209 protein-coding genes, 8 tRNA genes, 6 pseudogenes and 1 riboswitch (2 of these 224 only partly in view) are annotated in these 229,528 nt (G+C 53.6%); of the genes and pseudogenes, 119 read left to right on the top strand and 104 right to left on the bottom strand.

All coding sequences use genetic code 11. The features are described from left to right. Positions 1–439 carry the 3' portion of an HPP family protein gene (locus GJ746_RS16385; RefSeq protein WP_154681141.1) on the top strand. It extends 293 nt beyond the left edge of the window, so 439 of the gene's 732 nt are visible here — the last part of the coding sequence; its start codon lies off the left edge, out of view; its stop codon occupies positions 437–439. Positions 440–493: 54 nt separating this feature from the next. Here GJ746_RS16385 and GJ746_RS16380 read toward each other — a convergent pair whose 3' ends face one another. Then, positions 494–883 carry a tautomerase family protein gene (locus GJ746_RS16380; RefSeq protein ID WP_154681140.1) on the bottom strand — a complete coding sequence of 130 codons (390 nt, stop codon included), beginning with the start codon at positions 881–883 and terminating at the stop codon, positions 494–496. Positions 884–997: 114 nt separating this feature from the next. Here GJ746_RS16380 and GJ746_RS16375 point away from each other — a divergent pair, with 114 nt between their 5' ends. Continuing rightward, the gene (locus GJ746_RS16375) at positions 998–1,915 is read left to right on the top strand and encodes a LysR family transcriptional regulator (RefSeq protein ID WP_154681139.1); all 918 of its coding nucleotides are present in this window, start codon (positions 998–1,000) and stop codon (positions 1,913–1,915) included. Here the strand turns inward: GJ746_RS16375 and GJ746_RS16370 are convergent. Continuing rightward, the gene (locus tag GJ746_RS16370) at positions 1,908–2,639 is read right to left on the bottom strand and encodes a lipoyl protein ligase domain-containing protein (RefSeq protein WP_154682754.1); all 732 of its coding nucleotides are present in this window, start codon (positions 2,637–2,639) and stop codon (positions 1,908–1,910) included. The genes GJ746_RS16375 and GJ746_RS16370 overlap by 8 nt on opposite strands. A 9-nt stretch (positions 2,640–2,648) precedes the next feature. Further along, positions 2,649–3,983 carry a shikimate transporter gene (gene shiA, locus GJ746_RS16365; protein ID WP_154681138.1) on the bottom strand — a complete coding sequence of 445 codons (1,335 nt, stop codon included), beginning with the start codon at positions 3,981–3,983 and terminating at the stop codon, positions 2,649–2,651. A 303-nt stretch (positions 3,984–4,286) separates the two neighbouring features. On the opposite strand from shiA, the gene GJ746_RS16360 reads away from it, so the two are divergent. Together GJ746_RS16360 and GJ746_RS16355 are read left to right on the top strand one after the other, a co-directional pair. Then, positions 4,287–4,784, top strand: a complete 498-nt coding sequence (locus GJ746_RS16360; RefSeq protein ID WP_154681137.1) for a molybdopterin-dependent oxidoreductase — start codon at positions 4,287–4,289, stop codon at positions 4,782–4,784. Between the two features lie 10 nt (positions 4,785–4,794). Next, the gene (locus GJ746_RS16355) at positions 4,795–6,705 is read left to right on the top strand and encodes a putative bifunctional diguanylate cyclase/phosphodiesterase (RefSeq protein ID WP_154681136.1); all 1,911 of its coding nucleotides are present in this window, start codon (positions 4,795–4,797) and stop codon (positions 6,703–6,705) included. A gap of 136 nt (positions 6,706–6,841) precedes the next feature. On the opposite strand, the gene GJ746_RS16350 is transcribed toward GJ746_RS16355, so the two are convergent. The 9 genes from GJ746_RS16350 to GJ746_RS16310 all read right to left on the bottom strand — a co-directional run bounded on the left by GJ746_RS16350 (position 6,842) and on the right by GJ746_RS16310 (position 15,439). Further along, positions 6,842–8,311 carry an EAL domain-containing protein gene (locus GJ746_RS16350; RefSeq protein ID WP_154681135.1) on the bottom strand — a complete coding sequence of 490 codons (1,470 nt, stop codon included), beginning with the start codon at positions 8,309–8,311 and terminating at the stop codon, positions 6,842–6,844. Next, a complete protein-coding gene (locus GJ746_RS16345) occupies positions 8,304–9,209 on the bottom strand; it encodes a fimbrial protein (protein WP_154681134.1) in 906 nt (301 codons plus the stop codon). The genes GJ746_RS16350 and GJ746_RS16345 overlap by 8 nt, the downstream gene beginning before the upstream one ends. Before the next feature lie 17 nt (positions 9,210–9,226). Further along, positions 9,227–9,730 (bottom strand): fimbrial protein, encoded by a 504-nt coding sequence (locus GJ746_RS16340; protein WP_154681133.1) that lies wholly within the window; start codon positions 9,728–9,730, stop codon positions 9,227–9,229. Positions 9,731–9,742: 12 nt separating this feature from the next. After that, positions 9,743–10,270 carry a fimbrial protein gene (locus tag GJ746_RS16335; RefSeq protein WP_195908872.1) on the bottom strand — a complete coding sequence of 176 codons (528 nt, stop codon included), beginning with the start codon at positions 10,268–10,270 and terminating at the stop codon, positions 9,743–9,745. Positions 10,271–10,283: 13 nt separating this feature from the next. Beyond that, positions 10,284–12,911: a fimbrial biogenesis usher protein gene (locus GJ746_RS16330; protein ID WP_154681132.1), complete on the bottom strand. Its 2,628-nt coding sequence runs from the start codon at positions 12,909–12,911 to the stop codon at positions 10,284–10,286. A gap of 73 nt (positions 12,912–12,984) precedes the next feature. Then, positions 12,985–13,677, bottom strand: coding sequence for a fimbria/pilus periplasmic chaperone (locus GJ746_RS16325; RefSeq protein ID WP_195908871.1), 693 nt, complete (start codon positions 13,675–13,677; stop codon positions 12,985–12,987). A gap of 67 nt (positions 13,678–13,744) precedes the next feature. Beyond that, positions 13,745–14,284 (bottom strand): fimbrial protein, encoded by a 540-nt coding sequence (locus GJ746_RS16320; protein WP_154681130.1) that lies wholly within the window; start codon positions 14,282–14,284, stop codon positions 13,745–13,747. Between the two features lie 72 nt (positions 14,285–14,356). Then, a complete protein-coding gene (fimA, locus tag GJ746_RS16315) occupies positions 14,357–14,899 on the bottom strand; it encodes a type 1 fimbrial major subunit FimA (RefSeq protein ID WP_154681129.1) in 543 nt (180 codons plus the stop codon). Between the two features lie 39 nt (positions 14,900–14,938). Beyond that, positions 14,939–15,439: a helix-turn-helix transcriptional regulator gene (locus GJ746_RS16310; protein ID WP_154681128.1), complete on the bottom strand. Its 501-nt coding sequence runs from the start codon at positions 15,437–15,439 to the stop codon at positions 14,939–14,941. Positions 15,440–16,205: 766 nt separating this feature from the next. Between GJ746_RS16310 and GJ746_RS16305 the strand changes: the two genes are divergently transcribed. Both GJ746_RS16305 and GJ746_RS16300 read left to right on the top strand, forming a co-directional pair. Next, positions 16,206–17,021, top strand: a complete 816-nt coding sequence (locus GJ746_RS16305; protein WP_154681127.1) for a winged helix-turn-helix domain-containing protein — start codon at positions 16,206–16,208, stop codon at positions 17,019–17,021. Continuing rightward, positions 17,005–17,490 (top strand): hypothetical protein, encoded by a 486-nt coding sequence (locus GJ746_RS16300; protein ID WP_154681126.1) that lies wholly within the window; start codon positions 17,005–17,007, stop codon positions 17,488–17,490. Before GJ746_RS16305 ends, GJ746_RS16300 begins: the two co-directional genes overlap by 17 nt. 153 nt (positions 17,491–17,643) lie before the next feature. On the opposite strand, the gene GJ746_RS16295 is transcribed toward GJ746_RS16300, so the two are convergent. Continuing rightward, positions 17,644–17,719 (bottom strand) — tRNA-Asn (locus GJ746_RS16295). A gap of 329 nt (positions 17,720–18,048) precedes the next feature. Here GJ746_RS16295 and nac point away from each other — a divergent pair. The 3 genes from nac (at position 18,049) to ldtA (ending at position 21,049) form a co-directional block, all read left to right on the top strand. Next, positions 18,049–18,966, top strand: a complete 918-nt coding sequence (gene nac / locus GJ746_RS16290) for a nitrogen assimilation transcriptional regulator NAC (protein WP_154681125.1) — start codon at positions 18,049–18,051, stop codon at positions 18,964–18,966. 106 nt (positions 18,967–19,072) lie between these two features. Then, on the top strand, positions 19,073–20,023 hold the full coding sequence (gene cbl, locus GJ746_RS16285) for an HTH-type transcriptional regulator Cbl (RefSeq protein ID WP_154681124.1): 951 nt from the start codon (positions 19,073–19,075) through the stop codon (positions 20,021–20,023). 78 nt (positions 20,024–20,101) lie between these two features. After that, positions 20,102–21,049: a L,D-transpeptidase gene (gene ldtA, locus GJ746_RS16280; protein WP_154681123.1), complete on the top strand. Its 948-nt coding sequence runs from the start codon at positions 20,102–20,104 to the stop codon at positions 21,047–21,049. A 203-nt stretch (positions 21,050–21,252) separates the two neighbouring features. Here the strand turns inward: ldtA and GJ746_RS16275 are convergent, their stop codons facing one another. From GJ746_RS16275 to GJ746_RS16265, 3 genes are read right to left on the bottom strand one after another with little or no spacing between them, the layout of a single operon-like run. After that, positions 21,253–22,020, bottom strand: coding sequence for a molybdopterin-dependent oxidoreductase (locus GJ746_RS16275; RefSeq protein ID WP_154681122.1), 768 nt, complete (start codon positions 22,018–22,020; stop codon positions 21,253–21,255). After that, the gene (locus tag GJ746_RS16270) at positions 22,010–22,618 is read right to left on the bottom strand and encodes a cytochrome b/b6 domain-containing protein (RefSeq protein ID WP_154681121.1); all 609 of its coding nucleotides are present in this window, start codon (positions 22,616–22,618) and stop codon (positions 22,010–22,012) included. Before GJ746_RS16270 ends, GJ746_RS16275 begins: the two co-directional genes overlap by 11 nt. A 14-nt stretch (positions 22,619–22,632) precedes the next feature. After that, complete coding sequence (locus GJ746_RS16265) at positions 22,633–23,262, bottom strand: DUF5666 domain-containing protein (RefSeq protein ID WP_154681120.1); 630 nt, start codon at positions 23,260–23,262, stop codon at positions 22,633–22,635. A gap of 139 nt (positions 23,263–23,401) precedes the next feature. On the opposite strand from GJ746_RS16265, the gene GJ746_RS16260 reads away from it, so the two are divergent. Together GJ746_RS16260 and GJ746_RS16255 are read left to right on the top strand one after the other, a co-directional pair. Next, positions 23,402–24,073 (top strand): heavy metal response regulator transcription factor, encoded by a 672-nt coding sequence (locus GJ746_RS16260; RefSeq protein ID WP_154681119.1) that lies wholly within the window; start codon positions 23,402–23,404, stop codon positions 24,071–24,073. Continuing rightward, on the top strand, positions 24,070–25,488 hold the full coding sequence (locus tag GJ746_RS16255) for a heavy metal sensor histidine kinase (RefSeq protein ID WP_154681118.1): 1,419 nt from the start codon (positions 24,070–24,072) through the stop codon (positions 25,486–25,488). The genes GJ746_RS16260 and GJ746_RS16255 overlap by 4 nt, the downstream gene beginning before the upstream one ends. Before the next feature lie 42 nt (positions 25,489–25,530). Here the strand turns inward: GJ746_RS16255 and GJ746_RS16250 are convergent. Next, positions 25,531–25,606: transfer RNA gene (locus GJ746_RS16250), tRNA-Asn, on the bottom strand. A 5-nt stretch (positions 25,607–25,611) separates the two neighbouring features. Here GJ746_RS16250 and GJ746_RS25645 point away from each other — a divergent pair. The 3 genes from GJ746_RS25645 (at position 25,612) to GJ746_RS16240 (ending at position 27,456) form a co-directional block, all read left to right on the top strand. After that, complete coding sequence (locus GJ746_RS25645; RefSeq protein ID WP_413773409.1) at positions 25,612–25,704, top strand: DUF5951 family protein; 93 nt, start codon at positions 25,612–25,614, stop codon at positions 25,702–25,704. Between the two features lie 95 nt (positions 25,705–25,799). Next, complete coding sequence (locus tag GJ746_RS16245; protein WP_154681117.1) at positions 25,800–27,257, top strand: EmmdR/YeeO family multidrug/toxin efflux MATE transporter; 1,458 nt, start codon at positions 25,800–25,802, stop codon at positions 27,255–27,257. 123 nt (positions 27,258–27,380) lie between these two features. After that, positions 27,381–27,456: transfer RNA gene (locus GJ746_RS16240), tRNA-Asn, on the top strand. Between the two features lie 100 nt (positions 27,457–27,556). Here the strand turns inward: GJ746_RS16240 and GJ746_RS16235 are convergent. After that, on the bottom strand, positions 27,557–29,011 hold the full coding sequence (locus GJ746_RS16235) for an AMP nucleosidase (protein WP_154681116.1): 1,455 nt from the start codon (positions 29,009–29,011) through the stop codon (positions 27,557–27,559). A gap of 131 nt (positions 29,012–29,142) precedes the next feature. Beyond that, positions 29,143–29,400: a histidine kinase gene (locus tag GJ746_RS16230; RefSeq protein ID WP_154681115.1), complete on the bottom strand. Its 258-nt coding sequence runs from the start codon at positions 29,398–29,400 to the stop codon at positions 29,143–29,145. 174 nt (positions 29,401–29,574) lie between these two features. Between GJ746_RS16230 and GJ746_RS16225 the strand changes: the two genes are divergently transcribed. Then, positions 29,575–31,104 (top strand): alpha/beta hydrolase, encoded by a 1,530-nt coding sequence (locus GJ746_RS16225; protein WP_195908743.1) that lies wholly within the window; start codon positions 29,575–29,577, stop codon positions 31,102–31,104. On the opposite strand, the gene GJ746_RS16220 is transcribed toward GJ746_RS16225, so the two are convergent. Both GJ746_RS16220 and GJ746_RS16215 read right to left on the bottom strand, forming a co-directional pair. After that, the gene (locus tag GJ746_RS16220; RefSeq protein ID WP_154681113.1) at positions 31,096–32,028 is read right to left on the bottom strand and encodes a nucleoside recognition domain-containing protein; all 933 of its coding nucleotides are present in this window, start codon (positions 32,026–32,028) and stop codon (positions 31,096–31,098) included. The two genes, GJ746_RS16225 and GJ746_RS16220, sit on opposite strands and share 9 nt — an antisense overlap. 567 nt (positions 32,029–32,595) lie before the next feature. Beyond that, the gene (locus GJ746_RS16215) at positions 32,596–33,003 is read right to left on the bottom strand and encodes a cupin domain-containing protein (protein WP_154681112.1); all 408 of its coding nucleotides are present in this window, start codon (positions 33,001–33,003) and stop codon (positions 32,596–32,598) included. A gap of 127 nt (positions 33,004–33,130) precedes the next feature. Between GJ746_RS16215 and GJ746_RS16210 the strand changes: the two genes are divergently transcribed. Continuing rightward, positions 33,131–34,033: a LysR family transcriptional regulator gene (locus tag GJ746_RS16210; RefSeq protein ID WP_154681111.1), complete on the top strand. Its 903-nt coding sequence runs from the start codon at positions 33,131–33,133 to the stop codon at positions 34,031–34,033. Between the two features lie 172 nt (positions 34,034–34,205). Here the strand turns inward: GJ746_RS16210 and GJ746_RS16205 are convergent. Both GJ746_RS16205 and mtfA read right to left on the bottom strand, forming a co-directional pair. Further along, positions 34,206–34,281 (bottom strand) — tRNA-Asn (locus GJ746_RS16205). Positions 34,282–34,381: 100 nt separating this feature from the next. Next, complete coding sequence (gene mtfA / locus GJ746_RS16200; RefSeq protein WP_195908742.1) at positions 34,382–35,182, bottom strand: DgsA anti-repressor MtfA; 801 nt, start codon at positions 35,180–35,182, stop codon at positions 34,382–34,384. A gap of 90 nt (positions 35,183–35,272) precedes the next feature. Here mtfA and GJ746_RS16195 point away from each other — a divergent pair. Further along, positions 35,273–35,362: transfer RNA gene (locus GJ746_RS16195), tRNA-Ser, on the top strand. 218 nt (positions 35,363–35,580) lie between these two features. Here the strand turns inward: GJ746_RS16195 and ompC are convergent. Beyond that, positions 35,581–36,711 carry a porin OmpC gene (gene ompC, locus GJ746_RS16190; RefSeq protein ID WP_154681110.1) on the bottom strand — a complete coding sequence of 377 codons (1,131 nt, stop codon included), beginning with the start codon at positions 36,709–36,711 and terminating at the stop codon, positions 35,581–35,583. A 625-nt stretch (positions 36,712–37,336) separates the two neighbouring features. Between ompC and drpB the strand changes: the two genes are divergently transcribed. The 4 genes from drpB to GJ746_RS16170 are packed head-to-tail and all read left to right on the top strand — an operon-like array spanning position 37,337 to position 40,321. After that, entirely contained in the window at positions 37,337–37,618 is a 282-nt protein-coding gene (gene drpB / locus GJ746_RS16185; RefSeq protein WP_154682751.1) for a cell division protein DrpB, read from the top strand. Between the two features lie 42 nt (positions 37,619–37,660). After that, the gene (locus GJ746_RS16180) at positions 37,661–38,356 is read left to right on the top strand and encodes a phosphohydrolase (RefSeq protein WP_154681109.1); all 696 of its coding nucleotides are present in this window, start codon (positions 37,661–37,663) and stop codon (positions 38,354–38,356) included. A 56-nt stretch (positions 38,357–38,412) separates the two neighbouring features. Continuing rightward, a complete protein-coding gene (locus GJ746_RS16175; RefSeq protein WP_195908870.1) occupies positions 38,413–39,834 on the top strand; it encodes a DNA cytosine methyltransferase in 1,422 nt (473 codons plus the stop codon). Beyond that, positions 39,827–40,321, top strand: a complete 495-nt coding sequence (locus GJ746_RS16170) for a very short patch repair endonuclease (protein WP_154681107.1) — start codon at positions 39,827–39,829, stop codon at positions 40,319–40,321. The genes GJ746_RS16175 and GJ746_RS16170 overlap by 8 nt, the downstream gene beginning before the upstream one ends. On the opposite strand, the gene yedA is transcribed toward GJ746_RS16170, so the two are convergent. Next, entirely contained in the window at positions 40,296–41,207 is a 912-nt protein-coding gene (yedA, locus tag GJ746_RS16165; protein WP_154681106.1) for a drug/metabolite exporter YedA, read from the bottom strand. The two genes, GJ746_RS16170 and yedA, sit on opposite strands and share 26 nt — an antisense overlap. 184 nt (positions 41,208–41,391) lie before the next feature. Here yedA and GJ746_RS16160 point away from each other — a divergent pair, with 184 nt between their 5' ends. The 3 genes from GJ746_RS16160 to dgcQ all read left to right on the top strand — a co-directional run bounded on the left by GJ746_RS16160 (position 41,392) and on the right by dgcQ (position 44,333). Beyond that, on the top strand, positions 41,392–42,303 hold the full coding sequence (locus GJ746_RS16160; protein WP_154681105.1) for a DUF808 domain-containing protein: 912 nt from the start codon (positions 41,392–41,394) through the stop codon (positions 42,301–42,303). A gap of 75 nt (positions 42,304–42,378) precedes the next feature. Then, positions 42,379–42,558: a YodC family protein gene (locus GJ746_RS16155; protein ID WP_154681104.1), complete on the top strand. Its 180-nt coding sequence runs from the start codon at positions 42,379–42,381 to the stop codon at positions 42,556–42,558. Positions 42,559–42,665: 107 nt separating this feature from the next. Continuing rightward, entirely contained in the window at positions 42,666–44,333 is a 1,668-nt protein-coding gene (dgcQ, locus tag GJ746_RS16150) for a cellulose biosynthesis regulator diguanylate cyclase DgcQ (protein ID WP_154681103.1), read from the top strand. Positions 44,334–44,660: 327 nt separating this feature from the next. Here dgcQ and yodD read toward each other — a convergent pair whose 3' ends face one another. Next, positions 44,661–44,876 carry a YodD family peroxide/acid resistance protein gene (gene yodD, locus GJ746_RS16145; RefSeq protein ID WP_154681102.1) on the bottom strand — a complete coding sequence of 72 codons (216 nt, stop codon included), beginning with the start codon at positions 44,874–44,876 and terminating at the stop codon, positions 44,661–44,663. A 132-nt stretch (positions 44,877–45,008) separates the two neighbouring features. Here yodD and dsrB point away from each other — a divergent pair, with 132 nt between their 5' ends. Then, positions 45,009–45,197 (top strand): protein DsrB, encoded by a 189-nt coding sequence (gene dsrB / locus GJ746_RS16140; protein ID WP_154681101.1) that lies wholly within the window; start codon positions 45,009–45,011, stop codon positions 45,195–45,197. A 36-nt stretch (positions 45,198–45,233) separates the two neighbouring features. On the opposite strand, the gene rcsA is transcribed toward dsrB, so the two are convergent. Continuing rightward, positions 45,234–45,857, bottom strand: coding sequence for a transcriptional regulator RcsA (gene rcsA / locus GJ746_RS16135; RefSeq protein ID WP_154681100.1), 624 nt, complete (start codon positions 45,855–45,857; stop codon positions 45,234–45,236). Positions 45,858–46,320: 463 nt separating this feature from the next. Between rcsA and yedD the strand changes: the two genes are divergently transcribed. Then, a complete protein-coding gene (yedD, locus tag GJ746_RS16130) occupies positions 46,321–46,734 on the top strand; it encodes a lipoprotein YedD (protein WP_154682750.1) in 414 nt (137 codons plus the stop codon). A gap of 48 nt (positions 46,735–46,782) precedes the next feature. Here the strand turns inward: yedD and amyA are convergent, their stop codons facing one another. Continuing rightward, positions 46,783–48,270 (bottom strand): alpha-amylase, encoded by a 1,488-nt coding sequence (gene amyA, locus GJ746_RS16125; protein WP_154681099.1) that lies wholly within the window; start codon positions 48,268–48,270, stop codon positions 46,783–46,785. 200 nt (positions 48,271–48,470) lie between these two features. Between amyA and tcyJ the strand changes: the two genes are divergently transcribed. The 5 genes from tcyJ to sdiA all read left to right on the top strand — a co-directional run bounded on the left by tcyJ (position 48,471) and on the right by sdiA (position 52,811). After that, positions 48,471–49,271 carry a cystine ABC transporter substrate-binding protein gene (gene tcyJ, locus GJ746_RS16120; RefSeq protein ID WP_154681098.1) on the top strand — a complete coding sequence of 267 codons (801 nt, stop codon included), beginning with the start codon at positions 48,471–48,473 and terminating at the stop codon, positions 49,269–49,271. 95 nt (positions 49,272–49,366) lie between these two features. Continuing rightward, positions 49,367–50,353, top strand: coding sequence for a D-cysteine desulfhydrase (gene dcyD, locus GJ746_RS16115; protein ID WP_154681097.1), 987 nt, complete (start codon positions 49,367–49,369; stop codon positions 50,351–50,353). Between the two features lie 15 nt (positions 50,354–50,368). Beyond that, positions 50,369–51,037, top strand: coding sequence for a cystine ABC transporter permease (gene tcyL, locus GJ746_RS16110; protein ID WP_154681096.1), 669 nt, complete (start codon positions 50,369–50,371; stop codon positions 51,035–51,037). Continuing rightward, positions 51,034–51,786 (top strand): L-cystine ABC transporter ATP-binding protein TcyN, encoded by a 753-nt coding sequence (tcyN, locus tag GJ746_RS16105; RefSeq protein ID WP_154681095.1) that lies wholly within the window; start codon positions 51,034–51,036, stop codon positions 51,784–51,786. Before tcyL ends, tcyN begins: the two co-directional genes overlap by 4 nt. Positions 51,787–52,088: 302 nt before the next feature. After that, positions 52,089–52,811, top strand: coding sequence for a transcriptional regulator SdiA (gene sdiA, locus GJ746_RS16100; protein ID WP_154682749.1), 723 nt, complete (start codon positions 52,089–52,091; stop codon positions 52,809–52,811). 67 nt (positions 52,812–52,878) lie between these two features. On the opposite strand, the gene GJ746_RS16095 is transcribed toward sdiA, so the two are convergent. Continuing rightward, positions 52,879–53,103, bottom strand: a complete 225-nt coding sequence (locus GJ746_RS16095) for a DUF2594 family protein (protein ID WP_154681094.1) — start codon at positions 53,101–53,103, stop codon at positions 52,879–52,881. A gap of 462 nt (positions 53,104–53,565) precedes the next feature. On the opposite strand from GJ746_RS16095, the gene uvrY reads away from it, so the two are divergent. From uvrY to GJ746_RS16055, 8 genes are all read left to right on the top strand, one after another. Beyond that, complete coding sequence (gene uvrY / locus GJ746_RS16090; protein ID WP_154681093.1) at positions 53,566–54,222, top strand: UvrY/SirA/GacA family response regulator transcription factor; 657 nt, start codon at positions 53,566–53,568, stop codon at positions 54,220–54,222. Further along, complete coding sequence (uvrC, locus tag GJ746_RS16085; protein ID WP_154681092.1) at positions 54,219–56,051, top strand: excinuclease ABC subunit UvrC; 1,833 nt, start codon at positions 54,219–54,221, stop codon at positions 56,049–56,051. Before uvrY ends, uvrC begins: the two co-directional genes overlap by 4 nt. A gap of 57 nt (positions 56,052–56,108) precedes the next feature. Further along, the gene (gene pgsA, locus GJ746_RS16080) at positions 56,109–56,657 is read left to right on the top strand and encodes a CDP-diacylglycerol--glycerol-3-phosphate 3-phosphatidyltransferase (protein WP_154681091.1); all 549 of its coding nucleotides are present in this window, start codon (positions 56,109–56,111) and stop codon (positions 56,655–56,657) included. 151 nt (positions 56,658–56,808) lie between these two features. Continuing rightward, positions 56,809–56,884 (top strand) — tRNA-Gly (locus GJ746_RS16075). A 38-nt stretch (positions 56,885–56,922) separates the two neighbouring features. Beyond that, positions 56,923–56,996 (top strand) — tRNA-Cys (locus GJ746_RS16070). A 13-nt stretch (positions 56,997–57,009) separates the two neighbouring features. Continuing rightward, positions 57,010–57,096 (top strand) — tRNA-Leu (locus GJ746_RS16065). Between the two features lie 197 nt (positions 57,097–57,293). After that, positions 57,294–58,181 carry a dihydrodipicolinate synthase family protein gene (locus GJ746_RS16060; RefSeq protein WP_154681090.1) on the top strand — a complete coding sequence of 296 codons (888 nt, stop codon included), beginning with the start codon at positions 57,294–57,296 and terminating at the stop codon, positions 58,179–58,181. Between the two features lie 66 nt (positions 58,182–58,247). Then, positions 58,248–58,916 (top strand): YecA family protein, encoded by a 669-nt coding sequence (locus tag GJ746_RS16055; protein WP_154681089.1) that lies wholly within the window; start codon positions 58,248–58,250, stop codon positions 58,914–58,916. Positions 58,917–58,943: 27 nt separating this feature from the next. Here GJ746_RS16055 and tyrP read toward each other — a convergent pair whose 3' ends face one another. Beyond that, on the bottom strand, positions 58,944–60,155 hold the full coding sequence (gene tyrP / locus GJ746_RS16050) for a tyrosine transporter TyrP (protein WP_154681088.1): 1,212 nt from the start codon (positions 60,153–60,155) through the stop codon (positions 58,944–58,946). A 195-nt stretch (positions 60,156–60,350) separates the two neighbouring features. Between tyrP and GJ746_RS16045 the strand changes: the two genes are divergently transcribed. After that, positions 60,351–60,590, top strand: a complete 240-nt coding sequence (locus GJ746_RS16045; RefSeq protein WP_154681087.1) for a YecH family metal-binding protein — start codon at positions 60,351–60,353, stop codon at positions 60,588–60,590. Positions 60,591–60,627: 37 nt separating this feature from the next. Here the strand turns inward: GJ746_RS16045 and ftnA are convergent, their stop codons facing one another. Next, positions 60,628–61,125, bottom strand: coding sequence for a non-heme ferritin (gene ftnA, locus GJ746_RS16040; RefSeq protein WP_154681086.1), 498 nt, complete (start codon positions 61,123–61,125; stop codon positions 60,628–60,630). Positions 61,126–61,188: 63 nt separating this feature from the next. Then, positions 61,189–61,270: pseudogene (locus tag GJ746_RS25440) on the bottom strand (hypothetical protein); the annotation flags it as partial. 276 nt (positions 61,271–61,546) lie between these two features. Here GJ746_RS25440 and GJ746_RS16035 point away from each other — a divergent pair. Further along, positions 61,547–62,185 carry an RpiB/LacA/LacB family sugar-phosphate isomerase gene (locus GJ746_RS16035; RefSeq protein ID WP_154681085.1) on the top strand — a complete coding sequence of 213 codons (639 nt, stop codon included), beginning with the start codon at positions 61,547–61,549 and terminating at the stop codon, positions 62,183–62,185. A 49-nt stretch (positions 62,186–62,234) separates the two neighbouring features. On the opposite strand, the gene GJ746_RS16030 is transcribed toward GJ746_RS16035, so the two are convergent. Further along, on the bottom strand, positions 62,235–63,656 hold the full coding sequence (locus tag GJ746_RS16030; protein ID WP_154681084.1) for an MFS transporter: 1,422 nt from the start codon (positions 63,654–63,656) through the stop codon (positions 62,235–62,237). 204 nt (positions 63,657–63,860) lie between these two features. Between GJ746_RS16030 and azuC the strand changes: the two genes are divergently transcribed. Further along, positions 63,861–63,944 (top strand): stress response protein AzuC, encoded by an 84-nt coding sequence (gene azuC / locus GJ746_RS16025; RefSeq protein WP_014229869.1) that lies wholly within the window; start codon positions 63,861–63,863, stop codon positions 63,942–63,944. A gap of 78 nt (positions 63,945–64,022) precedes the next feature. Then, entirely contained in the window at positions 64,023–64,274 is a 252-nt protein-coding gene (locus GJ746_RS16020) for a DUF2766 family protein (protein WP_154681083.1), read from the top strand. A gap of 46 nt (positions 64,275–64,320) precedes the next feature. On the opposite strand, the gene GJ746_RS16015 is transcribed toward GJ746_RS16020, so the two are convergent. Together GJ746_RS16015 and GJ746_RS16010 are read right to left on the bottom strand one after the other, a co-directional pair. Then, complete coding sequence (locus GJ746_RS16015) at positions 64,321–65,832, bottom strand: MFS transporter (protein WP_195908869.1); 1,512 nt, start codon at positions 65,830–65,832, stop codon at positions 64,321–64,323. A 325-nt stretch (positions 65,833–66,157) separates the two neighbouring features. Next, positions 66,158–66,661, bottom strand: coding sequence for a non-heme ferritin-like protein (locus GJ746_RS16010; RefSeq protein WP_154681081.1), 504 nt, complete (start codon positions 66,659–66,661; stop codon positions 66,158–66,160). Positions 66,662–67,209: 548 nt separating this feature from the next. On the opposite strand from GJ746_RS16010, the gene GJ746_RS16005 reads away from it, so the two are divergent. The 6 genes from GJ746_RS16005 to otsA all read left to right on the top strand — a co-directional run bounded on the left by GJ746_RS16005 (position 67,210) and on the right by otsA (position 73,968). Continuing rightward, entirely contained in the window at positions 67,210–67,767 is a 558-nt protein-coding gene (locus GJ746_RS16005; protein WP_154681080.1) for a DJ-1/PfpI family protein, read from the top strand. Positions 67,768–68,055: 288 nt separating this feature from the next. Next, complete coding sequence (locus GJ746_RS16000; RefSeq protein WP_154681079.1) at positions 68,056–69,036, top strand: arabinose ABC transporter substrate-binding protein; 981 nt, start codon at positions 68,056–68,058, stop codon at positions 69,034–69,036. Between the two features lie 61 nt (positions 69,037–69,097). Next, positions 69,098–70,612 (top strand): L-arabinose ABC transporter ATP-binding protein AraG, encoded by a 1,515-nt coding sequence (gene araG, locus GJ746_RS15995; RefSeq protein WP_154681078.1) that lies wholly within the window; start codon positions 69,098–69,100, stop codon positions 70,610–70,612. Between the two features lie 14 nt (positions 70,613–70,626). Further along, a complete protein-coding gene (gene araH, locus GJ746_RS15990) occupies positions 70,627–71,607 on the top strand; it encodes an L-arabinose ABC transporter permease AraH (RefSeq protein ID WP_154682748.1) in 981 nt (326 codons plus the stop codon). Positions 71,608–71,765: 158 nt separating this feature from the next. Further along, on the top strand, positions 71,766–72,569 hold the full coding sequence (otsB, locus tag GJ746_RS15985) for a trehalose-phosphatase (protein ID WP_154681077.1): 804 nt from the start codon (positions 71,766–71,768) through the stop codon (positions 72,567–72,569). Further along, positions 72,544–73,968: an alpha,alpha-trehalose-phosphate synthase gene (otsA, locus tag GJ746_RS15980; protein ID WP_154681076.1), complete on the top strand. Its 1,425-nt coding sequence runs from the start codon at positions 72,544–72,546 to the stop codon at positions 73,966–73,968. The genes otsB and otsA overlap by 26 nt, the downstream gene beginning before the upstream one ends. A 28-nt stretch (positions 73,969–73,996) precedes the next feature. Here otsA and uspC read toward each other — a convergent pair whose 3' ends face one another. Then, positions 73,997–74,425: a universal stress protein UspC gene (gene uspC / locus GJ746_RS15975; protein WP_154681075.1), complete on the bottom strand. Its 429-nt coding sequence runs from the start codon at positions 74,423–74,425 to the stop codon at positions 73,997–73,999. 364 nt (positions 74,426–74,789) lie between these two features. On the opposite strand from uspC, the gene GJ746_RS15970 reads away from it, so the two are divergent. Then, a complete protein-coding gene (locus GJ746_RS15970; RefSeq protein ID WP_154681074.1) occupies positions 74,790–76,370 on the top strand; it encodes an MFS transporter in 1,581 nt (526 codons plus the stop codon). Between the two features lie 4 nt (positions 76,371–76,374). Continuing rightward, positions 76,375–77,514 (top strand): glycoside hydrolase family 105 protein, encoded by a 1,140-nt coding sequence (locus tag GJ746_RS15965; RefSeq protein ID WP_154681073.1) that lies wholly within the window; start codon positions 76,375–76,377, stop codon positions 77,512–77,514. A gap of 109 nt (positions 77,515–77,623) precedes the next feature. Here GJ746_RS15965 and argS read toward each other — a convergent pair whose 3' ends face one another. Further along, positions 77,624–79,357: an arginine--tRNA ligase gene (gene argS / locus GJ746_RS15960; protein ID WP_154681072.1), complete on the bottom strand. Its 1,734-nt coding sequence runs from the start codon at positions 79,355–79,357 to the stop codon at positions 77,624–77,626. Positions 79,358–79,587: 230 nt separating this feature from the next. On the opposite strand from argS, the gene GJ746_RS15955 reads away from it, so the two are divergent. Then, a complete protein-coding gene (locus tag GJ746_RS15955) occupies positions 79,588–80,157 on the top strand; it encodes a VOC family protein (RefSeq protein WP_154681071.1) in 570 nt (189 codons plus the stop codon). A gap of 76 nt (positions 80,158–80,233) precedes the next feature. Next, on the top strand, positions 80,234–80,977 hold the full coding sequence (cutC, locus tag GJ746_RS15950) for a copper homeostasis protein CutC (RefSeq protein WP_154681070.1): 744 nt from the start codon (positions 80,234–80,236) through the stop codon (positions 80,975–80,977). Between the two features lie 96 nt (positions 80,978–81,073). On the opposite strand, the gene cmoB is transcribed toward cutC, so the two are convergent. From cmoB to GJ746_RS15925, 5 genes are read right to left on the bottom strand one after another with little or no spacing between them, the layout of a single operon-like run. Then, positions 81,074–82,096, bottom strand: a complete 1,023-nt coding sequence (gene cmoB / locus GJ746_RS15945; RefSeq protein WP_154681069.1) for a tRNA 5-methoxyuridine(34)/uridine 5-oxyacetic acid(34) synthase CmoB — start codon at positions 82,094–82,096, stop codon at positions 81,074–81,076. Beyond that, positions 82,093–82,836 (bottom strand): carboxy-S-adenosyl-L-methionine synthase CmoA, encoded by a 744-nt coding sequence (cmoA, locus tag GJ746_RS15940; protein WP_142463053.1) that lies wholly within the window; start codon positions 82,834–82,836, stop codon positions 82,093–82,095. Before cmoA ends, cmoB begins: the two co-directional genes overlap by 4 nt. 39 nt (positions 82,837–82,875) lie before the next feature. Beyond that, positions 82,876–83,271 carry an MAPEG family protein gene (locus GJ746_RS15935; RefSeq protein ID WP_154681068.1) on the bottom strand — a complete coding sequence of 132 codons (396 nt, stop codon included), beginning with the start codon at positions 83,269–83,271 and terminating at the stop codon, positions 82,876–82,878. Positions 83,272–83,324: 53 nt separating this feature from the next. Continuing rightward, positions 83,325–84,143: a DUF72 domain-containing protein gene (locus GJ746_RS15930; RefSeq protein ID WP_154681067.1), complete on the bottom strand. Its 819-nt coding sequence runs from the start codon at positions 84,141–84,143 to the stop codon at positions 83,325–83,327. Continuing rightward, on the bottom strand, positions 84,140–84,706 hold the full coding sequence (locus GJ746_RS15925) for a hydrolase (RefSeq protein ID WP_154681066.1): 567 nt from the start codon (positions 84,704–84,706) through the stop codon (positions 84,140–84,142). Before GJ746_RS15925 ends, GJ746_RS15930 begins: the two co-directional genes overlap by 4 nt. A gap of 268 nt (positions 84,707–84,974) precedes the next feature. Between GJ746_RS15925 and aspS the strand changes: the two genes are divergently transcribed. From aspS to ruvC, 4 genes are all read left to right on the top strand, one after another. After that, on the top strand, positions 84,975–86,762 hold the full coding sequence (gene aspS, locus GJ746_RS15920) for an aspartate--tRNA ligase (RefSeq protein ID WP_154681065.1): 1,788 nt from the start codon (positions 84,975–84,977) through the stop codon (positions 86,760–86,762). A 1-nt stretch (position 86,763) separates the two neighbouring features. Further along, on the top strand, positions 86,764–87,207 hold the full coding sequence (gene nudB, locus GJ746_RS15915; RefSeq protein WP_154681064.1) for a dihydroneopterin triphosphate diphosphatase: 444 nt from the start codon (positions 86,764–86,766) through the stop codon (positions 87,205–87,207). Between the two features lie 149 nt (positions 87,208–87,356). Continuing rightward, positions 87,357–88,097: a YebC/PmpR family DNA-binding transcriptional regulator gene (locus GJ746_RS15910; protein ID WP_049069083.1), complete on the top strand. Its 741-nt coding sequence runs from the start codon at positions 87,357–87,359 to the stop codon at positions 88,095–88,097. Positions 88,098–88,251: 154 nt separating this feature from the next. Beyond that, entirely contained in the window at positions 88,252–88,773 is a 522-nt protein-coding gene (gene ruvC / locus GJ746_RS15905; RefSeq protein WP_154681063.1) for a crossover junction endodeoxyribonuclease RuvC, read from the top strand. Between the two features lies 1 nt (position 88,774). Here the strand turns inward: ruvC and GJ746_RS15900 are convergent, their stop codons facing one another. Further along, positions 88,775–89,377, bottom strand: coding sequence for a YebB family permuted papain-like enzyme (locus tag GJ746_RS15900; RefSeq protein ID WP_154681062.1), 603 nt, complete (start codon positions 89,375–89,377; stop codon positions 88,775–88,777). Positions 89,378–89,875: 498 nt separating this feature from the next. Between GJ746_RS15900 and ruvA the strand changes: the two genes are divergently transcribed. Both ruvA and ruvB read left to right on the top strand, forming a co-directional pair. Next, the gene (ruvA, locus tag GJ746_RS15895; RefSeq protein ID WP_154681061.1) at positions 89,876–90,487 is read left to right on the top strand and encodes a Holliday junction branch migration protein RuvA; all 612 of its coding nucleotides are present in this window, start codon (positions 89,876–89,878) and stop codon (positions 90,485–90,487) included. An 8-nt stretch (positions 90,488–90,495) separates the two neighbouring features. Next, a complete protein-coding gene (gene ruvB / locus GJ746_RS15890) occupies positions 90,496–91,506 on the top strand; it encodes a Holliday junction branch migration DNA helicase RuvB (RefSeq protein ID WP_154681060.1) in 1,011 nt (336 codons plus the stop codon). A 474-nt stretch (positions 91,507–91,980) separates the two neighbouring features. Here the strand turns inward: ruvB and znuB are convergent, their stop codons facing one another. Next, entirely contained in the window at positions 91,981–92,766 is a 786-nt protein-coding gene (znuB, locus tag GJ746_RS15885; RefSeq protein ID WP_154681059.1) for a zinc ABC transporter permease subunit ZnuB, read from the bottom strand. Then, the gene (gene znuC, locus GJ746_RS15880; RefSeq protein WP_154681058.1) at positions 92,766–93,518 is read right to left on the bottom strand and encodes a zinc ABC transporter ATP-binding protein ZnuC; all 753 of its coding nucleotides are present in this window, start codon (positions 93,516–93,518) and stop codon (positions 92,766–92,768) included. Before znuC ends, znuB begins: the two co-directional genes overlap by 1 nt. Before the next feature lie 78 nt (positions 93,519–93,596). Here znuC and znuA point away from each other — a divergent pair, with 78 nt between their 5' ends. From znuA to lpxM, 3 genes are all read left to right on the top strand, one after another. Beyond that, positions 93,597–94,550 carry a zinc ABC transporter substrate-binding protein ZnuA gene (znuA, locus tag GJ746_RS15875; protein WP_154681057.1) on the top strand — a complete coding sequence of 318 codons (954 nt, stop codon included), beginning with the start codon at positions 93,597–93,599 and terminating at the stop codon, positions 94,548–94,550. 15 nt (positions 94,551–94,565) lie between these two features. Further along, positions 94,566–95,888, top strand: coding sequence for a murein DD-endopeptidase MepM (mepM, locus tag GJ746_RS15870; protein ID WP_154681056.1), 1,323 nt, complete (start codon positions 94,566–94,568; stop codon positions 95,886–95,888). 117 nt (positions 95,889–96,005) lie between these two features. Further along, positions 96,006–96,980 (top strand): lauroyl-Kdo(2)-lipid IV(A) myristoyltransferase, encoded by a 975-nt coding sequence (lpxM, locus tag GJ746_RS15865; RefSeq protein ID WP_154681055.1) that lies wholly within the window; start codon positions 96,006–96,008, stop codon positions 96,978–96,980. Between the two features lie 73 nt (positions 96,981–97,053). Here the strand turns inward: lpxM and pyk are convergent, their stop codons facing one another. Then, positions 97,054–98,496, bottom strand: a complete 1,443-nt coding sequence (pyk, locus tag GJ746_RS15860; RefSeq protein ID WP_154681054.1) for a pyruvate kinase — start codon at positions 98,494–98,496, stop codon at positions 97,054–97,056. A 125-nt stretch (positions 98,497–98,621) separates the two neighbouring features. Then, positions 98,622–99,527 (bottom strand): MurR/RpiR family transcriptional regulator, encoded by a 906-nt coding sequence (locus GJ746_RS15855; RefSeq protein ID WP_195908741.1) that lies wholly within the window; start codon positions 99,525–99,527, stop codon positions 98,622–98,624. 319 nt (positions 99,528–99,846) lie between these two features. Here GJ746_RS15855 and zwf point away from each other — a divergent pair, with 319 nt between their 5' ends. From zwf to GJ746_RS15840, 3 genes are all read left to right on the top strand, one after another. Next, positions 99,847–101,322: a glucose-6-phosphate dehydrogenase gene (zwf, locus tag GJ746_RS15850; RefSeq protein WP_154681053.1), complete on the top strand. Its 1,476-nt coding sequence runs from the start codon at positions 99,847–99,849 to the stop codon at positions 101,320–101,322. A gap of 221 nt (positions 101,323–101,543) precedes the next feature. Further along, positions 101,544–103,355, top strand: a complete 1,812-nt coding sequence (gene edd / locus GJ746_RS15845) for a phosphogluconate dehydratase (protein WP_154681052.1) — start codon at positions 101,544–101,546, stop codon at positions 103,353–103,355. Positions 103,356–103,392: 37 nt separating this feature from the next. Further along, positions 103,393–104,034, top strand: a complete 642-nt coding sequence (locus GJ746_RS15840) for a bifunctional 4-hydroxy-2-oxoglutarate aldolase/2-dehydro-3-deoxy-phosphogluconate aldolase (protein ID WP_154681051.1) — start codon at positions 103,393–103,395, stop codon at positions 104,032–104,034. Positions 104,035–104,081: 47 nt separating this feature from the next. Here GJ746_RS15840 and purT read toward each other — a convergent pair whose 3' ends face one another. Continuing rightward, on the bottom strand, positions 104,082–105,260 hold the full coding sequence (gene purT / locus GJ746_RS15835) for a formate-dependent phosphoribosylglycinamide formyltransferase (protein WP_154681050.1): 1,179 nt from the start codon (positions 105,258–105,260) through the stop codon (positions 104,082–104,084). Between the two features lie 135 nt (positions 105,261–105,395). Here purT and GJ746_RS15830 point away from each other — a divergent pair, with 135 nt between their 5' ends. The 3 genes from GJ746_RS15830 to ptrB all read left to right on the top strand — a co-directional run bounded on the left by GJ746_RS15830 (position 105,396) and on the right by ptrB (position 108,867). Then, entirely contained in the window at positions 105,396–105,755 is a 360-nt protein-coding gene (locus GJ746_RS15830; protein ID WP_154681049.1) for a YebG family protein, read from the top strand. Between the two features lie 143 nt (positions 105,756–105,898). Beyond that, positions 105,899–106,579 carry a tellurite resistance TerB family protein gene (locus GJ746_RS15825; RefSeq protein ID WP_154681048.1) on the top strand — a complete coding sequence of 227 codons (681 nt, stop codon included), beginning with the start codon at positions 105,899–105,901 and terminating at the stop codon, positions 106,577–106,579. Between the two features lie 227 nt (positions 106,580–106,806). Then, the gene (gene ptrB, locus GJ746_RS15820; RefSeq protein ID WP_154681047.1) at positions 106,807–108,867 is read left to right on the top strand and encodes an oligopeptidase B; all 2,061 of its coding nucleotides are present in this window, start codon (positions 106,807–106,809) and stop codon (positions 108,865–108,867) included. A gap of 6 nt (positions 108,868–108,873) precedes the next feature. On the opposite strand, the gene exoX is transcribed toward ptrB, so the two are convergent. Continuing rightward, entirely contained in the window at positions 108,874–109,533 is a 660-nt protein-coding gene (exoX, locus tag GJ746_RS15815) for an exodeoxyribonuclease X (RefSeq protein ID WP_154681046.1), read from the bottom strand. Positions 109,534–109,611: 78 nt separating this feature from the next. Further along, positions 109,612–109,842 carry a DNA polymerase III subunit theta gene (locus GJ746_RS15810; RefSeq protein ID WP_154681045.1) on the bottom strand — a complete coding sequence of 77 codons (231 nt, stop codon included), beginning with the start codon at positions 109,840–109,842 and terminating at the stop codon, positions 109,612–109,614. Positions 109,843–109,977: 135 nt separating this feature from the next. On the opposite strand from GJ746_RS15810, the gene yobA reads away from it, so the two are divergent. Genes yobA through GJ746_RS15795 form a run of 3 tightly spaced genes read left to right on the top strand, consistent with a single transcriptional unit; the run spans position 109,978 to position 111,581 of the window. Then, the gene (yobA, locus tag GJ746_RS15805; protein WP_154681044.1) at positions 109,978–110,352 is read left to right on the top strand and encodes a CopC domain-containing protein YobA; all 375 of its coding nucleotides are present in this window, start codon (positions 109,978–109,980) and stop codon (positions 110,350–110,352) included. Positions 110,353–110,356: 4 nt separating this feature from the next. Then, positions 110,357–111,226 carry a copper homeostasis membrane protein CopD gene (gene copD / locus GJ746_RS15800; protein WP_154681043.1) on the top strand — a complete coding sequence of 290 codons (870 nt, stop codon included), beginning with the start codon at positions 110,357–110,359 and terminating at the stop codon, positions 111,224–111,226. A gap of 16 nt (positions 111,227–111,242) precedes the next feature. Beyond that, complete coding sequence (locus GJ746_RS15795) at positions 111,243–111,581, top strand: YebY family protein (protein ID WP_195908740.1); 339 nt, start codon at positions 111,243–111,245, stop codon at positions 111,579–111,581. Positions 111,582–111,746: 165 nt separating this feature from the next. Here the strand turns inward: GJ746_RS15795 and GJ746_RS15790 are convergent, their stop codons facing one another. From GJ746_RS15790 to GJ746_RS15755, 8 genes are all read right to left on the bottom strand, one after another. Beyond that, positions 111,747–111,911, bottom strand: a complete 165-nt coding sequence (locus GJ746_RS15790) for a hypothetical protein (RefSeq protein ID WP_154681041.1) — start codon at positions 111,909–111,911, stop codon at positions 111,747–111,749. Between the two features lie 60 nt (positions 111,912–111,971). Then, complete coding sequence (locus GJ746_RS15785) at positions 111,972–112,931, bottom strand: spore coat U domain-containing protein (protein ID WP_154681040.1); 960 nt, start codon at positions 112,929–112,931, stop codon at positions 111,972–111,974. Positions 112,932–112,933: 2 nt separating this feature from the next. After that, positions 112,934–115,276, bottom strand: a complete 2,343-nt coding sequence (locus GJ746_RS15780; protein ID WP_154681039.1) for a fimbria/pilus outer membrane usher protein — start codon at positions 115,274–115,276, stop codon at positions 112,934–112,936. 2 nt (positions 115,277–115,278) lie between these two features. Then, on the bottom strand, positions 115,279–116,043 hold the full coding sequence (locus GJ746_RS15775; protein ID WP_154681038.1) for a molecular chaperone: 765 nt from the start codon (positions 116,041–116,043) through the stop codon (positions 115,279–115,281). Between the two features lie 18 nt (positions 116,044–116,061). Continuing rightward, complete coding sequence (locus GJ746_RS15770) at positions 116,062–116,577, bottom strand: spore coat U domain-containing protein (RefSeq protein WP_154681037.1); 516 nt, start codon at positions 116,575–116,577, stop codon at positions 116,062–116,064. 22 nt (positions 116,578–116,599) lie between these two features. Then, positions 116,600–117,151 (bottom strand): spore coat U domain-containing protein, encoded by a 552-nt coding sequence (locus GJ746_RS15765; protein WP_154681036.1) that lies wholly within the window; start codon positions 117,149–117,151, stop codon positions 116,600–116,602. A 569-nt stretch (positions 117,152–117,720) separates the two neighbouring features. Further along, positions 117,721–117,819 (bottom strand): Ecr family regulatory small membrane protein, encoded by a 99-nt coding sequence (locus tag GJ746_RS15760; RefSeq protein ID WP_227852819.1) that lies wholly within the window; start codon positions 117,817–117,819, stop codon positions 117,721–117,723. A 154-nt stretch (positions 117,820–117,973) separates the two neighbouring features. Continuing rightward, positions 117,974–118,954 carry a VirK/YbjX family protein gene (locus GJ746_RS15755; protein ID WP_227852817.1) on the bottom strand — a complete coding sequence of 327 codons (981 nt, stop codon included), beginning with the start codon at positions 118,952–118,954 and terminating at the stop codon, positions 117,974–117,976. A 129-nt stretch (positions 118,955–119,083) separates the two neighbouring features. Between GJ746_RS15755 and pphA the strand changes: the two genes are divergently transcribed. Beyond that, positions 119,084–119,737, top strand: coding sequence for a protein-serine/threonine phosphatase (gene pphA, locus GJ746_RS15750; RefSeq protein ID WP_154681034.1), 654 nt, complete (start codon positions 119,084–119,086; stop codon positions 119,735–119,737). Here pphA and GJ746_RS15745 read toward each other — a convergent pair. The 5 genes from GJ746_RS15745 to yebS form a co-directional block, all read right to left on the bottom strand. Continuing rightward, complete coding sequence (locus GJ746_RS15745) at positions 119,734–119,925, bottom strand: YebW family protein (RefSeq protein WP_154681033.1); 192 nt, start codon at positions 119,923–119,925, stop codon at positions 119,734–119,736. The genes pphA and GJ746_RS15745 overlap by 4 nt on opposite strands. Positions 119,926–120,022: 97 nt before the next feature. Then, positions 120,023–120,262 carry a YebV family protein gene (locus tag GJ746_RS15740; protein ID WP_004852069.1) on the bottom strand — a complete coding sequence of 80 codons (240 nt, stop codon included), beginning with the start codon at positions 120,260–120,262 and terminating at the stop codon, positions 120,023–120,025. Positions 120,263–120,377: 115 nt separating this feature from the next. Further along, a complete protein-coding gene (rsmF, locus tag GJ746_RS15735) occupies positions 120,378–121,811 on the bottom strand; it encodes a 16S rRNA (cytosine(1407)-C(5))-methyltransferase RsmF (RefSeq protein WP_154681032.1) in 1,434 nt (477 codons plus the stop codon). 78 nt (positions 121,812–121,889) lie between these two features. Then, on the bottom strand, positions 121,890–124,523 hold the full coding sequence (locus tag GJ746_RS15730) for a PqiB family protein (RefSeq protein ID WP_154681031.1): 2,634 nt from the start codon (positions 124,521–124,523) through the stop codon (positions 121,890–121,892). Then, positions 124,492–125,775, bottom strand: coding sequence for a membrane integrity lipid transport subunit YebS (yebS, locus tag GJ746_RS15725; protein WP_154681030.1), 1,284 nt, complete (start codon positions 125,773–125,775; stop codon positions 124,492–124,494). The genes GJ746_RS15730 and yebS overlap by 32 nt, the downstream gene beginning before the upstream one ends. Positions 125,776–125,907: 132 nt before the next feature. On the opposite strand from yebS, the pseudogene GJ746_RS15720 reads away from it, so the two are divergent. The 4 genes and pseudogenes from GJ746_RS15720 (at position 125,908) to htpX (ending at position 130,370) form a co-directional block, all read left to right on the top strand. Further along, a pseudogene (locus tag GJ746_RS15720) lies at positions 125,908–126,421 on the top strand (GAF domain-containing protein). An 81-nt stretch (positions 126,422–126,502) separates the two neighbouring features. Then, positions 126,503–127,186 (top strand): RNA chaperone ProQ, encoded by a 684-nt coding sequence (gene proQ, locus GJ746_RS15715; RefSeq protein WP_154681028.1) that lies wholly within the window; start codon positions 126,503–126,505, stop codon positions 127,184–127,186. 19 nt (positions 127,187–127,205) lie between these two features. After that, positions 127,206–129,254, top strand: coding sequence for a carboxy terminal-processing peptidase (gene prc, locus GJ746_RS15710; protein ID WP_154681027.1), 2,049 nt, complete (start codon positions 127,206–127,208; stop codon positions 129,252–129,254). A gap of 234 nt (positions 129,255–129,488) precedes the next feature. Next, entirely contained in the window at positions 129,489–130,370 is an 882-nt protein-coding gene (htpX, locus tag GJ746_RS15705) for a protease HtpX (RefSeq protein WP_004122003.1), read from the top strand. A gap of 72 nt (positions 130,371–130,442) precedes the next feature. On the opposite strand, the gene GJ746_RS15700 is transcribed toward htpX, so the two are convergent. Beyond that, on the bottom strand, positions 130,443–131,816 hold the full coding sequence (locus GJ746_RS15700; RefSeq protein ID WP_154681026.1) for an MFS transporter: 1,374 nt from the start codon (positions 131,814–131,816) through the stop codon (positions 130,443–130,445). Positions 131,817–131,993: 177 nt separating this feature from the next. Between GJ746_RS15700 and kdgR the strand changes: the two genes are divergently transcribed. Beyond that, positions 131,994–132,785 carry a DNA-binding transcriptional regulator KdgR gene (gene kdgR / locus GJ746_RS15695; RefSeq protein ID WP_154681025.1) on the top strand — a complete coding sequence of 264 codons (792 nt, stop codon included), beginning with the start codon at positions 131,994–131,996 and terminating at the stop codon, positions 132,783–132,785. A gap of 45 nt (positions 132,786–132,830) precedes the next feature. On the opposite strand, the gene GJ746_RS15690 is transcribed toward kdgR, so the two are convergent. Further along, a complete protein-coding gene (locus tag GJ746_RS15690) occupies positions 132,831–133,070 on the bottom strand; it encodes a YobH family protein (RefSeq protein ID WP_154681024.1) in 240 nt (79 codons plus the stop codon). Between the two features lie 159 nt (positions 133,071–133,229). Between GJ746_RS15690 and mgrB the strand changes: the two genes are divergently transcribed. From mgrB to rlmA, 6 genes and pseudogenes are all read left to right on the top strand, one after another. Further along, entirely contained in the window at positions 133,230–133,373 is a 144-nt protein-coding gene (mgrB, locus tag GJ746_RS15685) for a PhoP/PhoQ regulator MgrB (RefSeq protein ID WP_154681023.1), read from the top strand. Between the two features lie 74 nt (positions 133,374–133,447). After that, positions 133,448–133,738, top strand: a complete 291-nt coding sequence (locus GJ746_RS15680; RefSeq protein WP_154681022.1) for a YebO family protein — start codon at positions 133,448–133,450, stop codon at positions 133,736–133,738. A 590-nt stretch (positions 133,739–134,328) separates the two neighbouring features. Beyond that, positions 134,329–134,473: pseudogene (locus tag GJ746_RS15675) on the top strand (DUF2627 domain-containing protein). Between the two features lie 12 nt (positions 134,474–134,485). Further along, the gene (cspE, locus tag GJ746_RS15670) at positions 134,486–134,695 is read left to right on the top strand and encodes a transcription antiterminator/RNA stability regulator CspE (RefSeq protein WP_001062678.1); all 210 of its coding nucleotides are present in this window, start codon (positions 134,486–134,488) and stop codon (positions 134,693–134,695) included. A gap of 191 nt (positions 134,696–134,886) precedes the next feature. Beyond that, positions 134,887–136,632 (top strand): peptidoglycan glycosyltransferase FtsI, encoded by a 1,746-nt coding sequence (gene ftsI, locus GJ746_RS15665; protein WP_154681020.1) that lies wholly within the window; start codon positions 134,887–134,889, stop codon positions 136,630–136,632. A 60-nt stretch (positions 136,633–136,692) separates the two neighbouring features. Next, a complete protein-coding gene (gene rlmA, locus GJ746_RS15660; RefSeq protein ID WP_154681019.1) occupies positions 136,693–137,487 on the top strand; it encodes a 23S rRNA (guanine(745)-N(1))-methyltransferase in 795 nt (264 codons plus the stop codon). A 3-nt stretch (positions 137,488–137,490) separates the two neighbouring features. On the opposite strand, the gene mntP is transcribed toward rlmA, so the two are convergent. From mntP to manX, 5 genes are all read right to left on the bottom strand, one after another. After that, the gene (mntP, locus tag GJ746_RS15655; protein WP_154681018.1) at positions 137,491–138,060 is read right to left on the bottom strand and encodes a manganese efflux pump MntP; all 570 of its coding nucleotides are present in this window, start codon (positions 138,058–138,060) and stop codon (positions 137,491–137,493) included. Positions 138,061–138,130: 70 nt separating this feature from the next. Continuing rightward, positions 138,131–138,285: riboswitch (yybP-ykoY riboswitch) on the bottom strand. A 199-nt stretch (positions 138,286–138,484) separates the two neighbouring features. Further along, positions 138,485–138,943: a DUF986 family protein gene (locus GJ746_RS15650; RefSeq protein ID WP_154681017.1), complete on the bottom strand. Its 459-nt coding sequence runs from the start codon at positions 138,941–138,943 to the stop codon at positions 138,485–138,487. 52 nt (positions 138,944–138,995) lie between these two features. Next, positions 138,996–139,847, bottom strand: coding sequence for a PTS mannose transporter subunit IID (locus GJ746_RS15645; RefSeq protein ID WP_004103307.1), 852 nt, complete (start codon positions 139,845–139,847; stop codon positions 138,996–138,998). Positions 139,848–139,859: 12 nt separating this feature from the next. Continuing rightward, positions 139,860–140,660 carry a PTS mannose/fructose/sorbose transporter subunit IIC gene (locus tag GJ746_RS15640; RefSeq protein WP_154681016.1) on the bottom strand — a complete coding sequence of 267 codons (801 nt, stop codon included), beginning with the start codon at positions 140,658–140,660 and terminating at the stop codon, positions 139,860–139,862. A 59-nt stretch (positions 140,661–140,719) separates the two neighbouring features. After that, entirely contained in the window at positions 140,720–141,688 is a 969-nt protein-coding gene (manX, locus tag GJ746_RS15635; protein ID WP_154681015.1) for a PTS mannose transporter subunit IIAB, read from the bottom strand. A 446-nt stretch (positions 141,689–142,134) separates the two neighbouring features. Here manX and yoaE point away from each other — a divergent pair, with 446 nt between their 5' ends. Continuing rightward, positions 142,135–143,694: a CNNM family cation transport protein YoaE gene (gene yoaE, locus GJ746_RS15630; RefSeq protein WP_154681014.1), complete on the top strand. Its 1,560-nt coding sequence runs from the start codon at positions 142,135–142,137 to the stop codon at positions 143,692–143,694. A 36-nt stretch (positions 143,695–143,730) separates the two neighbouring features. On the opposite strand, the gene GJ746_RS15625 is transcribed toward yoaE, so the two are convergent. From GJ746_RS15625 to pabB, 4 genes are all read right to left on the bottom strand, one after another. Further along, entirely contained in the window at positions 143,731–145,296 is a 1,566-nt protein-coding gene (locus GJ746_RS15625; protein ID WP_154681013.1) for an EAL domain-containing protein, read from the bottom strand. A 127-nt stretch (positions 145,297–145,423) separates the two neighbouring features. Continuing rightward, the gene (gene sdaA, locus GJ746_RS15620; RefSeq protein WP_154681012.1) at positions 145,424–146,788 is read right to left on the bottom strand and encodes an L-serine ammonia-lyase; all 1,365 of its coding nucleotides are present in this window, start codon (positions 146,786–146,788) and stop codon (positions 145,424–145,426) included. 162 nt (positions 146,789–146,950) lie between these two features. Further along, the gene (locus GJ746_RS15615; protein WP_154681011.1) at positions 146,951–147,529 is read right to left on the bottom strand and encodes a CoA pyrophosphatase; all 579 of its coding nucleotides are present in this window, start codon (positions 147,527–147,529) and stop codon (positions 146,951–146,953) included. Between the two features lie 3 nt (positions 147,530–147,532). Continuing rightward, positions 147,533–148,888: an aminodeoxychorismate synthase component 1 gene (pabB, locus tag GJ746_RS15610; RefSeq protein ID WP_154681010.1), complete on the bottom strand. Its 1,356-nt coding sequence runs from the start codon at positions 148,886–148,888 to the stop codon at positions 147,533–147,535. A 90-nt stretch (positions 148,889–148,978) separates the two neighbouring features. Between pabB and GJ746_RS15605 the strand changes: the two genes are divergently transcribed. Further along, positions 148,979–149,158, top strand: coding sequence for a YoaH family protein (locus tag GJ746_RS15605; RefSeq protein ID WP_004103292.1), 180 nt, complete (start codon positions 148,979–148,981; stop codon positions 149,156–149,158). A 1-nt stretch (position 149,159) separates the two neighbouring features. Here GJ746_RS15605 and GJ746_RS15600 read toward each other — a convergent pair whose 3' ends face one another. Further along, entirely contained in the window at positions 149,160–151,190 is a 2,031-nt protein-coding gene (locus GJ746_RS15600) for a heparinase II/III family protein (RefSeq protein ID WP_154681009.1), read from the bottom strand. After that, entirely contained in the window at positions 151,190–152,428 is a 1,239-nt protein-coding gene (locus GJ746_RS15595; protein ID WP_154681008.1) for an alginate lyase family protein, read from the bottom strand. The genes GJ746_RS15600 and GJ746_RS15595 overlap by 1 nt, the downstream gene beginning before the upstream one ends. A gap of 525 nt (positions 152,429–152,953) precedes the next feature. On the opposite strand from GJ746_RS15595, the gene GJ746_RS15590 reads away from it, so the two are divergent. From GJ746_RS15590 to GJ746_RS15570, 5 genes are read left to right on the top strand one after another with little or no spacing between them, the layout of a single operon-like run. After that, positions 152,954–154,243 carry an ABC transporter substrate-binding protein gene (locus GJ746_RS15590; RefSeq protein ID WP_154681007.1) on the top strand — a complete coding sequence of 430 codons (1,290 nt, stop codon included), beginning with the start codon at positions 152,954–152,956 and terminating at the stop codon, positions 154,241–154,243. 11 nt (positions 154,244–154,254) lie between these two features. After that, positions 154,255–155,196, top strand: a complete 942-nt coding sequence (locus GJ746_RS15585; RefSeq protein WP_227852680.1) for a carbohydrate ABC transporter permease — start codon at positions 154,255–154,257, stop codon at positions 155,194–155,196. Between the two features lie 9 nt (positions 155,197–155,205). Continuing rightward, entirely contained in the window at positions 155,206–156,045 is an 840-nt protein-coding gene (locus GJ746_RS15580; protein WP_004121979.1) for a carbohydrate ABC transporter permease, read from the top strand. 10 nt (positions 156,046–156,055) lie between these two features. Then, on the top strand, positions 156,056–157,150 hold the full coding sequence (locus GJ746_RS15575; protein ID WP_154681006.1) for an ABC transporter ATP-binding protein: 1,095 nt from the start codon (positions 156,056–156,058) through the stop codon (positions 157,148–157,150). 7 nt (positions 157,151–157,157) lie between these two features. Next, positions 157,158–158,297, top strand: coding sequence for an alginate lyase family protein (locus GJ746_RS15570; protein WP_154682744.1), 1,140 nt, complete (start codon positions 157,158–157,160; stop codon positions 158,295–158,297). Positions 158,298–158,447: 150 nt separating this feature from the next. On the opposite strand, the gene GJ746_RS15565 is transcribed toward GJ746_RS15570, so the two are convergent. Beyond that, entirely contained in the window at positions 158,448–158,792 is a 345-nt protein-coding gene (locus GJ746_RS15565; RefSeq protein ID WP_154681005.1) for a RidA family protein, read from the bottom strand. Between the two features lie 131 nt (positions 158,793–158,923). Here GJ746_RS15565 and GJ746_RS15560 point away from each other — a divergent pair, with 131 nt between their 5' ends. The 5 genes from GJ746_RS15560 to rnd all read left to right on the top strand — a co-directional run bounded on the left by GJ746_RS15560 (position 158,924) and on the right by rnd (position 165,313). After that, positions 158,924–160,834, top strand: a complete 1,911-nt coding sequence (locus tag GJ746_RS15560; protein ID WP_154681004.1) for an ATP-dependent DNA helicase — start codon at positions 158,924–158,926, stop codon at positions 160,832–160,834. Between the two features lie 67 nt (positions 160,835–160,901). After that, the gene (tsaB, locus tag GJ746_RS15555; RefSeq protein ID WP_154681003.1) at positions 160,902–161,597 is read left to right on the top strand and encodes a tRNA (adenosine(37)-N6)-threonylcarbamoyltransferase complex dimerization subunit type 1 TsaB; all 696 of its coding nucleotides are present in this window, start codon (positions 160,902–160,904) and stop codon (positions 161,595–161,597) included. Positions 161,598–161,640: 43 nt separating this feature from the next. Continuing rightward, on the top strand, positions 161,641–162,222 hold the full coding sequence (locus GJ746_RS15550) for a Slp family lipoprotein (RefSeq protein ID WP_154681002.1): 582 nt from the start codon (positions 161,641–161,643) through the stop codon (positions 162,220–162,222). Positions 162,223–162,430: 208 nt separating this feature from the next. Beyond that, positions 162,431–164,116, top strand: coding sequence for a long-chain-fatty-acid--CoA ligase FadD (gene fadD / locus GJ746_RS15545; protein WP_154682743.1), 1,686 nt, complete (start codon positions 162,431–162,433; stop codon positions 164,114–164,116). A gap of 81 nt (positions 164,117–164,197) precedes the next feature. Further along, on the top strand, positions 164,198–165,313 hold the full coding sequence (gene rnd / locus GJ746_RS15540; RefSeq protein WP_195908868.1) for a ribonuclease D: 1,116 nt from the start codon (positions 164,198–164,200) through the stop codon (positions 165,311–165,313). Positions 165,314–165,380: 67 nt separating this feature from the next. On the opposite strand, the gene minE is transcribed toward rnd, so the two are convergent. The 3 genes from minE to minC are packed head-to-tail and all read right to left on the bottom strand — an operon-like array spanning position 165,381 to position 167,188. Further along, positions 165,381–165,650 (bottom strand): cell division topological specificity factor MinE, encoded by a 270-nt coding sequence (minE, locus tag GJ746_RS15535; RefSeq protein ID WP_002910902.1) that lies wholly within the window; start codon positions 165,648–165,650, stop codon positions 165,381–165,383. 3 nt (positions 165,651–165,653) lie between these two features. Beyond that, a complete protein-coding gene (minD, locus tag GJ746_RS15530; protein WP_154681000.1) occupies positions 165,654–166,466 on the bottom strand; it encodes a septum site-determining protein MinD in 813 nt (270 codons plus the stop codon). A 23-nt stretch (positions 166,467–166,489) separates the two neighbouring features. After that, complete coding sequence (gene minC, locus GJ746_RS15525) at positions 166,490–167,188, bottom strand: septum site-determining protein MinC (protein ID WP_154682742.1); 699 nt, start codon at positions 167,186–167,188, stop codon at positions 166,490–166,492. A 126-nt stretch (positions 167,189–167,314) separates the two neighbouring features. Here minC and GJ746_RS15520 point away from each other — a divergent pair, with 126 nt between their 5' ends. The 3 genes from GJ746_RS15520 to GJ746_RS15510 all read left to right on the top strand — a co-directional run bounded on the left by GJ746_RS15520 (position 167,315) and on the right by GJ746_RS15510 (position 168,814). Beyond that, positions 167,315–167,596 carry a YcgL domain-containing protein gene (locus tag GJ746_RS15520; protein WP_004121968.1) on the top strand — a complete coding sequence of 94 codons (282 nt, stop codon included), beginning with the start codon at positions 167,315–167,317 and terminating at the stop codon, positions 167,594–167,596. A gap of 17 nt (positions 167,597–167,613) precedes the next feature. Continuing rightward, positions 167,614–168,273, top strand: a complete 660-nt coding sequence (locus tag GJ746_RS15515) for a fumarylacetoacetate hydrolase family protein (protein ID WP_154680999.1) — start codon at positions 167,614–167,616, stop codon at positions 168,271–168,273. Between the two features lie 94 nt (positions 168,274–168,367). Beyond that, the gene (locus GJ746_RS15510; RefSeq protein WP_154680998.1) at positions 168,368–168,814 is read left to right on the top strand and encodes a YcgN family cysteine cluster protein; all 447 of its coding nucleotides are present in this window, start codon (positions 168,368–168,370) and stop codon (positions 168,812–168,814) included. Between the two features lie 166 nt (positions 168,815–168,980). On the opposite strand, the gene dsbB is transcribed toward GJ746_RS15510, so the two are convergent. Next, the gene (dsbB, locus tag GJ746_RS15505; protein ID WP_154680997.1) at positions 168,981–169,511 is read right to left on the bottom strand and encodes a disulfide bond formation protein DsbB; all 531 of its coding nucleotides are present in this window, start codon (positions 169,509–169,511) and stop codon (positions 168,981–168,983) included. A 129-nt stretch (positions 169,512–169,640) separates the two neighbouring features. Then, on the bottom strand, positions 169,641–171,194 hold the full coding sequence (nhaB, locus tag GJ746_RS15500) for a sodium/proton antiporter NhaB (RefSeq protein ID WP_154682741.1): 1,554 nt from the start codon (positions 171,192–171,194) through the stop codon (positions 169,641–169,643). A 245-nt stretch (positions 171,195–171,439) separates the two neighbouring features. Between nhaB and fadR the strand changes: the two genes are divergently transcribed. Then, positions 171,440–172,159, top strand: coding sequence for a fatty acid metabolism transcriptional regulator FadR (gene fadR / locus GJ746_RS15495; RefSeq protein ID WP_154680996.1), 720 nt, complete (start codon positions 171,440–171,442; stop codon positions 172,157–172,159). A gap of 58 nt (positions 172,160–172,217) precedes the next feature. Here the strand turns inward: fadR and GJ746_RS15490 are convergent, their stop codons facing one another. Continuing rightward, positions 172,218–173,750, bottom strand: a complete 1,533-nt coding sequence (locus tag GJ746_RS15490) for a SpoVR family protein (protein WP_004138526.1) — start codon at positions 173,748–173,750, stop codon at positions 172,218–172,220. A gap of 321 nt (positions 173,751–174,071) precedes the next feature. On the opposite strand from GJ746_RS15490, the gene GJ746_RS15485 reads away from it, so the two are divergent. After that, on the top strand, positions 174,072–175,370 hold the full coding sequence (locus GJ746_RS15485; protein WP_154680995.1) for a D-amino acid dehydrogenase: 1,299 nt from the start codon (positions 174,072–174,074) through the stop codon (positions 175,368–175,370). 12 nt (positions 175,371–175,382) lie between these two features. Then, positions 175,383–176,453, top strand: a complete 1,071-nt coding sequence (gene dadX, locus GJ746_RS15480; RefSeq protein ID WP_154680994.1) for a catabolic alanine racemase DadX — start codon at positions 175,383–175,385, stop codon at positions 176,451–176,453. Between the two features lie 15 nt (positions 176,454–176,468). Here dadX and GJ746_RS15475 read toward each other — a convergent pair whose 3' ends face one another. Beyond that, positions 176,469–178,202 carry a potassium/proton antiporter gene (locus GJ746_RS15475; RefSeq protein WP_154680993.1) on the bottom strand — a complete coding sequence of 578 codons (1,734 nt, stop codon included), beginning with the start codon at positions 178,200–178,202 and terminating at the stop codon, positions 176,469–176,471. A gap of 92 nt (positions 178,203–178,294) precedes the next feature. Then, the gene (gene ldcA, locus GJ746_RS15470; RefSeq protein WP_154680992.1) at positions 178,295–179,209 is read right to left on the bottom strand and encodes a muramoyltetrapeptide carboxypeptidase; all 915 of its coding nucleotides are present in this window, start codon (positions 179,207–179,209) and stop codon (positions 178,295–178,297) included. Between the two features lie 95 nt (positions 179,210–179,304). Here ldcA and emtA point away from each other — a divergent pair, with 95 nt between their 5' ends. After that, complete coding sequence (gene emtA, locus GJ746_RS15465) at positions 179,305–179,916, top strand: membrane-bound lytic murein transglycosylase EmtA (protein ID WP_154680991.1); 612 nt, start codon at positions 179,305–179,307, stop codon at positions 179,914–179,916. Positions 179,917–179,971: 55 nt separating this feature from the next. Here the strand turns inward: emtA and GJ746_RS15460 are convergent, their stop codons facing one another. The 3 genes from GJ746_RS15460 to GJ746_RS15450 form a co-directional block, all read right to left on the bottom strand. Continuing rightward, positions 179,972–180,781, bottom strand: a complete 810-nt coding sequence (locus GJ746_RS15460; RefSeq protein ID WP_227852678.1) for a TIGR04222 domain-containing membrane protein — start codon at positions 180,779–180,781, stop codon at positions 179,972–179,974. A 28-nt stretch (positions 180,782–180,809) separates the two neighbouring features. After that, complete coding sequence (locus GJ746_RS15455) at positions 180,810–181,661, bottom strand: hypothetical protein (protein WP_227852676.1); 852 nt, start codon at positions 181,659–181,661, stop codon at positions 180,810–180,812. Between the two features lie 152 nt (positions 181,662–181,813). Next, positions 181,814–183,562 (bottom strand): alpha,alpha-trehalase, encoded by a 1,749-nt coding sequence (locus GJ746_RS15450; protein WP_154680989.1) that lies wholly within the window; start codon positions 183,560–183,562, stop codon positions 181,814–181,816. A gap of 516 nt (positions 183,563–184,078) precedes the next feature. On the opposite strand from GJ746_RS15450, the gene GJ746_RS15445 reads away from it, so the two are divergent. Then, positions 184,079–185,437 (top strand): glycoside-pentoside-hexuronide (GPH):cation symporter, encoded by a 1,359-nt coding sequence (locus GJ746_RS15445; RefSeq protein ID WP_154680988.1) that lies wholly within the window; start codon positions 184,079–184,081, stop codon positions 185,435–185,437. 99 nt (positions 185,438–185,536) lie between these two features. Then, entirely contained in the window at positions 185,537–186,928 is a 1,392-nt protein-coding gene (locus GJ746_RS15440; RefSeq protein ID WP_154680987.1) for a carbohydrate porin, read from the top strand. Positions 186,929–187,041: 113 nt separating this feature from the next. Here the strand turns inward: GJ746_RS15440 and GJ746_RS15435 are convergent, their stop codons facing one another. Next, entirely contained in the window at positions 187,042–187,809 is a 768-nt protein-coding gene (locus GJ746_RS15435) for an AraC family transcriptional regulator (protein WP_154680986.1), read from the bottom strand. A 94-nt stretch (positions 187,810–187,903) separates the two neighbouring features. Between GJ746_RS15435 and GJ746_RS15430 the strand changes: the two genes are divergently transcribed. The 3 genes from GJ746_RS15430 to GJ746_RS15420 all read left to right on the top strand — a co-directional run bounded on the left by GJ746_RS15430 (position 187,904) and on the right by GJ746_RS15420 (position 190,925). Further along, positions 187,904–189,043: a Bcr/CflA family efflux MFS transporter gene (locus GJ746_RS15430; protein WP_154680985.1), complete on the top strand. Its 1,140-nt coding sequence runs from the start codon at positions 187,904–187,906 to the stop codon at positions 189,041–189,043. A gap of 105 nt (positions 189,044–189,148) precedes the next feature. Further along, the gene (locus tag GJ746_RS15425; RefSeq protein WP_154680984.1) at positions 189,149–190,132 is read left to right on the top strand and encodes a fatty acid desaturase; all 984 of its coding nucleotides are present in this window, start codon (positions 189,149–189,151) and stop codon (positions 190,130–190,132) included. Continuing rightward, the gene (locus GJ746_RS15420) at positions 190,125–190,925 is read left to right on the top strand and encodes a phosphate/phosphite/phosphonate ABC transporter substrate-binding protein (RefSeq protein ID WP_154682739.1); all 801 of its coding nucleotides are present in this window, start codon (positions 190,125–190,127) and stop codon (positions 190,923–190,925) included. Before GJ746_RS15425 ends, GJ746_RS15420 begins: the two co-directional genes overlap by 8 nt. A gap of 693 nt (positions 190,926–191,618) precedes the next feature. Here GJ746_RS15420 and GJ746_RS15415 read toward each other — a convergent pair. After that, positions 191,619–192,305, bottom strand: a complete 687-nt coding sequence (locus GJ746_RS15415) for an RluA family pseudouridine synthase (RefSeq protein WP_154680983.1) — start codon at positions 192,303–192,305, stop codon at positions 191,619–191,621. A 59-nt stretch (positions 192,306–192,364) separates the two neighbouring features. Continuing rightward, complete coding sequence (locus GJ746_RS15410; protein ID WP_154680982.1) at positions 192,365–193,258, bottom strand: LysR substrate-binding domain-containing protein; 894 nt, start codon at positions 193,256–193,258, stop codon at positions 192,365–192,367. 316 nt (positions 193,259–193,574) lie between these two features. Here GJ746_RS15410 and pckA point away from each other — a divergent pair, with 316 nt between their 5' ends. After that, the gene (gene pckA, locus GJ746_RS15405) at positions 193,575–195,215 is read left to right on the top strand and encodes a phosphoenolpyruvate carboxykinase (ATP) (protein ID WP_154680981.1); all 1,641 of its coding nucleotides are present in this window, start codon (positions 193,575–193,577) and stop codon (positions 195,213–195,215) included. Between the two features lie 266 nt (positions 195,216–195,481). Further along, positions 195,482–195,964, top strand: coding sequence for an E3 ubiquitin--protein ligase (locus GJ746_RS15400; protein WP_154680980.1), 483 nt, complete (start codon positions 195,482–195,484; stop codon positions 195,962–195,964). 110 nt (positions 195,965–196,074) lie between these two features. Here the strand turns inward: GJ746_RS15400 and GJ746_RS15395 are convergent, their stop codons facing one another. Further along, the gene (locus tag GJ746_RS15395; protein ID WP_154680979.1) at positions 196,075–196,602 is read right to left on the bottom strand and encodes a lipocalin family protein; all 528 of its coding nucleotides are present in this window, start codon (positions 196,600–196,602) and stop codon (positions 196,075–196,077) included. Positions 196,603–196,840: 238 nt separating this feature from the next. Here GJ746_RS15395 and uraH point away from each other — a divergent pair, with 238 nt between their 5' ends. After that, positions 196,841–197,251, top strand: coding sequence for a hydroxyisourate hydrolase (gene uraH, locus GJ746_RS15390; protein WP_154680978.1), 411 nt, complete (start codon positions 196,841–196,843; stop codon positions 197,249–197,251). Positions 197,252–197,343: 92 nt separating this feature from the next. Here uraH and GJ746_RS15385 read toward each other — a convergent pair whose 3' ends face one another. Together GJ746_RS15385 and GJ746_RS15380 are read right to left on the bottom strand one after the other, a co-directional pair. Next, positions 197,344–197,778: a PTS sugar transporter subunit IIA gene (locus GJ746_RS15385; protein WP_154680977.1), complete on the bottom strand. Its 435-nt coding sequence runs from the start codon at positions 197,776–197,778 to the stop codon at positions 197,344–197,346. Next, positions 197,753–199,214 (bottom strand): annotated as a pseudogene (locus GJ746_RS15380) (sugar porter family MFS transporter). Before GJ746_RS15380 ends, GJ746_RS15385 begins: the two are co-directional and overlap by 26 nt. A 1,165-nt stretch (positions 199,215–200,379) precedes the next feature. Here GJ746_RS15380 and GJ746_RS15375 point away from each other — a divergent pair. The 3 genes from GJ746_RS15375 (at position 200,380) to GJ746_RS15365 (ending at position 204,734) form a co-directional block, all read left to right on the top strand. Continuing rightward, positions 200,380–203,592, top strand: a complete 3,213-nt coding sequence (locus GJ746_RS15375) for a molybdopterin cofactor-binding domain-containing protein (protein ID WP_154680975.1) — start codon at positions 200,380–200,382, stop codon at positions 203,590–203,592. Positions 203,593–203,604: 12 nt separating this feature from the next. Next, complete coding sequence (locus GJ746_RS15370; protein ID WP_154680974.1) at positions 203,605–204,063, top strand: (2Fe-2S)-binding protein; 459 nt, start codon at positions 203,605–203,607, stop codon at positions 204,061–204,063. Positions 204,064–204,128: 65 nt separating this feature from the next. Continuing rightward, entirely contained in the window at positions 204,129–204,734 is a 606-nt protein-coding gene (locus GJ746_RS15365) for an NTP transferase domain-containing protein (RefSeq protein ID WP_154680973.1), read from the top strand. A gap of 67 nt (positions 204,735–204,801) precedes the next feature. Here GJ746_RS15365 and fdhF read toward each other — a convergent pair whose 3' ends face one another. Beyond that, positions 204,802–206,949 carry a formate dehydrogenase subunit alpha gene (gene fdhF / locus GJ746_RS15360; RefSeq protein WP_154680972.1) on the bottom strand — a complete coding sequence of 716 codons (2,148 nt, stop codon included), beginning with the start codon at positions 206,947–206,949 and terminating at the stop codon, positions 204,802–204,804. A gap of 141 nt (positions 206,950–207,090) precedes the next feature. Beyond that, positions 207,091–208,566, bottom strand: a complete 1,476-nt coding sequence (locus GJ746_RS15355; RefSeq protein ID WP_154680971.1) for a nucleobase:cation symporter-2 family protein — start codon at positions 208,564–208,566, stop codon at positions 207,091–207,093. Between the two features lie 576 nt (positions 208,567–209,142). On the opposite strand from GJ746_RS15355, the gene ygfT reads away from it, so the two are divergent. Both ygfT and GJ746_RS15345 read left to right on the top strand, forming a co-directional pair. Continuing rightward, on the top strand, positions 209,143–211,083 hold the full coding sequence (gene ygfT / locus GJ746_RS15350) for a formate-dependent uric acid utilization protein YgfT (protein WP_154680970.1): 1,941 nt from the start codon (positions 209,143–209,145) through the stop codon (positions 211,081–211,083). Next, the gene (locus tag GJ746_RS15345) at positions 211,080–211,556 is read left to right on the top strand and encodes a 4Fe-4S dicluster domain-containing protein (RefSeq protein WP_154680969.1); all 477 of its coding nucleotides are present in this window, start codon (positions 211,080–211,082) and stop codon (positions 211,554–211,556) included. Before ygfT ends, GJ746_RS15345 begins: the two co-directional genes overlap by 4 nt. Positions 211,557–211,669: 113 nt before the next feature. Here GJ746_RS15345 and ssnA read toward each other — a convergent pair whose 3' ends face one another. Both ssnA and ygfK read right to left on the bottom strand, forming a co-directional pair. Then, positions 211,670–213,001: a putative aminohydrolase SsnA gene (ssnA, locus tag GJ746_RS15340; RefSeq protein ID WP_195908867.1), complete on the bottom strand. Its 1,332-nt coding sequence runs from the start codon at positions 212,999–213,001 to the stop codon at positions 211,670–211,672. Positions 213,002–213,003: 2 nt separating this feature from the next. Beyond that, positions 213,004–216,108 carry a putative selenate reductase subunit YgfK gene (ygfK, locus tag GJ746_RS15335; RefSeq protein WP_154680967.1) on the bottom strand — a complete coding sequence of 1,035 codons (3,105 nt, stop codon included), beginning with the start codon at positions 216,106–216,108 and terminating at the stop codon, positions 213,004–213,006. Positions 216,109–216,908: 800 nt separating this feature from the next. Here ygfK and GJ746_RS15330 point away from each other — a divergent pair. Then, a pseudogene (locus GJ746_RS15330) lies at positions 216,909–217,685 on the top strand (XdhC family protein); the annotation flags it as partial. Positions 217,686–217,799: 114 nt separating this feature from the next. Here the strand turns inward: GJ746_RS15330 and arcC are convergent. The 5 genes from arcC to ygeW all read right to left on the bottom strand — a co-directional run bounded on the left by arcC (position 217,800) and on the right by ygeW (position 223,926). Beyond that, the gene (gene arcC / locus GJ746_RS15325) at positions 217,800–218,732 is read right to left on the bottom strand and encodes a carbamate kinase (protein ID WP_154680965.1); all 933 of its coding nucleotides are present in this window, start codon (positions 218,730–218,732) and stop codon (positions 217,800–217,802) included. A 12-nt stretch (positions 218,733–218,744) separates the two neighbouring features. Next, the gene (hydA, locus tag GJ746_RS15320; RefSeq protein ID WP_154680964.1) at positions 218,745–220,151 is read right to left on the bottom strand and encodes a dihydropyrimidinase; all 1,407 of its coding nucleotides are present in this window, start codon (positions 220,149–220,151) and stop codon (positions 218,745–218,747) included. A 50-nt stretch (positions 220,152–220,201) separates the two neighbouring features. Beyond that, positions 220,202–221,413 (bottom strand): YgeY family selenium metabolism-linked hydrolase, encoded by a 1,212-nt coding sequence (locus tag GJ746_RS15315; protein WP_154680963.1) that lies wholly within the window; start codon positions 221,411–221,413, stop codon positions 220,202–220,204. Between the two features lie 63 nt (positions 221,414–221,476). Then, the gene (dpaL, locus tag GJ746_RS15310; protein WP_154680962.1) at positions 221,477–222,676 is read right to left on the bottom strand and encodes a diaminopropionate ammonia-lyase; all 1,200 of its coding nucleotides are present in this window, start codon (positions 222,674–222,676) and stop codon (positions 221,477–221,479) included. Between the two features lie 62 nt (positions 222,677–222,738). Further along, entirely contained in the window at positions 222,739–223,926 is a 1,188-nt protein-coding gene (gene ygeW, locus GJ746_RS15305; protein WP_154680961.1) for a knotted carbamoyltransferase YgeW, read from the bottom strand. Between the two features lie 485 nt (positions 223,927–224,411). Between ygeW and GJ746_RS15300 the strand changes: the two genes are divergently transcribed. From GJ746_RS15300 to GJ746_RS15290, 3 genes and pseudogenes are all read left to right on the top strand, one after another. Continuing rightward, positions 224,412–226,190: a sigma-54 interaction domain-containing protein gene (locus GJ746_RS15300; protein ID WP_154680960.1), complete on the top strand. Its 1,779-nt coding sequence runs from the start codon at positions 224,412–224,414 to the stop codon at positions 226,188–226,190. A gap of 887 nt (positions 226,191–227,077) precedes the next feature. Beyond that, complete coding sequence (locus GJ746_RS15295; protein WP_154680959.1) at positions 227,078–227,995, top strand: endonuclease/exonuclease/phosphatase family protein; 918 nt, start codon at positions 227,078–227,080, stop codon at positions 227,993–227,995. Between the two features lie 137 nt (positions 227,996–228,132). Further along, positions 228,133–229,281, top strand: a pseudogene (locus tag GJ746_RS15290) (IS3 family transposase). Positions 229,282–229,409: 128 nt separating this feature from the next. Here the strand turns inward: GJ746_RS15290 and ycaC are convergent. After that, on the bottom strand, positions 229,410–229,528 hold the 3' end of the coding sequence (ycaC, locus tag GJ746_RS15285; RefSeq protein ID WP_154680958.1) for an isochorismate family cysteine hydrolase YcaC. 505 nt of this gene lie beyond the right edge of the window; only the last 119 of its 624 coding nucleotides appear in the window; its start codon lies off the right edge, out of view; the stop codon is at positions 229,410–229,412.

Below are 229,528 nucleotides of genomic sequence, written 5' to 3'. Positions count from 1 at the left end.
GAGCGTGGGAATAGTGGTACCCAATCTGGCGCTGGCCTGCGGCGTGGCGGCGGGGCTGGCGATCGCCGGCATGTATTTCCTGCGCTGCCTGCATCCGCCGGGCGGAGCGGTGGCGTTAACGGCGATCCTCGGTGGAGCGGGGGTGCAGAGCGAAGGCTATCATTTCGTTCTGACCCCGGTATTGCTCAATTCGATGATGCTGGCGCTGCTGGCGATTATCTTCAACAATCTGGTCGGACGACGCTACCCGCATCCGCTGGCGACGGAAGAAGTGAAATCTAAAGCGGTACCGCTGGGCACATCGGTGACGCGCGAGGACATTCACGCGGCGCTGCTGGACGGCCAGTTTCTCGACATTGATGAAGACGATGTTCAGGAGCTGCTGGAAAACATAGAGCAGAAGGCGCGTCAGAGGATCGCCGGCACGCGGCGATCCTGATTTCATTTTTTGTCACCCGGAGTATGGCGCGGATCATTCGCCGATCGGTTAGAGCTAAAGCTCGCCGGTGATATATTGCGCCACTCCGTGAGCGAAGCTCCAGTCCCCTTTCTGGTTGCCGATCATCGAGATCAGCAGGTCGTCACCGCTCAGTCCACAGTGCTGCTGGAGTTCAGCCTGGAGGGTGGCATAAAAAACCTGCTTCTGTTCTTCGCTGCGCGGGCTGGTGTATACCCTCACCACCACCAGGTCCCGGCTTCGCGTCAGCCCCAGTCCGGTATCTTCAACGATCATATGATGAGCTTTGTTTTCATGAACAATCTGGTAGCGATCGCGTTCAGGCACCTTGAATGCCTGCACAACGGCGCGGTGTGCCGCATCCAGCAGGGCTTTAATCTCGCTTTCGCTGCGTCCTTCAATCATATCAAACGTCAGTAATGGCATAGCAGATAGTCCTTATTGTCGGGTTTTTGCTCTGTTAAAGTGATGTTAACCCATGCTAACGGCGGTAAAAATCGCTATATTTGAACTCATTGTTTTTCTATGTGAACAATCGAGATGAGTGAAATCCGCCCTGAAAATTACTGGACCCATCTGTACTGGCTGACGGTTCTGGAGGAGCAAAAGAGCTATACCCGCGCCGCGGAAAAGCTGGCGGTGAGCAAATCCGCCATTAGCCAAAAAATCAGCGAGCTGGAGCGGATCACCGGTAAGAAGCTGGTACACCGGACTACCCGCAGCGTCACTTTAAGCGAAGATGGCCTGCGGCTGGTGGCGGAACTAAACGAACCCTTTGGACAGATCCGTGAGATCTTCACCGGCACCTGTGATGATGAAGGCGGCCCGCTGCGCGGCACGCTGCGTCTGACCGCGCCGGTCGCCTTTTCTCGTCAGCAGCTGGTTCCGGCCATCACGCCCTTTTTGCATCAGCATCCGCAGCTTCATCTGCAGTTGGAGGTCACTGATCGCCTGGTGTCGCTCGCCAGCGAAGGCTTCGATCTGGCTATTCGCCACTGCCGTCGTGATCTGCTGCCGGAGACCCATGTGGCGTGGCCGCTATGCCGCACCGCGACTCTGGTCGTTGCTTCGGCGGACTATATTCGCCGCTTTGGCCGTCCCGATTCTCCTGACGCCTTGCGTCAGCACCATTGTCTGACTTATCCACGCGGTCCGCAAAATCCGCACTGGACATTTGAACGTGGTGATGAGCGAGTTAGCGTCAAAGTACAGGGGCCGTTTGCCACCAACAACAGCGAGTCTCTGCGCGATGCGGTCCTGGCGGGGTTAGGAATCGCTTTACTGCCGGATTTTAGCGCCAGAGACGCTATTGGCCGTGGGCTGGTACAGGAGCTGCTGCCGGACTGGCGGCCGGTGGATGTGTTTGCGGAAAATCTCTACGTTATCCGCCCCTACACGCCGCGCGTATCGCGGGCGGTAGAGACCTTTGGCCGCTATCTGAGGACCACCTTCAGCTGATATGTTCTAACTCCTGCACCAGCGCCTCGCGAAAACGGGCAAGCAAATCGGTATTGTCAGAAACCAGCTCGGCCAGAGTCACCGTTTTATCCGCGCGGTATATCCGCCCGCTGCTGAGCTGGGCTTCAAAATCGTTGGCGGCGAGGTGCGCGGCCTCCAGCCTGGCGTCCAGTAAGACCACCGCATGCGCGAGTACCACATGGCCTTTACCGTGCGGCATCGGTCGCCAGTACTGGGCAGTACCGGCAATTTTTCGCGCCGACTCTCCTTCGCCGCAGGCCAGGTTATAGCGACCATCGCAAAATGAGCCGCTGACCGCCTGGAAGTGGCTGGCTACGCCGAAATGCGCCAGCGTGCGCTGCAACAGAGCGCAGAGAGAAAGATAAATCGGCTCTGCGGCTTCGCCCAGCGGTTGATAAACCGGCCAGGCGAGGCTGAGATTGACAATACCTGGCCCCTGCGGCACCAGCCCACCGCCGGAGCGGCGCAGCCAGACAGGCCACCCCTGGCTGGAGAACTGCTCGCTTACCGACGCTAGTTCAGCAAATTTCCGATAGCTTCCCGGAACGACAAACCCCTGCGGGGCCTGCCAGAGCTGAGCAACCGCCTCACCATCGCGAGCCCGGTCAAACAGCGGCGGCTCAGCCTGCGTTGGGTCGGCGCAGTAGCGAACCGGCAGCTGCTGGTGGTTAAAGCGCTGCGGCCAGCAGGGATCCTGAGTCATCATTGCTCCTTAATATTGCTCTTCGCCGTGGCGGCTGGGTTTCATTAACATTGCCGTAAGGGCGGAGAGCAGGCAGCCAGCGGTTAAATAGATAGCCACGCTATGCCAGGAGCCGCCGGACAGGGTGACCAGGGCGGCGGCGATAAACGGCGTAAAACCGCCGCCGACGACGCTGGCGACCTGATATCCCACTCCGGCCCCGCTATAGCGATAGCTGGCACCAAACATTTCGGTAAACATTGGCTGCTGAACGCAAACCACCATATCGTGCGCAATATTTGCCAGCATCAGCGCGAAGAACAGGATCCAGAAATAGGACTGGCTTTCGAGCGCCATAAAGAACGGGAATCCGCTGAGGGTACCGATTAGCGCGCCGGTGATATAGACGCGGCGTCGGCCGAAGCGGTCCGCAAGCCAGGCGAAGCAGGGGATAGTCAGGCAGCTGATGGCGCCGACGAGCAGGCCAATATTAAGGAACAGCTCGCGGGGCAGGCCGAGGTTCTGAGTTGAATAGTTGAGCGCGAAAGCGGTGACGATATACATCGTCAGCAGCTCGCACAGGCGCAGACCGATGATCTTTAAAAATGCCCCCGGATGGCGCACTAGCGCTTCGACTACCGGCAGACGCTGTTTCTTCGGCTGTCGTTGTTGCTCTTGCTGCTGTTGTTCGAATTCAGCGGATTCCGCCATACCGTTACGGATCCATAACGCCGCCAGCACCAGTACGACGCTAAATAAGAACGGCAGACGCCAGCCCCAGCTGAGGAACTGTTCATCGGTAGTACAGGAGCTTATCAGCGATACCAGGCCGGTAGAGAGCAGCAGCCCGACGCCGTAGCCGACCTGTACGCCGCTGCTGTAGAACGCTTTTTTATTTTTCGGCGCGCTTTCTACCGCCAGCAGCGCCGCTCCTCCCCATTCGCCGCCGACCGCAAAGCCTTGTACGGCGCGCAGCAGGACCAGAAAAACCGGCGCCCACCAGCCAATCTGGTTGAACGAGGGAAGCAGGCCGATACAGGCGGTGGCGATCCCCATCATCCACACCGTCAGCATCAACATGCGTTTGCGCCCGAGGCGATCGCCGAAATGGCCGAAGATAATGCCGCCCAGCGGGCGGAAAAGGAAGCCAACTCCGAAGGTAGCAAACGCGGCGAGGGTGCCCATTGCCGGACTAATTTGCGGGAAAAACTCCCGATTAAACACCAGCGCGGCGGTGATGCCATAAAGAAGAAAATCGTACCAGTCGACCACGGCTCCGGCGAAGCTTCCCCAGGCTGCTCTGCGGGCGCGGTTGAGTGAACATGCCTCCTTGCCGGAGCGGTTAGAAATTAACGTTGAGTCCATACCTGTCCTGTCTGTTGCTGAGTTTTTAATTATTGGAATAAGACGCTTTCCTGATTCGCGTCTGTATTGAGACTACCGCGCGGAGGGTCAAGAGAAAAGATTTTTACCAGCTTCATGCGCTTAAAGGCATAAAGCGTTTGCTTAACGCTGAGGGAGCCACCCTTCCCGGATGCTCTGAATGTGCTCTTAAGAGTTCGCTTATTGTTTTTGATTTTTATTTTTTAACTTAAAGGCGACGCCTTTTAAGAAATGACTTAAATGGTTTACAATTAACAAGTCTCCAATTTCGGAATGGTGAGTTAAATGCGTTTAATTTTTGCAGCTTTATTTTGTGTCATGGTTTTGCCTTCCGCTTTTGCAGAAAAACTGCCTGCGCCGATGGGAAAACCCGTTTTAACTATTTCCGGCCTGATTGGGAATACGAATGAGGGTGATACTGCCGTTTTTGATGTTGCTGCATTAGAAAAACTGGGAATGGAAACGGTGGTGACAACCACTCCATGGTACTCGGGAAAGGTTCGCTTTGACGGCGTTTCCCTCAGTAAACTCATGGATTTAGTGGCTGCCAAAGGCAAGTCGGCCAGGGTGCTGGCGCTTAATGATTATACGACGATTGTCCCTATCGATGACTTTCATAAATTTCCGGTAATTTTGGCTTTAAAAATGAACGGCGAATATATGCGCATTCGTGACAAAGGCCCTTTATTTATTGTTTATCCCTATGACAGTAGCCCGGAATTGCAGAATCAGATTTATTATTCCCGTTCGGCATGGCAGGTTTCGAAGATTATAATTGAGTAAGGGTTTGATCTTGAATCGAATACTCACTGCCATTATTTTGTCGCTCTTCATTGTCACCGGATACATTACCTATCTGGTACACGAGCGGCAAAGTGAGCTGCAAAAATTAACGCGTTATACCGATTCGTGGTCCGTTTCCCAGATAGTCTCTGAGTACATGCGTCTTGAGGCGCGCCTAAGTGCGATGGGGCTGGGGGTCAAGGGGAGCGACCACGACGAGGTGCGTCTGCGCCTGGAAATTATGATGAGCCAGATTGCCTTGCTACAGCAGGGTGATTTGGGAAAGTTTATCAGTAAAGATCCTCACCGGAAGGCGGTAGTTGACCACCTGATTCGTCTCCTGGACCAGCTGGATAAGCGGCTGGACAAGATGACAATACCGCAGCTAAAGCTGATGCTGCAGGAGATGAGCCTCCTGGACGGGCCGTTGACCTCAATTGCGTCAACGTCTCTGGCCCGGGATATTGATATTGTTAATCTGACCCACGATAAAATACAGAACCTGTATTACATCTATTCCGCTATTTCGATTCTGCTGATTGTTCTTTGTATCACGCTGGGTCTGTTGATGCTGAAGCAGAATAATACCCTGCGCCGCGCCCACGTGCGGATGAAATTATTGGCTAACGATCTGCAGGTTTCTAAAGAAAAGCTCCAGGTGCAGAACCGTCGGCTGCAGTACGATGCCTATCATGATTCGCTGACGGGCATGCCTAATCGGCTCTCTTTCTGGCAGCGTCTGCAGGAGGTTGTAAACCTGGTGCGGCCCTATAACGGATCGGCGGTGGTAATGCTGTTTGACCTGGATAATTTCAAGGATGTGAACGATACCCAGGGTCACGATGCCGGAGATAAGCTGCTGCAGGAGTTGGCCAGCCGGCTTTCGTTTTTTCGTAAAACGTCAGAGACGTTGTACCGGCTGGGAGGCGACGAGTTTGCTCTCGTCTCACAGGATTTAAGCGAAGAGATGGCGCTGGAGCGAGCGAACGTTATCCGTGAAAAGATCAGCCAGCCGTATCAGATCTATGATTCGCTCATCCAGATCGGCGCCTGTATCGGGATTGTTATCTCGGATGGGGAAAGCCGCACCGATTATTTGTATAAATGCGCCGATCTGGCGCTGTATGAAGCAAAAAAAGAGGGTTCCGGCAACGTCCAGATTTTTCGTCCGGGTATGCTTCAGCGGCAGCAGGAAAATAAATCGTTTGAAGACGATCTGATTCAGGCGCTCAACAGGGGCGAGTTCAGAGTTTATTACCAGCCGATAGCCGATACTATGAACGGTGAAATCTACGGCTACGAAGCGCTGGTGCGCTGGTTTCATCCGATACGCGGCAGCGTTCCGCCAACTGAATTTATCCCGGTGGCGGAAAAAATTGGCCTGATTAATCAGTTGGGCGAGTGGGTATTAAGAACCGCCTGTGAAGCGGCCGCTGGCTGGTCATCCCCGCTTAAGGTGTCGGTTAACGTATCTCCTGTTCAGCTGATAAACAGTTCGCTGACCGATACCGTGGTGTCAATACTCAGAAGCACCGGGCTCGATCCGCATCGCCTGGATCTGGAGATAACCGAGTCAGATGTCTTTAACGAAAATACCCGCTCTTTAGAGATCCTCAGCCAGCTGCGCGAACTTGGCGTGCAGATCTCGATTGATGATTTTGGCACCGGCTACTCTTCGCTATCGCGCCTGAGCTACTTCCCGTTTGATAAGATAAAAATCGATCGTTCTTTTGTGATTAATATTCCTGGCCAGAAAGATGACCTTGATATCGTGCGGTTGATTATCAGTATGGGCAAAAGTTTGCATATGCGTATTGTGGCCGAAGGGGTCGAAACCGAAGAGCAGCTGAAGTCGTTACGCAAGCTAGGCTGTGATCTGGTGCAGGGCTATTTAATCGGTAAGCCGGGGCCGCTTAATTAAGCACATAATAAGAGACAGGCTTTCTTTTATACGGGTGATTTTAGGTTATCTGCAATCACCCGTATTTATTGGGTATAAACCGGGAAAGACTCAGCAGGCGCAAAATAATATCCTTATCGCTGGATATCGGTCGATGCTATACCGCGATATCGGCTTGATATCCTACAGCGCATGAAAGCTGCAAAATAAGCTCCGTTAAGTCATCTCTGTCTACCGGCGAAGAGATATAGCTTCCCTGAAAATGGTTGAGCCCCAGCGCTTTCAATCTGTTGAATCTGTCCAGGCTGTCGACGCCCTCGGCGATACAGCGGCTCCCGGTGAGCTGAGCGTAATAGATCAGGCTCTTAATCAGTACCAGCGCATGCGGGTCGCGCTGCATATCATTGACGATGCTTTTATCCAGCTTGTAGGCGTTAAAACGGCACGCGCGCGCCGGAAACGTTATGCTGCTTTGTGAAAAACAGCCATCAAGCATGATCCGAAAGCCGCGCTTTTGCAGCCTGGCGATATTGTCGGCTATTTTTCCGTGACCGCTGAAGTCGATGTTTTCGGCAAATTCCAGTACCAGCCTCTGCGACATTTGTGGCCGACGTAGCTGCTGGCGAGCGGTTTCCATCATACGGAGCAGGTTTTCATTGCTGGCGATAGCGGCCGGGATATTTACCGAGAAATAGAACTCGCCTCGATACTGGTTGATATTCTGCACGGCTTGCTGAAGCACAAAAGCGGTCAGTACCAGCCAGGCGTATTCCGCGCGAATTTGCGGTAAAAACTCGTCGGGTAGCAGAATGCAGCCGTTTCTGTTCCAGCGGGGGAGAACCTCAATCCCACGTAGCTGTAGATGTTCATTGGTAATGGGCTGAAAAGTCGGATAAAGCCGTCGGCTGTGGATAGCATGGACCAGCTCACGCTCAAAAGAGGAAAGGGCGGCGCCAGGATCGCTTTTCTGTTCTCTTATCTGACTGCCGGGAAAACCGGGAGCCATTCGAGGATGGTGTTCCACCATTTTTTTCAATCCTGCGGTTCTTTGGTTATAGAGCGTCTTATGACTGATGCCGCGGCGTTTTGCCTGCGCGCTGGCGCTATATCCGCACAGTAGACCGAGGATAGCGGTCAGTTCCGGTTTCGTCAGTCCGGCAGGGCGCTTTCCGACAACCCGCGTCTCTTCCTCTGCCAGTTCTTCAAGCGAAGGATATCCGTCAAGGATTGAGTCACGAAGCAGCGTGCCCAGGCAAGGGACCGGAAGATCGGATGCCGCGGCCTTTACTGCAGAAAGCAGGTGTCTGTCGACGACCTGATGCTGCAGGGTATGCCACAGCCAGCTGGCCGGGCTGCGGCTGAGGATCAGCATCGGCAGAGGTGTTGCTGAACGTTCCAGCAGCATCGCCGCCTGTTTGAGGGTCTCGAGTAGCCAGGCTGGAGACTCGGGTAAAAATACCACTACGCGCCGCGCGCCGGCTGGAACTTCCTGCTGCGTGAAAGGCAGCATGATGGGCCTGGCTCCCTCTTCTTCTATTATTTGCGCCAGTCCCGCAGCGGCAAGTGAACAAGGTGACAGGATGTAGTCCACCTGCGCTTTATGGTTGGTGAGGATGGGGTTATTCATAAACAAAGGTCACCCCGATGATGGATTGCACGTTGCCTGCCGTCACCTGTCCGCTGGTGCGCGCATAGTTGGCGGTTAATCCCAGGCTGACCGCTGAGCTGCCTACTGACCCTAGCGACACCAGGCTATTGGTGGGAACAATGCTATTGTTACGCGTTAGCTGAATACCAATTCCTTTTGCCGGTGAGGCCGTTGCCGTATTGGTAAAGATCGAATTGCCAGCGTCTTCCGTGGTGCCAGAGAGGTAATAGCCCAGCTTCTGGCTTTGGGCGCAGTAAACCGTTAGCGGAATGGCGGCGGAAGCTGGATATTCCGGCAGCGTCACCGTGACGTTGCGGGCTGAAACATCGCAGCCGCCGGTTGGCACGACAACGTCGTTGTTGGCATAAATGTTCCACACGAACTGAAAGTCATCGTTATCTATGTTGTTTGTCTGGCGCAGGATCAGCACGGCGATTAACGAACCGGCGGAAATGGCGACCCCGCCAGCGCTACTGATGGGGGTCAAGTAGAGGACGGTAGGCCAGGGTCTGTCGATAATGGAATTATACGTCATCCGCGCCGTTTCGCTGGTGGTGGGAAACGGGTAGCTGGCGCCGTTGTACCTGACGGTGCCGGAAAAGCTCGACAGCACGCCGCCATATGCCGAACCGCGCTGTAACGTCACGTAGTCAATCATGGTTTCCGGAAAATCGTTATGGCAAAAAATCTGCGTCGAGAGATCGACGACCAGGTTCTGTCCGACGCTGACCGCCGGGGCGAGATTCACGTAAACGTTCGCCGAGCCGCCGCCGATAGGGATTGTGACCCCGGAGGCGGTTCTGCAGGCGAATGACCAGGCGTTGAGCGACCAGCCAGCCAGCAGCAGCGCGATCAGCAGGGTTAGCATTTTTTTCATTACTCTGTTCTCCAGGCTCAGGCGTAGGTGTAGGTGATGTTTATCACCGCCAGAATCGTTCCCTGGGTGGCACCGCCGTTAACCGTCAGCGCCCTGACCCGTAGCGGAAAGCTGACGGCCTGGGTGGTGTCATCAACCTGTACTTCTTTTTTGGCGCCGTTGTTCAGCGTGGTACCGTTGGTATCCTGCAGCTCCAGCTGGATATTTCCGGCGGTACCCTGGTTTCTGTAGTAACCGGTGGCATCCGCCGTACCGCTGAAGGTGGCGGTAACCCGTGATGTGCCGATCGGACAGTTGCTCAGGTTGAGCACCACGCTGTGCCAGGATGAAGAAGATCCGGCTGATATCAGGTTAAAGGTGTAGAGATCGCCTAGCTCGACGGTGGCATTGGGGGTGGAAACGGTACAGGGTTTGGCGACCACTTTTCCGTTAACGGTAATGGTGACGTCGGCGGCCTGCAGCGTCGGGGAGGACGCCGCCAGTATTGCAGCCAGCAGCCATCCGGCATGGGTCGATTTCATCAGCGCCTCCGGTTACTGAAATTCAAGCGTGAACGTTGCGGTTGCATTAACGAGCCCGGCGGTAACCGGTACCTGAGTGGCCATCAGACGGGCATAAAAGTTCAGCGTATTGGTCTGGCTGGGGGTCAGCGTCGTCCAGGAAATGGCCGGTGATGCAGCATTAAGCGGCAGCATCCTCTGCTGCGCGTCAAGGATCTGCACGCCCATGCCCGCCGCAGCTGACGGACCGCCGTCAAGTTTTAACAGGTCGGTATTGACGCTATCGGCAATACCAACGAATCCCACCTTCACCGCGGTGACCGCGCTGCCGCAGGGGGAAAGCACGATGCGAAAGGGCACTAGAGGAGTGGTAGCACCAACCGCATGGAACTGCTTTGCGGCGTTGTTCATCAGGTCGACGGTAAACTCTTTCGATTCGCCCGCAACGGCACAGGCGTTATCCCGAACGTAGCCGTTGATGGTGATGGTACTGTCTGCCGCGTAAGCATCGGTGACCGCCAGAGAAAGAAGGGCGCTTAGCAGATACAGGTTTTTTTTCATCATCATGGTTTCCTTATCGGCACTCGGCTGACAGCTGGCTTAGCGTCTGGTTCTGACTTTCCGGCGGCAGGCTGTAGTTAGCTTCGCAGCTGGCATTCGGTTCTTCTCCCCATTTCGCACGCACCTTGCCCGCCAACGGCATTCCGCTCAGGTAGACCTGACCGTTATCGGCGACGATGCTGCTGCCCTGGCTGCCGTCGGAGGTAACCAGCGCGCCGAAGGGAACCGGCTTACCGTTATAGATAAGCGACATCAGCAGCTTAAGCCCGATGTGAGCTTTAAATTCGGCGCGGACAATCGCTCCGCGGGTTGGCACCACGCTGGCTACCGCATCGTCAAGGTCGACGTTATCGGCCAGCGTATTGGTATTCAGTGCTATCCGGTTTTCCCGGTATTCGGTGGCATAGGGCAGTACGGCGTAGCCGCGCCAGTCGGTCCTGACCCCGGTCTGGTTTTCCACTTTTACATTGTCCGCACCGGAGGCTTTGATTAGCACCGTCGTTTCGTTCAGCGGCTGGCTCAGGGTGATACCGTCGGCGTGGGCCAGCACGCCGCCGCTCAGGCCGTAGTAAAGCTGTTTGATGCCGTCGCTGCGGCTGTAGCCGACGTTGGCGTTGCCGTAGCCACCGCGGTAGTTCAGCGCCGCGTATCCGGTGCCGCCGCTGTTGCCATCTCCGCCGCCGGCGTAGCCGGTCTGTACGCTGTAGCTCAGGTTGTTATCCTCCAGCAGCGTGCCGTACAGGCCGGCAAGGCTGGTGGTTCTGCCGTTCAGATCGTTGGACATGCTGTAGCTGGCGCTGGCGTGTCGCCAGGCGGAGGTGCTGTCCGAGCGCATCCAGTGGCTGAATGGAATATTCACGTTGAGAGCCAGCATCTGGTCGCGGCCCTGCTGCCAGGCGTTTTGGGTCAGGCTGTAGCTCAGGGTCCAGTTGATATCGTCGACGGCGGCGTTCAGTCCGAGCTGTACCTGTCGATCGGCCTTACCGGTCCCCCAGTAGGTCTGGTGGCTGCCGCTCAGATAAAGCGTGGCGGTGCGGCCTAACTGCTGGGTCACGCTGGCCTGGATTTTGCCGCGCTTGTTGTAAGCGAGGTTGTAGTAGTCGGTGAATTTAGGCTTCACTTCAATCACCCCGTCCTGGGTTTCGACGTTGTAACCGCTCATCCGGTTGTAAGTGGTATCGGCGAAGCTGAAATAGCCGCGGGTCGAGTAGCGGTAGCCCACCAGCTGGATATTGGTGCCGGTATCGGTCAGCGATTTGTTGTAGAGGAAACGTACCGATTGACCCTGATGATCGCTGTCATCGGGAAGGGTGGCGTTGGCCTGGGTGATGTCCAGCGACAGCGCGCCCAGTTCACCCATGTTTTTCCCGACGCCGAGGTTAAAGGCGCGGTAGCGGTCCGCCAGCTGGGTGCCGCCGTACAGCGTCCAGCCCGCCGGAAGACCGTGCATCAGGGTACCCTGGAAGAACTTCGGCTTTTCCTGCTGATTGCTACCGCTACGATACTCCCCGGCGGTAACGGCATAGCGGGTATGGCCTTCGCGCTGGAGCACCGGAACGGACGAATAAGGGACGGTAAAGACCTGGCTGCTGCCGTCGGCCTCCTTGATGGTCACCTGCAGGTCGCCACCGTTGCCCGCGGAGTAGAGATCGTTGATGGTGAACGGGCCAGGCGGCACCGTGCTCTGGTAGATCTCATAGCCGTTCTGTTTCACCGAGACCTGCGCCGTGCCGCGGGCAATGCCGTGAATAACCGGGGCAAACCCTTTCTGGCTGTCCGGCAGCATATTGTCGTCGGAGGCGAGCTGCGCGCCGCGGAAGTTGAGGCCGTCGAAGACATCGCCGTTGGTATAGCTGTCGCCCAGCGTCAGGCGCGAGCGCAGCGGAGTGATATCACGCTCCAGCCAGCTGTTAACGTGCTGCCACTTATTTTCACTGGTCGACGATCTGCCGTTGCTGCTGTAGCTCCAGGTGGTATTGTCGCGCAGGCGCCAGGCGCCGAGGTTCAGCCCGCTCTGCAGGTTCAGATACGCGTAGTTGCTGCTGCCGCTGACATCGTTGTGGACGTTGTTGCCGGTGAAGTTATAGTTCAGCAGCCCGGCGTTAATCCCGTGGTCCCAGAGCTCGGGCGGGATGTAGCCGCGGGCGCGGTTGCCCATAAACGTCTGGGGAATGGTCAAATAAAGCCGCTGCAGGCCGACGTCGAAACGGATGGTGGCCTCTTTGATCATCTCAGTTAACGGTACGCAGGTGTCCACGGCCAGCACGTCAATTCCGGCGATTGCAGTGGTATTGACGCCCATGCTGGCCAGCTGTCCGCGCGTCAGACACGGGGCCAGCCCGTGGCCTTTTTCGTCGATATTAAAGGTGACATCGCGGGTGGTCATATAGCCGTCATTCAGGTAGATATCCGCGCGATAGGTTCCTGGCGGCAGCTCCTGGCCTTTTTCAAAACTGGACAGATCCGCCACCGCAGCAGGGTCGTCGGCTAAAAAACGCGGATTAAAATAGATCTCCGCCTGTGTGTTAAAAATCGGAGAGGCAAATAAAAAGGCAAGGGGGAGCTTCGCGAATACGTGCGCCGATCCAGTCGCCATGCGCCGGGTATCCAAACGGTCAAGTCCATATTTTAGATGTGACATAGTCCCTCCGGTACAAAATCGCCCGGCAATCAATATTTTTTAGTTCAGGGGGAGAGCGCTGCTCCCCGTTCATTTATTGCATTACGCCTTTCAATCGCGGGGTCAGTGCGCCGTAGTCGTTAATGGTTCGGTAGGTAATCTCGCTGCCTGCGTCGGATGGCAGTGAGACTCTGGCTTCCCCTAGCGGAGGAACGAGGGCATTTTCCAGTATCCGGGTTCCGGCATTGAGCTCGGTGACCGTCAGATAGTACGGAGTGGGGTTGATCAGCGTCAGTGAGCCGGCGCTGCGGCGGAATCTCAGTTTCTCTGCGGCCTGATCCGGCGGCAGCGCCAGTTTTGCCGGGCGATAGTAGAGCTTGATGCGGCTGATAATCGCCAGCTGCAGGGTATTGTCGCTGAGCTTTGATTTATCCATCGACGGGATAGCCTTGACGTTCATCCAGAACAGGCTTTCCCGGTCCTGCGGCAGCTGGTTGTTGGTCGCATCAATGATGCGCAGGGTGTTCTCTTTTTTGCCCTGCATCGCGAACAGCGGGGGAGTAATCACAAAACTTCCGTCTTTTGCGCCGTCAGCGTTTTCCACCCATGACTGGATCAGAAAGGTGCTCTTTTCGTCGTTATTGGTGACCGCCAGCTGAACCTGCTTCTGTCCGGCAGGATAGATGACGCGGGTCGCCCCCAGCGCCACGCCTGCTTCGGCGGGAGCGGCCAGACCGGTGGCCGCAGTCAGGATAAATCCTGCCAGTAGAGCGCGCATCCCGCGCATGGTACCCAGTGTATTTTTCATATTTACCTCTGTTTTACTCACTGTCATTTCCTGTTCCCGGTACTGACTACTGGTAGGTCAGGGAAAACCAGGCCTGAGCATTTGCAGCCCCTCCGGTGACCTGATTCCCGGTGGAACGATATTTCGCAATAAAATGCAGGGTGGTAGGGCCCGTATGCAGCTGCGTCCAGGTCCCTGGAGGCGCATTGAGCGGGATAAAGCTGCCCGTTTTGTCAAACAGGGCGACACCAATACCGGTGGCAATCCCTGGTCCTTCACCCACCGAAAGCACATCCGGATTTTTGCCATCGGCGACGCCGTGAAACGCCACGCCAACGTGCTGGCTCACGGCGGTGCTGCACTCCTGCAGGTGAATGGTGAAAGGAACCGGATTGGCATCCTCTCCTGCAGAATGAAATCGATTGCTGCTGATTTGCCCCATATTGACCGTCATCTGGCGATCGCCGACTTCAACGCGACAGGACTCGGCAATGACTATTCCCTGGAAACGCATGTTTCCGCCGGGCAGCATGACGTCCCAACTGCCGCCAGCCAGCGCCAGCGGCGGCAACAGAAATATCAACAAACCTGACTTCATCCTTTGCATCGTTATCACCCTCGGTCTTATTCGGATAACGGGCCATCCTGGCCCGACGCGCTTCCCTGCAAGATGAAGAAATTACTCGTACTGAACTTTAAAGGTGGCGTCAGCGTTAGCGGCACCGGCTGTCGCTATGCCGGTCGCGAAGTAACGCGCCTGGAACGGGATGACGTTGGTACCGTTACTTAACGTGGTCTGCGCGCTGAAGGTTGCGCCATCCACGGTCAGCGGAGTACCGGTACGATCGAGGATCTGCACGCCGACGTTGGTCGCGCCGCCTGCAGCGGAGTTCTGCAGAGCCAGTACCGTTGGGTTGGTGCTATTAATTGCCGTGCCGGCAAACGCGATGGCCGCTTTTTCAGAAACCGTGATGTCACAGTCATTCAGCTGGATGTTAAAACCAACTGCCGAGCTGGTGCTGCCCGCGGTGGCGAGTTTCGCTGTACGCACCTGGCCTAACTGAACGGTCTGATCGAGAGAGCCTGCGTCAACCGCGCAGGCGGCGTTAACCACTTCCCCTTTAAAATGTACCGTCCCGCCGTTCACCGTAACGGTATCGGCCAGAGCCGCAGCTGAGCTCAGGGACAGTGCTGAAATAACGACGAGTGCCAATTTGTTCATTATAGATCTCCTTTTAAAAAATCATCCTGAAGCGATGCTTCATTTTAAAAAACATTTATTATTAAAAAATAATTTTTGAAACGTAATCCTGTTTTTACAACCTAGTTTATTCATCAGGTTGCGGCGGTGCGTATAAACAGTTTTAAGTTTCACGCCAAACTCTTGTGCTATTTCTTGATTGCTTTCCCCTCTGCTTAACATACTCAATATCTGCTTTTCGCGCAGGCTTAGACGGAATTTTGTATGATAGTTTCCCGATAGTTCTTTCTTTAAGAAGAAGTTCAGGATGCTCCTGGTATTACTTTTTTTATCGAGTACCGTTATTTTGTCAAATAATTCTGATTTATAGAAAGCGATATCGCTGGATGCAAAGGCGACAATATTCTTATTCGAAGGGTAAATCCATTCGGCGCCAGATAAATCGTTGGAATCCAAATCTATAATCAAAAAGAAATTGTCAATAAACTCTTCTCCAAGCAGTTCGATCAGGCCCAGAGTAAAGTATTTATCCTTAGATAAAATATTAGTTGATAGATTCATATCTGAACGCAATCTCATCCTTGGGTTGACCTTTAACTCATCGTTATTAAAACCATTCAGCGAATTAAGAGTAATCTATCATTGCCTGATGTGCGGAGGCATTCGTCAGGTGCTCTAAAAGACTTAACTTCCACCTGGAGATATTTGAATGGTTTTTTATTTTATTAAATTGTTATTTAATTGGTGTTTTATCCTTTAATTGAATAAATTATCAGGTTTTTATATATGCAAAATGATAGGGGGTGGTTATCATTTTGCTATAAAACAATAGGCGCACTCTTTGTATTGGAATTTTCTTAGGGAATATTCCTTGCGAGATACCTTTGTTTTTATCTTCAGAGCATTAGATTCACTCTTTTACTGTTCTTAAATATCCTTACAAAGGTGCCTTTGCAATACTGTTTTGAAGATCTTTAGCAATCTGTTTTGTAAGTGCTGAATACGGTTGCAAATGTTTGTTCTGTTTTTCAACTGATTGTGCAAGGTGACTGTTCTACCTTGCTGTTTAACTCTCCGCTGTTAACGCCGCTGCCCATGAGCCAACTGCGTAAATCGGCATACTATTTGTTGCTCCATGTTGTCTCCTGTGTCGTCGAGAATAATAATACCACTTAGCACCTTGTTAGTTATATGTATTTTGTTTTTTCAAAATTTAGATGTTATAATCTTATTTACAAGAAAAATATAAATATTTTCAGCATAAAATGCTGGTTAAAGGGGTTGTTGCGGATAGTGTCCATCGGAGTATTACTTGAAAGGCTAGTTTATGATCTACAAAATTCAAGGGACAATCCATTTCAGGAGTGATGATGGCCTGATTTGGCTCGACGAGGAGTCTGCCGTTACGCTGACGGCTACCACAAGCCGCCTGCTCAAATTCCTTTTAGACCATAGGGAACATGTGGTCTACAGAAATGAGATACTGGAAAAAGTCTGGGATGCCCATGGACTCCGGACTTCCAGTCATAGTCTTAATAAGTATATTTCAGACCTGAGGGCTACTTTCAGGAATATGGGATGCATGGAGGAGATTATCGTTACCGTGCCGCGAGTCGGTTTCATGATATCTTCAGGCATTGCCATAGAGAGAGTGGATTATTCTGCCCGTGAGGCTGGTCATGAGAGCGATACGCAAGAAAGCGTTTTAAGCAGCAGTATAAATGAGGAGACGCAAAAATCCGCAACGGGAATGGTTAAAAAGGTCGGTTATGCACTGTTTGCGTTGTGCGCGTTGACTCTGGTTTCATTCGGCATTCACTCTGATTTATATCGGTCTGTCTTTGGTAGCGAACAGGATGAAATCTATTATCTGGGGAGCATTGGTTCTTGCCCGGTAAGAACTTTTTACGCCATCCCAAATGAACAAAAGCAAAAGATGATGGACCTGGCCCGGGAAATTATCGATAAACAAAGGATGAGTTGCTTAGGAAACAGCATTTTTTATTTTAATTTTTCAGATTCAGTCTTGAAGGCTCATGAAGGGAGAAGTTTTTTGGCCCATTGTATATATTCAAAAGTCAAGAAAGATGATTTCTATTCATGCGAGAACTACTATAGGCCAGATTATGAAATTACTCAGTAAATTTAGTCTGAAGGACTTTTATCTTCTGCTCTGTATTCTGGTTGTTATTTTTGTTTTCTGGTGGCAGCATGATTATTTCCATCACAAAAGTGATTTTGACTGTTCCGCGAAGCTGACGGTTGAATCTGCTACGTTTGGTTTTGACGCGAAATTTAATACTTTTTTACTTATGCGCAGAAATAACACGGGATATTTCGATGTGTCCGGAAAGGTGATGGTTGATGATGTTAAGTACAACGTAGAAAGATCGTACCATTTCAACTATGAAAAGAAGGCTAACAACATTTATCACCTGACCAATACCATCGTTTCGAAAAGAAAGGCCGACAACATGATAGAGGGTGTGATGCAAAAGGTCTTTTTTAGTCCCAACCCTGATTCTGGACGCTATATCAAGATCCAAAAAATGAAAAACGCCTGGATTGTACAAAGCCTGTATTCGCCTTCATTTGTCTGCGTAACTAACTGATGTTTATGATTCAGAGCACTTGTGTATGCCGCGGAAATAATCCTTTGAAATATAGCCAGGCTGGCAGCCATTCTGAGCTGATGTTTTTGAAGTGACAGAGAGATGCAGAAAAGCAAAAAGCCCGCTTAGTTTCCTAAGCAGGCTTCTTAAATTTGGCTCCTCTGACTGGACTCGAACCAGTGACATACGGATTAACAGTCCGCCGTTCTACCGACTGAACTACAGAGGAATCGTGTACGGGGCGCATATTAACGATGAGCCCCCACCTTGTCAAAGCTTCAATCAAGTCGATCCGATCGTTTGCTGACAATTTCAGCAGTGTGCCTGTTTTTCCTGCGCCGCGTGCCGTGGTGCACCGTTATAGTGCAGCTATACCCCTAATAGGGCATACCGCAATCCGCTGACCGGGCAATAAAATTGCGGTTTGCTATCACTATCCCTTATTACGCGGCTTATCGCGGTGTTTACTTCTCTGCAAAAAAAGCTGGCAAGTAAATTGCAAATCCTCCTGTATCTAAACGGCCAGTGTTGGTACTGGTGTTCCTTACAGGAGGCAAAATGAACTTAAGACGACTGAAGTATTTTGTGAAAATCGTCGATATCGGCAGTCTGACTCAGGCAGCTGAAGTCTTGCACATCGCACAACCGGCGTTAAGCCAGCAGGTTGCGACCCTGGAAGGCGAGCTGGACCAGCAGCTGTTGATCCGCACTAAACGCGGCGTTACGCCGACTGAAGCAGGGAAGATTCTCTATACCCACGCCCGGACTATTCTGCGCCAGTGCGAGCAGGCGCAGCTGGCGGTGAATAATGTTGGTCAGACGCTGAGCGGCCAGGTGTCAATCGGTCTTGCACCGGGTACGGCGGCTTCGGCAATTACCATGCCGCTGCTGCAAACGGTGCGTAACGAACTGCCGGAAGTCATGGTTTATTTACAGGAAAGCAGCGGAACGATCCTCAACGATAAGCTTATCGACGGCCAGCTGGATATGGCCGTTCTCTATGAACGTGCTCCGGTCGCCGGCATCGTCAGCCAGCCGCTGCTGAAAGAAGATCTCTACCTGGTTGGAACCCGGGATTGCCCGGGACAGAGCGTTGATTTGACGGCGGTGGCGGAGATGAATCTGTTCCTGCCGCGCGATTATAGCGCCGTTCGCGCAAGGGTTACCGAAGCCTTCACCCTGCGTCGCCTGTCGGCAAAGATTATCGGGGAAATTGAATCGATTACCACCTTGACGGCGGCCATAGCCAGCGGCATGGGCGTCACCGTGCTGCCGGAATCTGCCGCCCGCTCTCTGTGCGGCGCGGCGAATGGCTGGATGGCGCGTATCACTACTCCGTCAATGAGCCTTTCGCTGTCGCTCAATATGTCGGCTCGCGGTAGCCTGTCGCCGCAGGCGCAGGCGGTGAAGGAGATTTTGATGTCGCTGGTGAGCCGACCGTCGCTGGAAAACCGTGAATTACTGTTAGTGAGTTAAGGTATATTCCTGAATGGAATAAGTTGCTGGTTTTTATTATTTGTTAGCAAGGACAACAGACTTTAACAATAGTGCATATGTCATGTCTGATAGCCCGGAGGAAAGGGTGAACTTCCAGCAACTGAAAATTATTCGTGAAGCGGCCCGTCAGGATTACAACCTGACGGAAGTCGCCAATATGCTCTATACATCGCAATCGGGCGTCAGCCGTCATATTCGTGAACTGGAAGAAGAGCTGGGGATTGAGATTTTTATCCGTCGAGGCAAGCGTCTGCTCGGAATGACCGAACCGGGCAAAGCATTATTATCGATCGCCGAGCGTATTCTTAATGAAGCCAGCAACGTTCGCCGCCTGGCCGACCTGTTCACCAACGATGCATCCGGCGTATTAACCATCGCCACGACTCATACCCAGGCGCGCTATAGCCTGCCGCCGGTAATTAAAGCCTTCCGCGAACTCTTCTCCGACGTGCGTCTTGAGCTGGTCCAGGGGACGCCGCAGGAAATTGAAGCGCTGTTGCATAACGGCGGCGCGGATATCGGTATCGCCAGCGAGCGGCTGAGCAACGATCCAACGCTGGTCGCCTTTCCATGGTTCCGCTGGCATCACAGCCTGCTGGTTCCTAAAGATCATCCGCTGACTCAGGTGACACCGCTGACTCTCGATGCTATTGCCCGCTGGCCGCTTATCACCTATCGCCAGGGGATTACCGGCCGTTCGCGTATTGATGAAGCATTCAACCGTAAGGGACTGATGCCTGATATCGTATTAAGCGCCCAGGACTCCGACGTAATCAAAACTTACGTTGAACTGGGGCTGGGAGTAGGACTGGTCGCGGAACAATCGGGAGACGAGCGGGAATCGGATACCTTTACGCGTCTGGATACCCGCCATCTGTTCGACGCCAATACCGTCTGGCTGGGCCTGAAGCGCGGGCAGCTGCAGCGAAATTATGTCTGGCGCTTTATTGAACTGTGCAACGCTGGCCTGTCGCTTGAAGAAATTAAACGTCAGGCCATGGAGCCGGAAGAGGCGGCGATCGATTATCAAATTTAGCAGAATGATAAATCAGATATAAGACAGCAAACGAAGCTATAATTCATTCACGTTTATCGCCACAGAGGAAGGGAAATTGTGCGGCGTGTGAAATTGCTTTGTTCTTTTATTATGATCCTCACCAGCCAGAGCGCTCTGGCGGTGAGCTACCCGTTGCCGCCGGAAGGAAGCCGTCTGGTCGGCAGCCCGCTGACCATCACCGTTCCGCAACACAATACCCAGCCTCTGGAGTCCTTTGCCGCCCAGTACGGTCAGGGCCTGAGCAATATGCTTGAGGCCAACCCCGGCATAGATGTATTTTTGCCAAAATCGGGATCTACGCTGGTGGTGCCGCAGCAGCTTATTTTGCCCGCCACGGTACGCCAGGGAATCGTAATCAATGTTGCCGAAATGCGTCTCTACTACTATCCGCCTGATGGCACGACGGTTGAGGTTCTGCCGATTGGGATAGGTCAGGCCGGGCGTGAAACCCCACGTAACTGGGTCACCGCCGTGGAGCGGAAGCAGGAGGCGCCGACATGGACGCCTACCGCTAATACCCGCCGCGAATATGCCAGTCGGGGCGAAAGTCTGCCCGCGTTTGTCCCGGCCGGACCGGAGAACCCGATGGGGCTGTACGCGATTTATATCGGCAGGCTCTACGCTATTCATGGCACTAACGCCAATTTTGGTATTGGCCTGCGCGTGAGCCAGGGCTGCATCCGTCTGCGTAATGACGATATCAAATACCTGTTTGATACCGTTCCGGTAGGGACGCGCGTACAAATTATCGATCAGCCGGTGAAATATACCGCCGAGCCGGACGGGAGTCGTTGGGTTGAAGTCCACGAGCCATTGTCGCGTAACCGGGCGGAGTATGAGTCGGACCGGAAGGTTCCGCTTCCACTCACGCCGGCTATTCAGACCTTTGTGAAAGGTGAGGGCGTAGATATGACTCGCGCGGAGCAGGCGCTGGAACGCCGCTCCGGAATGCCGGTGGAAATTGGCAGTTCAGCGATGCTTGCCGACGCAGGTAGCGGTTTTTAACTGTCGTCATACCGGGCGGTTTCTGCTGTCGAGATAACGCGCCCGCTGCTGATGGAAAGCATGGAGTATTAATACAGGGCTTGATGGGGAGTTTGCCGCCTGGCGCCGGCAAACGGGCTTGCTGGAAGACGTCATTTTCGCAGCCCCCGTAGGGTGATTCCCCACAATGTCGGCGGCATTGACACCGATCCTGTTCAGGGCGTCTAAATACCGCTAAACCAGTTATAGCCCTGATCTTCCCAGTAACCGCCGGGGTTGGTATCGCTGACGAAAATAGCGGCGATATGCTTGGCGTTTTTGAACCCCAGCTTGGTCGGCACCCGTAACCTTAGCGGATAGCCAAATTCCACAGGCAGCGACTTACCGGCAAAATCCAGTGCCAGAATGGTTTGCGGATGCAGCGCGGTGGCCATATCAATGCTGGTGTAGTAACGATCCGCGCACTTAAAGCCGACATAACGCGCGTTGAGATCGGCGCCGACATGCTGCAGGAATAGCTTTAGCGGTACGCCACCCCATTGACCAATCGCGCTCCAGCCTTCAATGCAGATTAGCCGGGTAATTTGGCTTTGTTGTGGCAGATGCTGTAACTGTTCCAGCGTCCACGGGGCTTTTTTCTCTACCTTGCCGGAGACTTCCAGACGATAGTCGAACAGATCGACTTCCGGCGCGTTGTATTGCGGATAAAAAGCATTGAACGGAAAGGGGTCGGTAATTTGATCCCGACAATAAGTCTGGGCCAGGCGTTGGCCGCTGAACAGCCAGGACTGTACCCGATCGTTCCAGCGCGACATAGCCCACAGCACTTTGTCTATCTCATCGCCATCTTGCATATTGCATCCGGTCAGCATCGCCACGCCTCCGAGGGTCAGACCGGATCGCAGGAGTAATCGTCGCTGCAGATTTACCAGCTGTTTTTTCTGCTCCGGCTCCAGCGCGGGCGCGCGGCGGGATGGAGTTTTATCCTTCATGTTTGCCTCCTGACAGCATGGCCCACAGGGTGGAAGGGACGATAATCACCATCAGCACATGGACAACGACAAACAGCCCGATGCCAGCCATAGCGAAAAAGTGAACATAGCGCGCGATAGCAAAACCGCCGAACAGAGCCACCAGCCATGAGAGCTGTACCGGTTTCCAGATAGCCAGCCCGGAAAACACCAGCAGCAGGCCGAGGGCCATAACGCCGAGGTACATCAGCTTTTGAATGGCGTTGTAGTGGCCAGGTCGGTGGTTTAGCCGCAGCGTGAGGGTTAGCCAGATATCCCGCCGGAGCGCGGCCAGATGCAGCGGCAGCAGATCGCGGCGGAGATGACCGCTTAATAAACTCCACAGCAGATAACACAGAGCGTTAACCACCAGCAGCCACATTACCGCCAGGTGCCAGCCAATCGCGCCGCCCAGCCAGCCGCCCAGGGTAACGGAGGGCGGAAAGCGGAAGTCGAACAGCGGCGCAGCGTTGTAGATTTCCCAGCCGCTCATGAACATGCAGATCATGGCGACCAGATTCACCCAATGGGTGAGCCTGACCGGCCAGCGATGCACCGGCCGCGACGCGTTGGTTTTCATGCCCTTCTCCTGAGTTACATCGGCGGTACGGTACCGTCTTTGCCGGCAGAAATGCGGGTAGCGACGCGTTCGCCTTTATCGTCAGTAGCGGAGAACAGCACGACATGGGTTCCGGGCTTCAGCAGACTGCGATCGCCGGGATCGATGGTTACCACCGGCGTATTGTCAGGCACGATGACGTTCTTTTGCCGATCGCCATAATTAACGGTTAACGTGCGGCCGTTGGTGTTTACCAGCTTGCCGATGGTGCCGTTGGTCATCGTATTGATTTTACCGTCGGCGGATTCCCACGGGGAATGCCCTTCACCCGTGCCCCGCAGGCTGGCGGCAAAGACGTGGACTTCAAGCGCTTTCAGGCTACCGTCGGCCTGGGGCACGGCTGCGGTGCCGATAAAGCTGTCCGGCTTGATATCCTCAGCCGAGCCTTTCGCGACGCTAAAAATCTGGGTTTTGTCGTTGAGTTTTACGACGACCTTTTCTCCTTTACGATCGCTAACCTGCAGGCTGGTATCTGAGACCTGGTCAACGGTACCGCGCAGCGGCGCGATAGCTTTGCCTGGCGTCTGTGCGGCGGTGGCTATGCCGCTGCATAGCATCAGGGTGGATAACAGTAAACCGGCGATACTACGATGGTGTGTCTGCATAACATTCTCCTGTAATCATTTGCCTGTTAAGCATGGTCCGGCGATCGGGACAGCACCATGTCAGTTTGATGACATTAATGTCATCAAGCCGCGGCGCAGAAACTGTTAATCTGTTTGCAGACGTAATGAGGTGGTAAGAATGCGCATATTAGTTGTAGAAGATGATATCGGGACCGGTAATTACCTGAAGAAGGGGTTAACTGAGGCCGGATACGGCGTTGATCTGGCGCGTGATGGTACCGACGGTTTATTTCGGGCGCTGGAGTATGGTTACGATGCGATTGTCCTTGACGTCATGCTGCCTGGGCTTGACGGCTGGCAGATTATTGATGTTTTACGCAAGAAAAGCGATGTACCAATACTGTTTCTTACCGCCCGCGACGAGGTACAGGACCGTATTCATGGCCTGGAACTGGGGGCTGATGATTACCTGGTCAAACCTTTCTCATTTACCGAGCTGGTACTGCGTTTGCGCACTCTTCTGCGCCGCGGAACCGTACGGGAGTCCGATCGTTATGAAATTGCCGACCTGCATATTGATGTGCTGCGGCGCAGAGCTACCCGTCAGGACACCGTGATTGCGCTGACCAATAAAGAATTTATGCTGCTGCATCTGTTGGTCAGGCGGGAAGGAGAGGTACTCTCGCGCACCATGATCGCCTCGCAGGTCTGGGATATGAATTTCGACAGCGACACCAACGTGGTCGACGTGGCTATCAAACGCCTGCGCGCCAAAATCGACCGGCCGTTCGAGATCAAGCTTATTCATACCGTGCGTGGGATCGGTTACGTCTGTGAGGTTCGTTCATGAACGTGCTGGCCCGGCGCTGGCAGGCGACATCGTTGACGCTACGAAGCGCTATCCTGTTTGCGCTGGTCGCGGCGCTGGTGGTGAGCGCCGCTGGTGGATATTTATATAACGCTATGCGCCATGAGATGATTCACCGTAGCGATCTGCAGGTGACCGGACGAATAGAGTATTACCGCAACGTGCTGAGCAAACGCTTCCCGCTGGAACGGCTGGTGGCGAATACCGGGATGTTCGAAAATATGCTGGGCAACGAGCAGGACGTTTTAATTTTTCGCATCCCGGGCCAGACTCCATTAATTAACGTTAATCCCGGCAGGGTGCAGTTACCGCCGGTGACGCCGACGCCGGTGGACCGCCCGCAGCGCCTGGATGAGGTACAGGGTGGGGTGACCGCGCAGGGAGTGCCGTTACGGGTGGCATCCGGTCTGGTGACGCTGGAAGATGGCAGGGAGCTGCAAATTTCCGTCGCGCATGTCATGGTAAATGAACAGAAAATGCTGGCGCGCTATTTATGGCGCGTCATCGCGGCAGTGGTGACGGCTTTTCTGGCGATTGCGCTGCTGGGCTACTGGGTGATGCGCCGCGTGCTGAGGCCGCTAAGACGCATGGCCGCAGAGGCGGCGGTCATTACGCCCAGTACCCTGGCGACCCGCCTGAGCGAGCAGGATGCGCCGCGAGAGCTGCAACAGCTTATTATTTCGTTCAATGCCATGCTCGACAGACTTAACGAAGGCTATCAGCGCCTGACGCGGTTTTCCGCCGATCTGGCGCACGAGATCCGCACGCCGGTGGGAGCGCTGATGGGCCAGTGTCAGGTGGCCTTGTATCAGTCTCGCAGCGTGGAAGAGTATGAAACTCTGCTCTCTAACAATATGGAGGAGCTGGAGCGCATTTCACGTATGGTGGAAAATATTCTGTTTCTGGCGCGAGCCAGCCATGCGCAGTCGGTGCTGAACTACCGGATCCTGGATATTGCGCAGGAGCTACAGCGAGTTGCGGATTATTTCGAGGGGCTGGCGGAGGAGCGGGATGTTCAGCTGATTTGCGAAGGTGAAGGGCTGCTGTGGGCCGATGCGATGCTGTTCCAGCGGGCATTAAGCAATCTGGTCGCCAACGCGGTACGGTATGCCGATGAATCGAGCCAAATCATATTAAGAGCCGCGGCAGAAGACACCCGCCAGGTCATCCAGGTGATTAATCAGGGCCCGCCGATTGCGCAGGCACATCTGGAAAAACTGTTTGAGCGTTTCTATCGTGCAGACGCGGCGCGCAGTAGCCACGCCAGCGGGCTGGGGCTGTCAATTGTGCGCGCTATTATGACTCTGCACGGCGGTGAGGCCCGCGCTCAGTGCTTGCCGCAGCCGCCTGCAGCTCAAATTGTTTTCAGCCTGATTTTCCCGAACCGCTCTGCGTAATGGAAAACAAAAAGCCCGCTAAAAAGCGGGCTTTTTTAAATCTGGCTCCTCTGACTGGACTCGAACCAGTGACATACGGATTAACAGTCCGCCGTTCTACCGACTGAACTACAGAGGAATCGTGTGGAGTCGTATCTTAACGGCGAAAAAAATTTTGTCAAACATCAATTCGTTGTCAGTCGCTTAACTGGCGTATCCATCAACAATTTGTCGTAATTACCGACAATTCATCGGGAAAAATGCTTTGCAGGATTAGCTTTTCTCTATCATCATTTGAAATGTAGTTTCAACTTTTCTCACTAAGGTCTCCCTTGAACGTCACCTCCGCATTACGCCAGTCCGTTGAGCGCACGTCCTGGTTTAAAAAGCGTAAAAGCTATCGCGTCCTCTACTGGCGTGAAATCAGCCCTCTTGCGGTCCCGATTTTGCTGGAAAACGCCTGCGTTTTGCTAATGGGCGTGCTGAGTACTTTTTTGGTCAGCTGGCTCGGAAAGGAGGCGATGGCGGGCGTTGGTCTGGCCGATAGCTTCAACATGGTGATTATGTCTTTTTTTGCCGCTATCGATCTCGGGACCACCGTGGTAGTGGCATTTAGCCTGGGGAAACGGGACCGGCGGCGGGCGAGGGCGGCAGCGCGCCAGTCGCTGGCGATAATGACTCTGTTTTCGATAATTCTCGCGGCGGTCATTCATGCCTTTGGTACTGAAATCATTAACTTTGTCGCCGGAGATGCAACAGCTGAGGTAAAAGGCCTGGCGCTGACCTATCTTGAGCTGACGGTGTTGAGCTATCCGGCGGCGGCAATCGCCCTGATTGGCAGCGGCGCGCTGCGCGGTGCCGGGACGACCAAAATTCCGCTGTTGATTAACGGCGGGATGAATATCCTGAATATCATTATCAGCAGCATCCTGATTTACGGCATTTTCTCGTGGCCCGGTATGGGGTTCGTCGGCGCGGGTCTTGGATTAACCATTGCCCGCTATATCGGCGCGGTGGCAACCATCTGGGTATTAATGATCGGTTTTAACCCGGCGCTGCGCATTTCGCTGAAGAGCTATTTTAAACCGTTTAACTTCGCCATTATCTGGGAAGTGATGGGCATCGGGATTCCCGCCAGCATTGAGTCGGTGTTGTTCAACGGCGGTAAGCTGCTGACGCAGATGTTTGTTGCCGGGATGGGAACCAACGTTATTGCCGGCAACTTTATTGCCTTCTCGGTTGCTGCGTTGATTAACCTGCCGGGGAACGCCCTTGGTTCCGCATCGACGATTATTACCGGTCGGCGTCTTGGAAAGGGGCAGATTGGCCAGGCGCAACGCCAGGCGTGGCACGTTTTCTGGCTGTCGACGGTCGTGTTGACGGTGATTGCCTGGGGAACTGCGCCGTTTGCTGGCCTGATCGCTTCGTTCTATACCAGCGAAGAGGACGTCAAGGTAGTGGTGAAAGAACTGCTGTGGCTCAACGCCTTCTTTATGCCTATCTGGGCGATGTCCTGGACGCTGCCGTGCGCTTTTAAAGGGGCTCGTGATGTACGTTATACCATGTGGGTATCAATGCTTGGCATGTGGGGCTGTCGCGTGGTGGCGGGCTATACGCTGGGGATTGTGCTGGGGATGGGGGTTATCGGCGTCTGGTTGGGGATGGTACTTGACTGGGCGGTGCGCGGCGTTCTGTTTTATTGTCGAATGGTTAGCGGGCGCTGGCTGTGGAAGTATCCGCGGCAAAAAACGCAAGTTGAAGAGAGCAGAGGACAGGCTGAAGATGCCTGAAACGAAGAGTGAAGCGATACTTTTTGCCCAAAGTGGAGAATTATTCGGCAAACGATTTGAAATGTGCAAACAGCCTTTGACAAGGCGGGACACCATCGATAATATGCGCCCCGTTCACACGATTCCTCTGTAGTTCAGTCGGTAGAACGGCGGACTGTTAATCCGTATGTCACTGGTTCGAGTCCAGTCAGAGGAGCCATATTTAAGAAGCCCGCTTAAGGAAACTTAAGCGGGTTTTTTGTTTGTGCCATTGACGGGCGTTTTCCCTGCGCGGCATGGCCGGGCAGGGGGAGGCGAGGTTAGCGGAACGGCGGTTCGTTGAAGGTTCTCAGCTTGCGCGAATGCATGTGGTCGCCTTCGGCGCGCAGCAGGTCAATTGCCCGGATACCAATCTGTAAATGTTCGGAGATGGCTCCTTCATAGAATCGGTTAGCCTGTCCCGGGAGTTTAATTTCGCCGTGCAGCGGTTTATCGGAAACGCACAACAGGGTGCCGTAAGGGACGCGGAAGCGATAACCCTGGGCGGCAATGGTCGCGCTTTCCATATCGATAGCGACCGCGCGGCTAAGGTTAAAGCGCAGCGCCGAGGCTGAGTAACGCAGCTCCCAGTTACGATCGTCGGTAGTGACTACCGTTCCGGTGCGCAGCCGCTGTTTCACCTCTTCACCGGGCATACCGCTGACCTGCTTGGTCGCGTCGTAGAGCGCGCGCTGAACTTCGGCGATGCTCGGAATCGGGATATCCGGCGGCAGCACCGCATCCAGCACATGATCGTCACGCAGATAAGCGTGGGCCAGCACGTAGTCGCCGATGCTCTGGCTTTCGCGCAGGCCACCGCAGTGGCCTATCATCAGCCAGACGTCCGGGCGCAGTACCGCCAGGTGGTCGCAGATGTTTTTGGCATTCGCCGGACCCACGCCAATGTTTATCAACGTTATCCCCTGGCCATCTTTGGTAATCAGGTGCCAGGCCGGCATCTGGTGCTTTTTCCACGCCAGATCGGAAATCGCCTCTTCCGGAGCTTCCGTGTCCGCCGTTATCCAGATCCCGCCCGCGCAGGAGAGAGCAATATAGGGGCTATCGGGATCGAGAATCTGGCTGCAGCCCCAGCGTACGAACTCATCGACGTAGCGGGTATAGTTGGTAAACAGCATATACGGCTGGAAATGGTCAACCGGCGTGCCGGTATAGTGCCGCAGACGCGCCAGAGAGAAATCTACGCGGCGGGCGTCAAAGTGCGAGAGCGGATAGTATTCCGTCGAATGAAACAGACCATCGGCGGTCTCATCGCCAATTTGCGACAGCTCGGTGGTCGGGAAAAATCGGGTCAGGCCAGCGCTCATTGAACGGTCGAGCGTCAGCTCGGAGCCATCAATAACGTACGGATAGGGAATCTCATGCTGTGAAAGGCCGACGGTGATGCAGGCATCATAATCCTGATACAGCATGGTGAGCTGTTCCAGCAGATAGGCGCGAAACAGTTTAGGGTTGGTGATGGTAGTGGTGTAGCAACCGGTATGGGTGAAACGACCCCAGGCCCGGGTTTTTAAGGCTTTGTGTTCCGAACCGTCCCAGGATACCGAGAGCTCCGGGTAGACGAACAGTCCTTCCGCGCGGGCGCGATTATCGGGGAGAGTGTTATGGTTAATATATTCGCCGATGGCTTTACGCAGCGCGTTAACCGATTTTTCATACAGCGCTTCGAGCTGCGTTAGCGCCTGTTCCGGGGTCAGACTGGCGGCTTTCTGGTTCATGACTTACTCCTTTTTCTGCTCTGCTGACGTCTTGCTTAGTATGTCACAGACTGAAATATGCGTCGGAGAATTTAAGTCGCCTGGCAAAGAAAATGCTGAGATTAGAACCAGTTGATAGCGCGGTGTGTCGATTAATACGTGGTTATGTCAGCAAAGGAGGCCCAGCGTTCAGGGCTGAAGTGCGTCGCGTTGAGCACTTTGACGGTGACGGTTTTGTCGTCGTTGATGCAGTAGAGAGCATCCGCCTGCGGCGTCAGCTTGTCGCCTTCCTGTAAACGTCGGGGGCAGGGAGCGAGCTCGGCGATAATCATTAACTGACCGCTTTGCAGAACCACGCAGGTATGTCCAGACGTCGGGTTCTCGCGTAGTTTCTTGATCCACCATTCCATTCGATTCCCCCCTGACCGGTTAAACTTTGGCGATAATTAATCTTTACGCCTCTTCTGACAATCAGAATAGCCGCTTGGTTTAGTCTATGTTTAAAAAGGGAATCGTCGAATCTTATCCGGTAGATATCATCACCCGTTGGCGTACAGAGAGATAATTCGGACAGAAATATGGCAATGAAGCACATTACCCGGTTGCTGAATAAATCGGGCTCAACAATGTTCTCTGTGGCGAAAAAAACCGTCATTGGTTTGCTGGTAGTGGTGATCGTCTTTTTTATTGGGCGAATTTACGAATCGCAGCGCGGTCCGGCACTGCATCGTTGGCATACCTGGACGGCGAATGAAATGACCGCCAGCGAAATTGACCATGCCACTTTTGCCGAATACCAGACGCGGGAAGAGGCGATTTTCCGCGATATGAAAAGCAAAATTACCGATACGCTCGGCGATGAGGACAAAACGGCCATCAACCGCTTCTACGCGCAAAGCCTGGTTTACCCGGATAAGTTTCAACCCGACTGGAACCGCTCTTTTATTCTGTTGCCGCAGGGGAAACCGCGCGGTGCGGCGGTGCTGCTTCACGGCCTGACGGACTCTCCCTACAGCGTGCACTATCTGGCGCAGCGCTATCAACAGCAGGGATTTGTCGCCATCGCGCCGAGGCTACCCGGACACGGCACCGCGCCCGGCGCGCTGACCGCGGTCGAGCGCGATGAGTGGATTGCCACCACCCGTCTCGCGGTACGCGAAGCGACGCGGCTGGCGGGAGCCAACGTGCCGCTGCACGTAGTGGGCTACTCCAACGGTGGGGCGCTGGCGCTGAAATACGCGCTCGATAGCCTTGAGGATACATCGCTGCGTCGACCGCAACAGATAATCCTGCTGTCGCCGATGATTGGCGTCACCGCATTTGCCCGCTTCGCCGGTCTGGCCGGTTTACCCTCAATATTTCCGGCCTTCGCGCGAGTGGGATGGCTGAACATCGTCCCGGAATTTAACCCCTACAAATACAATTCGTTCCCGGTTAAGGCGGCAAGGCAGTCATGGCTGCTGTCGCAGGCGCTGCAGCAGCAAATCGTGCAGGAGGCGCAGAATCAGCGTCTTTCTGAACTGCCGCCGGTATTAACATTTCAATCGGTCATGGATTCAACGGTGAGCACCCGGGCGGTAGTGGATTCGCTCTATCGCTATTTACCGAATAACGGTAGCGAACTGGTCATTTTCGATATTAACCAGGCGGCGAATCTACGCGCGCTGTTTCGACCGTCGCTCTATTCGGCGGTTAATACGCTGTTGCCGCCAGCGCCGCGGAGGTATGGCACGACGGTGATTACCAATGCCGCTCCCGATACTTACCAGACGGTGGCACGCACAACGCTTGCCGGTACCAGAAATGAAACCGTGACGCCGCTGCATATCGCCTGGCCGCAGGATATGTATTCGCTATCGCACGTGGCGGTACCGTTTCCGCTAACCGACTCGCTTTACGGCCGCGAGCCGGAACAAAAAAATCGTTATGGGATTAGCATTGGGACAATCTCTTTGCGCGGAGAAACCTCAACGCTAAGCGTCGGGCTGGATACGCTGATGCGCGTTACCTCCAACCCGTTTTTCCCGTGGATGATGGTGAGAATTAATCATCACATTGCCTGTAGCGAGCAGGCCGATGTTGCGGCCTGTCTTCGCCCGGAGGCGTCAGAATAGCGCGACGTGCATAATCGTGCGGATGGCGATCCCGGCAAGAGCACCGCTGGCGGCGAAGCGGAACAGGCGAACGAAGCGCGAGCTGACGCCTAAAAAGATACCGATGCCGGGAAGGTCAAACGTCTGCACTAACAGGCCAGCCGAGGCGTTAATCTGGCTGACGGTTACTTTACCCTGCTGGATGAGTTCAGAGACCACGCCGAAGTAGGCCGTACCGCCAGCTACGCATTTGACCAGCGCTGGCAAAACGAAGTTGACCGGGATATTCAGCCACAGCAGTAGCGGCTGCAGCAGGCGCTGAAGCATCTCAATGAGGCCTGCCTCCTGCAAAAATCCGACGATAGCCAGCGACAGGATCAGCATTGGCACCGCGCCGAGCGCCAGACGAATGGCGTCAGAACCGGCGCTGTTGATAACGGCGATAATACCCTGACTGTTTTGCTCGGCGTTAGGTAGCGCTTCGGCCCGGGCGTTTTCAACCATCGATAGCCTGCGGCCGGTGATATGCCAGGTTACCGCAGCGGCGCAGAGTCCGCCGACGATGGAAATAACGATGGAGGCCAGCCAGTGCAGGCCGAAAGGGGTTAACGGATAGAAAACGTTGCCTTGTCCCATGGCGAAAAGCATTGCCAGCGTAGCGGCCATCTGCCGGTCAGAGGCACCGCGTTTATCCATAATCGCGAGGGTGGCCAGCGGAGCGGCGAAGCTGACAAAATTCATCTGAATCAGGGCAAAAGCGCTCATCCCGGTTAAGCCAAACGGCTTAAGCAGCGGGGCGAGCCAGCGAACAATAACGTCCAGCACTCCACGTACTTCGAGATATTTCATCACGATGAGCATAACAACCATAATTGGCAACAGCGTATAAAGCGCCACATTGACGGAGGTTTTTCCCGCCGACATAATAATGCTGATGAAGTCCATCTATTTCTCAATCACTGCGGACAGAAGGAATAATGTTCGCCATCATAATCCCTGCAGGACCGAAATGAAATCATCATGGGCGCGGGCGCTGTCCTGGTAGGGCGTCTCAACTGTACTTGCAAATAGCAAAGACAAGTATGGAAAGTGCGCAGGCTTGTATTTACCATCCCTATTATCGGCGCAGGTTACAGAGCGTTACTCATATTAAGCGTGAAATCTGATAGTATTGTTTCGCTCCTTGAAAAGATTAATGATCGAAAGACTATCTACTTAATGCCACCCCGGCTGAGTTATTCTGGTTTTTTAATTCCGGGTGCAAGCCTTTTCATGCGTAACTGCGTAAAAAATAAACGCATATATCTCTTGCTGATAAAATGATTCAGCCTGATGTCAGATCACAATAAATATAATCGGTTGAGAATGATAATGTGGGGGAGAGTGAGCCCGTGGCTTATTGTGAGTGTTAAGTGCAAAAAGTCTGACGCATGAAAGTTCATTAGACGTCAGGGCAAGCTTTTTCGGGGAGCAGGCAGAGTTCGTTATTGCTGAACCCTGCGGTTTCGATGGTTAAGGTAGCTGACAATACGTTTCGTCACTAACCGGTTCCAGCCATTCATTGGATGCCCCCTCGGCGGGGACCGCGATGGCAATATGCGCAAACCAGCTATCGGCGGCCGCGCCGTGCCAGTGTTTGACGCCCGCCGGAATATTCACGACATCGCCTGCGCTAAGCTGGCGCGCTTGCTGGTTCCACTGCTGATACCAGCCGCGTCCACCGGTCACCAGCAGGATCTGCCCACCTTTATGATGAATGTGCCAGTGGTTACGGCAGCCGGGCTCGAAGACCACATTACCGATATTAACCCCTTCCGTAGAGAGCATATTCAGGTAGCTGGTACCTTGAAAATACTGCGCATAGGCCTCGTTTTTCTGCCCCATGGGAAAGATACCGTTACCGTCAAATTGTTCGTTCATGGTGTCTCCATATTTCTTTTTCAGACTTAAACACAGTTCATGACAACCTGCCGAACAAAGTGTAGAGAAGGGGGGATTAAATGATAAGATATTCAAATACGAATACACTGGTGCATTAAATTCACCAATTATGATTAAAGAAAAACTCAACGATTTGCAGGCTTTTGCCGTCGTGGCCGAGGCGCGAAGCTTTACCCGAGCGGCGGCGATTCTCGGTGTGTCACGTTCAGCGCTAAGCCACACAGTGCTGGGGCTGGAAGAGCGTCTCGGAGTGAGATTGTTAATCCGTACCACGCGTAGCGTTTCGCCAACCGATGCCGGAAGCCGCCTGCTGGCAGTGCTTGCACCGCGGTTGAATGACATAGAAACTGAACTGATCTCGCTGCGTGCCTCACGGGATAAGCCAGCTGGCACGGTACGTATTACCGCCAATGACCATGCGATCGTCACCGTGCTCTGGCCTCGTCTGCGACCTTTGCTAAATCAGTATCCGGATATCAATATCGAATTCAGCGTTGGATATGAACTGACCGATATTGCCGCCCAGCGTTTTGATGCCGGCGTGCGGATGGGCGATCAGGTGGATAAGGACATGATTGCAGTGCGCATTACGCCTGACGTGCAGATGGCGGTGGTTGCCGCGCCTGACTATCTCTCTGGCAGAACAGGGATAACGTACCCTGAAGATCTGCTGGCGCACAGCTGTATTAATCTGCGTTTGCCTACCCACGGGGCGCTTTATGCCTGGGAGTTTGAGCAGGATAATCAAAAAACCAGCGTCCGTGTCGCAGGACAAACCGTTTTTAACAATACTTTTCTGATGATTCAGGCCGCGTTGGACGGGGTTGGGATCGCCTATGTCCCCTATGATCTGGTTGAGAAATATATCGCTTCAGGAGAACTGGTATCGCTGCTTGCCGACTGGTGCCCGAATTTTCCCGGATACTATCTCTATTATCCTGGCCGACAGCATCTGCCGGCGGCGTTTTCGCTGGTGGTTGATGCGCTACGCTGGCACCGGAGGGACTGATATGGGATGGGTAGCGGCTGTCTGGTTTGGCGCTTAAATTTAGTGGTCATAAAAACAGGCGTGCGGGAAGGGGCGAGAGCTCAGATAGTAGTGGATGTCGAGATTCTTGCCTGTAAGAAGATTCTTTTGCCAGAAAAGCAAAAAGCCTGCTTGAAAGCAGGCTTCTTAAATTTGGCTCCTCTGACTGGACTCGAACCAGTGACATACGGATTAACAGTCCGCCGTTCTACCGACTGAACTACAGAGGAATCGTGTGAACGAGGCGAATACTACTGGTCTCGTATTTTTGTGTCAACACTAAATTTAACTTGCTGATTAAAATGGCTAAATTTAGTGCAGGTCGTTGTTTTAGTGTACTGCTGAGCTTTCACTATCATCCTGCGGACTATCCTTACGTAATCTCTTAAGCGGGTCCTGGCGATAAAAAAGGCAAAAACGTTGCCACAGGGCGGGAAAGCGTGGAGCAAATAGCTCTGGTGCGCTGAAGAAATACTCCGAGAGCACAGCAAAACATTCAGCAGGATCGGTGGCTGCGTAAGCGTCAATACTGGCGGCACTTTCACCGACCAGATCAATCTCGTCCTGAATATTGTTCATTGCGGCATGAAGATCGTGTTCCCAGCCAGCTACCTCGCGCAGGGGGATAAACGGCACGCCGCTCGCGCGGTCGCCGTTGCGGGTATCCAGCTTATGCGCCACTTCATGCACAATCAGATTGAAACCAGATGCGTCGAAGGAGTCCTGAATATCCAGCCAGTTGAGAACAATGGGTCCTTGCTGCCAGCTTTGCCCTGATTGCACGATTCGCTGGTTATGCACCAGACCGATATCGTCTTCCCATTCGTCGTCGACCACGAACGGGGCAGGATAAATAAGTACCTCGTGAAAACCATCTAACCACTCAAAACCAAGTTCGAGAACCGGCAGGCAAAACAGGAGGGCGATGCGGGCGCTATGAAGCGGAGTGAGCTCAAACCCCTGCAATGCAACCAGACGCTTCTGCTGCAAAAAGCGGGAGGCCATTTGCACCAGCTGGCGCTGCTCATGCTCCGACAGATTAGCCAGTACGGGGATGGCAAGAGCCTCTTCCCATGGGGTTTCCGCGTTGCCGGACTCTTCATCTACTTTCCAGGGCCATTTAAACATCATTTTGCTCGCAAAGTCGTCACTTGAACCGAATTAAAGAGACAGGAACTATTAAAATGCCAAAGATCCTGGCATTATAGCAACCTCAACAGCGGAGAGATGCCGGAGCGGCTGAACGGACCGGTCTCGAAAACCGGAGTAGGGGCAACTCTACCGGGGGTTCAAATCCCCCTCTCTCCGCCACTATTCAAGCACTTACGTAATTTCCTTTCCACGACTCCCGTCACAAATGGTACTGAGCCTTTAGCGGGCAATATAATCATTTTCTAGTTAGCTTAGTTAGCAATAACTGTAACCTGCGAAAGGTTTCATTACGTATGAAGATTTCCTGTGATAAGTGACTCCACTAGCTAAAAAACAGAAAGCCCGCACGAGGCGGGCTGATGATCACCTAAAAGCTCTTAGAACTGATAGGTCATACCAATGCCGACAATATCATCGGTAGAGATACCATTGTTTTTGTAAAAATCGTACTTAGTTTCATCCAACATGTTGATTTTGTAATCAACATAAGCAGAGAAGTTTTTGTTGAAGTAGTAGTATGCCCCAATGTCGAAGTAGTTAACCAGATCCTGGTCATTATCTACGCCGCCGTTATTCAGATCGTAACCTTTGGAATAAACATAACCCAGAGATGGACGCAGACCAAAGTCAAACTGATATTGTAAGGTCACTTCCACGTTTTGCGTTTTGTTTGCGATGCCTGAATTGCCGTATGGCGTCATATTACGCGTCTGTGCGTACATAACTGCAGCGTATACGTTGTTAGCGTCATACTTCATGCCCAGGGTCCAGACATCAGCATTTTTACCCTCTGCATTCATATATGCCTGCTGAGAGTTGGTACGGTCAGAATCAGCGTAAGCACCCGCAATATTCAGGCCGGTCAAGCTACCGTCAAAAGCGTAAGAAGTAGAAATACCGAAACCGTCACCATTCTGGAAACGAACATCCTTATGGCCGTTTTTGGTGCCTTCCTGACCTTCATTACGGTTGGCGCCTTCATTGTTCCCCTGATACTGCAGAGCAAAGTTCCAGCCTTCAACCAACCCGAAGAAGTCGGTGTTGCGATAGGTTGCAACACCGTTGGTTCGACCGGTCATAAAATTGTCGGTCCAGGTATAAGAGTCGCCGCCAAATACCGGCAGCATATCGGTCCAGCCTTCAACGTCGTACACGACACCATAGTTACGACCATAGTCGAATGAACCATATTCATTGTATTTCAGACCAGCAAACGCCAGACGATTGAAGGATTTGTCACCAGCGTTTTCGGTATTGTTGGCGTAGGTTTTGTACTCCCATTGACCGTAACCAATCAGATCATCGGTGATCTGAGTTTCTCCTTTGAAGCCGATCTGGACGTAAGTTTCATCACCGTCATCATCCGGATTTTCGGAGAATGTGTGGCGAGCATCAACTTTGCCGTAAAAATCCAGTTTGTTGCCGTTCTTATTATAGATTTCAGCTGCATTAGCGGCGCCTGCAGCTAATAAAGCTGGAACCAGAATTGCCAGTACTTTTCTTTTCATTATATATTCCCTTTTAATTATAAATAATATGAATTATGTCTTCCCCTCCGGGATGACTATTTGATACTAGCGATCAAGTTCATTTTTCTTTAAATTAAATATGTAAGTAAATTATATCTAATATTGCAAAATGTTTCTGTTATATTCTTTATATTTAAATTTTATTGTTTTGTCATAAGTCATGTGTGTTAATTATGGTTAATAATAACAGTTAGTTATGGTTTTTTATTTACTATTGATGTTACAAATAAGCTTCATGGAATTTATGTGCTTTTTGATTATATTTTTATTTTTAATGAGTTTATTAATTGTCGTGCTCAGCAAAATTAAAGTGTATTGGCAGATGCAGGTAAATATAAACCACATCCCCCTCAGGGACAGGGAGGGCGAGTGTAAAAAGTGAGGGAGTTTATTTTTATTCGTTAATTTATATTATTCAAAAAAAGTAACTAATTTATTAAGTATATGCGACAGAGGTCGTTGCAATGAACAAAACTCGCGCACTCGAACGATTCGAGTAGCGAGATATGCTGGCTTGCAAGAATTTTCACTATATAATGTGATGAATGTCACGATTTTTGACTGGCGAGTGATGTTGCTTGTTAAGTATATGGAGAGCAAACGAATGGAAGAGAAAGCGAAAAGAAGTCCCGGCGGCAAACTGGCTCTGTGGGCATTTTATGCTTTTTGTGGCTATTTCCTTTGGGCGATGGCGCGTTACTGGTGGGTCGTTGGGCAGATTCAGAGCATACCCGGCGCAACGATGGATGGTGAGCTTGGTTCAACGGCCGGGAAGTGGATCGGCGCACTGTTGGGATTTCTGGTTTTAGGCATCGTCGGCGTTATTCTCGGCGCCATCGCCTGGTATACCCGTCCCAACCCGCAGATGTATGAACATCACGATTAAAGTTGCTATGCTCGTTGCCGATCTTATCTCAAAGGAACGCGCATGGATCTTTTACACTGGCAGCAGCGATTTGAAGCCTGGTTTCGCAAACATCACTCGCAAGGCGATGCTGCTCACGATATTTCGCATTTTCGCCGGGTATGGGCCACCGCGCAGCTGCTGGCCGAAGACACTGATGCAGATCGCCTGGTAATCCTGACTGCCTGCTATTTTCATGACATTGTCAGCCTGGCGAAAAACCATCCTGAGCGTAGCCGCTCTTCCGTGATGGCAGCTGAAAAAACGCGGGTAATCCTTCAATCATCTTTTCCTGATTTCCCGGCGGAGCGCTGTGCGGCGGTTCTGCACGCTATTGAAGCGCACAGTTTTAGCGCGGACATTGCACCGCAAAGTGAAGAAGCTAAGATAGTCCAGGATGCCGATCGGCTTGAAGCTTTAGGCGCAATCGGCCTGGCGCGCGTATTCGCGGTATCCGGCGCGCTAAACAATATCTTATTTGACGCCAACGATCCCTTTGCCGAACGCCGTGAATTAGATGACAAAAAGTACGCGCTGGATCATTTCCAGTGCAAACTGCTGCGTTTGCCGGAAACAATGCAAACAGTAAAGGGCAGGGCGATGGCGCGACATAATGCGCGCTTTCTGGTGCAGTTTATGGCCAAGCTCAGCGCCGAGCTTCGTGGAGACCCTATGGCTCTTGATGATGCGGTTTTGCAGCGCTTTAATCCACAGGCTTAAAACTGCCTGTGCTATTTATGGTAACCTCTGCAAAAATAGTCGGGCTGGTTGAGGTTATGGCGCAAAATTTATCCAAGGAAAATCCCCCGTCTTTAAAGGTTGAATATACCGGAGAAGACGCGCAGGCGTTATTGCGCCAGCTGATGGCAATATATGATGTCAAAACGCTGGTGGCACAGCTGATTGCCGTTGGCGAGCAGCACTGGAGTCCGGCTATCCTCAAGCGCGTTGCGACGGTAACGCGCGCGGCAGGTCGCATAAGTGCCCAGGAGCAAGCCCACCTGCGCACTCTCCTTCCGCAACCGCCAGCCCATCATCCCCACTACGGGTTCCGCTTCGTCGATCTGTTTGCCGGTATCGGCGGTATTCGCCACGGCTTTGAGGCGATTGGCGGGCAGTGCGTGTTTACCAGCGAGTGGAATAAACACGCGGTGCGCACCTATAAAGCCAACTGGTACTGCGATCCTGAGCAGCATCGATTTAATGAAGATATCCGCGATGTCACGCTGAGCCATCGCCCCGAGGTGGGCGATGAAGAAGCGGCGCAGCACATTCGCCAGACCATCCCGCAGCATGATGTTTTGCTGGCCGGCTTCCCATGCCAGCCTTTTTCGCTGGCAGGTGTTTCAAAGAAAAACGCCCTTGGCCGCGCTCACGGTTTTGCCTGTGAAACGCAAGGAACGTTGTTTTTTGACGTGGTCAGAATTATCGCCGCCCGCCAGCCGCCGATTTTTGTCCTGGAAAATGTCAAGAATCTGAAGAGCCACGATAAAGGGCGGACGTTTCGGATCATAATGCAGACGCTGGACGAGCTGGGTTATGAGGTTGCCGACGCGGCTCATAGCGGAGCGGATGACCCTAAAGTGATTGACGGACGTCATTTTTTACCTCAACACCGGGAACGCATTGTGCTGGTGGGTTTCCGCCGCGACCTCCAGCTGCACGATGGTTTTAGCCTGCGCGATATTGCCAGGCTATTTCCTGCGAATCGACCAACGTTTGCTGAGCTGCTGGAACCTATCGTTGACGACAAGTTTATCCTCACCAGGGTGCTGTGGAAGTATCTCTATCGCTATGCGCGCAAGCATCAGGAGCGAGGGAATGGTTTTGGCTACGGACTCGTTGACCCGACAAATCCCCATAGCGTGGCGCGTACGCTATCGGCCCGGTATTACAAAGATGGCGCGGAGATCCTCATTGACCGCGGCTGGGATCGGGCTTTAGGCGAAAAGCATTTTGATGATCCGGAGAACCAGATTCGACGTCCACGCAGGCTGACGCCGCGCGAGTGCGCGCGGCTGATGGGTTTTGAGACGCCGCAGGGATATCGTTTTCGCATTCCGGTCTCGGATACTCAGGCCTACCGTCAGTTTGGTAATTCAGTGGTCGTGCCGGTGTTTGCGGCGGTGGCAAAGCTGCTGAAGACGCGGATTGAAAAGGCAGTGGCTCATCGTCAACAAGAGACTTTCCATGGCTGACGTGCACGATAAAGCCACCCGTAGTAAAAATATGCGCGCGATCGGCACCCGCGATACGGCAATTGAGAAGCGGCTTGCGGGGCTGCTGGTGCGTTCTGGATTTTTCTTCACCGTACAGGATGCCTCTCTACCGGGACGCCCGGATTTTGTAGTGGCAGACTATCAGTGCGTTATCTTTACCCACGGCTGCTTCTGGCATCATCACGATTGCTATCTGTTTAAGGTTCCCGCGACGCGAACCGAATTCTGGCTGGATAAGATAGCCAAAAACGTGGCACGGGATCGCCGGGACATTGGGTTACTGGTAGAGCAGGGATGGCGGGTGCTGGTGGTCTGGGAGTGCGCGCTGCGCGGGCGAAAGAAGCTTAATGATGAAGCGCTGGGCGAGCGTCTGGAAGAGTGGATCTGCGGCGGCGACCAGTGCGCGCAGATCGATACTCAAGGCATAGGTCTGCTAGACGTTACTTCTGTTCCTTACAGGAGATGATTTCACGGCGTGCAGGGAACAGGTATTTGCCAAGCGTCACCAGAATGACCGCGAAGATAATGATTCCGAGCGCCAGCCACTCTACGGAAGACAAACTTTCCCCGGCAAAACCGGTGCCCAGCAGAACGGCGACCACCGGGTTAACGTAGGCATAGCTGGTTGCTACGGCCGGGGTGACGTTACGAATCAAATACATATAGGCATTGATGGCAATAAGCGAACCGAAGATAGCCAGATAGGCGACGGCAAAAATGCCGGACCAGGATGGCATTTGGGTTAATTTTTCTCCGGTCAGCGCGGAGGCCATCATCAGCACGAGCCCCGCTGCCAGCATCTCTATTGCGCCCGCCATCATGCCCGTCGGGAGTTCAATTCGCGAGCCGTAGACGGAACCAAAAGCCCAGCTCATAGAGCCGATCAGAATCAGCTGCGCTCCCCAGGGATTACCATTCAGATTGCCGCCGCTGTTGAGCAAGACGATACCTGCCAGACCAATGGCGATACCCAGCCACTCAAGTTTACGGGTCGCAATACCAAAAAAACGGCTAAAACATAGGGTGAACAGCGGCACCGTCGCAACCATCACCGCCGCAATACCTGAGGGAACGTGCTGGTGTTCGGCAAGCGTGACAAAACCGTTACCCACTGCCAGCAGCAAAATACCAATTAGCGCCGCATTGAGCAGCGGTCTTCGCGCAGGGAGCTTATGGCCGGTGGCGAGCAGCCAGGCGGTCAGCACCGCGCCTGCGGAAAGAAAACGCACGCCAGCCATCATCAGAGGAGGCCAGCTGGCGACGCCAATGGCGATAGCGAAATAGGTTGAACCCCAGATGATATACAACGCGAACAACGCCCCGATGAGCGGTAACAGCTGACGGGTAGACATACTTCCTCACGATGGAGCAGAGATAGAAAGGGGACGTATAGTAAACGTGAAAACTATCAGGCTGGCGAGCGTTTTAATTCGTCTGCTATGGTTAAATTTTTGTTGACTACGGACTCCTGTGGGCGAAAAAGCGCTTTTGCTTCATACTTCATCAGGAACAACCATAAAATGAAGGAATGCAATTTTGGCGGGAAGTAGTCTTTTAACCTTATTGGATGATATTGCCACTTTACTTGATGATATTTCGGTCATGGGGAAACTGGCAGCAAAAAAAACGGCTGGCGTACTGGGAGATGATTTATCGCTTAATGCTCAGCAGGTTACCGGCGTGCGGGCCAATCGTGAACTACCGGTCGTCTGGGGCGTAGCCAAAGGTTCACTTATCAATAAAGTGATTCTGGTGCCGTTGGCGTTGTTGATCAGCGCTTTTATCCCGTGGGCGATTACGCCGCTGCTGATGCTGGGGGGCGCATTTCTGTGTTTTGAAGGCGTCGAGAAGGTGCTGCACAGCCTACAGGCGCGTAAACACAAAGAAGACCCGCAGGTTCGTCAGCAGCGGCTTGAAGCCCTGGCAAATCAAGACCCCATGGCATTTGAACGGGACAAGGTAAAAGGCGCGGTACGGACAGATTTTATTCTGTCTGCGGAAATTGTCGCTATCACGCTTGGGATTGTCGCCGAAGCGCCGTTGCTGAATCAGATCCTGATTTTGTCCGGCATTGCGTTACTGGTGACGGTTGGGGTGTATGGTCTGGTGGGAATTATCGTCAAGCTTGATGATATGGGCTACTGGCTGGTAGATAAAACCAGCGCGCTGGCCCAGTGGTCAGGTAAGGCTTTGTTGGCGATAGCTCCCCGCCTGATGAAAGTGTTATCCGTGGTGGGCACGCTGGCGATGTTCCTGGTCGGCGGCGGTATCGTCGTTCATGGGATTACACCATTGCATCATGCCATCGAAAACCTGGCGCACGGGCAAAATGGCGTGATTGCCTCGTTGTTGCCAACGGCTGCAAACCTGGTGTTGGGATTTATTATTGGCGCGATCGTGCTGGCCGGAGTGAAAGCGATAGCCGGTCTTCGTCGTTCGGCGGAGTAAATGTGCTCCAGGGCATGCAAAGTGGTTCAGCTTCGTCTAAGGTAAATCTGTTTCTTCCTGATACCGGAGGCAAAAATGGTCTTGTTGGTCAGTGATGAAGTTAGACGGAAAAACGGTGGCCCGCGCATGGTTGTTACCGGGTTTGCCAGCGGCATGGTTGAATGTCGCTGGTATGACGGTTACGGCGTAAAACGTGAGGCCTTTCGTGAGGATGAACTCATACGCGGAGGGGGAGGGAAGCTAAATCACGCCTGACCCTTCATAAACGCCCGGCACTAGTCGGGCGTTTTCATATTATTGATTGTTTTATAAACAGGGAGCGTGGATGACGTTTGCTTCTTTAACCGTGCTGCGAGAAAACGATGGATAAGCCGATGTGGGTGAAAAAACTGCGCCAGATTTTAAGCCCCGGATATGTGGTGAATCTCTGTTTTTTTTTCGTCTTCTGTTTTTCCACGCTGCTGATATGGCGTGAGATCAAGGTTCTGGAAGAGGCCTACGTCGCAAACCAGCGCAACAATCTTGAAAATGTTGCTCATGATTTCGATAGCTTGCTGCAGTTTAATATCGACAGAATGATTTTTTTTCGTAACGGCATGCAGTCAGCGCTGGGAACGCCGCTGGATTTTTCCGTGCTGCGCAAGGCTGAGGAAGATTATTTAGCAAAGCGACATGATCCAATATGGTCCGTTGAGATTCACAATCGACGGACGCTGCCGGTCTATGGCGTTGCCGATGCCTTTGTCGACGGCGACGAGCTTCTTACTCGCGATAATCCCTATTCCGGTAACGAGCTAATGGCAACCCTTGAGCTTGGTTATATGCTGCGTTTAGCCAATAACAACCGCGGTTTTGCCAAGCGTATGCTGTACGTATCGCGCAGCGGGTTTTTTACCACCACCGAGCAGCCAAAAAATGCAACGCAGGCGCTGGCGCTTTATTCTCGATCAACGAGCGACTCGTGGTTTATCCGACAAACGCAGCGTAATAATCCTGCGCGCGGCATCATATGGCAAACATTTCCCGACGACAAATCGCAGCGAGAAATGCAGGTAGTAACGGCCTCTATTCCGCTTGATTTCCAGCGCTATTGGCTCGGCGTTCTGGCAATGGATTTCTCAGTACAAGAAATGAAAGCGTTTCTGGTCAATGCGATAAAAACGGGTCAGGAAGGTGAATATCAGCTTTATGATAATCGGCTTAACCTGATTGCATCTTCTGCGCCGGGCAACGTGCTGACGCCGCTCTCTCCGCCGGAACAGGAACTGTTGAGCGGCGCGTTTGCCCAGGATAATCGCGGAGGGATTCGCCTGGTCACGCGTTATATCAGTTGGGAAAAATTACGCAATTTCGATGGGGTGCTGATCCGTATTCATACCATCCGGGAAGGCGTACGCGGTGATTTTGGTAGCATCACTATTGCTCTGATGCTGATGTGGCTGATGTTCACCCTGATGCTAATGCTCTCCTGGTGGGTTATTCGTCGAATGGTGCGCAACATGAGCGTGCTGCAGACTTCCCTGGAATGGCAGGCCTGGCATGATGCATTGACCCGGTTATTAAACCGCGGAGCCCTGTTTGAGCGCGCAACTGCCGCGACCCGCCTGAGCGAGCGCCAGAAGCGCTCGATTGCAGTGATTCAGCTCGACCTGGATTACTTCAAAAGCGTTAATGACCTGCATGGCCATCATGCGGGGGACCGTGTGCTGTCGCTGGTGGCCAGTACTATCTCCAGCCATATTCGTGAAGACGATCTCGCCGGAAGGGTTGGTGGGGAGGAGTTTTGCATAGTGCTGCCCAACACGGGGTTAAAAGATGCGAAGGTGATTGCCGAACGCATTCGTATACGAATTAATAGCCGCGAAATTTTACTGGGCAACAGCACGTCTTTGCGTATTACTGCTTCGTTTGGCGTGAGCTGTAGCGAGGATTCCAGCGATTATAACTTTGAAAATCTGCAGTCGATAGCCGATCATCGTTTGTATCTGGCCAAGCAGAACGGGCGTAATCAGGTCTGTGCTGAAGGTTGAGGTATTCTTTTTGTGGATAGATCATAATTTAATCATCTATATCATTTATGTTTATGGGATTAATCTTAAAAGATATCTGGCGTCTTCTGGACGTTCGTGGAAGAACGAATGCCTTAACTCCTTGTCTGGTGAGCTTTTCAGGACTGATGGTGTCTGCGAGGTTCGTTTTTCAATGATTTATATCGAGAATGATTCTTGTCATGCAAAATAATTGAGGGTAATGTTTGTGGCGCATCGGATTTCCTGGTGTAACGAATTTTCAAGTGCTTCTTGCATTAGCAAGTTTGATCCCGACTCCTGCGAGTCGGGATTTTTTTCGCTCAAAATTCAGCGATTGGCTTCTGTGACGCTAAAGTCATGGATATCAAGTTCAAAGGCTTCAGCCAGTTCACGCCAGGTATGGTAGTCCCGACCATCAATACTGACGCGATAAGGATCGTCCCGCGTGCGCTGCACTTCACTTTCGCTGATCTCATTAATCGCCGCCAGCAGGGCGTCAACATCAACGTTTCCCACACCTTTATTTTCTTTGGCGGTGTTCATTTCGACTACCTCGCTTAACTAAGACAGGGCTTTTTAAGTATAGACGGTCTACAAAATCAGCAGTTACCCGGCCGAACACTGCGCGATCGGCAGTTTTGTTCTACACTGGCTGAAAAATAGAGGAGATGAGTTATGCAGGTAAACGATCGTGTCACGGTAAAGACCGATGGCGGCCCACGTCGACCGGGTGTTGTGCTGGCAATAGAGTCGTTTAGCGAAGGGGTAATGTATCTGGTTGCGCTGGAAGATTATCCCCTGGGGATCTGGTTTTTTAACGAGAACGGGCATCCTGACGGAATTTTCGTTGAGCGAGACGAGTGATTCGCTTCAGGTAACTGGCGGCAGCGCCGCCAGCTTTCAACGCAGGTTGACATGAATTCCGGTAGTGATGTTTTCAGTCAACCTCACGATGTGATAAATCACCTGCTTATTGTGGGTTTGAATTTTCTTTTTAATATTGCCTTTGTGCGATGAGACTGTCTTGGCCTTTATGTTCATCTGTGCTGATATGTGCGAGGTCCCGTGTCCGGCCATCCACATCTGAAGCATATTTGATTCTGTCTGGCTTAAGGAAAGGGTTGGTATATTAAGCCGGGTAGGACGATAGTTCTCATATTTAAGGCGGTTGGCGAGAATATCATCAAGATCTTTTTCGGTCAGTGATTTAGAGCAAATAAGTAAGTTTTTGCGTACCAGCAGGTAGTGGTCGAAATGGATATTCGCCAGCGACATAAAGATAACAAATAGCGTTGCGGGATACTGGCTAATGATTTGACGCATATGCTGATTGCTCTCTTCGTGGTGGATAAAGCAATCCTCATTAATAAATACTACAGTTGGGCGGCTGGTCTCACAGATAGCTTTCAGGTTTGGCGCATTATGGACTTCCGTGATATCGCGTTTCCTGACTCCTCTGCTGGTCAGGTACCCGGTTAACCCCAGCCGGGTGAAGCTACACAAATCCATGATAATCGTTGACATGACCCATCCTCAACCAACACGTAACGATAATTTATCCCTCGCCAATTAAGAGCGATGAAGTCCATTTTGTTAGCAATAAAAAATGACTGCTGCCCTCGAACCATTAGGCAGCCTGAACTATTTAGTCAGAAACCCCATAATTTGCCAGGAATATTGGCAAAGTAAAGGCTAGCGATCGCTATGTGAAGGAAATAAAAAGTAATAAATACCCGTCCTGTATAAGGTTGCCATTTTTGAGGGTTTTTAAAATAGGATTATCCTTATATTGAGTGGCTAAAATAACAGCTTTAAGGTTAAGGTTTTAATTCGATGGGTTAGAATAATTTATCATACAAGCATAAGTCTGTTACCTGCATCGCGTGAGGCCGACTCTCTCTGAGTCTTTCTGTTGCCTGATTGGCAGGAGTGGCGAGCTTAATGCTTTAATGCCACAATGTTTTTTTATCGGTTGGTAGGATGGATGATGAAAAAGATAGCGTTTGCTGGCGCACTGCTGGCCCTCGCCGGGTGTGTTCAGGTTGATAGCTACAACGATGTTGTTAAAGCACCGGCGCCTGCGGGGCTGGAGGGGTACTGGCAGTCGGCAGGCCCGCAGCGTGAAATGATGAGCCCGGAAGCGATTGCAACTCTGATCGTGACTAAAGACGGCGATACGCTTGATTGCCGACAGTGGCAGCGGGTTATCGTTATGCCGGGTAAATTAATGAAGCGTAATGACGCAGTATATAATGTAACCTCCGCTGTGGATGTGTATCCGATTGAGCGGGAAGGGGATACGCTAAGCTACGACCGGATGTCGCTCAAGCGGGTCGATCGCCTCACTCCGGAGTGTGAACAGGCCTGGAAAAAAGCTACAGCGCCTGCAAACGGGCAGTGATTGTTTGGCGGGCTGCATCCTTGTCAGCCCGCGGCCTGGCTCAATTTTCTACAGCACCTCTTCAATAACCCAGACGCTTACGCTGCCACCGTTGCAGGTAAACACACCGTTTCCTTCATCGTCGGTTTCAATGACTTCCTCGCGGTTGCCGAGAAAATCCCGCCAGCGTTTATTACCGTAGTTCTCGCCCAAAGGCAGCGTTTTTTCACCATCGTCACCGTTGGATAGCACGACCACGCAGCCGGGATCCTCTTCGGTCCCGCTTCGGCTGAAGGCGATGCAATTCGGATGATCGAACCATAGCGTCTGTACGCCGTGGGCAAAACGCTGGCGGGCATCGATCAGTTCATGTAGCTGCTCAATAACCGGCATCTCAATGGCGTAGGTTTCACCATCGCCGCCGGTATCCTCATAGCTGGCGCCGAACAGGTCCGCATAAAATACCGATGGCACGCCATTTTCACGTAATAAAATCAGGGCATAAGCCAGCGGCTTGAACCAGGCCTCTACCGGCGCTTCCAGCGCCTGTAGCGGCTGGGTGTCATGATTGGTCACCAGGGTCACGGCATGGAACGGATCGGCTTCCACCAGGGTGCCGCTGAAAATCTGGCTCATGTCGTAATCGCGACCCTGCCGTGAGGCTTCGTGAAACTTCATCTGTAGAGGGGCATCGAACAGCAGCGTTTTGCCGTCAACCATGGAGATATACTGCTGCAGCTTATCGACTTCATGTGACCAGTATTCCGCGACGATAAACAGCGGTTTGGTCGCGACTTCCTGCACGTGGTCGATCCATTCTTTATAAAACCAGGCAGGGATGTGCTTAACCGCATCGAGGCGGAAACCATCGCAGCCTGTCTGTTCCATTACCCAGCGTGCCCAGTACTTAATCTCTTCCGTTACCGCCCGATTGCGAAAGTCGATATTTTCGCCCATCAGGTAGTCGAAGTTCCCCATCTCATCATCAACCTGCTCGTTCCAGCCCTCTCCGGTATAGTCATTGACGATTTTAAACACGCCATCTTCATCAGGGTTCTCAATATGGTCGATACCGCTAAAACACTTATAGTCCCAGATAAATTCGGAGTACTTGCCGGCGCGAACCGGGAAGGTGTAACGCGTCCACGCTTCACATTCAACTATCTCTTCGGCAATTTGTGTGCGGTCGTTTTGATCGACACGTTGAATACGCACTGCCTCTTTTTCATCAGCTCCCATTTTGTGGTTAACCACGACATCAAGCAGCACGGCGATATCGTGCTGGCGGAGCGCGGATATGGCAGCCAGGAGCTCAGCTTTATCGCCATATTTAGTGGCGACAGAGCCTTTTTGATCGAACTCGCCGAGGTCAAACAGATCGTAGCTATCGTAACCAACGGAGTATCCTCCGGAAGCGCCTTTATAGGCTGGAGGCAACCAAATCATATTGATGCCGATTTCGTTGAGGTTTGGCGCGAGGGCTTCTACTTCACGCCATAATTCGCCGCCGGTGGGATAGTACCAGTGAAAGCACTGCAGTAACGTGGGGTTTTTCATCTTCCATGCTCCAGACGTCATCAAGCTGACTATTGCAGTATGAGAGATATCCGGCAAAATGCAGCCGTTATGGCTACCTTTTCACTCCGTACCAAAAAGCATCATATATAATAATTTGGAATATGATGTAGCGTAATGATGTTGGGTGTTGCTGCTAACTGCTTTACACTCCTCAAAAATATAATCTGCCAGGGGTATCTATGAAACTTGCATTGTTGGGTCGTCAAGCGCTGATGGGCGCAATGGCCGTAGTTTTGATGGCTGGCGTCAGCACACAAACCTTCGCGGCTGAAAATCTGCTTAGCCAGGTTAAAGAGCGCGGCGCTTTACGTGTTGGCCTCGAAGGAACCTATCCGCCTTTTAGCTACCAGGGCGATGATGGCAAGTTAACCGGTTTCGAGGTGGATTTTGCCAATGAGCTGGCGAAACATTTAGGAGTGAAAGCAGACCTCAAGCCTACAAAGTGGGACGGTATGCTCGCTTCGCTGGACTCTAAGCGTATCGATGTGGTGATAAACCAGGTAACCATTTCCGATGAGCGTAAGAAAAAATATGACTTCTCGACGCCATACACCGTTTCCGGCATTCAGGCGCTGGTGAAGAAAGGCAACGAAGGGGTCATTAAAACCGCAGCTGACCTGAAAGGTAAGAAGGTTGGCGTAGGTCTGGGCACCAACTATGAAGAGTGGCTGCGCCAGAACGTTCAGGGCGTCGATATTCGCACTTATGATGATGACCCGACGAAATATCAGGACCTGCGCGTAGGTCGTATCGACGCGATTCTGGTTGACCGTCTGGCCGCGCTGGATCTGGTGAAGAAAACCGGCGATACCCTTGCTGTCACCGGTGAAGCCTTCTCCCGTCAGGAGTCCGGCGTAGCGCTGCGTAAAGGCAACGAAGACCTGCTGAAAGCGGTTGACGGCGCCATTGCCGATATGCAAAAAGACGGCAGCCTGAAGGCACTGTCCGAAAAATGGTTTGGCGCTGACGTGACCAGGTAACGATTGGCGATGAAAAAAAGGCGCTCTTAATAGCGCCTTTTTTTATTTCGTACGTAACAGCGTGCATAATAAGGATAACTTAGTCAGGAGGTCCAATGTCACTGCAAAATTTAACCCTATTTCCGCGCCTGGAGCTGATTGGCGCGCCGACGCCGCTTGAATATCTGCCGCGTTTGTCCGATTACCTTGGCCGTGAAATCTTCATTAAGCGCGATGACGTGACACCGCTTGCGATGGGCGGCAACAAGCTACGCAAGCTGGAGTTTCTGGCAGCTGATGCGCTGCGTGAAGGCGCCGATACGTTGATAACCGCAGGAGCTATCCAGTCTAACCATGTTCGCCAGACGGCGGCAGTGGCGGCAAAGCTGGGTCTGCACTGCGTGGCGCTGCTGGAAAATCCAATTGGTACCCGGGCTGAGAACTACCTGACTAATGGTAACCGACTGCTGCTTGACCTGTTTAATACCCAGGTCGAGATGTGCGATGCGTTGACCGATCCGAATGCGCAGCTGGAAGAACTGGCGACCCGAATTGAAGCTCAGGGTTACCGTCCGTATGTCATCCCGGTGGGCGGGTCGAACGCGCTTGGCGCGCTTGGTTACGTCGAGAGCGCGCTGGAAATTGCGCAGCAGTGCGAAGGGGCGGTGGAACTCTCTTCCGTCGTTGTCGCATCCGGCAGCGCGGGCACGCATGCGGGCCTCGCGGTGGGCCTTGAGCAACTGATGCCAAATACCGAGTTAATTGGCGTTACCGTGTCGCGTAAAGTCGTCGACCAACTGCCTAAAGTCGTTGCGCTACAGCAGGCGGTGGCAAGTAGCCTGGAACTTGAGGCCAGGGTCGGCATTCAGCTTTGGGACGATTACTTTGCGCCGGGTTACGGGACGCCGAACGATGAAGGAATGGCGGCGGTGAAGCTGCTGGCGCAGCTCGAAGGCATTCTGCTGGATCCGGTTTATACCGGTAAAGCGATGGCCGGGCTGATTGATGGTATCAATCAGAAGCGCTTTAAGGATGAAGGTCCAATACTGTTTGTTCATACCGGCGGCGCGCCTGCGCTATTCGCCTATCATCCCCATATCTAATGCAGAACACATAGAATGCAAGAGAGTATCCAACTGGTTATTGATTCCGCGCCTTTTCTGCTGAAGGGGGCGGTATTTACGCTCCAGCTCAGCATCGGCGGCATGTTTTTTGGTCTGGTGCTGGGGTTTATTCTGGCGCTAATGCGGATGTCGCCCGTCTGGCCAGTAAAATGGCTGGCGCGAATGTACATCTCCATTTTTCGTGGAACGCCGCTGATCGCGCAGCTGTTTATGATCTATTACGGCTTGCCGCAGTTCGGCATTGAGCTGGATCCTGTTCCCGCAGCGATGATAGGGCTGTCGCTGAACACAGCGGCCTATGCGGCGGAAACGCTGCGCGCGGCAATTGCCTCTATTGATAAAGGGCAGTGGGAAGCAGCTGCCAGTATTGGAATGACGCGCTGGCAGGCGATGCGCCGGGCGATTCTTCCACAGGCCGCGCGCGTCGCGCTACCGCCGCTCTCCAACAGTTTTATCAGCCTGGTGAAAGATACCTCGCTGGCCGCAACTATCCAGGTACCAGAACTGTTCCGGCAGGCGCAGTTGATTACCTCGCGTACGCTTGAGGTTTTCACCATGTACCTGGCCGCTTCGCTTATTTACTGGATAATGGCAACGGTACTTTCCACGCTGCAAAACTACTTTGAAAATCAGCTGAACCGCCAGGAGCGTGATCCAAAATGAGTGCGATAGAAGTAAAAAACCTGGTGAAAAAATTTCATGGTCAAACGGTGCTCCATGGCATCGACCTTGAGGTTCAGGAGGGGGAAGTGGTGGCGATTATCGGCCCCAGCGGCTCGGGTAAAACCACTCTGCTCCGCAGTATTAATCTTCTGGAACAGCCGGAAAGCGGCACCATTCGCGTCGGTGAAGTGACTATCGATACCGCGCGCAGCATCAATCAGCAGAAAGCGGCTATTCGCCGCTTGCGCCAGCATGTTGGCTTTGTATTTCAAAACTTTAACCTTTTCCCGCACCGTACGGTGATAGAAAACATTATTGAAGGGCCGGTTATCGTCAAAGGGGAGGATAAAAATGAGTCCATCGTCCGCGCGCGCGAGCTGTTAACAAAGGTTGGCCTTACCGGTAAAGAAAATAGCTATCCGCGTCGTTTATCCGGCGGGCAGCAGCAGCGCGTGGCGATTGCTCGCGCGCTAGCGATGCGTCCGGATGTCATCCTTTTTGATGAGCCAACGTCGGCGTTAGATCCCGAACTGGTAGGGGAAGTACTTAATACTATTCGCCAGCTGGCGCAAGAGAAACGCACGATGGTCATCGTGACGCATGAGATGAGCTTTGCCCGCGACGTGGCGGACCGCGCTATTTTCATGGATCAAGGACGCATCGTCGAGCAGGGGGAAGCGAAATCACTGTTTGCCAATCCTCAGCAGCCGCGAACCCGGCAGTTCCTCGAAAAATTCCTGATGCAGTAATATCATTGCGCTGACCGTTTTCCGCTTAAGTTTCATGCCGGCGGATACGGTCAGCCATCTATCAAATTATCGATTTTCATCAAAAAAATGAATGTTTTGCTCTTGGCTATGATCAACACCGATAGCTCTGTCAAGGTTTTATGCCATAAAAATTGGCATACTCTCTAACGAATCCGGCACTTTTACCAATCGCAATCTAATAAATGCGATGGATGCGATATTTTACACATATAAGTAATGTTTATGTGTTAGTTTTATGTATTTATAATATTGATTATCACCTGGGAGTAATTTGGTCAGTTATGAGGGACAATGATTTTTTCAGCTGGCGGCGGGAAATGCTGCAACAATTTCAGTCAGTATCTGCAGGGAAGGAGGTTTATAATCTTCTACAGCAGGAGGCAAAAGGACTGGAATATGACTACTTCGCGCTTTGCGTACGACATCCCGTGCCTTTCACTCGCCCAAGGGTCACTCTGCGATCGACCTATCCTCAGGCCTGGATGACGCATTATCAGGCAGAGAATTATTTTGCGATCGACCCGGTATTGCGTAAAGAGAATTTCATTCGCGGACATCTCCCCTGGAACGATAAGCTTTTCCACGACACGCCTGAATTGTGGGATGGCGCGCGCGATCATGGATTACGCAAGGGCGTGACGCAGTGCCTGACGCTGCCAAATCATGCTTATGGCTTCTTGTCCGTTTCAGGCCAGAGCCAGCACCAGGGGCCTTTTGCGGAAGATGAAATGGAAATGCGTTTAAAGACGCTGACCGAGTTGAGTCTGCTGACGCTATTACGACTGGAGGACGAGATGGTTATGCCGCCGGAAATGAAATTCAGTCGGCGCGAACTGGAGATTTTGAAGTGGACGGCGGAAGGGAAAACCTCGGCTGAGGTCGCAATGATTCTGTCTATCTCAGAAAATACCGTCAACTTCCATCAGAAGAATATGCAACGAAAATTCAATGCGCCTAACAAGACGCAAATTGCCTGCTACGCGGTTGCAACGGGATTAATTTGAACTAAATTAGCGTTCTGCGTGACAGACTAAAGACCGGCTGTAAGTCATCCCTTCAGCCGGCAAATGTTTACTGACGGTATGCCTGCTTAATTTGCTTAACGGTGCTGGAGAATACGGCAGCCTGAGCCTCGTCTTCCATCTGCGCGATTTGCCTTTCCATTTTTATAATTACTCGGCCCGCATCAGCCTGACCCATCGCCTGAAGCATCAGCGTCATTATCGCTTTCAGACACGATACTTCCTGTGCCAGTTCTTGATTATTTTCCGCAGTGGAAAAATCTGGTGTGCTCATCTATATCCTCGTTTGCTTTCTGCGCAAATGCGCATGACTAAAAGTGAAGGCGGCGCAGTATACCACAAGCAAAGCAAAAAAAAGGAGTGCTTGATTTATGTTCTCTCATTTGAATCGTGAATAGTTTAATGGACTGAATAATGCGTAATCATTAGCTCTACGTATGTTAATTTTTCCATGGTGACTATTTACTGTTAATAATTGTTACATATTCAGGCGTATATTTATTTTCTACGCCATGTGTTGTGTTTTTACGTAATCTGTATGATGAATGTTAAAAAACACCCATTACACAACTCTATGTTATGTATGGCTTTCCAGTAAGTGTGCAGGCAAATTTCCATTACAGCGTAAGAAATTTTTCACAGAACATTTTTTGGCTTTTAAAATTACGATAAAACCCGGTAATATGTGGTTGATAAGCTATCAGTAGCGTTATCCCTAATTCTGGAGAATATTCCTTTGATCAACGTCCTTCTTGTTGATGACCACGAACTAGTGCGCGCAGGGATACGACGCATTCTGGAAGATATTAAAGGGATTAAAGTTGTTGGCGAGGCCTGCTGCGGTGAAGATGCCGTGAAGTGGTGCCGCGCGAATCCTGTAGATGTAGTCCTGATGGATATGAACATGCCGGGTATCGGTGGCCTTGAGGCTACCCGAAAAATTGCCCGTTCTGTTGCTGATGCCAAAGTGATTATGCTTACCGTCCATACGGAAAATCCGCTGCCTGCGAAAGTCATGCAGGCCGGCGCTGCTGGCTACCTTAGTAAAGGCGCTGCGCCGCAGGAGGTCGTTAATGCTATTCGCTGCGTGGCTTCAGGTCAGCGTTACATTGCATCTGATATCGCCCAACAGATGGCGCTAAGCCAGATCGAACCGGAAAAGGCGGAGTCGCCGTTTGCCAGTTTGTCTGAGCGAGAATTGCAGATTATGCTAATGATCACTAAAGGTCAGAAGGTCAATGAGATCTCAGAGCAGTTAAATCTGAGTCCTAAGACCGTGAATAGCTACCGTTACCGTATGTTCAGTAAATTGAACATTCATGGTGACGTGGAGCTGACGCACCTGGCAATTCGCCATGGCCTGTGCAATGCGGAGTCGTTAGCAAATCAGTGAGTGATGTTTTTGATGCAAAAGCTTTCCTGAAAACAGTAACCAGCCAGCCGGGTGTCTACCGTATGTACGATGCTGGCGGTACTGTTATCTATGTCGGCAAAGCAAAAGATCTGAAAAAGCGGCTTAGCAGCTATTTTCGCAGCAACCTGGCTTCGCGTAAAACTGAGGCGCTGGTTGCGCTGATCGCGCAGATTGACGTCACCGTGACCCATACCGAAACGGAAGCGCTGCTGCTTGAGCATAACTACATCAAGCTATACCAGCCGCGTTACAACGTGCTGCTGCGCGATGATAAATCTTATCCCTTTATTTTCCTGAGCGGTGATACCCATCCTCGGCTGGCGACGCATCGCGGAGCGAAGCACGCGAAAGGCGAGTATTTTGGCCCGTTCCCAAATGGCTATGCGGTTCGTGAGACGTTAGCCCTGCTGCAAAAAATCTTCCCTGTCCGCCAGTGTGAGAACAGCGTTTATCGCAACCGCTCGCGACCGTGCCTGCAGTATCAAATCGGCCGCTGCCTGGGGCCATGCGTCGCCGGACTGGTGAGTGAGGAAGAGTATGCGCAACAGGTCGATTACGTACGCCTGTTTCTTGCGGGTAAAGATGATCAGGTACTCACTCAGCTGATAGCCCGCATGGAAAAAGCCAGCCAGGCGCTGGAGTTTGAAGAGGCCGCGCGGATCCGCGACCAGATTCAGGCCGTACGCCGGGTGACCGAGAAGCAGTTTGTCTCTAACACCGGTGACGATCTGGATGTTATCGGCGTGGCGTTTGATGCGGGTATGGCCTGTGTGCATGTCCTTTTTATACGTCAGGGTAAAGTACTGGGTAGCCGCAGCTATTTCCCCAAGGTGCCCAATGGCACGGAGCTGGGCGAAGTGGTGGAGACCTTTGTCGGCCAGTTCTATTTACAGGGCAGCCAGATGCGCACGCTGCCGAGCGAGATCCTGCTCGATTTTAACCTCGGCGATAAAACCCTGCTGGCGGATTCCTTATCCGAACTGGCCGGACGCCGGGTTAATGTACAGACTAAGCCCCGAGGCGACCGCGCCCGCTACCTGAAGCTGGCGCGAACTAACGCCGCAACGGCGCTGACCACTAAACTTTCCCAGCATTCAACCATAACTCAACGCCTGCAGGCGCTTGCCACACTACTTAAGCTTCCAGCCGTCAAGCGGATGGAGTGCTTTGATATCAGCCATACGATGGGCGAACAGACGGTCGCATCGTGCGTTGTTTTTGATAGTAACGGGCCACTGCGGGCTGAGTATCGCCGCTATAATATCGACGGTATAACGCCGGGAGATGACTACGCGGCGATGAATCAGGTTCTGCGTCGTCGCTACGGCAAGGCGATAGAAGAGAGTAAGATTCCCGACGTCATCCTGATAGACGGCGGCAAAGGTCAGCTTGGCCAGGCGAAAACGGTTTTTGCCGAGCTGGATGTGCCGTGGGATAAAAGTCATCCCCTTTTATTAGGCGTGGCGAAAGGCAGCGATCGTAAGGCCGGGCTGGAGACGTTATTCTTCGAACCGGAAGGTGAGGGTTTTAGCCTGCCTCCGGATTCTCCTGCGCTGCATGTGATTCAACATATTCGCGACGAGTCGCACGATCATGCGATTACCGGCCACCGTAAAAAACGGGCAAAAGTAAAAAGCACCAGTACGCTGGAAACTATTGAAGGAGTCGGACCCAAACGTCGACAAATGCTGCTCAAATATATGGGCGGTCTGCAGGGATTGCAGAAAGCCAGCGTCGAAGAAATTGCCAAAGTACCGGGTATATCTCACGGTCTGGCAGAAAAGATCTTCTACTCGTTGAAACATTAGGGGCTCTGTAGCAACATAGGGCTAATTTTTACTTACAACAGATAGTTACCCGTTACTATGCAATTTAATATCCCTACGTTGCTTACTCTGTTTCGCGTCATTCTTATCCCATTCTTTGTGCTGGCGTTTTATCTGCCGTTTGCCTGGGCTCCTTTTGTCTGCGCGCTGATTTTTTTTGTTGCCGCCGTGACCGACTGGTTCGATGGCTACCTGGCTCGTCGCTGGAATCAAAGCACCCGTTTCGGTGCTTTCCTCGATCCGGTAGCGGATAAAGTTATGGTTGCTATCGCCATGGTACTGGTTGCCGAGCATTATCATACCTGGTGGGTGACGTTACCGGCCGCAACGATGATTGCCCGGGAAATTATTATCTCCGCCCTGCGTGAGTGGATGGCGGAACTGGGTAAGCGCAGCAGCGTAGCGGTATCCTGGATAGGTAAAGTCAAAACCACGGCGCAAATGGCGGCGCTGGTGTGGATGCTGTGGCGGCCAAATATCTGGGTTGAGTGGGCCGGGATTGGTCTGTTCCTCGTGGCGGCGGTACTGACTTTGTGGTCCATGCTGCAATATTTGAACGCGGCGCGCGGCGATTTGCTTGAACAGTGATCGTTTCGGCGTAATTTTCAGCAAATAACACAAGGTTTTAAAAAATATCGTTGACTCATTGCGCCAGGTAAGTAGAATGCAACGCATCGAACGGCAGCATAGTCTGGCAGACGATAACAAAATCAACTAATTAGCAAATTAGCTTGATGATGCGGGAATAGCTCAGTTGGTAGAGCACGACCTTGCCAAGGTCGGGGTCGCGAGTTCGAGTCTCGTTTCCCGCTCCAGTTTAAAACATCGGCATTCGCGGGTGTTAAAGCATTAAGGCGCGTTAGCAAAGCGGTTATGTAGCGGATTGCAAATCCGTCTAGTCCGGTTCGACTCCGGAACGCGCCTCCAATTTCTATCCCGAGCCCGGATGGTGGAATCGGTAGACACAAGGGATTTAAAATCCCTCGGCGTTCGCGCTGTGCGGGTTCAAGTCCCGCTCCGGGTACCATTGGGATAAAAACAGAATAATCAAAGCAATAAGCAGTGTCGTGAAACCACCTACGGGTGGTTTTTTTGTTTTTGTCTCTTATAACATCTCTGCAGAGCATCATTCTCACCGCATACTCTCTTTGTCCCAGGACAAAGTCATCTCCTGCTGTTAGTATCTTCCGGCCATCAATCATTATTTCAATAAGTGGGGTCGACATGTTCACTGGTCTGTGCGCTTTTCCTCTAACGCCGTTAAAGCATCATGTTGTTGATGAAACCGCTTTTGCGCGAATTTTAACTCGACTGGTTGACAGTGAAGTTGATTCACTCGGCGTGCTGGGTTCCACGGGAAGCTATGCCTACCTGAGCCGTGAACAGCGAATGCAGGTTATCCGCCAGGCAAAAAATCATGCTGGCGCGATTCCTGTTATGGTCGGTATCGGAGCGGTGGGCACCGACCAGGTTCTCCGTCTGGCAGAAGACGCGCAGCAGGCAGGCGCTAACGCGCTCCTTCTGCCGACAATTGCTTATCAGCCCCTGACGGAAGAAGAGATTTTGACGTTCTATCAGACGGTTACGCGACATGTTTCTGTACCAGTTTGTGTTTACGACAATCCTGTGACCACACATATTTCTACTTCGGATGCGCTCAAAGGCGCAATTGCCGCTCTGCCGGGGATTGCCTCGATTAAAATACCGGCTCCGGCTCAAAACGAAGTCGTCCATCGGATTCACGGCCTGCGACAGCAGCTACCCGCTAGCGTGACTATCGGCATTAGCGGCGATGCCTGCGCGGCAGATGGTCTGAACGCCGGCTGTGAGATCTGGTATTCGGTGTGTGCTGGGCTTTTCCCACAGATAGCCATGGAAATAGTGGCGGCCGCGAGGCGGGGTGATGCGCAGCAGGCGACGGCGATCGGCGCCAGGCTGGAGCCGCTGTGGATGTTATACCGAAAGTATGGCGGTAGCCTGCGAGTTACCGCCGCAGCGGCAGCGATCCTTGGTCTGTGTGCTGAGGACTGCTTACCGCGACCGCTGTTACCGCTTTCTTCTGATGCCTTTAGCGAAATTGCGGAGACTGTTCGTCATCTCAAGCTTCAGTAGTCGGGTAGTTTTCTCTCGCTATTTCCGCTACTGTAAGCGCCATTTTTTACGACGATGAGCCTGTTTATGAAAACTGGACCCCTGAACGAAAGCGAAGTTGAATGGCTGGACGATGTCCTGTCGAAATACGCGGTAGAAGGCACCATCATGGACGTTGCCGAACTGGATGGCTTGCTGACCGCGATTCTCTCCGGGCCCGTGGAGATTGAACCTGCGCAGTGGTTGATAGCTATCTGGGGCGGGGCGGATAACGTGCCGCGCTGGGCCAACGATCGCGAGCGCGATCGTTTCGTTAACCTGACGCTGCAGCAAATGAGCGATATTGCCGAGCGTTTAAGCGATTATCCCGATCAGTTCGAGCCGATGTTTGGCAGCCGTGAAGAGGAAGGGCAGGAGCTTACTATCGTTGAAGAGTGGTGCTTTGGCTATATGCGCGGCGTCGGATTGAGCGACTGGTCAGCTTTGCCAGCAGGGCTGCAGGCGGAACTCGACGTTATCGCTCTGCACGGTACCGAGGAGCGTTTCGAGGCGCTTGATGAATTATCCGCTGAAGCGTTTATCGCCAGCGTTGAACGGATCCGTCCTGCCGCCCTGGCGCTTTACAACTACTGGACCGAGCATGCTCAACCGGCAGAAGTTCAGCAGCCTGTCAGAAATGAGGCGAAGATCGGACGCAACGATCCTTGTCCTTGCGGCAGCGGTAAGAAATACAAGCAGTGCTGTTTATCTAAATAAAAGAAAGGGCCAACTGGCCCTTTCTCGTTATCCCACTGCAGGAAGCAAACCGGCGACAATCGCAAATTGGATCGTTACGATAGCAATGCCGCACAGCAGAACGAGCCACAGCGCCGCTGTGCCGCCCGCAACCCGCCAGGCGGCATCAGGATGCTGTTGGCGGCTCTTCATGACTAAAAGCGAAGGCAGCATAAGCGCGAGCACCGCCAGCGCGACGCCCGCGTAGCCTAAAGCCATGACGAAACCACGTGGATAGAATAGCGCGAAGGCCAGAGGAGGTAAAAAGGTAATCAGACCGCTTTGTATCCGCCCTCTGACGCTGTTCTGACGTTGAAACAGATCGGCCAGATAGTCAAATAGTCCAAGCGCTACGCCGAGGAACGACGTCGCCAGCGCCAGATCGGCAAACAGATGTACCGCCAGCTCAACGTGCGATGAAGCAACGACTTCACGAATAGCTTCCAGCAGTCCATTAAGCCCGGCATTTTTTGCCAGCAGTGCGGTAAAAGCGGGGGAGTCAATACTGCCAAGGGTCGCCAGCTGCCAGAAAATATAGGCGACCAGAGGAATAAAGCTTCCGATAACAAATACCCGGCGCAGTTTACGAATATCACCACCAAGGTAGCTAACAATACTGGGTATGCTGCCGTGGAAACCAAACGACGTGAAAATTACCGGAATCGCCGACAGCGCCAGGCCTTGCTGTAGCGGCAGAGTCAGCAGGTTTATCCGATGGATATGCGGCAGGAGAAGCACCAGCATAATGGCGAGAAAAATAATTTTTGCGCTGAATAAAAAGCGGTTAAAAAGGTCAACCAGCGACGTTCCGATGCACACGACGGTCCCGCCGATTGCGGTAAAAATCAGGACCCCAGCTCCGGGAGGCAGGTTCCAGTCCAGCCATTGATTGAGACTTGAGGCCAGAAGCTCGCCGGCGCCGCTAATATAAGCGGCCGTAAGAGCGTACATCAGGAACAGCATGCAAAACCCGGTAGCCCACTGCCCGTAACGCCCCAGATAGCGTGCCGCCAGCGAACCCAATCCCATATCAGCCGGTACGTGCTGATAGACTTCCAGTAGCAGTAAGGCGGTGTAACACATCAAGGCCCACAGCGTTATCAGTAAACCTAACGTGACGCCGAAACCGACGCCCGCCGATGCCAGCGGCATCGCCAGCATGCCTGCGCCGATTGTGGTGCCGGCGACGATTAAAATACTACCCAGAGTGCGGTTCTTCACGCTTTTCTCTATCCATTAGCGAATACACAATTAATTATGCCGCGCAGAGTATGTGAAATCAGTGAGTTCGTCAAATGAGGGTTACAGGGTGTGTAATGAGATATTTACAGCTGTAGAGAGGCTGCTTTAATACTGCGCTGGCGCAAGAATCTGCGGCCCGGACTGGTTTATTCTGCAGGTTTTACGGGAGGAAGTATGCCATCTATTCATGGTCACGAGGTTCTACAGATGATGCTTGCATCAGGCGAGCAGTACACCGTTGCTACGCTGGAAGCGGCAATTATCGCTCTTTTCGGCGAAGAGGCCAGATTCCATACCTGCTCGGCGGAAAATCTGAGCGCAGCAGAACTGGTGGCTTTTTTGCAGAAGAAAGGGAAGTTTATTGCCGCTAATAAAGGATTCAATACGCACGAAAGTAAAATATGCCGTCATTGAATGGGGCAGCGAGCGCTGAATCTCGCTGCCGGCTTTATTAATTTTGCGTATCGAGCGTAGCCAGATCCTTATCAATAAAGTACAGACCTTCGCCGCTCTTACCTGCGAGGGTCAGTTTATCAATAACGGATTTAAACAGTTTCTCTTCTTCGTGCTGTTCAGCGACGTACCATTGCAGGAAATTAAATGTCGGATAATCCTGGCTGGTCATTGCCGCGTGGGCCAGTTCGTTAATTTTCTGCGTAATTAATTGTTCATGTTCGTAGGTCGCGCGAAACAGCTCATCCAGAGAGGTATATTCGGCAACCGGGGACGCAATGGCGGTGATATTGGGCAGGCTGCCGGTATCCGTCAGATAGTCAAACAGGCGCTGCATATGGGTCATCTCTTCCTGCGCGTGGCGACGCAGAAACGCGGCTGCGCCTTCAAAACTGTGATAGCTGCACCAGGCGCTCATTTGCTGATAAAGCAGAGAAGAATAAAGCTCAAGATTCATTTGCGCATTAAGCTTGTCGATCATTTCAGTTTTTAGCATCAGGGTGCTCCGGGTAATAGAATAAGGAATTATTGTGCGCTCACTATAATTTGTTATTAATTTATTTGCAAAAAGTAAATTAATAAAATGATTTATTAATAATGCAAATGGGAATAACACGCATTGGCAGTTTAATAATAATGAGAATGGTTTTAATTTAATATTTAATGCGATTCATCGCTCGGCCAACCTGTTCCGAATCAGTGGTCAGACTGCGACTGAATGAGTGGGTTGCGTTGGCGATGAAGCGGAGTGATGAGAGCCGGTCAGACTGGGGTGAGAGACAAAAGTGTGAGGCGAGATGCAATTTATAAAACAACTTTTCATAAAATTTGAAAGTATGTTCGTAAGGTAGTATTGTTTCTGACAACGCTAACGAACTATCGCGGGAGAGCCCGCACTGCATTCAGGAGAGTAAAGCATGAAAATCGCACTGATGATGGAAAACAGCCAGGCGAACAAAAACGCCATCATCCTCAATGAGTTAAACGCTGTTGCCGGCGAGAAAGGTTTCCCGGTTTATAACGTTGGGATGAGCGATGAAAACGACCATCACCTGACTTATATTCATCTTGGCATCATGGCCAGCATTTTGCTCAACGCTAAAGCGGTAGATTTTGTGGTGACCGGCTGCGGTACCGGCCAGGGCGCGATGATGTCGCTGAATATTCATCCTGGTGTGGTTTGCGGCTACTGCATCGACCCTGCAGACGCGTTCCTGTTTGCGCAGATTAATAATGGTAACGCGCTTTCACTGCCGTTTGCCAAAGGATTTGGCTGGGGCGCAGAGCTGAACGTGCGCTTTATTTTTGAAAAAGCCTTCACCGGCCGCAAAGGCGAGGGTTATCCGCCGGAACGTAAAGAGCCTCAGGTACGCAATGCCGGGATCCTGAATACGGTCAAAGCTGCCGTTGTTAAGGAAAACTATCTGGATACGCTGCGCGCAATCGACCCTGAACTGGTGAAAACCGCCGTTTCTGGCCCTCGTTTCCAGCAGTGCTTCTTTGAGAACTGCCAGGACAAAGAGATCGAAGCGTTCGTTCGTCAGATTGTCGGTTAATCGATTAATACATCCTATGCTAGGCCAGCGCTGCTGGCCTTTTCTTTATCTATTTCTTTTTGTTCGACACGCTGCTACCCGCATCTTTTGTCAGATGCAGAGTATCAATCATGCCGACCAGGCAAATCAGCGCAATAAAGATAAACGACAGGCGGAAGCTGATGCCTGGAAGCTGAGAAAGCGTAAGCCATTCGCTGAACTCTTCGCCAATACGAATACCTATCGCTCCAAGCGTTATCCCTAGCCCAACGGCCAGCTGGGATGCGGTGCTGAACAGCGTATTGGCATAGCTCATTTGTGCGGAAGGCACATCGGCAAAAGCAAGGGTGCTGATACCGGTAAATTGAATCGATCGGAAGACCCCGCCGAGATAGAGAATCACAAAGATGAGCCAAACCGGCGTATGCGGGGTTAAAAAAGCGCAGGCCAACAGCGAGAAAACGTTTAATGCACCGTTAATTAACAGCAGGCGGCGAAAACCCAACCAGCGGATCAGCGGCGTTGTCAGTGGTTTAATGGTCAGGTTACCGACAAACACGGCCAGCACCAGCAGCCCCGAATGAAACGGATCCATACCAAATCCGACCTGGAAAAGCAGCGGCAGCAGAAACGGGACAGCGCTAATTGAGGCGCGAAACAGAGAGCCTCCGTACATTGTGACCCGGAAGGTAGGTATCTGCAGGGCATCCAGGCGCACCATTGGCCATGCCGCTCGGCGGAAGTGCCGCAGTGAGAAGAGCATACAGGCGAAGCCCAGGACCAGCAGAGTCAGGGGCTGCCATCCCAGAGGCTGGCGATCGCCGAGAAGTTCCATGGCCGCAACCAGGCTAATCATCGCCACCGAGGTGGCAAGAAAGCCGGAAAGATCGAAAGGCCGGCGCTCATCTTCGCGAATATTTGGGATGATACGCAGCGACAGGACGATAGCGGCAAGCCCGAGCGGCACATTAATAAAGAAAATCCAGTGCCAGCTGGCATAGCGGGTAATAAATCCCCCCAGCGGCGGGCCAATAATGGGCGCGACCAGCGCAGGCCAGGTCAGGGTGGCAATCGCTTTAATCAGCTGATGCTTTGGAGTGGTTCGTAGTACCGCCAGTCGGCCGACGGGAACCATCAGCGCACCGCCTGTTCCCTGAAGAATACGCATCGCGACAAACACATCAATATCGGTCGAGAGCCCACAGAACACTGAAGCCAGAGTAAAAATCACCAGCGCCAGAGTAAAGATCTTCCGGGCGCCAAACCGATCCGCAATCCAGCCGCTGGCCGGTATCAATACCGCAAGAGTAATAAGGTAGGCGCTGATCCCGATGTTGAGGTCAACTGCCGTCACGCCGAAGTCCTTCGCCATGTCGGGAAGAGCAGTGGCAATCACCGTGCCGTCGAGAAACTCCATAAAAAACGCGCCAGCCACCAGCAAAGCCGGTGCTGAAAAAGAGCGGTCGTCCCTGGAAGACGTATTTGTACTCATTATTGTGTCGCAGCCATAGCAAAGAGAGCCCGGATTTGCGTGGAACGTTCAGCTTAGAACTATCCGGCTAAGCTCATTTTGTTTAAAAGATAAAATTCCTATATAAAAAAGGTGATTTAACGCACATTTCGATTGATTTTTGTGATGGGTGTCATATTATTGCTGTGTAAAATTAACACCTGCATAACAAAAATGGAGCAAGCCATGAAACTGCGCAAAATCCTGAAAAGCATGTTCGAAAACTACTGCAAAACCTTTAAAGATGTACCGCCCGGTGCGATGTTCTGATTAAAAACCTGCCGCGGCAGGTTTTTTTATATCTCAGAATTTAGGTTACTATTACGCTCCTGAAAAAAGGAGCGAAAAATGTCCCAACGCCTTACTGAACACGATGAGCTGGTTTCTGACGTTGTTGCCTGCCAGTTAGTTATTAAACAGATCCTCGACGTCATTGATATCATTGCCCCTGTCGAGGTACGCGAAAAAATGACCACTCAGCTAAAAGCTATCGATTTTGCCAGCCACCCTGCATCAGCTGACCCGGTGACGCTACGAGCTGTACAAAAGGCTATCGCGCTGATTGAACTGAAGTTTACGCCGCAGGAAGAAACGCACTAGCTGTGTAAGCCCCACCATCAGGATGATAGCGGGGCGTTATTTGTGTTTAGTGGGAGACGGCGGTTTGAACTGCGGTCTCCTGCGTATTTTTGAACAGTCTGCTGTTGCCCCAGCACTCTTCGTAACGATGGCCGACTAAATCTTCAACGATAAGGCGCACGTCCGGTGCGATATCGGCAATTTTTCCTCCGGCTTTGATACGAGCCACTTCCTGTAAAACCACCAGGTGCGTTTTGCGATCAAGTTTCATTTGCTTACTGAACACAATAGCTGCGAGAGCCAGCAGGATAATGCCAACACAGAATACCGCCGCAATAGCGGTAACCGCGCTCTCTGGCTGGGTATGCGCCTTTGACTGAAATCCATAGAAGCTAAGGATAGCCCCCATTGAAAAGACGATAATCGAGCGCAAAATCTTACCGGAGAAGGTCATCGCTCCCGCATAGACACCTTCGCGGCGGCGGCCGGTATAGATTTCATCAACATCAGCTAAAAAGGTGTAGACGGTCCACGGAATGTAATACACGCCGCCGGTACCCAGGCCGAACAGCACCGTAATGCCAAACATCAGTATCGTTGCCAGATGTGCCGGTAAATGGAAGAACCACAGAGAGGTATAGAGCAGAACGGCAAAGATAACTACGCCCAGCGCCAGAATATAAGGTTTGCTGAAGCCTTTCTTGACGCACAGACCAATAAACAAAGCCGTTGATATTAGCTGCAGGATAGAGTTCAGGCTGTTGAGTCCTGCTACCATCGCCGGATCGTGTTGGAGAACGAAAATGACAAAGTACGTGAAGATAGAGGCGAACAGCCATTCGGCGCCAAAACCGCAGAGATACATGCCAAGGTGTTTACGGAATACGCGTAGATAAAACGTAGAGCGCATATCTTTCGCCAGCATGAGAAGGGTATTGAGCAACCCCATTTTCTTCCCCGGGCTGATTTCAGCTTCGCGCGGGCGCTCCCAGCTGCAATACCACAGGCAGGAGATAGCGATGATGAGAATGACGCCATAGGTGAGTCCGGTCAGGAAAAACGGGGTGGCGGAATCTTTGCCATAAAGCAGAATAAACTGTCCCGGAATAAATGCCGCCAGGAAGTTAGCCAGTTTGCCGAAAATCGCTTTGTAGCCGGTAAGCTTAGAGCGCAGTGAGAAATCATCGGTCATTTCGGTCGCTAATGTTTCATAGGGGACCATGATCGAGGTATAAATGATTTCAAAAATGACGTAGGTGCAGAGGTAGTACCAGAAGCTCAGGCCTTCAACCCAGAGCAGCGGGTAAAACATCATTAGCGGGATGCCAATTAATAAAAAGAAGCGGCGTCTGCCAAAGCGTTTACCCAGCCGCGTTTTGCCAAAATTATCGGTGAGATAGCCCATTAGCGGGTTACTAATAGCGTCAATAATGCTGGCGACGGAGAAAATAAAGGAGGCTTCGATCAGCGTCAGCCCGCAGAAGGTTGTATAAAAATAGAGCAGCCATGCGCCGCTGATTGCCAACGCTCCGCTTCCCAACAAATTTCCGCCGCCGTAGGCTAACTGATGGCGTAACAAAATCGGTCTTCCCGGCAGCCCCTGAGGAGCTGAAGCCGTACATCTTGCCATTAAAATAAACCTCATGTTTTAAATTTTTGAAACGTTGTTTTTTTATATTATCAATCATGAGTTTTAAATGTGATCCAGATCACTATCAACCCGCTAATTCCCCTGCCTGAGCGGTAATGAGATCCAGTTAAAATTTTTTAATGCTTTTCAGGAATAAAAACGGCGCCTAAGCGCCGAAAAAGATTGGTCTGGAAAGGACGAATGATGAAGTAATCGATCGCATATCTGCGTGATTCTGACGATTTATTGCTGGTTAACATCTGTTTTCCGGCTTTTAGCCGTGCTGCTTGCTGACCAGCTCAAGCAGGTGACGATCGGTTTGTTGTATGCATGTCCCGCTTTTCCTGGCATGACGAACTTCGTCGAGAATTGTTTCCAGCAGCATACCATCCTGATGCTGCTCTTTAGCGAGCTGCGTCAGAAAGCGGAGAGTTGAGTCATCGCTTTGCGCCTTCGCCTCTTCAGCGAGGCCAGAAAGCATGCTGCTGCGTTGCTGATAATCTTCGACTGTTTTGCTAAAAAGGTCTTCAAGAGAAGTACATTCGGAGCGGAAGGTTCCTTCCGCCTTAACGACAGGCCAGGCTCCGGATTTTTTCATGAAATCAAATACCCGCATCATCTGCGTGATGCTGGACTGCGCCCGGTTACGGAGAAAAGTCGCTGTACCGTTCAGACGATGCTGAGTGCACCATTCGCTTAAATGCAGATACAAATTTGAAGTATGGAACTCAAGATTCATTTGATTATTAAGTTTTTGGACCATTCCTGGAACGACCATAAAAATATCCTTATTTACCCTGGAAGGGGACCTGTGCCATACCCTGATTCATCGATATCAGGCGCTGGCGTGGAATTTACGGTATGCAAGGATTAATTCTTCATATTAATATTCAGAAGTTCTGCGTACCTGATTAAATTAAATTTTGTGCATCAACGAATACAGGATAGCGCTATATAGGGATTAAGAAAACTCTCAATATTTGATATTTACAGTTCGTTACAACATCTACATTTAACTTTATATGATGGTGTAAGTAATAGTAATTACTTACGTTTAATTGTTTTTAATGACTTTATTGTTATATTTCTATGTATTTATCGTGATGGTTTTTTTTGATTGATTATAAAGACTTATTTTGCAATGAAATTGAATTTTAAAAATATTGATTTTGCGTTCTCTTTTTGTGTTAGCCTGTAGCGGTAGATGAGGAAAATGCGCTAGATCATTTTTCTTCCTACGAAATAGAGATGATTATGATGTTGGTTTAAAAAAATGCTGATTTTGTAAAAATATTATTAATAACAGGCTATCCGAAGGAGAAGAAAATGAAAAAAGTAGCGGTGCTACTGGCGCCGGGTTTTGAAGAGGCGGAGGCGATTGTGGTCATCGATATCCTTCGTCGCGTGCATCTTGATGCAGAACTGTTGTCCTGCGCCGGGACGCGCGCGGTGGTGAGCTATCATGATATTCCGATGGTGGCGGACAGCACGTTAACAGAACGCAGCGACAGGCTATATGATGCCGTGGTTCTCCCCGGTGGCCCGCAGGGGAGCGTGAATCTTGCCGCCAGTCAGGAAGTCGTGGCGTTTATTGCCGCCCACGATGCGGCGGGTAAGCTGATCTGTCCTGTCTGCTCGGCAGCCGCGAGAGTCCTTGGCGGCAATGGTCTGTTAAAAGGGCGCCGTTACGTTTGCTCTGGAGATTTATGGCAACAGGTTTCAGACGGAGAGTACGTTGACCAGGCGGTAGTAGAAGATGGGAATTTGATCAGCGGTAAAGGATTAGGCCACGTCTTTGATTTTGCTTTTACCGTTGCCGCCCGCGTATTAGGGGATGAGGCGACTGTACGTAATCATGCGGAGCATATTTATTGTCGCTGGTGATATCAACAAGGATAACTCTGCTGATGATATAGAGAATATTGCTGCGGCTGGCGCTAATTGTCCGACAATTAGCGCTTTTTTTATGTCTTTTTTCGCTGTTTTTATGTACGCAATTACTGTAATTCCGCGATGTGATTGCGCTCTCGTATGGAGAAATAATTTCCGGTTAATACTATTTTAACAACGGCAGTCATGATTGAGATTTTCCTAATGCCTTGTTTTGCGTCCGATTAAAAATATAAGTCTTACTTTCCCCTACATAAAAGCGAATTAAAGCTGGAGTTTACCATGCACAAATTTACTAAAGCGCTGGCGGCGGTGGGTCTCGCTGCCGTTATGTCACAATCAGCTATGGCCGAGACGCTTAAGCTGGGTTTTCTGGTTAAGCAGCCTGAAGAGCCATGGTTTCAAACCGAGTGGAAATTTGCCGATAAGGCCGGTAAAGATTTAGGTTTCGATGTCATCAAAATTGCTGTTCCCGACGGCGAGAAAACCCTCAACGCCATTGATAGCCTGGCGGCCAGCGGAGCCAAAGGCTTCGTCATTTGTACCCCGGATCCTAAACTCGGCTCTGCCATTGTCGCCAAAGCGCGCGGTTATGATATGAAAGTTATTACCGTCGATGACCAGTTCGTCAATGCCAAGGGCAAACCGATGGATAGCGTGCCGTTGGTGATGATGGCAGCCAGTGAAATCGGCGCGCGCCAGGGACAAGAGCTGTATAAAGAGATGCAGAAGCGCGGCTGGGACGTAAAAGATACCGCAGTTATGGCGATCACTTCCGATGAACTCGATACCGCCCGTCGCCGCACTACCGGTTCAATGGACGCTCTGAAAGCCGCGGGTTTCCCGGCGCAACAAATCTATCGTGTACCCACTAAATCAAACGATATTCCCGGCGCTTTTGATGCCGGTAACTCCATGCTGGTTCAGCATCCGGAGGTTAAGCACTGGTTGATCGTCGGTATGAATGACAACACCGTTCTGGGCGGCGTACGCGCGACCGAAGGCCAGGGTTTTAAAGCGCCAGATGTTATCGGCATTGGGATTAACGGTGTTGATGCGGTGAACGAGCTTTCCAAAGCGCAGGCTACCGGATTCTATGGCTCGTTGCTGCCAAGCCCGGATATTCACGGTTATAAAACCAGCGAGATGCTTTACAACTGGGTGACGAAAGACGTTGAGCCGCCGAAATTCACTGCGGTAACCGACGTGGTGCTGATAACCCGCGACAACTTTAAAGAAGAGCTGGCGAAAAAAGGGCTGTAAGGCCGGTTGACCGAGCCTCTTGCTTTGAGCGAGAGGCTCAGTACAGAAAAGCGGAGTCGTTATGCAACAGTCTACCCCTTATCTCTCATTTCACGGTATCACCATGACATTCCCGGGCGTTAAAGCGCTGTCCGACATTAGCTTTGGCTGCTATGCCGGGCAAGTTCACGCTCTGATGGGAGAAAACGGCGCCGGGAAATCCACATTGCTGAAGATTCTCAGCGGTAACTACATACCCACTGCCGGCAATCTGCGAATCTGCGGCCAGCAGAAGGCGTTTAATCACACCACCGACGCGCTGAACGCCGGGGTGGCGATTATCTATCAGGAGCTGCATCTAATCCCGGAAATGACCGTAGCGGAAAATATCTACCTCGGACAACTACCGCATAAAGGTGGGATCGTTAACCGCTCGCTACTGAATTATGAAGCCGGCCTGCAGCTGAAACATCTGGGGCTGGATATCGACCCTGAAACGCCGTTGAAATATCTGTCAATTGGTCAATGGCAGATGGTGGAGATTGCGAAAGCGCTGGCGCGTAACGCCAAAATTATCGCTTTTGACGAACCCACCAGCTCTTTGTCGGCCAGGGAAATCGAAAATCTGTTTCGGGTTATTCGCGAACTGCGCCAGGAAGGGCGGGTAATTATTTACGTATCCCACCGAATGGAAGAGATCTTTGCGTTAAGCGACGCCATTACGGTATTCAAAGATGGCCGCTACGTATGCACCTTCGACAATATGCAGGAGGTGAACCACGACGCCCTGGTACAAGCGATGGTCGGACGTGAACTGGGTGATATCTACGGCTGGCAGCCGCGAGAATACGGTAAAGAGCGTTTGCGCCTTGAGCAGGTGAAAGCGCCCGGCGTGCGGCAGCCTGTCAGCCTCTCGGTACGCAGCGGCGAGATCGTCGGCCTGTTTGGTCTGGTGGGGGCCGGGCGCAGCGAACTCATGAAAGGCTTGTTTGGCGGCAGCAAAATAACGGGCGGTCAGGTGTATATCGACGGCGAGGCAATTGATATCCGCAAGCCGGCGCAGGCGATTCAGGCCGGGATGATGCTTTGCCCGGAAGATCGCAAAGCGGAGGGCATCATTCCGGTTCACTCGGTACGCGACAACATCAATATCAGCGCTCGTCGCAAGCATATTCTGGCGGGCTGCTTTATCAACAACGTCTGGGAAGCGGAGAACGCCGACCAGCATATTAAGTCGCTGAACATCAAAACGCCCGGGGCAGAACAGCTGATTATGAATCTCTCCGGCGGCAATCAGCAGAAGGCGATCCTCGGCCGCTGGCTGTCGGAAGAGATGAAAGTCATCCTGCTGGACGAGCCAACCCGCGGCATTGATGTGGGCGCGAAACATGAAATCTACAACGTTATCTATGCATTAGCGGCATCTGGCGTCGCGGTGGTCTTTGCTTCCAGCGATCTACCTGAAGTTCTCGGCGTTGCCGATCGCATCGTGGTGATGCGCGAGGGTGAGATTGCCGGAGAATTGCTGCATGAACATGCGAATGAACAGCAGGCTTTGAGCCTTGCCATGCCAAAAGTGAGCCAGGCGGTCGCCTGAGTAAGGAGTCTATGATGTCATCAGTTACCACTTCAGGTACTACCCGGTCGGCTTTTAGCTTCTCTCGCATCTGGGATCAGTTCGGCATGCTGGTTGTTTTCGCCGTGCTGTTTATTGGCTGCGTGATTTTTGTGCCCAATTTTGCCTCATTTATAAATATGAAAGGCCTGGGGCTGGCCATTTCTATGTCCGGAATGGTGGCCTGCGGAATGCTGTTTTGCCTGGCATCCGGCGATTTTGATTTATCGGTCGCCTCGGTTATTGCCTGCGCTGGGGTGACCACGGCGGTAGTGATTAACCTGACTGAAAGCATGTGGATTGGTATCGCAGCCGGCCTGCTGCTCGGCGCATTAAGCGGGCTGGTCAACGGTTTCGTGATTGCCCGTTTGAAGATTAACGCTCTGATTACCACTCTTGCCACCATGCAGATTGTTCGCGGTCTGGCCTATATCATCTCCGATGGTAAAGCGGTGGGGATTGAAGACGAGCGCTTCTTTACCCTTGGCTATGCCAACTGGTTTGGTCTGCCTGCGCCTATCTGGTTGACCGTTGCCTGCTTGATCGTTTTTGGCCTGCTGCTGAATAAAACCACTTTTGGCCGCAATACTCTGGCGATTGGCGGTAATGAGGAGGCCGCGCGTCTGGCGGGCGTTCCCGTAGTGCGAACCAAGATTATTATTTTCGTTCTTTCAGGCCTCGTGTCAGCGGCAGCGGGCATTATTCTCGCTTCGCGCATGACCAGCGGCCAGCCGATGACCTCAATTGGCTATGAGCTGATTGTCATATCGGCCTGCGTGCTGGGAGGCGTATCGCTGAAGGGCGGGATCGGTAAGATCTCCTACGTAGTGGCCGGGATACTTATCCTCGGGACGGTAGAGAATGCAATGAACCTGCTGAACATCTCTCCGTTCTCACAGTATGTCGTTCGCGGGGTGATTTTACTGGCGGCGGTTATTTTTGACCGCTACAAACAGAAAGCGAAACGTACAGTTTAATTTGTCCAACTTTTCAGTTTAATCCTAAACCCTCGCCAGCGCCCGTTGCGCTGGCGATGACTATCAAAAATGGCGAGGTTGGTCACACTGTCTATACTTACATGGCTACAATAATTTAACACCCAGCATGTTGCTGGCCATGATAAGGAGGAGACAGGGTGGCTGACCAGATTTATGTACCGCCTGCGTTAACCGGAAACTACGCTTTTTTCTTTGACCTCGACGGTACCCTTGCCGGTATCAAACCCCATCCCGATCAGGTAATTATTCCGGCCGATGTTCTGCAGACGCTGCGCCAGCTTGTTCAGCAGCATAACGGAGCGGTGGCATTGATTTCAGGGCGCTCAATGATTGAGCTGGATGAGCTCACCCGTCCTTATCGGCTGCCGCTTGCCGGCGTCCACGGGGCTGAGCGCCGTGACATCAATGGTAAAACGCACATTGTCTCTTTACCTGATTCACTGCAGAAGGCGCTGTCTGGGGAGCTGACGAAAGCGCTAGACGCTTTGCCAGGATGCGAGCTGGAAAGTAAGGGGATGGCTTTCGCTCTGCACTACAGACAGGCGCCTCAACAGCAGCAGGCGGTACTGGCGTTGGCGCAAACCGTAGTCCAGCGCCATCCCATTCTGGCTTTACAGCCGGGCAAATGCGTGGTGGAAATTAAACCGCGCGGAGTGAATAAAGGTGAAGCAATAGCCGCTTTTATGCAGGAAGCTCCATTCAAAGGACGCAAGCCGGTTTTTGTCGGTGATGATCTGACCGATGAAGCCGGTTTTAGCGTCGTCAATCAATTGAATGGCGTCTCGGTCAAAGTGGGCGGCGGCGAAACTCAGGCTCGTTGGCGCTTGCCTGACGTGGCCGCTGTTCATCTTTGGATTAGTAACATCGCGAATCATGGGCAACAACCAGATGCGCTAACCGACAGGAGAGATGGCTATGAGTCGCTTAGTAGTAGTATCTAATCGTATTGCCCCGCCGGATGATAAAAAGGCCAGCGCCGGTGGCCTTGCCGTGGGGATTATGGGGGCATTAAAAGCAGCCGGAGGATTGTGGTTCGGCTGGAGTGGGGAAATCGGTGACGACCAGCAGCCGTTAAAAAAAGTGACGCAGGGAAATATAACCTGGGCTTCATTTAACCTTAGCGAGCAGGATCACGACGAATACTACAACCGCTTTTCCAACGCCGTGTTATGGCCCGCATTCCATTATCGTCTTGACCTGGTCGATTTTCAGCGTGAAGCCTGGGAGGGCTATCAACGTGTCAATGCGACCCTGGCAGATAAGCTGCTGCCGCTGATTGAATCTGACGATATCGTGTGGATCCACGATTACCACCTGCTGCCGTTAGCCAGCGAACTGCGCCAGCGCGGCATCAATAATCGTATCGGTTTCTTTTTACATATTCCGTTCCCGACGCCGGAAGTATTTAACGCCTTGCCACCGCATGCAGAGCTGCTTGAACAGCTGTGTGATTACGATTTGCTCGGTTTCCAGACCGAGAGCGACCGACTGGCGTTCCTCGATAGCGTTTCAATGCAGACCCGCCTGACAACCCGCGGCGGGAAAAAGCATGTTGCCTGGGGTAAACCTTTCCAGACCGAAGTCTATCCGATAGGGATCGATCCGCAAGAGATAGCGCGGAGCGCTAAAGGGCCGCTGCCGCCGAAGCTGGCGCAGCTGAAAAGCGAACTGAAGAACGTGCAGAATATTTTTTCCGTTGAGCGTCTGGATTACTCAAAGGGGCTACCGGAGCGATTCCTGGCCTACGAGGCGCTGCTGGAAAACTACCCCCAGCACCACGGCAAAATTCGTTATACCCAGATTGCCCCGACCTCGCGCGGGGAGGTGCAGGCCTATCAGGATATTCGTCACCAGCTGGAAACCGCGGCCGGACGCATTAACGGTCAGTATGGCCAGCTGGGCTGGACGCCGCTTTATTATCTGAACCAGCACTTTGAACGTAAGCTGTTGATGAAAATATTCCGCTACTCGGACGTCGGGCTGGTTACGCCGCTGCGCGATGGGATGAATCTGGTGGCGAAAGAGTATGTTGCCGCACAGGATCCGCAGAATCCGGGCGTGCTGGTACTGTCACAGTTCGCCGGTGCGGCGAATGAGCTCCCGACGGCTTTAATCGTTAATCCTTACGATCGCGATGAGGTCGCCGCCGCGCTGGACCAGGCGTTAACCATGCCTTTGGCCGAGCGTATTGCCCGCCATTCGGCCATGCTGGCGGTGATTAAAGATAACGATATACATCACTGGCAGGAACGGTTTATTGCCGATCTAAAGGAGATTGAGCCAGGGAGCGAGGAGAGCCAGCTAGAACGTAAAGTTGCGACCTTCCCCAAACTCGCCTGAGGCAATGACGGTTAGCGCCTCCCCGGCGCTAGCCTTTTTCCAGACAAACCAGCAGCACATCAACGCCGCTGCTGCCGACGATATCCTTCGCCGAACAGGTTGCGCGCGAAAACAGGCTGTGATTGTGGTTACCGCAGATCACCAGGTCAACGTGATGCCGATGGCAAAAATCTTTCACATGATGAGCAATTCCGCCGCTGGCGATAGTCATTTTTTCAATAGGATAGTCGGCATGGCGGGCGAGTTCTTCCAGAAACCCGCGCGTCTCTTCCTGCATCACTTCGCGTAAATTTTCCATCATCGGCGCGGCAAACTGGTTATACAGCTCCGGGTCCGTCGCCAGGGTGATCAGGCTGACTTTCGCGTTCACCGGACGGGCGATAGAAACTGCTTTTTGAATAAGAACCCGGCTCTCCGGGGTTGGCGCTACGGCGACCAGCAGATGTGAGTAGGGCATCAAGCCTCCTTGAGATACGCAAAATAACCCTTTATCTATTGTCTTTACTCCGATTCCTCAGCTTTCGCAAGGTTTATCAACAGCGACCGAAGCCGCGCAGATTTTATCCTTAATTGCGCTATTTCAGTTGCTACACCTCATTTTTTGGTCCCATCTTTTGCATTAAAAGAAACGTCGTTTTATAAATCAGTGAACCCTGTACATCCACTCTTTGTATTTTTGCCAATGAACGGTTTTAGCTGGCAAAAATGAAAAGGTAACGCCGTGCCCATGTTCTTACTGTAGCCATGTATCAACTCCCTATTGGCTGAATGAGCCAAAGAGCGGTTCGCAGTCCTCTAAAAAAGACACAGGATTTACGGCGATGAAAACACGTAAAATCGGTTTGGTTAACTACCTTGCCTATGGATCGGGCGATTTCCTTGGGGCGGGTACTACTGCCCTAACGGCAGCATGGCTGCTTTACTTCTACACCACCTTCTGCGGCCTTTCCCCTATTGAGGCGACGCTTATTTTTGCTACCGCCAGGGTTCTTGATGCGGTAATCAGCCCGCTGATGGGCTTCCTGACGGATAACTTTGGCTCGACCTGGCTGGGGAAACGTTTTGGCCGGCGCAAGTTCTTTATCCTGCTCGGTATCCCCTGCGTATTTAGCTACTCGATTATGTGGGTAGGGGATATGGGGTTCTGGTACTACCTGCTGACCTATCTGCTGTTTGATATTGTCTACACCATGATTCTGGTGCCGTATGAAACGCTGGTGCCGGAGATGACCGATGATTTTAAACAAAAAACGAAATTCTCAGGCGCGCGTATTTCTATGGCGCAGATGTCGGCGATTCTGGCTTCGTTTCTGCCGGGAATTCTGCTGACTATCTTCGGTAAAGACAATGCGGTTTCGTTCTTTTATGCCAGCCTGGTGTTCTCGGTGCTGTGCGCCATGATGTTGACCTTTGTCTGGTTCTTTACCTGGGAGCGCCCGCGTGAAGAGTGGACGGAAGCCGCGCTGCGTGCGGAAGAGGAGAAACAAAACCTCACACTCTCTCAGAGCCTCAACCGCCTGTTTGTGGAGTTAAGTTCGACCCTGAGAATTAAAATCTTCCGTCAGCATCTGGGCATGTATCTGGGCGGCTATATCGCCCAGGACGTCTTCAATGCGGTCTTTACCTACTATGTCGTTTTTGTCCTGATGCAGGAAGCAGCAATGGCCTCCAACCTGCTCGGTACTATGGCTATCTTCCAGTTTATTGCGGTTATCGCCATGATCCCGCTGTGTATTCGCTTCGGGCCCGCGCCGTCGTATCGCATGGTGGTGGTGCTGTTCGGCCTGAGTTCGCTCTCCTACGCGGTGCTGTATTACGCCGGCCTGAGCGATGTTTACTCGCTGCTGCTGATATCCGCAGTGGCTGGACTGGGCCGCGGCGGTATCAACTATGTCCCGTGGAACACCTATACCTATATTGCCGACGTGGATGAAGTGATTACCGGTCAGCGCCGCGAAGGCATCTTCGCTGGAATTATGACCCTGACGCGTAAAGCTTCCCAGGCCGGGGCGGTGATGCTGGTGGGGATCATTATGCAGATGTCGGGCTTTGTCTCCGGGCAGAAAACGCAGCCTTATGAAGTGAGCCATACCATTCTGCTGATCCTCAGCGTCGGTACTTTGCTGGTGTTGACCTGCGGTTTCCTCGTTTCCCTGCGCTTTAAGCTCAATCTGCAAACCCACAGCGTCCTGCGTGCGGAAACGCTGAAAATGCGTGAATCCGGGCGCCCTCAGCCGGAACTGGCAAGCGCCCAGGATCGTGAGGTGGTGGAGATGCTGGCCGGTATGCCGTACGAATGCCTGTGGGGAAACAACAATATCGGCTATCTGAATCGGAATAAACCCGCCGCGCCAGCGTTGAAGCAGCGTTCTGCCATGAATTCGACATTTAACAGAGGTTAAGGATATGAAAGTTTGGCCTGTCAAACATAGTCCATTACTGCGCCAGCCGGAGCGCTTTATCGCCCGCAATGAACTGCAGGCGCTGATTCAGAAGGTGACGCATAATCTGGTCAATATTCAGGATAAAAGCGGGCAATTTTTACTGCGGCTGGACGACGGGCGCATCATTGACACCAAAGGGTGGAACGGCTGGGAGTGGACCCACGGCGTCGGCCTGTACGGCATTTACCAGTATTACCAGCAGACCGGCGATACGGCGATGCGCGACATTATCGACGGCTGGTTTTCCGACCGTTTCGCCGAGGGTGCCACCACCAAAAACGTTAACACCATGGCGCCGTTTCTTACTCTGGCTTACCGGTATGAAGAGACGGGCAATATCGCGTATCTGCCCTGGCTTGATAGCTGGGCTGAGTGGGCGATGAACGAAATGCCGCGCACCGAGTCTGGCGGTATGCAGCATATTACCCTGGCGGAAGAGAACCACCAGCAGATGTGGGACGATACGCTGATGATGACCGTTCTGCCGCTGGCGAAAATCGGTAAGCTGCTTAATCGTCCGCACTACGTAGAGGAAGCGGTGTATCAGTTTCTGCTGCACGTTCAGAATCTGCTGGATCGCGAGACCGGACTGTGGTTCCACGGCTGGAACTACGAGGGCAGGCATAACTTTGCCCGGGCTCGTTGGGCGAGGGGTAATAGCTGGCTGACCATCGTGATCCCGGATTTCCTTGAGCTGGTGGATTTACCGGAACACAGCGCCGTTCGTCGCTATCTGGTGCAGGTGCTGAATGCGCAGGTGGCGGCGCTGGCCCGGTGCCAGGACGACAGCGGCCTGTGGCATACGCTGCTTGACGATCCCGACTCCTATCTGGAAGCATCGGCGACCGCCGGTTTTGCCTACGGGATCCTGAAAGCGGTGCGCAAACGCTATATCAGCCAGGAGTATGCGCAGGTCGCAGAGAAAGCGATCCGCGGGGTCGTGCAGAATATCTCTGCGGAAGGGGAGCTACTGCAAACGTCGTTTGGTACCGGGATGGGGTCGGATCTCGATTTTTATCGGGAAATACCGCTAACTTCGATGCCCTATGGCCAGGCAATGGCAATTCTTTGCCTGACGGAGTACTTACGAAAATACTTTTGAGGACGGGGAATCTTCCCCGGTTGTGTTAACGCTTGCCGGGGCGACAAAATTTCGTCGTCCCGATGGCATAAAAAAACAAACCCGGCTTTCGCCGGGTTCTTCCTGCAAATTACATCCGCTCGACGGTTTCAATACCCAGAGTATCCAGGCCCAGTTTCAGCGTTTTCGCGGTCAGCAGAGCCAGCTTCAGACGGCTATTGCGCGTTTCTTCGCTTTCGGCGCTGAGGATCGGGCAGTGCTCGTAGAAGCCGGAGAACAGGCCAGCCAGATCGTACAGGTAAGAGCACATCACATGCGGCGTGCCTTCACGCGCAACGACGGTCAGGGTTTCTTCAAACTGCAGCAGACGGGCCGCCAGCTGGGCTTCACGCTCTTCGGCGATAACCACCGGCGCCGCCGCCAGCGCGCTTTCATCGATATCCGCTTTGCGGAACACGGATAGCACGCGGGTATAGGCATACTGCATATAAGGCGCGGTATTACCCTCAAAGGCAAGCATGTTATCCCAGTCGAAGATGTAGTCAGTGGTGCGGTTTTTCGACAGGTCGGCATATTTCACCGCGCCAATCCCGACCGCATTCGCCAGTTTCTCAAGCTCGTCAGCGGGCATATCCGGATTTTTCTCTGCGACCAGACGGCGCGCGCGCTCCAGCGCTTCGTCCAGCAGGTCGGCGAGCTTCACGGTACCGCCGGCGCGGGTTTTGAACGGTTTGCCGTCTTTGCCGAGCATCATGCCGAACATATGGTGTTCCAGCGGTACGGAATCCGGTACGTAGCCGGCTTTACGGACGATAGTCCACGCCTGCATCAGGTGCTGGTGCTGACGAGAGTCAATGTAGTAAAGCACGCGGTCGGCATGCAGATTTTCATAGCGGTATTTTGCGCAGGCGATATCGGTGGTGGTGTAAAGGTAGCCGCCATCCTTTTTCTGGATGATGACGCCCATCGGTTCACCTTCCTTGTTTTTGTACTCATCAAGGAACACTACGGTAGCGCCTTCGCTCTCTACCGCCAGCCCTTTGGCTTTCAGATCGGCAACGATACCCGGCAGCATCGGGTTATACAGGCTTTCACCCATCACGTCGTCGCGGGTCAGGGTGACGTTCAGGCGGTTATAGGTTAACTGGTTTTGCGACATGGTGATGTCGACCAGCTTACGCCACATTTCGCGGAAATATTCATCGCCGCCCTGCAGCTTAACCACGTAACCGCGCGCGCGCTCGGCGAAGGCTTCATCTTCGTCGTAGTGTTTTTTCGCTTCGCGATAGAAACCTTCAAGGTCGGCCAGCGCCATCTCGCCGGCGTTTTCCTGCTGCTGTTTTTCCAGATACGCGATAAGCATGCCGAACTGGGTACCCCAGTCGCCCACGTGGTTAGCGCGGATCACTTTATGGCCGAGAAATTCCAGCGTACGCACCGCGGCATCGCCAATAATGGTGGAGCGCAGATGGCCTACGTGCATCTCTTTCGCCACGTTCGGCGCGGAGTAATCAACGACCACGGTTTGCGCCTGCGGCTGAGCTACGCCCAGGCGTTCTGATTTCAGCGCGCTGCTAACGTTTTCCGCCAGGAATGCCGGGTCGAGAAAAATATTAATAAAACCAGGTCCGGCGATTTCGACCTTATTGGCAATCCCGTTCAGGTCGAGATGAGACAGGACCTGCTCTGCCAGCTGTCGCGGCGCCATGCCCAGTTTTTTGGCAACGGCCATCACGCCGTTGGCCTGATAATCACCGAACTGGACTTTTGCTGACTGGCGGACCTGGGGTTCGCAATCGGCAGACGCGCCTGCCGCGATCAGGGCCTGACTGACTTTTTCTGAGAGAAGAGCCTGAATATTCACCGAAATACCTTACGTTTAACACGCCGTCACCCGGAAGGGGCGGCGCAGGAATGTGGACAAATTAGGGCAGGAGTATACTGCATTTGCACCCACGCGTCAGCACCGCGCACAGGTTGCTGCGCCTCGCGCTCAACGAATAACCGTTCACGAGAGGCTACCGTTGATTGCCGGTTGGTCGGCTGCGGGAAACGCGATAGATTAGCACTTTCTATCGCGTACCGAGGCTTACCATGGCGAACTGGCAGCAGATTGATGAACTGAACGATATTTTCGCGGACCTGCCGCGTTTTACCGAGGCGTTAAATACGCTCGCCGACAGGCTCGGTCTTGATATGACGCCGCATGAGGCCGACCATATTTCTCTGCGCTGTCACCAGAACGCCACTGCGGAGCGCTGGCGTCGCGGGTTTGAACAATGCGGTTTGCTGCTGTCGGAAAACGTGATTAATGGTCGGCCTATCTGTTTATTCCGTCTGGATGAACCGATCGTCGTAGCGCACTGGCGTTTTAGCATTGTTGAACTGCCGTGGCCGGGCGAAAAGCGTTACCCGCATGAAGGCTGGGAGCATGTTGAAATCGTTCTGCCCGGCGAGCCTGAAACGCTCAATACCCGGGCGCTGGCGCTGCTTTCCGATGAAGGGTTGAGCCAGCCGGGGATTTTTGTCAAGACCAGTACGCCGAAAGGGGAGCGTGAGCGTTTACCGAATCCGACCCTGGCAGTCACCGATGGAAAAGTAACGATCAAATTTCATCCGTGGTCGATAGAACAAATTGTCGCCAGCGAGCAATCTGAACGATGACAGTGTGAAGTTACGCGGCGTCTGCAGAGAAAAATCGTGACATTCTGTAGTCCCCGCAGTATCCACGGAGAGAATAATGACCTTACTGGAAGTCTGCTGTTATAGCATGGAGTGTGCGCTCGAAGCTCAGCGCCGCGGCGCCGATCGTATTGAGCTGTGCGCCGCGCCGCAAGAAGGGGGGCTGACGCCTTCGCTGGGCGTGCTTAAATCGGTGCGTGAAACGGTGACCATCCCTGTCCATCCAATTATTCGCCCGCGCGGCGGGGATTTTTGCTATACCGCTGGCGAGTTTGCCGCGATGCTTGAGGATGTGGCTGCGGTTAAAGATCTCGGTTTTCCCGGCATGGTGATCGGTATTCTGGACGTCGACGGTCGGGTGGATCGCGTGCGAATGGAAAAAATAATGACGGCTGCGGGAACGCTGGCCGTGACCTTTCATCGGGCGTTTGATATGTGCGCCAACCCGCGCCAGGCCAGCGTTGAGCTGGCAGAACTAGGCGTTCAGCGGATCCTGACTTCGGGCCAGCAGGCTTCAGCTGAAAAAGGAATTTCATTAATCAGGGAACTTATTTCCCAAAGTGATACTCCTATTATCATGGCCGGTGCAGGAGTGCGCGCCGCCAACCTGCCGCTATTTTTGCAGGCGGGGGTAAAAGAGGTGCACAGCTCGGCAGGGCAGTGGTTACCGTCCCCGATGCGCTTTCGTAATCCTGGATTGTCGATGTCTACGGATGCTGAGGCAGATGAATACTTACGCTACGCCGTTAATGGCGAAGCGGTAGCGGAAATGAAGAACATTATTATCGCGCAGAGAAATTAAACCGTTTTTTGCTGCACATCATGTCGCCCAATATGATGATTGCCCGTACCAGGCCCCTGCCCATTAAACAGGGGCCTTTTTTTATCCTGAAACGCCTTAACCGGGCTGTTTATCAGCCCGTTTTTTGGCTGCCAGCGACTGTTCTGTTTCCGGTTTGGTAGCAATAATTACCGCGCGCAGCGGGGCAGGATAGCCTTCGAGAGTTTTGCTGCTGTCGTGCGGATCGAGGAAATCGGCCAGCGACTCGGTGGTCATCCACTCTGTGCGGCGCTGTTCCTCGGTTGAGGTCACGCACGCATCAACGATGCGCACATCGACAAACCCGCATTTCTCCAGCCACTGCTTCAGCGCGGCGGCGGAAGGAATAAAGTAGACGTTGCGCATTTGCGCATAGCGATCGCCCGGCACCAGTACGGTGTTTTCATCGCCTTCGACTACCAGCGTCTCCAGCACCAGCTCGCCGCCGGGAACCAGCTGATCTTTCAGCTGCCACAGATGATCGAGCGGAGAGCGGCGATGGTACAGAACGCCCATTGAAAAGACGGTATCAAAGGCGTTCAGCGCCGGAAGCTGCTCAATGCCCAGCGGCAGGAGATGCGCGCGCTGGTCGTTACCCAAAAGCTTACGCACCGCTTCAAACTGGCAAAGGAATAGCTGTGTCGGGTCGATGCCGACCGCCAGACGAGCGCCTGCGCCAATCATGCGCCACATGTGGTAACCGCTGCCGCAGCCAACATCAAGAATGGTGCGCCCGGTCAGCTCCGAAAGGTGCGGCAGCACGCGCTCCCACTTCCAGTCGGAACGCCATTCGGTATCGATATCCACCCCGTAGAGGGAATAAGGCCCTTTACGCCACGGCATCAGATTTTTAAGCAGATTCTCAATGCGTAGCCGCTGGCCTTCGCCGAGCGGCGTTTCGCTTTCGGCGGTGACGCTGTGCAGCAGATCCAGACGGTAGGGCGCAAATTCAGGCAGAAACTCGACGGCGCGCTCCCATTCCCGATATTTACCGTGCAACGCTTCACGTTGCCAGGTCGCCACCTGAGCGGGCAGCGTCTCCAGCCAGTGGGACAGCGGGCTTTTGGCAATCAATTGATAAAAGTTGCTGAAATCAATCATGCCTGTTCCCCGGATTTTACGGCGATTAACGAGCCGAAATTAAAGCACTGGAACCAGAGTTCAGCATGCTCGAAACCGGCCTTACGCAGGCGCGCTTTGTGGGTTTCTACGGAGTCAGTAAGCATCACGTTTTCCAGCATGCTGCGCTTCTGGCTAATTTCCAGCTCGCTGTAACCGTTGGCGCGTTTGAAGTCATGATGCATGTTGAACAGCAGCTCGCCAACGTTGTCATCTTCAAAGCTGAATTTTTCTGATAACACCAGCGCACCGCCTGGATTGAGACCTTGATAGACCTTATCAAGAATGGCCTGTCGTTCACCTGGTTCAAGAAACTGAATGGTGAAATTCAGCACCACCATGGAGGCGTTTTCAATGGTGACGTGGCGAATATCGCCCTCAATAACTTCAACCGGCGTCGGCGCTTTATAGGCGTCAATGTGGCGACGGCAGCGCTCGACCATGGCCGGGGAGTTATCAATAGCGATGATTTTACATCCGGAATGCGCAATGTTGCGGCGCACAGACAGCGTCGCTGCGCCAAGCGAGCAGCCGAGATCGTAAACCTGGGTATCCGGCTGAACGAAACGTTCCGCCAGCATGCCGATCATCGAAATAATATTGGAATAGCCGGGAACAGAGCGCTGGATCATGTCCGGGAAGACTTCAGCAACCCGTTCATCAAAGGTCCAGTCGCCGAGACTGGCAATCGGCGCGGAAAAAAGCGTATCGCGGTGAGACATAACGTTAAACCCGAAAAATCGAAAACGGCGTATTGTGCGCTAACGTACGGAGAAAACCAACTCCCAGGGCATATACCAGAGGTTAGCCAGCACCATCAGCAACAATGAACACCATGTTGCGCTCATACCAGAACGACGCCAGCGATACAGACGGTGATGAAAACCATAAGAGTGCATCAGGCGGCCGGCGATCAGTAAAATACCGCAGACGTGCACCATCCAGGTAAGCGCGCCATTCATCTCCATAAACAGCAGCAGAATCAAGCCAATGGGAACATATTCGACCGCATTACCGTGCACGCGAATCGCGACCTGCAGCTCGCTAAAACCGCCGTCTCCGTAGCCAACGCGATATTGCGTCCTCAGGCGAACGACATCGTAAGAAAACTTAATAAGCAATAACGCACCTAAAACCGCATACAGCGCGCTGATCATACTCAAAACTCCCTTTCATTCCGTCCGGTGGCTCAATTGAGGATAGCAGGATATCAGAAAAGAGAGGTTTGCTGCGGAATTGAAGGCGCATCACCTATTTCCGGTAGGACAGCGCGCAGATCGCTCCACAGCGTGTCAACCAGTTCCGGAGCGTGGGCAATATCCGGAGTGTGCAGGAATAAGTATGGCGTGGTGGTCTGCGTCCATTTTGGCAGCGTTCGTATCCACACGTTAAAAAGCTCATGATTTTGCGCCATATCATCGCTGCCGATAAAACGCACCATCGGGTGGTTGGCCGTTACCAGGGCATGAACCGGGACTTTTGGCTTCTTTCTTTGCGCGTCGATCATCGCCTGGCTTCGGGCTACGGCGCTGTGAACCGGCCGACTGTCGAGTATCACGCGATTGACATTGCGCTGATGTAACCCACGATTGAGCTGCTGTTCCGCTTCGCCCTTGGCGAAAAATTCCGGGTGTCTGACCTCTACGCCGTAGCTGAATGCCTGCGGCAGGCTATCGAGAAAGTGCCAGAGGGCGGAGAGATCCTGTGGGCCGAAGGTGGCAGGCAGCTGCAGCCAGTATTGACCAATGCGCGAGGCCAGCGGCGCAAGGCGGGTAAAAAACTCATGGCTTAAGTCATCGCAGTTGCGCAGCGCCGCCTGGTGCGAAATGGTCGCCGGAAACTTGAAGCAGAAGCGGAAATCATCGTGGGTCTGTTCATACCAGCGGCTGACAATCTCAGCTTTCGGTACGGCGTACAGCGTCGTGTTGCCCTCCACGCAGTTGAAGTGGCGGGCATACTCTTCAAGGCTGGTGATACCCAGACGTCCCCATTTCGGGTGCGCCCACTGGGGAAGACCAATATAGATCATAACGCGGCAAGAACCTCCTCGGTACTGCGCACGCGGGCAATACGCGGGAAAATATGCGTGATGCTGCCAAGGTGCTGTTCGGCAGACGCGGCGCTGCAGGCGTCCTCGACGAGAATCAGATTAAACCCCAGCTCCCAGGCGTTACGCGCGGTTGATTCGACGCCGATATTGGTGGCGATGCCGCACAGGATAATCGTGTCGATACCGCGACGACGCAGCTGCAGCTCAAGATCGGTGCCATAAAAAGCTCCCCACTGGCGTTTGGTGACTTCGATATCGCTGTCTTGCTTTTCCAGCGCGAGCGGGTAAGCCCACCAGTTTTCCGGTAGCGTATGCGCGCCTGCCCGGGCGTCAACCGGCTGTTTTAGCGCTTCGGCAAAATCTGCTGACCAGCCGACGCGAACCATAACCACGGGGAACCCTTGCTGGCGGCACTTTCTTGCCAGGCTCGCGGCACGCTCAACCACTTTATCGGCAGGGTGTGGGCCGCCGGCGAAGGGTAAAATCCCCTCCTGCAGGTCGATAACCACCAGCGCGGTCTTTTTTGCGTTGAGTTCTAACATGATATCCCCGTATCTTCTTTTGTTGTCAGGCCGCTACAATACCGTTGCCGATCTCGCCCAAGGGTAACAAATTTTGTTAATTTTTGTGAGTACAAGCAATAAGCGGACTGCAAAGCAACGTAGCGCGCTGCGCCGGGCTTATCGTGCGCCATAATTTCCAGTATAATAGCCGCCTTTTTTCATTCAGTTGTGACATCAGCTAAAGCTGCGACCTCGTCGCCTGCAAGGCAGGCAACAATCCGCCTGCGGCTAAGTTAAGGGATATCTCATGCGTACAGAATATTGCGGGCAGCTTCGTCTGTCCCACGTAGGGCAGCAAGTGACTCTGTGTGGTTGGGTCAACCGTCGTCGTGATCTAGGTAGCCTTATCTTTATCGATATGCGTGACCGCGAAGGCATCGTGCAGGTGTTTTTCGATCCGGATCGCGCCGACGCATTAAAGCTGGCCTCTGAGCTGCGTAATGAGTTCTGCATCCAGGTCACCGGCACCGTGCGTGCGCGTGACGAAAAAAACGTTAATAGCGATATGGCCACCGGCGCTGTCGAAGTGCTGGCTTCTGACCTGACCATCATCAACCGCGCTGAAGCGCTGCCGCTGGACTCCAACCACGTCAACACTGAAGAAGCGCGACTGAAATACCGTTATCTGGACCTGCGTCGTCCGGAAATGGCCCAGCGCCTGAAAACACGTGCGAAGATCACCAGCCTTGTACGTCGCTTTATGGACGATCACGGCTTCCTTGATATCGAAACGCCGATGCTGACCAAAGCCACGCCGGAAGGCGCGCGCGACTATCTGGTGCCTTCACGCGTTCATAAAGGTAAATTCTACGCGCTGCCGCAGTCTCCTCAGCTGTTCAAACAGCTGCTGATGATGTCCGGGTTTGACCGCTACTATCAGATTGTTAAATGCTTCCGCGACGAAGACCTGCGCGCCGACCGTCAGCCAGAATTCACCCAGATCGACGTCGAAACTTCCTTTATGACCGCCCCGCAGGTGCGTGAAGTGATGGAAGCGCTGGTGCGTAATCTGTGGCAGGAAGTGAAGGGCGTGGATCTGGGCGATTTCCCGATTATGACCTTCGCCGAAGCCGAGCGTCGCTATGGTTCTGACAAACCAGACCTGCGTAACCCAATGGAGCTGGTGGACGTTGCCGATCTGGTGAAAGGCGTTGAGTTCGCCGTATTTGCCGGCCCGGCTAACGATGCCAAAGGCCGCGTTGCCGCGCTGCGCGTTCCTGGCGGCGCTGCGTTGACCCGTAAGCAAATCGACGAATACGGTAAGTTTGTCCAGATCTACGGCGCCAAAGGTCTGGCCTATATTAAAGTGAACGAACGGGCGAAAGGCCTTGAAGGTATTAACAGTCCGGTCGCTAAATTCCTCAACGCCGACATCGTCGACGCGATCCTTGAGCGCACCGGCGCGCAGGATGGCGATATGATCTTCTTCGGCGCGGATAACAAAAAAGTCGTTGCCGACGCGCTGGGCGCGCTGCGTCTGAAGCTGGGCAAAGATCTCAACCTGACCGACGAAACCAAATGGGCGCCGCTGTGGGTTATCGACTTCCCGATGTTTGAAGACGACGGTGAAGGCGGCCTGACCGCTATGCACCATCCATTCACTTCGCCGAAAGATATGACTGCCTCTGAGCTGAAGGCTTCACCGGAAGACGCGGTTGCCAACGCCTACGATATGGTTATTAACGGTTACGAAGTCGGCGGCGGTTCAGTGCGTATCCACAGCGGTGAGATGCAGCAGACCGTGTTTGGCATTCTGGGCATTAATGAGCAAGAGCAGCGCGAGAAGTTTGGCTTCCTGCTGGACGCGCTGAAATTCGGTACTCCGCCGCACGCGGGCCTGGCGTTTGGTCTTGACCGTTTGACCATGCTGCTGACCGGCACCGATAATATTCGTGATGTTATCGCCTTCCCGAAAACAACCGCTGCTGCCTGCCTGATGACCGAAGCGCCGAGCTTCGCAAATCCGGCATCGCTGAGCGAACTGGGTATTCAGGTTGTAGCGAAAGAGGCAAAAGAGTCTCCGGAGAATAAGTAAGATGTCATTCAAGCTCCCCGTTTCCGTACTGGTGGTGATTTATGCCGAAGATACGAAGCGGGTGCTGATGTTGCAGCGTCGCGACGATCCCACGTTCTGGCAGTCGGTCACCGGCAGCCTGGAAGAGGGAGAAACCGCGCCGCAGGCTGCCGCGCGTGAAGTCATGGAAGAGGTCGCCATTGACGTTGCCAGCGAACAGCTGGCATTGGTTGATTGTCGGCGCACGGTAGAATTCGAGATATTTTCTCATTTACGTCATCGCTATGCGCCGGGCGTCGAGCGCAATACGGAATTTTGGTTCCATCTTGCGCTCCCCCATGAACGCCAGATTGTTTTTACTGAACATCTGGACTATCGCTGGGTTGATGCGACGGATGCCGCCACGTTGACCAAGTCCTGGAGCAACCGGCAGGCGATTGAAGAATTTGTAATTAACGCCAACTAATTTTCCCCAGAATTTTAGCGATCGGGAAGGCGGCAGGTTGGGACATCACCCGGAGCTTACCTGGATAAGTGAAGGGTGTGGGCCAATGCAGCCAACGCACCTGAGGGCTAAAAGGCGCCGGGAAAAGGCTTTTTTGGAGATATTATTTTATGGCAGGTCATAGTAAATGGGCCAACACCAAACACCGCAAAGCGGCACAGGATGCCAAGCGCGGTAAGATCTTTACTAAAATCATTCGCGAGCTGGTCACCGCTGCGCGTCTGGGCGGCGGCGATGCGGGTTCTAACCCACGTCTGCGTGCGGCCATCGACAAAGCGCTGAGCAACAACATGACTCGTGATACCCTGAACCGCGCTATCGCGCGCGGCGTGGGCGGCGATGATGATGCCAACATGGAAACCATCATTTATGAAGGTTACGGTCCTGGCGGCACGGCGGTGATGGTGGAATGCCTGTCCGATAACCGCAACCGTACCGTTGCCGAAGTGCGTCATGCATTCAGCAAAACCGGCGGTAACCTCGGTACTGATGGATCCGTTTCCTATCTGTTCAGTAAAAAAGGCGTCATCTCCTTCGAGAAAGGCGATGAAGATGCGATCATGGAAGCGGCGCTGGAAGCGGGTGCTGAAGACGTTGTGACCTATGACGACGGCGCGATTGACGTTTACACCGCGTGGGAAGAGATGGGCGCGGTACGCGATGCGCTGGAAGCCGCCGGTCTGAAAGCCGATGCCGCTGAAGTCTCCATGATTCCGTCAACCAAAGCGGATATGGACGCTGAAACGGCGCCGAAACTGCTGCGTCTGATCGATATGCTGGAAGATTGCGACGACGTGCAGGAAGTTTATCATAACGGCGAGATCTCTGATGAGGTTGCCGCAACGCTGTGATACCCGTAATCTTTCTGCCCACAGCGGTGTTGGCTCTCCTCGCTTACCCCGGTCACGTAGTTAATCTACGTTCCCGGGGATGCGCTGCGTGGCCGCCTGGCTGTGAACTGAAATATTCAGGGTCTCACGGGTTAGTTATGACCGGGGGCGCGTGATGGCAATTATTCTCGGTATTGACCCGGGGTCGCGCGTCACTGGTTATGGCGTTATTCGTCAGGTTGGACGCCAGCTGAGCTATCTGGGCAGCGGCTGTATCCGTACTAAAGTGGATGATTTACCGTCCCGTCTGAAGCTTATCTATGCGGGCGTCACGGAAATTATCACTCAGTTCCAGCCGGACTATTTCGCCATCGAACAGGTGTTTATGGCCAAGAACGCCGACTCGGCGCTAAAGCTCGGCCAGGCTCGCGGCGTGGCGATTGTCGCGGCGACGAATCAGGACCTGCCGGTGTTTGAGTACGCCGCCAGGCAGGTGAAGCAGACCGTAGTCGGTATTGGTAGCGCGGAAAAGAGCCAGGTGCAGCACATGGTGCGCACGTTGCTCAAGCTTCCGGCCAACCCGCAGGCGGATGCGGCTGATGCTTTAGCTATCGCCATTACCCACTGTCACGTTAGCCAGAACGCCGCTCAGGTCAGCGAAAGCCGTCTGAACCTGGCGCGCGGACGATTACGCTAATCTATACCGCCTCAGCAAGCGTTGGCTGAGGCGTTTCTATTCCATTCGCTGAAATGAGCTCTAAATTCGGATGTAGCCAGAGGCTGGCCGGAGTAACCGTTTTTCGTTCCCAGGGGATGGAGCCTAAAAACCAAAACTTCCAGAATCGCAATTTGGCTTGCGGATTACTGTGCAGCAGTTGTGCAAACGTTTCAACATTGCCCACCGGAATACATAACGCCTCTTTATAAATATCAAACACAAATTTTGAACAGAACTGGCGTGATGAATCGTATTTAAATCCGGTGTGATAAAGCTTATGTAGACGGGAGGGGATCTGCTCCATGATAGAGAGCTTTTGCTCAGTGGTTAAACCGCCACGCAGACGGCGAACGGCGAAACTATGGTTGGCTGAACGGCGAATAAACTGGGTTAAGGTGGTCACTCCTGAGAGGGGAACCCGACTTTCCGCCACAAGATAATCATCACCATTATGACCAATGATAATCCCCACATGGTTGCACCAGCACTGCGAGGCCGTTGATATCTGGCCAAATAGCGTTGCGCCAATACAGGTAAAAATAATATCTCCAGTTTCATATTTAACTGAGGAATCGATAAGCATTTTGTCATTCCTTTGGCGTAATACAAAAAGACGAAGTGTCCGCCATCATATCCTGACGTTTTGTCACTGATAGAAAAGTATTAGTAAAGATTTGATAAATAATATGTCAAGACTTAGCGTTTATCTCAATGCGTATTATTGGCGCAGCTTATAAGTCCCCTGGTTAATTGCTCTCTATAAAAGGTGGAGTAGCAAACACCATCTCTCTCGTGATGCCTAAAATGAAATGCGTTGCAATAATAAATGCCTTCTTTTGCCTGTTATTAATATATCCAGAGTCTTTTATGGAATGAAAAATATTCGGAAAGTAAGAGCATCACAAACGATAGAGGCAGTATTTTGCTGGCGGTTAAAAAAACGTCATCAGGTTAGCCGTGTCCAGGTAAACCGGTTTGCGGATCGCAGATGTTAGGGATAACGTGTTTTTCATCTGGATATCTATCCAGCCTTTTTTTATGATACCGCATTAGACTTTCGCCCTTAATCCAGGAGCTCCATGTGATAGGCAGACTCAGAGGCATCATTCTCGAAAAACAACCCCCGCTGGTATTACTCGAAACGGGAGGCGTAGGCTATGAGGTTCATATGCCGATGACCTGCTTCTATGAGCTGCCGGAGGTGGGTAAAGAGGCGATAATTTTCACCCATTTTATCGTTCGCGAAGATGCTCAACTGCTGTTTGGCTTCAACAATAAGCAGGAGCGCACGCTGTTTAAAGAGCTGATTAAAACCAACGGCGTCGGTCCGAAGCTGGCGCTGGCGATCCTCTCAGGCATGTCGGCGCAGCAGTTTGTGAATGCCGTTGAGCGTGAAGAGCTGGCGGCGCTGGTCAAACTGCCGGGGATCGGTAAGAAAACCGCGGAACGCCTGATTGTCGAGATGAAAGACCGCTTTAAAGGGCTGCACGGCGATCTGTTTACTCCGGCGGCGGATCTGGTACTGACGTCGCCCGCCGGTCCGTCCGACGATGATGCGGAACAGGAAGCGGTTGCCGCGCTGGTGGCGCTGGGCTATAAACCTCAGGAGGCCAGCCGGATGGTCAGCAAAATCGTGCGTCCGGACGCCAACAGTGAAACGCTAATTCGCGAAGCGCTCCGCGCCGCGTTGTGAGGTAAGGGATGATTGAAGCAGACAGGCTGGTATCGGCGGACAGCAGCGGTTTTGAAGAAGCGGCCGACCGCGCAATCCGCCCCAAATTGCTGGAAGAGTATGTCGGCCAGCCGCACGTCCGTTCGCAAATGGAAATCTTTATCCAGGCGGCGAAGCTGCGCGGCGATGCGCTCGATCACCTGTTGATTTTTGGCCCGCCGGGGCTTGGCAAAACCACGCTGGCGAACATCGTTGCCAACGAGATGGGCGTTAATCTGCGCACCACTTCGGGCCCGGTACTGGAAAAGGCGGGCGATCTGGCGGCAATGTTGACCAACCTTGAGCCGCACGACGTTCTGTTTATCGATGAAATTCACCGCCTTTCACCGGTTGTCGAAGAAGTGCTATATCCAGCTATGGAAGATTACCAGCTGGACATCATGATCGGCGAAGGACCGGCGGCGCGTTCCATTAAAATCGATCTGCCGCCGTTTACCCTGATTGGCGCCACGACCCGCGCAGGCTCGCTGACTTCGCCGCTGCGCGACCGCTTCGGTATCGTCCAGCGCCTGGAGTTCTACCAGATCCCTGACCTACAGCATATTGTCAGCCGCAGCGCTCGCTATATGGGACTGGAGATGAGCGAAGGGGGGGCGCTGGAAGTTGCCCGTCGTGCGCGCGGTACGCCGCGTATCGCCAACCGTCTGCTGCGCAGGGTGCGTGATTTCGCCGAGGTTCGCCACGATGGCCGTATCTCGGAGGAGATTGCCGCCCAGGCGCTGGACATGCTTAACGTGGATGCCGAAGGTTTTGACTATATGGACCGTAAGCTGCTGCTGGCGGTTATCGATAAATTCTTCGGCGGGCCGGTGGGGCTTGATAACCTGGCGGCGGCAATCGGTGAAGAGCGGGAAACCATTGAAGATGTGCTGGAGCCGTATCTGATCCAGCAGGGCTTTTTGCAGCGTACGCCGCGTGGGCGAATGGCGACGGTGCGAGCCTGGACCCACTTCGGCATCACGCCGCCGGAAATGCCTTAATTGTTGTCCGGGGAGCGTCCCGGACAACGCGTTTTCCTCAACGGCTGCAGATCAAGTGGCCAATGTCTTCTTATGCTGATAATCAACAGGGCCAGTAGCCCGGCTAAGCGCAGCGCAAGCCGGGGAAATAGCTGAAGCAATATTACAGCTGATGTCCCGGCTTGCGGCGTGAACGCCTTAGCCGGGCTACAACGTCCGCAGACGGCTGTGACCTTAGCAATCTGCCGGGTTTTGATGGTAGCTGAGGCGGGCAGGAAGCGTCAGGCGGCAGATTTCTTACTTATGCTGATAATCAACAGGGCCTGCCAGTAGCCCGGCTAAGCGTAGCGCAAGCCGGGGAAATAGCTGAAGCAATATTACAGCTGATGTCCCGGCTTGCGGCGTGAACGCCTTAGCCGGGCTACATTGTCCGCAGACGGCTGTGACCATAGTAATCTGCCGGGTTTTGATGGCGGCTAAAGCGGGCAGGAAGCGTCAGGCGGCAGATTTCTTACTCATGCTGATAATAAACAGCAGCGCGGCGCACAGGACCACCGAAGGCCCCGCAGGCGTGTCGTACAACGCTGAGAAGGCCAACCCGCCGGTAACCGCAATCATTCCAACGCCAACCGCCACGGCCGCCATTTGTTCTGGCGTACGGGCAAAACGACGGGCCGTTGCGGCGGGAATAATCAGCAGCGAAGTGATAATCAGCGCTCCGACGAACTTCATCGCCACGCCGATCGTCAGCGCGGTGACCAGCATCAGCAGCAGTTTTACCCGTTGTAGCTTAACGCCGTCCACAAAGGCCAGATCCGGGCTAATGGTCATCGACAGCAGATTGCGCCATTGCCAGAGCAGGATAGCCAGCACGACAACCACACCGATAGCGATTGAAATCAAATCTTCCGGCGTGACCGCCAGCAGGTCGCCGAACAGATAGGCCATCAGGTCGACGCGCACGTTCGACATCAGGCTGACCACCACAAGTCCCAGGGACAGCGCGCTGTGCGCCATTATCCCGAGTAGCGTATCTATCGCCAGGTGAGGACGTTTTTCCAGCCATACCAGCCCGCCAGCCAGCAGCAGCGTCACCGCGATGACCGCATAAAACGGATTAACGTTCAGTAGTAGACCAAACGCCACGCCGAGCAAGGAGGCGTGGGCCAGGGTGTCGCCAAAGTAGGACATACGGCGCCAGACGACAAACGATCCCAGCGGACCCGCGGCGCAGGCAAGCATAATCCCGGCTAACCAGCCGGGGAACAGTAATTCAATCATTAACGGTCATTTCCCCGACGCAGTACAATCCGCCCCTGCAGGTCGTGGCGGTGATTATGATGATGACGGTAGATCCCCAGCTGTTCCGCGCCGCGCTGGCCGAACATCGAGATAAATTCCGGGTGCATGGAAACGACCTCGGGTGCGCCGGAGCAGCAGATATGCTGATTCAGACACAGCACTTCATCGGTTTTCGCCATGACCAGATGCAGGTCATGAGAAACCATCAGCACGGCGCAATCGAGCTCATGGCGCAGCTGGTTAATAAGATCGTAGAGGGCAACCTGGCCGTTGACATCGACGCCCTGAGTAGGCTCGTCGAGCACCAGCAGCTGCGGCCGATTGAGCAGGGCCCGCGCCAGGAGCACGCGCTGGGTTTCGCCACCAGAGAGCTTCTGCATAGGGGAGTCAATCAGGTGACCGGCCTGCACGCGTTTTAGCGCGGGCAGAATATCGCGTTTATGTGTGCCAGGACGTAAAAGCATAAAGCGGCTGACGGTCAACGGCATCGTGGCATCAAGGTGCAGCTTTTGCGGGACATAGCCGATGCGCAGGTGTCCCTCGCGTTTGATAACCCCTTCCGTTGGTGCTACCAGTCCGAGAACCACTCGTACCAGCGTCGATTTACCGGCGCCGTTTGGACCCAGTAAGGTTAAAATTTTGCCCGGCTTTAGCGTTAGCGAAATGTCAGACAGCACGCGCCGTTGGCCATAGACGACCGCGACGTTTTCGAGAGTTACAAGATTTGTCATATCAAATTAGAGGTTGCACAAGCCAGTGAATGTTATAATATCACATCTTTCTCATTCATTACGATGATTAGACGCATTATGTTACATAAAAATACGCTTCTTTGCGCTGGACTTAGCGCCGCTTTTTTGTTCGCTCATGCGCCGCTGGCAAGCGCAGCGGTGGTGACTTCGCTTAAACCACTAGGATTTATCGCTTCCGCCATTGCCGATGGGGTAACGGACACCCAGGTTTTGCTGCCTGATGGAGCATCAGAGCATGATTATTCGCTGCGTCCGTCGGATGTAAAACGCTTACAGAACGCAGACTTAGTGGTATGGATTGGGCCTGAGATGGAAGCTTTTATGGATAAGTCAACGCAAAGCATTGCGCCGAACAAAAAGGTGACGATTGCCGAGCTTGACGGCGTGAAACCGTTACTACCGTTACTCATGAAAGGCGCTGATGACGATGATGACCATCATGGTCACGATCATGGTGCCGGGGAAAATAGTGACGACGATCACCATCACGGCATCTATAACATGCATCTATGGCTTTCCCCAGAGATAGCGCGCCTTTCGGCGGTTGCAATCCATGATAAATTATTGGAACTTATGCCGCAGAGTCGAGCCAAACTTGACGCCAACCTGAAGGATTTTGAGGCAAAATTAGCCGCAACCGACAAGCAGGTTGGAACCGAGCTGGCACCGCTGAAAGGGAAGGGATATTTCGTTTTTCATGACGCCTATGGCTACTTTGAAAAACACTACGGTTTGACCTCGTTAGGCCACTTTACTGTCAACCCTGAAATCCAGCCTGGTGCGCAGCGTTTACACGAAATCAGAACACAGCTGGTTGAGCAAAAAGCGACTTGCGTTTTTGCTGAGCCGCAGTTCAGGCCAGCGGTTATCGAAGCTGTCGCCAGGGGAACGTCCGTGCGCATGGGAACCCTGGATCCACTTGGAATCGGAATAAAGCTGGGTAAAGAGAGTTATCCGCAATTCCTGAGCCAGATGGGAAAACAGTATTCAAGCTGCCTGAAAGGAGAATAACGAGGAAGTGAATACGTGCAACAGATAGCCCGCGCTGTCACTCAGGCATTTAACAATCTGCCACGACCTCACCGCGTTATGCTGGGGTCGCTAAGCGTTCTTACTTTAGCGGTCGCCGTCTGGCGACCTTACATCTACCACCATCCAGAATCAGCCCCCATCTCCAGAACCATCGAGCTGGAGAAAAGCGAAATTCGCTCACTGTTGCCTGAAGCTTCGGAACCTATCGATCAGGCCCCCCAGGAGGAAGAGGCCATCCCCCAGGATGAGCTGGATGATAAAGCAGATAGCGATTCTGGTGGACATGAATATGTGGTGTCGACCGGCGATACGCTCAGCAGCATTCTGAATCAGTACGGCATCGATATGGGCGATATTGCCCGGCTCTCCTCGGCGGATAAAGAGCTGCGTAATCTGAAAATAGGTCAGCAGCTCTCCTGGACCCTGACGGCGGATGGCGATTTGCAAAGCCTGACGTGGGAGATGTCGCGCCGTGAGACCCGCACCTACGATCGTGTCGCTAACGGCTTCAAAATGAGCAGCGAGCTGCAAAAAGGCGACTGGGTCAACAGCGTCCTGAAAGGTACCGTGGGCGGAAGCTTCGTTGCCAGCGCTCGCGATGCTGGCCTGACCAGCACCGAAATCAGCGCGGTGATCAAAGCCATGCAGTGGCAGATGGACTTCCGTAAGCTGAAAAAAGGCGATGAGTTCTCGGTACTGATGTCGCGTGAAATGCTGGACGGTAAGCGTGAGCAAAGCCAGCTGCTTGGCGTACGTTTGCGCTCAGATGGCAAAGATTATTACGCGATCCGCGCCGAGGATGGCAAATTCTACGATCGCAACGGTACCGGGCTGGCGAAGGGCTTTCTGCGCTTCCCGACCGCTCGGCAGTTCCGCGTCTCATCCAACTTTAACCCACGTCGTCTGAACCCGGTGACCGGTCGCGTCGCTCCGCATCGCGGCGTCGATTTTGCGATGCCGCAGGGTACGCCGGTGCTGTCGGTTGGGGACGGCGAGGTGGTGGTGGCTAAACGTAGCGGCGCGGCCGGTTATTACGTTGCCGTCCGCCATGGTCGCACTTATACCACTCGCTATATGCACCTGCGTAAGCTGTTGGTAAAACCAGGGCAGAAAGTGAAGCGCGGCGATCGCATTGCGCTATCGGGCAACACCGGTCGTTCAACTGGTCCGCATCTGCACTATGAAGTATGGATTAACCAGCAGGCGGTTAACCCGCTGACGGCGAAGCTGCCGCGTACCGAAGGGCTTAGCGGTTCCGACCGTACTGATTTCCTGGCACAGGCAAAACAGGTGATTCCGCAGCTGCGGTTTGACTAACCTTCCGTCAGTTAAAGCCGGTGCCGGTAACGCGCCGGCTTTTTCTTTTGTACGTTACTCAACGTATCGCTAAACTAACCCATTATCTTTATTGAGCAAAAAGTCTGCGGATTGGGCATGGAAACGAAAAAAAATAATATTGAGTTTATTCCAAAATTTGAAAAGTCCTTCTTACTGCCGCGCTACTGGGGAGCGTGGTTAGGGGTTTTTGCCTTTGCCGGTATTGCTCTGACGCCCGCGTCTTTCCGCGATCCGATTTTGGGTAAACTGGGACGTTTTGTTGGCCGTCTGGCAAAGAGTTCCCGTCGCCGTGCGCAGATTAATCTGCTGTACTGCTTTCCGGAAAAGAGCGAGCAGGAACGGGAGGAAATCATTGATGCGATGTATGCATCCGCCCCGCAGGCGATGGTCATGATGGCTGAACTAGGCCTGCGCGATCCGCAGCGCATTCTTTCCCGCGTTGACTGGCAGGGCCGGGAAATTATTGACGAGATGCAGCGCAATAATGAGAAAGTGATCTTTCTGGTTCCCCACGCCTGGGGCGTGGATATTCCGGCGATGCTGATGGCCTCCAGCGGGCAAAAAATGGCGGCGATGTTCCATAATCAGGGAAACCCGGTATTTGACTACGTCTGGAATACCGTGCGCCGCCGCTTTGGTGGGCGTATGCACGCGCGTAACGACGGCATCAAACCGTTTATTCAGTCGGTACGCCAGGGCTACTGGGGATATTATCTGCCTGACCAGGATCACGGTGCCGAACATAGCGAATTTGTTGATTTCTTCGCTACCTATAAAGCGACGCTGCCGGCGATTGGCCGTTTAATGAAAGTATGCCGGGCCCGCGTCGTGCCGCTGTTCCCGGTCTATAATGGCAAAACGCATCGTCTGACGGTACTGGTACGCCCGCCAATGGACGATTTACTGGAAGCGGACGATAACACTATTGCCCGACGGATGAACGAAGAGGTGGAAATTTTTGTTAAGCCGCACACCGAGCAGTACACCTGGATCCTCAAACTGCTGAAAACGCGTAAACCAGGTGAAATTGAGCCGTACAAACGCAAAGAGCTGTATCCGAAAAAGAAATAGCCTGCCTTTACCTATTCCGGACGAAAAAAAACCTGTCAGCAAAGCTGGCAGGTTTTTTTTATGGCCTGGAAAATTACTCGACGGTGAGAATACGCGTCGTATTGGTACTACCGATAGTACTCATGACGTCACCCTGCGTCACGATAACCAGGTCGCCGGTCACCAGATAGCCTTTATCACGCAGCAGAATAACCGCGTCGTGCGCAGCGGCAACGCCGTCGCTTGCGCTATCGAAATGAACCGGCGTCACGCCACGATACAGTGCGGTCAGGTTCAGCGTACGCTCATGACGAGACAGCGCGAAAATCGGCAGTCCGGAGCTAATACGCGAAGTCATCAGCGCAGTACGGCCGGATTCAGTCATGGTAATGATAGCGGTGACGCCCTTGAGGTGGTTAGCCGCGTACATAGCCGACATCGCAATGGCTTCTTCCACATTGTCGAACTGAACGTCCAGACGGTGTTTGGAAACGTTCAGGCTGGGGATCTTTTCTGCGCCCAGGCAGACGCGCGCCATCGCGGCAACGGTTTCAGAAGGATACTGCCCCGCAGCGGTTTCTGCCGAAAGCATCACGGCGTCGGTACCATCCAGCACGGCGTTCGCTACGTCCATAACTTCAGCGCGGGTTGGCATCGGGTTAGTGATCATCGATTCCATCATCTGAGTGGCGGTGATGACCGAGCGGTTCAGCTGACGAGCGCGGCGAATTAACGCCTTCTGGATCCCGACCAGCTCCGGATCGCCAATTTCAACGCCGAGATCGCCACGGGCGACCATGACAACGTCGGATGCCAGAATCACGTCATCCATCGCATCCTGGCTGCAAACGGCTTCCGCGCGCTCGACTTTGGCGACGATTTTTGCGTCACAGCCGGCATCGCGCGCCAGACGACGGGCGTAGTTTAAATCTTCGCCGCAGCGCGGGAAGGAGACGGCCAGATAGTCGACGCCAATTTTGGCGGCGGTGATGATGTCCGCTTTGTCTTTGTCAGTCAGCGCTTCAGCCGAGAGGCCGCCGCCCAGTTTGTTGATACCCTTGTTGTTGGACAACGGCCCGCCGACGGTGACTTCGGTGAACACTTTCATGCCCTGAACTTCCAGTACTTTCAGCTGTACGCGACCATCGTCCAGCAGCAGGATATCACCCGGAACCACGTCACCCGGAAGGCCTTTATAATCGATACCGACTTGCTCTTTGTCGCCTTCACCTTTGTCCAGGTTAGCGTCCAGCAGGAACTTATCACCGATATTGAGGAAAATTTTGCCTTCTTTGAAGGTGGAAACGCGAATTTTCGGCCCCTGGAGGTCACCGAGAATTGCTACATGACGGCCCAGTTTTGCCGCAATCTCACGGACTTTATTCGCACGGATCTGATGATCTTCCGCGGTACCGTGAGAGAAGTTCATACGTACCACGTTAGCGCCTGCGGCGATAACCTTCTCAAGGTTGTTATCGCGATCGGTAGCCGGGCCTAAGGTGGTTACGATTTTGGTTCTGCGAAGCCTTCTGGACATGTAATACTCCGTTGACTGAAACAACTTTGGTGTTGCGTGAACATGGATTCGGTAGTGCCGGTGAGCAAAGTCGCTTTATCGGAACATTACCGACAGTGTAATAGGATACTGCTTTGTTTCTACTTTTATTGGTCGTTGCCGTTGATGCTGAGCTCTTTATCAAAGCGCGATTCCTTGAGCGCTTCCTTGACCCTCTTCAAGTTATCTCTGAATTTTGCGCCCCGTCGTAAGGTAAAACCGGTCGCCAGTACGTCAATCACCGTTAGCTGCGCTAAACGGGAAACCATTGGCATGTAGATATCGGTATCTTCCGGGACATCCAGCGTAATGGCCAGCGTCGCCTCACGGGAAAGCGGGGTGCCCGGTGAGGTAAGCGCAATCACCATCGCATCGTTTTCGCGGGCCAGCTGCGCCAGCTCGACCAGGCTTTTGGTCCTGCCGGTGTGCGAGATAATCACCACCACATCATCATCATTGCAACTCATACAGCTCATGCGTTGCAGGACGATGTCGTCGGAATAAATTACCGGCACATTAAAGCGGAAAAACTTGTTCATCGCGTCGTGGGCGACGGCGGCGGAAGATCCCAGGCCAAAAAAGGCGATTTTCTTGGCCTGGGTGAGCAGGTCTACCGCACGATTAATCGCTGACATGTCGAGAGAATGGTGGACCTGATCTAAACTGGCCATGGCCGATTCGAATATCTTTCCCGTATAGGACTCGACGCTGTCGTCTTCATCGACGTTACGGTTAACATAAAGCGTTCCGTGCGCCAGGCTCTGGGCCAGATGCAGTTTGAAATCGGGGAATCCACGGGTTTCGAGGCTGCGGCAGAAACGGTTGACCGTCGGTTCACTGACGCCGGCTTCCAGAGCGAGGGCGGCAATACTTGAATGAATGGCCTGCGCGGGGGTGGCAAGAATGACTTCCGCCACTTTGCGTTCAGATTTGCTAAGGTGTTCCAGTCGGGACTGGATTTTTTCCAGCATGTTCATGGGTAATCGGGCGCTCATCAATGGAAACGATTTCATTAATGGGTGAAATCATCAGGCGTTTTAGCAAGAATATACCCTTCCGTAGTCGGAAACGGCGAGGAACGACCTTAAAATATGTTGTTTTTTTTCATTACATGATCAGAGTCGTATTTTACTAACTGAAAATCGGTCGAAACAACGAACAATATTAGCCGCATGCCCAAATTCTCGCCGTCTGTTTTCCACGCTGTGCGATTTAGCGGCGGGAACCGGCGCTGAGGGTTTCGGGAAATTCGTAAACACAGTACGATGCAGTGAAAGAAAATTACAAATTTAGCCTGGCGCAAGTACCAGACTATCAACTGAGGAGAATGACATGGCGGTAACGCAAACGGCCCAGGCATGCGATCTGGTCATTTTCGGCGCGAAGGGTGACCTGGCGCGACGTAAACTGCTGCCTTCCCTGTATCAGCTTGAAAAAGCTGGTCAGATCCACCCTGACACGCGGATTATTGGTGTCGGCCGCGCTGAGTGGGACAAAGACGCTTACACCAAAGTCGTGCGTGAAGCGTTGGAAACCTTCATGAAGGAAAAAATTGATGAAGGTTTGTGGGAAACCCTGAGCGGGCGTCTGGATTTTTGTAACCTTGATGTCAACGATACCAAAGCGTTCACCCGACTGGGCAAAATGCTCGATCAGAAAGAACGGGTTACCATCAACTACTTCGCCATGCCGCCGAGCACCTTTGGCGCGATTTGCAAAGGTCTGGGTGAAGCGAAACTGAACGCCAAACCGGCACGCGTAGTGATGGAAAAACCGCTGGGTACCTCCCTTGAAACCTCCCGCGAGATAAACGATCGGGTGGGCGAATTTTTCGAAGAGTGCCAGGTCTATCGAATCGACCACTACCTCGGTAAAGAGACGGTGCTGAATCTGCTGGCGCTGCGCTTTGCTAACTCGCTGTTTGTTAACAACTGGGACAGCCGCACCATCGATCACGTTGAGATCACGGTGGCGGAAGAGGTGGGCATTGAAGGGCGCTGGGGCTACTTCGACCAGGCCGGACAGATGCGCGACATGATCCAGAACCATCTGCTGCAAATCCTGTGCATGATTGCGATGTCCCCGCCGTCTGATTTGACCGCCGATAGCATCCGCGATGAAAAAGTGAAGGTGCTGAAATCCCTGCGCCGCATCGACCGCACCAACGTGCGTGAAAAAACGGTGCGCGGTCAGTACACCTCCGGGTTCGCGCAGGGCCAGAAAGTGCCGGGCTACCTTGAAGAAGAGGGGGCTAACAAATCCAGCCATACTGAAACTTTCGTGGCCATTCGCGTGGATATCGATAACTGGCGCTGGGCGGGCGTGCCGTTCTACCTGCGCACCGGTAAGCGTCTGCCGACCAAGTGTTCTGAAGTGGTGGTTTACTTCAAAACCCCGGAACTGAACCTGTTCAAAGAGACCTGGCAAGAGCTACCGCAGAATAAACTGACCATTCGTCTGCAGCCGGATGAAGGGGTTGATATTCAGGTGCTTAACAAAGTGCCGGGGCTTGATCACAAGCATAACCTGCAGATCACCAAGCTGGATCTGAGCTATTCGGAAACCTTTAATCAGACCCATCTGGCGGATGCCTATGAGCGTCTGCTGCTGGAGACCATGCGCGGTATTCAGGCGCTGTTCGTACGTCGCGATGAAGTGGAAGAAGCGTGGAAGTGGGTTGATTCAATCACTGAAGCCTGGGCTGCCGATGGCGATTCACCGAAACCTTACCAGGCGGGCACCTGGGGGCCGGTGGCCTCCGTCGCGATGATCACCCGCGATGGTCGTTCGTGGAACGAGTTTGAGTAACTGCCAGGTTAATCCATCTGAGGTATTTTACCGGTAACATGATCTGGCGCAGCAAGTCGCATAATTTTTAATCTTTTAAGCCCCGGAGGATTCACCCCCGGGGCTTTTTTTATTACACTGCTTGCAGATATTTTGCCCCTGAGCCCCAGTACAGTTGCCTTAAGCACCGAAAATTATCGCTACATCGCTGCGGCCGGACAGATAAAATTTGAGGAGCCTTTATGAATTCTGAATTGTTACGGGTAACAAATCGCATTATCGAACGCTCGCGCGATACCCGCGAAGCCTACCTCGCCCGGATTAACCAGGCCAAAACCGACACCGTTCATCGCGCTCAGCTGGCGTGCGGTAACCTGGCCCACGGCTTCGCCGCCTGCCAGGCGGATGACAAAGCCTCGCTGAAAAGCATGCTGCGCAACAATATTGCCATCATCACCTCCTATAACGATATGCTGTCTGCCCACCAGCCCTACGAGCGTTATCCGGATATCATTCGTAAAGCGCTGCATTCCGTTAACGCGGTAGGACAGGTGGCGGGCGGTGTCCCGGCAATGTGCGATGGCGTGACGCAGGGCCAGGATGGGATGGAGCTGTCGCTGCTGAGCCGTGAAGTGATTGCCATGTCCGCAGCCATTGGTCTCTCGCACAACATGTTCGACGGTGCGCTGTATCTCGGCGTCTGCGATAAAATAGTCCCGGGTCTGACGATGGCTGCGCTGTCGTTCGGTCATCTGCCGTCAATTTTTATTCCTTCCGGCCCGATGGCCAGCGGCCTGGCAAACAAAGAAAAGGTACGCATTCGTCAGCTTTATGCGGAAGGTAAAGTGGATCGCATGGCGCTGCTGGAGTCCGAAGCCGCTTCTTATCATGCGCCGGGTACCTGCACCTTCTACGGTACCGCCAACACTAACCAGATGGTGGTGGAGTTCATGGGGATGCAGCTGCCAGGCTCGTCATTTGTGCATCCGGACGCCCCTCTGCGCGAAGCGCTCACCGCCGCAGCCGCTCGTCAGGTCACTCGTCTGACCGGTAACGGTAATGAGTGGATGCCGCTGGGCAAAATGTTCGATGAAAAAGTCGTGGTTAACGGGATTGTCGCGCTGCTGGCAACCGGCGGATCCACCAACCATACCATGCACCTGGTCGCGATGGCGCGGGCGGCGGGCATCATCATCAACTGGGACGATTTCTCCGACCTGTCTGACGTGGTGCCGCTGCTGGCGCGTCTGTACCCGAACGGTCCGGCTGATATTAACCACTTCCAGGCCGCGGGCGGCGTGCCGGTGCTGGTACGCGAGCTGCTGAAAGGCGGTCTGCTGCATGAAGATGTGCACACCGTTGCCGGGTTTGGTCTTTCTCGCTACACCATGGAGCCGTGGCTCAATAACGGCGAGCTTGACTGGCGTGAAGGCGCGACCGCGCCGCTGGACGCAGACGTTATCGCGACTTTTGACAAACCGTTCTCTCACCACGGCGGCACAAAAGTGCTGAGCGGCAATCTCGGTCGCGCGGTGATGAAAACTTCCGCCGTGCCGGTTGAAAACCAGATAATTGAAGCCCCGGCGATAGTCTTCGAGAGCCAGCATGACGTGCTGCCTGCTTTTGAAGCGGGCCTGCTCGACAAAGATTGCGTGGTGGTGGTTCGCCATCAGGGACCAAAAGCGAACGGCATGCCAGAATTACATAAACTTATGCCGCCACTTGGTGTATTATTGGACCGCCGTTTCAAAATTGCGCTGGTGACCGATGGCCGACTCTCCGGTGCATCAGGCAAAGTTCCTTCAGCAATCCACGTGACGCCTGAAGCGTACGATGGTGGCCTGCTGGCAAAGGTACGCGATGGCGATATCATCCGCGTCAACGGCCAGACGGGCGAGCTAACGCTGCTGGTGGATGACGCAGAGCTGGCCGCGCGTCAGCCGCATATTCCTGACCTGAGCGGTTCGCGTGTTGGAACCGGCCGGGAAATGTTCGGTGCGCTGCGTGAGAAGCTCTCCGGAGCAGAACAGGGCGCAACCTGCATCAATTTTTAAGACGATTCGATTTGTAGATCTGGCGAGAGAAAATCTGATGAAAAACTGGAAAACAACTGCAGAAGCAATCCTCACCTCCGGCCCGGTTGTACCGGTAATCGTGGTGAAAAAGCTGGAACACGCTGTGCCAATGGCGAAAGCGCTGGTTGCGGGCGGCGTACGCGTGCTGGAAGTGACTCTGCGTACCGAGTGCGCGATGGACGCTATCCGCGCTATCGCGAAAGAGGTCCCGGAAGCGATTGTCGGCGCCGGTACCGTCACTAACGTTGAACAGCTGAAAGAAGTGACCGAAGCGGGCGCGCAGTTTGCTATCAGCCCGGGCCTGACCGAGTCCCTGCTGAAAGCAGCGACCGGCGAAGGCACCATTCCGCTGATCCCCGGGATCTGCACCGTATCCGAGCTGATGCTGGGTATGCAGTATGGTCTGAAGGAGTTTAAATTCTTCCCGGCGGAAGCTAACGGCGGCGTAAAAGCGCTGCAGGCGATTGCTGGCCCGTTCGGCCACATCCGTTTCTGCCCGACTGGCGGTATCTCTCCGGCTAACTACCGTGATTACCTGGCGCTGAACAGCGTGCTGTGCATCGGCGGCTCCTGGCTGGTTCCGGCAGATGCGCTGGAAGCCGGTGATTACGACCGTATCACTAAACTGGCTCGTGAAGCGGTAGAAGGCGCGAAATAATCTTCGCGCGTATTCAGAGGCCCGGTCCATTGCGACCGGGCTTTTTTTTATCCCGCAACAATAATTGCTGAAGCTGCGGCTTTGGCGCGCGCTACCGCCTCTTCGACGCTATCGGCAATCGCCAGCGTGACGCCCAGCCGACGTGAACCATCAATTTCTGGTTTGCCAAACAGACGCAGCTGCAGGCCTGCGCCGACCGCTGCCTGGATATTGCTGAAGGTGACGTTCTGGCTGGTTAACTGCGGCAGGAGTGCCGCCGAGGCTGCAGGGCCGTACTGGCGAATCGCGCCAATCGGCAGTCCGAGGAAGGCGCGAACGTGCAGAGCGAACTCCGATAAATCCTGTGAAATCAGCGTGACCATACCGGTGTCGTGCGGACGCGGCGAGACTTCGCTAAAAATCACGTCATCGCCGCAGACGAACAGCTCGACGCCAAACAGGCCGTAGCCGCCCAGAGCCAGCACCACCTTACGGGCGATTTCCTGCGCGCGCTCCAGCGCCAGCGCGCTCATCTGCTGCGGCTGCCAGGACTCGCGATAGTCGCCATCTTCCTGACGGTGACCGACCGGCGCGCAGAAGTGTACGCCGTCAATGGCGCTGACGGTGAGAAGGGTGATTTCGAAATCAAAATTCACCACGCCTTCAACGATCACGCGACCGGCTCCGGCGCGGCCGCCTTGCTGAGCATACTGCCATGCTTCAGCCAGCTGCTCGCTGGAACGAATAAAGCTCTGACCTTTACCCGATGAGCTCATTACCGGCTTAACAATACACGGATAACCAATCCCAGCGACGGCTTCACGAAATGCGTCTTCACCGTCGGCAAAACGGTAGGCTGAGGTCGGCAGCTGCAGATCTTCCGCGGCCAGGCGGCGGATCCCTTCACGATTCATGGTCAGCTTTGCGGCACGCGCGGTGGGGACGACTTTTTGCCCGGCTTGCTCCAGGGCCACCAGAGTATCGGTAGCGATGGCCTCAATCTCCGGTACGATAAAATCCGGCTTTTCCTGCTCAATCAGCGCCTGTAAAGTTTCGCCATGCAGCATATTGATAACGTGTGAGCGGTGGGCTACCTGCATGGCCGGAGCATCAGGGTAACGATCGACGGCGATGGTCTCAATTCCAAGGCGCTGGCATTCGATGGCGACTTCTTTACCCAGTTCGCCGGAACCTAACAGCATTACCTTTGTTGCCGCTGGACGCAGCGCCGTACCTAATACACTCATGACTCTCTTCCACAGTAGAAAAATATGCGGCGCATTATAAACGAAAACGTTTGCGTATGTCTTTATGTGCGTAATTTGAGTTCGGCAGGAAAATTTGATATACTGTATAAAAATACAGTATCGAGAGGCTGCATCATGGCGGTTGAAATTAAATATGTAGTGATTCGTGAAGGTGAGGAAAAAATGTCTTTTGCCAGCAAAAAAGAGGCCGATGCTTATGACAAAATGCTCGATCTGGCGGAAGTACTCAACGACTGGCTGGTGGAATGTCCACTGACTCTCGACGAAGAGCAGCGCGACAGCATGGCGATGTGGCTCGCCGAACGCAAAGATACCCTCAACCATATTCTGCGTTCCGGTAAATTGCCGGAAGCTGAGGGTAGCGCCGATGAGCCCTCCGCCCCGGCAGAAGCAGGGCATAGTGCCGACGATGTCGTTGAGTCTGACGCTGAATCTCTGGCTCCGGCAAAGCCGCGCAAAGCGAAAGCCGCCTGACTTTCCCTCCTGCCGTCGGATGGCTGGCGGCAGCCTTGCGTGTCTCCTCGCGCTAAATTTGCGCATCTTTAGCTGGCGAAAACATTTCCTGACGTCGCGTCGTTTAGGCTGGCTATATCGCTTATCGCGCAACGAGGAAATGTATGGCTAACTGGCTTAATCAACTTCAGTCTCTGCTGAGCCAGCAGGGGCGCTCTTCTTCATCTGACGATCAATCAAGCGGCAAAAACTTACTGCTACCGGGCGCGCTCGGTGGGCTGGCAGGACTACTGGTTGCCAGCAAATCTTCGCGCAAGCTGTTAGCTAAATACGGCACCGGCGCGCTGCTGGTAGGCGGCGGTGCGGTTGCAGGCAGCGTGTTGTGGAATAAGTATCAGCAGAAAATGCGCGCCAGCGCGCAGCAGACGCCGGTGCAACCTGCTCCAGCGCCGTCTCAATCTCCTGCGCCAGCCGAACTTGATGCCCGCAGCGAACGGTTGATAATGGCGCTGATTTTTGCCGCGAAAAGCGATGGTCATATCGACGACCGTGAGCGAGCAAATATTGAAGAGCAGCTGCGCGCGGCAAACATTGATGTACAGGGCCGGGTGTTAATCGACCAGGCGCTGGCGCAGCCGCTGGATCCCCAGAGCCTGGCGCAGGGGATCGGCAGCGAGCAAGAGGCGCTTGAAGTCTATTATCTCAGCTGTGCGGTCATTGATATCGACCACTTTATGGAGCGCAGCTACCTGAATGCCCTCGGTGAGGCGCTTAAGCTACCGTCGGAAGTGCGTGCGGAAATTGAACGAGATATTCAGGCGCAAAAACAGGCGATAGCGGTTTAAATCCGCCCGTTTCGCTTGCATCGCTGGCGACTTTTGCCACCCTTATATATTGTGTAGTCACGTTATCCTTCAGGCTGCTTAGAGGCAGCCTGAAATCTAAATATATGCCCTCAATCATTTGAGTTGCTGGCAGACGGCGCGTAAGGGCGTGCTGGATGAGCCGGGTAACCCTGCCGACACACCGGCAACTTGGAACTTGACGGGATAAGCCGCAGAAGAATAAGCAGATGCCACCAAAAGCTAAACGGATCCCCCATGCCATGACCTTACATGGCGATACCCGAATCGATAATTATTACTGGCTACGCGACGATCAACGTTCGCAGCCGGAAGTGCTTGATTATTTGCGTCAGGAAAATGAGTACGGCAAAAAAGTGATGTCTTCGCAGAACAGCCTGCAGGACAGGATATTGAAGGAAATTATCGACCGTATTCCGCAGCGCGAAGTGTCGGCCCCCTACAGCAAAAATGGCTATCGCTACCGGCAAGTCTACGAGCCGGGCTGCGAGTATGCGATTTATCAACGCCAGCCGGTGGTTAAAGAAGAGTGGGATGAATGGGAGGTGTTGCTTGATGGCAACCAGCGTGCGGCCGGCAGCGAGTTCTATACCCTCGGTGGATTAGGGGTTTCCCCCGACAACAGCTTGATGGCGGTGGCTGAAGACTATCTTTCCCGACGGCAATATAGCCTGCGCTTCTATTCCCTCCGCGGCGAAGAGGAGTTTGCCGAAGTGCTGGACAACGTCTCGCCTGATTTTGCCTGGAGTAACGATTCACAGACTCTATGGTATGTGCGTAAACACCCAACCACGCTGCTACCCTACCAGGTCTGGCGTCATCGCCTCGGCACCCCGGCAAGCTCAGATGTGCTGGTGTATGAAGAGCTGGACGATACTTTTTACGTTAGCGTTCACAAAACGACCTCTCAACAGTTTGTGGTGATTTATCTGGCCAGCGCAACGACCAGCGAAGTGCTGTTGCTCAATGCGGAAATGACCGACGCCGAGCCGATTTGTTTTCTACCGCGGCGTAAAGATCATGAATATAGCCTCGATCACTATCAGCACGCTTTTTATCTGCGATCCAACCGCGAAGGGAAGAACTTCGGCCTGTATCGCAGCACCCTGCGCGATGAGCAGCAGTGGGAGACCTTGATCCCCGCGCGTAACGAAGTGATGCTGGAAGGATTTACTCTGTTTACCGACTGGCTGGTGGTCGAAGAGCGCCAGCACGGGCTCACCAGCCTGCGCCAGATCAATCGTCAGACAAGAGAGTCCCAGGGCATTGCCTTTGACGACCCGGCCTATGTGACCTGGCTTGCCTATAACCCGGAGCCGGAAACTTCGCGCCTGCGCTACGGTTATTCCTCCATGACGACTCCGGATACGCTGTTTGAACTGGATATGAATACCGGCGAGCGGCGGGTGCTGAAACAGCAGGAAGTCAAAGGGTTTGATGCCAGTTATTACCGCAGCGAGCATTTGTGGATCAAAGCCCGCGACGGCGTTGAGGTTCCGGTCTCTCTGGTTTACCGTCATGGCCATTTCCGCAAGGGCGCCAGTCCGCTGCTGGTGTACGGCTATGGCTCCTATGGCGCAAGCATGGATGCGGATTTTAGCGCCAGCCGCCTGAGCCTGCTCGACCGTGGTTTTGTATTCGCTATCGCGCACATTCGTGGCGGCGGCGAACTGGGCCAGCAGTGGTACGAAGACGGCAAGTTTTTGTGCAAGAAAAATACCTTCAACGATTATCTCGACGTCTGCGATGCGCTGCTGGCGCAGGGCTACGGCGATCCGCGTTTTTGCTACGGCATGGGCGGTAGCGCAGGCGGTATGTTGATGGGCGTAGCGGTGAACCAGCGACCGGAGCTATTTCACGGCGTAGTGGCGCAGGTCCCTTTTGTGGATGTGCTGACGACCATGCTCGATGAGTCGATCCCGTTGACCACCGGCGAGTTTGAAGAGTGGGGTAATCCGCAGGATGAAGAGTATTACCGCTACATGAAAAGCTACAGCCCGTACGATGGCGTTGAGGCTAAGGCTTATCCGCATCTGCTGGTGACCACAGGCCTGCATGATTCGCAGGTACAATACTGGGAGCCGGCAAAATGGGTAGCGAAACTGCGTGAGCTGAAAACCGATGACAACCTGCTGCTGCTGTGTACCGATATGGACTCCGGCCACGGTGGAAAATCGGGGCGTTTCAAAAGCTACGAGGGCGTGGCGCTGGAGTTTGCGTTTCTGATTGGCCTGGCGCAGGGAACGTTGCCGGGTCAGGCCGAGGTCTAGAATCGGTTACTCCCCGAGATAGTGCTTCAGCGTCAGGCGTAGCTCGGGGCTCATGCGATCCAGGTTATTGAACAGCCAGCGTAAATAGCCGGGATCGTTTTCCGCCACTTCCGAGACCGGTTTACCGCGATATTTGCCGAAGGTAAAGGTGGATAGCAGCGCCGGGCGACCGGTGATAGTAGCCATCTCCTCCGGCGACCAGCCGGTGGTATTGATAATATCGATCAGCAAAGCCGCGGTAATATAGCAATCGTACAGCGCGCGGTGGTGATGCAGGCCCGGCGGCGTCGCGACGTTGAGTTTGCGCGATTTGTACAGCCCCATATTGCTGTACTTTATTCCTGGCCACAGGCGGCGCGCCAGCTTCATGGTGCAAATCCACTCACCCTGCATTTCCGGCAATACTCGACGGTCAAAGCTGGCGTTATGGGCGACATACCACGGGCTGCCCATATACAGCGGCGCAATCTCTTCAATCCACGGTTTATCGGCGACCATCTCTTCGGTTATGTGATGAATGGCCATCGCCTGTGGGCTGATGGGGCGGTCGGGGCGCACCAGATGGCTCATGGGATTGGTGATTTGTCCGTCGACAATATCTACCGAGGCGATTTCAACAATGCCTCCCTGCAGTCCGCAGGTTTCTGTATCGATTACGCGCAGCATGGCTCGCTCCAGGCCAAAGAAACCAGCGTAATGCAATGCGCAGGTCTTGCCAACCCGGATATCCGCAGGGTACGGGAATTATTTCTGTTTCGGTTCATAGGGCAGGCGCGAGAGCGAAACGGAGGCCAGCCGATGGGCAATCAGACGCTCGCGAAACCAGCCGCGCAGATGCTCAGGCTGCTCTCTTTCAACCAGGTCGGCAACCACCGGCATATTGTAACGCTCTTTAAACGCGACGCCCGCCGCTGCGAGATCGACGTTCACTTTGTCCATCTCCTCCTGGGATATTTTAGCCAGGTTGTTTTCCATCGGTTTCTCCTCTGATAATGCCGCAAAAAGTACTAAGCACGCGGTCAAAAGGCAAGTCTCAGACGCTTAGCTCGACTGCTACATTATACAGGGTTATCCTCTATGCTACATACATAACAAAAGGGAATGACAACTATGTCAATCATCGCCGGACGCGCGCTGCGTCTGTCCGTGTTTTTCGCCGGTTGCCTGACTGCGGCAGGCGCATTTGCCCACGCTCACTTGCAGCAGCAGCTTCCGGCCGCCGGTGCCGAAGTGAACGCCTCCCCGCAGGCGTTGACGCTGAACTTCTCTGAAGGTATCGAAACTCAGTTCAGCGGAGTTACCCTGACCGGACCGCAGCAGAAAACTATCCCTCTTGGTAAACCGGTCCGCAGCGATGGCAATAAGGCGCAGCTAACGGTACCCGTCGAGCAGGCGTTGACGTCGGGCGAATATACCGTTGACTGGCATGTGGTCTCCGTAGATGGCCATAAGACGAAAGGACAATATACCTTTATCGTGAAGTAAACCGATGCTTAGTGGAGTTTATGTCAGCTTACGCTTTATTCATTTCATCTCGCTGATGGTCGCATTCGGCTGTGTACTTTACGGTACATGGTGGGCGCCGGTGACCTTACGTCGTTTAATGATGCAGCGTTTCTACCCGCTGATGCGCCATTTATTATTGCTGAGCGGGCTTTCGGCGCTGCTGATGCTGATGGCGCAGGGCGGATTGATGGGTAGCGGTTGGCCGGATGTCTGGCAGCCGGCCATCTGGCAAGCGGTTGCCGCAACGCAGTTCGGCGGCGTGTGGGTGTGGCAAATTTTGCTAGCCTTTGTGGCGCTGGCGATCGTGTGGTTGAAGCCACGACGCCCGGGACGTTTGCTGCTGATTCTGTTTTGTGCCCAGCTGCTATTGTTGGCTGGCGTCGGACATGCGGCGATGAATGAAGGCTGGCTGGGGATTTTGCAGCGGACAAACCATGCGGTGCATCTGTTTTGCGTGGCCAGCTGGTTTGGCGGTCTCTTACCGTTTGTCTACTGTCTTCGCCTGGCGCACGGTCGCTGGCGGCAGGACGCTATTTACACCATGATGCGTTTTTCGCGCTACGGGCATCTGGCGGTTGCCGGAGCCATCGCCAGCGGCGTGGTGAATGCGCTGCTGATCCAGGGGGGACTTATCAGCACTTCGCCCTGGGGGCGCATGTTGTTGTTCAAATGTGCCCTCGTGGCGGCAATGGTGGCAATTGCGCTGGTGAACCGGTATGTTCTGGTGCCACGCATGTCGGCAGGCGGAGCGCGAGCCCAGCAGCAAATCGTGCGCACCACGCAGCTAGAGATGGTGCTCGGTACGCTGGCGCTGTTTGTCGTCAGCCTGTTTGCGACCTGGGAACCTTATTGAAAAAATGAGTTAAATCATGAAAAAAATCGTTCTGACAATGTTGTTATTGGCAAGTTCTGGCGCTGCGCTGGCGGCACCTAAGGTGATTACCGTGAGCCGCTTTGAAGTGGGTCAGGAGAGCTGGGCGTTTAATCGTGAAGAGGTGATGCTGACCTGCCGTGCGGGCAATGCGCTGTTCGCTATTAACCCCAGCACGCTGGTGCAGTACCCGCTAAATGACGTCGCCGAGCAGCAGATGAAAGACGGTAAGACCAACGCGCAGCCGATTTCTGTGATCCAGATTGACGATCCGCAGCAGCCAGGACAAAAAATGAGCCTGGCGCCATTTATTGAGCGAGCGCAGAAGCTCTGCTGATCGTCGCGGGCATCCTGCTGTATTTCCATGAAAAAAACGCCGCTGCCCCATAAAGGCAGCGGCGTTTTTTATTAATATCCGCAATTTTGACAGGAATTATTCGTCCACTTTTGTCGCGGACTGGAAAACCTGACACGGTAAACTATTCTTATAAGGCAAGGCGACTTAGCCTGCATTAATGCCAACTTTTAGCGCACGGCTCTCTCCCAAGAGCCATTTCCCTGGACCGAATACAGGAATCGTGTTCGGTCTTTTTTTATCCTTATTTTTCAAAGGATTAAAAATATCCCCTTCGAATAACCCAGCATCTGGCGAAAAGGGATCTTTCATCTTATATCACAACAAAATCCTGCATAACATTCCCTTTACATAAAATCCGCGTACTTAACTTCAGTAGGTCACGGTGACTTTAACGTTATCGCTATAGCTCCCCGCTGGTTGGTTTGGCTGCGCGGTGTTTATTTTCAACGTGTAATTTACGTCCTGCGATGCGCCGGTACCGGAGAGGCTGAGATTGTTAGCCTGGGTCCAGGCACTACCGTTGGATTGAAAAAATTGATATTGCAGAAAATAGTTTTGCGAGTTAATCGTGGAGATCAATTGTCGCCAATTGCCGTTGCTGGCGTTGTCGCTCGCAAGATTCACGGTATAGGCGGCGTTTTGGGTACAGCGAATGGAAAATTTACCGTTTAAGTCGTTAAAGTTGGCCGGGATCGCGGCGGGGGTAAACGCCACGTCCGGGGCGCTATCGATGTAACAGGAGTTAGTGACTTTTAGCGTCACGTTGACCGTAGAGATGAGGGGGGAATTCGGGTTGCTATCTACCCATATGCAAATATTCGCCACCCCGGCGTAGCAGAGGTGATAATCCCAACGGATCGAGACTTGATCGGTATAGGTTCCTGCCGGAACATTGCTTCCCGGCGGAATGCGAAAATAGAGAGGCAATGTACCATCCGTTGAGTTAAATAATCCGAGCAGGTCGAGAAGTGATGTTGAGCTCCATGGAATGCTGCTGTTGACGCCATACAAGATACCGCAGGACGAGTCCTTGCAGATGTTGTAGGGGATATAAACGCCATTATCGCCCAATAGCCTTAGCGAGTTACCGTTAGCGTTGGATGCCGAAATAATATTGGCCGTAACGGTATTGGTTGCGGCCACTGAAATTAGCGGTTTAGTACAGGTAAATCCGGCACCTGCGTTCACGCCTTGTGCCACCGTGTTCAGCGTAAAAGAGTCGACGGAACCAAAGTTCGGCGAGCTGGCTTTGATACTGCAATCGGCCAGACTACTGGCTGAGTGGGCCAGCAAAAACAGTGCAGCAAAAAGAAGCAGAATATTCTTCAACGTTATCTCCGCTGTAAAGGGGGGCAGCTAACCGGACCTATCCGTTGTGGAACCGGCGTTGATTCCGGAAGTTCGAACTGAATACTGCAGCGAAGCTCTCCGGCATTTATTTTGACTTCATTGTTGCGTCCGAGGTGTGAAAGCCAGACGACGCCGTCGTAGCCCACCAGACCGCTCTGTTTGCTGTTAACCTCTTCAACCGGCGTGCCGACCGGCAGGGGCTGCCCCTGGGCATCGAGGAAGACGAGGGTTGCCGAGCGCACGCGGTTAACCGGGAAATCGACCAGCGCGCCGCTGCTTTCACGCACGGCGATACGTTTCTCGACCGTTACGGCTTCGGTGTCCGTTGGCAGCGGCAGCGTATCGAGAGTGATCTTTCCCGGATACCACGCCGAAGCCCAGGGGATCAGCAGATGGCCATTTTTATCGGTAACGCCGACTTTTCGGTTTTCATAACTCACCGCAATATTCGGGTAGTTGCCGGTAGAGACCACGATAAAAGCATCGTTAATTTGCCGGGCGAAAAACACGCTGTTATCCATCAGTACCACCGCGCCTGAAGCTTCAAACCAGCTGTGATGGTCATCTTTCGAATCATAGTAGCCGCCGCTCAGCGTTGACACGCGGTTGATCCAGGTCAGATCCGCCTGACTATAGCTATCGCCGCCGATTGAGTGGGCGAGGTTCCAGCCGAGCCCGCCCTCTGATGGCGCGGAGCGGCTGACGCTGATATTTTCTCCCCATTGGCCGGAGCTGGAACGCTGGCCGCTCAGCTGCACCGAGCTTTGTGAATCGAACGGGATGATTATCTGCAGCATGCTGGAGTAGCTATTTTCCTGTAGATCGCGATTTATGCTCAGAGTAAAGCTGCTGCTTTGCCACAGGCTACGGCTCCAGGAGAGGTTCATCAGACGAGTACGCGAATTGTCCTCGGCTTTAATATCAAAGTAGCCAAGGCTAAAAGAGCCCAGAGCTCTTCCCCACGGGCTCAGGCTCAGCGTGGCCTGGTCCGATTGACGGCTTAGCGTCGCGGTAGAACCATAGGTGCTGAGATTGTCATAACTGGCGCTGCGCTGAATATGCTGATAGTTCACTCCCCAGCTACTGCCGTAGTAAGAGTAACCCGAAGTAAACTGGCTGCCTTCCCCCTCGCCCTGGCTGGCGCTGCCGGACAGACTGAGCGTGCCGAGGTTACCCACGCCGATATCGCCGCCGATCCCGGCATTGCTTAATCCTTTGCGGTCTTCGGTATGGGCAGACAGGGTTAGCCAGTCATTTAATCCATAGCGATAAATAGCGCTTACCGCGCCGGTACCATAATCGGCATTTTTAATTCCATAGTTGCTGCGCAGCGCGCCGATGGTGAAATCAAAATCGCTCAGGCCTTCCCGCAGCAGGGTATTAGAGACATAAAAAGGAATGCTGGTGGAAACCTGGCGGCCGAGAGCGTCGGTAGTCACCACCGTCGCTTCACCAGCACCGCTAATATAGGGCACGTTGGTCAGCGTGTAGGGCCCACCATTGATCTGCGAAGAGCTGGTTTTATAACCGTTAATAAACAGGTCGACGCTGGAAGGAACCGCCGCGCTGCCGGATAAATTGAGCAGCGGATAGGTCACCAGGTCCGGGCGAACGCTGAAGTTGCGGCTCAGGCGTAACCCTCCCATGCGAACTGAGCTACTCCAGGTCAGAGCATTACTGACGACGTCTCCGGCCTGGTAGCTTATCATTTGCTCAGTGTCGCTGTATTTCCACAGGGTGTCGTAGCGCATATAGCCCTGCTGCTCATAGCCCGTCGAAGACCAGTTTTGCCGGATCACGGCATTATTGGTGAAGATCCCCGGCGGGCCGAAAAGGCGCGTCTCGGTGAAGGCGCTGGTGGTTTGCGAGCCTCCGGATGAAAAGAGGCTATAAGCGTCGTAGTTAAATAAAATCCCCGGGCTGCTAATCGCGGCCTGATAATTTTGTCCCGATGTCTCCCCAATATGCTGCTCGGGAAGCCATGCGTCCGGGACCTGCAGCTTTAGTATTTGCCCCGCCCGATCGTATTCCACCTTAACCGAGGGGAGCGTCGACACATCGACCAGCGCGTCGTTGGTCTTCAGCGGGATATGCGATTGTTGCAAAACGCTGGCTGAAACCCAGTAATGACCCGCGATTACCTTTACCGGAACGGCGCTTGCCTGAATATTACCGTTCACCGCCAGACTGAGATACAGCTCGTACTCCTGCTTTTCGCTGTACGAAGCTGCTGGTGCGGGCAGGGAATCATAGGTTGCGGCGCAGGCGCTGACCGAAGCCATTGCCAGCAGTCCTCCTGACGCCGTCCTTTTCAGGTCTTTCATTATCAACGATTCGCCGGAATTTCCACCGCCTGGCCGTTATCCGTTAATTTGGCGAACAAATGCATCCCTGAGGGAAGCGGGGAGTTTCCCGCGGTCGGGAAACAGCTTTTTCTCTGCGCCAGTACGTAGCCGAGAAGGCCGTTAGCCTGTGGAATCTGCCCTTTGCCGTTGGCATTCGCCCAGTAAACCGTGCTAAGCCTGGCATGCTGATTGCCCGTGTTATCGATACACAGCGCCTGGCGATTATTTTGCTGCGAGAGCGACCAGCGCAGCGTTGTTCTGACGGCTTCGGCCGGGCCATCGTTCTTCAGCGGCACGATCCCCTGTCCATAGGTAAACAGCGGCAGGACATAGCGCATACGCATTTTCAGGCCTGCAGAATTTTTATCCACAGGCGACGCAGGTTGCGCCTGGGGGATCTCATCGATAACGATACGATAGGATTTCTCTATGCCGGCCGCGACGGGAGCAACGCGCATCAGCCGCACCAGCTGACGCTGACCCGGCGCAACCGTGGTAAAAGGGGGGCTGGCGACAACATCACGTTGATCGGCGTAGGTGTCCGCAGACGCTTTTTGATCCCAGGCAAAAACGCGCAGCTGTAAATTTACCGGCGTACTGCCGCGATTCTCCAGCCACAGTTCAGATCCTTTTTCGTGGCTTTCGATAGTCTGAAATATCGGCCATACCAGGACTGAGCTGGCGGCCAGAGCGGATGAGGGGATCGATAAAGCGAATATAAACGGCGTAAATCTACAGCGGATCATAGTTAACCTGTGAATTATTTAATAGGTCAGCGTGACGGTGACCGTGTCGGTATATGAGCCCACCGCCGGGAAGCCATTCGTGGCAAAAAGGCGGCCATAAACCGTGTAGGTTTGCGTGGTGCTCGGAAATGATGCGACGCTTAAAGCCTGCGTATTGTTTCCCCAAACCGTAGAACGGTTGGCGTCCTGATAAAGCTGGTACGCCAGGGTCTTGCCGGCGCTCGACATAAAGCGCTGGGTTGCTGAACCGCCGTTAACACCATAGTCAAGAGCGATTGAAATGGAGGTTCCGGGCGTGCAGGTCACGATGATGGAACCTGCGCCGGAAGTACTGGCGACATCGACGTTGTTATAGAGCGATGACAAAGTGCCAAAACTCAGGGTGCCGAAATCGGTGGTTTGTGAACCATCGCCTGCGCCAAGCGCGCAGCCGGCGGTTATCTGTGCGGAGACTTTAAATGTCTTCTGCACAGTAGCCGCCTGGGCGCCCGAGGCGAAAAGCAGAAATAATGTAAGCCACTCTGGTCGAAGCATGACGCCCATTTTCCTTATGCTGTTACCAGGTCAAGGTCGCGGTAACAATATCGTTATACTCACCGGCCGTGGGGGCATTGACGCTCTGGTCTTCCGGGCGGATTCGGGCAAAAACGGGAATCGCCTGCGGACTCCCCGTTCCTACGATAGCTATTGTTCCACCAGGCAGTATTTCGTTACTGCGGGCGGTATCCGAATAGAGACGATAAGCAATCTGCTGAGTGCCGCCGGCGTTTTTCATATAACGCAAATCAGCATCGCCAGACTGGCCGCCGTCAAGCGTCAGCGTAGAGTCCAGATCTTGAGTACAGGTTACGGTTAGCGCATTTCCACCGCCGCTGCCAACGATACTTGCATCAATGGAGTTTACTAAATCGCCATAATTACCGAAATTAATGTTGCCCCAGCGGTTGTTTTCTCCGTCGCGGACGTTTGATACGCTGCATCCGCTACCAAGCGTCACCTGTACGCCAATCTGGCCGCTTAATGTCCCCGCTGCAGAAGCCGGTTGAAGAATAACTATGGCGCTTATTAAGCCGCCCAGGATACTGCGCGATATCGTTTTGACGTTCATGGAGAACCTCTTAGTGGAAAGCCGCTGAAGAAAAACAACAATGTAGCAATGGATATTTATTACCGATGAACTGCCACGGTTTTGTTGGTTAACGTATAACTACTCCTATGGAATATGCGTAATTTTGCATAATTGACTATTATTTTTATTTTTTATGGTTTTTTAATCTTTAAAATTGGTTTTTATTTGGTTTTAAACTCTTAGTGTTAATTTGTTGTTGGGTTTATGTTTTTTCTTTGTGTTTGATGGGGCGCGAAGTGAGCGGGGTTTTTTCTAAAAACGAGATCTGGATCAAGTTTTTAGAAAAAGAGCGGACAAAATTTATAGGGTGAACTAAGGGGAGCGGCGTGAGCTGATGAAGGGGAGAAAACACCTGCACAAAACCAGGCCCATTGTGCAGGTGAAGTCCATGGGCCAACATCGGAAGTGGCTCAGTATACATATTTGTATGACAAATAAATAATGGTTTTAAAGCCGCTCTAATTTTTTGCAGTTATTACGCCAGCATACGGGAGGTTTTGGGGGCGAGCAAAAAGAGGACGCGGGACATCAATATAATCTCGTAAGAATTATTCTGGCGCCGTAAAAGTGGGATAGAGACCTGTTTCAGGGGAGCTCCCCAGGAGCCATATTCGGCCGCTGAAAATAAACCAGAAGGCGGCGAACAAAATAATCAACAGGGAGAAGTATTTCTGTTTTGAACATCGCGGTAAAAACCGTTCACAAACAGTAAAACGAAGCCATAACCGGCGCTAAATTCTATGTAAGAGACAAACGCCGTAGGACCAGACGGCGTTTAAAAATAAGATGAGAGCCCGTTATTTAATCCACGAGCTGCGCCATCCTGGCGGCCATATCATCCAGTAATTGAAAGCGACGACGATATTCAGCACGTTTCTTACTGGCAATACTTTCGAGCGTTTTTCTTTCGAGCTTCAGTGGTAAACGCCAGCGCCAGGCCCCGTCAGGGACGCCTTCGATAGATTGCCAGAATTCATCATAGCTGGCATGAAAATGGCGTCCTTTGCTCAGCCGATAGCGCAACGCCCGGAAGACGTGGCCGTTATCGCTTACCGCGTAAATCTGATGAATGTTGCAACGTGCCGCCATTAGCCAGATAAACTCCAGAAGCAGGCGTTTCGGGAACAGGCCGTGACAGGCGCGAGTGGCGCGCTTAATCACTTCATGTGAGATTGTGCTGCGTGGCCCCTGTAGACCGCCGATGGTCAACTGCCATTGTTCCTGTTGGCGGATGACGCTAAAGGTCGTGCTGGCAAGTACAACTTCGTCATCATCACGCAGCCATAGCGTCGTTTCGCCCTCGCGCTCCGCTTTGCCCGCCGAGGAGGCGGAGAGCGTAAACCGGCTGCCGTCTTTGCCCGTCAGTTCAAGCAGCGGCATCTCTTGCGCGGCGGTCATGGCGTTGGCCAGGCGCGAGTTGCCCAGAGAATCAACAAACTGATAGTGGCTGATAATGGCCTGCGCGCGCTGGCTGGCGTTTAAACCGCGGGATAAATACTGGCGATGGACTTTACCCGGCAGCGTTACCTGAGCGGCCAACAGCTGGTTGAAATCCGCGCGCGCCGACAGGCTTTCCAGCATGCTGCGGGTGGGCGCATAAAATAAGGCTGTGCGGAGTAAAAATTTAATCCGGTAATTACGTTTTTGCCATATTGGCGCCGGAGTTAAGCGGCCCATGACTAAATCGGTAATAAGATGCGGGCGTCGCTCAGCTACGCTGGCTGAATGCAGGCTGTTATCCGTCACGATGAGTACCTCGTTGTTATTTGGTTTGTATTCTATGGAGATATCGTGGAGAGCTTAACGGTCCGACGAACTATATTTGGCTTTCGTTGATGGTTTATTGAGGTGGCAATTTTTCAGGCGCTAAATTGGTGGAATATTCCTATAATTATGCTGGGAGGGCGATATATGTATCAGCGTATTGACGGTTCCGCCTGGCGTAATATTTGGCTGGTTGGCGATCTGCACGGCTGTTTTACGCAGCTTATAGCCGCTCTGCGTGAGCGCAAATTTGATCCTTATCGCGACCTTCTCCTCTCTGTTGGCGATCTTATCGATCGCGGGCCGCAGAGCGCAAAGTGTCTGAACTTACTACGCTGTCGCTGGGTTTATGCCGTGCGTGGAAACCATGAGCAGATGGCGCTGGAGGCGCTTACCGGCGGCAAGACGGCGCTGTGGGAGATGAACGGCGGCGGCTGGTATAAACAAAGCTCTGCGCAACAGCAGGGAGGTCTGGCGGAGCTAATCGCCCGCTGTCAATATCTGCCGCTGGTGATAGAACTCCGCTGCGGCGAGGTGGTTCATGTGATTGCCCACGCGGATTACCCCGCCGCGGTTTATGCCTGGCAGCAGGAGGTGGATGCGCATCAGGTATTGTGGAGCCGCCGGCGGCTAACCGATCATCTGGCCGGGCGTCACGGCGCCATTGCTGGCGCTGACCATTTCTGGTTTGGCCATACGTCGCTCAAGCGGCGCTATGACAGCGATAACCAGCATTATATTGATACCGGCGCGGTATTTGGCGGAGAGTTAACGCTGGTTGCGCTACAGCAGGCAGGCTAAAAGTCGCTGTATTCTCGGGCGGGAAGCCAGAAACTATCGATAAAATCTTCTACCGGAAAGCAGCCGCCGTGGCGTATCCGCTGCTCGTCCATTGAGGTCGCGCACTGCTGCTCGTTATCGTAAATATCCACAACGATATCTTCACAGCCTCCGTCCAGATAACAAATAAACAGTACTAAGGCAAACATCCTGGCCTCATATCCTGAAAAACATATCGTTAAGTGTAGGAGATGTCGGAGAGGCGGGGAAATAAATAACCCGTCTCAGGCGACGGGTTCATTTGAGTCAGGCAAGGCGCATGACCCAGGCATCAGACTGGCGATCGTAGTGCTTACGGTAGAGGACAGAGTGTTCACCATCAAGTATCGCGGGTACGCTGGTATCAGCATCCCATGCATCAAGCTGCATACATAAATCTGGATCGGATTTGCATGGTATGCTTAACGTTCGCTCTCCCTGCTGTTCGCCGTGCAGTTCGGCGTCGTCTATTTCAAACGCGCCGATACGTACGTTAGTTTTCGCCATAAATTCACCCCGTTTGTCTGCTGAGTTGTGGTACGACCAGTTAAGACCGACATTTTTCAGCGTAGACAAAGAGGCGCAAAGCGCCAGTGAAAAAGTGCGTTTTTTTGGCGCATCATCACGCTTTGGTGTTAAAAAGTTTTCCATCACGTACCAGGTCGCGGGGATAGCTGTTTTTTAAACGCGACCCAACTTTTTTCGCCAGCCCGAGCGGAGCACCCTGAAACGTTACAATCGTATCATCCTGCTGCGGCGGCGTTTCGGGGTAGATGTCACGACCGCGGTACCACTCTTCCGCTTCGGCCTGAGTCAGCTCAAAAGGAGAATCGGACGCGGCAAGCGCGATTACCGCCTCATGCTGCCAGCGATAGCCTTTATTGTGGGTTTCGGCAAGACGAATACCGATGCGGGAAAAGCGCACTTTGCCAAATAACTCCTCCAGCGCCTGGGGGAATAGCCAGATTTCTTTATCCCGCTGCCAGAGCCTGTGGTCAGAGGTCCATTGCAGGCCAACGGCGGCGGCAGCGCTAGCGATGGCGGCAGACTCACGATCTTTAAGCGGGGTAAAAGGGAATTTGCCTACTTTATAGCCGGGGGCCGGGAGCGGTTCGATGGCGGCGGTTTTGTGTAAGCGGGCGACGAAGAAGCCTTCGCAGTCAAAAATCTGCGGGAAGACGTGGAGAAAACCTTCTTCGGTTAACGCCTCGCTGGCCTGTGGGAACAGTGTGGCCAGCGGCAAGACTTCTACCGCTTGCGGATAACGCGCCAGCAGTCCGTTAACCACTTCTTCGTTTTCTTGTCGGTTCAGAGTACAGGTGGAGTACACCAGCGTCCCGCCGGGACGAAGCGCGTGGAATGCGCTGTCGATAAGCTCGCGCTGGGTTTGGGCGATTTCCGCGTTGCTTTCCGGCGACCAGTTTTTCAGCGCGTCAGGATCTTTACGCACAACGCCTTCGCCGGAGCAGGGAGCATCGAGCAGAATTGCGTCGAAGCATTCTGGCAGCGCGGCACCAAAAACCCGGCCATCAAAGTGGGTTAGCGCCACGTTGCTAATTCCGCAGCGGCTGATATTAGCGTGCAGCACCTTGACCCGGCTGGCTGAATATTCATTAGCGAGGATCCCGCCTTCATTGCCCATGCGTGCCGCTATTTGCGTCGTTTTAGAACCCGGCGCGGCGGCCACGTCCATTACCCGCTGCGGCGTTGCGCCGTCGGCAAACAGCGCGGCGACCGGCAGCATAGAGCTGGCTTCCTGAATGTAAAACAGCCCGCTAAGATGCTCAGCGGTACTACCCAGCGGCAGGGCGTCCTCGTTTTCACGCTCGATCCAGAAGCCTTCTGCGCACCATGGTACCGGCGTTAGCTGCCAGCCATAGGGTGCTACCAGCTGCAAAAAATCAGCCACGCTGATTTTCAGCGTATTGACGCGAATGCTTCGGCGCAGCGGGCGCTGGCAGGCGGCGATAAAATCATCGAAAGAGAGATGCGCGGGCATTGCCGCACGCATTTGAGCGAGGAATTCTTCAGGAAGAAAGACTGCGTTTTGAGCCACGGGGAGCGCACCACAACGAAAAAAGGGTGCGTAGTTTAGCATAAAGGCTCCGGCGTCGGACACCGGAGCCTTTTACGCTTAGCGCGGCAGAGCGGTGCCCCATTCGCGCCACTCTTTCGGTTCGCTCTCCAGCAGCAGGAAGTGTTTACCATCCTGCGCTTTCGGCGCCAGCGGCGTACCCGTAGGTGTTGCAAAAGCAATACCGCCGCGGATGAACTGATTAAAGGTACCGGTTTTCACCACCCCGCCAATCAGGCCAAAGTCGAGGCTATAGCCGGAAGCCAGCCAGAAGACCGAGTTATTACGTACCAGATACTGATAACGCTTGCTGATGCGCAGCTGCACCATAACGCGATCTGACATTGAGCCAAGCATCAGGCCGGTTACGGTACCGACTTCTAAACCACGGAACAGGACCGGCGTACCGATACCCAGCGAGCCAGCTTCCGGCACTTCGACAATAATGCTCAGGCCGTCGATATAGCGTGAATCGCTAATAGTGGTTTCCTGAATTTCGAAATCACGGCGCGGCGAGCCGCGTCCCGGTTCAACGTTGACATAGGCCTGGAAGAGGGTGTCCAGATGTTCAACCCCCGCGGCCGAAATCTGCGGGGTAATCACCGAGAAGCGCGTACCGGCGCGGGCAAAGGTGTCGACGTATTCCGGATAGAGGACCGCTTTCGCCTGGACTTCGTTTTTCGCGGTGATCAGTTTCAGCGATTGGATCTGACCGATATCAATCCCCAGATAGCGAATCGGCATACCTTCGGCAATTTTACCCGCGTCGAAAGTATGCAGGGTTATCTGTCCACCCACCGCGCGGGCGGCGGTTTCTGAAGCATACAGCACGCGTTTGTTATCAATACGCGCGCTGGCGCTGGCGCCGCTCAGATTATCAAAGCTGATCGCGCCTTTTAGCGCGCGGGAAAGCGGAGAAGCCTGAACCGTCAGACCGCTGCCGTTGAGCTGCACTTTTGCGCCGCCCTCGGCCCAGAACACGCTGTTGCTGGTCAGCAGATGGCGATATTCCGGTTTGATATGGATGTTGATCTCAAAAGCGCTCTTGCGTGGCTGAACGGTAATGATTTCTCCGACCGCGAATTTACGATACAGCACCACGGAGCCTGCCTGCACGTCCGGCAGGGTCTCGGCTGAAAGAGTCAGCGTTGTGGTCGGCAGGTCGCTCATGCTGTTTTCCAGCGCTTTTTCCTGGTTTGCGTACAGCGGATAGCGGCTCTGCATCGCGCCTTTATCGCCAGGAATAATGCGGATCCCGCCGTTTACCCATTCGCTGGCGCTGGCTCCGAGGAACTGCACGCCGTCGATACCGACTTTAACGTCGATGCGGCTGTTAACCACGAATTTGCTGTCGCCGCGAACCAATGAGCGATACTCCGGCATAACCGCGACCTGGAAAGTGACGCCATCGGCGTTCAGTTTACGTTCGAGGACCTGGCCGACCTGCACGCCGTGGAGAATTAACGGCTGTCCGGCATCAATACCGTAGCTTTCCGGCGCGGTTAGCGTAACGGTGGCGACATCCGGCTCTTCCAGGATGGATTTATCGGCAGGCAGCACCGCAAACTGGTTGCGCGGTTCACCCTCGCCGGGTACCAGCTCAAAGGTGGTGCCGGTCAGCAGGGCGCTAACGCTGGGGTTATCCAGCGAAATTTTAGGCTTCTTCATCTGAATCAGCGTTTTTTCCCGCAGCAGACTGACGACGCTCGGGTCGACGGTCATTTCTCCGGTCACTTTTCCATCCGGATTAAGATTCAGCTTACTGAGCTGGCCAACCTCGAGGCCCTGATACATCAGCGGCGTTGAGCCGGCTTTCAGGCCCGCGCCGTCGGGAAGCTCAAGGTTAACCACGACCCCGCGCTGGCTATGAGCCAGATCTTCATACAGGTGATAATCCGTATTCTGCTGGGCCTGGGGAGAATTATCCGGAGAGTCAAAGGCAATGGCGCCGTTTACCAGCGCCGAGAGACTATCCAGCTGTACCTTAGCGCCGCTTAAGCTAACGTCGGCCTTCACCCCGGAAACGTTCCAGAAGCGGCTCTCTTTTTTCACCAGATTAGTGAAACGACGCTCAATTAGCACATCAATTGTGACGCCCTGGTTATTCGGATTAATGGCATAGTCATAAACCCGGCCGACCGGAATCTTACGGAAATAGACCAGCGAACCGCTGGTAAGCGAGCCTAAATCCGCTGACTTGAGGTGAATCATCAGCTCGCCGTTATTGATGTGGTACTTCGGCTGGGTATCGAGGGCGACAAAGTGATCTTCAGGCTCGCCCTGACCGGGCATCATGCCGATATAGTTACCGCCAACCAGCGCATCAAGACCGGATACGCCGGCAAGAGAAGCTTTCGGCGTTACCAGCCAGAATTGGGTCTCCTTGCGCAGCGCATCTTTCATGTCGCCTTTAACGCTGGCCGAAACCTCGATTTTGCTCAGGTCTTTACTCAGCGAGATATTCTCTACCGTACCGACTTCTACCCCCTGATAACGAATAGGCGTGCGCCCCGGAACGATACCATTGGCCGACTGGAAGTCGATGGTAATTGTCGTTCCGCGATCCTGATAGCTGGTCCAAATCAGCCAACCGGCAATCAGTAGCGCGATGACCGGCAGCAGCCAGAATGGCGAGATGCGGCGTTTAGTTTTAATTTTGGCTTCAGTCGGCGAAGCGGGCGTTTCCTGACTCATGTGCGTCCCAAAGTAAGCGGCTGTCCAGCCATTCAACAGCAAGGATAGTTAATATTACCGCGGCGCCAAAGTAGACCGCGGCGGGCCCCATCGTAAACGCGAGGAGCTGATCGCGGTTGATCAGCGACATGGTTAATGCGATGACAAAAAGATCCAACATAGACCAGCGGCCGATCCAGGTAATCAGCCGCAGCAGCAGGATACGGGTACGTAAGCCCTGTTCACACTTGAATTGTATGCTGACCAGCAGCGTAAACAATACAATAACTTTGGTGAATGGAACCAGAATACTGGCGATGAACACCACCCCGGCGATGGCGACGTTGCTGTTAGCCAGCGACATGATGCCGGAAAGGATAGTGTCATCCTGGCGCGCGCCGTTGACGTAAATAACGGAGATCGGCAACAGGTTGGCAGGCAGTAAGAAAACCATAGACGCAATCAGCGCGGCCCAGCTTTTTTGCAGGCTTTGGCGACGTCTGTGGCGCAGGGGAGTATGGCAGCGGCGGCAGCGTCCGCGTGAATCGCGGTGTCCGGTATAATGACAGCCGAGACAAACCTGCAGATTTGCATCCGGCCGCAGCGCCGGACGCTGGGGATAAAAACGCTCCCAGAGCTCTTCAACGTTCATATGAATAAGCGTCAGGATACTGAGCAGCGTCAGCGAGACGTAGGCGACAAGCCCGATACCGGGCTGCAGGAATGCGTAATCCTGTACCTTGATGGAGGCAACGCCGATGCCGACAAGGTAAATATCCAGCATCACCCACTCTTTTAATCGTTCCAGCATAAGCAGGATCGGGCGTAGATTCATGCCCAGTACGTTACCCAGCCACAGGTAGGCTATGGAGACCACCAGCAGAACTGGCGCAACGACCGCGCAAAATAGCACCATTGCCGCGGTCAGCGGATCGCCCTGGCCGGTCATTTGCCAGATCCCCTGCAGGACGTTAGCGTCGATACGGACGCCTAACAGATGCAGACGCAGAAGCGGTTCAGTCCAGGCAAAAGGCATCAGCAGCAGCATTGCGATTGCCATGCTGCCCAGACGGGTCAAGGACCAGTCGCGTCCATCGCGCACTTTGGCGTTGCAGCGAGGGCACCAGGCGCTTTGATTCTTCTTAAGTACTGGTAAACGAAACAGCAGGTCGCACTGTGGGCAACGCTGATAGTGAGCGTGCGCAACAGGAGCGCTGACCGAATAGACGATCATTTTTTTTGCTGGCGTAATCCTGGGTGTTTTTAGTGGCATCTATAGCTTACAGAAATGAGTGTATCTCTCTATCTTAACTCAGGAATGAATTCATCTTGAGCATGAACGCATTTAAAGCTTATTTTATTAGGCTGTAAGTGTAAGGTAGTAAGACAACTAAGCGATCATATAATGAACAAATCAGAATTCTACGCGGACTTGAACCGCGATTTTCAGGCGTTAATGGCAGGCGAAACCAGTTTTCTGGCGATGATTTCAAACACCAGCGCGCTGTTGTTCGAGCGATTGAGCGAAGTTAACTGGGCCGGCTTCTATTTGCTGGAAGGCGATACGCTGGTGCTTGGCCCGTTTCAGGGTAAACTGGCCTGCGTTCGTATTCCGGTCGGACGCGGCGTATGCGGTACCGCCGTTGCGCAGAATCGCGTACAGAGAGTCGAGGATGTTCACGCCTTTGATGGTCACATAGCCTGTGACGCCGCCAGTAATTCGGAAATCGTCTTTCCTCTGCGGGTGCATAATAAGGTTATCGGCGTTCTCGACATCGATAGTACCGCCCGGTCTCGCTTCACAGCTGAAGATGAGCAGGGGTTAACAGAGCTGATCGCACATCTGGAAAAACTCATTTCTGCGACTGATTATCAAAAAATATTCACCCGCGTCGCAGGATAATCAACGGATAACGTAGCATTTACCGATGACGTCATTATAATGACGCCAGTTCATGCCTGCGGCTTGTTGGCTACGTCCGTTGTAATCAGGAAATTTCATGGAAAATCAACCTAAGTTGAATAGCAGTAAAGAAGTCATTGCGTTTCTGGCCGAACGCTTCCCGCAGTGTTTCAGCGCTGAAGGCGAAGCTCGTCCCCTGAAAGTCGGTATTTTTCAGGATCTCGTTGAGCGCGTTGGCGGAGAGATGAATCTCAGCAAAACCCAACTTCGTGCTGCATTGCGTCTTTATACTTCGAGCTGGCGCTACCTGTACGGCGTTAAGCCTGGCGCAGTCCGCGTTGACCTTGACGGCAACCCATGCGGCGAACTGGAAGAGCAGCATGTCGCTCACGCCCGTCAGCAGCTTGAAGAAGCAAAAGCGCGCGTTCAGGCGCAGCGTGAAGCTCAGCAAGCGAAAAAACGCGAAGCCGCTGCCGCAGCTGGCCAGTCGGAAGAAGGTGCTCGTCGCGAGCGTAAACCACGTCCTCAGCCTCATGCGCGTCGTAAAGAAGGCGCTGAGCAGCGTAAACCGCGCCCGGCTCCAGTAGCCAAAGCGCCGCGCGAAGAGCGTCATACCCCTGTATCAGATGTGTCTGTATTGACCGTTGGCCAGGCACTGAAGGTGAAAGCAGGTAATAATGCAATGGACGCCACCGTCCTGGAAATCACCAAAGATGGCGTTCGTGTACAGCTGACTTCTGGTATGTCAATGATTGTACGCGCAGAACACCTGGTGTTCTGAAACGGAGGCCGGGCCAGGCATGAACAAATTCTTTAAGCTCACCGCGTTGGCGGGTCTGTTGGTAATCGCAGGCCAGTCGTTCGCCGTGGACGATATAACCCGGATTGATCAAATCCCCGTGCTGAAAGAAGAGCCGCAGCACGCGACGGTGAGCGAGCGCGTAACATCGCGCTTTACCCGCTCCCACTACCGCCAGTTCGATCTCGATAATGCCTTCTCGGCGAAAATTTTCGATCGCTATCTGAACCTGCTGGATTACAGCCATAACGTGCTGTTGGCCAGCGATGTGACTCAGTTTGCCGCGAAAAAGAACCAAATTGGCGATGAGCTGCGCAGCGGGAAGCTGGACGTTTTCTATGACCTGTATAACCTGGCGCAGAAACGTCGTTTTGAACGCTATCAATATGCGTTGAAAGTGCTTGAACGTCCGATGAACTTTACCGGCAATGACAACTTCAACCTCGATCGCAGCAAGTCTCCCTGGCCGAAAGATGAAGCCGAGCTGAATGCGCTGTGGGATGCCAAGGTGAAGTTCGATCAGCTCAGCCTGAAGCTGGCTGGCAAAGATGACAAAGAGATTCGCGAAACCTTAACCCGTCGCTACAAGTTTGCCATCCGCCGTCTGGCGCAGACCAACAGTGAAGATGTTTTCTCGTTAGCGATGACCGCTTTTGCGCGTGAAATCGACCCGCATACTAACTATCTCTCTCCGCGCAATACCGAACAGTTCAATACTGAAATGAGCCTGTCTCTGGAAGGTATCGGCGCGGTCCTGCAGATGGATGACGACTACACGGTGATCAATTCACTGGTGGCCGGTGGTCCAGCGGCGAAGAGCAAAGCCATCAGCGTCGGCGACCGTATTGTTGGCGTGGGCCAGCCGGGTAAAAGCATGATCGATGTGATCGGCTGGCGTCTTGATGATGTCGTGGCGTTGATTAAAGGGCCCAAGGGCAGCAAGGTTCGCCTGGAAATTTTACCTGCGGGCAAAGGGGCGAAAACGCGTATTGTTACCTTAACGCGCGAACGTATTCGTCTTGAAGACCGTGCGGTTAAAATGTCAGTCAAAACCGTTGGTAAAGAAAAAGTTGGCGTGCTGGATATTCCTGGTTTCTACGTTGGCCTGACGGATGACGTTAAGGTGCAGCTGCAGAAGCTGGAGAAACAGAACGTGAGCAGCGTCGTTATTGACCTGCGCAGCAACGGTGGCGGGGCGCTGACCGAAGCGGTTTCGCTTTCTGGCTTGTTTATTCCATCCGGCCCGGTTGTCCAGGTGCGCGATAACAACGGTAAAGTGCGTGAAGACAGCGACACTGACGGCGTGGTGTATTACAAAGGCCCGCTGGTGGTGCTGGTCGACCGCTTCAGCGCTTCGGCTTCGGAAATCTTCGCCGCTGCGATGCAGGACTACGGACGCGCGCTGATCGTCGGTGAGCCGACCTTCGGTAAAGGTACCGTCCAGCAGTATCGTTCGTTGAACCGTATTTACGATCAAATGCTGCGCCCTGATTGGCCGGCTCTGGGGTCCGTACAGTACACCATCCAGAAATTCTATCGCATTAACGGCGGTAGTACTCAGCGTAAGGGTGTAACGCCGGATATCATGATGCCGACCGGAACGGAAGAGCGTGAGACCGGCGAGAAGTATGAGGATAACGCGCTGCCGTGGGATAGCGTCAATGCGGCAACCTACGTGAAGTACGGCGATCTGACGCCGTTTGGCGCGGAACTGCTGAAGCGCCACGATGAGCGTATCGCGAAAGACTCTGAGTTCCAGTACATCATGAAGGACATCGCTCGCTATAACGCGATGAAAGACAAACGCAACATCGTTTCCCTGAACTACGCGCAGCGTGAAAAGGAGAACGAGGAAGATGATGCGATTCGTCTGGCCCGGGTTAACGATCGCCTGAAGCGTGAAGGTAAGCCGTTACTGAAGAAACTGGAAGATTTGCCGAAGGATTACCAGGAGCCCGATCCGTATCTTGATGAAACGGTTCATATTGCGCTCGACCTGGCCCATCAGCAAAAAGAGCGGCCAGCGGTAGAGCCGCCAGCCAGCAAATAATCCTCCAACGGGCACAATAACTTGTGCCCGTTTTTCTTTTCTTATCCCGATATCCCCAACCTGATTACAACAAAATGTCAACGCTTTTAGCGAGCGTCAGCAATATGCTACAAAATGTAAAGTTGTGTTTTTCTCGTGACTTAGCGGGGCCTGATGGTTGAAAATTAGCATCCTACCCATACCATGTGGGTAATCGCATAGTGCGTTTTGTTAAATCGAGGTAAAAAGAAAATTATGATGCGAATCGCGCTTTTCCTGCTGACTAACCTGGCAGTGATGGTCGTATTCGGGCTGGTGCTAAGCCTGACGGGAATTCAGTCAAGCAGCATGACCGGGCTGCTGATTATGGCGCTGTTGTTTGGTTTTGGTGGTTCAATCGTTTCGCTGCTGATGTCGAAGTGGATGGCGCTGAAATCGGTCGGTGGGGAAGTTATTGAACAACCGCGTAACGAAACAGAGCGCTGGTTAATGAACACCGTCGCGCAGCAGGCGCGGCAGGCGGGAATTGGTATGCCGCAGGTTGCCATCTACCATGCGCCGGATATTAACGCCTTCGCTACCGGTGCGCGCCGCGATGCGTCGCTGGTCGCCGTCAGCACCGGACTGTTGCAGAATATGAGCCGTGATGAAGCGGAAGCGGTCATTGCTCATGAGATTAGCCACATCGCCAACGGTGATATGGTGACTATGACGCTGATTCAGGGGGTAGTGAACACCTTCGTTATCTTTATCTCACGCGTTATCGCGCAGATTGCGGCGGGCTTCCTCGGTGGAAACCGCGATGAAGGTGAAAACAGCAACGGCAACCCGCTGATCTACTTTGCGGTCGCTACGGTACTGGAGCTGGTATTTGGTATTCTGGCCAGCATTATCACCATGTGGTTCTCTCGCTATCGTGAGTTCCATGCCGACGCCGGTTCAGCAAAACTGGTGGGGCGTGAGAAAATGATCGCCGCGCTGCAGCGCCTGAAAACCAGCTACGAACCGCAGGAAGCCAGCAGCATGATGGCATTCTGCATTAACGGTAAAGCCAAATCCATGAGCGAGCTGTTTATGACTCACCCGCCTCTGGATAAGCGAATTGAAGCTCTGCGCAGCGGCGAATACCTGAAGTAATTGTTCGCCCTGGCGATAAAAACAAAAATCCGCAACCTTCGGGCTGCGGATTTTTTTTCGGCAGATTTTTGGTTACGCCCTGGCGCGCGGCTGGGTGACGCGAAGCCCGCTGACGACCGCCGCGACAACGGCAAGGATCCCGGCTAGCAGAAGTGCGGTATGCGTTCCGCCATCCCCCGACAGGTTAAACAATAGCGCCACCAGCGCGGCGCCGGTGCTTTGTCCAAGCAAACGCGCGGTCCCCAGCATACCGCTTGCTCCGCCGCTGCGATGAGCGGGCGCTGAGGAGACAATAGTGTGATTGTTAGGGGACTGGAACAGGCCAAAACCCGCGCCGCAAAGCGCCATTCGCCAGATAATATCCAGGTCCGATGGGGAGGAGGGCAGCAGGGCGAGGCCGAACAGACCGCAGGCCATTATTACAAGGCCAATTGCGCCCAGAAGACCCGCATGGAATTTTTCAATTAAATAGCCGGCTAGCGGCGCCATCACCATGGTGGCCAGCGGCCACGGCGTCAAAAGCAGACCGGTTTGCACCTCGCTACGTCCTATCACCGACTGCAGGAAGAACGGCAGCGAAACCATGGCCAGCATCTGGGCGCAGAAAGAGCAGATTGAGGTACAAATAGACAGTGAAAAAAGCGGAATGCGCAGCAGATCAACCGGAAGCAGAGGGACGGGCATCTTGAGCTGACGACGGACGAAGAAGAATCCAACGATCAGCATTGCGATGATTTCGGCCAGAACCAGTTCACCAGACTGGCCCTGAGCGAACCCGCCAAGCGCGGTAATCAGTAAGCCAAAAGTGAGTGCGTTCATGATAGCGCTGGGCAGATCGAAGCGGGTGACCTTGCTGCGGCTTGCGTTGGCTGGCAGAAAACGCATCGCGAGAATTAGCGAAATAATACCCAGCGGTACGTTGATCAGAAACAGCCACTGCCATGAAGCTATCGACAGAATCGCGGCGGCGATTGTTGGCCCCGCAGCCGAGGAGACGGCGACGACAAAAGAGTTGATACCCATGCCGCGACCAAGAAACCGTCGGGGAAAGATCAGGCGTATCAAGGCGGTATTGACGCTCATCAGCGCAGCCCCGCCAAGCCCTTGGGCAACGCGCGCAAGCGTCAGCAACTCCAGACTGCGGGAGAGCGCGCAGGCCAGAGAGGTGAAGATGAATACCACCAGCCCGATTTTATAAATGCGTCGGTAGCCCACCATATCGCCGAGGAAAGAGAGCGGTAGTAGCGCGATAACGATGGCGATTTGATAGGCATTGACGATCCAGATCGACGACGCGGGCGAAGCGTTTAAATCCGCTGCGATGGTGGGAAGAGCGACGTTAGCGATGGCGCCATCCAGTACGGCCATTGTTAAACCTAATATTATGGTCAGAATCGCGCCGTAACGTTCCGGTAATGGTAGCCCATCGGGGAGGTTTTTATCCATGTGAAGTTTCTATCTTATCGGGGACTATTAACTGGGTAATGATTTTAGCATTGATTATTCAGCGGTATGTCGCAGATTTGTAACTAAGAGGCAGAAGAACGATTGCGGCTGACGGGATGCGAATTTATAATAAAAACCGGTTCTAATTTTTATAAAACAGTTACGATGAGGTGATAAATGGCAGTTGCAGATTTGGATAAACAGCCAGATTCTGTCTCTTCGGTATTGAAGGTTTTTGGCATTTTGCAGGCGCTTGGCGAAGAGCGTGAAATTGGCATTACCGAACTGTCCCAGCGCGTCATGATGTCAAAAAGCACCGTTTATCGCTTTTTGCAGACAATGAAATCTCTGGGGTACGTAGCTCAGGAGGGCGAATCCGAAAAGTATTCACTGACCCTGAAACTCTTCGAACTTGGCGCTCGGGCCCTGCAGAATGTCGATCTGGTGCGCAGTGCGGACATTCAGATGCGTGAGCTTTCACGTCTGACGAAAGAGACCGTCCATCTGGGTGCGCTGGATGAAGACAGCATTGTTTATATCCACAAAATCGACTCAATGTACAATTTGCGCATGTATTCGCGCATTGGTCGCCGTAATCCGCTGTACAGCACCGCTATTGGTAAAGTGCTGCTGGCCTGGCGCGATCGCGCGGAAGTTGAGCAGATTCTGGAAGGCGTGGAGTACAAACGCAGCACTGACCGCACCATTACCAGTACTAAAGAGCTGCTGGCGGTTCTGGATAAAGTCCGCGAGCAGGGATATGGCGAAGACAATGAAGAGCAGGAAGAGGGTCTGCGCTGTATCGGGGTACCGGTCTTCGACCGCTTCGGGGTGGTTATCGCTGGACTGAGTATCTCTTTCCCGACGCTGCGCTTCTCGGAAGAGCGACTGAACGAATATGTCGCAATGCTGCATACTGCCGCGCGTAAAATTTCAGAGCAGATGGGCTATAACGATTATCCGTTCTGATCTCAGGCATAATCAGGGCTACAAATTTTGTAGCCTTGATCATAACTAGCCGTTATCAACAACCGTGACGCTTTTGCGAAGAATAGGGCAATCGCTAATGCCGATAATACCGCTACTGGAATGAACATATTGTGCGGTACTGATACCGCGCGCCGTGAGATATTTACACTGTAATCCCAACCCGCCAGCGTTCTCACTACTGCCTATTAATACGCCGTAACCGCTTAATAATACGCCAATCCACAAGATAGCCAGCACCACAATGGTACGAATGATCAATCGCATTGTTGCCTCAATATTTGTATTATCCCTGCGCCTATTCTGGCATGAACACGAGTTGAAACAAGTCTATGATTCCTAAACATGCCTTTCGTATTACAGTTAGCCGCGGTTTAAGAAGGTCATGTTATCCTGGCGACATCTGATTCTGATGCGGAGAGTGGAGTGAAAAAATTACGGTGGGTTTTGCTGATAGTCATCATTGCAGGCTGTTTACTGCTATGGACTCAGATGCTTAACGTAATGTGCGATCAGGATGTACAGTTCTTCAACGGCGTCTGCACTATCAATAAGTTTATTCCCTGGTAAGACATTTTTTATATGACTGATTTTCTTCTGCTGCGCCAGTGGTAGAATGAGCGCCTTCTCTTTGAGGTGGTGAAATGAGTGAGTTACTAAATCCCGGGATTGTAAGTCTGGCATCTATAGCACTTTCAGTGGTGCTGTTGCTTGTTGGCCTGTTGTTATGGTTTTTTGTTAATCGTGCCAGTTCGCGCGCTAATGAGCAGATAGCGCTGCTGCAGGCGCTGCTGGATCAGCAAAAGCGGCAAAACGCGCTGCTGCGCCGCCTTTGTGAGGCCAATGAGCCAGAAAAGGAGAGCGTTGCTGAATCTTCGGTAGCCGAGAAAGGGAAAGGCGATGACGATTTTATTCGCCTTGTAGCAGAGCGCTAATCCGACTGACAGGTGTGCACCATTGCGGTGTGCGCCTGTTTCAAATCTTAACCTCCTCTTATCCATAAATTATTTTTATGCCTTCTCTCTGGAGAAAGGCGTTTTTTTACGCTGTGCTTAATTGTTTTTTTAGTTAATCAAATAAAAGAATAAAGAAGACATAAGTGTCATCAAGCTTTCATTATTCGCGTGCAGTATAGACAATATTTTGCGTTCTGCAATTAACGCATTTCGATATTATAATATGTACTAATAAAGCAATCTTTCACCTGACGATATGAACATGTATATGCATCTTTATGCAGGGCTTTTTGTATACCCCTAAATTTGGCAGTTTGGCTAGCCCGTGATTCTGGCGCGCTGAAGTTGTTGAGCTATGAAGGATAAGTTGCCGCAGCAGGGCATGTTTGCGGAGAAAAAGCGCGATTATAAAGGATAGGTTATGGAAGCAAAGTCGCATAAATGTGCAGGCGATCAAATGATTCCCTTATAATTTGTGCGAGCGATCGAGAGCCGTCTAAAAATGGCTTGCCATTATTTACGTAGTATGTGATAACACGTTTCGGGTTAAACGAGGTACAGTTCTGTTTATGTGTGGCATTTTCAGTAAAGAAGTCCTGAGTAAACACGTTGTCGTTGAATACCGCTTCTCTGCCGAACCTTATATTAGTGCCTCATGCAGTCATGTGTCAGTTTTATCTATGAAAGCGCCTAAGGGCGAAGAAAACAGTCTAAGGAATTTTGCAAATGGCAAAGATTAAAGGTCAAGTTAAGTGGTTCAACGAGTCTAAAGGTTTTGGCTTCATTACTCCGGCTGATGGCAGCAAAGATGTGTTTGTACACTTCTCCGCTATCCAGGGTAACGGCTTCAAAACTCTGGCTGAAGGCCAGAACGTTGAGTTCGAAATTCAGGACGGCCAGAAAGGCCCAGCTGCAGTTAACGTAACTGCTATCTGATTCAAGTCCACTGAATCTTGTAAGAAAGCCTCGCACTTGCGGGGCTTTTTAGTTTTTATTGCAAAACATGTCCATCCTTCCCCCGCTGTTGCGCTTTGTTGCAAAACAACATCGTTATTAGCACTGTTTAGCAGTCTGTTTTGTATTATTTCTATTAAATCAGAAAGTTGCAAAATGATGATGGAGCTAAGGTGCAAAAGAACAAAAATAAGTCAGTCGCCAATTTCACCCCTCTGCGGTTTGGGTTGTTATGCGTGGCCATTCTGTGCTGTATGGGGCTTCTGCTCGTCAGGGTCGGCTGGCTGCAAATAGTTTCTCCTGACAATTTAGTTAAGCAGGAAGATATGCGCTCGTTGCGCGAGGAGCCTGTTGATGTCCAGCGCGGAATGATTAGCGACCGTGAGGGCCGTCCGCTGGCGGTTAGCGTTCCGGTAAGCGCTATCTGGATCGACCCGCAAACCACTCTCGAAAAAGGGGGAATAGGATATGGGCCACGATGGCAGGCGATGGCGCAAGCTTTACATCTTAATCTTAGCGAACTGGCCCGGCGCGTCGAAGCGCACCCTCACGCGCGGTTTCTCTATCTGGCGCGTCAGATAAACCCTGAACAGGCGGCATGGATAGACAAGCTCCATCTGCCGGGCATCAATCTGCGCGACGAGTCGCGTCGTTTTTACCCGGCGGGGCATGTTGCTGCTAACTTGCTCGGTTTCACCAATATAGATAACCAGGGAATTGAAGGGGTAGAGAAAAGCTTTAACGCTCAGCTGACGGGGCAGCCCGGCCGTCGGCTGGTGCGAAAAGATCGCCACGGCAGCGTCATCGAAAATATTACGGAGGTCCCGGCGGTCCCGGCTCATAATTTGCAGCTCAGTATCGATGAACGCCTGCAAACGGTTACCGAGGACGCGCTGGATAACGCCGTACGCTGGAACAAGGCAGAATCAGGCGCAGCGGTATTAATTAAAATTGATACCGGGGAAATTCTGTCGATGGCCAGCTATCCCGATTTCAACCCTAACAATCGCGATGATGCAAAACTGGATGATTTCCGTAATCGTGCGATCGGCGATACTTTTGAGCCTGGTTCGACGGTCAAACCGCTGGTACTGATGACCGCTCTGCAGCAGGGAATTGTTCAGCCGGATAGCGTGGTGGATACCCATCCGTTTATCCTTGATGGCCATCGTATTCGCGACGTGGGTTTTTATCCTGAGCTCACCCTCACCGGTATCTTGCAAAAATCCAGCGATACCGGGGTTTCACATTTGTCGCTTGCCATGCCGGTCCAGCATCTTATCGATACCTATAAAGCGTTCGGTTTTGGCAACTCTACCGGACTGGGGCTGACCGGCGAGAGCGCCGGGCTGATGCCGCAGCGTCGTTATTGGGGGCAGCTGGACCGGGCAACCTTTGCCTTCGGCTATGGCCTGATGGTGACGCCGCTCCAGCTGGCGCACGTTTATGCCACTATCGGCAGCTATGGCATTGAACGCCCGCTATCGATAACCCGTATAGACCCGCCGGTTATGGGCACTCGGGTGATGCCGGAACAGATCGTGCACGAAGTCGAGCATATGATGGAGAGCGTAGCCTTACCGGGCGGCGGCGGGACCAAAGCGGCAGTACGCGGCTACCGGGTAGCGGTAAAAACCGGCACCGCCAAAAAAATCGGGCCTGATGGTAAATATATCGATAAGTACGTTGCCTACACCGCAGGCGTCGCGCCCGCCAGTAACCCGAAATTCGCTCTCGTAGTGGTGATGAACGATCCCAGTAACGGTTCATATTACGGCGGGGCGGTTTCAGCGCCGGTATTCAGCCAAATCATGGGCGATGTCCTGCGTATGGAAAATGTTATGCCCGATGGCATGCCGCAGGGTTCAGAAAACCTGATTGTGATGCGCCACAACGGCGCTCTGTCGCCTGCGCTGTAACGGTGGCCTGAAAGGGCGAATAGCGCTACACTTTCGCCCTTTCAGCACACCGGAGTTGTCATGTCTTACAGTTGCCCACTTTGCCACGCGCCGCTTAGTCGTCGCGATAATAGCTATATCTGTCCGCAGCGGCATCAGTTCGATCTGGCGAAGGAAGGGTACGTTAATTTGCTGCCGGTACAGTTTAAACGTTCCCGCGATCCGGGCGACAGCGCTGAAATGATGCAGGCCCGGAGAGCGTTCCTCGACGCGGGTCATTATCAGCCTCTGCGCGACGCTATTTGCGCCTGTCTGCACACTTTCGCGCCCACCGATTTGCTCGATATCGGCTGCGGCGAGGGGTACTACACGCACGCCTTTGCCGCCATCGCTGAACGTAGCTGGGGTCTGGACGTATCGAAATCCGCGATTCGCGCGGCGGCAAAACGCTACCCGCAGGTCAGCTTTTGCGTGGCTTCCAGCCAGCGTTTACCTTTTGAAGAGGCAAGCCTGGATGCGATAGTGCGAATTTATGCTCCCTGCAATGCGCTTGAACTGGCGCGCGTTGTCAGACCTGGCGGCTGGGTTATTACCGCGACGCCGGGGCCTCGTCATCTGATGGAGCTGAAAGGATTGATATACGACGAAGTGCGTTTACACGAGCAGAACACGGAAGAGATGGCTGGGTTCACATTACGTCAGCAGCAGCAGCTGGCCTATCCGATGCAGCTTAGCGGCGGTGAAGCGGAAGCTTTACTGCAAATGACGCCGTTTGCGTGGCGGGCAAAGCCGCCGGTCCGGGAGGCGCTGCGCCAGCAGACACAATTTGGCTGCCAGACAGATTTTGCGATTCACTGCTGGCAGCGCGATGCCTGAGTATTAGCCTGCGAAATGGCTCCAGAGGATCTGGGTGCCAATGCCAATAAGCACGATACCGCCGAGTATTTCCGCCCGTTTGCCGAGCAGCGGGCCGATAAAACGACCGACCATCATACCCAGCGTTGACATTATCAGCGTCGCGCAGCCGATAGCCAGCGCGGTGGCGATGATGTTGACCTGCAGAAATGCCAGACCAACGCCGACGGCCATCGCATCGAGGCTGGTGGCGAAGGCGGTGGTCACCAGCAGCCAGAAACCGTGACGACGAGGGGCTTCGCACTCTTCGCTATCATTAGCGCCGCGAAACCCTTCAATGACCATTCGACCGCCGAGAAAAACCAGCAGCACAAACGCAATCCAGTGGTTCCATTCAAGAACGAACTGGCTGGCGAGCATACCTAACCCCCAACCGACAAGCGGGGTGAGCGTTTCGATAGCGCCAAAGATAAGGCCCGTCCGCAGGGCTTCAGAAAACTTGGGTTTATGAAGAGTTGCGCCTTTACCGATGGAGGCCGCGAAGGCGTCCATGGACATACCGAAGGCAAGCAGAATCGTAGCGGATACATTCATGAGAGCGTCCTGACCGGGGATAATCCATATGACACATCGCGCCCCCAGTAAAAATACGCAGCCCATCCTGATGATGAAGCGCCGCGTACAGCAGCGATGCGTCTATGGTCTCGCCTGATTGAAGACGGTGTTCTTCAACCCGTACGTGCCACGTTTTGCAACGAGTATGTTGACACGTACATTTTCTGACAGGCAGAAAATTAGCTACTCCCCAACGACGGGCGCAACCTTAACATAATTTCAGAATATAAAACAATAACAGAATCGGGTTATTTTACTAACCAAATGATAACGATTTTCATTTGAATTTTTAAGTGAATAACTGGTTAATAAATATCATCGAGGAAAACGAATGGAATATAGCTCGGGCTATATTCCATTTGTAGGGGAAGGTTAAGAATATAGCGTGAGCTATATTCTTAACTTATTGAGTAGAAACAAGAAGTTTGTAAATTTTTTCCAGGTCATCGATATTACGTACGCGGATAAGCAGGCGCCGTTGTTCTAATTGCATCACCAGTACGCCATCTTCCGATAAATTCATCTCTTTAATCCGGTTATATTCGATCCAGATATTGGCGAAAAAAAAGCCCTGTTTTTTGAAGATGATTTTGGGCGAGCGGATCCAGAAAAGATATAACCCCATCAGGGCCAGGGCAGATAATAACCAGGTGGTGATAAGTTCTCCCTGGTTAGCAATATTGTTATAAATCAGGATGGCAATAAGGCCGACGAAGATAATGCCATCGACGCGATTGCGGCGGAGCAGGGGGATAGCCAGTAAAACTGGGCCGTTACGGCGCGGCATGATGAACTGATCGTAAATCGCAAACGCGAGCAGAACGAGAATAAACAGGATTAACACCAGGTCCGTGATTGTCATCCATCCTCCAAATAAAAAAGCCGGGGGCAAGCCCCCGGCGCACAACGATTAATTACTGGCCCAACAGGCCGACTGCATAACCTGCGATACCGATGACAAAGAAGCCAACGATGATCCACAGGGCATTAACTTTCTTGCGCAGCAGCCACATACAGGCGAAGGTCAGCAGCAGCGGCACCAGGCCCGGCATCAGCTGGTCAAGGATAGTCTGCACGGTCGTCACGCGAGTCTGACCATCCTGACCGGTGATGGTGGAAACCACCAGCGGGATGTTCACGTGCGTCCACTTGTTAACCAACGCCCCCATGACAAACAGGCCGAGAATTGACGCCCCCTCGGTCAGTTTCTGCAGGAAGCCGCCGCCCATATCTTTAACGATATCGATACCTTTGCGGTAACCGTACGCTACGCCGTAATAACGGGTCAGCAGACGCACGGCGTTAAACAGGATGAAGAACAGCAGAGGGCCAAGCAGGCTGCCGCTCATGGCGATACCTGCACCCAGCGCGGCGAATACCGGACGAACGGTACCCCAGAAGATCGGGTCGCCTACGCCCGCCAGCGGCCCCATCAGACCAACTTTGATACCGTTGATGGCACCATCGTCGATTTCTGCGCCGTTAGCACGCTGCTCTTCCATCGCCAGCGTTACGCCAAGAACCGGCGCCGCAACGTAGGGATGGGTATTAAAGAACTCAAGGTGACGTTTAATCGCCTGTTTACGCGCATCGTTGTTCTCAGGGTACAGGCGACGAATGGCCGGTACCATGGAGAAGCAGAAGCCCAGCGCCTGCATACGTTCGAAGTTCCATGACCCCTGGAACAGGTTAGAACGAATGAACACGCCACGAATATCACTCTGAGTAAGTTTTTTCTCGGTGGTATTTTTAGTCATATCAACCATTTCGCTCACCTGTTAGTCCAGTTCGTTGTCGAGATCGTTATTACCAGCAGCCTGCACCGGCGCACCCGCTACGCGGTTATATTTCGGGCTCAGCTGGATGTAGAGGACCGCCATCACGGTACCAATCACGCCCAGAGCAACCAGGTTGAAATCGGTGAACGCGGCGGTAACGAAACCAAGGTAGAAAAACGGCATCAGGTAGCCTGCGCGCATCATGTTGATGACCATCGCATAACCTACGACCACGATCATGCCGCCTGCGATGTTCAGACCGCCGGTGACCACTTCAGGAATGGCGTTCAGCAGGCCCTGTACTTCGCTGGTACCGACGGAAATTGCGACGATTACCGCAGGAATAGCGATACGCATGGCCTGCAGGAACAGAGAGGAAACGTGCAGCCAGGAAATGGCCGTCAGGTTTCCGCTTTCTGCCGCTTTATCCGCAGCGTGCTGGAAAGCAACGGTGATAGTACGGACGATAATGGTCAGAACCTGGCCTGCTGCTGCCAGCGGGATAGCCAGCGCGATACCGGCACCAATGCTTTGATGGCCCGCGATAACCAGAACCGTCGAGATAATAGATGCGAGGGCGGCGTCAGGGGCCACGGCCGCGCCGATGTTCATCCAGCCCAGAGCGATCATTTCCAGGGTACCGCCGATAATAATACCGGTTTTCATATCCCCGAGAACGGCGCCAATCAGCGTACAGGCCACCAGAGGACGGTGGAACTGAAATTCATCAAGTACCGACTCCATACCCGCAATACACGCGACGATGAACACCAGCACAATCTGAAGAAAGGTAATCTCCATTGCACTTCTCCTGTTGATTAAGTCTTAAGTTGAAAATTGCGTTGCGATCCGCGGGGTGACTATTTCACCTTGGCGATCAGATCCATCATTTTCAGTTTCTGGTCGGTGGAAACTTTGCGGGCTTCCAGTTCGATACCGCGGGCGTTCAGCTTTTTGAACGCTTCAATATCTTTCTCATCGACCGAAATGGCGTTGTTCACCTGCGTTTTGCCCTGGCGGAAAGCCATACCGCCGATATTGACGCTGGTGATTTTCACGCCGCCTTCGACAACACGCTCAACGTCAGTTGGGTTAGTGAATAGCAGCATAATGCGCTCGCCTGCATATTTGGGGTTGTTATAGACGCGAATCATCTTCGCAACGTCTACAACGTGGGCGGTAACGCCCGGAGGAGCAACCTGAGTCAGCAACGTTTTGCGCACGGTGTCCGCGGCGACTTCGTCACTAACGACGATAATGCGGGAAACGTTGGTTTCTTTGGTCCAGCGAGTAGCTACCTGGCCGTGAATCAGACGGTCGTCAATACGCGCGAGCCCGATAACCATGTAATCGTCAGGACCCATTGGTTTCAACGGTGCCGCCGCTTTTGGCGCAGCAGCCTGAACCGGAGCAGGGGCGGCCTTTTCCACCGGCTTCGCTTTCAGGGCTTTTACGCCTTCGCGACCGGTTTCCACCGCCAGGGCGACCAGCTCATCGAATGAAGGATTGTCGTCGCGCGCCATCAGCGTTTCGACCAGCATTGGGATGTTAACGCCCGCGATGACTTCGTAATGTTCTTTATCGACGACAATGCGGCTAGCCGCGTTAAACGGGCTCCCTCCCCATGTATCGACGAGAAATAACACGCCTTTTGCTGTATCCAGCTTTGCCAGCTGAGCGTTGTACTTTTCAATCAACGTTTCTGCGTTTTCACCAGGAACGAAATCGATCCAGCCAACGTTTTCCTGTTCGCCCAGCAGCATTTCTGCCGTTTTTAACAGCTGTTCTGCAGCCCAACCATGTGTGCCTATTACAATAGCAATCGTCACTTGCTACCTCCTTTATAATCGTGAATGCATCATCTGGTGTGATACATCCTGAATCACTCTTGCGAACAAAATCGATTCAGTAAGGGTGTAAGATATAAAGTAATTACTACAACGAATTATTTTAGACAGTGAAAAAATAATTAATGTGATGAAGCTCCGCTAATTATGCATCTGTTGGTAATTATTTTGCAGCGCAAAAAATAGTCTTAGCTATTGCAAAGACTGGTAAATTTTTTCCAATCTTGCTCTATATTTTGATATGTTTACGTTCCGTTTAATTACTCAGGAGTATAGGGCATAGCCCGCTATATGGATCGTCACCGACGTCTTTTCACCTCCCGGCACCTGTCTGCCGCCGTCACCTGCTACGTTTATTCATCAGCAACAAGTGTCTCGTCTGTGCATGACACAGCGATGACTATGCCTGTCGTTAACTGGAGCTGCTCATGGAATTCTTAATGGATCCCTCTATTTGGGCCGGTTTACTGACGCTTGTCGTCCTTGAAATCGTACTGGGTATCGACAACCTGGTGTTTATCGCCATCCTTGCCGACAAGCTGCCGCCAAAGCAGCGAGATAAGGCGCGCCTGATCGGCCTCTCGCTGGCGCTGTTTATGCGCCTGGGTCTGCTGTCGGTCATCTCATGGATGGTGACTCTGACTAAACCGCTTTTCAGCGTTGCTGATTTCTCATTTTCCGGGCGCGATCTGATCATGCTGCTCGGCGGGATATTCTTGCTGTTCAAGGCGACTACCGAACTTCATGAGCGGCTTGAGAACCGGCAGCATGACTCCGGTCATGGTAAAGGATATGCCAGCTTCTGGGTGGTGGTACTGCAGATCGTGGTCCTCGACGCCGTGTTCTCGCTGGATGCCGTGATTACTGCGGTCGGAATGGTTAACCATCTGCCGGTGATGATGGCGGCGGTAGTAATTGCGATGGCGGTAATGCTGCTGGCTTCGAAGCCGTTAACGAATTTTGTCAACCAGCATCCAACGGTAGTGGTGCTCTGCTTGAGCTTCCTGCTGATGATTGGTTTGAGCCTGGTGGCGGAAGGCTTTGGTTTCCATATCCCGAAAGGTTACCTGTACGCCGCGATTGGCTTCTCGATAACGATTGAGTTCTTTAACCAGATAGCTCGTCGTAACTTTATTCGTCACCAGTCGACGCTGCCTCTGCGTGCGCGTACTGCCGATGCGATCCTGCGTCTGATGGGCGGGCGTAAACAGAGCGCCGCAGCGCACGATAGCGATAGCCCATCCGTAGTTCCAATACCGGAAGGCGCGTTTGCCGAAGAAGAACGTTACATGATTAATGGCGTACTGACCCTGGCCCAGCGTTCGTTGCGCAGCATTATGACCCCGCGCGGGGAAATTAGCTGGGTGAACGCTGAACAAAGCGAAGACGAAATTCGCCGTCAGCTGCTCTCTTCTCCGCATAGCCTGTTCCCGGTGTGTCGCGGCGAACTGGATGAAATCATCGGTATTGTGCGCGCGAAAGAGATGCTGGTGGCGCTGGAAGCGGGTGACAACGTGGCTGCCCTGGCTTCGGCCTCTCCGGCGATAGTGGTTCCGGAAACGCTGGACCCTATCAACCTGCTGGGCGTATTGCGTCGTGCTCGCGGTAGCTTTGTCATCGTGACTAACGAGTTTGGCGTCGTGCAGGGGCTGGTTACGCCGCTGGACGTTCTGGAAGCGATTGCCGGTGAGTTCCCGGATGCTGACGAAACGCCGGAAATTGTCATCGATGGCGATGGCTGGCTGGTGAAAGGCTCAACCGATGTGCATGCGCTGCAGCAGGCGCTGGGGGTTGATGACCTGGTCGATGAGGATGAAGATATCGCCACGGTTGCAGGTCTGGTGATCGCCGTCAACGGCCATATTCCGCGCCCTGGCGACGTGCTTGAACTGTTACCTCTGCAGTTCACCATCGTTGAAGCCAACGACTATCGCGTCGACCTGGTGCGCGTAGTCAAGCTGCGCCAGTATAACGACGAAGAAGAGTAACGGCGGTAGCCCGTTGGCCTCAGGTCGACGGGCTTTTTACTCATGCATTTCTCCCTGTTTTTGCGCTGCCAGCCACTGCGGAAAGTCCTCTACCGGCATTGGCCGGGCGTAATAAAATCCCTGTAACAAATCGACGCCGTTGCTGTGCAGATACTCTGCCTGTTCCGGGTTTTCTACGCCTTCCGCTACGGTGACAATATGCAGCCGACGGGCGAGAGCGATAATCATGTCGGTCACCGTCGCGTTGACGCTATCAATACCAATCGCACTGGTAAAAGACTTATCAATTTTCAGAACATCGGGACGCAGCTTTTCCAGCCACGAAAGGGAGCTGTTGCCGGTGCCGAAATCGTCAATCGCCAGCTTTACGCCTTTGAAATGAAGGTGCTCAGCCATATGCTGGTCGCCCTCCTGAAGAACATCGCGCTCGGTGAGCTCAACCACCAGCTGTTGTACCGGATTGGCGCTGAACCAGTAGTGATGCAGATCGCGCAGCAGTTCGCCGTTGGCGAAATGGCGGGCGGCGACGTTGATGCTAATGTGAAAATGTTTATCCTGGGGAAAGAACGCTAATTTGTGGGCGGTCCGGGAGATGACATAGCGGGTGAGAGGAACGATCAGGTTATAACCTTCGGCTATCGGAATAAATACGTCCGGCGCGATGGTGCCTCTGCGCGGGTTATTCCATCGTAGCAGGATCTCAACGCCGCAGCACTGGCGAGTACGTAAGTTCTGCAGGGGCTGGCACCAAAGTTCAAACTCCTGCGCCGCAATTCCGAGATTTATTTCTCGGGAAAAGCTCATTCTCCCGGCGGTGGCCATCCAGGCGATGCCGGTCATTAACAGGCTGATTATCATCGCCAGCGGCAGCTCGCCCGGCAGCTCATTGAGAGCGACCGCTGAAGCTCCCGGCCCGCTGACGCTAATGGTGAAGGGAAATTCCGTTGAATGCTGGCGGTAAATAATTTGCTCACCGGGTAAGGTTTCCTGCTTAACCAGTCCGGTGCCGCTAATAAAACTCTTTTCACCAATATGAAGACTGATTCCCGTAATGAGCGCTGACTTTGCGTTAAAAATTAACTCGCCCAGCATCTCAATATTAATCACCAGCAGCACGCCGTCGGCGCCGCTCAGCGAAGCGGGATACCACTGGATAAGCACCGGCGTCCCTTTTAACAGGGAAGAATCGTAGCTGAAGGTTAGCAGAGGATGATTGGTCGGCAACGCTGGCTGTAATTGATGCAGCGGAATATTCCGTGGGCCAAAAATACTCGAACAGTAGAGCAGATTAGACTGTACCAGCGCGATTGAACGTACCGTTTGCAGCGATGCCGCCAGCTTACGCAGCGTGAGATGAATTTCCTCACAGGGCTTATTCACAAGCTGCAACAGCGCGACATGCTGAGCCGCCAGCGGGCGAAGGATATTATCCATAGCGGACACCATTTTATTGGTGCTCATCTGTACGCGTTGCTGATTTAAGCTACGCTGCGAAATAAATCGTATGGCTAGCGTTGTCGTCAGCGTGAGTAGCGCGACCAACAAGCAAACCAGGATGCGTTTCCTGCGATAGGTTGTGATGACTTTTTGTGCAGTCTGCATGCGCGACGCCCTGTCGGCTAAATGTGTTAATGAGAGTGACAGCCGTTATAGAGCAAGTGTAGTGGGTGCGGATAATATAGAGAGTAAAAAGAACAATGCGCCCGATGGGCGCATTGTTGAGAAAGGATTAGTCGCACTGAACTTTGATAGCCAGGCCGCCGCGCGACGTTTCCCGGTATTTGGCGTTCATGTCTTTACCTGTCTCATACATGGTCTCAATGACTTTATCGAGCGAGACGCGCGGCTCGCTGGTGCGGCGCATCGCCATCCGGCTGGCGTTAATCGCTTTAACGGAAGCAATGGCGTTACGTTCAATGCACGGCACCTGCACCTGCCCGGCCACCGGGTCACAGGTAAGTCCCAGGTTATGCTCCATGCCGATTTCCGCCGCCACGCAGACCTGCTCAGGGCTGGCGCCGAGGATTTCGGCCAGGCCCGCGGCGGCCATCGAACAGGCCACGCCGACTTCGCCCTGGCAGCCCACTTCCGCACCGGAAATGGAGGCGTTCATTTTATACAGCGTACCGATAGCTCCTGAAGCCAGGAAGTAACGAATATAGATATCCGGGCTTACGGGCTCGATAAAGTGGTCATAGTAGGCCAGGACCGCCGGCACGATACCGCAGGCGCCGTTAGTGGGGGCCGTCACCACGCGTCCGCCGGCCGCGTTCTCTTCATTGACCGCCAGCGCGAACATATTGACCCAGTCCACGACGTTCATGGGATCGTTAGAGAGTTTATCGCTGGCAACCAGCATCCGCCGCAGGGCGGAGGCGCGGCGAGGAACGCGCAGCGGGCCGGGCAGTACGCCCTCGGTATTCATACCGCGATCGATACAGGCGCGCATGGTCTGCCAGATATGGGCAAAATAGTCTTCAATCTCTTTTTTGCTGTGCAGAGCCAGCTCGTTCTGCATCACCATCCCGGAGAGCGACATGCCGGTCTCTTTGCAGTAGCCCAGCATCTCCTGCGCGGATTTAAACGGATAGGGGACGCGCAGCTCGCTGGCGCTCTCTTTACCGAAATGTTCTTCATCGACGATGAACCCGCCGCCGATGGAATAATACGTTTTGCTGTAGATTTCTTTCTCGCCGGCCCAGGCATGAATAGTCATCCCGTTTTCATGCAGCGGCAGGTTGTCGCTGCGAAAACGCATGCCGTCATTCTGCGGGAAATCGACTTCATGCTGCCCGTGCGCCAGCAGCAGGCGTCCACGCGCTTCAACGTCGCGAATAAATGCCGGGATCGCGTCAATATCGACCGTGTCGGGCTGATTGCCCGCCAGTCCCATAATAATGGCGATATCCGTATGGTGGCCTTTGCCGGTTAATGACAGCGAGCCGTAGACGTCAACCGCCACGCGCGTCACTGCATTAAGCAATCCCTTTTCGACCAGATCATCGACGAACTGTTTACCGGCCTTCATCGGCCCGACAGTATGGGAAGATGAGGGACCGATCCCCACCTTGAACATGTCGAATATACTAATCACGCTAACACTCCTGACAGGGTTGCCGCGGGTGCGGCAACGATGTAATAACTGCGCATAGTGTAAGAGGGAACCGCGTTATCAGCTTAAGTATTCACATGAATTAAACTAATGGATAACCGCGGATTTACTAATGCCGAGAACGTTGTCTCAGTTTGAGTATAGCTAAGGACGGGAGCCTATCTGTACCGCCAGCTCGCGAATAATGCCGGCGGTCATGCCCCAGACAAAATAGTGCTGATACCAGGAGAGCCAGACGCGATGCGAATTGCCCCGGCGATGGATATCCAGCGGGTGGTAGCGCCCCAGACGCAGCGCCTCGGCCAGCGGCATCTCGAAGACCGCGGCGACCTCATCCTGGCTGGCGTGATAGTGCAGGTCCGGGGGAATAATACCCACCACCGGGGTGACCTGAAAACCGGTCACGCTATCGACCGGCGGCAAAACGCCAATAACCTCAACCGATTCGGGCGGGATTGCCACCTCTTCCTGCGCCTCGCGCAGGGCGGCGGCAATCAGCGTTGCGTCGCTGTTATCCACGGCGCCCCCGGGGAAGGCGACCTGACCGGCATGTTTGCGCATCAGCGGCGAACGTTGGGTCAGCAGTAACCCCGGCCGGGGGCGGCGAACAATCGGTACCAGCACCGCGGCCTGACGTTGGTTGAGCGCATGGCGCGTCGGCTGCGGGCGCAGAAGCTGAAAACGCGAAAGGAAATCGTCAAGTTCGAGGGCGCTGTCCGCCATGTTCTAGCTCTCCAGTTGATGCAGGATACAATTAACTTTATCAAAAGTTTCCTGATATTCCGCCGCCTCTTCGCTATCGGCTACAATTCCGCCGCCGGCGGAGCAGTACAGCTGCCCTTGCCAGGCGGTAAGCGTACGGATGGTAATACTGGTATCCATATTGCCGCAGAAGCTGAGATATCCGATGCTGCCGCACCACGCGTTGCGCCGCTGCGGCTCCAGTTCATCGATTATCTCCATGGCTCTGACCTTCGGCGCGCCGGTTATAGAGCCGCCGGGAAACGCCGCGCGCAGCAGGTCGGCGGCGTGCAGATGGGCGGGCAGTCTGGCGGTGACGGTGCTCACCAGATGGTGCACGGCAGGAAATGGCTCAACCACAAACAGCTCGGGCACGCGAACGCTGCCGGGCACGGCAACCCGGCCTATATCGTTACGCATTAAATCGACAATCATCAGATTTTCGGCGCGATCTTTTGTCGAGTTCGCCAGCGTTTGCGCCTGCAGCTGGTCCTGCCCGGGATCGGCTAATCTCGGTAGGGTCCCTTTAATGGGACGGGTCTGAATTTCACCTTGTCTGAGCTGGATAAAACGCTCAGGCGAGAGGCTTAAGATGGCGCCTTCCGGCAGGCGAATAAAGGCGCTGAACGGGGCGCGGTTGGCGTGGTTAAGCTGACGGAAAGCCTGCCACTCATCCCCGCGATAGCCTGCCGTAAACCGCTGAGCCAGGTTCACCTGATAGCAGTCGCCGCTGTGCAGATAAGCCTGAATCTGGCGGAACTTCGCGCCATATTCTTTGCGGCTCATATTGGAAAGCCATTCCGAGGTGAGTCTGAAAGGCTCTATGGGCGCAGAGTGCTGCGCTTCCAGCCACGCCAGGCGCGCCTGCGGATCGTCATAGCTGAGCAGTGACACTTCCTGGCGCTGATTATCGACAATCAGCGCCCAGTCATAGATCCCCACCGCCATATCCGGCAGCGCGATATCCGCGTCCGCATGCGACGGCAGGGCTTCAAAGCGGCGGCCCAGATCGTAACCGAACAGCCCCAGCGCGCCGCCAAGAAACGGCAGGTGTGGGTGAGCCTTCGGCTGCAGGTTATAGCGCGCCAGCTGCTGATGAAGAAGAGTGAGCGGATCGGCGGCTGAGGTGACGACGGTATCCCCCTCGTTTATGGCGGTAGTTTGACCGCTGGTCACCAGCGTTGCGCGCGGCTGGGCGACAATAATGTCGTAACGATTATGCGGATGTTCGGCAAAGCCGGAGTGCAGCAGCATCGCCCAGGGCTGGGAACTTAATGGGCTAAAATAGTGTTCAGCGGCATCCGGACGCCAGGGCAGGGAAATAATAGCGGGGGACAGCATCGTCTTCTTCAATCCTGATCGTTACCGCCCGCTGGTATACAAGAGGACGGCGTGAAATAATTACGCCCCACAATGTAGCAGGAGTGAGTGATGTTTGCAGGTTTACCTTCGCTGAGCCACGAGCAACAGCAAAAAGCAGTTGAACGAATTCAGGAGCTGATGTCGCAGGGCATGAGCAGCGGTCAGGCCATTGCTTTAGTGGCAGATGAACTGCGCGCCTCGCATACCGGCGATCGGATTGTGGCGCGCTTTGAGGATGAAGACGAGTAAATTACTCCGCGTATTGAGATGCGATGCTGCTTTCCGCGAGCGGAAGGATAGCATCGGGTTGTCTTGCGGGATCGTCGTGTAGCATCACGTGCGTCACGCGATCGCCGCGCCAGTAGGTAACCTGCGTGCCGACAGGGGTATGTTGCACCTTCACTTCCGTCAGCGGCGCGCTGTTTGCCAGATCCCACAGGCAGACAAAACGCGCCTGTGGCAGATGATTACGGATCACCAGATAGCTGAGATCGCTTATCGCCGGGTTATCTGGCGCCAGACCTTGCCAGAGTTCGCCATCGCCGGACAGCCAGAGCGCAACGGTATTATCGCCGCGCGCAAAGTGGCGCGGCTGGCAGCCGTTCAGCGGCGTCGCTGTTGCGTTGCTCATATGCCGAAGCGGCCCGCTGAGCGAAAAGGGCTGTGGCGTACCGCTCTGATCCAGCGCCTGCGCTGCCAAATGCAGAGTCCAGTCGAGCTGCTGGCGATGCGGATTCTCCACGGTGGACAGATCGATAATCACGTCTTCAATCCACATCAGTCGACGGCGAAAGCGTACGTCTTTCCAGGCGGCGGTGTCCCACTCGACGCGGCTATGGCTGTTCAGCTGCGGCGGCGGTTTGCCCCAGTCAACCTCGGTATCCAGCCACAGATAGTCGTTATCCATATGCCAGCCCAGTACCTCAGGATTAGCCGGCGGCTGGTTGGTCTGATTAACTGCCAGCGTATTGTGAGTGGCGCTGTTTTTGTAATAGTCGTAGTGCATTTTCGCACCGTAGCCCGTGGTGCCCATATCCGTTAACAGCCAACCGTTGCGGTGCCAGAGCATCAGCCCCAGCCTGTCGTAATGGTCGTGCTCGCCGCCCCATGGAGTGTGCTTGATCAACAGCGCCTGCTGCTGCCGTCGCCATAACGTCAGGCCTGCGCCCGGCGCAAACAGCGACTGCTGCGGGATGAGCGGCAGGGGGGATTCCGGCAGAGGCTGTTCGCGCCAGAGTAAAGTTTCACGTTCATCGGGCGACGCTTCGGTAAACTGCAGCACGGCGGCATACTGCGGGTCGCGCCAGATAAACCAGGCGAACTCGTAAAGATCCCGGTGATGCAGCTTTTCTTGTCCGGCGAGGCAGTCATTAAGCCGTGGGAAAGTACCGTCCGGCAGCAGCAGCGACAGCGGGAACTTCAGCATCGGCTGATACCACGGGCCATCCAGCAGGCTCCAGCGCGTACCGCGTGCCAGCTTCTCAAAGGCGAAAAAGCCCTGCAGCGCGTAGTAGTGGTAATGAACAGAACCCTCAAACCAAAGCCCTTCAGCCAGCAGGCCATTTTCCAGCTGCCAGCGCAGGCCGTAAGGCTCGTTAACAGCGAATTCCAGCAGGCTCTCATCTTCGAGAATGAAACCCAGTACGCCAAGCGCCGCGCTGATTTTGACTTCGTGATTATGAATCTGCGCAGTGCGGTGTTCGCGCAAAAACGTTGCCGCACAGCGCAGCAGGTTTTCACTGATATGCTGCCGCTCCTCTGGCGTCAGGCTATCGCGAATAAAGTCATAGCCCAGCGCCATTTCCAGAATACAGTTGGCTTCGCACAGGGTCTGAGCGTTCATTTTACCCGGACCATTATTGGGTATATCGCCGTGAATCTCATAACCCGGATAGACATCCGCGTAGCCCATGAGTATTGAGCGCACTTTATCGCGCCAGGCTGTCTCTCCGGTCAACTGCCATATCAGTCCGAGCTGTTGGCATGCGCTGGCATTACGCCCGTTCATCTCACGCCACCATGCGCCGTCCCACGGTTCGCCGCTAAATATTTCACCATCGACCGGGCAGGTATGCTGGTGAGGCGTATCCGCCCGCCACGTTAACCGCACGCCGTGGTGCGGACAAAAGTAGTAGAGATTCCAGCTGGCAATCCCGGTCTGCGGAATAAGTACCGCTGCATGAAGTATCGGTTGCGCATCCTGTACCAGCCGTTCAAGCACCCCGTCCGGAGCGGCCGCACGTGCGACAATGTCGGGCCAGAGCCCAGAAAATTGTTTCATTAGCGGTTATCCCTTACCTCTGAAGAGGGGGTTAGCGGGGCGATGAGCGTGGTGATATCGTCGGGGTACTTCGCCCGCAGCCACTGCGCTTTATCACGGAACAGAGGATCTTCCGGCCACGCGTGGGCGGCGGTGGCTATATTGCGTAGCGCTTTCTTGTCATCCATTTTATCGATATCTTTCCATGGCCATGGGGTATCGCTGTTTATAAAGCCGGCAATGTACTGATAGCCCTGGCGCAGGCTATGACCGTCAAGAGTGAAGTTCCAGATATCGACGCCCGCTTTCTCGCCCAGCCGCCCGAGGCGGTTATAGGCTTCAAGGTTGAAATTGCTGTAGTGCCAGGGACGAGTACGCTCCAGCTCGCCCATCTGACGGCCTTCGGTATCGAATTGACCCGCAATGCGCCGCAGTTGGGTGATGTGCAGGCGCTGCTTTGCCTCGTCAGTTTTCCCGCTAAACAGGGCGAAGGTAGCGGCCTGCATATCAAAATAGCTGCCGTGATTGTTGTGCCAGTTATCTTCTTCGAAACCGTTCTGACTGGTGGTCATCCAGTGATAATACTCGCCAAACCACTGCTTCAAGGCGCTAACGTCGTTCTCGTTGAGCGCATCAGAAGATTGCAGCAGGGCGATAGCGTCAACCACTTCAACCAGCGCACGGCTATCAATAATGCCGATACCGCGTCCGGTATTAATGCCGGGAATGGCCTGGGCGTATTGCAGGTTGGGGTTCATGCGCGTTTGTGGATCGAGGAACCAGGTCTTCAGCTGGGCAGCCGCTTTTTGCGCGTAGCGATCGTCGTGGGAGAAAAACCACGCCAGCGCCAGAGTGGATACATCATTACTCATCTTCACCAGCCGGTTTTTATCGGTGGCGTCGCTATTGGCGTCAGGGTTAGTCTGCCCGTCTTTGCGGATATACGGTAGCCCGTCTTTGGTATCGGGATTCGGCCACCAGTACGGCGGAAAACTATAATAGTCGTGTTTATTGCCGCTGGCGGCGACCAGCGTTTTATCCATCACAGAGAACAGCGGATGCTTGAGCGCCAGATCGGCTTTTTTTAGCAGAGTTGCCTGGGCCTGAACAAATAGCGGATCTTTGGCGGCAATCTGCTCGCGGCTAAACGCTAAATCCTTGCCGTCCAGGGTGTACGGCTCGGCAGCGTACAGGGAGCCGCTCAGGCTGGAACAGAACAGCGCAACGCATAACAAACCTCGGTGAGGTATTGAGTTCATAGTGATAACCCTTCTGCAAATATGAGAAAAGATAACAACAGAATTATACCTGTCGCGTATTTAAATGACGCATGAAACAGGCGGTGTAATTAAAAACAATATATTTGAATATTCGCTGGCGAGCAGTGTAAAAGACAAAGTGATTTTTTTTGTGAGATCCATCAAGTTTATCGTTATGGATAAATAATGACGTTTTTAATGCAGTGCAGATCACGGTATTTGCCATTTTTCTATATTTTTTGATTTTTTTAAAAAAATTAGTAAATTTATAATGCATTGATTTATATTGTTATTTGTTTTTTGTCACTTTTTTTGTCACTTCCTGGTGTGATCTGTCTCAATTTTCTGGTTTTTGAAACGCAATTTCTTTTTAGTGTGGTTGTATTGGGAAATACATTTCTATCTAATGAATGGAAATATTTCTTTTGTCAGCCGTATTAACACCTGAGCAATATTCAGGTTCCTTTTTATGTATTAATTGAGAATTTAATTACCTTTGTGCCCTACAATAAAGGATATGCAACCATGTCTGCTAATAAATTACGTTCACTATTACTTCTTACCGCACTCGGGCTCGGCGTTAGCCAAAGCTATGCCGCGACCACTCTCAACGTCTGGATCCGCGCCAGCAACGACTCCAAAAATATCTACAAGCAAGAAGCGGAAAAGTTTGAAGAAAAAACCGGTATCAAAATTGAGTACTTCAACGCTACCACTGACTTTGAACAGCGCCTCGCGCGCGCTACGGCGGGCAACGCCTTACCCGACCTGATTTTTAACGACGCGGCTTCGCTGGGGCAGTTTATCCAGCTGGGAATTGCCGAAGAAATTGACCCGCAGGCGATCGCGGGCGGCGACCAGCTATTCCCGACGGCATGGAAGAGTACCCGCTATATCGACGGTAAGTACTACGGCGTTCCGACCTCGGCGCAAACTTTCGCCCTGTTTGTGCGCAAAGACTGGCGGGAAAAACTGGGACTGCCGCAGCCTAAGAGCTGGGATGATATCCAGGCCCTGGCGAAAGCCTTCACCACCCAGGATCCCGATGGCAACGGCAAAAATGATACCTACGGATTTATTGTTCCCGCTTCCACCACTCGCGGATACGCCAGCTGGTTTATGAGCAGCTTTATCTGGCAGGCGGGCGGCGATTTCGTTAAAGAAGAGAGCGGAAAATTCAGCGCTTCGCTCGATACGCCGGAAGTGGTTCAGGCGATGACCTTTATGCGCAGCATGATGTGCGAAAAAGTCACCCAGCCGGGCGCGATTAACGCCACCACCGCCGACGTTATCCCATCCTTCCGCTCCGGGCAAAGCGGCATGTTCTTCAGCGGCCCGTACCACATTGCGCTGTTCGATAAAGACCCGGGTAAAGACAACTTTGAAGTGGTTCCGGTGGTGGGGCCAAAAGGCGAAGCCACTCTCGCGGAGGGCACCACGGTCTTTATGATGAAGAGCAGTAAACAAAAAGAGGCGGCGCGCAAATTTATCGAATTTATGATCTCCCCGGAAGGTCAGGAAATCGGTATGGGCAAAGGGAGCCAGCATATACCGGTGGTGCGCCTGCCGGTGAATAAGAACGTCGACGTCAAATCCGTTTATCAGGACGCGCGCTGGGAGACGTTCGCCAGACTTTACAATGAACAGGGACGCTACGTGCCGCAAATTCCCAACTGGACGCCGGTGCGCCAGGTGGCAGCCGAAGGCTTTAACCGAATTTTTGCCGACTGCAACAGCGATATCACCGCCGAGCTGAAGACTATCGACGGCAAGGTTAACGCTGAGCTGAAAAAACAAAACGTGCTGGCTAACTGAGGACATAGGTTATGACGCTGCATGAGACGAAGTCCTCGCCGATAAAGCAGGCCGCTTCGCCTGACTCAACCGGATGGCTGAGCGCAAAGCGTAAGCGGGCGCTGATCCCGTGGCTGTTTTTAGCCCCAGCGCTGATTATTTTTAGCTGGTTTAAGTTTATCCCGATGATTCAGGGTCTGGTGATGAGCTTTTACAAGGTCAACTTTAATCAGCCGGACGAATGGGTGGGGCTCGATAACTTCGCCCGCGCTTTCGCCGACGTAGCGCTGCACGCGGCGGTGGTGAATACGCTGCTGTACGTGGTGGTAACGATGTTTGCCGCGGCTATCCTGGCGTTCTTCCTGGCCATGCTGCTGGAAGGCCCGGCGCGCCACCTGCGTTTTATTCGAACCGCCATCTTTTTACCCGCGGTCACCAGCGCGGCGATCGTCGCCGAAATGTGGCGTATTTTGTTCAATCCGACGCCCAACGGCGTGGTTAACCACATCCTCAGCTGGTTTGGCGTAGCCGATCAGGGTTTTCTGGCCAGTTCCGATCAGGCGCTGGGGGTCATCATGCTGCTGCACATCTGGAAAGCGGTGCCTTACAACATGGTGATCTTTATTGCCGGCCTGGCTGGGATCAGCCGCGATTTATACGATGCGGCGAACGTGGATGGCGCTAACTGGTGGAATCGTCTGCGCTACGTCACGCTGCCCGGCATGATCCCGGCGCTCTCGGTGGTGCTGATGCTCTCCTTTATTCGTGGTTTCCGCGTGTTTGCCGAGGTGTACGCCACCACCGGCGGAGGACCTTCTAACGCCACGGAAATGGTCATGACCCACATCTACAAACTGGGTTTTGAGCAGTTTGACTACGGTTACGCTTCGGCGGTGTCGTTCCTGCTCTTCACCTTCACGGTTTTCTTAACCATTTGTCATCTGACGCTGAAAAAACGTATTGCACGTTACTAAGGAGCCGCGATGTTAAGTAAACGTTGGGATACAGCAGGACGCTGGTGCATCTACGCGCTGCTGCTGATCGTCTTTGTCGGGCCGTTCTGGGGCATCGTCGCCACCGCATTCAGCGGCGCGCCGGTGAAGCCGGGCGAACTGCTGGCCTGGCCGAATCAATTCTCGTTTGAGAACTTCATTTTCGCGTGGATGGATATCGGCGTCTGGCAGTATCTGCTGAACTCGATCCTGGTGGTGTTCTTTGGCACCGTTTTGCAGGTGTCGGTCAGCGCGCTGGCGGCGTATGCCCTGGCACGTAAGAAGTTCCGCGGCGTGGCGCTGGTGAGCCTGGTGATTTTGTCGACCATGATGCTGCCCGAAGAGGTTATCGCGATTCCGTTATACATGATTATTAACTGGCGGCTGCCGTTTATCGATGCCTCGCTCTACAACAGCTATCTCGGAATGATTTTGCCGGTCGTCGGCTGGGCGTTCTCCATCTTTGTGCTGACCGAATTTATGTCGGCGATTCCGAAAGAGCTGGAAGAGGCGGCGCGAATTGACGGCGCCAACGAATGGCAGATCTTCTTCCACGTGATCCTGCCGCTGGTGAAACCGGCGCTCGGTACGGTAGTGACGTTCGGCTTCATTATGATTTGGGATCAGTACCTGCTGCCGCTGATTGTGGTGAATCAGGACAGCCTGAATACGATTCCGGTGATCCTCGGCACGCTGCGTACCGATGAGAGCATCACGCCGAACATTTTTATCGCCATTACGCTGCTGGCGATGCTGCCCAGCATCATCGTCTATCTGGGTCTGCAAAAACATTTCAATCGCGGGATTATGTCCGGCGCGGTCAAAGGATAAGGAGTTACCAATGGGATCTGTTGTACTGAATAGCGTACGTAAATCATATGGTGATGCGCACGTGATTAAAGATGTGTCGCTGACTATCCCGGACGGCGAGTTCTGCGTCCTTGTCGGACCCAGCGGCTGCGGCAAGTCTACGTTATTGCGCATGATTGCCGGCCTGGAGGAGATCTCCGGCGGAGAGGTGCATATCAATGAACGTAACGTCACCGAGGTGGAGCCGAAGCTGCGCGATATCGCGATGGTGTTCCAGAGCTATGCGCTCTATCCGCAGATGACGGTGCGAGAAAATATGGGCTTTGCCCTGAAGATGGCTAAGCTGCCGAAAGCAGAGATCAATCAAAAGGTGAATGAAGCCGCTGCGCTGCTGGGCCTGGAGCCGCTGCTGGAACGCTTACCAAAAGATCTCTCCGGCGGTCAGCGCCAGCGCGTGGCGATGGGGCGCGCCATCGTGCGCAAACCGCAGGTGTTTTTATTTGATGAACCGCTGTCAAACCTTGACGCCAAGCTGCGTACCCAAGTCCGCGGCGAGATCCGCGAACTGCATCGTCGGCTGAAAACCACCTCGGTGTACGTCACCCACGATCAGATTGAAGCTATGACCATGGGGCAGATGATCGTCGTTCTGCGCGACGGGCGAATTGAACAGGCGGGGACGCCGCTGGAGCTGTACGACCAGCCGGCGAATCTGTTCGTTGCCGGGTTTATCGGCTCACCGGAGATTAACCAGCTGCCTGGCGAAGTTGTGCTGAGCGGCAGTGCGACCAGCCTGCGGCTGAAAGATGGCTCCCTGCTGGCTTTACCCGCGGGATTACAGGTCACCGACGGTCAGCGGGTGGTATATGCCATTCGTCCTGAACAGGTCAACGTGGTACACGAGGCGCGCGATGACGCGCTGGCAGCAAAGGTCACGGCGGTGGAGAACACCGGTTCGGATATGCAGCTGTTCTGCGATACCGTAGGCGGTGCGTTTACTTCGGTATTTAAACAGCGGCTGGAAGTGAAAGAAGGCGACAGCATCTGGCTGCAGCCGAAGCTTTCCGGCGTGCATCTGTTTGATGCGCAGAGCGGCCAGCGTATAGCGTGCCGGGAGGAGAGCTGAGGTGGCGATGAAGCTGTACACTCTTGACGAAACCTGTCTGGAAAACGCGCGTGCGGGCTTAAAACAGCCGTTCTCGCCGCTGCAGCTGGCGTTGAGCAAACTGGTTTCGGAGGCCGACACTCTGCGTCGCGAAGCGCCGGAAAGCGTGGTGCATAAAAAACTGCGCCCGGCCAGCGGCGACGCCCACGATTACTACAGTCTGGGCACCTACTGGTGGCCGAACCCACGGCGCCCCAATGGACTGCCGTATATTCGCCGCGACGGGCATATCAACCCGCAGTGTGAAAATAACGATACCGACACCTCGCGCATTATCCGCATGTGTGAACGGTGCCTGACGCTGGGGCTGGCGTGGTATTTCACCGGTCAGCGCCAGTACGCACAGGCGGCGGCCGTTCAGATCCGCTGCTGGTTCCTCGATGCTGAAACGCGAATGAATCCGCATCTGAACTATGGTCAGGCGATTCCGGGAATTGTTTCCGGCCGTGGGACCGGGCTGATTGACACCCGCTTAATGTGGATGGTAGTCGATACTATCGGCTTGATTAGTTCGGCGAACGTGCTGGATACCGACGATATTATCGGCCTGCACCAGTGGTTCCGGGATTTTAATCACTGGATGTACTACAGCGAAATCGGCCACTCCGAGTACGTCTGGCACAACAACCACGGCACCTGGTATGACGCCCAGCGGACGGTTAACGCCTTATTCTACGGCGATAAAGGGCTGGCGGCGCGGATCATTGAGCAGGGGATCACCCAGCGGATGGCGGCGCAGATTGACCAGGATGGTAAGCAGACGATGGAGCTTGAACGCACAATTCCGTTCCACTACTCGCTGTTTAACCTGGAAGCACATCTGCTGCTTAACCGCTACGCCGAGCACGTCGAGTTCGATCGCTGGAACACCATCCGCGACGGGCGAGGGGTGAAGCAGGGGATAGATTACCTGGTGCCGTTTATCCGCGAACCGGATCTCTGGCCGTACAGCGACCTGCAGGGGATTGTGTGGGACAGCGCGCTGCGGGTGCTGCTGCAATCGGTGCGGGGCTACGCAAAACAATCCGCCAGCTATCGTGAGGCGCTGAAGTGTGTGCCGCAGGAAACGCTGCAGCTTAAGGAACAGCTGATGTGGTGTCCGGGCTGATAGCACAATGCTTCTTGCCCTCCGGCGGCTGATATGTAACCCGAATAAGGCGTTTACGCCGCTATCCGGGGAATGCGCCGGATAGCGGCTCTGGCGCGGCTTCTTCCCGGGCGGCGCTACGCTTGCCCGGGCTACGGGGCTACGGCTGTCTTACACTGCGGCGATGATTTTAATCTCGACTTTGAACTTCGGGTTCATCAGTTTCGCCTGTACCGTACAGCGTACCGGCGCATGACCGGCGACGACCCATGCATCCCAGGCCTGGTTCATCGCCGCAAAATCTGCGCCGTCGGCGAGGAAAATGGTAGCGTCAAGAATACGCGACTTGTTGCTGCCCTGTTTCTCCAGCACCGCGTCAATCTGCGCCAGAGTATCGGCTGTTTGCGCGCAGGCATCGGCGTCAAGGTTGGACGGCACGCCGGTGTAGTACAGCGTCTGGTTGTGAATAACGACATCAGACCAGCGGGCTTCAGCATCAATACGCGTAATTGTCATTTTAATTTCCTCTATGTTCGGTTCATCAAGCTGCGGCAAGACTGCCATAATGTTTCACCTGCGTCACTACCTGCACTGGCGAAAACGACTCCACCCTGACATAATCACTGTCCAAATAACCAGGGGGTAATGTGATCGACGATTTTGCAGCAGACGGCCAGCTGGCCAGCGCGATTGCGGGATTTAAACCACGCGAGCCGCAGCGCCAGATGGCTTTCGCCGTCACCAGCGCGATTAAAGAAACCCGTCCGCTGGTGGTTGAGGCGGGCACCGGAACCGGGAAAACCTACGCTTACCTTGCGCCGGCGCTGCGCGCAAATAAAAAAGTCATTATCTCCACCGGCTCGAAAGCGTTACAGGATCAGCTCTACAGTCGGGATTTGCCTACCGTCGCCAAAGCGTTGAAGTTCAGCGGCAAGCTGGCCCTGTTGAAAGGGCGTTCGAACTACCTGTGTCTTGAGCGTCTGGAGCAGCAGGCGCTTGCCGGGGGCGATCTGCCGGTGCAAACCCTCAGCGATGTTATTCTGCTGCGCTCATGGTCTAACCAAACCGTCGATGGCGATATCAGCACCTGCGCCAGCGTAGCCGAAGATTCCCAGGCCTGGCCGCTGGTCACCAGCACCAACGATAACTGCCTCGGCAGCGACTGCCCGTTATATAAAGACTGTTTTGTGGTTAAGGCGCGGAAAAAGGCGATGGATGCCGACGTGGTGGTGGTCAACCATCATCTGTTTCTCGCCGATATGGTGGTCAAAGAGAGCGGCTTTGCCGAGCTGATTCCGGAAGCGGAAGTGATGATTTTCGATGAAGCGCATCAGCTGCCGGACATCGCCAGCCAGTATTTCGGGCAATCGCTCTCCAGCCGTCAGCTGCTGGACCTGGCAAAAGATATCACTATTGCTTATCGCACCGAGCTTAAAGACACTCAGCAGCTGCAGAAGTGCGCCGATCGACTGGCCCAGAGCGCGCAGGATTTTCGCCTGCAGCTGGGAGAGCCGGGCTATCGCGGCAATCTGCGCGAGCTTCTTGCGGATAACAACATCCAGCGCGCGCTCCTGCTGCTTGATGATGCTCTTGAGCTCTGTTACGACGTGGCAAAGCTGTCGCTGGGACGCTCAGCGCTGCTGGATGCCGCCTTTGAGCGGGCCACCATTTACCGCGGACGTCTGAAGCGCCTGAAAGAGACCAACCAGCCGGGCTTTAGCTACTGGTATGAGTGTACCTCCCGCAACTTTACCCTGGCGCTAACCCCGCTGACGGTGGCGGATAAGTTTAAAGAGGTGATGGCGCAAAAATCCGGGAGCTGGATCTTTACCTCGGCGACGCTATCGGTCAATGACGACTTGCACCATTTCACCGATCGTTTGGGGATTAGCGACGCGCAAACGCTGCTGCTGCCCAGCCCCTTTGATTACGCCCACCAGGCGCTGCTGTGCGTGCCGCGCAATTTACCTTTACCCAACCAGCCCGGCGCGGCGCGGCATTTGGCGGCAATGCTCAAGCCGTTGATTGAGGCTAACGACGGGCGCTGCTTTATGCTTTGCACCTCCCACGCCATGATGCGCGATCTGGCGGAGCAGTTCCGCGCCACCATGACCCTGCCGGTACTGCTGCAGGGGGAGACCAGTAAAGGCCAGCTTTTACAGCAGTTCGTCAGCGCCGGGAATGCGCTGCTGGTGGCGACCAACAGCTTCTGGGAAGGGGTAGACGTGCGCGGTGATGCGCTTTCGCTGGTGATTATCGACAAATTGCCGTTCACCTCGCCGGACGATCCGTTACTCAAGGCGCGCATGGAAGACTGCCGTCTGCGCGGCGGCGACCCTTTTGATGAGGTGCAGCTACCGGATGCGGTGATTACTCTTAAACAGGGCGTGGGGCGGCTGATTCGCGATATCGACGATCGCGGAGTACTGGTTATCTGCGACAACCGTCTGGTGATGCGTCCCTATGGGGCGGTATTTCTCGCCAGCCTTCCTCCCGCGCCGCGAACGCGCGATATCCGCCGTGCGGTGCGTTTTCTTGCGGTGCCGCCGGCGAGGTAATCCGGCGCAAAATGTGCTAAGCTGCGCGCCATTTTGTCAATCTGCTAGAGCGAGAGCGCGACAACCCATGCAAATTTTGGCTATCGATACCGCCACGGAGGCCTGCTCCGCGGCGCTGTGGAATGATGGCACCCTTAGTGCTCATTTTGAAATCTGCCCCCGTGAACATACTCAACGTATCCTGCCCCTGGTGCAGGAGGTCCTCAATGAAAGCGGCACGCGATTAACCGAGCTGGATGCGCTGGCCTTTGGCCGCGGGCCGGGCAGCTTTACCGGCGTGCGCATTGGTATCGGGATTGCGCAGGGGCTGGCGCTGGGGGCCGAGCTGCCGATGATCGGCGTCTCCACGCTGGCAACCATGGCGCAGGGCGCCTGGCGGAAAACCGGAGCGACCCGCATTCTGGCGGCCATTGACGCCAGAATGGGTGAAGTTTACTGGGCGGAGTACCAGCGCGATGAGCAGGGCGTCTGGCACGGCGAAGAGAGCGAAGCGGTTCTCAAGCCGGAAGCGGTTCGCGAGCGTCTGCAGCAGCTCGAAGGCGAGTGGGCCACCGTTGGCACCGGCTGGCAGGCGTGGCCGGATATGGCGAGCGGCTGTGGTTTAACGCTCACCGCGGGAGAAATCGAACTTCCTGAAGCGCAGGATATGCTGCCGCTGGCGTGCCATCTGTTTACGGCAGGGAAAACCGTCGCCGTCGAACACGCGGAACCAGTTTATTTACGTAACGAAGTGGCATGGAAGAAACTTCCTGGCCTCGAGTGAATCTCAGTAACTATAAGTCTGAGAAAAAGGAAGGAGTCGCGTCATGACGGGTCAAAAAACGGTAGTGCGTTGGGTGGTCGCGGCTGCATGCGTCGCTGCGCTGAGCGGGTGCGTTTCGGTTCCGGATGCCATTAAAGGCACCACCCCGACGCCGCAGCAGGATTTAGTCCGCGTGATGAACGCGCCGCAGCTGTATGTCGGTCAGGAAGCGCGTTTTGGCGGCAAGGTGGTCAACGTGCTGAATCAGCAGGGTAAAACCCGGCTGGAAATTGCCACCGTACAGCTCGATGAGGCAGCGCGTCCGGGGCTTGGCGAGCCGTCGCGCGGGCGTATTTTTGCCGATGTTAACGGATTTATCGACCCGGTGGATTTTCGCGGACAGCTGGTTACGGTGGTTGGCCCGATTGTCGGCGTCGTTGACGGTAAAGTTGGTAACACGGCGTATCAATTCATGCTGATGAATGTTACCGGCTATAAGCGCTGGAACGTCGTGCAGCAGGTGGTCATGCCGCCGCAGCCGATCGACCCGTGGATGTTCGGGCCGCGTCCGTGGGTCTATGGCCACGGCGGCTGGGGCTGGTATAACCCGGGCCCGGCAGAAGTCAGAAACGTTGTAACTGAATGATTTTGCGGGTTTTATAAGCAAAAAGAAACAGCGGCCTGTCCGCTGTTTCTTCGTTTTCAGTGAAATAAGAAAAATAAATAGTGACGTGCTTCGCAACCTGTACAACGCCTAATTAATAAACTGGTACGCTGAGTTAATATAATGTTAATAAAATGTTTGTTGATCAGGGGCTGTGATGACGACGAATAACTATTTCAGAGGTGATGCAGTGAAAAAGGTTTGGCTAAATCGTTATCCCGCGGATGTGCCTGCGGAGATAAACCCTGACCGCTATCAATCCCTGGTTGAACTGTTTGAACACGCCACTACCCGCTATGCCGATCAACCGGCATTTATCAACATGGGTGAGGTGATGACCTATCGTAAGCTGGAGGAGCGCAGCCGGGCGTTCGCCGCTTATCTTCAGGAAGGCTTAGGCCTGCAAAAAGGCGACCGCGTCGCCCTGATGATGCCTAACCTGCTGCAATATCCGGTGGCGCTGTTTGGTATCCTGCGCGCGGGTATGATCGTGGTGAACGTCAATCCGCTGTATACCCCACGAGAACTGGAGCATCAGTTGAACGACAGCGGCGCTACCGCCATTGTGATTGTCTCCAACTTCGCGCATACCCTGGAAAAAGTGGTTGATAAAACCCAGGTTAAGCACGTGATTTTAACCCGTATGGGCGATCAGCTTTCTACGGCGAAAGGCACGCTGGTTAACTTTGTGGTCAAGTACATCAAACGACTGGTGCCAAAATACCACCTGCCTGACGCTATCTCGTTTCGCAGCGCGCTGCATCACGGCTATCGCATGCAGTATATCAAGCCGGAAATTGTTCCTCAGGATCTGGCCTTTTTGCAATATACCGGCGGGACAACTGGGGTAGCGAAAGGGGCGATGCTCACGCACCGTAATATGCTGGCGAACCTTGAGCAGGTTAACGGCACCTACGGGCCGCTGCTCCACCGCGGGAAAGAGCTGGTCGTTACCGCGTTACCGCTGTACCACATCTTTGCGCTGACCATGAACTGTCTGCTGTTTATTGAGCTGGGCGGGCAGAACCTGCTGATTACCAATCCGCGCGACATTCCGGGCCTGGTGAAAGAGCTGGCGAAATATCCTTTCACCGCGATGACCGGGGTGAATACCTTGTTTAACGCGCTGCTCAACAACAAAGAGTTTCAGCAGCTTGATTTCTCCTCCCTGCACCTCTCCGCAGGCGGCGGAATGCCGGTGCAGCAGGTGGTTGCGGAGCGCTGGGTTAAGCTGACCGGACAGTATCTCCTTGAGGGCTATGGCCTGACGGAGTGCGCTCCGCTGGTGAGCGTCAACCCGCACGATATTGACTATCACAGCGGCAGTATTGGCCTGCCGGTACCGTCCACCGAAGCGAAGCTGGTGGATGACGATGATAATGAAGTCGCGCCGGGAGAACCGGGCGAACTGTGCATTAAAGGGCCGCAGGTGATGCTGGGATACTGGCAGCGTCCTGATGCGACCGCCGAAATTATCAAAAACGGCTGGCTGCACACCGGCGATATCGCGGTGATGGATGAAGAAGGCTTCCTGCGTATTGTCGATCGCAAAAAAGATATGATTCTTGTCTCGGGCTTCAACGTCTATCCAAATGAAATTGAAGACGTGGTGATGCAGCACTCCGGCGTTCAGGAGGTTGCGGCAGTAGGCGTGCCGTCCGGAAGCAGCGGGGAAGCGGTGAAAATTTTCGTGGTCAAAAAAGATCCAGCGTTAACTGATGAGATGCTGATCACCTTCTGCCGTCGCCAGCTCACCGGCTACAAGGTACCTAAGCTGGTTGAGTTTCGTGACGAACTGCCGAAATCCAACGTCGGGAAAATTTTACGTCGAGAACTGCGTGACGAAGCCCGCGCTAAAGTAGACAATAAAGCCTGAGTTAAGAGTTAATCGCCAGACGCCGGTTAAGCCGGCGTTTTTTATGGGCGCAAGTTAAGAGAGTATGATTTGAACTATCAGATGATCACCACCGACGATGGCCTTCGCGCTATCTGTGAAGCGGCAGGCGCGGTTTCCGCCATCGCGCTGGATACAGAGTTTGTCCGTACCCGCACCTACTATCCGCAGCTTGGCCTGCTTCAGCTGTTTGACGGCAACCAGGTCTCTTTGATTGACCCACTGGTCATCACCGACTGGGAGCCGATGCGCGAGCTGCTGTTGAATAAAGATGTGACCAAATTTCTGCACGCCGGCAGTGAAGATCTGGAAGTATTCCTTAATGCCTTTCATTTGATGCCGCAGCCGCTGATCGATACGCAAATTCTGGCCGCTTTTTGCGGTCGCCCGATGTCATGGGGATTTGCGTCGATGGTTGAAGAGTATACCGGCGTGGCGCTGGACAAGAGCGAGTCGCGTACCGACTGGCTGGCGCGCCCGTTGACCGAACGCCAGTGTATTTATGCCGCTGCCGATGTGTGGTATCTGCTGCCGATTGCCGGAAAACTGATGGCTGAAACCGAGAGCGCCGGCTGGCTCTCCGCTGCGCTGGATGAATGTCAGCTGATGCAGCAGCGTCGTCAGGAAGTTCAGGATCCGGCGCAGGCGTGGCGAGATATCGGCAATGCCTGGCAGCTGCGTACGCGTCAGCTGGGCTGTCTGCAGCTGCTGGCGGACTGGCGTCTGCGTAAAGCGCGCGAGCGCGACCTGGCGGTCAATTTTGTCATCCGCGAAGAACACTTATGGAACGTGGCGCGCTATATGCCTGGTAGTCTGGGTGAACTTGATAGCCTGGGTCTCTCAGGCAGCGAAATTCGCTTCCACGGCAAGACGCTATTAAGTCTTGTTGAGAAAGCGCAAGCGCTACCGGAAGAAGCGCTTCCAGGGCCGCTGCAGAACCTGATCGACATGCCGGGCTACCGCAAGCTGTTTAAGGAGATTAAAGCGCTTGTGCAGGCGGTGAGCGCCGAGAAAGGCGTCAGCGCGGAGCTGCTGGCATCCAGAAGACAGATTAACCAGCTGCTGAACTGGCACTGGGGACTTAAAAACGGCAACGGGCAGCCCGAGCTGGTTTCCGGCTGGCGCGGTGAATTGATGGCCGATCGCCTGAATGCGCTCTTAAGCGAATACCCGCGCTAACGTTTGGTTTGCAAAGTAAAAAAAACCGGCTTCGCATAGCGTCGCCGGTTTTTTTATACCTTCAGGCTCAGGATTTCGACTCTTCAGTTTCCGGCAGGGTCACGTTCAGCTCCAGAATCGAAATATCACCGTCTCTCTGCTCAAGCTGTACGCTGACCATTTCCGGGTCGATTTGCACGTACTTGCAAATCACTTCGAGAATGTCTTTACGCAGCTGCGGTAGATAGTGCGGTTCTGCGTCGCCGCGACGGCGCTCCGCAACGATGATTTGCAGGCGCTCTTTCGCAATGTTGGCCGTGTTCTTTTTCCGCGAGAGAAAAAAGTCGAGTAATGCCATAATTTATCCTCCGAACAGGCGTTTGAGGAAACCTTTCTTCTCTTCTTCTACGAAGCGGAAAGGACGTTCTTCTCCGAGCAGACGTTCAACAGTATCGGCATAGGCTTTACCCGCATCAGAGGCGTCATCCAGAATAACCGGTTCGCCCTGGTTAGACGCGCGCAGCACGGACTGATCTTCCGGAATCACGCCCACCAGATTGATGCGCAGAATTTCCAGCACGTCTTCCATGCTCAGCATGTCGCCTTTGTTTACGCGGCCTGGGTTATAGCGCGTCAGCAGCAGATGCTCTTTGATCGGATCTTCGCCTTTTTCCGCACGGCGGGATTTGGAGGCAAGAATGCCGAGGATACGGTCGGAGTCGCGAACGGAGGAGACTTCCGGGTTAGTGGTGATGATGGCTTCATCAGCGAAATACAGCGCCATCAGCGCACCGGTTTCGATGCCTGCAGGGGAATCACAGACGATAAAATCAAAATCCATCTTCTTCAGTTCTTCAAGAACTTTGTCTACGCCTTCGCGGGTCAGGGCGTCTTTGTCACGCGTCTGGGAGGCCGGAAGGATGTAGAGGTTCTCGGTGCGCTTGTCTTTGATAAGCGCCTGGTTCAACGTAGCATCGCCCTGGATGACGTTGACGAAATCATATACGACCCGGCGTTCACAGCCCATGATCAGGTCAAGGTTACGCAGGCCGATGTCGAAGTCGATAACGACCGTTTTCTTTCCCTTCTGGGCCAAACCAGTAGCGATGGCCGCGCTGGAGGTGGTCTTGCCAACGCCTCCTTTACCCGAAGTCACAACAATAATGCGTGCCATAGAAATTCCTTGTTAAAAAGGGATTAATTCAACGATTGAATCGTCAAAGCGCTGTCGTCTAAACGCAGACGGGCCGCTTTGCCATAAAATTCGGCCGGAATGTTATCACTCAGCCAGTATTCCCCCGCGATGGAAAGCAGTTCCGCCGAGAGGTTAGTACAAAATATTTGGGCGTCTCTGTCACCGCCAGCGCCCGCCAGCGCACGACCCCGCAGCATGCCATATACATGGATATTACCATCGGCGATAAGTTCAGCCCCGGCACTCACATGGTTTGTAACAATTAGATCACAGTGTGGCGCATAAATACGCTGACCGGAACGTACAGGCTGATCAATCAAACGCGTTTTTGTGATCTGATTAACAGCTGGCGGTGGGGTGACGGGTTCAGGCGCGGCCTGACGAGCCACTTTTTCTTTCCCTTCGGTTAATAAAGGGATCCCGGCGCGGTCAATTTCGGTTTTCAGCCGAGGAAGTTTACATCCGCTTACGGCCATAATACGCAGGCCGGTGGCGGCAATCGCTTCATGAAGAGGGCGCCAGTCGACGTTATCTTCAATGCTGCTGATATTTACTACCACGGGAGCATGACGTAAAAAGGCGGGAGCCTGGGCGATTTTGTCTTCTAACGCCTGACGAATAACCTCGGGATTTGCATCGTGCAAATGAACCACAGATAAGGTGAAGCTACTGCCCTTAAGTTCGATTGGCGTATTTGACATCCTGGCCTTACTCAATTTGCTGTTTATCACCCGCTGAAGTGCGGCGATATTCCGAAGACTAAAAGGCATGTTATAGTCACTCATATATTGAGGCAAGTGACCACAGGTCTAATTCCGAGTAAAACTATGTTTTGTGTGATCTATCGAAGTACTAAACGTGAGCAAACCTATTTATATGTCGAAAAAAAGGACGATTTCTCCCGCGTTCCCGACGAATTAATGTATAGCTTCGGTACGCCTAAATTGGCAATGATTTTGCCGCTCGATGGACGAAAAAAACTCATTCATGCCGATTTGGATAAAGTGAAACAGGCGCTGACCGATCAGGGCTATTACCTTCAACTTCCTCCACCGTCTGAAAACTTACTCAAGAAACACCTGGCGGAACAGGGGAATAAATCTGATTAACCCACAGAGGGAAAATAATGTACCAACATCATAACTGGCAGGGGGCGCTACTGGATTATCCGGTAAGCAAGGTAGTTTGTGTGGGCAGTAACTATGCAAAGCACATTCTGGAGATGGGCAGCGCGACGCCGGAAGAGCCGGTGCTGTTTATTAAACCAGAGACGGCGCTATGCGATATCCGCCAGCCGTTGGTGCTTCCTGAAGGGCTGGGGTCGGTGCATCATGAAGTGGAGCTGGCGGTGCTGATTGGCGGTACGCTGCGTCAGGCAACTGAAGAACATGTGCTCAAAGCCATCGCCGGCTATGGCGTGGCGCTGGATCTGACTCTGCGCGATCTGCAGGGTAAAATGAAAAAGGCCGGTCAGCCCTGGGAAAAGGCGAAAGGCTTTGACAATTCCTGTCCGATTTCTGGATTTATTCCCGCCGCCGAGTTTCAGGGCGACGCGCAGAATACGACGCTGAGCCTGAAGGTGAACGGCGATGTCCGTCAGCAGGGCTCGACGGCCGACATGATTCATAAAATCGTCCCGCTTATCGCCTATATGTCGCGCTTCTTCACCCTGAAGGCCGGTGATGTGGTGCTGACCGGTACCCCGGAAGGCGTGGGGCCGTTAAGCAGCGGCGACGAACTGGAAGTCGGTTTCAACGGATTCTCGCTAACCACCCGCGTGCTGTAACGCCCGCTTGCCGCCTTCGCCGGGCGGCAAAACTTGCATCGGCGTGCCAGACTGGTTATAAGGTGCACCCTGAATTGCAATGACGGACATCCCAATGAGCGAACAACCTTTCTGGCAACAAAAAACGCTGGACGAAATGAGCGATGCGGAGTGGGAATCACTTTGCGATGGCTGCGGACAGTGCTGCCTGCATAAGCTGATGGATGAAGATACCGATGAAATCTATTTCACCAACGTCGCCTGCCGTCAGCTCAATATTAAGACCTGCCAGTGCCGTAACTATGAGCGCCGCTTCGAATATGAGCCGGACTGCATTAAGTTAACGCGCGACAATTTGCCGACGTTTGAATGGCTGCCGCCGACCTGCGCCTATCGTCTGCTGGCGGAAGGTAAGCCTTTGCCGCACTGGCATCCGCTGTTAACCGGCTCGAAGGTGGCAATGCATGGTGAGCGTATTTCCATTCGTCATATTGCGGTGAAAGAGTCCACCGTCGTTGACTGGCAGGATCATATTTTAAATAAGCCAGACTGGGCGCAGTAAGGCGCGTAATCACTTTTCTTCGCATGGAACAGGCCGGCCTCATCTGCGACCCAAAAGTTGATATTGAACTGCGCATCGCCGTTTTGCTCGATAACTTCATGTCATCAACGCTAGCTTACGGGCAAAAAAAACGCTCCCGGAGGAGCGCTTTTACCAGCAATTGGTCTTAGCGGCCGAAGAGATCGCGTTTTTTAGGTTTAAACGGCTGCGCGATAAGAACCAGCACACCGACCACCAGATAGGCTGCAAAGATCCCGACCAGCCACTGCGGCATCTCCAGCGTCAGGAATTCCCACTGGCGTACCGAGCAGTCCCCGCTAGCAACGAAAACCTGAGGCAGCCATTTATCCAGCGGCAGCCACGTCGGGAAACGAGCGGCAAAATCGCAGGTCTGGAAAGGGGATGGATGCAGCTGGATCATGGTGTGCTCCCATGCCAGCTGCAGACCGCGTAAGGCGCTGTAGAGCCAAATCATAATGGCTACGTAGCGCAGCGGCGATTTAGGCGCAATGGCGCCAACAATACCCGCCCCCATAATGCCAAACAGCGCACAGCGCTCGTAAATACACATTACGCACGGTTGCAGCAACATCACGTGCTGGAACCACAAAGCCACTAATTCAAGAATGAAGGCGGTTAGCGCCATCAGGAGCCAGGCACCGCGTCCCCGTGAGCACTGGTTTAAATATCGCAACATAATCATTTCCCTGGAACATGCTAAATCATGGCAGTGTAAACGAAAACCGAAGCGACGCCAGCAGCTAGTCTGAAAATATTGCGTAAAGGAACAGGGATGCCCGGATTTTCGCTCCGGGCAAGGGGGATTTTATTTGAGCAGCTGCGGCGTAACCAGCCAGCCATGATCCAGCATCCACTGAGTCGCCGGCATCAAGGTAAACTCAACGCATGCCAGACCCACCAGAGTCAGGACGATAGTATAGGGCAACGCCATCCACACCATTCGCCCATAGGAAAGGCGAATCAGCGGGGCCAACGCGGAAGTCAGCAGAAACAGGAAGGCTGCCTGACCGTTCGGCGTGGCGACGGATGGCAGGTTAGTGCCGGTATTAATCGCTACCGCCAGCAGCTCAAACTGCGGCAAACTGATGGTGCCCTGTTCGAGCGCGGCTTTCACTTCGTTGATGTAGACGGTGCCGACGAAAACGTTATCTGATATCGACGACAGCAGGCCGTTAAACAGATAAAACAGCGAGAGCTGAGCGTGCGGCGATGCCTGTAGAACAAAATCAATGACCGGGGCGAACAGGTGCTGATCGATAATCACCGCCACGATGGCAAAGAAGACCGTCAGCAGCGCGGTAAACGGCAGAGCTTCGGTAAACGCCTTGCCAATGGCGTGCTCATCGGTGATGCCGGAGAAGGTGGTCGCCAGAATGATTACAGACAGGCCAATCAGGCCGACTTCAGCAAGGTGTAGCGCCAGCGCAATAATTAACCATACGCCGATAATCCCCTGGGCAATAAGACGCAGGCGATCCTGACGGCTACGGCTCTGGCGGCTGCGCTGGTCAAAATCCTCCAGCACTTTGCGCACGGTAGGCGGCAGCGGTTCGCCGTAGCCGAACAGGCGGAATTTCTCCAGCAGCAGGCAGGTTATCAGGCCGCAGGAGAGCACCGGTAAGGTGACAGGGAGCATCCGCAGGAAGAACTCGCCAAAATGCCAGCCAACCGCTTTGGCAATGATCAGATTCTGCGGTTCACCGACCATGGTCATGACGCCTCCGAGGGCGGTGCCAACGCCGGCATGCATCATCAGGCTACGTAAGAACCCGCGAAACTGCTCCAGCACATCGCGATAGTGCTGATCGATATGGCTATCGTCGAGCATATCGTCATCGTCCGGCCGCGCTGACGCAACCTTGTGATAAATGCCATAAAAGCCAACGGCGACGCTAATTACCACTGCGACGACGGTCAGGGCGTCGAGAAAGGCCGAGAGGAAGGCGGAGGCGACGCAAAACGCCAGCGACAGGAGCATCTTGCTGCGAATGCCCAACAGCAAACGGGTAAATATGAACAACAGCAGCTGCTTCATGAAGTAGATCCCGGCCACCATGAACATCAGCAGCAGGAGGACTTCGAGATTACTGGCCACTTCTTCCCGGATATGCCCGGGCGTGGTCATACCGATAAAGACGGCTTCAATCGCCAGCAGGCCGCCCGGCAGGAGCGGGTAGCATTTGAGCGCCATCGCCAGAGTGAAGATAAACTCGGCAACCAACAGCCAGCCGGCAATAAACGGATGCAGATAAAATACTAACGGATTAACGATTAAGAAAACGATGAGTGTGAGCTTGTACCAGTCCGGAGACTGGCCAAGAAAATTGCGCCATAGCGCACGACCATAAGACATTTCCACGACAGACATCCTTTCTCCGTCAAGTTTTGAAACGGGATTTTATACGTACCTGCATGCAAGATTACCAGTTGCGCAAAAAGGGACGCAACTTTCTTCGCATCACGTTCTTCGGCAAAAGAAAGTGTGAAGTGAAAAGCAGAAAATGAAACGGCGATCCCTTTTTAATTACTTCATGGCGCTATCTGCCTTATGACCGCTCTGGTATGATGAGTACAATAGCAACGCTGTGTAATGGAAATCTTATTATGGTCATTAAGGCGCAAAGCCCTGCGGGTTTCGCTGAAGAGTACATCATTGAAAGTATCTGGAATAACCGTTTTCCTCCTGGTTCAATTCTTCCCGCTGAACGTGAACTTTCTGAACTGATTGGTGTAACCCGTACAACCTTACGTGAAGTGTTGCAGCGCCTGGCTCGCGATGGCTGGTTAACGATTCAGCATGGTAAACCCACGAAGGTGAATAATTTCTGGGAAACTTCAGGTCTGAATATTCTTGAAACTCTGGCGCGTCTCGACCATGACAGCGTACCGCAGCTGATTGATAACCTGCTGTCCGTGCGTACTAATATCTCAACTATTTTTATCCGCACCGCTTTTCGTCAGCATCCCGATAAGGCGCAGGAGGTTCTGGCGAGCGCGCGTGAAATTGAAGATCACGCCGATGCTTTTGCCGAACTGGATTATAACATTTTCCGTGGTTTAGCTTTTGCTTCAGGTAATCCTGTTTACGGTCTCATCCTCAACGGCATGAAAGGGTTATATACCCGCATCGGCCGTCACTATTTTGCCAATCCGGAAGCGCGTAGTCTGGCGCTTGGCTTCTATCATCAGCTGGCTAAAGTATGTGAAGAGGGTCTGCATGAGCAGGTCTATGATATCGTGCGCCGCTACGGCCATGACAGCGGTGAGATTTGGCACCGTATGCAGAAGAATCTGCCGGGTGATTTAGCGATTAATATGCGCTAAACCCAGAAGTGAATAAAAAACGCCCGGTGCTATGACCGGGCGTTTTGCTTTTTATCCGCTAGAGCGGATTTGGCCGCGGCGGAGTGCGCTCCAGCAACTCTACGCTACCGTCGGCGTTTTGCTGCTCCAGAAGAACGTCAAACCCCCACAGGCGATGGACGTGCTTAAGCACCTCACGGCGGCCTTTATCCAGCGGTACCCGGTTATGCGGTACATAGCGCAGGGTGAGTGAACGGTCGCCGCGCAGATCGACATTCCAGACCTGGATATTGGGTTCGAGATTGCTCAGATTGTACTGGGCCGAAAGCTTTGAGCGAATCTCACGATATCCTTCTTCATTATGAATAGCGGATATTTCCAGATAGTTATTGTGATCGTCATCCAGCACGGTGAAGAAGCGAAAATCGCGCATGATTTTTGGCGACAGGAATTGGCTGATAAAGCTTTCATCCTTGAAATCGCGCATCGCGAAGTGCAGCGTTTCGAGCCAGTCTGAACCGGCGATATCCGGGAACCAGTATCTGTCCTCTTCCGTCGGCGATTGACAGATGCGTTTGATATCCTGGAACATGGCGAACCCCAGCGCATAGGGATTGATGCCGCTGTACCACTGGCTGTTATAGGGCGGCTGGAACACCACATTAGTATGGCTATGCAGAAACTCCAGCATAAAGCGTTCCGTTACTTTTCCTTCATCATAAAGATGGTTAAGGATGGTGTAGTGCCAGAAGGTAGCCCAGCCTTCATTCATTACCTGAGTCTGCTTCTGCGGATAAAAATACTGGCTGACCTTGCGTACGATGCGCAGGATCTCACGCTGCCATGGCTCCAGCAGCGGCGCGTTTTTTTCCATAAAGTAGAGCAGGTTCTCCTGTGGCTCCGAGGGATAGCGGCGGGCCGCTTCAATGGTTTTTTCCTCTTCGCGCTTCGGCAGCGTACGCCACAGCATATTCACCTGACTTTGCAGATACTCTTCACGACTTTTTTGCCGCGCTTTCTCCTCCTGCAGCGAGATTTTCTGCGGACGTTTATAGCGATCGACGCCGTAGTTCATTAAGGCGTGACAGGAGTCGAGCAGCTTCTCAACTTCATCAACGCCGTAGCGCTCTTCACATTCGGTGATGTATTTACGCGCGAAAATCAGATAGTCAATGATTGAGCTGGCATCGGTCCAGCTGCGGAAGAGATAGTTATTTTTGAAAAACGAGTTGTGCCCATAGCAGGCATGCGCCATCACCAGCGCCTGCATGGTAATCGTGTTCTCTTCCATTAAATAAGCGATACAGGGGTTCGAGTTAATCACGATTTCATAGGCCAGCCCCTGTTGACCATGCTTATAGGCCTGTTCGGTCTCAATGAATTTTTTACCAAACGACCAGTGCGGATAGTTAATTGGCATCCCGACGCTGGAATAGGCATCCATCATCTGTTCGGAAGTAATGACTTCGATTTGGTGCGGGTAGGTGTCAAGACGGTACAGTTTCGCCACCCGGTCGACTTCTGCCAGATAGGTCTCCAGCAGCTCAAAAGTCCAGTCGGGTCCATCGCTTAAACGGGTTGTGTCCTTGTTCATGGAATCAATCGTAGCCATTAGCGCGCCCTCGTTGTTGATGGTTTTCTCTGTACGGAAAACCTCTAAACAAGCATAGAACACGGCGTCGCAAACTGCGTCCATCAACATTTTCTTTTCTTCGCGATTTCACAAGCTGAAAGGCGATATATTGAGAGATAAACAGAATTTTATTCTGTAGAAAAATGAAGTGTAGCAGGAGATTTTAAATCGATAACACCTGATGTGGCGCAGAATCCTGTGAGATAAGTCACCATAAATAAAGCGTATGTTGAATAATATTTTCATCTGGGTTATCAATTTGTAATCAGATGATTGTTCTTTAACTATTACGGAGCCGCTATGCGCGTCGTCATACTGGGAAGTGGGGTGGTAGGGGTTGCAAGCGCCTGGTATTTAAGCCAGGCAGGACACGAGGTGACGGTTATCGACCGTCAGCCGGGGCCAGCAGAAGAGACCAGCGCCGCTAACGCCGGGCAGATCTCCCCCGGCTATGCCGCGCCGTGGGCGGCGCCGGGCGTACCGCTGAAAGCGATTAAGTGGATGTTCCAGAAACACGCGCCGCTGGCTATCGGTCTTGATGGCACTCGCTTCCAGCTAAAATGGATGTGGCAGATGCTGCGCAACTGCGATACACGCCACTATATGGAAAATAAAGGACGAATGGTGCGGCTGGCCGAATATAGCCGCGACTGCCTGAAGGCGCTGCGAGAGAGTACCGGTATCCAGTATGAAGGCCGGCAGGGCGGTACCCTTCAGCTTTTCCGGACGGATAAACAGTTCGAAAACGCCACCCGCGATATTGCCGTGCTGCGCGAGGCGGGTGTGCCTTACCAGCTGCTGGAGGCGAATCGTTTGCTGGAAGTTGAACCGGCTCTGGCCGAAGTGAGTCATAAGCTGACCGGTGGTTTACGTTTACCCAATGATGAAACCGGCGACTGCCAGCTTTTCACCACCCGTCTGGCCGCGATGGCGGAACAGGCGGGCGTGACCTTCCGTTTCAATACTCCCGTAGATGAATTGCTCTATGAAGGGGAGCTGATCTCCGGCGTGAAGTGCGGCGCAGAAATTATTAAAGCTGACGCTTACGTTATGGCATTCGGTTCATATTCGACGGCCATGCTGAAAGGGCTGGTGGATATTCCGGTTTATCCATTAAAAGGCTATTCGCTGACGATTCCGATCGCCGAAGAAGACGGCGCGCCGGTTTCGACTATTCTTGATGAAACTTACAAAATCGCCATCACCCGGTTTGATAACCGTATTCGCGTGGGCGGTATGGCGGAAATCGTCGGTTTTAATAAAGAGCTGCTGCAGCCGCGGCGTGAAACGCTGGAAATGGTGGTGCGCGACCTGTTCCCGCGCGGCGGTCACGTTGAACAGGCTACCTTCTGGACCGGGCTGCGTCCGATGACGCCGGATGGGACGCCGGTGGTGGGGCGTACGGGGTATAAAAACCTGTGGTTGAATACCGGACACGGCACGCTGGGATGGACGATGGCCTGCGGTTCAGGACAACTGATTAGCGACCTCATTTCCGGGCGCACGCCGGCAATTCCGTATGACGATCTTGCCGTCGCCCGCTATAGCCGCGGGTTCACTCCGGCCCGCGCTCAGCATCTGCATGGCGTTCACAACTAACAAGGAGCTTTCATGTCCCGTCCTGTAAAGGCCAGCATTGATATGTCGGCCTTGCGACAAAACCAACAAATTGTACGCCGTGCGGCTCCCGGAGCGCGGCTGTGGGCGGTGGTCAAGGCCAATGCTTATGGCCACGGCCTGGCGAGAGTCTGGAATGCGCTGAGCGCCGCGGACGGCTTCGCCATGCTGAACCTTGAAGAGGCGATCCTGCTGCGGGAACTGGGCTGGAAGGGGCCGATACTGATGCTGGAAGGCTTTTTTCATGCTGACGAGCTGGCGCTGTTTGATAAATACCGCTTGACCACCAGCGTGCACAGCAACTGGCAAATAAAGGCCCTTCAGCAGGCGAAGCTGCACGCGCCGCTCGACATTTACGTCAAGGTGAATAGCGGGATGAACCGGCTCGGGTTTATGCCGGATCGTCTGCAAATCGTCTGGCAGCAGCTGCGGGCGCTAAACAACGTCAGTGAAATGACGTTGATGTCGCATTTTGCCGAAGCGGAAAATCCTGAGGGAATAGTCGAGCCGATGCGGCGCATTGAGCAGGCGGCAGAAGGTCTGGACTGTCCGCGCTCGCTGGCGAACTCGGCGGCAACCTTATGGCATCCGGAGTCGCATTTTAACTGGGTGAGACCGGGGATCGTGCTCTATGGCGCTTCGCCTTCCGGCCTGTGGCAGGATGTGGCCAACAGCGGACTAAAGCCGGTCATGACGCTAAGCAGCGAAATTATTGCCGTGCAGAATCTGAAAGCCGGTGAAGCCGTAGGATACGGGGCTACCTGGCGCGCGGCGGAGGAGCGACGCATCGGCATCGTTGCCTGCGGCTATGCCGATGGCTATCCCCGGTTAGCGCCGAGCGGTACGCCGGTGCTGGTTGACGGGGTGCGCACCGCGACGGTTGGACGTATCTCAATGGATATGCTGGCGGTGGATTTAACCCCCTGTCCGCAGGCGGGGATTGGCGCGCCGGTCGAGCTGTGGGGCAAAGAAATTAAAATTGACGATGTCGCAGCATCCTGCGGCACCGTCGGCTATGAGTTAATGTGCGCTCTCGCGCCGCGCGTACCGGTCGTGACAGTGTAACTTTTAATGAGGCGGTTACTCCGCCTCATCTTCCGCCATGCGCACGCCAACCCTCAGTACATGGTCTTCTTCTTTTTCCGCTACCGTCCACACCATACCGGCAAATTCCACCTGGTCGCCAACAACCGGAACGGCGCCTAACAGCTGCTGAACGACGTCGCCGAGCGATTGCTGGCGATCGCGAAACTCTTCACCTCCATCGATACCGTAAATCTGCGCGACGTCGGCAAACTTCGCGTTAGCATCAAGGATAAAATCGCCGAAGAAGCGCTGGTCGAGCGCAACCGGCGGCGACTGGCTGAACAGTTTACCCAGCGCGGGCAAATCGCGTTCGTGACCGATAACGCAGAGAATATCGCCTTCCAGCAGTCGGGTGCTGCCGGTTGGGTGCAGCAGCACGTTGTCGCGGAACAGCGCGGCAATACGCGTTTCCGGCGGCATATGCAGGTCGCGCAGCGCTGCGCCGACGCACCATTTCTCAGCGCTGAGCTGATAAACGAACTGCTCCCACTGATTTTCCGGGTGGATATCCATCCCTACGCGAGAAATCGGCGACGCGATCGGCGGTACCACAACTTTAGCTTTCTTCGCCGCCCATGAGAGCGATGTCCCCTGTAAGAGTAGCGACACCAGAACCACGAAGAAGGCCACATTAAAGAACAAGCGCGCATTTTCCAGCCCCGCCATCATCGGAAAGACGGCGAGAATAATCGGTACTGCCCCGCGCAGGCCAACCCAGCTGATAAATACCCGCTCGCGCAGGTTAAAGCCGCGAAATGGCAACAGGCCGGCAAACACCGACAGCGGTCGGGCGATAAAGATCATCCACATCGACAGAAGTAGCGCCGGGATGGCGATAGGCCACAGGTCGGATGGCGTCACCAGCAGACCGAGCACCAGGAACATGGCGATCTGCGCCAGCCACGCCAGGCCATCGAAGTTTTGCAGAATGCCGTGGCGGTTGCGAATTGGCTTATTACCGAGCAGGAAACCGCACAGATAGACCGCGAGGATGCCGCTGCCGTCCAGAGAAGTGGTGGCGGCAAAAATCATAATCCCGCCGCTCAGCGCCAGCAGAGGATAAAGCCCGGCAGGCAGCACAATGCGGTTAATCATCTGCAGCAGAAGATAGCCGCCGCCGAGGCCAATAGCGATCCCCAGACCGAACTGCTGCACGATATGCACCGCGAACATCCAGCTTAGTCCGGTTTCATGCTGCTGAATCATCTCGATGAGGGTAATGGTCAGGAACACCGCCATCGGGTCATTACTGCCGGATTCAATTTCCAGCGTCGAGCCGACGCGTTCGTTCAGCCCTTTGCCGCCAAGCAGGGAAAACACCGCCGCCGCATCGGTCGAACCGACGATAGCGCCGATCAGCATCCCTTCAATCAGGTCGAGATGAAACAGCCAGGCCGCCATCATTCCGGTCAGCGCCGAGGTGATCAAGACTCCGACCGTAGCGAGCGACAGCGCGGGCCACAGCGCTACGCGAAAGGAGCTGGCCTGGGTGCGCATTCCGCCGTCAAGGAGGATGACCGCCAGCGCCAGGTTGCTCACCATATAGGCGAAAGGGTAGTTGTCAAACGGAATGCCGCCGATGCCGTCAATGCCCGCCAGCATCCCGATGGCTAAGAAGATAACCAGAATCGGGATACCGAGGCGTGAGGAAAAGGAACTTAATAAGATGCTACAGGTTACTAAAACAGAACCCAGGATAAACAGACTGATGACCGCAGCGGCGTCCAATGTTGACGTACTCCTTACCGGCGTGAAGATAAATGAAAAACTACACCATTTTAACAATCTGACGCCGTTCAGGATACGCGTTAGAGGAATTTTTATTCTGTCAGCACCGGGTGGCCGCTGATGCTTAACGTCGTGATGGAAGAGTTGTTGACAAGCAGCGCTCTGGCGCCAAGCGGCAGGGTGACCGTGCGCTGCTCGTGACCAAAATCCAGGCCGCTGATGACCGGGATGTTAAGCTGCAGGCGAAGGTAGTCGTATACCATCGGCAGATCGTATCCGGCGTCGTAGTCGTTGGTGTTTGCGCCGGTAAAACTGCCGAGAAGAATCGCCCGCTGCCGCGCCAGAATACCGCTATTCAGCAGCTGTAAGAGCATTCTTTCGACGCGGAACGGATGCTCGTTGATATCCTCTACTACCAGAATTCCGTCGCTAATCTGCGGCATCCACGGAGTGCCGATGAGCGAGGTCAGCATCGCCAGATTGCCGCCCCACAGCGTGCCATCGGCGCGACATTCAGGCCCATCGCCGTGCCATTCAAGCGTAAACGCCGGGTTGCGTAGCGCCTGCCAGAAATGGTGTTCGGTAAATTCGCCCATCGTTTCGGCGCCGAAGTTTCCGGCCAGCATCGGTCCGCTGAAGGTGATTATGCTACCCTTTGCCAGCAGGCCCATCTGGATGGCGGTGAAATCGCTGTGGCCGCAAATAAGCAGCGGATCCTGCTGCTGGCGGGCGATTAGCGCCGGCCAGTCGATCTGCGGTAGCAGGCGCGTCGCGCCGTAGCCGCCGCGTACCGCCAGCACGATACGGTTATTGCCCTCCAGAGAGGCGAGCTGATTGATATCGGCTAGGCGTTCATTCTCAGTTCCGGCAAACCGCAGCGCCCGACGGGGAATGACTTCCTGGTGCGCGACCTGATGCCCGGCCTCCTGCAGACGTTGAACGCCGCGATTCGCCGCCTGCTGGTTGATGCAATAACCGGAAGGGGCGATGAGATAAAACTGGGACATGACAATTCCTTGCTAAGAATGAAAGGGTTATCATGCCGCCTGGAGCGTTTATTGTCATCTCCGTGCGGCAAACTTCAGCCAAAAAGGATAGATGTGTGAAATTGAGATGGTTTGTTTTTTTATTTGTATTGTTGGCCGGTTGTAGTTCAAAACACGACTATCGTAACCCGCCGTGGAACCCGGAAGTTCCGGTTAAGCGGGCGATGCAATGGATGCCAATCAGCGAAAAAGCCGGTGCAGCGTGGGGCGTTGATCCGCAGCTGATTACTGCCATCATCGCTATTGAGTCCGGCGGTAATCCGTCGGTGGTCAGCAAATCCGGCGCGGTTGGCCTGATGCAGCTGAAACCATCGACATCCGGCCGCGATGTCTATCGGCGGATGGGCTGGAGCGGCGCTCCTTCGGTCAGCGAGCTGAAAAATCCCGAGCGCAATATTTCCATGGGGGCCGCTTACCTTAGCATTCTTGAAAACGGTCCGCTGGCGGGGATTAAAGACCCGCAGGTGATGCGCTATGCGGTAGTGGTTTCCTATGCCAACGGCGCAGGCGCGCTGCTGCGAACGTTCTCAGCCAATCGTCAGGATGCAATTGAAGAGATTAACGATATGGACGCCGATGATTTCTTTGAGCACGTCGTGAAGAAACACCCGGCTCCACAGGCGCCGCGCTATATCTGGAAGCTGCAGAAAGCGCTGGATGCTATGTAGACCATCTTTTACCCCGCAGGCCAGGCGCTCTGCGGGGTAATCTCTTCAGAGACGCCTAATCCTCAGTGCGAAGCGAAGTGATAGAGCTAACTGGCCCAATTAGCGTTTTATATTCGCGGTAGTGCTCCGGAAGAGCATCTACGCCATTCACCGCCACAAAAAGCATCGCCGTTGCGTCATCCATTTCATCGCTATTGCGCGCGAGTTTTGCTCGTAAAGCATCAAGGCAGGCATGAACGTCATTGTGGGAGATGCCGTTGAAATCCAGACGGGTAGTTTTTGCTATCGCGTCCAGCCATAATCCGAGCCACAGTACACTGCCTGCGGCCGTCAACAGAACGCTTAAAACGTCGTAAGTGATAAGATCGAAACAGATAAATAGCTTACAGACTAATATTGCTCCCAGGGCAAGCGAAGGAATGCCGATTATCAGTAAATTACACGCATAGCGGAGTGGACTTAAGGCTAAACCTGAGTTTTGTATTTGCGTCTGCCAGATGTTCCTTCCGGCGATACTGAGGTGACTGGGCAAATCTTCATGACAGGGTTTTCGTACATCAAAATGGGCAAATAATATTCTTTCTATTACGTTCATTTCACAGCAAGAATAGCGGCCGTTAGCTAAACCCATTCCGGCCTCCGGGATCGAGAGATAGTTTTTTTGCAACAGGCTAAACATTGCCAGCTGGATCACTCGGGTACCTTCTCCGGTGAGCCACGCCAGTAGCCAGGGATCGACATAGGCAGCGTTTTTTTCATCTCTGGCCGCAGGCCGCGTCAGAACGATAAGAGTACCGATAGCAATATAAATGACCGGAACAATGACGGCAAAACAGCCGAGAAACAGCAGAGGGTGCATATGCATAATAAAATCCCACATGGTGTCTCTCTCGTTAATCCAGCCGTTGCACAGAAAAAGGATAATTCACCGATTTGATGATTTGCTGGTATTCGCGATATCGTTCTGGAAGTCGCCCGGCGTGACCAATCGCAACGCAATAATCCGCGATTTCATCCGTCATCGTCCCGGCATCGGCGTCCAGGGCATCTTTTAATTTATCCACATACTTACGGAGAATATTAATGGAGATACCTTCCCGGTCCAGGCGCGTGAGATTCAGAGTGAGCAATAACAGAAGCAGCCACCACAGGCCGGAAACAACAAACATTACTAACCAGCTGAATACGCTGGCATTAAGCAGAGCGTTGTTATCGAATAAGGTTTTCCAGGCTAAAGTCGCGATTAACAAAAACGAAGGAACGGCAATCAGCAGCATGTTCCACGTTTGTTGTGTAGGGCTAAGCATCAGGCCCGTACAGCGGTTATCCGCGGACCAGTGATTCTTGTCGGCGACGTAAAGCGTAATAGGTAAATCCTGGCTGCTGGGTTTTGGCGTTGAAAAATGGTCAAAGAGTATTCTTTCTACGCAGGTCATTTTGCACCCGGCGTGCTGCTGATTTGCGCACAATTCGACGCCTCCCGCGGAGTAAATAATGGTGACGTAGTTTTTGCGTAATAGCCTGAACGTAGCCAGCTGAATAATACCGGTAGCTTTATTATGCAGCCAGGCTAAAAAAGAGGGTGGAATGGAATAGGGGGACGGTATCGGCGTCTGTTTCTCAGAGGGGCGAGTCTGCGAAATAATGATAATTACGCCAATATATATAACAGTGGTGGATAAAATATGATAACCCATAAATGATAATGGATGTAAATCAGAGATAACTTCGCCGATTGCTTTCACTGTTTATTCCTTGTGCCATTAATTAACGAACTTTTACGGGAGATCCTTCCCGGTAGCCAGAATAGTTTGTTTAATTGGCGGTCTCAAGAAAATCGTAAAAATAGAATTATATGCAAAAATAGATGCGCGGCGGTTTTGCGCCGCGCAAAGAGCTACTGTGCGGCTTTTTTATCCTCTGGCGCAACGGGATCGTTGGCCGCGGATTGCGGCGGGCTGTTTTTCGCCTTACTGACGCCATCATTCACCGTCGGGCGTGAGTCAGGAACCGAATCACATGGTTTCTCTTTCGCACAGATCAGGTCCAGCATTTTTAGCGTCACCCCGTTCGTCCAGCCAAAGCCGTCCTGCAAAGGGTATTCACCGCCGCCGCCGCCGGTTCCCGTCGAGCTGACATCATATTTTTCAACCAGTTTCTGTTCACTATTGTATGTGTGCTGAACGTTGCTCAGGAAACGCCAGCTCACCTCCATCGCTATTTTCTCCTGGCCGTAGTTTTGCAGGCCTTCTGCGGCGACCCACTGCAGCGGCGCCCAGCCGTTCGGCGCGTCCCACTGTTGGCCGCTATTCACGGTAGTCGTGGTCAGCCCCCCGGGTTTGAGCAGGCGCGCTTCGGTTGCGGCGGCGACCTTTGCGGCGCGTTCGCTGGAGGCGGCGTTGACGTACAGGGGGAACAGCGCCGCGGCGGTCAGCTGATTGCGCACCTTATGACTTTTAAGATCGTAATCTGTGTACCAGCCCTCTTTGTCATTCCACAGGTATTTCTCCAGCGCTTTTTGCCGGGCGTTGGCTAAAGCGTCATACCGGGCGGATTTTGCGCTATCTCCGGCAGCTTTACTGGCCCGGGAGATGGTTTTTTCCATATGAAACATGAGCGAATTGAGATCGACCGGGACAATCGAAGTGGTACGAATAGTTGCAAGCTGCTGCGGGTTGTCCATCCAGCGGGAGCTGAAATCCCAGCCGGATGCCGCGGCGGAGCGCAGATCGCGATAGATTTCAGTGGCCGGACGGTTAGGGTTGCTTTTGGCGGTAGTGACGTCGTCAAGCCAGGATTCCGGACGCGGAGTATCGTTATCGTCCCAGTAGCGGTTCAGCAGCGCGCCATCGGCCAGGCGGACGACGCGTTTATTCGCGCCGCCGGCCTCAAGCGCCTCTGCGCCATCCATCCAGTACTGGTACTCTTTCTCCATCTGCGGCAGCCATTTTTTGAGCGCTTCATCGCCATCGTGCGTGGCAAGTAGTTCAACCATAAAGGAGAAGAACGGCGGCTGCGAGCGACTGAGATAGTAGGTGCGGTTACCGTTAGGGATATGGCCCCAGGCGTCTATTTCTGCGGCGAAGTTGGTGACCATATCTTCGATTTTATCCCAGTGTCCGCTCTCCGCCAGACCGAGCATGGTGAAGTAGCTGTCCCAGTAATAGACTTCACGAAAACGTCCGCCGGGCACCACGTAAGGCTTTGGCAGCGGCAGCAGCGAATCCCATTTCTCCACCTCAACGGTGCTGCGCGTGAGCACCGGCCATAAACCATCGATATGCTGACGGAGCGTTTGGCCTTTTGGGGGAACATAGTGGTCGCTATCGTGCGGCAGGGTAAAGTTGAGCTCGACGAAATGACGCAAATCGAAGCTGGTCTGATTTTTCTGCATACGATAATCGGCAAGGATCATCAGCGGATCGCTATCCGGAATGGCGTCAGCGAACGTTTTCTGGTCAGAGAAAAGCTTCGCGCTTTGCACATCGTTGAATAGCGGTCCGAGCAAAACATCGGGTGATTGCGGGATAGGGCGGGTCTCTTCAGCCTGTGCCGTCAACGTCGTCAGGGCGACAAACGCGCCTCCCAGCGCCAGACGTAGAGCATAAGGCAAGGTAGCGGGGCGACGGGAAACGGAACTCGTCATAGGTTGTTCTCCTTATCATTGCAGACTATGTGCCACTGCATTCGGCCATCAGAAAACCTTAGACGAATATTTGCCGCTACGCGTGTCGAAGCTAACATTTTGCAGCAAAACAGAGTCGTTACCGGCTGCAGACCAGGCCCCCGGGAAGCATATTCTGGTGAGTAAATATTATAATCTTACTCATATGAAAGAAGGTAAATGATATATCTGGTATGAATCTTTCCAGGCGAATAAAAAAGTACATCGGCGTACCAGTCAGATAAAACGCAACGCTACCTGATGTTTCTTTATAGGTAATATTTTTATTGCGGCGGGTACAAAAAGGCCGTACAGGATAAAAACCTGTGATCTACCGGGCAAAAAAATACGAATTAATAGCGCTGAAGACTGATGCGATCACATAAATAAAAAAACATAAATAATTAATAAAAAAACATAATGGCGCCAGCGTGGCGGATAAGGGAAAAATGCAGACATTCCAGAAACCGGTTTCATTTTTACGTAAAGGAGTGCTGTATGTCTGCTGGCGACAAAATTTCAGTCAGAGAAAAAGTAGGCTATAGCCTGGGGGACGCGGCAAGTCATATCGTATTTGATTCGTCCGTGGCTATTCTGGCTTACTTTTATACCGATATTTATGGCCTGCCGCCCGCCGTAATGGGGACGATGTTTTTGCTGGTTCGTCTGCTGGATGCGATTACCGATCCGATAATGGGGGCGATTGCTGACGCAACCTCTACCCGCTGGGGGCGCTTTCGTCCATGGCTGCTGGCAATCTGCGTTCCCTTTGCGGTGAGCTGCGTGCTGGTCTATTCCATTCCGTCTTTCTCCGATTCGGGAAAAATTGTCTATGCCGTTGCGGCTTATATATTCATGACTTTAATGTATACCGCAATTAATATTCCTTATTGCTCGCTGGGCGCGGCGTTAACATCCGACCCACGCGAAAGCCTCTCTCTGCAATCGTGGCGTTTTGCCATTACCCCCATCGGCGGCGCGCTTGGTACCGCGTTTATTTTACCGCTGGCTGACTTTCTCTACCCTGGCGACCGCGCTACCGGTATTCAGGTTTCGATGGCGCTATTCGGCGTCATCGGCTGCCTGATGTTCATTGTCTGCTTTGCAACTACCAAAGAACGCGTACAGCCTATTAAAGAAGAGAATCTGAATATTGCGCGCGATGTGAAAATTCTTTTCCGCAACGATCAGTGGCGCATCCTTTCCGTTTATAACTTCATGATGCTGGTGGCCGTGGTTATTCGCGGCGGGGCGGTAGTGTATTACGTTAATAGCGTCCTGAATAAAGGCGCGGACGTTATTTCCCTGTTCATGCTTGGCGGAATGTTCGCTTCTATGCTTGGCTCGGTACTGGCTAAACCGTTTGGCACGCGTTTCTGTAAGGTCAGATTCTCTTTCTGGATTAACCTGCTTACCGCTGCGCTGGGCGTCGTATGCTTTATGCTACCGGTGCAATACTGGATTCTGTTGCTTGGCGTGCATATTCTGATATCCATTATCCAGGGCGGCAACGGCGCGCTGCAGTGGTCGATGATTACCGACGTCAATAACTATGGCGAATGGAAAACCCAGCGTCGTATTACCGGTATGAACGTTGCGGCAAATATATTTGTGATAAAACTGGGCGTGGCGGTCGGCGGCGCGATTATTGGTTGGGTGCTGGCATATTATCATTACGCCGCTAATACCACGGTGCAGCCGGCTTCTGCCGTACAGGGCGTCGTGCTGTTGTTCACGTTAGTACCCGCCATTTTTTATGTTTTTACCGCTATCGCTATTAAATTTTATGGCCTCACTGAAAATAAAATGAACGGTATTGTTGATGATTTAAAAAACGGAACCTTTGCCGAGTCCTGATCATTATATTCCCGAGAAAAAAGGGCAGTTCGGGGGCGCTCCCGAACTGTCTGGTTATACCCAGGACGAAACAAAATAATGTAATTAGGGATATTAACAATGAAAATGAAATATATAGCTGTAGCTATTAGTGGCGTATTTTCCTCCGGTATTTTGGCAGCCAATAATAATCCTCCTGCGGATCTTGAAACGCGTTTAGCCCAGCTCGAACAGCGTTTAATCAACGCCGAGCAGCGTGCAGCCGATGCGGAAGCGAAGATTCAGACCTTAACCCGGCAGCAGGTCACCGTGGCGAAAAGCACGCCAACCGTGAAAGTTGAGGCGGCAGAACCCGTCGCGCCTGGCGCTGAGCCGACGAAACTGACGCTCTCCGGCTATGGGGATATTAAGTTTTATGGTGATGTTGAATTTAACATGGACGGCGCCAGCAGCAGCGGCAGCCTGACTTCGGTGAGAACCACGGCAAATAAAGACTGGGCCCCGGGCAATAATGAACGCTGGGATATTAACGGGCGCCTGCTATTAGGTTTTGACGGCACGCGCAAAATGGATAACGGCAATTTTGCCGGTTTTTCCGTCCAGCCGCTGGCCGATCTCAACGGCAAAATGAATCTTGATGACGCGGTGTTCTTCTTCGGTCAGGAAAATAGCTGGAAGGTGAAAGTCGGTCGTTTCGAAGCTTACGATATGTTCCCGCTGAATCAGGATACGTTCGTGGAATACTCCGGGAACACCGCCAACGATCTTTACAGCGACGGCTACGGTTATATCTACATGATGAAGGAAGGACGCGGTCGCAGCAGCAGCGGCGGCAATTTCCTGGTGAGTAAAACGCTCGATAGCTGGTATTTCGAACTCAATACCCTGCTGGAAGACGGCAGTACGCTGTTCCAGGATAAGCAGTACCACGGGACTGACCTCGAAAATGAGAAAAATGTGGCCTATCTGCGTCCGGTTATCGCGTGGAACAGCGGGCGTTTCTCTACGGCCTTAGCGATGGAAAGTAACGTTGTCAATAACGCCTATGGTTACCACGATGCGCAAGGACGCTGGGTAGATCAGTCCAGCCGTACCGGCTATGGCTATACGATGACGTGGAATGGGCAGAAAACCGATCCGCTGGATGGCGTTGTGACCAATCTTAACGTCGCTTATATGGATGCCGAAGATGAAACCGACTTCACCGCCGGTATTAACTCTCTGTGGCACGGTTTTGAGCTTGGCTACATATACGCGCATAACAAGATCGACAGTTTTAACACCGCCAGCTTTGTCGCCAACTGCAATGATAACTGCTGGATAGCCGATCCGGGTAAATATGATATCCACACCATTCATGCTTCGTATCTGTTCCCGAACGTCATGAATATGAAGAATTTCAACATTTATCTCGGGGCCTACGCCTCCTGGATTGAATCCAATCCCGCTAACGGTGACGGTGAGGAAGACTCCCGCTACGGTGGCCGTCTACGTTTTAAATATTTCTTCTGATCGAAGCGGGATCTGCTCCGGACAGTACCCTGTTTGCCGTTAAAGCGGGACACTGCTGGCGGCAGGCCGGGAAAATGGGGGGAGTCGCATCCCGTTGATAACGGCGGCCAGAGTCAGGTGGAAAAATAGCGCCCCGGCGTCATGCCGGTCATGGTGCGAAAAAAGTAGATAAAGGCGCTATCGCTGGCGAAATCCAGCGCCTGCGCCGTATCGCTGATACGTTCTCCCGTCGCCAGCATTTCTACCGCCTTCATTAATCGCCACTGCTGACGCCACTGCTGGTAGGTCATTCCGGTATCACGGCGGAACAGGCGGCTTATGGTTTTTTCGCTGGCGCCGCAGCGGGCAGCGAGATCCCCCAGCGGCGGCGGCAGCGCATCGCCGGAAAGCATCGCCAGACGTTTATCCTGCGGCAACGCGAGCATCATCGGTTCTTTGACGGCGTCGCTAATTTCTGCCACGCACAGTGCCGCGAGATGTCGTGCAGGCTCGGCTTCCCAGTTGGTCTTCCAGGGACTGGCGCTGAGGCGTTCCAGGAGCTCACGAAGCAGCGGCACCACATTGAGTATCGCCGACTGCGTTGGCAGCAGCGGATAACGCTGCGGCTGAAACCAGACAGAACGATAGTCGACAATGTTTTTCATCTCCGCGCGATGGCTGATCCCGGCCGGGAGCCAGGCTGCGCGTCCCGGCGGAAGCAGGCACAGCAGGGCACCATCGTTGAGCGTCAAACGCACGCATCCCTGACGGGTAAACAGAATCTGCGCCATCTCATGCCGGTGACTACCGGAGTCATGATCTCCTAACGCCGACTGCACGCCAATCAGGCTATTCGTTAACGCATCCGGATTGAATGCCGCATGTGGGTCAAGCCAGGCCATAATGTCCGATTTCCGATATTTAAAGTCATTATGTTTATAATGTTCGATAAGCGTCTTTTCTACAATAGCGCCTCTCGTTTACCTGGAGGGGCATATGTTGGGGCGTTCCGCGCTGGTGCTGGTCACCGCACTACTGATGTTTCCGCAAATAGCGGAAACGATTTATAGCCCGGCGCTGACCGATATCAGCGTCAATTTTGGCGTTAACGCACCGCAAGCGGCGCAAACGCATTCCGTATACTTTATCGGCTTTGCCGTTGGCGTTCTGCTGTGGGGCGGTTTTAGCGATCGCTATGGCCGACGCCCGGCGCTGCTGGCTGGGTTAGGCGTGTACGCGATGGGATGCCTGATGGCGCTATGGGCTGCAGATTTTACGCTGCTGCTGGTGGCGAGAATAATCACCGCGGCTGGCGCGGCAACCGGTTCAGTGGTGACGCAGACGGTGCTGCGGGACTGCTATAGCGGGCGGCAGCTGGCGGGGATCTTTACGTTTATCGGCCTGGCACTGGCAATAAGTCCGGCCGTCGGGGTGTATCTCGGCGGCGGGTTGACCGCGGTCTGGGGTATGCGCGGCGTATTCAGCGCGCTGGCGCTTTTGGCCGCAGCGCTCCTGCTGTGCTGCCTGTGGCTGATGCCGGAAACGCGCGGGCAAAATCACACGACAGGATCGTTGCTTCCCGTACTGCGGCGAATGGCGCGGGATAAACACATCGCCCTTGCGGCAATACTGGTTGCGGCATTCAACGTCAGCCTGTTCAGCTACTACAGCCTGGCTCCGTTTATGTTCGCCAGCCTGGATGTTGATACCCGCAGTTTTGGCTACAGCGGCATGGTACTTGCCGCCGGTTCGCTGCTCGGCGCGCTGCTTAACCGCCGACTGCTGCGGCAGGATGTCCCGCAGAGCCGGATACTGCTCATCGCGTGCTTTCTTCATTTAGCCGGCGGCGCAGCGGTGTATGCGCTGCGGGAATCATTATGGTTTGTTATGCCGATAGCGCTGGTAACTACAGCCTATGCGATGGCGATCCCGCTGGTGCTGGGGTCAGCGCTGAACGCCTACGGCGACTGTCGCGGCACCGCCGGCGCTCTTTTTGGACTGTTTTATTATGCGCTGATTGGCGCCGGCTTGCTGGCGGCAGGATGGGGACAATCGCTGGGCGTCTCGCTGATAGTCTCCGCCAGCGCGAGCATCATCGCCGGGCGGCGATATCTCACCGCGCTCAACGGCGCATAAGGCCGATTTCTGGCAAAGCTTAGTGATTTAACTTCTTTGTTATTTAACGCGTTATCTCACATCTTCGGGGGGAACAAAAGATAACGCGAAAAGGCAGCAGCAGGAATGGCGAACAACAGGTCGGTCTATTTGCATCCGCAGCAACGCGAGCGGATCCATCAATTTTCCCGTAGCTGGCTATGGCGAAGCGAACTGCCGACCTGGCTACTGATTTTTATCGTCTATGGCGGCTGGTTTGCTTCGCTGGCCTGGTGGCGGGAACTGGGACTTTTTCCCGCCACGCTGCTGCTTATCTGGTTCACCGCCTGGTATATGTCACTACAACATGAGCTTATTCACGGTCATCCCACGTCGCGACCGTGGTTTAATCAACTATTGGGGACGTTGCCGCTGGCGGTCTGGTATCCCTACGGGCTGTATCGCGATTCGCATCTCGCGCACCATACTAATCATCTGCTGACGCATCCCGTTGATGACCCGGAATCCTACTATTTTACGCCGCAGAGCTGGCAGCGCTTCGCTCCCTGGCTGCGCGATCTTATCCATCTGCGCAATACGTTTCCCGGCAGGCTGCTGGTGGCGCCGCTGCTGGATATTGCCCAAACGCTCGACAGCGCGCTGGCGGCGGTTGGGCAACGGCAGGTTAAAACGATCGCGATGTGGCTGGTTCATGGACTGCTGTTGGCAGCGCTGTTCGCGTGGATGAATCACCTCGGTTTTTCGCCGCTCTACTACGTGCTGGCTATCAGCTATCCGGCTCTTGCGCTAACCAAAGTTCGCTCTTTCCTTGAGCACCGCGCCGCGGACGACCCGCAGGCCCGTTCGGTGATTAATGAAGCGGGGCTGGTCTGGCGGGTGCTGTTTCTCAATCTCAACTACCATTCAGTGCATCACGATTTACCCGGCGTGCCGTGGTACGGGCTGAGAAGCATCTATCTGCATAATCAGCAGGAATACCAGCAGCGCAACGCCGGGTTTGTGGTGCGCGGCTACGCAGAGTGGCTGCGGCGTTTTTGGGCGACATCGGTGGCGGTGAATGCCCATCCCGGTTTTAATCAGCAGGATAAGGCGGCTCAACATGATGAGTGAACGGCTGGCGTTTCCGATGTATGCGGTGAATGAAGAGGAGACCCGGGCGCTGTGGCTGGCCGTCCGCGAGCTGCTGGCGGCACGGGGCGTAGCGCTTGAGGAGATCCGTTCATATGCGATTCCCGAAGAGCTGCTGGCGCACTGGCGTAATCCGGAGCTGCTGCTGAGCCAGACCTGCGGCTATCCGCTGGTGACGCAGCTGCCGGATGCACAAACCGTAGGCTGTTTTCACTATTCGGCCCCGGGATGCGAGGGAAGAAACTACCGCAGCCTGCTGGTGGCGCGTGAGGATGATCTAATGTTGACGTTGGCGGATTTTCGCGGGCGCCGGGTGGCCTGCAATGCGGCGGATTCACAGTCCGGCTATAACGTACTGTTAAAAATGGTTGCGCCGCTATCGCGTGATGGGCGTTTCTTTTCGACGGTCGTGTTCAGCGGCAGCCATCGCCAATCGCTGCGCGAGCTTCAGCTGGAGAGGGCGGATATTGCCGCTATTGATTGTGTCACCTGGGCGCTGCTGCAGCGCTATCAGCCGGAAGCCCTGGCGGGGCTGGTGGTCATTGCGCACGGTCCGCTGGCGCCGGGACTGCCGTTTATTACTTCGGCAAACTCCAGCGCGTCAACGCTGGGATTGCTCAGAGAGGCGCTGCAGCAGCTGGTGAGCGATGAACGCTATCGGCCGCTTTGCGAAGCGTTGTTTATCTGCGGCTACAGCGATATGCGGCGCGCCGACTATCAGCCGCTGATGGCGTGGCGTGAAGAGGCCGCGGCCAGAGGCGTTGTGCGGCTATAGTCGGCAATTTCCCCGGGCCGCGGCGCAAGCGCCTTGCCCGGGCTACCCGATCGCAGGCGGTTGTGAACCCGTAGTCCGGCTAAGCGCAGCGCAAGCCGGGAAGAAAACCGCAGCAAGGCATCCGGCAGCGCACCTTCCCCGGGCCGCGGCGCAAGCGCCTTGCCCGGGCTACCCAATCGCAGGCGGTTGTGAACCCGTAGTCCGGCTAAGCGCAGCGCAAGCCGGGAAGAAAACCGCAGCAAGGCATCAGGCAGCGCACCTTCCCCGGAGGCGGCGCAAGCGCCTTGCCCGGGCTACCCGATCGCAGGCGGTTGTGAATCCGTAGCCTGGCTAAGCGCAGCGCAAGCCGGGAAGAAAACCGCAGCGGCATCAGGCAGCGCACCTTCGCCGGGCCGCGGCGCAAGCGCCTTGCCCGGGCTACCCGATCGCAGGCGGTTGTGAATCCGTAGCCCGGCTAAGCGCAGCGCAAGCCGGGAAGAAAACCGCAGCAAGGCATCAGGCAGCGCACCTTTCCCGGAGGCGGCGCGTTGCGCCTGTCCGGGCTACCGATCTGCAGGCGGCGGTGCCCCTGTAGCCCGGTCAGCTCAGCGCCATCGGGAAACAAACCGCAGCGCGGTCAGCGAGTTGAATTCAGCCGTTGACGTCAATTGGCGTAGGGGAGCGTAGGCCTAGCGGGCTGGCGAGCGAAGCGAGTTAAAACGCGCTCGGGCTGATGGCGTCGATCCTCTCTCCGCTCACCGGATGCACGAAATGCAGTTCGCTGGCGTGCAGCATCAGGCGAGGCGCCTGTTCTGTTCCCGGAAGCGCCATGCCGCCGTACAGATCGCAGCCCAGAATAGGGTGTCCTAACAGCTGACAGTGGATACGCAGCTGATGAGTGCGCCCGGTTTGCGGGGTCAGCCGTACCCGCGTCACCGGCAGGTCGTCCTGATAGTGGAAACGTTCAACCACCTGATAGCCGGAGCGGGCGGGCTTGCCGCGATGTGGGCAAATCGTCATCAGCGGGAACAGCGCCGGATCTTTGGCTATCGGAGCGTCAATCGTACCCGCCTCGTCCGTCAGATGGCCGCACAGCAGCGCGCTATAAATCTTGCTGACGGCGCGCTGGCTAAACTGCTGGCAGAGAGCGGCGTTGATTGTCTTATTGCGGGCAATAACCATCAGTCCGGAGGTGCCGAAATCAAGACGATGGACCAGGGTACAGCCGGGAAACTGCTGCGCCAGCCGATGGTGCACAGAATCGAGATTAAGCGGATTTTTTCCCGACAGGCTGAGCAGACCTGAGGGTTTATCGATCAGCAGCAGATGTTCATCCTGGTAAAGAATGTTGATTTCAGCGCGGCAAGGCGGGGCGATAAAGGTATCGATAATCGTAGACATCAGGCTGCCTGGACAGAGAGTGGCTGGGGATGATAGCGAATTTTCCGCCGCTACGCGAATTATGCGCTGACGGCGCTGGTGGACTTTATATGCTGCCAGAAACGTTCGGCGGATTGATTGAGCCGCGCGCCGGAGCGGTAGATATAGGCGCCTATCGGCAGCGACAGGCTCTCATCCATAATCGTCAGGCGTCCTTCCTCTAGTTCGCGCTTGATAGAGTACTGCGGCAGCCAGCCAACCCCATCGCCGTTGAGGATCATGCGTTTTAGCAGCTCGCTCATGGAGGAGACAAAGGTCAGCGAAAAGGTAATCTCCGGTTTGCGGTCGATAACCTGATTCACCTGCCGCCCCATATAGCTGTCGTTAGCATATTTCATCAGCGGCAGCACGCCGCGATGTAAATTAAAAAGCGGTCTGCCGTGTTTATCGCACGGAGAAACAAGATGCAGCGCCGAGTCGAATATTTTGTGATTGATAAACGGATAGTTCATCAGCTCTTCATTATAAAACGACAGGATAAAGTCACTTTTGCCCTCTTTCAGATTGAATACGGCGTCGTTGACGTTAATCGATTCAACATGAAAAGTTTTATTCTTCCTGTCGGTATAACCAGCGATAATTTCGGGAAGTAATAAAACCGAAAGCGACGGCGCCGCGTCGATTCTTATTTTCTGCGTGGTGTGGTTCAGGCCTTTAATACGGCTGATCTGGAAGTCCATATCGTCAAGCATATTTCGCGCATAGCCGATAAAGATCTTCCCGCGGTTGGTCAGCTGGAGCGGGTTGGCCGAACGGTCGAAGATGCTGAAACCCAGAGACGCCTCGAGCGCCTGAATGCGGCGGCTGAAGGAGGACTGCGAAATATTGCGGCTTTTGGCCGCGAGCGTAAAGCTTCTGGACTCCTCAAGAGCGATCACATCGTAAAGCCATTTTACTTCAAGATTCGCCAGCACCGACCCGTACCTCAACTACGCAATAATAGCTATGCAATTTTAGCATAACGCATAGAAACTATGCAATTAACATAATTATCTACAGGTGTTAACATTTTTATCAGAGTTTAGCTTATGACTTATTCGTGCAAACGATATTTCTAAAGTACAGGCGACACCCTACACGAGTACGATTTAAATCGCCGACTCTGGTCGACTCATCCTGTTTATTTAAATTCGTGGTGGCTTTTTTATTAATATAAATCCATCAGATTAACTAACAGGTTGCTATAACCGTAAGTGCATCTTATCCAGCCAATAGTTTGTCAGGAGTTCCATGTCACGTATTGAATCAGTCAAAGACGCTCTTCTTGAGCTCGGTATTCAGAATAGCAGCGAGCTGTTTTATAACCCCGATTACGACTTGCTGATTGCGCATGAAACCAGCGCGGAGTTAACCGGCGCGGCTCGCGGCGTCATGACCGAGTCCGGGGCCGTTGCCGTGGATACCGGGATCTTTACCGGACGCTCGCCGCGCGACAAATACATCGTCAGAGACGATCTGACGCGTGACACCGTTTGGTGGGCCGATTCCGGCCTGGGCCGCAACGATAATAAGCCGTTGACCACGGAAATATGGGCCGATCTGAAGGCACTGGTGGCCGGACAGCTTAGCGGCAAGAAATTGTATGTGGTTGATGCCTGGTGCGGCGCCAGCCCGGCGACGCGCCTGGGCGTTCGCTTCGTCACTGAAGTGGCCTGGCAGGCGCACTTTGTCAAAAACATGTTTATTGCGCCGAGCGCTGAGGAACTGGCGGAATTTACGCCGGACTTCATCGTGCTCAACGGCGCGGGCTGTACTAACGATAAATGGCAGGAGCAGGGACTTAACTCTGAGAACTTTGTTGCCTTTAACCTGAGTGAAAAAATTCAGCTGATCGGCGGCACATGGTACGGCGGCGAGATGAAGAAAGGCCTTTTCTCCGTGATGAACTATCTGCTCCCGCAGCAGGGGATAGCTTCGATGCACTGCTCGGCGAACCGTGGGGAAGCGGGCGACGTGGCGCTGTTCTTTGGCCTTTCCGGAACCGGGAAGACCACGCTTTCCACCGACCCGCTGCGTCAGCTGATTGGCGATGACGAACACGGCTGGGATGATGATGGCGTGTTTAACTTCGAAGGCGGCTGCTACGCCAAGACCATTAATCTTGATCCGCAGGCCGAGCCGGAAATCTATCGCGCAATTCGTCGTAACGCGCTGCTGGAAAACGTGGTGGTCAGGGCCGATGGCAGCGTGGATTACGCCGATGGCAGTAAGACCGAAAACACCCGCGTCTCTTATCCGTTATCGCATATTGAAAACATCGTTAAACCGGTGTCGCGTGCGGGCCATCCGTCAAAGGTGATTTTCCTCGCCGCCGATGCATTTGGCGTGCTGCCGCCGGTATCCCGTCTGACTACCGAGCAGATGCAGTATCACTTCCTGTCGGGTTTTACCTCGAAACTCGCCGGAACCGAGCGCGGCATTACTCAACCAACGCCGACGTTCTCCGCCTGCTACGGTGCGGCGTTCCTGCTGCTGCACCCGACCCAGTACGCCAGCGTTCTGGCGGCCAAAATGGCGGAGTCTGGAGCCGAAGCCTGGCTGGTTAACACCGGCTGGAACGGGGAAGGTAAACGCCTGTCGCTGCGCGATACGCGCAACATTATCAGCGCTATCTTAAACGGCACCACCGGTGAGCTGCGTGAAGAAACGGTGCCGGTGTTCGGTCTCTCTATTCCGCAGAGCGTGCCCGGCGTGGACAGCGCGCTGCTCGATCCGCGTAGCGGCTGGCCATCAGCCGACCAATGGCAGGAGAAAGCACAAAGCCTGGCGGAATTGTTTATAGCCAACTTTAAGCAGTATAGCGATACCGAGGCCGGGGCCAGACTGGCGTTAGCTGGCCCCGTGCTGAAAAAAGCAGTCGTTACGGCATAAGCTGTTTTACCGTCACAGTGGAACCCGGGCAGCCGCCCGGGTTTTTCGTCAGTGAACGAGGCGGCGGATAATCTTTGGCGTTGCAGCGTTAGCGGCGCTGAAACTTGACTCTGCCTGGTTAGCGATTATAAATAAAGGGATGCAGGGTTAAGTATTGCGGCTAAATATACTCATGACATTATTGTTATGAGAATTATCTGGTAACCCTGCTGCGAGGATGTAATGCCCTCCTCAATACGGTGATATTGCTGAATAAAGGAATGACTATGAAACTGTGGAGTAAAACGCTGATCGCTTCTGCCGTTTGTTTAATTCTCGCCGGCTGTGATGATTCATCAAAAGTTGACGCCAATCTCGATAAAGCGAAAGACAATGCGCAACAAATTAAAGAGGCTGCTTCCGATAAAGCCCAGGCGATTAAGGATGAAGCAGACAAGCATATCGATGCGATAAAAAAACAGGCCGCGGATGAGGCGAATAGTCTCAGCAGCCAGGCCTCGAGCATTAAGGCGGAAGCTGATAAGAAAGCGGAAGCTATCGCTCAGCAGGCACAATCTCAGGCTGACGCCGTTAAGCAGGATGCCCGGCAGAAAAGCGACCAAATCGTGCAGGCCGCAGGCAAAATTAAAGACGACGCTATCGTTGACGCAAATAACCTTGCCAACGATGCCGCGAATAAAACAAAAGAGATTAAAGAGAGTATAGCCCCTGCTGAAAAAGCGGCAGACGCGGCGGATAAGTCCCGGTAGTCATCGCGTTATCGATGGCTTATTACGACATTATCTTCAGGTGTTGTTCACTGAAGATAATGTTCGTCAGGAAGCTGGCGAAGGAATCGTCTTTTACCCTCGCATCAATTTTACCGCTGATTCACCCAAACTAATTTATCCACCGGGAAACCGAGTTCCCGCGCGATACCGAGATACTCCCGCTTCACTGATTCAGGAATAGTCGGCGTACGCGACAGAATCCACAGATAGCCGCGTTCGGGGCCGCTGACCAGCGCATACTGATAGTGGCTGTCCAGCGCGATCACGTTGTAGCCGCCGTAAAACGGGCCAAAAAAGGACACTTTTAGCGCGGCGGTAGTGGGAGCACCGGTGAAATACGCTTTGCCTTCGCTCTCGTTCCATTTTTGCCTGCGCGGATCGTAGCCGCGGTTCAGAACGCTGATGCCGCCATCGCTACGTTGGCCATAGGTTGCGGTGACCTGTTCCAGCCCACGTTCAAAACGATTTTCGAGCCGGGCAACTTCATACCATTTACCCAGATAACGCTTCGCATCAAAGTTATTAATTGGCTGAACGCCCTTTGGCGGAGTAGGGGATTGACAGGCGACAAGCGTTAGCGCGATTGCCACGCCGGTCAGAACAGGCCATATCTTCATGTGAAGTCCTTTGTGTACGCGGTGAAAAATGAGTATAGCGCAAGTTAACGACCGCTTATTCGCCCCCCACTTATTCATTCTATATTCAGATAAATCTATAACGTCGGATGCGAATAGTGTTTCATCCAATGCATTTTAGGCGAACGGTCTTTTAAGCGATTATCACAAAAAATTGAATATATTTTAGCGGCCCAGGTGCTAACGTTTTTATCGTTATTATCCGCAACAGGAAAACATCGTGAAAAAATTATCCAGTCTGATTCTGTTATCTGCCATATCTTTCGTTCCGGCCGCGTTTAGCGCCCCTGTCGGGACGCTCAGCGTACATATTCTCAATCAGCAAACGGGGCTACCTTCATCGGGAGTCACGGTCACCCTTGAAAAACAGCAGGCGAATAAATGGACAGCGCTTGCGAGCGGCGTAACGGACGACGATGGCCGCATTAAATCACTGTACCCGGCAGAAGGCGATATGCAGCCGGGGATTTATAAAGTGACCTTCAAAACCGGCGATGATTTCAACAAGCAAAAACTGGCTTCGTTTTTCCCCGAGATCCCGGTGCTGTTCACCGTGACGCGTACTAATGAAAAATTACATATTCCGCTTCTGCTGAGCCAGTACGGTTATTCCACTTATAAAGGCAGTTGATTGCTATTTATAAACGCTACACAGTAGCGAGAAAACCAGGAAAGCCTGCAGGGATGCAGGCTTTTCATATTGCGACCGGGTATCAGCTGCTGTTATTGATTCTGCTGGAGGATCCTTAAGAAATCCTGTTTATTGGCAATTAAAGAGAGGGCTCTGGCGATGACTTCGTCGCTAAAAATGGACGCAACCTCTCTCAGGACATCAATATGTTCACTCTCTTTGGCAATAACGCCGATGGCAATAAACATGACGTTATTTCGATCCCAGATCACGCCATCAGGGAACTGATAAATCTCTACCCCGGTTTTAACGATGATGTTGGTGGCTGATTTAGGCAGATGCGGCAGGGTAATGCCGTTACCTAAAAAGGTTGAGACCTGACGCTCTCTCTCAGCAAGAAACGCAACGCAATCTTCGCTAACATAACCCCTGGATTTAAAGTCAGCGCCGATCATTGCCAGAACGTCCGCTTTATTCTTCGCCCGGCATGACAGATGGAGATTATCCTGCGTAATAGTATCGATCATAACCCGCTTTCCTTTGTGGCTGTATGGAATCGTGCTGCAGAATTATTTGCTGACAGTTCTTCTTCCAGCTGCTCCAGCGATTTATTTGAGGTTTCTGGCAGGGCCGTTACGACAAAGATAATCGCCAGGTAGTTAATCGCGGCAAAAATAAGAAAGACCGGACCTAACCCCAGCTTGGCCTGCAGTAATGGGAACAGATAGCTGACAATGGCATTCATCACCCACATGAAAAATACCGAAATTCCCATCGATAACCCGCGGTATTTCAGAGGGAAGAGCTCAGCCAGCACCACCCAGGTGATAAAGCCCATGGTTCCCTGCATGACGCCAACGAACATTGCGCCGAGCAGCCAGATTGCCGTTGCTTTGATATCGCCGACTAGCGTGTAGTCTACGCCAGCGATAATAAGGTGCAGGGTGGCCATCAGCGCGAAGCCATAAATGATAATGGTTTTGCGTTTGAAACGATCGACGAGGAACAGCACGCCGAATAGCATCCCGCCGACGGAGAACACGCCGTTCAGTACGTTACAAATCAACGAGGTTCTTTCGGAGAACCCGGCGGTACTCAGGATCTCGGTACCATAGTACATAATCACGTTGACCCCGGTGGTCTGCTGCAGTGCTGCCCAAATCACGCCGACCAGCAGCAGTTTGAAAATCCATGGCGTCTGGAGGATGGTGATAAAGGCGTTCCGGGAATGCAGCTTTTTGTCCGCTTCAGCCTTAATTAAGGTACTGATATCGTTGAATTCTTTTGTGGCACGTTCAAGTGGACGGATTTGTTTTAATATTTCCAGCGCTTCTTCATGGCGATTTTTACTGATCAGCCAGCGAGGGCTTTCCGGCGATCGCAACATGCCGACAAACAGGCAGATGGCAGGAATCGTCTGCACCATCAGCATATAGCGCCAGACGTCGGGGAGATGTCCCCAGAGAATGCCGATGATGGCGTTGATGGCAAATGCGGCTAACTGGCCAATAACAATAGCCACTTCATTCAGGCCGGTGAGTTTACCGCGCATTTCGGTTGGCGCTACTTCCGAGATAAACGTTGGCGCAGTAACCGAGGCGCCGCCAACGGCGTAGCCAAGAATGAAACGTGAAATAAGGAGTATGGTGATATCCGGCGCAAGAGCGGACATTAATGCGCCGATGAAAAAGATAAACGATAAAAACAGCAGGTATTTTCTTCTGCCAAAGAAATCCGCGAATTTTCCCCCGAAAACGCTGCCCAGGGCGGCGCCGATCAGCAACACGCTCATGACCAGACCTTCAGTGGTCGGGGTCAAAGCCATATATTGTTTCAGGGAGGAAAATGCGCCATTAATAACGCCGGTGTCATAACCGAAGAGCAGGCCACCAAATGTCGCAACTAAGGTTATCTGGTGTAGTCGCTTTCTCTGCTGTAGGTTCAGATTCATGATAAGAGACATTTTTATACCTTTTTTTGATTAACGGCACGAGATAAAAATGCGTCATTCCACCCCAGTCACGGTCTGTCTTTTTTACCCGTCATACTTCACGTTGCATGTGTGTTAGCTGCTTTCTCTCACCCCTGTCGCTTACTTCTGTAAGCCCATGGGAACTCGTTCACTTGCCACCTTCAGACGATTCGAATTATTTGGGGTATAGCTTTTTGCAGCATGACTGACATGAAATGAATTTTCGTTCTTAGTGCTTTTATTCAGCGCTTGTTGCCATGCGCTAAATAAATCCGGTCAAAGAGGTTTTTTCTGGATTAAGGATGAATCATTAATATTTGACAGGGTTTTGTCCTCCTGGATGGTTGAGGTTCAGAATGTCCCCGGCGGCGTTGTTGTACGGACGGATAGCCTGGTAACTGCCGACATAAATCGTTCGGATGAGTCCCGATCTCACTTCCTTCATTGCATCCTCCGGGCATTAGGTTTTCTGCGGACCAACAAGCGGGTCAGAGCGCGTGTTGTGATTGACAATTATTACCGCTATAAATGAAATAAAAATACAAACAGATCACATTTTGGAAGTTTTATTTCGATTGATGGTTGTGCGCAATGTGTAACGCCAATGTGTCAACAATGGTGATTTTAATAATAAGCTGATATATAAAGTGATTTTTTTGGTTTGCGCTGAGTAATCAGGACGATGATCTGCGGACGGAATGTTAAATTTATGATATGTATCACATTATCCAATATCTTTTAATATGAAATTTAAATTTCATTATTGAGTTTGTTTTATTTTTTATTCGAAATTTTAAGCTAAAGAACAGTAGGCGTAGCGAGAGTAAAATTTTGCTGCCGTATGCGCTCAGGACGTTACCCGACGGTAGCGTCCTGGGGAAAATGATGTATACCGTCAATGGTTAATGCAGCGCAGAGTCGCAGTCACGACCGGTGGCTTTCTGAGAAACAGAAATGAGAACAGCGAATTATCATAGTGATACGCCTACTCTCTTTTTGATAATCACGGCGATATCTTCAGGTTTTTTTATGCTTTAATCCGCCATTGTTTTTAGATATACCTCACATAACTCAGTCTCAAATAACCCTTTCTTTATAGGTGGCATAGCCATTGCTTTATTCAGTTATCTTTCTTTGTGAGTGGAGGCTGAATAATATGGATACATTGCTGGTTGGCAGTGAAGTGCCCCGCGTCGATGGGCTCGCCAAGGTGACGGGTAAAGCGGTCTACGGCGATGACATTGTCATGAATGATATGCTGTATGGCGTATGCCGCTACGTGGATATTCCTGCCGGGCGAATCGATTCGCTCGATCTTTCCGAGGCGGAAAAGGTTCCTGGGGTTGTGCGCATCGCTACCTGGAACGATATACCCGGTCAACGTAAACTGGGAGCGATTGTTCCCGATCATCCCCCCATTATTGACAATGAAATAGCCTACCGCGGCGACGTGGTTGCCGTTGTGGCGGCGGAAACCTATGAGGCTGCCTGTATTGCGGTCGATAAAATTAAAATAACCTACACCCCATGGGAGCCGATTACCTCTCCGGAAGAGGCGATGAAGCCGGGGGCGCGCCTGATCCACAGCGAACTCGACAGCAACATTATTAACCGCCACCACACGGCGAAGGGCGATATCGACGCCGGTTTTGCCGCGTCCACGCGTATTTTCGAACGTGAGTACGAGGTGGGATTCCAGGAGCACGGCTATATTGAGCCGGAATCCATTACCGCCTACCTGGATAATAATGAGCAGATTATGACCATCGAAGGGTCGATCCAGAACGCTCACCGCACCCGGGCGGTAATTGCCAAATACCTTGATCTGCCCCAGGCGAAGGTCAACATTAAGCGTTCCGTCCTCGGCGGCTCCTTCGGCGGTAAAGATGATATTATCGACAACGTCTCCTGCCGCGCGGCGCTGCTGGTACACCTTACCGGGCGGCCGGTTAAGATCTCCTATAACCGCGAACAGTCCATGCGCGAGAGCTACAAGCGCCACCCCTATAAGATGAAATATCGCATTGGCGTGGACGATGACGCGCGTATTCAGGCGATTAAAATCGATATCATCGCCGATGGCGGTAGCTACTGCGGCCAGACGGTATTTGTCACCTGGCGTAGTTCCGTACAGGCGGCCGGTCCCTACAACATTCCTAACGTGCGCGTCGATCTGGTAGGCGTTTATACCAACAATAACTACACCTCGGCCTATCGCGGCTACGGGGCGCCGCAGGTCATTTTCGCCAACGAATCGCTGATGGATGACGTGGCGGGCGAGCTGGGTCTCTCGCCCGTCGAATTCCGCCTGCGCAATATTCTTAAGCAGGGTGACACCAGCATGGCCGGTCAGGTATTTAGCGAGCATACCGTCTCCGCGCAGGAAGTGCTGGAGAAGACGCTGCTCAAGGCCGAATACGAGGCCAAACGGCAGCACTATCAGCAGCTTAACGCTGAGGGCGGGCCGATCCGCTACGGTATTGGCTTCGCGCTGAGCCACCGCGGCTGCTCTCTGGGCGCCGAGGGGCTGGATGCTTCCTCCGCGCTTATTCAGGTGAATGCCGACGCCAGCGTCAACATCTCCACCTCGGTTTCCGAGAACGGGCAGGGGCTGCAGACAACTATGTCGCTGCTGGCTGCGGAAGCCTTTGGTATCGGGCTCGATCGGGTGATGTTCAGCGAACCAGCCACCGCCATGATCGCTGACGGCGGCTCAACGGTCGCTTCTCGCGGGACGTTGATGGGCGGACAGGCGATTCTTAGCGCGGCGAATAAAATTAAGCAACGCATGGCGGACGCCATTAAGGAAACCTTAAAAGCGCAGAGCATCGACGATATAGCCTGGCAGAATGGCAAGGTATTCAACCGCGACGATCCGGCGCTGAGCCTCAGTTTCCAGCAGGTGTGCGATATGACCCGGGCCACCGGGGCCAATCTCTCCGCCTACGGCTGGCACGTCGCGCCGAATATTCACTGGGATGAGGAGAAGGGCTGCGGTAGCCCCTATTTCACCTGGGTATACGGCTGCCAGCTGGCCGACGTCGCGGTGGATATGCGCACCGGCAAAATCACCGTTAATAATGTCGTCGCCACCCACGATGTGGGTAAAGTCATCAACCCGGTCGGTTTTAACGGCCAGGTCTACGGCGGCGTGCTGCAGGGAATGATCGGCTACGGCATGCTGGAGGATTTCAACACCGAGCACGGCGTAGTGAAATCGGAAAACTTTGATACCTACCTGCTGCCGACCATCAAAGATATGCCGAACATCGATATTATCGCGGTCGAAAACTACGACAAAGCAGGGCCGATGGGGGCGAAAGTCATCGGTGAACCGGTGCTGGAGCTGGGCGCTGCGGCCCTCAACAATGCGGTGAGTTTCGCCATTGGACGGCCAAACCGCACTCTGCCACTGACGCTGGAACAGGTTCGTCTGGGTTATAACCTCAAGAAGCCGGAGCGCCAGAGCGAGCAGATGCTGGAGTCGGGCGATAAGAAACAGGTTCATCGTCTCAATACCCTGTCGCTCAGCGTCCCGCAAACCCTGAAACAGGCCTTAACGCTGATGGCTGAGAAAGGCGCGATGCCCATTGCCGGCGGCACCGATGTGCTGGTGCAGGCGCGGATGCTGTCCGGAGAGGTGCCGCTTGTTAACATCGCCGGACTGTCAGAGCTGAAAGAGATCTTTGACGTCGAGGGCGGAATTTCTATCGGCTCCGGCGTCTGCTTTACCGACCTGGTCAGGCATCCGTTAATTCAGCAGCGCTACCCGCTACTGGTTACCGCCTGTAAAACCGTCGGCTCGCTGCAGCTGCGTAACCGGGCAACAATCGGCGGCAACATCGTTAACGCCGCCCCGTGCGCGGACTCCATGCCGCCGCTGATTATCTACGATGCGGAAGTGGAGCTGCGCAGCGCGCGCGGGACGCGGCGGATGCCGGTCAGCGAATTTGTCGTTGGCGGCTATCGTACGGTTCTTGAGCCTGATGAGCTGGTTATTCGCTTTATCCTGCCGCCGCCGACCCAGCAGCCGCTGATTAATCGCTATCTGCAGCTTGGCCGTCGCAATGCGTTGAATATCACCCGTCAAAGTCTGACCGGCCAGTTCATGGTCGATAAGGGCGTGATTCGCCTGTGTCGGCTGGTGGATGGCGCGCTGATGGCCAAACCGCAGCGGCTGCATGAGGTTGAACAGGCGCTCATCGGTAAGACATTAGACGCCGCTACCATTGAACAGGCCGCCGGGGGGCTTCACGACAAGGTGGAGAAAGCCATCGGAGGACGCTGGTCAGCGCCTTATAAGGTCCCGGTATTTATCGATATGTTCCGGCAGATGCTGCAGGAAGTCATGACAGAGCAGAAGAAATAAGGAGCCATGAACATGAACCATATTGAGCTAAAAGTGAATGGCATCCGCATTGCCCGCGATGTGAAAGATAATGTACGCCTGATCGATTTTCTGCGTGAGGAGCTGAAGCTTACGGGAACCAAAGAGGGCTGTTCAGTAGGCGAGTGCGGCGCCTGTACCGTTATCATGGACGGAAAGTCCGTCTGCTCCTGTCTGCTGCTGGCGGCTCAGTGCAACGGGGCCGAGGTCACCACCGTCGAAGCGCTGCATCACGATCCGGTCGGCAAAAAATTGCAGAACGCCTTTATTCGTCACGGCGGCGTTCAGTGCGGCTTCTGTACTCCCGGGGTCCTGATGAGCGCGAAGGCGCTGCTGGATGCCAACCCGTCCCCCAGCGATGATGAGCTGAAAGAGGCGCTGGAAGGCAATATCTGCCGCTGTACGGGATATCAGCCGATTATTACCTCGATAAAAGCAGTGCTGAAATCCTGAGTGCCGTAAGCGCCGCCGTCGGCTACCGGCGGTGGCGCTTTATCGGGCCGGGAGGGAGGATGACGATGAGCAAAAAAATGGCTAAAGAGTGCATTATGCTGGCGGCCGGACTCTCCAGCCGCATGGGAAAATGGAAAATGATGATGCCGTGGGGCGAGGGCACTATTCTGGATAGCGCCCTCGCCAGCGCTCTGGCGTTCTGCGATCGGGTGGTGCTGGTGACCGGATTTCGCGGCGATGAACTGGCCGCCTGCTATCGGGATCATCCGGGCGTTGAGGTCGTCTTTAACCCGCAATATCACGATGGTATGTTCTCTTCTATTCAGTGCGGGGTAAATCACCTCCGCGCCTCGCGCTTTTTTCTGGCGCTGGGCGATATGCCGGAAGTCACGCCGGGCGTGTACCGAAAGCTGTGGGCCAGCGCCGACACGGAGAGCTGTATTATTCCGGCCTACGAGCGCGGTAAAGGCCATCCGGTTCTTCTGCCCCAGCGCGCGGCGTCTCTTATTCGTCACGCGCCGGAAGGGGCAACGCTGCGCGACGTCATCGGTCAGATGACGGTGCGCGTTATCCCGGTGGCGAATCAGGGAATTCACTGGGACGTTGATACTCCGCAGCAGTATCTTGAGGTGGCACGCCGCTGCCATAAGGATCTGGCGGCTGTCGGATAACGTGATTGGCGGGAGTCAGTAGAGAAAATATCGCCCCGGCAGGTGGACCCCGCCGGGGCGATATCCTTTATCCTGCGGCGCTTTCGCGCAGGCGGGTTTTTAACTGGTTGTATTCATCAAGGACGTACTGCTCAGCGGCGCGCTGATCGGTAATGCGCTCAACGTTAACCGCGCAGTATTTATACTCAGGCGTCTTGGTTATCGGGCTCAGGTTCTCAGTGACCAGCTCATTGCAGGCGCCGATCCACCACTGATAGGTCATATAGACCGCGCCGCGATTCGGTCGATCGCTGACCTTCGCCCGGGTAATCACCTTGCCTTTGCGCGAGTTGACCCAGACCAGCTCCTCATCGCCAATGCCGAGACGTTTTGCATCGGCGGTATTGATTTGGATATAGCCCGGTTCATCCGCCAGCCTGGCCAACGCCGCGCAGTTGCCGGTCATCGAGCGGCAGGAGTAGTGGCCCACTTCGCGCACGGTGGAGAGCACCAGCGGATACTCATCGCTGAGTTTGTCGACAGGCTCCTGCCATTCGCAGGTGAAGAACTGCGCCAGCCCGTTGGGGGTGGAAAAACGCTCGGCAAACAGATACGAGGTGCCCCGATCTGCCTCTGATTCGTCGCGGCACGGCCACTGCACGTAGCCAAGCTCACCCATTTTCCCGTAGGTGGCGCCGAAAAAGTTGGGGCACAGATGGCGTAGTTCATCCCAGATTTGCTGCGTATTGTCGTACTTCATCGGATAACCCATGCGGGTGGCGATCTCGCAGATTATCTGCCAGTCGGTCTTCAGATCCCACTTCGGCTCTACCGCTTTGAAAAAGCGCTGGAACCCGCGGTCTGCGGCGGTATAAACGCCTTCGTGCTCGCCCCACGAGGTGGACGGCAAAATGACGTCGGCCGCTGCTGCGGTTTTGGTCATAAAGATATCCTGGACGATAACCAGCTCCATCTCTTCGAACGCCTTACGTACGGCAGAAAGCTCGGCATCGGTCTGGAGCGGATCTTCCCCCATGATGTACGCCGCCCGTACTTCGCCATGCGCCACGCGGTGCGGCAGCTCGCTGATACGGTAGCCGGGATTCTCCGGCAGGCTCTCTACGCCCCAGGCTTTGGCGAACTTTTCCCGGTTTTCCGGGAATTTCACATACTGATAGCCCGGATAGGTGTCCGGTAATGCTCCCATATCGCAGGCGCCCTGAACGTTGTTCTGGCCGCGTACCGGATTGACGCCGACGTGCGGTTTGCCCAGGTTGCCGGTCAGGATCGCCAGGCTGGTGAGCGAGCGCACCGTTTCCACCCCCTGCCAGAACTGGGTCACTCCCATCCCCCAGAGAATAGTGGCGTTGCCGGCGGTCGCGTACATCCGCGCGCACTCGCGAATCTGCCTGGCGCTGATACCGGTTATCGCTTCTACCGACTCCGGTGTATAGCGCTCGACAATACCCCGGTAGGTGTCGAAGCCCTCCGAACGACCGGCAACGAAGGATTTATCGTAGAGATCCTCCGCGATAATCACGTGTCCGATGGCGTTCAGCAGCGCAATATTGGAACCGTTTTTAAGGGCAAGATGCATATCGGCTATACGCGCAGTTTCGATTTTGCGCGGATCGCAGACGATAATTTTTGCGCCGTTGCGTTTGGCATTGAGAATATGATTCGCCACGATGGGGTGCGAATCCGCCGGGTTATAGCCAAAAATAAACACCAGATCGGTATTATCGATCTCGGTGATAGCATTACTCATCGCGCCGTTGCCGACCGACTGGTGCAGACCTGCAACCGAAGGGCCGTGTCAGACGCGAGCGCAGCAGTCGACGTTATTGGTACCAATAACCGCGCGCGCAAATTTCTGCATGATGTAGTTTGTTTCGTTGCCGGTGGCGCGCGAAGACCCGGTGGTCTGGATAGCGTCTGGCCCGTACTGGGCTTTTATCTCGCTGAGGCGGGCGGCGACATAATCGAGCGCTTCCTCCCAGGAAACCGACTCGAGCTTGCCGCCGCGCTGGCGGCGGATCATCGGCGTTTTCAGGCGCGGCGTAAGGATCTGGGTATCATTAATAAAGTCCCAGCCGTAGTAGCCTTTCAGGCACAGCGTGCCCTGATTGTTTTTACCCATCGCGGCATCGGCGCGGGTAATTTTGCCTTCCTCTACCGTGAGCTGCATCTTGCAGCCGGAAGCGCAGTAGGGGCAGACGGTCGTGACTCTCTTCATAGTAATGATCCTGATGAAAGCAAACTTAAAACAGCAGGGCAAAACCAAAGCGGCCGTTCAGGCCCTGCGCTATCCCTTGCTGCACGACGGGTACCGCCAGCAGCAGCAGGGTTATCAAAGCAAACAGGAATCTGCTGAGCATTACTGTCCCTCCCGGGCTTCTTCAGGCCCTCTCTCTTTCTGAACTTTGCGCAGCAGTAGCCACATTCTGACGGTTCTGACGGCCATATTGCGCGCCGCCGAGCTGGGCGGTGCCGGATCGGGAACCGGGGTTTCGTGGTTAACGCGGAAAGGCACGCTGCCGTTGAGGGTGAGGTTGGCGACGATAGCCGTCAGGGTTCCAATGGTGATCCCGCTGTGCAGGAAGAGCTGAACCATCGGCGGAAACTGGGTGAACAGGTTGGGTACCAGCACCGGCATCATGCCGAGACTGAGGGTCAACGCCACCACCATACCGTTATTATTGTTGCGGTAGTTGACCTGCCCCAGCGTACGTATACCGGATACCGCCACCATACCGAACATGACAATGCCCGCGCCGCCGAGGATCGGTTTAGGGATCAGAACCACCAGCGCCGCCATTCTTGAGAACACGCCCATCAGAATGAGAATGATACCGGAGACCGAGACGACAAAGCGGCTGCGTACCCCGGTCAAACCGATCAGGCCGACGTTCTGCGCGAACGCGGCGTAGGGAAAGAGATTGAAGAAGCCGCAGATAGTCGTCGCGATCCCGCAGGTGTTGAGGCCGTTGCGCAGCATCTTCGCGTCAACTTTCTTTCCGACGATATCCCCGGTTGCCATCATCGAGGACATGGTTTCCACCATCACCACCACCATAACCATCGACAGCAGGGCGACGGGGATAATATGAAATTCAGGTTTGGCAAAGGGCATCAGGGTCGGTAGATGGAGCCAGGGGGTGGCGTGGACCAGACTAAAGTCGAGAGGCTTAAAGCAACCCCAGAGAACCGTCCCGACGATAAGACCAATTAGCACCGAGGTGTTTTTCACCACGCCGGAGGCAAAGGTGTAAATATTGAGAATAATCACCAGCGTAATTGCCGCCATCAGCAGCGAAAAGGGAGCGCCAAAGCCGTTCATTTCGCTGCTGCCGCCGCCAATCCATCCCCCGGCCACCGGCATAATCGACATACCGATAAGGGTGACGATGCTGCCCATGACGACTTTGGGAAAGAATCGAATGAGTTTACTAATCCACGGGGCGCAGCAGAGTATGAAAATACCGGAAACGATCACCGCCCCGGAAATGCCGCCGATTCCGTACTCCTTACCGATCAGAACCATCGGAATCAGCGCCGCAAAGGTACAGCCCTGGATAAGCGGCAACCGGCAGCCGAGCCATTTACCGACCCCCAGCGACTGCACGATGGTGGCCGCGCCGCAGATAAACAGGTCGGCGCTAATCAGTAAAATAATGTGTTCCGGCGGTAGCCCTACCGCATTGCCCACCACCAGCGGAACCGCGACGGCGCCCGCGTACATCACCAGCACGTGCTGCAGGCCATAAAGAATCATTTGCGTAATGGGTAAAATCTCATCAACCGGTGCGGTCGAGTTCCCATTTTTTGAGGCGGAATTGGCGATATCTTTCATGAAGTTGTTATCTCCTGTACGACTTCACTCCGTATATACCCTTCATACTTCAAGTTGCTTGTGCGTTGGCTTTCCTGCAACTTGAATTATTTTGGGTACAAGCGTGAACAGAGCCGAAGTTACGATTCGAAGGCCGCTGCCTCCCTGAGCTGATGCGTTCATCAGCGTGTTGCGCGCACAATGAGTGATATGCGTAAGATGTGCCAAAAATAAGAATCCGCGGAATTGATGGATAATTGTGTGAAATAACTCACGAGAAAAAGGGCGGAATATCAATACGCCGAAAAGGGAGCGAAATAAAACACGACGGGAATAAATCCGCGATATCACATTGAGATAGGGAACGTCTCATTTTGGTATAACGACCAACAGGTTTAATTATCAACATGATTAAGCCGCAAACAACGTCAATAATCACTGCGAAGTGATATTTGACATTTATTGCGCAATTAAGCCGAAGTGGCTCTGTTTTTTTGAGGCGGCTCGCAAAAATGACCGCCATATTAATGCCTTTAAAAAAAGCGCCTGATTATTGCATTGCTACCCGGTGAGTCCTGGAATAATAAAGGGAAGCAAATGAATAAATTTATTGTTGCCGATTCTGCGAACTGTATTGGCTGCCACGCCTGTGAAGTGGCCTGCGTCACCTCTCATCGCCAGGACAGCTGGCCCCAGCAGCGCAGCGACTTTCTTCCACGCATTCGCGTATTCTTCAACCGCAAGGCCAGCAGCGCGACAACCTGCCGCCACTGCAATGACGCTCCCTGCGTCGGATCGTGCCCGACTCAGGCGCTGAGTTTTGCGAATGACAGCGTTCAGTTTAAAGAGGCTCTGTGTATCGGCTGTAAAAATTGCATTATCGCCTGTCCGTTTGGCGCGATTGAGATGGTGGCGAACGATGACGGCATGCCGCAGCTGGCGCAGAAATGCGATCTTTGCAGCCAGCACCCTTCCGGTCAGCAGGCATGCGTAGCCAGCTGTCCAACCCAGGCTCTGCGCCTGATGGATGAGGCGAGTATTAACCAGCTGCGCGCGGAGCGACAGATTCGCTCCGCGCTGGAAAAGCCGCTAGACGGCGTCCGCGGCGCAAGGCGCAATGCAATTCTCGATAAACCACCGCGAGTTGGGGCGAAAAAGGCTGCCGCCGATGCTCGTTTGCAGCATTTCGCTGAAATCTATCAGCCGCTGAGCGAGCGTGATGCGGAGTATGAGAGCCAGCGCTGTCTCTATTGCGCGCAGAAAGCGTGGTGCAACTGGACGTGCCCGCTGCATAACCATATTCCCGATTTCATCCGCCTGGTGAATGAAGGCAAGATTATCGAGGCGGCTGAATTGTGCCATCAGAGCAGCTCCCTGCCCGAGATTTGCGGTCGGGTTTGCCCGCAGGATCGGCTGTGCGAGGGAGCCTGCACTCTTAAGAACGAGGGCGGATCGGTCGCTATTGGCAACCTTGAACGCTACATCACCGATACCGCGCTGGCGATGGGCTGGCGGCCGACGATCGTTGAAGTCCCGCCGCGCCGGGAGCGGGTGGCGATAATTGGCGCCGGGCCAGCCGGTCTGGGCTGCGCCGATATTCTCGTTCGCGCGGGCGTACACGTGGACGTCTTCGATCGCCACCCGGAGATCGGCGGCCTGCTGACCTTTGGTATTCCACCGTTCAAGCTGGATAAAAACGTGCTTGAACGGCGGCGCGATATTTTCAGCGCCATGGGCGTCAACTTTCATCTCAACCAGGAGGTGGGGCGCGATGTGGCGTTTGATGAGCTGCTGACAAACTACGACGCCGTCTTCCTCGGCGTGGGTACCTATGGTCTGATGGCCGCCGGTCTGGAGGGGGAGACGGCGCCCGGAGTGGTTCAGGCTCTGCCGTTCCTGATTGCCAGCACCCGGGAGGTGATGGGGCTGGAAGAGAGCGCCGAATATCCCTTAATCGACATTAAGGGCACACACGTTGTGGTGCTTGGCGGGGGAGATACGGCGATGGACTGCCTGCGCACCGCCGTTCGTCGCGGAGCGCAGAGCGTGACCTGTGCCTATCGTCGCGATGAGCTGAGTATGCCCGGCTCGAAAAAAGAGGTGGTCAATGCGCGGGAAGAGGGGGTGAAATTTGAGTTTAACGTTCAGCCGCAGCGCATTCAGCTCAACCGCAAGGGGCAGGTCAGCGCGGTGGAGATGATCCGCACGAAAATGGGCGAACCGGGCCCGGATGGCCGCCGTCGGCCGCAGCCGATCCCGGACTCCGGGTTTGAACTGAAGGCCGACATCCTCATTATGGCGTTCGGCTTTCAGGCTCACGACATGCCCTGGCTGCGGGGCCACGGCATTAAGCTGGATCGCTGGGGGCAGATTATCACCGGCGGCAAAGGGCGCGGAACGACCCAGACCACTCACGACAAAGTCTATGCCGGCGGCGATGCCGTTACCGGAGCGGACCTGGTGGTTACCGCCATGGTAGCCGGGCGGCAGGCGGCCAGCGAGATGTTGGCTCAATTCCGGGCCAGGGAGGAGATATGACCAGTTTTATCGTTGCCAGTCCGCAGTCCTGCTTCGGCTGCCGGACCTGTGAGGTGGCCTGTGCGCTGGAGCATGTGACGCCGGGCGCGGAGTTTAATCCCCGCCTGAAGGTGATGCGCCTCGACGACCTTAGCGTGCCGGTGATGTGCCATCAGTGCGAGAATGCGCCCTGCGTGAGCGCCTGCCCGACCGGAGCGCTCAGTATGGGGGCGGAGAGGGTGGAGGCCGACGGCGGGCGCTGCATTGGTTGCCAGAGCTGCGTCATCGCCTGTCCGTTTGGGGCGGTAACTATTGAGGTGAAGGCCGGTCTGACGCCGGTTATTGTCATATGCGACCTCTGCAGCAGCAGGGAGCGCGGGCCCGCCTGCGTTGACGTCTGCCCGACGGCGGCGTTGAGTAAAATGACCGAAGAGCAGCTAAAAGAACTGCAAAAACAGCGCAATATCGCTACCGCCGCGCTGCTGTCGCTATAAACTTTGCGCCCGGCGGCGTTCATCCCGCCGGGCCGGTTTATCAGATTCCCCGTTTCTCGCCAGTAAAAAACCCGGCTTATCAGGCCGGGTCATTGTTTTATTGTTCAGGTCCATTATGCGGGGAGCGCATCCATTCGCGCCCACATTTTTTGCGCCACTTTCTGCGCCGCTTTGAATATCGGCTCGCAGTCGAAGCTGAACTGGCGATCTTCATAAATCATCACGCCGTTTACCATCACGCTGCGCACGCTATTGGCACCCAGACCAAAGGCGATATGTCCGGCGATATTTTCCGCGATAAGCGGGGTTGGCGCCATATAATCGCAGATTGTGAGATCCGCTTTATATCCCGCTTCAAGGCGACCAAAGCGGGCGTTGAAGTTGCGGTTCAGCAGCTCATTACCATTGCTCAGCGCCTTCGCAAAGCTGTCCGGCCACAGCGGACCGCCGGCGTCCCGGTGTTTAAAGAAGGCAAACTTCATCTCCTCAAACATGTCGGAACCAATGCCGTCGGTGCCCAGCGCCAGGTTACGCAACTGCGGCAGACGATGATTGTAGCCGACGTGGTTGTTCATGTTGGAGCGGGCGTTATGCACCAGGAAACCGTCCTGCGTATTGAGCAGCTCCACGTCGGCATCGGAGATATACAGACCGTGAGCAATCAGCGTCTTACTGTTGATAAGGTCGAACTCCGCCAGCCGCACCAGCAGGTCCTTGCCGTAAAGGTGATGGCTGTGTGAAACATCGTAGCGGTCTTCCGCCGCGTGAATATGCAGGCCGCGTCCGGTTGCTTTCAGGGCCTCGCTTAGCATCGTCAGGCCTTCATCCGGCACGGTGAAAGGCGCATGGGCGCCGATGTGGGCTTCGACCAGATAAGGCTGGTCTCCCTTCTCGCGCGCGGCGTCGATCTCTCTGGCAAAGCGAATATTCTCCTCCACGCTGTCGCGCAGTTCGCGGCTGCCGAAGTTGCGGTCGGTGGTTTCAAAGCAGGTCATCCCACGCAGCCCTATTTTGAGAAAGGCGTTGCGCAGCTGGCTCAGGGAGCCGGCGATATAGTGCGGCGAGGCATGATGATCGATAACCGCCGTGCAGCCGCTGCGCACCGCTTCCATGGCGCAGATCAGCCCGCTGTAGTAGAGCGACTCTTCGTCCAGCGCCCGGTCAAGACGCCACCACAGGTTTTTCAGCGTTGAGATAAAGTCCGGGCTGGGTGCGATATTGGCCTGAATACCGCGGGACAGGCCGGAATAAAAGTGATTGTGGGAGCAGACCATACCGGGCATCACCAGCTGTCCGCCCATCTCTTTTACCTGCGCCTGCGGATAGCGCTGGCACAGGCCGGGGCCAACATCGAGAATAGTATCGTTCTCAATGGCAATATCGACGTTCTCCCACACTTTCGCCGGATAGATCTGCGCGGCGGTGGCATTCTTCAGAATCAGGATACTCATACTTCAACGCCTCCCAATAGATAGCTCTGGTGCTGATGAATATGGCTTATGATGCGGCACATGGCGTCCAGCTCGGCTGGAACGTTTTTAAACTGGCCGCGGTCGTTAATTTCCAGCTGCCATGTTTTATCGTCCTGACGCACCTTGACGCTGGCACCTTCGACAAAGAAGCCTGGATTAGTGCTGTTGACAAAATCCTGCTCAAGGCTGAACACGGTGATTTTGTCTTTGTACGGTTTTCCCTGCCATGGACAGAACTGGGCGCAGTTGCCGCATTCGTTGCAATAGGCATCCAGATGCAGCGTCTGGAAACGGTTCTGGAAGCCCGGCACGGCGACGGAAATATTGGCGCGGTTCGGACAGACGTCGACGCACTTGCTGCAAATGTAGTTACATTCGAGGCAGCGGCTGGCTTCCTGCTCAACAAAGGCGTCGCGCTGGTCTTTATCCACCAGTGTGACGGCGATGGCGCCTTTACGCTGATAAACTTTGGTCGGATCGACGTTGTTCCAGAATTTATTTCCGTGGCTGCTGGCGATATTTTCCCTGGTCAGAATCACGTCCGTTGCCCGTCGCGCGTTGCCGATTGCCGACACAATAGAAGAGGGACCGCGCTGCACGTCGCCAATCAGGAATACGTTCGGCCTGCTGGTCTCGCCATCGGCGTTAACCACCGGCCAGCCCTGCGGATCGAGCGGAATCCCCATGGCTGACAGCGCCTCGCCGTCCTGCTGCTCACCGATGGCGGTAATCAGAGAATCGACTTTCAGCGTGCGAATTTCATCGGTTTCTACCGGACGGCGGCGGCCTTTCTCATCCGGCTCGCCCAGCTTCATGACCCGCACGGTGAGAGTGCCATCGGCATTAAACTGTTCAGGATTGCATAGCCATTCGAAGTCTACGCCGTCGAGCAGGGCTTCATCGTACTCTTCACGCCAGGCGGGCATCTCCTGCTGGGAACGACGATAGACGATGGTCACGCTCTGCACGCCAGGTACGCGCAGCGCCGCGCGAGCGCAGTCCATAGCGGTGTTACCGGCGCCGATGACGGCCACGCGTTTGCCCATATTCAGACGGACGTCGCGGTTGAATTCGCGCAGAAACTGCAGCGACTTATGCACGTTCTGGTTATCGCCGCGCAGCTTCACGCCGCTGTTTTTATCGGTGCCGGTACCGACCAATACGTAACGGAAGCCTTCCGCCTGCAGTTTGTCTACGCTCAGATGCGGATCGCAGCCGTATTCAATTTTTACGCCGTGGGCGACAACAAAATCGATATCGTGCTGGATAAGCTCGCCGGGAATGCGGAACTGCGGAATGATATTCTGCACCACGCCTCCGGCATTGGCCTCGCGTTCAAAAACCGTCACCGGATGTCCGGCGCGGGCGAGGAAGTAGCCGGCGGCAAGACCGGCAGGGCCTGCGCCTATCACCGCTACCGGGTGCATGGAGCCAGAGCCTGCGGGCTTATGCCAGCGGCTTCGGTACTCATCCCAGCCTTTCTCCAGCGCCACTTTCTTCAGGTCGCGAATGTTAAGCGCGCTGTCGTAATCCAGGCGCGTACAGTTGTACTGGCACTGGTGATCGCATATATGGCCGGTGATGGCCGGTAAAGCGTTACGCTGATAGATAAGCTCCAGCGCGTCGGCGTAGCGATGCTCGCCCAGCAGACGGATATATTCCGGAATATCCTGCTTGATGGCGCAGGCCGTGACGCAGGGGGCGACGTAGCAGTCCAGCAGCGGCAGCGGTTCACCGGTATCGATGCGATCTTCCGGTTTCCACTGCTTCTGGGTGTAATCCATGCTCACCGCTTTTTCCGCCAGCGCGTTGAGACGTTCAACGTCGATTTGCGTCATGTTCCAGCCGTCGGCTTTCTCCAGTTCGCGCATGCACTCGCTCAGACGTAAATATCCCCCCGGCTTCAGCAGATCGGTTGCCATGGTGATGGGACGAATGCCGGTTTCGAAAATATCGCGGATGTTAATCTGGCTGGCGCCGCCGGAGTAGGAAATAGGCAGCTTGCCGTCGAACGCGCGCGAGAGCAGCGCGGCCACGTTGATCGATAGCGGAAACAGCGCACGGCCGGACATATACATTTCATCCCCCGGCAGCGCGCCTTTGTTATTGACGGTGCCGAGGGTGTTGGTCAGCTTGACGCCAAAGCCGAGGCCGCGCTCTTTCGCCAGCGCCATCAGGCGCGTTAACATCTCCAGCGCCCGGTCGATCTTCAGGTCGTGGTCAAACGACTCTTCGCTGAGGCCGATATAGCCGAAGCCGCAGGTGTCGAGGATTTCACGAACGCGCGGATAGCCGAGCAGGGTAGGGTTGAGCTTCACAAAGGTATTGAGGTTTTTCTCAGTCAGCATGTAGCGGCAGATAGCTTCGATCTCATCCGGCGGGCAGCCGTGCATCGTCGAGAGGGTCACGCCCTCAACCAGCCTGGCGGGCACGCGCTGCGCGAGGTTATCCAGCCCGGCTTTACGCGCGCTTTCAGGCAGGCGGTCGATAAACGATGGATTTTGCAGCCAGCGGTTCAGCGTATCGCGGTACTGGGCGAATTTAGGATAGGCGGAGGCGTTCATCATGTTGTCGATAAATTCCTGCATGGGCGGCTGCTTAATGCCGTCCAGGTTGTAACCAACGCTCATATTGAAAATAAACGACTTACTCTCTTTATTTGTCGCCAGCGGGAACACCTGCTCCAGCAGATGCAGCGCAAACCAGGCTTTGAGATACTCATCCCAGGCTTTTTTCAGGGTAAATTCGGTAGACCATTCGGTGTTGAAGCACTCATCTTCGGCATCGATACAGGGTTTTTCCAGCTCCAGGCGGTCAAGGATCTGTACGGTTTTCAGCTCAATAAACCGTCCGCCGGTGAGCCAGGCGGTAATGATATTCTGTGCCAGCTGGGTGTGCGGCCCGGCAGCCGGGCCGAGAGGCGTTGCGCAGCTTTCGCCAAACACGCCGATGGAACGCTGCGCCTGCGGCGAGTAAAACTGTTGTTCGGGAATGCCAAAAATCGTCCGTTGACTCTGATACTCATCAAAAATGCGCGTCAAAAGTTCTTCAAACGGCACGGGACGCATTATATCTCCCATAACCCTCTCCTTAGATATCATTGTAAGATCGACATTGCCGGTAGTAATCATTCCGACGGATAACAGGAGAGGAGCAACAATCACACCAGTTATTCAAACCGCAGCGGCGAAATAATTAATTTGTGAACCAGGTCGAAACTCGACGCGAATGCGTGAATAATTCCACTGCGGGGAAATGAGAACTCAAATCAATACGCTTTATCATTCGGCGAGATTTCTCAAAATCAGATCCTGAATATCAGAATGATAATTTATGCCGGCCGTTCGGCGGTGATTTCAGCGGGCGGTTTTCTTTTACCGCGGCGACAGAGGAAATATTCGGCGTAGGATCCCGGTTGCAGCGTCATTACGGCTAACGAAATGACCTGTCTCACAATTTGCGATGAAAAATGGCGGCTAAGTATAAATATTGCATAGTCGATACGGGTCGCTGCGACGCTATTTCAACGCCGGGTAAACTCTCAAACTGAGAACCCGGCAAATATCGCAGATAAACAAATATACCCAAAATAATTCGAGTTGCAGGACAAAACGGTTAACCGTTTTGAACAGCGCTTGTGCTGGCCCTGAAAGGGTGAGTCCCGTAGGGGCGAATCACGCGGCAACGCAGTGAATCCCCAGGAGCTTACTCTAGTAAGTGACTGGGGTGAGCGACAAATCTGCCGGGAGCAGATTTGAACGTCGCTTGCGACGGCCCGTGAGGGCGAGGCCCATGGATGGGCCGAGTAATCCGTAGCCAACGCACATGCAACTTGAAGTATGAAGGATATAGAGCCGTAAACATCGCCTTTGAGGTTAGTATGAATATTTTCGCAGAAGCAGCACGACTTGAAGAACAAAATTGCCCCTTCGCCCTGGCGCAGATTGTCGAAAGTCGGGGCTCCACCCCCCGACACTCTGCTCAGATGCTTATTCGCGAAGATGGTTCGATTGTGGGTACCATTGGCGGCGGGATGGTTGAGCGTAAAGTTATCGATGCGGCGCTGGAGGCGCTGCGCGAACGGGAGTCGCGAATGTTTCATGGCCGCATGGCGCGTACCGGCAGCGACGCCGTAGGATCCGACTGCGGCGGCGCGATGTCGGTTTACATCAGCGTTCATGGTCTGCGCCCGCGTCTGCTGCTTGTCGGCGCCGGGCACGTTAATCGCGCGGTGGCCCACGCGGCGGCGCTGGTGGATTTTGATATCTGCGTGGGCGATATCTATACCGCAAGCCTCTGTCCCGACTCTTTCCCCGCTTCGGCACGGTTGGTGCACGCCGCCAGCTTCACGGAAGTGGTCGACGCGATGGCTGTCCGGCCGCAGGATTTTGTCCTGATCGCCACCAATAACCAGGATCGGGAGGCGCTGGACAGGCTGATAACCCAGCCGGTGGCCTGGCTGGGGCTGCTGGCCAGCCGGCGGAAAGTGCAGGCCTTTTTACGCCAGATGCGGGAGAGCGGCGTGCCGGAGCCGGCAATCAGTCGCCTGCGGGCGCCAGTTGGTTACGATATCGGCGCGGAGACGCCAAATGAAATTGCCATCAGCGTGCTGGCGGAGATCCTGCAGGTGAAAAACGGTGCGCCGGGTGGGCTGATGAATCAGGTGCAGGCTGTGCGTCGGCAGGATTACCTTGATGAAGCGGTTGCAACCTGAGGCAGTTGAACGGTGACAGGGTTGCCGGGATGCGCCCGGCAACGCGTTACTGACGACCTACTGGCTAATGATGGTGCCCGTTTTCCCTTCAATCCCTTCTTTGGCTTTGCTCAACATCGTGATCAGCGCTTTGCGCCCCGGACGAGAACGGGCGAAGGAGGCGGCGGCTTCTACTTTTGGCAGCATGGATCCCTTCGCAAAGTGTCCCTCTTCGATAAAGCGTTCGGCGTCGCGCAGCGAGAGGGCATCGAGCCACTGTTCATCAGGTTTGCCGAAATTGATAGCCACCTTTTCCACGGCGGTAAGAATGATCAGCAGGTCGGCGTCGATCATCTCCGCCAGTTTGGCGCTGGCCCAATCCTTATCGATAACCGCGCTGGCACCGCGCAGATGGTTACCCTCGCGAATCACCGGAATTCCGCCGCCGCCGACGGTGATCACCACGTGGCAGTCATCCATCAGCGCTTTTACCGTTTGTTTTTCGATAATGTCTATTGGCTTAGGCGACGCGACCACGCGACGGTAGCCACGTCCGGCATCTTCTTTCATGGTGTAGCCGTTTTGGGTCAGCTTCTCTGCCTCTTCTTTGCTGAAGAAGGAGCCGATGGGCTTGGTCGGATTAAGGAAGGCTTCATCATTCGCGTCCACTTCCACCTGGGTTATCAGGGTGGCCACCGGAATATCCAGGCTGCGCGTCAGCAGTTCTTCGCGGATAGCGTTCTGCAGGTCGTAGCCGATGTAGCCCTGGCTCAAGGCGACGCAGACCGACATCGGCAGCATGGGCGTATGGGCCTCGGTTTTTGCCGCGGCTTCAAAGGCCTGGTTAATCATGCCCACCTGTGGGCCGTTACCGTGAGTCACTACCACCTGATGGCCAAGGGAAATAAGATCGACGATCGTCCGGGCAGTGTGTTTGACGGCCTGCATTTGTCCGGCGAGATCGTCGCCAAGCGCATTCCCGCCGAGAGCGAGAACAATTTTTTTACTCATAGCTTCCTCTCATTACGTTTCAGGTCCGCTGACCGCCAGGTGAGCGGTGGAAAAGGGTTGACGGCGTAAAAAGCGGCCCTGTCCGGCGCTGCCGGTGAAGGTGCCGTTATCAAAGATGACTCGGCCGTGGGAGAGCGTCTGGCGAATAGCCCCCTGGCAGATAAAGCCCTCATAGGGCGAATAATCAGCGTTATCGTGCAGCATTTCATGACGGATAGTGGTGGTGCGTTTGGGGTCGATGATAACCACGTCGCCATCGGCGCCGGGGGCCAGCACTCCCTTCTGCGGCCACAGACCAAACAGCTTCGCCGGGTTGGCGCTGGTGAGCGCCACAAAACGCTCAGGCGTGATACGACCGGTCATAACCCCATGCGCAAACAGCAGCAGCATGCGGTTTTCCACTCCCGGCAAACCGTTCGGGCAGCGGCTAAAGTCGCCGCCGGAAATCTGCCTGCGCTGCAGCGAAGAGAAAGCGCAGTGATCGGTCGCGACGGTGTCAATATCTCCATCGCTGATACCGCTCCAGAGCGCGTCGTTGTTGCTGGCGTTACGCAGGGGAGGGCTGAGCAGATAGTTAAGCGCGTCTTCGCGCTCATAGCAGCGCTCGTCGAGCAGCAGATACTGCGGGCAGGTTTCGACCCATACCGGCTGATGGTGCCTTCTGGCAAGGCGCAGGTACTCGAGACCCAGCGCGTTGGACAAATGTACGATATAGAGCGGCGCGTTTCCCGCCAGCCGGGCGAGGTTGATCATCCGGGCGATCGCTTCTGCCTCACACTCCGGCGGGCGGCTCAGGGCGTGATAGCGCGGCGCGGTTTTACCAGCGTTGATAAATTCCGCCCGGCGCTGGGAGATGGCGGCATCGTTTTCCGGATGCACGGTGGTCAGCGCGCCGGCGCGCTGCAGGTGGCGCAGCGCCTGTAATATCTCATCATCGTTCAGTTTGTACTGGTAGGTCAGATAGAGTTTAAAACTGCTGATCCCGCTGTCCACCATCATCGGGATTTCGTCGAGAATGCCGTGGTTAACGTGCTGGATAACGCCGTGAAAGCTGTAGTCGATGACGGCTTTATAGGCGGCGTAGCCGCGGTAGACCTCGAACTGATGGCGCAGATGGCAGCCAACGGGCCCGAAGCCCATATGGTCAACGATGGTGGTGGTACCGCCGCAGGCCGCGGCCCGGGTACCGGTAAAGAAATCATCGCAGCTGCGGGCGAGACCCACGTCAATATTGAAATGGGTATGAACGTCAACGCCGCCGGGCATCACGTAGCAGCCGTCGGCGTCAATTACTTCGCAGGGTTGTTCTGCCTCAATAGAATCGGCAAGGCGCTTGACGAGGCCATCTTCAATGAGCAGGTCCTGCTTCACCTGTCCGTCGGCGTTGACGACGAGGCCATTTTTAATCAGTACGCGCATAGAAACCTCAACATGCCGCCGCAGAGCGCGGCGGCAGACAGGACGAACGATTACTCCGTAGCCAGCCAGCTCAGCGGGATGGCGGCATACATTGCGGCGCAGGTTACCAGATGCGATTTCCAGGTTTTCTCATTCGGCGCATGCGCTTCCGGTTCTTTACCTGGCCCAAAGCCGATAACCGGAATACCGTGGCGGCCCATAATCGAGACGCCGTTGGTGGAGAAGGTCCACTTATCCACCACCGGAGCTTTGCCAAACAGGCCTTCATAGGCGTTGCTCAGGGCGCGGACGGTAAAGTGGTTTTCTTCCACTTTCCAGGTTGGGAAATAGCATTCGGTCGGGTACACCAGACCGGTCCAGGACGGACGTTCATAGTTGTACATTGAGACGACCGCCGCGGCTTTTTTCACCGCCGGTAGCGCGCGAATCTCATCCAGCGCGCCTTCCCAGGTTTCGCCCCAGGTCAGTCGACGGTCAATGGAAACGGCGCAGCTATCGGCCACCGCGCAGCGGCTCGGTGAAGTGAAGAAAATCTCTGAAACGGTCAGGGTGCCTTTGCCGAGGAACTCGTCGTTGCCAAGGTTATGCGAAAGCTGTTCCAGCTCGGTGAGGATCGGCGCCATTTTGAAGATGGCGTTATCGCCGCGCTCAGGGGCGGAGCCGTGGCAGCTGACGCCCTGTACTTCAACGCGGATCTCCATACGCCCGCGCTGGCCGCGGTAGATCTGGCAGTCGGTAGGTTCGGTGCTGACCACGAATTCAGGACGAATGCCGGACTGTTCGATAATGTACTGCCAGCACAGGCCGTCGCAATCCTCTTCCTGAACGGTGCCGGTCACCAGCAGAGTGTATTCATCTTCCAGGCCCAGATCCTTGATGATTTTACCAGCGTAAACCATGGAGGCCATCCCGCCTTCCTGGTCAGACGCACCGCGGCCGCCAATCAGTTCATCGGTCTCCATACCTTCGTACGGGTCGAAGTTCCAGTTCTTAATGTTGCCAATACCTACGGTATCAATATGCGCGTCCATCGCCACCAGGCGCGGGCCGTGGCCGATGTAGCCCAGTACGTTGCCCATTGGGTCGATTTCGACTTTGTCGAAGCCGACTTTTTCCATCTCTTCTTTAATGCGGTGGACAACGCGCTTCTCATCGCTGCTTTCGCTGGGGATGGCAATCATATCGCGCAGGAAACGGGTCATCTCTTTTTCGTACTGTTTTGATTTTTCCAGGATCGCTTTGAACGGAATTTGCTTAGCCATAAATTTGTTCTCCAGTTCTCAATACAGGCTTCCCGCCGGGCGGGAGGAATTTTGATAAGTCGGCTACTGCGTCGCCGGATACTTGCCTTCCCAGACGACTTCGCGATAGTGCTTAACGTCGGTATCGCCCTCGGTGCTAATCACCAGCACTACGGAGCGACTGTCGAGCTTGAGCTTGTGCATTAACGCTTCACGCTGCGGATTGAAATGCACCGCTGCCAGCAGGCCGAGACCTACGGCCCCGGACTCGCCGGAAATAATGCGCGGGTCGTAGCCAGTGGGGTTACCTAACACCCGCATACCGAGGGCGGCGACGGCATCCTGGCAGGAAACAAACTGCGTGGCGCAGTTGCGCAGCACTTCCCAGCCCAGCGGGTTGGGCTCACCGCAGGCAAGGCCGGCCATAATGGTGGCCATATCGCCGCTGACGTTGACAATCTGGCCCTTCACCGCGGAACGGTACAGACAGTCGGCCAGCTCCGGTTCGACGATGATGGAATGAAGATTTTTGGCACCGTAAACGTCGGCCAGATAGCCCAGCACGCCGCCGGCCATGGCGCCCACGCCCCCCTGCAGGAGTACGTGCGTAGGACGGGCGATGCCCATCGAAGCGAGCTGTTCCGCCGCTTCATCCGCGAGGGTGGCGTAACCCTGCATAATCCAGGTCGGAATTTTGGTGTAGCCTTCCCACGCGGTGTCCTGTACGACCTCCCAGCCGTTTTTCTGCGCGGTCTGCATGGTAAAGCGTACCGTATCGTCGTAGTTCATATCGGTGACGATGCATTCAGCGCCGAGGCGCAGAATCGCGTCAACCCGCTCCTGCGCGGAGCCTTTCGGCATGTAGATGACGGCGTTCTGTCCCAACTGACGAGCCGCCCATGCCACGCCGCGGCCGTGGTTGCCATCGGTGGTGGTGGCGAAGGTCATCTTCTCTTTGATGCTTGATTTGAGCGTTTCGAAGGAGAGATCGTTGATATCTAAACTGTATTTTTCACACAGCAGCCGGGCGATGGCGTAAGAGCCGCCGAGCATTTTGAATGCATTGAGGCCAAAGCGCTGGGATTCATCTTTTACGAGAATTTTTTGCACACCAAACAGCTCGGCAAGTTCGTTCAGCGCAATCAGCGGCGTAGGCTTATAGCCGGCGATCTTTTGATGAAAGCGGCGAGCCTGCAGCGCCTGCTGGCGTGAAAATAGCGGGGAAGTCTCCCCGTTAAAAAAACGGTTTTCGGCAATATCCATTTTCAGTGAGAAAGCAGACATACTCGATCCTTATCCTTTGAAGTTGGAAGGTCGTGGGGCTGGCCCGCAGGCCAGCCGGGGGATTATTTGATGCGTTTCTGCGCTTCTTTGAGCAACTCTTCCAGTACCTTGCCCGGGTTAGCGTATTTACGGCAGACGATCATCGCGGCGATGATGTAAGGCTTCCAGCTCGCCTCTTTGTAGGTCGGGATCCGGTATTTCTCGAAGACTCCTTCAGTCACCTCGCCCGCGTCACAGGAGACGCCGGTGATATCCGCCGGCAGGCAGTGCATATACAGCGCTTCGCCGTCGCGGGTGTGCTTCATCATCTCTTCTGTACAGTGCCAGTCTTTATGCCCGGCGTTCTGCTCAAGGCACGCTTTCTCCAGCGCCTTCAGTCCTTCGTGATCGTTCGCGCGCAGCAGTTCGGTGCGTTTTTCCATCACTTTGTACGGCGCCCAGGACTTCGGATAGACGATATCAGCGTCTTTGAAAGCCTCTTCCATGCTGTTCACCTGACGGAAACTGCCGCCGGAGGCTTGGGCGTTGTTTTTTGCCACTTCGATAACGTCAGGGATCAGGTCGTAACCTTCCGGATGGGCGAGGGTGACGTCCATACCGAAGCGGGTCATCAGGCCGATAATGCCCTGCGGAACCGAGAGCGGTTTGCCGTAGCTCGGCGAGTAGGCCCAGGTCATGGCGATTTTTTTGCCTTTCAGATTTTCCAGCGAGCCGAAGTGCTCACGCAGCCAGGCGAGGTCGGCCATAGACTGCGTCGGGTGGTCGATGTCGCACTGCAGATTGATCAGCGCCGGACGCTGCGGCAGCACGCCCTGCTTGTAGCCATCGTCCAGCGCTTCGCCTACTTCGCGCATGTAGGCGTTGCCCGCGCCAAGGTACATGTCGTCGCGAATACCGATGGCGTCGGCGCAGAAAGAGATCATATTGGCGGTTTCACGGACCGTCTCACCGTGGGCAATCTGCGATTTGCCTTCGTCCAGATCCTGTTGAGCCAGCCCTAACAGATTGAGCGCGGAGGCGTAGGAGAAACGGGTACGGGTTGAGTTATCGCGGAACACGGAAATGCCCAAACCGCTGTTAAACACTTTGGTGGCGATATTTTCAGCGCGTAGCGTTTTCAGCGCGGCGGCGACATCCAGCACCTGCTTCAGCTCATCCGGCGATTGTTCCCAGGTCAGCAGAAAGTCTTTCTCACTGAGATGAGAGTTCAGTTTATTGATATCCTTAATCAGTTCGTTAACAGTTTTCATGTTTCAATCCTGGTCGTGAATGACGGCTTAATGATTGCTGTGCGGTCGGATATGCAGAGTTGCCGAATTAGCGACTGCCAGCGCTGTATTATCACTAACAATAAGCGTGCCAAATTCACGAAGAGGGGCGGCCGACAGGTTTGAATGGTTAAGATTATGCTATGTCTGTCACGAATTCAGGCAGGTATCCCGTGGAAGGGAAAAATGGTCATGTTTACCATCGGCGTAAATTTACGCGTGAGGCTCAATGATGACCGTCGGGAATAAGTGAATTATCATCTTCGCATTGCGCCAATATGATAAAATTCGTCGTGAATTTATCATAATGATAAGAAACTGTGATAGCGATTGCATATTTAAGATAAGGTGGGGGGATCAGCACTATCTATATCAATGCTCCCCGGCAAAGGGAGTGATATCATCCTCGGTACATAAAATAAAGCTCGACTCTGTTCAGCTGAGCAATAATTAGAAGGCCGATATACATGATACCGTCCAAAGCACCTTCCATTTTAATGCAGATTCAGCCTACTATTCAGAAGTTTGCACGGATGCTTTCCAGCGTACTCCAGCTGGAGGTCGAAATTGTTGATAACGAGTTATTGCGGGTTGCCGGCACCGGGGCTTATAGTAAGCAGATTGGCTATAAATTAAATTCAAACTCACGGCTTCTTCGCTACATTATTGAAACACAGACTGAGAAGGTCGTCACCCATTCCCGCTTCGATCCCCTTTGTAAAGACTGCAACAATAAGGATAAATGCGAAGAGAAAGCCTTTCTCGGCACCCCGGTTATTTACCACGAGCGATGCGTTGGCGTTATTAGTCTGGTGGCGCTAACGCGCGAGCAGCAGGAACGAATAAATGCTAATATCCAGGAGTTTTCTGATTACGTTCGGCATGTTTCAACCATTTTTGTTTCCCGGTTTTTACAGGAGCGAGCGGTTGGTGACAATATCCATAAAATATTTTTAACCATGATTGAAAATATGGATCAGGGCGTTCTGGTCATGGGTAACGATCAAAAAGTAAAATTTGCCAACCAGGCCGCATTAAAAATAATGAACGTGAATCAGGGGCAGGTTATTGGTAAGACTATCCAGTTTCAGCCTTTAACTTTTGAAGATAATTTCAAGCACGGACATATGCAGCACATTATCTCTTTCGACGAACGCAAAGAGTTAATTATTGGCCAGCTACATGCGGTGCAGGATCAATGGCTATTTTTAATGGCTTTCCATCAGTCGCACTCTTCGACCGATTTCAGCAGCGGTCAGGAAGGGCCGCAGATTGAGGCGATGGTTGGCGAGTGCCGCCCAATGCGGCAGCTTAAGAAGCTGATCAGCCGCGTAGCCCCGAGTCCTTCCAGCGTGATGATTGCCGGTGAGAGCGGGACCGGGAAAGAGGTTGTGGCCCGTGCTATCCATAAGCTCAGCGATCGCCAGTCTAAGCCCTTTATCGCTATCAACTGCGCTGCGATACCCGAGCAACTGTTAGAAAGCGAACTGTTTGGTTATGTGAAAGGGGCGTTTACCGGCGCATCGGCTAACGGTAAAACCGGGCTGATCCAGGCAGCCAATAGCGGGACGCTGTTTCTTGACGAAATTGGCGATATGCCGCTCACTCTGCAGGCTAAGCTGCTGCGCGCCATTGAGTCTCGCGAGATCCAGCCGGTTGGCGCCAGCCATCCGGTTCAGGTAGATATCCGCATTATTTCCGCTACTAATCAAAACCTTGAACAGTACATTGCGGAAGGGAAGTTCCGCGAAGACCTCTACTATCGCCTGAACGTTATTCCGCTGCGTCTGCCGCCGCTGCGTGAACGTCAGGACGATATCGAGCTGCTGATTCACTATTTTCTGCATCTGCATACCGGGCGGCTCAATCTGGTTTATCCCGGCGTTGCTCAGGACGTGATCGATTTCCTCAAACGCTACCGCTGGCCGGGCAATATACGCGAACTCAGCAACCTGATGGAGTATCTGGTCAACGTCGTACCGTCGGGAGAAATTATCGATATGTCGCTGCTGCCGCCCAATCTGGTGAGCAGCGGTGAACTGGCGAGCCAGACGTCAGCGCCAGTTTCCGCTGCCGTCACGCTCTCGCAGGAGGAGAGCGTCACTGCCCTTGAAGAGATGGAGCGACAGATGATCCGCGATGCGTTATCCCGCTACAGTAATAAAAAGCAGGCGGCGGACGAGCTGGGAATTGGTATCGCTACGCTGTACCGCAAAATAAAGAAATATTCGCTGGTGGCAGGCTAGAACAGAACGGGGGCAGGAAGGAGAAATAAAAAATCCACGCGAGAGCGTGGATTTTTTATGGAGCAATTAGCAGAAATTTAGACGTTAAATCGTGATTATGAATTTATTATATTGATATTTAATGTTTTTGTTTTTGATTGTTATTTTCATACTCATGCCTGTACTCACTTTAGTTGAGGCTGCTATCTGAGGAGAATTATCACAACTCCTGTTCATCTGTTCTTTTTACCAAGAGTATATCTTTTATCGCTGCCCTTCATAAGTTACTTTAGCTTAACTTATTGTTTTATTAGTGCGAATGTATCGTTTATAGTATGGTGACCTGCTTCCCATTGATTAACACCCAGCGAAGTTGAAGCCAGGCGGTCACACTCCCGTCCTGGGCATCTGTCAATACGATTAACCGTTCAGACAGAACGCGACCTGTTGTATATCCGTCACTCCTCCTTTCCCGACACTCTCAGCATCATCAGTGTGTACCCATGAGACAGGGGGTGCTCAAATGAGCGCCATCAATCCCTGCTCGTTGTTCTCTGTCTATCAGTACATTGTACAGTAATAATTGTACGACTATTTATTGTGAGTGTTTTCAATTAGTGATTGTTAATTATACAATGGGCGAGTGGTGATTATTTTTTTTGAGGCCATAAATAATTATCCGATGGCCGCTGTTAAATATCTTGTGTGTTTCTGCTGATATATTATTTAAATGACTTTATATTTAAGTCTATGTTATTTTGTTTTTACTTATTTTGATTTATTTTTTACAAAATTAATATTCTGATAGCATTGTAATTATTTGTATATCTCTCAATGTGATAAATATCACTTAATATTAATCTTGAGTTGTTACTATTATTTCAGGTTCTAAAAAAAGAGGAAATATAATGAAAGGAATTTATCTTGCTATTGCATCGTGTGCGATGTTTTCATCGTTATCTTTCGCCAATCTGGGTGCATCATTAAGCGAAAGTGATTATCTCAAAAAACAGTATCTGAATGGTAAAAGTGAATTAGTTGAAGGCCAGAAACCTCAGATAAAGGTAGCAACTTTTAACATTGGTGCTGGTTTAGCTAATCACAATATGGATGTTAAAGATGTTGCCGAAGGCATAAAGAAATTAAATGCCGACCTGATTGGGTTGCAGGAGGTTGATAAACTAACTAATCGCAGCGGAAATGTCGATCAGGCAAAGGAGCTAGCTAAGATAACTAATATGCATTACTTCTTCTCAAAAACAATTGATGTTGATGGAGGAGAATATGGAACAGCTATTTTATCAAAACATCCTATAAAACATGCCCAGGCGTTCAAGATGCCATCTGGTGACTATGAACCACGACAGGTCATTGTTGCAGAAGTAAATGTTCCAGGCTTCAAGATGCCTGTACATTTTCTGAACATACATACTGACTGGCATCATCAAGATGCGGTAAGAGTCAGCCAGATGGAATATCTTAACGCTTTCACTACAGATGATGCTGATGTTAAGGATATATTTCCTAATCTCTTAACTGGTATCATGATAGCAGTCGGTGACTTTAATGATGTGGATAACAGTAATAGTATTAAGAAGTTAAAATTGTTCTGGGATGAAGTATCCGTTAGTGGAAAAGATATGAGGTCATGGCCCGCAGCTAATCCTTCTTTGGCATTGGATAAAATCTTTACGTCAAGAGGTCAGGTGTGGCAGGTAAAAGATATGTTTGTACCTAACCAGCCAAATGATTGGGCAAGTTTTAACTGGCCTTTAGTCAGCGACCATATTCCAGTAATGGCTACGCTGGAACTGCATGAATATTAATTTATTGAATGAGAAGTGAGTAACTTTAACGGCTCCCTGTGGGAGCCGTTTGGGCTCCATTGCCATCAGCATGGTGAATCGCTACGGGTTTAACAGACGCCTCAGAGTCATTTAAGATGACTTAAAGAGAAGAGACCATGAGCGGTAAGCGTTATCCTGAAGAGTTTGAAATTGAAGCAGTCAAACAGGTTGTTGATCGTGGTCATTCTGTTTCCAGTGTTGCAACACGTCTCGATATCTCCACTCACAGTCTTTACGCCTGGATAAAGAAGTACGGTCCGGATTCTTCCACTCATAATGAACAGTCAGATGCTCAGGCCGAGATCCGCCGTCTTCAGAAAGAGTTGAAGCGGGTTACGGACGAACGGAACATATTAAAAAAAGCCGCGGCGTAGTTCGCAAAGCTGTCCGACTGAGGTACGCCTTTATCCGCGACAACAACCGTTGCTGGCCTGTTTGTTTGCTCTGTAGGGTTCTGGATGTCCATCCGAGTGGATTTTATTTCTGGCTTCAGCAGCCACATTCACAGCGTCACCAGACAGACCAGATGCTGACCGGGCAGATCAAACAGTTCTGGCTTGAGTCTGGCTGCGTCTATGGTTATCGTAAGATCTATCTCGATCTGCGTGATACCGGAAAGCAGTGCGGAGTGAACCGGGTCTGGCGGCTGATGAATCGTGCCGGAATAAAAGCTCAGGTTGGGTACCGTAGCCCATGTGCACGTAAAGGCGAAGCCAGCATCGTGACACCCAACAGGCTCCAGCGGCAGGTTCAATCCGGACTCACCGGACGAGCGTTGGGTGACGGACATAACCTATATCCGAACCCACGAAGGCTGGCTGTATCTGGTCGTGGTGGTTGACCTGTTCTCCCGAAAAGTTATCGGCTGGTCAATGCAACCCCGCATGACAAAAGAGATTGTCCTGAACGCATTACTTATGGCGGTGTGGAGGCGTAATCCTCAAAAGCAGGTACTGGTTCACTCTGATCAGGGCAGTCAGTACACAAGCCATGAGTGGCAGTCGTTCCTGAAATCACGCGGTCTGGAAGGCTGCATGAGTCGTCGCGGTAACTGCCATGACAACGCGGTTGCGGAAAGCTTTTTCCAGCTACTGAAGCGCGAACGGATTAAGAAAAGGATCTACGGAACGAGAGACGAAGCCAGAAGCGATATTTTTGATTATATCGAAATGTTTTATAACAGTAAGCGTCGGCATCGTTCGAGCGAGCAGATGCCACCGGCTGAATATGAAAACCTATATTATCAACGGCTCAGAAGTGTCTAGATTATCCGTGGCGATTCAGTGGCTTTAATATATGATATGGCTGTGTATTTATTTAATAATATCCTAGCATAACATGTGTTTTAAATCGCAGCCCTGCCTGTCTAGCAGGAGGACTGCGGAGATTTAAATTATTTGGAACTCAATAGATTATAGCTAGTCATAAGATTACGGTAATCAGGAATATGATTAGAGAACAACATACCTAACCCTTCAATATCATTACGCCAGTCACGGTGCAATTCACATG

The sequence above is a fragment of the Klebsiella oxytoca genome, from assembly GCF_009707385.1.
Taxonomy (GTDB): domain Bacteria; phylum Pseudomonadota; class Gammaproteobacteria; order Enterobacterales; family Enterobacteriaceae; genus Klebsiella; species Klebsiella oxytoca_C.
The sequence above is the reverse complement of the archived record's forward strand: the minus strand, read 5'-3'. Positions and strand labels throughout refer to the sequence as shown.

What these genes read in the sequence shown, in the direction of transcription:
- GJ746_RS16265 (WP_154681120.1), bottom strand. Translation starts at nt 23,262, where the DNA reads ATGCAGACACACCATCGTAGTATCGCCGGTTTACTGTTATCCACCCTG.
- GJ746_RS15425 (WP_154680984.1), top strand. Translation starts at nt 189,149, where the DNA reads ATGGCGAACAACAGGTCGGTCTATTTGCATCCGCAGCAACGCGAGCGG.
- GJ746_RS15520 (WP_004121968.1), top strand. Translation starts at nt 167,315, where the DNA reads ATGTTTTGTGTGATCTATCGAAGTACTAAACGTGAGCAAACCTATTTA.
- GJ746_RS15740 (WP_004852069.1), bottom strand. Translation starts at nt 120,262, where the DNA reads ATGGCGAAAACTAACGTACGTATCGGCGCGTTTGAAATAGACGACGCC.
- GJ746_RS15830 (WP_154681049.1), top strand. Translation starts at nt 105,396, where the DNA reads ATGGCGGTTGAAATTAAATATGTAGTGATTCGTGAAGGTGAGGAAAAA.
- tsaB (WP_154681003.1), top strand. Translation starts at nt 160,902, where the DNA reads ATGCAAATTTTGGCTATCGATACCGCCACGGAGGCCTGCTCCGCGGCG.
- dpaL (WP_154680962.1), bottom strand. Translation starts at nt 222,676, where the DNA reads ATGTCTGCTTTCTCACTGAAAATGGATATTGCCGAAAACCGTTTTTTT.
- purT (WP_154681050.1), bottom strand. Translation starts at nt 105,260, where the DNA reads ATGAGTGTATTAGGTACGGCGCTGCGTCCAGCGGCAACAAAGGTAATG.
- dcyD (WP_154681097.1), top strand. Translation starts at nt 49,367, where the DNA reads ATGTCACTGCAAAATTTAACCCTATTTCCGCGCCTGGAGCTGATTGGC.
- GJ746_RS15790 (WP_154681041.1), bottom strand. Translation starts at nt 111,911, where the DNA reads ATGAAAGATCCCTTTTCGCCAGATGCTGGGTTATTCGAAGGGGATATT.
- minD (WP_154681000.1), bottom strand. Translation starts at nt 166,466, where the DNA reads ATGGCACGCATTATTGTTGTGACTTCGGGTAAAGGAGGCGTTGGCAAG.
- lpxM (WP_154681055.1), top strand. Translation starts at nt 96,006, where the DNA reads ATGGAAACGAAAAAAAATAATATTGAGTTTATTCCAAAATTTGAAAAG.
- yebS (WP_154681030.1), bottom strand. Translation starts at nt 125,775, where the DNA reads ATGCCACTAAAAACACCCAGGATTACGCCAGCAAAAAAAATGATCGTC.
- htpX (WP_004122003.1), top strand. Translation starts at nt 129,489, where the DNA reads ATGATGCGAATCGCGCTTTTCCTGCTGACTAACCTGGCAGTGATGGTC.
- GJ746_RS15615 (WP_154681011.1), bottom strand. Translation starts at nt 147,529, where the DNA reads ATGGCGGACAGCGCCCTCGAACTTGACGATTTCCTTTCGCGTTTTCAG.
- GJ746_RS16370 (WP_154682754.1), bottom strand. Translation starts at nt 2,639, where the DNA reads ATGACTCAGGATCCCTGCTGGCCGCAGCGCTTTAACCACCAGCAGCTG.
- dsrB (WP_154681101.1), top strand. Translation starts at nt 45,009, where the DNA reads ATGCAGGTAAACGATCGTGTCACGGTAAAGACCGATGGCGGCCCACGT.
- GJ746_RS15795 (WP_195908740.1), top strand. Translation starts at nt 111,243, where the DNA reads ATGAAAAAAATCGTTCTGACAATGTTGTTATTGGCAAGTTCTGGCGCT.
- GJ746_RS16310 (WP_154681128.1), bottom strand. Translation starts at nt 15,439, where the DNA reads ATGAATCTATCAACTAATATTTTATCTAAGGATAAATACTTTACTCTG.
- cspE (WP_001062678.1), top strand. Translation starts at nt 134,486, where the DNA reads ATGGCAAAGATTAAAGGTCAAGTTAAGTGGTTCAACGAGTCTAAAGGT.
- sdiA (WP_154682749.1), top strand. Translation starts at nt 52,089, where the DNA reads ATGAGGGACAATGATTTTTTCAGCTGGCGGCGGGAAATGCTGCAACAA.
- mtfA (WP_195908742.1), bottom strand. Translation starts at nt 35,182, where the DNA reads ATGATGTTTAAATGGCCCTGGAAAGTAGATGAAGAGTCCGGCAACGCG.
- GJ746_RS15965 (WP_154681073.1), top strand. Translation starts at nt 76,375, where the DNA reads ATGAAAGTTTGGCCTGTCAAACATAGTCCATTACTGCGCCAGCCGGAG.
- GJ746_RS15295 (WP_154680959.1), top strand. Translation starts at nt 227,078, where the DNA reads ATGAAAGGAATTTATCTTGCTATTGCATCGTGTGCGATGTTTTCATCG.
- GJ746_RS16300 (WP_154681126.1), top strand. Translation starts at nt 17,005, where the DNA reads ATGAAATTACTCAGTAAATTTAGTCTGAAGGACTTTTATCTTCTGCTC.
- cmoB (WP_154681069.1), bottom strand. Translation starts at nt 82,096, where the DNA reads ATGATTGATTTCAGCAACTTTTATCAATTGATTGCCAAAAGCCCGCTG.
- edd (WP_154681052.1), top strand. Translation starts at nt 101,544, where the DNA reads ATGAATTCTGAATTGTTACGGGTAACAAATCGCATTATCGAACGCTCG.
- GJ746_RS15580 (WP_004121979.1), top strand. Translation starts at nt 155,206, where the DNA reads ATGTTAAGTAAACGTTGGGATACAGCAGGACGCTGGTGCATCTACGCG.
- GJ746_RS15510 (WP_154680998.1), top strand. Translation starts at nt 168,368, where the DNA reads ATGAGCGAACAACCTTTCTGGCAACAAAAAACGCTGGACGAAATGAGC.
- GJ746_RS15780 (WP_154681039.1), bottom strand. Translation starts at nt 115,276, where the DNA reads ATGAAAGACCTGAAAAGGACGGCGTCAGGAGGACTGCTGGCAATGGCT.
- GJ746_RS15365 (WP_154680973.1), top strand. Translation starts at nt 204,129, where the DNA reads ATGAGCAAAAAAATGGCTAAAGAGTGCATTATGCTGGCGGCCGGACTC.
- ptrB (WP_154681047.1), top strand. Translation starts at nt 106,807, where the DNA reads ATGCCACCAAAAGCTAAACGGATCCCCCATGCCATGACCTTACATGGC.
- GJ746_RS15935 (WP_154681068.1), bottom strand. Translation starts at nt 83,271, where the DNA reads ATGATCAGCGCGCTGTATGCGGTTTTAGGTGCGTTATTGCTTATTAAG.
- GJ746_RS16360 (WP_154681137.1), top strand. Translation starts at nt 4,287, where the DNA reads ATGCGTTTAATTTTTGCAGCTTTATTTTGTGTCATGGTTTTGCCTTCC.
- GJ746_RS15485 (WP_154680995.1), top strand. Translation starts at nt 174,072, where the DNA reads ATGCGCGTCGTCATACTGGGAAGTGGGGTGGTAGGGGTTGCAAGCGCC.
- nudB (WP_154681064.1), top strand. Translation starts at nt 86,764, where the DNA reads ATGTCATTCAAGCTCCCCGTTTCCGTACTGGTGGTGATTTATGCCGAA.
- GJ746_RS15375 (WP_154680975.1), top strand. Translation starts at nt 200,380, where the DNA reads ATGGATACATTGCTGGTTGGCAGTGAAGTGCCCCGCGTCGATGGGCTC.
- GJ746_RS15450 (WP_154680989.1), bottom strand. Translation starts at nt 183,562, where the DNA reads ATGACGAGTTCCGTTTCCCGTCGCCCCGCTACCTTGCCTTATGCTCTA.
- GJ746_RS15640 (WP_154681016.1), bottom strand. Translation starts at nt 140,660, where the DNA reads ATGGAGATTACCTTTCTTCAGATTGTGCTGGTGTTCATCGTCGCGTGT.
- GJ746_RS15770 (WP_154681037.1), bottom strand. Translation starts at nt 116,577, where the DNA reads ATGCTTCGACCAGAGTGGCTTACATTATTTCTGCTTTTCGCCTCGGGC.
- arcC (WP_154680965.1), bottom strand. Translation starts at nt 218,732, where the DNA reads ATGAGTAAAAAAATTGTTCTCGCTCTCGGCGGGAATGCGCTTGGCGAC.
- GJ746_RS15855 (WP_195908741.1), bottom strand. Translation starts at nt 99,527, where the DNA reads ATGAAATCGTTTCCATTGATGAGCGCCCGATTACCCATGAACATGCTG.
- GJ746_RS15595 (WP_154681008.1), bottom strand. Translation starts at nt 152,428, where the DNA reads ATGAACTCAATACCTCACCGAGGTTTGTTATGCGTTGCGCTGTTCTGT.
- tcyL (WP_154681096.1), top strand. Translation starts at nt 50,369, where the DNA reads ATGCAAGAGAGTATCCAACTGGTTATTGATTCCGCGCCTTTTCTGCTG.
- GJ746_RS16345 (WP_154681134.1), bottom strand. Translation starts at nt 9,209, where the DNA reads ATGAAAAAAATGCTAACCCTGCTGATCGCGCTGCTGCTGGCTGGCTGG.
- GJ746_RS15315 (WP_154680963.1), bottom strand. Translation starts at nt 221,413, where the DNA reads ATGGCTAAGCAAATTCCGTTCAAAGCGATCCTGGAAAAATCAAAACAG.
- dadX (WP_154680994.1), top strand. Translation starts at nt 175,383, where the DNA reads ATGTCCCGTCCTGTAAAGGCCAGCATTGATATGTCGGCCTTGCGACAA.
- GJ746_RS15490 (WP_004138526.1), bottom strand. Translation starts at nt 173,750, where the DNA reads ATGGCTACGATTGATTCCATGAACAAGGACACAACCCGTTTAAGCGAT.
- GJ746_RS16155 (WP_154681104.1), top strand. Translation starts at nt 42,379, where the DNA reads ATGGTCTTGTTGGTCAGTGATGAAGTTAGACGGAAAAACGGTGGCCCG.
- ygfT (WP_154680970.1), top strand. Translation starts at nt 209,143, where the DNA reads ATGAATAAATTTATTGTTGCCGATTCTGCGAACTGTATTGGCTGCCAC.
- GJ746_RS15810 (WP_154681045.1), bottom strand. Translation starts at nt 109,842, where the DNA reads ATGGAAAACAACCTGGCTAAAATATCCCAGGAGGAGATGGACAAAGTG.
- GJ746_RS15625 (WP_154681013.1), bottom strand. Translation starts at nt 145,296, where the DNA reads ATGCAGACTGCACAAAAAGTCATCACAACCTATCGCAGGAAACGCATC.
- GJ746_RS15445 (WP_154680988.1), top strand. Translation starts at nt 184,079, where the DNA reads ATGTCTGCTGGCGACAAAATTTCAGTCAGAGAAAAAGTAGGCTATAGC.
- GJ746_RS15765 (WP_154681036.1), bottom strand. Translation starts at nt 117,151, where the DNA reads ATGAACGTCAAAACGATATCGCGCAGTATCCTGGGCGGCTTAATAAGC.
- rcsA (WP_154681100.1), bottom strand. Translation starts at nt 45,857, where the DNA reads ATGTCAACGATTATCATGGATTTGTGTAGCTTCACCCGGCTGGGGTTA.
- GJ746_RS16380 (WP_154681140.1), bottom strand. Translation starts at nt 883, where the DNA reads ATGCCATTACTGACGTTTGATATGATTGAAGGACGCAGCGAAAGCGAG.
- GJ746_RS15955 (WP_154681071.1), top strand. Translation starts at nt 79,588, where the DNA reads ATGGCGAACTGGCAGCAGATTGATGAACTGAACGATATTTTCGCGGAC.
- GJ746_RS15745 (WP_154681033.1), bottom strand. Translation starts at nt 119,925, where the DNA reads ATGTTTGCCTTAGTACTGTTTATTTGTTATCTGGACGGAGGCTGTGAA.
- GJ746_RS15970 (WP_154681074.1), top strand. Translation starts at nt 74,790, where the DNA reads ATGAAAACACGTAAAATCGGTTTGGTTAACTACCTTGCCTATGGATCG.
- GJ746_RS16330 (WP_154681132.1), bottom strand. Translation starts at nt 12,911, where the DNA reads ATGTCACATCTAAAATATGGACTTGACCGTTTGGATACCCGGCGCATG.
- GJ746_RS16180 (WP_154681109.1), top strand. Translation starts at nt 37,661, where the DNA reads ATGGATCTTTTACACTGGCAGCAGCGATTTGAAGCCTGGTTTCGCAAA.
- GJ746_RS16060 (WP_154681090.1), top strand. Translation starts at nt 57,294, where the DNA reads ATGTTCACTGGTCTGTGCGCTTTTCCTCTAACGCCGTTAAAGCATCAT.
- ruvB (WP_154681060.1), top strand. Translation starts at nt 90,496, where the DNA reads ATGATTGAAGCAGACAGGCTGGTATCGGCGGACAGCAGCGGTTTTGAA.
- exoX (WP_154681046.1), bottom strand. Translation starts at nt 109,533, where the DNA reads ATGCTGCGCGTAATCGATACAGAAACCTGCGGACTGCAGGGAGGCATT.
- GJ746_RS16325 (WP_195908871.1), bottom strand. Translation starts at nt 13,677, where the DNA reads ATGCGCGGGATGCGCGCTCTACTGGCAGGATTTATCCTGACTGCGGCC.
- GJ746_RS16255 (WP_154681118.1), top strand. Translation starts at nt 24,070, where the DNA reads ATGAACGTGCTGGCCCGGCGCTGGCAGGCGACATCGTTGACGCTACGA.
- znuC (WP_154681058.1), bottom strand. Translation starts at nt 93,518, where the DNA reads ATGACAAATCTTGTAACTCTCGAAAACGTCGCGGTCGTCTATGGCCAA.
- GJ746_RS15415 (WP_154680983.1), bottom strand. Translation starts at nt 192,305, where the DNA reads ATGTCTACGATTATCGATACCTTTATCGCCCCGCCTTGCCGCGCTGAA.
- ygfK (WP_154680967.1), bottom strand. Translation starts at nt 216,108, where the DNA reads ATGGGAGATATAATGCGTCCCGTGCCGTTTGAAGAACTTTTGACGCGC.
- GJ746_RS15730 (WP_154681031.1), bottom strand. Translation starts at nt 124,523, where the DNA reads ATGAGTCAGGAAACGCCCGCTTCGCCGACTGAAGCCAAAATTAAAACT.
- shiA (WP_154681138.1), bottom strand. Translation starts at nt 3,983, where the DNA reads ATGGACTCAACGTTAATTTCTAACCGCTCCGGCAAGGAGGCATGTTCA.
- GJ746_RS15585 (WP_227852680.1), top strand. Translation starts at nt 154,255, where the DNA reads ATGACGCTGCATGAGACGAAGTCCTCGCCGATAAAGCAGGCCGCTTCG.
- GJ746_RS16275 (WP_154681122.1), bottom strand. Translation starts at nt 22,020, where the DNA reads ATGAAGGATAAAACTCCATCCCGCCGCGCGCCCGCGCTGGAGCCGGAG.
- GJ746_RS15590 (WP_154681007.1), top strand. Translation starts at nt 152,954, where the DNA reads ATGTCTGCTAATAAATTACGTTCACTATTACTTCTTACCGCACTCGGG.
- GJ746_RS16020 (WP_154681083.1), top strand. Translation starts at nt 64,023, where the DNA reads ATGTCCCAACGCCTTACTGAACACGATGAGCTGGTTTCTGACGTTGTT.
- GJ746_RS16030 (WP_154681084.1), bottom strand. Translation starts at nt 63,656, where the DNA reads ATGAGTACAAATACGTCTTCCAGGGACGACCGCTCTTTTTCAGCACCG.
- pphA (WP_154681034.1), top strand. Translation starts at nt 119,084, where the DNA reads ATGTATCAGCGTATTGACGGTTCCGCCTGGCGTAATATTTGGCTGGTT.
- znuA (WP_154681057.1), top strand. Translation starts at nt 93,597, where the DNA reads ATGTTACATAAAAATACGCTTCTTTGCGCTGGACTTAGCGCCGCTTTT.
- GJ746_RS15690 (WP_154681024.1), bottom strand. Translation starts at nt 133,070, where the DNA reads ATGCGATTGATCATTCGTACCATTGTGGTGCTGGCTATCTTGTGGATT.
- rlmA (WP_154681019.1), top strand. Translation starts at nt 136,693, where the DNA reads ATGTCTTACAGTTGCCCACTTTGCCACGCGCCGCTTAGTCGTCGCGAT.
- GJ746_RS15420 (WP_154682739.1), top strand. Translation starts at nt 190,125, where the DNA reads ATGAGTGAACGGCTGGCGTTTCCGATGTATGCGGTGAATGAAGAGGAG.
- kdgR (WP_154681025.1), top strand. Translation starts at nt 131,994, where the DNA reads ATGGCAGTTGCAGATTTGGATAAACAGCCAGATTCTGTCTCTTCGGTA.
- dgcQ (WP_154681103.1), top strand. Translation starts at nt 42,666, where the DNA reads ATGGATAAGCCGATGTGGGTGAAAAAACTGCGCCAGATTTTAAGCCCC.
- pabB (WP_154681010.1), bottom strand. Translation starts at nt 148,888, where the DNA reads ATGCTGTCCCCCGCTATTATTTCCCTGCCCTGGCGTCCGGATGCCGCT.
- amyA (WP_154681099.1), bottom strand. Translation starts at nt 48,270, where the DNA reads ATGAAAAACCCCACGTTACTGCAGTGCTTTCACTGGTACTATCCCACC.
- GJ746_RS15440 (WP_154680987.1), top strand. Translation starts at nt 185,537, where the DNA reads ATGAAAATGAAATATATAGCTGTAGCTATTAGTGGCGTATTTTCCTCC.
- GJ746_RS15775 (WP_154681038.1), bottom strand. Translation starts at nt 116,043, where the DNA reads ATGATCCGCTGTAGATTTACGCCGTTTATATTCGCTTTATCGATCCCC.
- GJ746_RS15550 (WP_154681002.1), top strand. Translation starts at nt 161,641, where the DNA reads ATGACGGGTCAAAAAACGGTAGTGCGTTGGGTGGTCGCGGCTGCATGC.
- yoaE (WP_154681014.1), top strand. Translation starts at nt 142,135, where the DNA reads ATGGAATTCTTAATGGATCCCTCTATTTGGGCCGGTTTACTGACGCTT.
- GJ746_RS16305 (WP_154681127.1), top strand. Translation starts at nt 16,206, where the DNA reads ATGATCTACAAAATTCAAGGGACAATCCATTTCAGGAGTGATGATGGC.
- GJ746_RS16005 (WP_154681080.1), top strand. Translation starts at nt 67,210, where the DNA reads ATGAAAAAAGTAGCGGTGCTACTGGCGCCGGGTTTTGAAGAGGCGGAG.
- rnd (WP_195908868.1), top strand. Translation starts at nt 164,198, where the DNA reads ATGATCACCACCGACGATGGCCTTCGCGCTATCTGTGAAGCGGCAGGC.
- GJ746_RS15355 (WP_154680971.1), bottom strand. Translation starts at nt 208,566, where the DNA reads ATGAAAGATATCGCCAATTCCGCCTCAAAAAATGGGAACTCGACCGCA.
- GJ746_RS15515 (WP_154680999.1), top strand. Translation starts at nt 167,614, where the DNA reads ATGTACCAACATCATAACTGGCAGGGGGCGCTACTGGATTATCCGGTA.
- pyk (WP_154681054.1), bottom strand. Translation starts at nt 98,496, where the DNA reads ATGTCCAGAAGGCTTCGCAGAACCAAAATCGTAACCACCTTAGGCCCG.
- GJ746_RS16270 (WP_154681121.1), bottom strand. Translation starts at nt 22,618, where the DNA reads ATGAAAACCAACGCGTCGCGGCCGGTGCATCGCTGGCCGGTCAGGCTC.
- GJ746_RS15430 (WP_154680985.1), top strand. Translation starts at nt 187,904, where the DNA reads ATGTTGGGGCGTTCCGCGCTGGTGCTGGTCACCGCACTACTGATGTTT.
- ygeW (WP_154680961.1), bottom strand. Translation starts at nt 223,926, where the DNA reads ATGAAAACTGTTAACGAACTGATTAAGGATATCAATAAACTGAACTCT.
- znuB (WP_154681059.1), bottom strand. Translation starts at nt 92,766, where the DNA reads ATGATTGAATTACTGTTCCCCGGCTGGTTAGCCGGGATTATGCTTGCC.
- prc (WP_154681027.1), top strand. Translation starts at nt 127,206, where the DNA reads ATGAACAAATTCTTTAAGCTCACCGCGTTGGCGGGTCTGTTGGTAATC.
- tcyN (WP_154681095.1), top strand. Translation starts at nt 51,034, where the DNA reads ATGAGTGCGATAGAAGTAAAAAACCTGGTGAAAAAATTTCATGGTCAA.
- minC (WP_154682742.1), bottom strand. Translation starts at nt 167,188, where the DNA reads ATGTCAAATACGCCAATCGAACTTAAGGGCAGTAGCTTCACCTTATCT.
- GJ746_RS16000 (WP_154681079.1), top strand. Translation starts at nt 68,056, where the DNA reads ATGCACAAATTTACTAAAGCGCTGGCGGCGGTGGGTCTCGCTGCCGTT.
- GJ746_RS15600 (WP_154681009.1), bottom strand. Translation starts at nt 151,190, where the DNA reads ATGAAACAATTTTCTGGGCTCTGGCCCGACATTGTCGCACGTGCGGCC.
- mntP (WP_154681018.1), bottom strand. Translation starts at nt 138,060, where the DNA reads ATGAATGTATCCGCTACGATTCTGCTTGCCTTCGGTATGTCCATGGAC.
- tcyJ (WP_154681098.1), top strand. Translation starts at nt 48,471, where the DNA reads ATGAAACTTGCATTGTTGGGTCGTCAAGCGCTGATGGGCGCAATGGCC.
- GJ746_RS16035 (WP_154681085.1), top strand. Translation starts at nt 61,547, where the DNA reads ATGAAAATCGCACTGATGATGGAAAACAGCCAGGCGAACAAAAACGCC.
- ruvC (WP_154681063.1), top strand. Translation starts at nt 88,252, where the DNA reads ATGGCAATTATTCTCGGTATTGACCCGGGGTCGCGCGTCACTGGTTAT.
- GJ746_RS15840 (WP_154681051.1), top strand. Translation starts at nt 103,393, where the DNA reads ATGAAAAACTGGAAAACAACTGCAGAAGCAATCCTCACCTCCGGCCCG.
- copD (WP_154681043.1), top strand. Translation starts at nt 110,357, where the DNA reads ATGCTTAGTGGAGTTTATGTCAGCTTACGCTTTATTCATTTCATCTCG.
- fadR (WP_154680996.1), top strand. Translation starts at nt 171,440, where the DNA reads ATGGTCATTAAGGCGCAAAGCCCTGCGGGTTTCGCTGAAGAGTACATC.
- GJ746_RS15605 (WP_004103292.1), top strand. Translation starts at nt 148,979, where the DNA reads ATGTTTGCAGGTTTACCTTCGCTGAGCCACGAGCAACAGCAAAAAGCA.
- GJ746_RS15345 (WP_154680969.1), top strand. Translation starts at nt 211,080, where the DNA reads ATGACCAGTTTTATCGTTGCCAGTCCGCAGTCCTGCTTCGGCTGCCGG.
- GJ746_RS16220 (WP_154681113.1), bottom strand. Translation starts at nt 32,028, where the DNA reads ATGGACTTCATCAGCATTATTATGTCGGCGGGAAAAACCTCCGTCAAT.
- GJ746_RS15300 (WP_154680960.1), top strand. Translation starts at nt 224,412, where the DNA reads ATGATACCGTCCAAAGCACCTTCCATTTTAATGCAGATTCAGCCTACT.
- pgsA (WP_154681091.1), top strand. Translation starts at nt 56,109, where the DNA reads ATGCAATTTAATATCCCTACGTTGCTTACTCTGTTTCGCGTCATTCTT.
- GJ746_RS15400 (WP_154680980.1), top strand. Translation starts at nt 195,482, where the DNA reads ATGAAACTGTGGAGTAAAACGCTGATCGCTTCTGCCGTTTGTTTAATT.
- GJ746_RS15460 (WP_227852678.1), bottom strand. Translation starts at nt 180,781, where the DNA reads ATGCATATGCACCCTCTGCTGTTTCTCGGCTGTTTTGCCGTCATTGTT.
- GJ746_RS16235 (WP_154681116.1), bottom strand. Translation starts at nt 29,011, where the DNA reads ATGAACCAGAAAGCCGCCAGTCTGACCCCGGAACAGGCGCTAACGCAG.
- GJ746_RS16335 (WP_195908872.1), bottom strand. Translation starts at nt 10,270, where the DNA reads ATGAAAAAAAACCTGTATCTGCTAAGCGCCCTTCTTTCTCTGGCGGTC.
- uspC (WP_154681075.1), bottom strand. Translation starts at nt 74,425, where the DNA reads ATGCCCTACTCACATCTGCTGGTCGCCGTAGCGCCAACCCCGGAGAGC.
- araG (WP_154681078.1), top strand. Translation starts at nt 69,098, where the DNA reads ATGCAACAGTCTACCCCTTATCTCTCATTTCACGGTATCACCATGACA.
- GJ746_RS15825 (WP_154681048.1), top strand. Translation starts at nt 105,899, where the DNA reads ATGGCTAACTGGCTTAATCAACTTCAGTCTCTGCTGAGCCAGCAGGGG.
- dsbB (WP_154680997.1), bottom strand. Translation starts at nt 169,511, where the DNA reads ATGTTGCGATATTTAAACCAGTGCTCACGGGGACGCGGTGCCTGGCTC.
- GJ746_RS15395 (WP_154680979.1), bottom strand. Translation starts at nt 196,602, where the DNA reads ATGAAGATATGGCCTGTTCTGACCGGCGTGGCAATCGCGCTAACGCTT.
- ompC (WP_154681110.1), bottom strand. Translation starts at nt 36,711, where the DNA reads ATGAAAAGAAAAGTACTGGCAATTCTGGTTCCAGCTTTATTAGCTGCA.
- yedD (WP_154682750.1), top strand. Translation starts at nt 46,321, where the DNA reads ATGAAAAAGATAGCGTTTGCTGGCGCACTGCTGGCCCTCGCCGGGTGT.
- yodD (WP_154681102.1), bottom strand. Translation starts at nt 44,876, where the DNA reads ATGAACACCGCCAAAGAAAATAAAGGTGTGGGAAACGTTGATGTTGAC.
- GJ746_RS15565 (WP_154681005.1), bottom strand. Translation starts at nt 158,792, where the DNA reads ATGACAATTACGCGTATTGATGCTGAAGCCCGCTGGTCTGATGTCGTT.
- GJ746_RS15930 (WP_154681067.1), bottom strand. Translation starts at nt 84,143, where the DNA reads ATGATCTATATTGGTCTTCCCCAGTGGGCGCACCCGAAATGGGGACGT.
- yedA (WP_154681106.1), bottom strand. Translation starts at nt 41,207, where the DNA reads ATGTCTACCCGTCAGCTGTTACCGCTCATCGGGGCGTTGTTCGCGTTG.
- fimA (WP_154681129.1), bottom strand. Translation starts at nt 14,899, where the DNA reads ATGAACAAATTGGCACTCGTCGTTATTTCAGCACTGTCCCTGAGCTCA.
- aspS (WP_154681065.1), top strand. Translation starts at nt 84,975, where the DNA reads ATGCGTACAGAATATTGCGGGCAGCTTCGTCTGTCCCACGTAGGGCAG.
- GJ746_RS15925 (WP_154681066.1), bottom strand. Translation starts at nt 84,706, where the DNA reads ATGTTAGAACTCAACGCAAAAAAGACCGCGCTGGTGGTTATCGACCTG.
- GJ746_RS16230 (WP_154681115.1), bottom strand. Translation starts at nt 29,400, where the DNA reads ATGGAATGGTGGATCAAGAAACTACGCGAGAACCCGACGTCTGGACAT.
- ftnA (WP_154681086.1), bottom strand. Translation starts at nt 61,125, where the DNA reads ATGCTAAAAACTGAAATGATCGACAAGCTTAATGCGCAAATGAATCTT.
- GJ746_RS15575 (WP_154681006.1), top strand. Translation starts at nt 156,056, where the DNA reads ATGGGATCTGTTGTACTGAATAGCGTACGTAAATCATATGGTGATGCG.
- GJ746_RS16095 (WP_154681094.1), bottom strand. Translation starts at nt 53,103, where the DNA reads ATGAGCACACCAGATTTTTCCACTGCGGAAAATAATCAAGAACTGGCA.
- GJ746_RS15645 (WP_004103307.1), bottom strand. Translation starts at nt 139,847, where the DNA reads ATGGTTGATATGACTAAAAATACCACCGAGAAAAAACTTACTCAGAGT.
- zwf (WP_154681053.1), top strand. Translation starts at nt 99,847, where the DNA reads ATGGCGGTAACGCAAACGGCCCAGGCATGCGATCTGGTCATTTTCGGC.
- yobA (WP_154681044.1), top strand. Translation starts at nt 109,978, where the DNA reads ATGTCAATCATCGCCGGACGCGCGCTGCGTCTGTCCGTGTTTTTCGCC.
- cutC (WP_154681070.1), top strand. Translation starts at nt 80,234, where the DNA reads ATGACCTTACTGGAAGTCTGCTGTTATAGCATGGAGTGTGCGCTCGAA.
- GJ746_RS16215 (WP_154681112.1), bottom strand. Translation starts at nt 33,003, where the DNA reads ATGAACGAACAATTTGACGGTAACGGTATCTTTCCCATGGGGCAGAAA.
- GJ746_RS16320 (WP_154681130.1), bottom strand. Translation starts at nt 14,284, where the DNA reads ATGCAAAGGATGAAGTCAGGTTTGTTGATATTTCTGTTGCCGCCGCTG.
- otsA (WP_154681076.1), top strand. Translation starts at nt 72,544, where the DNA reads ATGAGTCGCTTAGTAGTAGTATCTAATCGTATTGCCCCGCCGGATGAT.
- hydA (WP_154680964.1), bottom strand. Translation starts at nt 220,151, where the DNA reads ATGCGCGTACTGATTAAAAATGGCCTCGTCGTCAACGCCGACGGACAG.
- GJ746_RS15680 (WP_154681022.1), top strand. Translation starts at nt 133,448, where the DNA reads ATGAGTGAGTTACTAAATCCCGGGATTGTAAGTCTGGCATCTATAGCA.
- drpB (WP_154682751.1), top strand. Translation starts at nt 37,337, where the DNA reads ATGGAAGAGAAAGCGAAAAGAAGTCCCGGCGGCAAACTGGCTCTGTGG.
- GJ746_RS15900 (WP_154681062.1), bottom strand. Translation starts at nt 89,377, where the DNA reads ATGCTTATCGATTCCTCAGTTAAATATGAAACTGGAGATATTATTTTT.
- GJ746_RS16350 (WP_154681135.1), bottom strand. Translation starts at nt 8,311, where the DNA reads ATGAATAACCCCATCCTCACCAACCATAAAGCGCAGGTGGACTACATC.
- GJ746_RS15910 (WP_049069083.1), top strand. Translation starts at nt 87,357, where the DNA reads ATGGCAGGTCATAGTAAATGGGCCAACACCAAACACCGCAAAGCGGCA.
- GJ746_RS16010 (WP_154681081.1), bottom strand. Translation starts at nt 66,661, where the DNA reads ATGGTCGTTCCAGGAATGGTCCAAAAACTTAATAATCAAATGAATCTT.
- GJ746_RS16170 (WP_154681107.1), top strand. Translation starts at nt 39,827, where the DNA reads ATGGCTGACGTGCACGATAAAGCCACCCGTAGTAAAAATATGCGCGCG.
- GJ746_RS16340 (WP_154681133.1), bottom strand. Translation starts at nt 9,730, where the DNA reads ATGAAATCGACCCATGCCGGATGGCTGCTGGCTGCAATACTGGCGGCG.
- GJ746_RS15385 (WP_154680977.1), bottom strand. Translation starts at nt 197,778, where the DNA reads ATGATCGATACTATTACGCAGGATAATCTCCATCTGTCATGCCGGGCG.
- nac (WP_154681125.1), top strand. Translation starts at nt 18,049, where the DNA reads ATGAACTTAAGACGACTGAAGTATTTTGTGAAAATCGTCGATATCGGC.
- GJ746_RS15650 (WP_154681017.1), bottom strand. Translation starts at nt 138,943, where the DNA reads ATGACAATCACGGACCTGGTGTTAATCCTGTTTATTCTCGTTCTGCTC.
- GJ746_RS16375 (WP_154681139.1), top strand. Translation starts at nt 998, where the DNA reads ATGAGTGAAATCCGCCCTGAAAATTACTGGACCCATCTGTACTGGCTG.
- proQ (WP_154681028.1), top strand. Translation starts at nt 126,503, where the DNA reads ATGGAAAATCAACCTAAGTTGAATAGCAGTAAAGAAGTCATTGCGTTT.
- GJ746_RS15570 (WP_154682744.1), top strand. Translation starts at nt 157,158, where the DNA reads ATGAAGCTGTACACTCTTGACGAAACCTGTCTGGAAAACGCGCGTGCG.
- GJ746_RS16055 (WP_154681089.1), top strand. Translation starts at nt 58,248, where the DNA reads ATGAAAACTGGACCCCTGAACGAAAGCGAAGTTGAATGGCTGGACGAT.
- cmoA (WP_142463053.1), bottom strand. Translation starts at nt 82,836, where the DNA reads ATGTCTCACCGCGATACGCTTTTTTCCGCGCCGATTGCCAGTCTCGGC.
- GJ746_RS16260 (WP_154681119.1), top strand. Translation starts at nt 23,402, where the DNA reads ATGCGCATATTAGTTGTAGAAGATGATATCGGGACCGGTAATTACCTG.
- GJ746_RS16045 (WP_154681087.1), top strand. Translation starts at nt 60,351, where the DNA reads ATGCCATCTATTCATGGTCACGAGGTTCTACAGATGATGCTTGCATCA.
- pckA (WP_154680981.1), top strand. Translation starts at nt 193,575, where the DNA reads ATGTCACGTATTGAATCAGTCAAAGACGCTCTTCTTGAGCTCGGTATT.
- minE (WP_002910902.1), bottom strand. Translation starts at nt 165,650, where the DNA reads ATGGCATTACTCGACTTTTTTCTCTCGCGGAAAAAGAACACGGCCAAC.
- azuC (WP_014229869.1), top strand. Translation starts at nt 63,861, where the DNA reads ATGAAACTGCGCAAAATCCTGAAAAGCATGTTCGAAAACTACTGCAAA.
- GJ746_RS16225 (WP_195908743.1), top strand. Translation starts at nt 29,575, where the DNA reads ATGAAGCACATTACCCGGTTGCTGAATAAATCGGGCTCAACAATGTTC.
- GJ746_RS16175 (WP_195908870.1), top strand. Translation starts at nt 38,413, where the DNA reads ATGGCGCAAAATTTATCCAAGGAAAATCCCCCGTCTTTAAAGGTTGAA.
- ldcA (WP_154680992.1), bottom strand. Translation starts at nt 179,209, where the DNA reads ATGTCCCAGTTTTATCTCATCGCCCCTTCCGGTTATTGCATCAACCAG.
- araH (WP_154682748.1), top strand. Translation starts at nt 70,627, where the DNA reads ATGTCATCAGTTACCACTTCAGGTACTACCCGGTCGGCTTTTAGCTTC.
- GJ746_RS15370 (WP_154680974.1), top strand. Translation starts at nt 203,605, where the DNA reads ATGAACCATATTGAGCTAAAAGTGAATGGCATCCGCATTGCCCGCGAT.
- GJ746_RS15435 (WP_154680986.1), bottom strand. Translation starts at nt 187,809, where the DNA reads ATGGCCTGGCTTGACCCACATGCGGCATTCAATCCGGATGCGTTAACG.
- GJ746_RS15700 (WP_154681026.1), bottom strand. Translation starts at nt 131,816, where the DNA reads ATGGATAAAAACCTCCCCGATGGGCTACCATTACCGGAACGTTACGGC.